This is a genomic window from Microcystis aeruginosa NIES-843 (assembly GCF_000010625.1).
Classification (GTDB): Bacteria; Cyanobacteriota; Cyanobacteriia; order Cyanobacteriales; family Microcystaceae; genus Microcystis; species Microcystis aeruginosa.
The window spans coordinates 3,830,685-4,061,370 of record NC_010296.1 but is presented as its reverse complement, the minus strand read 5'-3'; the positions used below and the strand labels follow the sequence as shown (position 1 = coordinate 4,061,370).

General features: G+C 42.2%; 197 protein-coding genes, 22 pseudogenes and 1 riboswitch (1 of these 220 running past the window's edge). Of the genes and pseudogenes, 100 read left to right on the top strand and 119 right to left on the bottom strand.

Going from position 1 to position 230,686, the window contains the following annotated elements:
• Positions 1–467: the end of an IS630-like element ISMae24 family transposase gene (locus tag MAE_RS19095; RefSeq protein ID WP_012265903.1), read on the top strand. 532 nt of this gene lie to the left of the window's left edge; the window shows 467 of its 999 coding nt (coding positions 533–999); its start codon lies off the left edge, out of view; the stop codon is at positions 465–467.
• On the opposite strand, the gene MAE_RS19090 is transcribed toward MAE_RS19095, so the two are convergent.
• The 6 genes from MAE_RS19090 to MAE_RS19065 all read right to left on the bottom strand — a co-directional run bounded on the left by MAE_RS19090 (position 464) and on the right by MAE_RS19065 (position 3,232).
• Positions 464–1,606 (bottom strand): tetratricopeptide repeat protein, encoded by a 1,143-nt coding sequence (locus tag MAE_RS19090; protein ID WP_012267031.1) that lies wholly within the window; start codon positions 1,604–1,606, stop codon positions 464–466. The two genes, MAE_RS19095 and MAE_RS19090, sit on opposite strands and share 4 nt — an antisense overlap.
• Complete coding sequence (locus tag MAE_RS19085) at positions 1,590–1,829, bottom strand: hypothetical protein (protein ID WP_041804224.1); 240 nt, start codon at positions 1,827–1,829, stop codon at positions 1,590–1,592. Before MAE_RS19085 ends, MAE_RS19090 begins: the two co-directional genes overlap by 17 nt.
• An 89-nt stretch (positions 1,830–1,918) precedes the next feature.
• A complete protein-coding gene (locus MAE_RS19080) occupies positions 1,919–2,221 on the bottom strand; it encodes a hypothetical protein (RefSeq protein ID WP_012267030.1) in 303 nt (100 codons plus the stop codon).
• 188 nt (positions 2,222–2,409) lie between these two features.
• A complete protein-coding gene (locus MAE_RS19075) occupies positions 2,410–2,613 on the bottom strand; it encodes a hypothetical protein (RefSeq protein WP_012267029.1) in 204 nt (67 codons plus the stop codon).
• A gap of 180 nt (positions 2,614–2,793) precedes the next feature.
• Positions 2,794–3,021, bottom strand: coding sequence for a type II toxin-antitoxin system HicA family toxin (locus tag MAE_RS19070; protein ID WP_012267028.1), 228 nt, complete (start codon positions 3,019–3,021; stop codon positions 2,794–2,796).
• A 1-nt stretch (position 3,022) separates the two neighbouring features.
• Positions 3,023–3,232: a type II toxin-antitoxin system HicB family antitoxin gene (locus MAE_RS19065; protein ID WP_012267027.1), complete on the bottom strand. Its 210-nt coding sequence runs from the start codon at positions 3,230–3,232 to the stop codon at positions 3,023–3,025.
• A 363-nt stretch (positions 3,233–3,595) separates the two neighbouring features.
• On the opposite strand from MAE_RS19065, the gene MAE_RS19060 reads away from it, so the two are divergent.
• From MAE_RS19060 to MAE_RS19040, 5 genes are all read left to right on the top strand, one after another.
• The gene (locus MAE_RS19060) at positions 3,596–4,888 is read left to right on the top strand and encodes a sugar ABC transporter substrate-binding protein (protein ID WP_041804223.1); all 1,293 of its coding nucleotides are present in this window, start codon (positions 3,596–3,598) and stop codon (positions 4,886–4,888) included.
• A 2-nt stretch (positions 4,889–4,890) separates the two neighbouring features.
• Positions 4,891–6,201, top strand: a complete 1,311-nt coding sequence (locus MAE_RS19055) for a mechanosensitive ion channel family protein (RefSeq protein WP_012267025.1) — start codon at positions 4,891–4,893, stop codon at positions 6,199–6,201.
• Positions 6,202–6,612: 411 nt separating this feature from the next.
• A complete protein-coding gene (locus MAE_RS19050; protein ID WP_012267023.1) occupies positions 6,613–8,295 on the top strand; it encodes an alpha/beta hydrolase in 1,683 nt (560 codons plus the stop codon).
• Between the two features lie 127 nt (positions 8,296–8,422).
• Positions 8,423–8,974 (top strand): DUF2854 domain-containing protein, encoded by a 552-nt coding sequence (locus tag MAE_RS19045; protein WP_004162761.1) that lies wholly within the window; start codon positions 8,423–8,425, stop codon positions 8,972–8,974.
• Positions 8,975–9,736 carry a sulfite exporter TauE/SafE family protein gene (locus tag MAE_RS19040; protein ID WP_004162762.1) on the top strand — a complete coding sequence of 254 codons (762 nt, stop codon included), beginning with the start codon at positions 8,975–8,977 and terminating at the stop codon, positions 9,734–9,736.
• A 178-nt stretch (positions 9,737–9,914) separates the two neighbouring features.
• On the opposite strand, the gene MAE_RS19035 is transcribed toward MAE_RS19040, so the two are convergent.
• On the bottom strand, positions 9,915–10,583 hold the full coding sequence (locus MAE_RS19035; RefSeq protein ID WP_004162764.1) for a hypothetical protein: 669 nt from the start codon (positions 10,581–10,583) through the stop codon (positions 9,915–9,917).
• 163 nt (positions 10,584–10,746) lie between these two features.
• Between MAE_RS19035 and MAE_RS19030 the strand changes: the two genes are divergently transcribed.
• Together MAE_RS19030 and MAE_RS19025 are read left to right on the top strand one after the other, a co-directional pair.
• Entirely contained in the window at positions 10,747–11,448 is a 702-nt protein-coding gene (locus MAE_RS19030; RefSeq protein WP_041804222.1) for a DUF3120 domain-containing protein, read from the top strand.
• Between the two features lie 51 nt (positions 11,449–11,499).
• Positions 11,500–12,522, top strand: coding sequence for an adenylate/guanylate cyclase domain-containing protein (locus MAE_RS19025; RefSeq protein WP_012267020.1), 1,023 nt, complete (start codon positions 11,500–11,502; stop codon positions 12,520–12,522).
• 150 nt (positions 12,523–12,672) lie between these two features.
• Here MAE_RS19025 and MAE_RS19020 read toward each other — a convergent pair whose 3' ends face one another.
• From MAE_RS19020 to MAE_RS18990, 8 genes and pseudogenes are all read right to left on the bottom strand, one after another.
• On the bottom strand, positions 12,673–13,665 hold the full coding sequence (locus MAE_RS19020; protein ID WP_002737013.1) for a 30S ribosomal protein S1: 993 nt from the start codon (positions 13,663–13,665) through the stop codon (positions 12,673–12,675).
• 452 nt (positions 13,666–14,117) lie between these two features.
• Positions 14,118–14,633: a transcriptional regulator NrdR gene (gene nrdR, locus MAE_RS19015; RefSeq protein WP_004162769.1), complete on the bottom strand. Its 516-nt coding sequence runs from the start codon at positions 14,631–14,633 to the stop codon at positions 14,118–14,120.
• A 127-nt stretch (positions 14,634–14,760) separates the two neighbouring features.
• Positions 14,761–14,856, bottom strand: coding sequence for a photosystem II reaction center protein T (locus tag MAE_RS30390; RefSeq protein WP_012267019.1), 96 nt, complete (start codon positions 14,854–14,856; stop codon positions 14,761–14,763).
• Between the two features lie 104 nt (positions 14,857–14,960).
• Entirely contained in the window at positions 14,961–15,353 is a 393-nt protein-coding gene (rplL, locus tag MAE_RS19010; RefSeq protein WP_002736522.1) for a 50S ribosomal protein L7/L12, read from the bottom strand.
• A gap of 43 nt (positions 15,354–15,396) precedes the next feature.
• The gene (rplJ, locus tag MAE_RS19005) at positions 15,397–15,945 is read right to left on the bottom strand and encodes a 50S ribosomal protein L10 (RefSeq protein WP_008206397.1); all 549 of its coding nucleotides are present in this window, start codon (positions 15,943–15,945) and stop codon (positions 15,397–15,399) included.
• Positions 15,946–16,819: 874 nt separating this feature from the next.
• Positions 16,820–17,491: a DUF4276 family protein gene (locus MAE_RS19000; protein ID WP_012267016.1), complete on the bottom strand. Its 672-nt coding sequence runs from the start codon at positions 17,489–17,491 to the stop codon at positions 16,820–16,822.
• Between the two features lie 4 nt (positions 17,492–17,495).
• Positions 17,496–18,779 (bottom strand): AAA family ATPase, encoded by a 1,284-nt coding sequence (locus MAE_RS18995; RefSeq protein WP_012267015.1) that lies wholly within the window; start codon positions 18,777–18,779, stop codon positions 17,496–17,498.
• 130 nt (positions 18,780–18,909) lie between these two features.
• A pseudogene (locus MAE_RS18990) lies at positions 18,910–19,317 on the bottom strand (DUF4277 domain-containing protein); the annotation flags it as partial.
• Positions 19,318–19,783: 466 nt separating this feature from the next.
• Between MAE_RS18990 and MAE_RS35250 the strand changes: the two are divergent.
• Both MAE_RS35250 and MAE_RS18980 read left to right on the top strand, forming a co-directional pair.
• Positions 19,784–23,365, top strand: a complete 3,582-nt coding sequence (locus MAE_RS35250) for a beta strand repeat-containing protein (RefSeq protein ID WP_041804219.1) — start codon at positions 19,784–19,786, stop codon at positions 23,363–23,365.
• An 831-nt stretch (positions 23,366–24,196) separates the two neighbouring features.
• Positions 24,197–24,562, top strand: a pseudogene (locus MAE_RS18980) (MotA/TolQ/ExbB proton channel family protein); the annotation flags it as partial.
• A 299-nt stretch (positions 24,563–24,861) separates the two neighbouring features.
• Here the strand turns inward: MAE_RS18980 and MAE_RS18975 are convergent.
• Both MAE_RS18975 and cobN read right to left on the bottom strand, forming a co-directional pair.
• Positions 24,862–25,146: pseudogene (locus tag MAE_RS18975) on the bottom strand (AAA family ATPase); the annotation flags it as partial.
• 476 nt (positions 25,147–25,622) lie between these two features.
• On the bottom strand, positions 25,623–29,264 hold the full coding sequence (gene cobN, locus MAE_RS18970) for a cobaltochelatase subunit CobN (protein WP_012267005.1): 3,642 nt from the start codon (positions 29,262–29,264) through the stop codon (positions 25,623–25,625).
• A gap of 435 nt (positions 29,265–29,699) precedes the next feature.
• Between cobN and MAE_RS18965 the strand changes: the two genes are divergently transcribed.
• Positions 29,700–31,895: an ATP-binding protein gene (locus MAE_RS18965; RefSeq protein ID WP_012267004.1), complete on the top strand. Its 2,196-nt coding sequence runs from the start codon at positions 29,700–29,702 to the stop codon at positions 31,893–31,895.
• A 640-nt stretch (positions 31,896–32,535) separates the two neighbouring features.
• Here MAE_RS18965 and MAE_RS30350 read toward each other — a convergent pair.
• The 3 genes from MAE_RS30350 to MAE_RS18955 all read right to left on the bottom strand — a co-directional run bounded on the left by MAE_RS30350 (position 32,536) and on the right by MAE_RS18955 (position 33,856).
• On the bottom strand, positions 32,536–32,652 hold the full coding sequence (locus MAE_RS30350) for a photosystem I reaction center subunit VIII (RefSeq protein WP_004162778.1): 117 nt from the start codon (positions 32,650–32,652) through the stop codon (positions 32,536–32,538).
• 56 nt (positions 32,653–32,708) lie between these two features.
• Positions 32,709–33,191 (bottom strand): photosystem I reaction center protein subunit XI, encoded by a 483-nt coding sequence (locus tag MAE_RS18960; protein WP_012267003.1) that lies wholly within the window; start codon positions 33,189–33,191, stop codon positions 32,709–32,711.
• Between the two features lie 254 nt (positions 33,192–33,445).
• Positions 33,446–33,856, bottom strand: a complete 411-nt coding sequence (locus tag MAE_RS18955) for a universal stress protein (protein WP_004162780.1) — start codon at positions 33,854–33,856, stop codon at positions 33,446–33,448.
• A 163-nt stretch (positions 33,857–34,019) separates the two neighbouring features.
• Between MAE_RS18955 and MAE_RS18950 the strand changes: the two genes are divergently transcribed.
• Positions 34,020–35,228, top strand: coding sequence for a phosphoglycerate kinase (locus MAE_RS18950; protein WP_002757146.1), 1,209 nt, complete (start codon positions 34,020–34,022; stop codon positions 35,226–35,228).
• Positions 35,229–35,365: 137 nt separating this feature from the next.
• Here the strand turns inward: MAE_RS18950 and MAE_RS18945 are convergent, their stop codons facing one another.
• The 4 genes from MAE_RS18945 to MAE_RS18930 all read right to left on the bottom strand — a co-directional run bounded on the left by MAE_RS18945 (position 35,366) and on the right by MAE_RS18930 (position 40,495).
• Positions 35,366–35,950, bottom strand: a complete 585-nt coding sequence (locus MAE_RS18945; protein WP_012267001.1) for a Uma2 family endonuclease — start codon at positions 35,948–35,950, stop codon at positions 35,366–35,368.
• Positions 35,951–36,209: 259 nt separating this feature from the next.
• Positions 36,210–37,565: a glucose-6-phosphate dehydrogenase assembly protein OpcA gene (opcA, locus tag MAE_RS18940; protein ID WP_012267000.1), complete on the bottom strand. Its 1,356-nt coding sequence runs from the start codon at positions 37,563–37,565 to the stop codon at positions 36,210–36,212.
• Between the two features lie 112 nt (positions 37,566–37,677).
• Positions 37,678–39,207 carry a glucose-6-phosphate dehydrogenase gene (gene zwf / locus MAE_RS18935; RefSeq protein WP_004162784.1) on the bottom strand — a complete coding sequence of 510 codons (1,530 nt, stop codon included), beginning with the start codon at positions 39,205–39,207 and terminating at the stop codon, positions 37,678–37,680.
• Between the two features lie 106 nt (positions 39,208–39,313).
• On the bottom strand, positions 39,314–40,495 hold the full coding sequence (locus tag MAE_RS18930) for an RNA-guided endonuclease InsQ/TnpB family protein (RefSeq protein WP_012266999.1): 1,182 nt from the start codon (positions 40,493–40,495) through the stop codon (positions 39,314–39,316).
• A gap of 168 nt (positions 40,496–40,663) precedes the next feature.
• On the opposite strand from MAE_RS18930, the gene tnpA reads away from it, so the two are divergent.
• Complete coding sequence (gene tnpA / locus MAE_RS36525) at positions 40,664–41,083, top strand: IS200/IS605 family transposase (RefSeq protein WP_041804218.1); 420 nt, start codon at positions 40,664–40,666, stop codon at positions 41,081–41,083.
• Between the two features lie 154 nt (positions 41,084–41,237).
• Here tnpA and MAE_RS33500 read toward each other — a convergent pair whose 3' ends face one another.
• Entirely contained in the window at positions 41,238–41,426 is a 189-nt protein-coding gene (locus MAE_RS33500) for a hypothetical protein (protein WP_158303543.1), read from the bottom strand.
• Between the two features lie 21 nt (positions 41,427–41,447).
• Positions 41,448–42,638, bottom strand: a complete 1,191-nt coding sequence (locus MAE_RS18920) for a DUF3747 domain-containing protein (protein ID WP_004162788.1) — start codon at positions 42,636–42,638, stop codon at positions 41,448–41,450.
• 458 nt (positions 42,639–43,096) lie between these two features.
• Between MAE_RS18920 and MAE_RS18915 the strand changes: the two genes are divergently transcribed.
• Both MAE_RS18915 and MAE_RS18910 read left to right on the top strand, forming a co-directional pair.
• Positions 43,097–49,234, top strand: a complete 6,138-nt coding sequence (locus tag MAE_RS18915) for a translocation/assembly module TamB domain-containing protein (protein ID WP_012266996.1) — start codon at positions 43,097–43,099, stop codon at positions 49,232–49,234.
• A gap of 151 nt (positions 49,235–49,385) precedes the next feature.
• Positions 49,386–49,877, top strand: a complete 492-nt coding sequence (locus MAE_RS18910) for a GNAT family N-acetyltransferase (RefSeq protein WP_012266995.1) — start codon at positions 49,386–49,388, stop codon at positions 49,875–49,877.
• Here the strand turns inward: MAE_RS18910 and MAE_RS18905 are convergent.
• The 3 genes and pseudogenes from MAE_RS18905 to MAE_RS18895 form a co-directional block, all read right to left on the bottom strand.
• Positions 49,857–52,235, bottom strand: a pseudogene (locus MAE_RS18905) (plasmid replication protein, CyRepA1 family); the annotation flags it as partial. The gene MAE_RS18910 and the pseudogene MAE_RS18905 overlap by 21 nt on opposite strands.
• 6 nt (positions 52,236–52,241) lie before the next feature.
• On the bottom strand, positions 52,242–53,228 hold the full coding sequence (locus tag MAE_RS18900) for an IS30-like element ISMae39 family transposase (protein ID WP_012266743.1): 987 nt from the start codon (positions 53,226–53,228) through the stop codon (positions 52,242–52,244).
• Between the two features lie 96 nt (positions 53,229–53,324).
• A pseudogene (locus tag MAE_RS18895) lies at positions 53,325–53,990 on the bottom strand (DUF3854 domain-containing protein); the annotation flags it as partial.
• Positions 53,991–54,809: 819 nt separating this feature from the next.
• Between MAE_RS18895 and MAE_RS18890 the strand changes: the two are divergent.
• From MAE_RS18890 to MAE_RS18850, 9 genes and pseudogenes are all read left to right on the top strand, one after another.
• The gene (locus MAE_RS18890; RefSeq protein WP_004162793.1) at positions 54,810–57,122 is read left to right on the top strand and encodes a ribonucleoside-diphosphate reductase subunit alpha; all 2,313 of its coding nucleotides are present in this window, start codon (positions 54,810–54,812) and stop codon (positions 57,120–57,122) included.
• A gap of 62 nt (positions 57,123–57,184) precedes the next feature.
• Complete coding sequence (locus MAE_RS18885) at positions 57,185–57,676, top strand: DUF29 domain-containing protein (RefSeq protein WP_079210015.1); 492 nt, start codon at positions 57,185–57,187, stop codon at positions 57,674–57,676.
• 38 nt (positions 57,677–57,714) lie between these two features.
• Positions 57,715–58,191 carry a DUF29 domain-containing protein gene (locus tag MAE_RS18880; protein ID WP_012266989.1) on the top strand — a complete coding sequence of 159 codons (477 nt, stop codon included), beginning with the start codon at positions 57,715–57,717 and terminating at the stop codon, positions 58,189–58,191.
• A gap of 3 nt (positions 58,192–58,194) precedes the next feature.
• The gene (locus MAE_RS18875) at positions 58,195–58,647 is read left to right on the top strand and encodes a DUF29 domain-containing protein (RefSeq protein ID WP_012266988.1); all 453 of its coding nucleotides are present in this window, start codon (positions 58,195–58,197) and stop codon (positions 58,645–58,647) included.
• A 12-nt stretch (positions 58,648–58,659) separates the two neighbouring features.
• Entirely contained in the window at positions 58,660–59,112 is a 453-nt protein-coding gene (locus MAE_RS18870) for a DUF29 domain-containing protein (RefSeq protein ID WP_004162799.1), read from the top strand.
• An 11-nt stretch (positions 59,113–59,123) separates the two neighbouring features.
• On the top strand, positions 59,124–59,576 hold the full coding sequence (locus MAE_RS18865; protein WP_012266987.1) for a DUF29 domain-containing protein: 453 nt from the start codon (positions 59,124–59,126) through the stop codon (positions 59,574–59,576).
• A gap of 53 nt (positions 59,577–59,629) precedes the next feature.
• Positions 59,630–59,818, top strand: a pseudogene (locus MAE_RS18860) (ribonucleoside-diphosphate reductase); the annotation flags it as partial.
• A gap of 105 nt (positions 59,819–59,923) precedes the next feature.
• Positions 59,924–60,436 (top strand): hypothetical protein, encoded by a 513-nt coding sequence (locus tag MAE_RS27765; RefSeq protein WP_012266985.1) that lies wholly within the window; start codon positions 59,924–59,926, stop codon positions 60,434–60,436.
• A gap of 179 nt (positions 60,437–60,615) precedes the next feature.
• Positions 60,616–61,494: pseudogene (locus MAE_RS18850) on the top strand (ribonucleotide-diphosphate reductase subunit beta); the annotation flags it as partial.
• Positions 61,495–61,859: 365 nt separating this feature from the next.
• Here MAE_RS18850 and MAE_RS18845 read toward each other — a convergent pair.
• A complete protein-coding gene (locus MAE_RS18845) occupies positions 61,860–62,780 on the bottom strand; it encodes an NAD(+) kinase (protein ID WP_012266983.1) in 921 nt (306 codons plus the stop codon).
• 339 nt (positions 62,781–63,119) lie between these two features.
• Between MAE_RS18845 and MAE_RS18840 the strand changes: the two genes are divergently transcribed.
• Positions 63,120–63,659 carry a phycobiliprotein lyase gene (locus tag MAE_RS18840; protein WP_002757172.1) on the top strand — a complete coding sequence of 180 codons (540 nt, stop codon included), beginning with the start codon at positions 63,120–63,122 and terminating at the stop codon, positions 63,657–63,659.
• An 86-nt stretch (positions 63,660–63,745) separates the two neighbouring features.
• Here MAE_RS18840 and thiC read toward each other — a convergent pair whose 3' ends face one another.
• Positions 63,746–65,128, bottom strand: a complete 1,383-nt coding sequence (gene thiC, locus MAE_RS18835) for a phosphomethylpyrimidine synthase (protein WP_002751876.1) — start codon at positions 65,126–65,128, stop codon at positions 63,746–63,748.
• An 8-nt stretch (positions 65,129–65,136) separates the two neighbouring features.
• A riboswitch (TPP riboswitch) is annotated at positions 65,137–65,233 on the bottom strand.
• 86 nt (positions 65,234–65,319) lie between these two features.
• Here thiC and MAE_RS35245 point away from each other — a divergent pair.
• Positions 65,320–65,619 (top strand): annotated as a pseudogene (locus MAE_RS35245) (RNA-guided endonuclease TnpB family protein); the annotation flags it as partial.
• Positions 65,620–65,739: 120 nt separating this feature from the next.
• Positions 65,740–66,394: pseudogene (locus MAE_RS36520) on the top strand (RNA-guided endonuclease InsQ/TnpB family protein); the annotation flags it as partial.
• Between the two features lie 47 nt (positions 66,395–66,441).
• Here the strand turns inward: MAE_RS36520 and MAE_RS18825 are convergent.
• Positions 66,442–67,617, bottom strand: a complete 1,176-nt coding sequence (locus MAE_RS18825; RefSeq protein WP_012266979.1) for a transaldolase — start codon at positions 67,615–67,617, stop codon at positions 66,442–66,444.
• Positions 67,618–67,826: 209 nt separating this feature from the next.
• Here MAE_RS18825 and rpmI point away from each other — a divergent pair, with 209 nt between their 5' ends.
• From rpmI to MAE_RS36160, 5 genes and pseudogenes are all read left to right on the top strand, one after another.
• Positions 67,827–68,030 carry a 50S ribosomal protein L35 gene (gene rpmI / locus MAE_RS18820; RefSeq protein WP_002781071.1) on the top strand — a complete coding sequence of 68 codons (204 nt, stop codon included), beginning with the start codon at positions 67,827–67,829 and terminating at the stop codon, positions 68,028–68,030.
• Between the two features lie 31 nt (positions 68,031–68,061).
• Entirely contained in the window at positions 68,062–68,409 is a 348-nt protein-coding gene (gene rplT / locus MAE_RS18815) for a 50S ribosomal protein L20 (RefSeq protein WP_002739593.1), read from the top strand.
• A gap of 13 nt (positions 68,410–68,422) precedes the next feature.
• Complete coding sequence (locus MAE_RS18810) at positions 68,423–69,379, top strand: PhoH family protein (protein WP_002757181.1); 957 nt, start codon at positions 68,423–68,425, stop codon at positions 69,377–69,379.
• A 125-nt stretch (positions 69,380–69,504) separates the two neighbouring features.
• Entirely contained in the window at positions 69,505–70,098 is a 594-nt protein-coding gene (locus MAE_RS18805) for an IS607 family transposase (RefSeq protein WP_012266977.1), read from the top strand.
• Positions 70,070–71,308, top strand: a pseudogene (locus MAE_RS36160) (RNA-guided endonuclease InsQ/TnpB family protein). Before MAE_RS18805 ends, MAE_RS36160 begins: the two are co-directional and overlap by 29 nt.
• 143 nt (positions 71,309–71,451) lie before the next feature.
• On the opposite strand, the gene MAE_RS18790 reads toward MAE_RS36160, so the two are convergent.
• Positions 71,452–72,567, bottom strand: coding sequence for a fatty acid desaturase (locus MAE_RS18790; RefSeq protein ID WP_041804217.1), 1,116 nt, complete (start codon positions 72,565–72,567; stop codon positions 71,452–71,454).
• A 63-nt stretch (positions 72,568–72,630) separates the two neighbouring features.
• Entirely contained in the window at positions 72,631–72,813 is a 183-nt protein-coding gene (locus tag MAE_RS30320) for a hypothetical protein (protein ID WP_012266975.1), read from the bottom strand.
• A 158-nt stretch (positions 72,814–72,971) separates the two neighbouring features.
• Here MAE_RS30320 and MAE_RS18785 point away from each other — a divergent pair.
• The 7 genes and pseudogenes from MAE_RS18785 to MAE_RS18750 all read left to right on the top strand — a co-directional run.
• A pseudogene (locus tag MAE_RS18785) lies at positions 72,972–74,311 on the top strand (hypothetical protein); the annotation flags it as partial.
• 132 nt (positions 74,312–74,443) lie between these two features.
• Positions 74,444–74,668, top strand: a pseudogene (locus MAE_RS18780) (hypothetical protein); the annotation flags it as partial.
• 6 nt (positions 74,669–74,674) lie between these two features.
• Positions 74,675–75,634 carry an AAA family ATPase gene (locus MAE_RS18775; protein ID WP_002740289.1) on the top strand — a complete coding sequence of 320 codons (960 nt, stop codon included), beginning with the start codon at positions 74,675–74,677 and terminating at the stop codon, positions 75,632–75,634.
• On the top strand, positions 75,631–78,516 hold the full coding sequence (locus tag MAE_RS18770; protein WP_012266972.1) for a formylglycine-generating enzyme family protein: 2,886 nt from the start codon (positions 75,631–75,633) through the stop codon (positions 78,514–78,516). The genes MAE_RS18775 and MAE_RS18770 overlap by 4 nt, the downstream gene beginning before the upstream one ends.
• A gap of 371 nt (positions 78,517–78,887) precedes the next feature.
• The gene (locus MAE_RS18760) at positions 78,888–79,139 is read left to right on the top strand and encodes a UPF0175 family protein (protein WP_002739985.1); all 252 of its coding nucleotides are present in this window, start codon (positions 78,888–78,890) and stop codon (positions 79,137–79,139) included.
• Complete coding sequence (locus tag MAE_RS18755) at positions 79,132–79,617, top strand: DUF3368 domain-containing protein (RefSeq protein ID WP_012266971.1); 486 nt, start codon at positions 79,132–79,134, stop codon at positions 79,615–79,617. The genes MAE_RS18760 and MAE_RS18755 overlap by 8 nt, the downstream gene beginning before the upstream one ends.
• A 204-nt stretch (positions 79,618–79,821) precedes the next feature.
• Positions 79,822–80,619: a formylglycine-generating enzyme family protein gene (locus MAE_RS18750; RefSeq protein WP_012266970.1), complete on the top strand. Its 798-nt coding sequence runs from the start codon at positions 79,822–79,824 to the stop codon at positions 80,617–80,619.
• Positions 80,620–80,891: 272 nt separating this feature from the next.
• Here the strand turns inward: MAE_RS18750 and MAE_RS18745 are convergent, their stop codons facing one another.
• Entirely contained in the window at positions 80,892–81,812 is a 921-nt protein-coding gene (locus tag MAE_RS18745) for a hypothetical protein (RefSeq protein ID WP_041804216.1), read from the bottom strand.
• Positions 81,813–81,978: 166 nt separating this feature from the next.
• Here MAE_RS18745 and MAE_RS18740 point away from each other — a divergent pair.
• Together MAE_RS18740 and MAE_RS18735 are read left to right on the top strand one after the other, a co-directional pair.
• Positions 81,979–82,179, top strand: a pseudogene (locus MAE_RS18740) (PhoH family protein); the annotation flags it as partial.
• A 24-nt stretch (positions 82,180–82,203) separates the two neighbouring features.
• A complete protein-coding gene (locus tag MAE_RS18735; RefSeq protein WP_004162818.1) occupies positions 82,204–83,172 on the top strand; it encodes a cysteine synthase A in 969 nt (322 codons plus the stop codon).
• Between the two features lie 145 nt (positions 83,173–83,317).
• Here the strand turns inward: MAE_RS18735 and MAE_RS18730 are convergent, their stop codons facing one another.
• A complete protein-coding gene (locus tag MAE_RS18730) occupies positions 83,318–84,475 on the bottom strand; it encodes an IS630-like element ISMae23 family transposase (RefSeq protein WP_012266966.1) in 1,158 nt (385 codons plus the stop codon).
• An 87-nt stretch (positions 84,476–84,562) separates the two neighbouring features.
• Here MAE_RS18730 and MAE_RS18725 point away from each other — a divergent pair, with 87 nt between their 5' ends.
• Positions 84,563–84,841 (top strand): hemolysin XhlA family protein, encoded by a 279-nt coding sequence (locus tag MAE_RS18725; RefSeq protein ID WP_012266965.1) that lies wholly within the window; start codon positions 84,563–84,565, stop codon positions 84,839–84,841.
• Between the two features lie 613 nt (positions 84,842–85,454).
• Here the strand turns inward: MAE_RS18725 and MAE_RS30310 are convergent.
• A pseudogene (locus MAE_RS30310) lies at positions 85,455–85,694 on the bottom strand (formylglycine-generating enzyme family protein); the annotation flags it as partial.
• A 78-nt stretch (positions 85,695–85,772) separates the two neighbouring features.
• Here MAE_RS30310 and MAE_RS18720 point away from each other — a divergent pair.
• Positions 85,773–87,041 carry an IS701-like element ISMae34 family transposase gene (locus MAE_RS18720; protein ID WP_012266961.1) on the top strand — a complete coding sequence of 423 codons (1,269 nt, stop codon included), beginning with the start codon at positions 85,773–85,775 and terminating at the stop codon, positions 87,039–87,041.
• On the opposite strand, the gene MAE_RS18710 is transcribed toward MAE_RS18720, so the two are convergent.
• The 10 genes from MAE_RS18710 to MAE_RS18660 all read right to left on the bottom strand — a co-directional run bounded on the left by MAE_RS18710 (position 87,008) and on the right by MAE_RS18660 (position 94,889).
• Positions 87,008–89,272 (bottom strand): SUMF1/EgtB/PvdO family nonheme iron enzyme, encoded by a 2,265-nt coding sequence (locus MAE_RS18710; protein WP_012266960.1) that lies wholly within the window; start codon positions 89,270–89,272, stop codon positions 87,008–87,010. The two genes, MAE_RS18720 and MAE_RS18710, sit on opposite strands and share 34 nt — an antisense overlap.
• A 114-nt stretch (positions 89,273–89,386) precedes the next feature.
• Positions 89,387–90,405 (bottom strand): ISKra4 family transposase gene (locus MAE_RS18705; protein WP_148204764.1). Its coding sequence is split into 2 segments (ribosomal slippage): positions 89,387–90,294 and positions 90,294–90,405, totalling 1,020 coding nucleotides; the frame shifts between segments, so codons are not numbered across the junction.
• Between the two features lie 175 nt (positions 90,406–90,580).
• On the bottom strand, positions 90,581–91,027 hold the full coding sequence (locus MAE_RS18695) for a type II toxin-antitoxin system VapC family toxin (RefSeq protein WP_041804214.1): 447 nt from the start codon (positions 91,025–91,027) through the stop codon (positions 90,581–90,583).
• Positions 90,999–91,232: a FitA-like ribbon-helix-helix domain-containing protein gene (locus tag MAE_RS18690; RefSeq protein ID WP_002783562.1), complete on the bottom strand. Its 234-nt coding sequence runs from the start codon at positions 91,230–91,232 to the stop codon at positions 90,999–91,001. Before MAE_RS18690 ends, MAE_RS18695 begins: the two co-directional genes overlap by 29 nt.
• Positions 91,233–91,366: 134 nt before the next feature.
• The gene (locus MAE_RS18685; RefSeq protein ID WP_012266956.1) at positions 91,367–91,702 is read right to left on the bottom strand and encodes a HepT-like ribonuclease domain-containing protein; all 336 of its coding nucleotides are present in this window, start codon (positions 91,700–91,702) and stop codon (positions 91,367–91,369) included.
• A complete protein-coding gene (locus MAE_RS18680; RefSeq protein ID WP_002770523.1) occupies positions 91,699–91,992 on the bottom strand; it encodes a nucleotidyltransferase family protein in 294 nt (97 codons plus the stop codon). The genes MAE_RS18685 and MAE_RS18680 overlap by 4 nt, the downstream gene beginning before the upstream one ends.
• A gap of 62 nt (positions 91,993–92,054) precedes the next feature.
• A complete protein-coding gene (locus tag MAE_RS18675; RefSeq protein WP_012266955.1) occupies positions 92,055–92,822 on the bottom strand; it encodes a PP2C family serine/threonine-protein phosphatase in 768 nt (255 codons plus the stop codon).
• Between the two features lie 13 nt (positions 92,823–92,835).
• Complete coding sequence (locus MAE_RS18670; RefSeq protein ID WP_012266954.1) at positions 92,836–93,492, bottom strand: vWA domain-containing protein; 657 nt, start codon at positions 93,490–93,492, stop codon at positions 92,836–92,838.
• 265 nt (positions 93,493–93,757) lie between these two features.
• Positions 93,758–94,099, bottom strand: coding sequence for a thioredoxin family protein (locus tag MAE_RS18665; RefSeq protein ID WP_012266952.1), 342 nt, complete (start codon positions 94,097–94,099; stop codon positions 93,758–93,760).
• An 88-nt stretch (positions 94,100–94,187) separates the two neighbouring features.
• Positions 94,188–94,889: an NnrU family protein gene (locus MAE_RS18660; protein WP_012266951.1), complete on the bottom strand. Its 702-nt coding sequence runs from the start codon at positions 94,887–94,889 to the stop codon at positions 94,188–94,190.
• Positions 94,890–95,268: 379 nt separating this feature from the next.
• On the opposite strand from MAE_RS18660, the gene MAE_RS18655 reads away from it, so the two are divergent.
• The 4 genes from MAE_RS18655 (at position 95,269) to MAE_RS18640 (ending at position 98,689) form a co-directional block, all read left to right on the top strand.
• Positions 95,269–95,568: a (2Fe-2S) ferredoxin domain-containing protein gene (locus MAE_RS18655; RefSeq protein ID WP_004162828.1), complete on the top strand. Its 300-nt coding sequence runs from the start codon at positions 95,269–95,271 to the stop codon at positions 95,566–95,568.
• A 300-nt stretch (positions 95,569–95,868) separates the two neighbouring features.
• Positions 95,869–96,735 carry a response regulator gene (locus MAE_RS18650; RefSeq protein ID WP_012266950.1) on the top strand — a complete coding sequence of 289 codons (867 nt, stop codon included), beginning with the start codon at positions 95,869–95,871 and terminating at the stop codon, positions 96,733–96,735.
• Positions 96,732–97,022 (top strand): circadian clock KaiB family protein, encoded by a 291-nt coding sequence (locus MAE_RS18645; RefSeq protein WP_002752661.1) that lies wholly within the window; start codon positions 96,732–96,734, stop codon positions 97,020–97,022. Before MAE_RS18650 ends, MAE_RS18645 begins: the two co-directional genes overlap by 4 nt.
• Before the next feature lie 473 nt (positions 97,023–97,495).
• On the top strand, positions 97,496–98,689 hold the full coding sequence (locus tag MAE_RS18640) for an NAD(P)/FAD-dependent oxidoreductase (protein WP_041804213.1): 1,194 nt from the start codon (positions 97,496–97,498) through the stop codon (positions 98,687–98,689).
• On the opposite strand, the gene MAE_RS18635 is transcribed toward MAE_RS18640, so the two are convergent.
• Positions 98,669–99,088, bottom strand: coding sequence for a GAF domain-containing protein (locus tag MAE_RS18635; protein WP_012266947.1), 420 nt, complete (start codon positions 99,086–99,088; stop codon positions 98,669–98,671). The genes MAE_RS18640 and MAE_RS18635 overlap by 21 nt on opposite strands.
• Positions 99,089–99,172: 84 nt before the next feature.
• Between MAE_RS18635 and MAE_RS18630 the strand changes: the two genes are divergently transcribed.
• The 5 genes from MAE_RS18630 (at position 99,173) to MAE_RS30300 (ending at position 103,243) form a co-directional block, all read left to right on the top strand.
• Positions 99,173–100,507, top strand: coding sequence for a ParA family protein (locus MAE_RS18630; RefSeq protein ID WP_012266946.1), 1,335 nt, complete (start codon positions 99,173–99,175; stop codon positions 100,505–100,507).
• Entirely contained in the window at positions 100,504–101,196 is a 693-nt protein-coding gene (locus tag MAE_RS18625) for a Rho termination factor N-terminal domain-containing protein (RefSeq protein WP_041804212.1), read from the top strand. Before MAE_RS18630 ends, MAE_RS18625 begins: the two co-directional genes overlap by 4 nt.
• Positions 101,197–101,424: 228 nt before the next feature.
• The gene (locus MAE_RS18620) at positions 101,425–101,628 is read left to right on the top strand and encodes a type II toxin-antitoxin system HicB family antitoxin (RefSeq protein WP_002776494.1); all 204 of its coding nucleotides are present in this window, start codon (positions 101,425–101,427) and stop codon (positions 101,626–101,628) included.
• 14 nt (positions 101,629–101,642) lie between these two features.
• Positions 101,643–101,849, top strand: coding sequence for a type II toxin-antitoxin system HicA family toxin (locus tag MAE_RS18615; protein ID WP_012266944.1), 207 nt, complete (start codon positions 101,643–101,645; stop codon positions 101,847–101,849).
• A gap of 216 nt (positions 101,850–102,065) precedes the next feature.
• A protein-coding gene (locus tag MAE_RS30300; RefSeq protein WP_125730803.1) for an IS630-like element ISMae25 family transposase occupies positions 102,066–103,243 on the top strand; the annotation gives its coding sequence in 2 pieces (ribosomal slippage) (positions 102,066–102,507 and positions 102,507–103,243; 1,179 coding nt in all).
• 110 nt (positions 103,244–103,353) lie between these two features.
• On the opposite strand, the gene MAE_RS18600 is transcribed toward MAE_RS30300, so the two are convergent.
• Complete coding sequence (locus MAE_RS18600; protein ID WP_012266943.1) at positions 103,354–104,070, bottom strand: lysophospholipid acyltransferase family protein; 717 nt, start codon at positions 104,068–104,070, stop codon at positions 103,354–103,356.
• A 155-nt stretch (positions 104,071–104,225) separates the two neighbouring features.
• Between MAE_RS18600 and metG the strand changes: the two genes are divergently transcribed.
• Together metG and MAE_RS18590 are read left to right on the top strand one after the other, a co-directional pair.
• Positions 104,226–105,839, top strand: a complete 1,614-nt coding sequence (gene metG / locus MAE_RS18595; protein ID WP_012266942.1) for a methionine--tRNA ligase — start codon at positions 104,226–104,228, stop codon at positions 105,837–105,839.
• Between the two features lie 100 nt (positions 105,840–105,939).
• Positions 105,940–106,545, top strand: coding sequence for an NYN domain-containing protein (locus MAE_RS18590; protein WP_002739868.1), 606 nt, complete (start codon positions 105,940–105,942; stop codon positions 106,543–106,545).
• Positions 106,546–106,930: 385 nt separating this feature from the next.
• Here MAE_RS18590 and MAE_RS18585 read toward each other — a convergent pair whose 3' ends face one another.
• From MAE_RS18585 to MAE_RS18575, 3 genes are all read right to left on the bottom strand, one after another.
• A complete protein-coding gene (locus tag MAE_RS18585) occupies positions 106,931–108,127 on the bottom strand; it encodes a DNA double-strand break repair nuclease NurA (RefSeq protein ID WP_012266941.1) in 1,197 nt (398 codons plus the stop codon).
• 108 nt (positions 108,128–108,235) lie between these two features.
• Complete coding sequence (locus MAE_RS18580; RefSeq protein WP_041804211.1) at positions 108,236–109,393, bottom strand: HigA family addiction module antitoxin; 1,158 nt, start codon at positions 109,391–109,393, stop codon at positions 108,236–108,238.
• Positions 109,386–109,721: a type II toxin-antitoxin system RelE/ParE family toxin gene (locus tag MAE_RS18575; RefSeq protein WP_002758830.1), complete on the bottom strand. Its 336-nt coding sequence runs from the start codon at positions 109,719–109,721 to the stop codon at positions 109,386–109,388. The genes MAE_RS18580 and MAE_RS18575 overlap by 8 nt, the downstream gene beginning before the upstream one ends.
• Before the next feature lie 422 nt (positions 109,722–110,143).
• Here MAE_RS18575 and rpsL point away from each other — a divergent pair, with 422 nt between their 5' ends.
• The 5 genes from rpsL to rpsJ all read left to right on the top strand — a co-directional run bounded on the left by rpsL (position 110,144) and on the right by rpsJ (position 115,150).
• Entirely contained in the window at positions 110,144–110,527 is a 384-nt protein-coding gene (rpsL, locus tag MAE_RS18570) for a 30S ribosomal protein S12 (protein WP_002740176.1), read from the top strand.
• Positions 110,528–110,682: 155 nt separating this feature from the next.
• Positions 110,683–111,153 carry a 30S ribosomal protein S7 gene (gene rpsG / locus MAE_RS18565; protein ID WP_002758831.1) on the top strand — a complete coding sequence of 157 codons (471 nt, stop codon included), beginning with the start codon at positions 110,683–110,685 and terminating at the stop codon, positions 111,151–111,153.
• 131 nt (positions 111,154–111,284) lie between these two features.
• Positions 111,285–113,360 carry an elongation factor G gene (fusA, locus tag MAE_RS18560; RefSeq protein WP_041804210.1) on the top strand — a complete coding sequence of 692 codons (2,076 nt, stop codon included), beginning with the start codon at positions 111,285–111,287 and terminating at the stop codon, positions 113,358–113,360.
• 152 nt (positions 113,361–113,512) lie between these two features.
• Positions 113,513–114,742 (top strand): elongation factor Tu, encoded by a 1,230-nt coding sequence (tuf, locus tag MAE_RS18555; RefSeq protein WP_004162845.1) that lies wholly within the window; start codon positions 113,513–113,515, stop codon positions 114,740–114,742.
• A gap of 90 nt (positions 114,743–114,832) precedes the next feature.
• On the top strand, positions 114,833–115,150 hold the full coding sequence (rpsJ, locus tag MAE_RS18550) for a 30S ribosomal protein S10 (RefSeq protein WP_002800099.1): 318 nt from the start codon (positions 114,833–114,835) through the stop codon (positions 115,148–115,150).
• Positions 115,151–115,349: 199 nt separating this feature from the next.
• Here rpsJ and MAE_RS35835 read toward each other — a convergent pair whose 3' ends face one another.
• From MAE_RS35835 to MAE_RS18530, 6 genes and pseudogenes are all read right to left on the bottom strand, one after another.
• On the bottom strand, positions 115,350–115,484 hold the full coding sequence (locus MAE_RS35835; RefSeq protein WP_269453993.1) for a hypothetical protein: 135 nt from the start codon (positions 115,482–115,484) through the stop codon (positions 115,350–115,352).
• A gap of 19 nt (positions 115,485–115,503) precedes the next feature.
• On the bottom strand, positions 115,504–117,159 hold the full coding sequence (locus MAE_RS18545; protein WP_041804209.1) for a lipoxygenase family protein: 1,656 nt from the start codon (positions 117,157–117,159) through the stop codon (positions 115,504–115,506).
• A 315-nt stretch (positions 117,160–117,474) separates the two neighbouring features.
• Entirely contained in the window at positions 117,475–118,350 is an 876-nt protein-coding gene (glyQ, locus tag MAE_RS18540) for a glycine--tRNA ligase subunit alpha (RefSeq protein WP_004162850.1), read from the bottom strand.
• Positions 118,351–118,514: 164 nt separating this feature from the next.
• Entirely contained in the window at positions 118,515–119,438 is a 924-nt protein-coding gene (locus MAE_RS18535) for a hypothetical protein (RefSeq protein ID WP_041804208.1), read from the bottom strand.
• 165 nt (positions 119,439–119,603) lie between these two features.
• Positions 119,604–119,699: pseudogene (locus MAE_RS35230) on the bottom strand (DNA-binding protein); the annotation flags it as partial.
• A 232-nt stretch (positions 119,700–119,931) separates the two neighbouring features.
• Entirely contained in the window at positions 119,932–121,551 is a 1,620-nt protein-coding gene (locus tag MAE_RS18530; protein ID WP_041804207.1) for an SUMF1/EgtB/PvdO family nonheme iron enzyme, read from the bottom strand.
• 163 nt (positions 121,552–121,714) lie between these two features.
• On the opposite strand from MAE_RS18530, the gene MAE_RS18525 reads away from it, so the two are divergent.
• Positions 121,715–122,572, top strand: coding sequence for an IS5-like element ISMae4 family transposase (locus tag MAE_RS18525; RefSeq protein WP_012266934.1), 858 nt, complete (start codon positions 121,715–121,717; stop codon positions 122,570–122,572).
• 661 nt (positions 122,573–123,233) lie between these two features.
• Here MAE_RS18525 and MAE_RS18520 read toward each other — a convergent pair.
• Positions 123,234–124,892 carry an IS1634 family transposase gene (locus tag MAE_RS18520; protein WP_012266933.1) on the bottom strand — a complete coding sequence of 553 codons (1,659 nt, stop codon included), beginning with the start codon at positions 124,890–124,892 and terminating at the stop codon, positions 123,234–123,236.
• Positions 124,893–125,326: 434 nt separating this feature from the next.
• On the opposite strand from MAE_RS18520, the gene hemC reads away from it, so the two are divergent.
• A complete protein-coding gene (gene hemC, locus MAE_RS18515; protein WP_012266932.1) occupies positions 125,327–126,286 on the top strand; it encodes a hydroxymethylbilane synthase in 960 nt (319 codons plus the stop codon).
• A 210-nt stretch (positions 126,287–126,496) separates the two neighbouring features.
• Here hemC and MAE_RS18510 read toward each other — a convergent pair whose 3' ends face one another.
• The 4 genes from MAE_RS18510 to MAE_RS18495 form a co-directional block, all read right to left on the bottom strand.
• Positions 126,497–126,808, bottom strand: coding sequence for a ferredoxin (locus MAE_RS18510; protein WP_012266930.1), 312 nt, complete (start codon positions 126,806–126,808; stop codon positions 126,497–126,499).
• Between the two features lie 233 nt (positions 126,809–127,041).
• Positions 127,042–128,223, bottom strand: a complete 1,182-nt coding sequence (locus MAE_RS18505; protein WP_012266929.1) for an RNA-guided endonuclease InsQ/TnpB family protein — start codon at positions 128,221–128,223, stop codon at positions 127,042–127,044.
• A 221-nt stretch (positions 128,224–128,444) separates the two neighbouring features.
• Positions 128,445–129,215, bottom strand: a complete 771-nt coding sequence (locus MAE_RS18500) for a peroxiredoxin-like family protein (RefSeq protein ID WP_012266928.1) — start codon at positions 129,213–129,215, stop codon at positions 128,445–128,447.
• Positions 129,212–130,348: an anhydro-N-acetylmuramic acid kinase gene (locus MAE_RS18495; protein WP_012266927.1), complete on the bottom strand. Its 1,137-nt coding sequence runs from the start codon at positions 130,346–130,348 to the stop codon at positions 129,212–129,214. The genes MAE_RS18500 and MAE_RS18495 overlap by 4 nt, the downstream gene beginning before the upstream one ends.
• 237 nt (positions 130,349–130,585) lie before the next feature.
• Between MAE_RS18495 and MAE_RS18490 the strand changes: the two genes are divergently transcribed.
• Positions 130,586–131,794, top strand: coding sequence for an RNA-guided endonuclease InsQ/TnpB family protein (locus MAE_RS18490; RefSeq protein ID WP_012266926.1), 1,209 nt, complete (start codon positions 130,586–130,588; stop codon positions 131,792–131,794).
• Between the two features lie 33 nt (positions 131,795–131,827).
• Here MAE_RS18490 and thiS read toward each other — a convergent pair whose 3' ends face one another.
• The 4 genes from thiS to MAE_RS18470 all read right to left on the bottom strand — a co-directional run bounded on the left by thiS (position 131,828) and on the right by MAE_RS18470 (position 137,154).
• Positions 131,828–132,037, bottom strand: coding sequence for a sulfur carrier protein ThiS (gene thiS / locus MAE_RS18485; protein ID WP_002751314.1), 210 nt, complete (start codon positions 132,035–132,037; stop codon positions 131,828–131,830).
• Between the two features lie 189 nt (positions 132,038–132,226).
• Positions 132,227–133,243, bottom strand: a complete 1,017-nt coding sequence (locus MAE_RS18480) for a thiamine phosphate synthase (RefSeq protein WP_012266925.1) — start codon at positions 133,241–133,243, stop codon at positions 132,227–132,229.
• 282 nt (positions 133,244–133,525) lie between these two features.
• A complete protein-coding gene (locus MAE_RS18475) occupies positions 133,526–134,137 on the bottom strand; it encodes an IS607 family transposase (protein WP_012266923.1) in 612 nt (203 codons plus the stop codon).
• Positions 134,138–135,495: 1,358 nt separating this feature from the next.
• The gene (locus MAE_RS18470) at positions 135,496–137,154 is read right to left on the bottom strand and encodes an IS1634 family transposase (RefSeq protein WP_012266922.1); all 1,659 of its coding nucleotides are present in this window, start codon (positions 137,152–137,154) and stop codon (positions 135,496–135,498) included.
• Between the two features lie 364 nt (positions 137,155–137,518).
• Between MAE_RS18470 and MAE_RS35225 the strand changes: the two genes are divergently transcribed.
• The 7 genes from MAE_RS35225 to MAE_RS18440 all read left to right on the top strand — a co-directional run bounded on the left by MAE_RS35225 (position 137,519) and on the right by MAE_RS18440 (position 144,384).
• Positions 137,519–138,250 (top strand): PEP-CTERM sorting domain-containing protein, encoded by a 732-nt coding sequence (locus MAE_RS35225; RefSeq protein ID WP_231859652.1) that lies wholly within the window; start codon positions 137,519–137,521, stop codon positions 138,248–138,250.
• A 244-nt stretch (positions 138,251–138,494) separates the two neighbouring features.
• Complete coding sequence (locus tag MAE_RS18460) at positions 138,495–139,376, top strand: glycosyltransferase family 2 protein (RefSeq protein WP_002758800.1); 882 nt, start codon at positions 138,495–138,497, stop codon at positions 139,374–139,376.
• A 538-nt stretch (positions 139,377–139,914) separates the two neighbouring features.
• Positions 139,915–140,550 (top strand): bifunctional phosphoribosyl-AMP cyclohydrolase/phosphoribosyl-ATP diphosphatase HisIE, encoded by a 636-nt coding sequence (hisIE, locus tag MAE_RS18455; RefSeq protein ID WP_002764104.1) that lies wholly within the window; start codon positions 139,915–139,917, stop codon positions 140,548–140,550.
• A gap of 156 nt (positions 140,551–140,706) precedes the next feature.
• Positions 140,707–140,835: a hypothetical protein gene (locus MAE_RS35830; RefSeq protein WP_269453932.1), complete on the top strand. Its 129-nt coding sequence runs from the start codon at positions 140,707–140,709 to the stop codon at positions 140,833–140,835.
• Positions 140,836–140,851: 16 nt separating this feature from the next.
• Positions 140,852–142,237, top strand: coding sequence for a dihydrolipoyl dehydrogenase family protein (locus MAE_RS18450; RefSeq protein WP_012266920.1), 1,386 nt, complete (start codon positions 140,852–140,854; stop codon positions 142,235–142,237).
• Positions 142,238–142,262: 25 nt separating this feature from the next.
• Positions 142,263–142,886 (top strand): dTMP kinase, encoded by a 624-nt coding sequence (gene tmk, locus MAE_RS18445; RefSeq protein ID WP_012266919.1) that lies wholly within the window; start codon positions 142,263–142,265, stop codon positions 142,884–142,886.
• A 4-nt stretch (positions 142,887–142,890) separates the two neighbouring features.
• Complete coding sequence (locus MAE_RS18440) at positions 142,891–144,384, top strand: thymidylate synthase (RefSeq protein ID WP_002758795.1); 1,494 nt, start codon at positions 142,891–142,893, stop codon at positions 144,382–144,384.
• A gap of 359 nt (positions 144,385–144,743) precedes the next feature.
• Here the strand turns inward: MAE_RS18440 and MAE_RS18435 are convergent, their stop codons facing one another.
• The 4 genes from MAE_RS18435 to MAE_RS18420 all read right to left on the bottom strand — a co-directional run bounded on the left by MAE_RS18435 (position 144,744) and on the right by MAE_RS18420 (position 148,796).
• On the bottom strand, positions 144,744–145,175 hold the full coding sequence (locus tag MAE_RS18435) for a DUF4278 domain-containing protein (RefSeq protein ID WP_012266918.1): 432 nt from the start codon (positions 145,173–145,175) through the stop codon (positions 144,744–144,746).
• 815 nt (positions 145,176–145,990) lie between these two features.
• Entirely contained in the window at positions 145,991–146,746 is a 756-nt protein-coding gene (locus tag MAE_RS18430; RefSeq protein WP_002758792.1) for an ABC transporter ATP-binding protein, read from the bottom strand.
• The gene (locus tag MAE_RS18425; RefSeq protein WP_173351115.1) at positions 146,747–147,550 is read right to left on the bottom strand and encodes an ABC transporter permease; all 804 of its coding nucleotides are present in this window, start codon (positions 147,548–147,550) and stop codon (positions 146,747–146,749) included.
• Positions 147,551–147,920: 370 nt separating this feature from the next.
• Positions 147,921–148,796 (bottom strand): ABC transporter ATP-binding protein, encoded by an 876-nt coding sequence (locus MAE_RS18420; protein WP_012266916.1) that lies wholly within the window; start codon positions 148,794–148,796, stop codon positions 147,921–147,923.
• Positions 148,797–148,886: 90 nt separating this feature from the next.
• On the opposite strand from MAE_RS18420, the gene MAE_RS18415 reads away from it, so the two are divergent.
• Positions 148,887–150,074 (top strand): RNA-guided endonuclease InsQ/TnpB family protein, encoded by a 1,188-nt coding sequence (locus MAE_RS18415; protein ID WP_012266915.1) that lies wholly within the window; start codon positions 148,887–148,889, stop codon positions 150,072–150,074.
• 94 nt (positions 150,075–150,168) lie between these two features.
• Here MAE_RS18415 and MAE_RS18410 read toward each other — a convergent pair whose 3' ends face one another.
• Entirely contained in the window at positions 150,169–151,455 is a 1,287-nt protein-coding gene (locus MAE_RS18410; RefSeq protein ID WP_012266914.1) for an RNA-guided endonuclease InsQ/TnpB family protein, read from the bottom strand.
• Between the two features lie 288 nt (positions 151,456–151,743).
• Between MAE_RS18410 and MAE_RS18405 the strand changes: the two genes are divergently transcribed.
• The 3 genes from MAE_RS18405 (at position 151,744) to MAE_RS18395 (ending at position 154,000) form a co-directional block, all read left to right on the top strand.
• Complete coding sequence (locus MAE_RS18405) at positions 151,744–152,244, top strand: L,D-transpeptidase (protein ID WP_012266913.1); 501 nt, start codon at positions 151,744–151,746, stop codon at positions 152,242–152,244.
• 127 nt (positions 152,245–152,371) lie between these two features.
• Positions 152,372–152,626, top strand: a complete 255-nt coding sequence (locus MAE_RS18400; RefSeq protein WP_004162886.1) for a SemiSWEET transporter — start codon at positions 152,372–152,374, stop codon at positions 152,624–152,626.
• 123 nt (positions 152,627–152,749) lie between these two features.
• Positions 152,750–154,000, top strand: coding sequence for an RNA-guided endonuclease InsQ/TnpB family protein (locus MAE_RS18395; RefSeq protein ID WP_012266911.1), 1,251 nt, complete (start codon positions 152,750–152,752; stop codon positions 153,998–154,000).
• 87 nt (positions 154,001–154,087) lie between these two features.
• Here the strand turns inward: MAE_RS18395 and MAE_RS18390 are convergent, their stop codons facing one another.
• A complete protein-coding gene (locus tag MAE_RS18390; RefSeq protein ID WP_012266910.1) occupies positions 154,088–155,275 on the bottom strand; it encodes an RNA-guided endonuclease InsQ/TnpB family protein in 1,188 nt (395 codons plus the stop codon).
• A gap of 90 nt (positions 155,276–155,365) precedes the next feature.
• Between MAE_RS18390 and MAE_RS18385 the strand changes: the two genes are divergently transcribed.
• A complete protein-coding gene (locus MAE_RS18385; RefSeq protein WP_012266909.1) occupies positions 155,366–156,619 on the top strand; it encodes an FIST signal transduction protein in 1,254 nt (417 codons plus the stop codon).
• 38 nt (positions 156,620–156,657) lie between these two features.
• Positions 156,658–157,350: a Uma2 family endonuclease gene (locus tag MAE_RS18380; protein ID WP_012266908.1), complete on the top strand. Its 693-nt coding sequence runs from the start codon at positions 156,658–156,660 to the stop codon at positions 157,348–157,350.
• On the opposite strand, the gene MAE_RS18375 is transcribed toward MAE_RS18380, so the two are convergent.
• From MAE_RS18375 to MAE_RS18325, 11 genes and pseudogenes are all read right to left on the bottom strand, one after another.
• Positions 157,347–158,126 (bottom strand): DUF1350 family protein, encoded by a 780-nt coding sequence (locus MAE_RS18375; protein ID WP_004162891.1) that lies wholly within the window; start codon positions 158,124–158,126, stop codon positions 157,347–157,349. The genes MAE_RS18380 and MAE_RS18375 overlap by 4 nt on opposite strands.
• 497 nt (positions 158,127–158,623) lie before the next feature.
• Positions 158,624–159,172, bottom strand: coding sequence for a response regulator (locus MAE_RS18370; protein WP_012266907.1), 549 nt, complete (start codon positions 159,170–159,172; stop codon positions 158,624–158,626).
• A gap of 250 nt (positions 159,173–159,422) precedes the next feature.
• Positions 159,423–161,201, bottom strand: coding sequence for a S8 family peptidase (locus tag MAE_RS18365; protein WP_012266906.1), 1,779 nt, complete (start codon positions 161,199–161,201; stop codon positions 159,423–159,425).
• Between the two features lie 135 nt (positions 161,202–161,336).
• Positions 161,337–161,771 carry a VOC family protein gene (locus tag MAE_RS18360; RefSeq protein ID WP_012266905.1) on the bottom strand — a complete coding sequence of 145 codons (435 nt, stop codon included), beginning with the start codon at positions 161,769–161,771 and terminating at the stop codon, positions 161,337–161,339.
• Between the two features lie 248 nt (positions 161,772–162,019).
• Positions 162,020–163,375 (bottom strand): 5-histidylcysteine sulfoxide synthase, encoded by a 1,356-nt coding sequence (ovoA, locus tag MAE_RS18355; RefSeq protein ID WP_012266904.1) that lies wholly within the window; start codon positions 163,373–163,375, stop codon positions 162,020–162,022.
• A gap of 40 nt (positions 163,376–163,415) precedes the next feature.
• Entirely contained in the window at positions 163,416–164,426 is a 1,011-nt protein-coding gene (gene egtD / locus MAE_RS18350; protein WP_004162900.1) for an L-histidine N(alpha)-methyltransferase, read from the bottom strand.
• A gap of 229 nt (positions 164,427–164,655) precedes the next feature.
• Positions 164,656–164,940, bottom strand: a complete 285-nt coding sequence (locus MAE_RS18345; RefSeq protein WP_004159286.1) for a hypothetical protein — start codon at positions 164,938–164,940, stop codon at positions 164,656–164,658.
• Between the two features lie 35 nt (positions 164,941–164,975).
• Positions 164,976–165,566: a DUF3177 family protein gene (locus tag MAE_RS18340; RefSeq protein ID WP_004162903.1), complete on the bottom strand. Its 591-nt coding sequence runs from the start codon at positions 165,564–165,566 to the stop codon at positions 164,976–164,978.
• A gap of 175 nt (positions 165,567–165,741) precedes the next feature.
• Positions 165,742–165,966, bottom strand: a complete 225-nt coding sequence (locus tag MAE_RS18335; protein WP_002781201.1) for a Calvin cycle protein CP12 — start codon at positions 165,964–165,966, stop codon at positions 165,742–165,744.
• Between the two features lie 383 nt (positions 165,967–166,349).
• A pseudogene (locus tag MAE_RS18330) lies at positions 166,350–166,666 on the bottom strand (DUF4164 domain-containing protein).
• Between the two features lie 291 nt (positions 166,667–166,957).
• Positions 166,958–168,166, bottom strand: a complete 1,209-nt coding sequence (locus MAE_RS18325; RefSeq protein WP_012266902.1) for an RNA-guided endonuclease InsQ/TnpB family protein — start codon at positions 168,164–168,166, stop codon at positions 166,958–166,960.
• A 152-nt stretch (positions 168,167–168,318) separates the two neighbouring features.
• Between MAE_RS18325 and MAE_RS18320 the strand changes: the two are divergent.
• Together MAE_RS18320 and mutL are read left to right on the top strand one after the other, a co-directional pair.
• Positions 168,319–168,447: pseudogene (locus tag MAE_RS18320) on the top strand (element excision factor XisI family protein); the annotation flags it as partial.
• Positions 168,448–168,459: 12 nt separating this feature from the next.
• On the top strand, positions 168,460–170,112 hold the full coding sequence (gene mutL, locus MAE_RS18315; RefSeq protein ID WP_012266901.1) for a DNA mismatch repair endonuclease MutL: 1,653 nt from the start codon (positions 168,460–168,462) through the stop codon (positions 170,110–170,112).
• Positions 170,113–170,409: 297 nt separating this feature from the next.
• Here the strand turns inward: mutL and MAE_RS18310 are convergent, their stop codons facing one another.
• Positions 170,410–171,516: a sensor histidine kinase gene (locus MAE_RS18310; protein WP_012266899.1), complete on the bottom strand. Its 1,107-nt coding sequence runs from the start codon at positions 171,514–171,516 to the stop codon at positions 170,410–170,412.
• A 580-nt stretch (positions 171,517–172,096) separates the two neighbouring features.
• On the opposite strand from MAE_RS18310, the gene MAE_RS18305 reads away from it, so the two are divergent.
• The gene (locus MAE_RS18305) at positions 172,097–172,513 is read left to right on the top strand and encodes a DUF1816 domain-containing protein (RefSeq protein WP_004162910.1); all 417 of its coding nucleotides are present in this window, start codon (positions 172,097–172,099) and stop codon (positions 172,511–172,513) included.
• A 26-nt stretch (positions 172,514–172,539) separates the two neighbouring features.
• On the opposite strand, the gene MAE_RS18300 is transcribed toward MAE_RS18305, so the two are convergent.
• The 4 genes from MAE_RS18300 to MAE_RS18280 all read right to left on the bottom strand — a co-directional run bounded on the left by MAE_RS18300 (position 172,540) and on the right by MAE_RS18280 (position 176,746).
• A complete protein-coding gene (locus MAE_RS18300; protein WP_002770192.1) occupies positions 172,540–172,734 on the bottom strand; it encodes a hypothetical protein in 195 nt (64 codons plus the stop codon).
• Positions 172,735–173,447: 713 nt separating this feature from the next.
• Positions 173,448–175,109 (bottom strand): NAD(P)H-quinone oxidoreductase subunit 4, encoded by a 1,662-nt coding sequence (locus tag MAE_RS18290; protein ID WP_012266897.1) that lies wholly within the window; start codon positions 175,107–175,109, stop codon positions 173,448–173,450.
• Positions 175,110–175,233: 124 nt separating this feature from the next.
• Positions 175,234–175,935, bottom strand: a complete 702-nt coding sequence (locus tag MAE_RS18285; RefSeq protein WP_041804206.1) for an ABC transporter ATP-binding protein — start codon at positions 175,933–175,935, stop codon at positions 175,234–175,236.
• Between the two features lie 61 nt (positions 175,936–175,996).
• Complete coding sequence (locus MAE_RS18280) at positions 175,997–176,746, bottom strand: septal ring lytic transglycosylase RlpA family protein (protein WP_012266895.1); 750 nt, start codon at positions 176,744–176,746, stop codon at positions 175,997–175,999.
• A gap of 515 nt (positions 176,747–177,261) precedes the next feature.
• On the opposite strand from MAE_RS18280, the gene MAE_RS33495 reads away from it, so the two are divergent.
• Together MAE_RS33495 and MAE_RS18270 are read left to right on the top strand one after the other, a co-directional pair.
• Positions 177,262–177,468: a hypothetical protein gene (locus MAE_RS33495; RefSeq protein ID WP_012266893.1), complete on the top strand. Its 207-nt coding sequence runs from the start codon at positions 177,262–177,264 to the stop codon at positions 177,466–177,468.
• A 300-nt stretch (positions 177,469–177,768) separates the two neighbouring features.
• On the top strand, positions 177,769–177,975 hold the full coding sequence (locus MAE_RS18270; protein WP_012266892.1) for a type II toxin-antitoxin system HicB family antitoxin: 207 nt from the start codon (positions 177,769–177,771) through the stop codon (positions 177,973–177,975).
• Between the two features lie 310 nt (positions 177,976–178,285).
• Here the strand turns inward: MAE_RS18270 and MAE_RS18260 are convergent, their stop codons facing one another.
• Both MAE_RS18260 and MAE_RS18255 read right to left on the bottom strand, forming a co-directional pair.
• Positions 178,286–178,618: a DUF5615 family PIN-like protein gene (locus MAE_RS18260; RefSeq protein WP_012266891.1), complete on the bottom strand. Its 333-nt coding sequence runs from the start codon at positions 178,616–178,618 to the stop codon at positions 178,286–178,288.
• On the bottom strand, positions 178,615–178,839 hold the full coding sequence (locus MAE_RS18255) for a DUF433 domain-containing protein (RefSeq protein WP_002745983.1): 225 nt from the start codon (positions 178,837–178,839) through the stop codon (positions 178,615–178,617). Before MAE_RS18255 ends, MAE_RS18260 begins: the two co-directional genes overlap by 4 nt.
• A 325-nt stretch (positions 178,840–179,164) precedes the next feature.
• On the opposite strand from MAE_RS18255, the gene MAE_RS36515 reads away from it, so the two are divergent.
• Both MAE_RS36515 and MAE_RS18250 read left to right on the top strand, forming a co-directional pair.
• Positions 179,165–179,326, top strand: a complete 162-nt coding sequence (locus tag MAE_RS36515; RefSeq protein WP_012266890.1) for a DUF6887 family protein — start codon at positions 179,165–179,167, stop codon at positions 179,324–179,326.
• A 96-nt stretch (positions 179,327–179,422) separates the two neighbouring features.
• Positions 179,423–181,624: an OmpH family outer membrane protein gene (locus MAE_RS18250; RefSeq protein ID WP_012266889.1), complete on the top strand. Its 2,202-nt coding sequence runs from the start codon at positions 179,423–179,425 to the stop codon at positions 181,622–181,624.
• 73 nt (positions 181,625–181,697) lie between these two features.
• Here MAE_RS18250 and MAE_RS18245 read toward each other — a convergent pair whose 3' ends face one another.
• Entirely contained in the window at positions 181,698–182,129 is a 432-nt protein-coding gene (locus MAE_RS18245; RefSeq protein WP_012266888.1) for a DUF29 domain-containing protein, read from the bottom strand.
• Positions 182,130–182,295: 166 nt separating this feature from the next.
• On the bottom strand, positions 182,296–183,003 hold the full coding sequence (locus MAE_RS18240; RefSeq protein ID WP_012266887.1) for a hypothetical protein: 708 nt from the start codon (positions 183,001–183,003) through the stop codon (positions 182,296–182,298).
• 233 nt (positions 183,004–183,236) lie between these two features.
• Between MAE_RS18240 and MAE_RS18235 the strand changes: the two genes are divergently transcribed.
• From MAE_RS18235 to MAE_RS18215, 5 genes are all read left to right on the top strand, one after another.
• Positions 183,237–184,103, top strand: a complete 867-nt coding sequence (locus MAE_RS18235; protein WP_012266886.1) for a Uma2 family endonuclease — start codon at positions 183,237–183,239, stop codon at positions 184,101–184,103.
• Positions 184,100–185,545 carry a precorrin-3B C(17)-methyltransferase gene (cobJ, locus tag MAE_RS18230; RefSeq protein ID WP_041804204.1) on the top strand — a complete coding sequence of 482 codons (1,446 nt, stop codon included), beginning with the start codon at positions 184,100–184,102 and terminating at the stop codon, positions 185,543–185,545. Before MAE_RS18235 ends, cobJ begins: the two co-directional genes overlap by 4 nt.
• 381 nt (positions 185,546–185,926) lie before the next feature.
• The gene (locus tag MAE_RS18225) at positions 185,927–186,502 is read left to right on the top strand and encodes an IS607 family transposase (RefSeq protein ID WP_419866696.1); all 576 of its coding nucleotides are present in this window, start codon (positions 185,927–185,929) and stop codon (positions 186,500–186,502) included.
• A 2-nt stretch (positions 186,503–186,504) separates the two neighbouring features.
• Positions 186,505–187,722 carry an RNA-guided endonuclease InsQ/TnpB family protein gene (locus MAE_RS18220; RefSeq protein WP_012266883.1) on the top strand — a complete coding sequence of 406 codons (1,218 nt, stop codon included), beginning with the start codon at positions 186,505–186,507 and terminating at the stop codon, positions 187,720–187,722.
• A 478-nt stretch (positions 187,723–188,200) separates the two neighbouring features.
• The gene (locus tag MAE_RS18215) at positions 188,201–188,566 is read left to right on the top strand and encodes a DUF1815 family protein (protein ID WP_002801757.1); all 366 of its coding nucleotides are present in this window, start codon (positions 188,201–188,203) and stop codon (positions 188,564–188,566) included.
• 45 nt (positions 188,567–188,611) lie between these two features.
• Here MAE_RS18215 and MAE_RS18210 read toward each other — a convergent pair whose 3' ends face one another.
• The 8 genes and pseudogenes from MAE_RS18210 to MAE_RS18175 form a co-directional block, all read right to left on the bottom strand.
• Complete coding sequence (locus MAE_RS18210; RefSeq protein WP_012266881.1) at positions 188,612–189,577, bottom strand: glycosyltransferase family 2 protein; 966 nt, start codon at positions 189,575–189,577, stop codon at positions 188,612–188,614.
• 315 nt (positions 189,578–189,892) lie between these two features.
• Positions 189,893–191,081 (bottom strand): annotated as a pseudogene (locus MAE_RS18205) (RNA-guided endonuclease InsQ/TnpB family protein).
• A gap of 10 nt (positions 191,082–191,091) precedes the next feature.
• The gene (locus tag MAE_RS18200; protein WP_041804203.1) at positions 191,092–191,400 is read right to left on the bottom strand and encodes a hypothetical protein; all 309 of its coding nucleotides are present in this window, start codon (positions 191,398–191,400) and stop codon (positions 191,092–191,094) included.
• A gap of 8 nt (positions 191,401–191,408) precedes the next feature.
• Positions 191,409–192,686, bottom strand: coding sequence for a glycosyltransferase (locus MAE_RS18195; protein WP_012266878.1), 1,278 nt, complete (start codon positions 192,684–192,686; stop codon positions 191,409–191,411).
• A 140-nt stretch (positions 192,687–192,826) separates the two neighbouring features.
• A complete protein-coding gene (locus MAE_RS18190) occupies positions 192,827–193,897 on the bottom strand; it encodes a formylglycine-generating enzyme family protein (protein ID WP_012266877.1) in 1,071 nt (356 codons plus the stop codon).
• A 34-nt stretch (positions 193,898–193,931) separates the two neighbouring features.
• Positions 193,932–194,906, bottom strand: a complete 975-nt coding sequence (locus MAE_RS18185) for a methyltransferase domain-containing protein (RefSeq protein ID WP_012266876.1) — start codon at positions 194,904–194,906, stop codon at positions 193,932–193,934.
• Between the two features lie 330 nt (positions 194,907–195,236).
• Positions 195,237–195,437: a hypothetical protein gene (locus MAE_RS18180; RefSeq protein ID WP_012266875.1), complete on the bottom strand. Its 201-nt coding sequence runs from the start codon at positions 195,435–195,437 to the stop codon at positions 195,237–195,239.
• A gap of 95 nt (positions 195,438–195,532) precedes the next feature.
• A complete protein-coding gene (locus MAE_RS18175; protein ID WP_012266874.1) occupies positions 195,533–197,023 on the bottom strand; it encodes a mannosyltransferase in 1,491 nt (496 codons plus the stop codon).
• Positions 197,024–197,642: 619 nt separating this feature from the next.
• Between MAE_RS18175 and MAE_RS18165 the strand changes: the two genes are divergently transcribed.
• The 5 genes from MAE_RS18165 to MAE_RS18145 all read left to right on the top strand — a co-directional run bounded on the left by MAE_RS18165 (position 197,643) and on the right by MAE_RS18145 (position 203,859).
• Positions 197,643–199,013, top strand: coding sequence for an ArnT family glycosyltransferase (locus MAE_RS18165; protein ID WP_041804202.1), 1,371 nt, complete (start codon positions 197,643–197,645; stop codon positions 199,011–199,013).
• A 39-nt stretch (positions 199,014–199,052) separates the two neighbouring features.
• A complete protein-coding gene (locus MAE_RS18160) occupies positions 199,053–200,675 on the top strand; it encodes a glycosyltransferase 87 family protein (RefSeq protein WP_012266871.1) in 1,623 nt (540 codons plus the stop codon).
• Positions 200,676–200,702: 27 nt separating this feature from the next.
• A complete protein-coding gene (locus tag MAE_RS18155) occupies positions 200,703–202,307 on the top strand; it encodes a glycosyltransferase 87 family protein (RefSeq protein ID WP_012266870.1) in 1,605 nt (534 codons plus the stop codon).
• Between the two features lie 20 nt (positions 202,308–202,327).
• Positions 202,328–203,185, top strand: coding sequence for a glycosyltransferase (locus MAE_RS18150; RefSeq protein ID WP_012266869.1), 858 nt, complete (start codon positions 202,328–202,330; stop codon positions 203,183–203,185).
• A 203-nt stretch (positions 203,186–203,388) separates the two neighbouring features.
• The gene (locus MAE_RS18145) at positions 203,389–203,859 is read left to right on the top strand and encodes a DUF4079 domain-containing protein (protein ID WP_004162940.1); all 471 of its coding nucleotides are present in this window, start codon (positions 203,389–203,391) and stop codon (positions 203,857–203,859) included.
• Positions 203,860–203,909: 50 nt separating this feature from the next.
• Here the strand turns inward: MAE_RS18145 and MAE_RS35825 are convergent, their stop codons facing one another.
• The 3 genes from MAE_RS35825 to MAE_RS18135 all read right to left on the bottom strand — a co-directional run bounded on the left by MAE_RS35825 (position 203,910) and on the right by MAE_RS18135 (position 206,266).
• A complete protein-coding gene (locus MAE_RS35825; protein ID WP_269453931.1) occupies positions 203,910–204,032 on the bottom strand; it encodes a hypothetical protein in 123 nt (40 codons plus the stop codon).
• Positions 204,033–204,097: 65 nt separating this feature from the next.
• Complete coding sequence (locus tag MAE_RS18140; protein ID WP_012266868.1) at positions 204,098–205,354, bottom strand: RNA-guided endonuclease InsQ/TnpB family protein; 1,257 nt, start codon at positions 205,352–205,354, stop codon at positions 204,098–204,100.
• Positions 205,355–205,711: 357 nt separating this feature from the next.
• Positions 205,712–206,266: a hypothetical protein gene (locus tag MAE_RS18135; protein WP_004162942.1), complete on the bottom strand. Its 555-nt coding sequence runs from the start codon at positions 206,264–206,266 to the stop codon at positions 205,712–205,714.
• Between the two features lie 156 nt (positions 206,267–206,422).
• Here MAE_RS18135 and MAE_RS18130 point away from each other — a divergent pair, with 156 nt between their 5' ends.
• From MAE_RS18130 to MAE_RS18120, 3 genes and pseudogenes are all read left to right on the top strand, one after another.
• Entirely contained in the window at positions 206,423–206,698 is a 276-nt protein-coding gene (locus MAE_RS18130; protein WP_331852481.1) for a DUF1345 domain-containing protein, read from the top strand.
• Positions 206,699–206,732: 34 nt separating this feature from the next.
• Positions 206,733–207,506: pseudogene (locus MAE_RS18125) on the top strand (pyridoxal-dependent decarboxylase).
• Positions 207,507–207,606: 100 nt separating this feature from the next.
• The gene (locus MAE_RS18120; RefSeq protein WP_173351081.1) at positions 207,607–209,358 is read left to right on the top strand and encodes a mechanosensitive ion channel family protein; all 1,752 of its coding nucleotides are present in this window, start codon (positions 207,607–207,609) and stop codon (positions 209,356–209,358) included.
• A 380-nt stretch (positions 209,359–209,738) separates the two neighbouring features.
• Here the strand turns inward: MAE_RS18120 and hpsU are convergent, their stop codons facing one another.
• The 3 genes from hpsU to MAE_RS18105 form a co-directional block, all read right to left on the bottom strand.
• The gene (gene hpsU / locus MAE_RS18115) at positions 209,739–210,329 is read right to left on the bottom strand and encodes a hormogonium polysaccharide biosynthesis acetyltransferase HpsU (protein ID WP_012266866.1); all 591 of its coding nucleotides are present in this window, start codon (positions 210,327–210,329) and stop codon (positions 209,739–209,741) included.
• 5 nt (positions 210,330–210,334) lie between these two features.
• Entirely contained in the window at positions 210,335–211,285 is a 951-nt protein-coding gene (locus MAE_RS18110) for a glycosyltransferase family 2 protein (protein WP_012266865.1), read from the bottom strand.
• Between the two features lie 207 nt (positions 211,286–211,492).
• Positions 211,493–212,158 carry an urease accessory protein UreF gene (locus tag MAE_RS18105; RefSeq protein WP_012266864.1) on the bottom strand — a complete coding sequence of 222 codons (666 nt, stop codon included), beginning with the start codon at positions 212,156–212,158 and terminating at the stop codon, positions 211,493–211,495.
• Between the two features lie 134 nt (positions 212,159–212,292).
• Between MAE_RS18105 and MAE_RS18100 the strand changes: the two genes are divergently transcribed.
• Positions 212,293–212,904, top strand: a complete 612-nt coding sequence (locus MAE_RS18100; protein WP_012266863.1) for a hypothetical protein — start codon at positions 212,293–212,295, stop codon at positions 212,902–212,904.
• 1 nt (position 212,905) lies between these two features.
• Here the strand turns inward: MAE_RS18100 and MAE_RS18095 are convergent, their stop codons facing one another.
• Entirely contained in the window at positions 212,906–213,409 is a 504-nt protein-coding gene (locus tag MAE_RS18095) for a MogA/MoaB family molybdenum cofactor biosynthesis protein (protein ID WP_012266862.1), read from the bottom strand.
• Here MAE_RS18095 and MAE_RS33485 point away from each other — a divergent pair.
• Together MAE_RS33485 and MAE_RS18090 are read left to right on the top strand one after the other, a co-directional pair.
• Positions 213,384–213,617, top strand: a complete 234-nt coding sequence (locus MAE_RS33485; protein WP_158303542.1) for a hypothetical protein — start codon at positions 213,384–213,386, stop codon at positions 213,615–213,617. The two genes, MAE_RS18095 and MAE_RS33485, sit on opposite strands and share 26 nt — an antisense overlap.
• A gap of 250 nt (positions 213,618–213,867) precedes the next feature.
• Positions 213,868–214,731: a helix-turn-helix domain-containing protein gene (locus MAE_RS18090; RefSeq protein ID WP_041804199.1), complete on the top strand. Its 864-nt coding sequence runs from the start codon at positions 213,868–213,870 to the stop codon at positions 214,729–214,731.
• Between the two features lie 222 nt (positions 214,732–214,953).
• Here MAE_RS18090 and MAE_RS18085 read toward each other — a convergent pair whose 3' ends face one another.
• The 6 genes and pseudogenes from MAE_RS18085 to MAE_RS18060 all read right to left on the bottom strand — a co-directional run.
• Complete coding sequence (locus tag MAE_RS18085; protein ID WP_012266859.1) at positions 214,954–215,466, bottom strand: hypothetical protein; 513 nt, start codon at positions 215,464–215,466, stop codon at positions 214,954–214,956.
• A 622-nt stretch (positions 215,467–216,088) separates the two neighbouring features.
• Positions 216,089–219,772 carry a beta strand repeat-containing protein gene (locus tag MAE_RS35220; protein ID WP_231859650.1) on the bottom strand — a complete coding sequence of 1,228 codons (3,684 nt, stop codon included), beginning with the start codon at positions 219,770–219,772 and terminating at the stop codon, positions 216,089–216,091.
• A gap of 440 nt (positions 219,773–220,212) precedes the next feature.
• The gene (locus tag MAE_RS18075; RefSeq protein ID WP_012266857.1) at positions 220,213–220,554 is read right to left on the bottom strand and encodes a DUF4347 domain-containing protein; all 342 of its coding nucleotides are present in this window, start codon (positions 220,552–220,554) and stop codon (positions 220,213–220,215) included.
• 128 nt (positions 220,555–220,682) lie between these two features.
• Positions 220,683–221,060, bottom strand: a pseudogene (locus MAE_RS18070) (hypothetical protein); the annotation flags it as partial.
• A gap of 26 nt (positions 221,061–221,086) precedes the next feature.
• On the bottom strand, positions 221,087–222,049 hold the full coding sequence (locus MAE_RS18065) for an Rpn family recombination-promoting nuclease/putative transposase (RefSeq protein WP_012266855.1): 963 nt from the start codon (positions 222,047–222,049) through the stop codon (positions 221,087–221,089).
• A 21-nt stretch (positions 222,050–222,070) separates the two neighbouring features.
• Positions 222,071–222,625, bottom strand: a pseudogene (locus tag MAE_RS18060) (hypothetical protein); the annotation flags it as partial.
• 79 nt (positions 222,626–222,704) lie between these two features.
• Here MAE_RS18060 and MAE_RS18055 point away from each other — a divergent pair.
• Entirely contained in the window at positions 222,705–223,862 is a 1,158-nt protein-coding gene (locus MAE_RS18055) for an IS630-like element ISMae23 family transposase (protein WP_012264020.1), read from the top strand.
• Here the strand turns inward: MAE_RS18055 and MAE_RS18050 are convergent.
• From MAE_RS18050 to MAE_RS18035, 4 genes are all read right to left on the bottom strand, one after another.
• Positions 223,849–224,094, bottom strand: a complete 246-nt coding sequence (locus MAE_RS18050) for a hypothetical protein (protein WP_041804197.1) — start codon at positions 224,092–224,094, stop codon at positions 223,849–223,851. The two genes, MAE_RS18055 and MAE_RS18050, sit on opposite strands and share 14 nt — an antisense overlap.
• Before the next feature lie 21 nt (positions 224,095–224,115).
• Positions 224,116–225,186, bottom strand: coding sequence for an Rpn family recombination-promoting nuclease/putative transposase (locus MAE_RS18045; RefSeq protein WP_012266853.1), 1,071 nt, complete (start codon positions 225,184–225,186; stop codon positions 224,116–224,118).
• Positions 225,187–225,256: 70 nt separating this feature from the next.
• Positions 225,257–225,409 (bottom strand): hypothetical protein, encoded by a 153-nt coding sequence (locus MAE_RS34170; RefSeq protein WP_012266852.1) that lies wholly within the window; start codon positions 225,407–225,409, stop codon positions 225,257–225,259.
• Between the two features lie 522 nt (positions 225,410–225,931).
• The gene (locus MAE_RS18035) at positions 225,932–227,149 is read right to left on the bottom strand and encodes an ATP phosphoribosyltransferase regulatory subunit (RefSeq protein WP_012266851.1); all 1,218 of its coding nucleotides are present in this window, start codon (positions 227,147–227,149) and stop codon (positions 225,932–225,934) included.
• Positions 227,150–227,239: 90 nt separating this feature from the next.
• Between MAE_RS18035 and MAE_RS18030 the strand changes: the two are divergent.
• Positions 227,240–228,428 (top strand): annotated as a pseudogene (locus MAE_RS18030) (RNA-guided endonuclease InsQ/TnpB family protein).
• Positions 228,429–229,018: 590 nt separating this feature from the next.
• Here MAE_RS18030 and MAE_RS18025 read toward each other — a convergent pair.
• Complete coding sequence (locus tag MAE_RS18025) at positions 229,019–230,362, bottom strand: chloride channel protein (RefSeq protein WP_012266847.1); 1,344 nt, start codon at positions 230,360–230,362, stop codon at positions 229,019–229,021.
• Positions 230,363–230,686: the final 324 nt, after the last annotated feature.

The window sequence follows — 230,686 nt, the reverse complement described above, 5'->3', positions numbered from 1 at the left end:
GAGGGGATTCAAAGCCTTGTATTCCTGACGCTTGGCAAGAAGAAAAAACCACGATAAAGTTACCACCAATTGAAGGTAAAAGACTAAATATTTTAGGAATAATGAAACGAGATAATCAATTATTTTATGAGACACAGGTCGGAACGGTTACTAGCGAGATAGTTATTAATTTTCTGGATAAATATTGCCAAAATATACAGAAAAAAACTGTCATAATAATTGACCAAGCTTCCATTCATACCAGCGAGGCATTTATGGAGAAACTTGAGGAATGGGAAAAGAAAAACTTGAAAATATTTTGGTTGCCCACTTATTCACCTCATTTAAATTTAATTGAAATATTATGGAGATTTTTAAAATATGAATGGATTGAATTTAGCGCCTATAAAGACCGAAAGAGCCTCCTCGCTTACGTTAAAAAAGTGCTGGACAATTTTGGAGGCGAGTATGTAATTAATTTTGCCTAGGTACTTAATTGCTTTTCTGTAATCGCCAGCGAGCGCAAAAAGAGAGGTTCTGCTTCTGCGTATTTCCCTTGATCATAATAAAGACCAGCCAGATTGTTGAAACTGTTGGCCACATCAGGATGCTCTTCTCCTAATTGCTTTTCTGTAATCGCCAGCGCTCGCAAAAAGAGAGGTTCTGCTTCTGCGTATTTCCCTTGAGAATCATAAAGTAACGCCAAATTGTTGAGACTGGTCGCCACATCAGGATGGTCGGAGCCTAATTGCTTTTCCGTAATCTCCAGCGAGTGCAAAAAGAGAGGTTCTGCTTCTGCGTATTTCCCTTGAGCGCAATAAAGACTCGCCAGATTGTTGAGACTGGTCGCCACATAAGGATGCTCTTTTCCTAATAGCTTTTCCCGAATCGCCAGCGAGCGTAAAAAGAGAGGTTCTGCTTCTGTGTATCTCCCTTGATCTTGATAAAGACTCGCCAGATTGTTGAGATTAGAAGCAACACTAGGATTATTGCAACCAAATAACTCTTCATGGATTTTTAATCCTTGTAAAAATAGAGATTCTGCTTGAGCAAAATCGCCTTGATATTGATAAGAAATACCTAAATTGCTCGAAGCATTTGCTTCTGATGTTTTATCACCAATTTGCTGGGCAATTTCTAATTGTTTTTGAAAATATTCAATTGCTTGCTGATATTTTCCTAAGGATTGATAAGTAATCCCCAGATTTCCGAAAGCATTTGCTAGGGCAAGAATATCGCCGATCTCCTGAGCAATTGCTAATTGTTCTTGAAGATGTGAAATTGCTTCTTGATACTGCCCTAAAGACTGATAAGCCGCTCCCAAATTACCTAAAGTATTCGCCAGCGAATACCGATCATTAGTTTCTCTAATAATTACTAATTGTTGCTGAAGATATTGTACTGCTTCTCTATATTGACCCCAAGATTGATAAATCATTGCTAACCGGCCAAGAGCAAAAACCTCAGATTGTTTATCACCAATATACTGAGCTTTTTTTAAGAGCTTTTGATAGATTTTAGGATTATGTTTTTTGGGCGTAATCTGATCAAAGTTCTCAAGATTTAACTCTGTTTCATAATTACTAGCCTGAGCCGAATTAGTTTGATTTTTATGAATCTGAATCATCATTAGCCTCCAATAAATTTAAAAATTGCTCAAATTCTGATTCTGCGGATTGAATTGCCTGAATCCATTCTGATAATTCTTTAACTGTTATATTAACTTTGCCCTCCTGTTGACGAGCATTTCCCTTAAGTTTGTAGAAAATTGCTTTCAATTTACATAGACTTTCAATGCCGTAATCAAGATTAGAAAGAGAAGTCGAAATAGACTTAGGACTCTCACTCATTGTATCTAAGTTAGCAGGGTTTTGTTTAACCTGCTCCCCTACAGGCGGCTGTGGTCAAAAATTATTAATCGGTTGCTCCTCACTAACCACTACTTTTTTAGACGCTCTTTCAACCCCATTAAATAACGATTAAAAGTCGGAAAATAACGTCGAAAAGTACTTTCGGTATCCAGTTCCGCTTCATAGGTTAATGAAACAAAAGGCGGTAGAGTCGAGATCACCGCTTTTAACTTAGCCGCCGCAGGCGTATTCGGTGCATTTAACTTGGCGAGAATTTGCTGCAATAATGCTAAAATTTCTGAAGAAAGTTGATCAGGTTGTTGTTGAACCGTCTCAACCTCTGTTACCAATTGGGCCACAATCGGTTCCGCTTCTTCATTGCTAATCGTCAAATCTTCTGTTATTTGGCTGATTAATTGCCATTGGTTCTTCGGTTGGTGCTATGCGATGGACGGAGTTATAAGGGATGAAACCTTTATAGAGAAGGACATTGATGCGATTTTTGTCAATTGTTTTCGATCTAGAACGAACTAATCAATAGAACTCTTGCCAGATAAGGATTTAGTCGATTTATGCCACCCTATTGAACCATACCAAGTAACGAAGAACCTTGCCATTGCTCCCGTTCCAAATCGCGAATTTGTTTGCGTAAATCTTCTATTTGCTGTTTTAGTCGCATCTTTTCTTCAGGAGCAATGGTCACTAAGGTATCGCGTTTATTGGCTAATTGCTCTTTTAAACGGGCGATATTTTTATCTAGATTTTTGAGTTCTGCAGCTGACATAGATATTTTGTCCGTAAGTTTTGGTCGTAAATGTAAGTTTTAGGCGTAAGGCTTACGCCTCTAAAGGTTTGGGGGATTACTCTGATCATAAAGCAAAAATTGCTTCTTGGCTGACGTTTTCATCATTTATTTCGGGGTTATCGGTTCTGACTGAGAGGAAGGCGATAAGCGTTTACATTGTTACTCTCTCCCTTGTAATAATTGCTCTACTGTTAACCCAATATCACCAGCAATGACCCTTAATAAAGTCGGTGAAATATCCCGTCCTTTATGAAAGGGAACCGTCGTACTGCGACCATCTTCATGGCGAAATTGTTTGTGGGAACCACGCTGACGGACTTGGACAAATCTCCGCTTTTCCAACAGGCGAATCACCTCTGATGCTTTCAGGACTGGAATTTTACTCATACTAAGCAACGGCAATTTGTTGTGTACCAATAAACTCAGTTTCCAGAGAAATATCTTCATCCTCTAATAACATTTCAATCACCTCTTGTAAATTTTCTCGCAACTCATCTAAGGTTTCTCCTTGGGAATGCGCTCCCACAAATCCAGGAACATAACCAACATAGAGATTAGTCTCTAGATCTCTTTCGATAATTGCTGTAAATAGTTTCATAAAGTACCTCGCATTTTAAACTCTAATCATACAGTAAAAATTGCTTCGGCGGGGTCTTGGTTGATACAGTAAAGTTAAGGCGGGTATCACCCCCTCGTCATGACATAATTATTAATAACAGGAATTTTACTCATCTCATACTAAGCACAGTTTCCTGAAGCTGTTGCCCATTTAAACTGGGTATTATAGTGTTAGAAAATAAACTAGGAAACTCGCTTTTGTAGAAATATCTATATTAGATTTGGGCGCACGCAGTTCGATAAACTCACTGACCACGGTGCGCCCCTACCATTGGCGCGATAATATTATTCACCTTTTCATGTACTATGAATATATGGCAAGATTGTTGAAGGATCACGAGCGATGCAATTTCTAAGGCTCAGAGTTAAAACTGTTTGGAGAAGTAAAAAAATAAGGGGAATTATATCGCTCCTATTGCTTTTTATCCTGATGCCAATTTTTCTTTATGCTTGTTTTAGTGATCTTCCTAACCAATCATCGGAGCAACGGCAAGGAACCCTTTTGGTTTGGTATCCAGAAGAGGGCAATTTAACTGAAGTAGTAGGTCTCGGTTTGCAAGAGTTTGAAAAATTAAATCCGCAAGTGACAATTCTTGAACAAGCTATTACTATCGATGAGATACCCGAACGTTTTTTTAAACAATCTCAAAGCGGATTGGGTGCGAGTGTTATTCTAATTTTTTCGAGAAATATACCCAGATTAGTATCCCAAGGAGTACTGGAGGAAATTGACCAGAACAATCTAGATTTATCTATTTATTATCCCCCGACGCTGAAACAAGTTAGCTATCAAGGAAAAATCTATGGTATTCCCTTAGGTTCTCGTACCAATGTACTGTGTTATAATCAAAAAAAATTACAAGTTAGTCCCGATCCGCTACTGAAGCAACCTCCCACCAGTTTAGGGGGATTAGTGGAACGTGCGCGCAAAGGCTATTCTGTGGGGATGGTGTCCTCTTTTGAAGATACTTTTTGGGGAATGGCAATTTTTGGCGGCTATTTGTGGGATGATCAGGGTCGGCTGCAACCTCGCCTAGATGGTTGGGCAAAATGGCTAGAATGGCTAAAATTTGCCTCGTCACAGCCTAATTTTATCCTCAATCGTCAACGGGAATTACTTCATGATGCTTTTGCTAGAGGCCGCTTAACCTATTATGTGTGTAATTCTGTTGAAATTGCCGATTTAAAAAACAGCCTACAAGATGATCTCAGAGTCGCTTTACTTCCCCAAGAAACTCAAGGTAAAGCAGCACCAATTCTCTATACACGGGTGATGGTATTTAATCGCAATAATAGTGATAATGAAAATAGTTTGGGATTAGCTTTAGGAAAATTTCTCACCAATCCCGAACAACAATTACAAGCAATCATCCAAACAGAAAGTTTTATTCCCACTAATCGACGGGTGCAGATCGAAGGAAATTTACTACCGATTGAATCGGTATTATTACAACAATCTCAAAATGCCGTGGCAGTTCCTCTGGATGATTGGGAAAAGTTGAATAAAATTTTAGAAGAAGGAGAATTTTGGTATGAAAGAGCGATCGCTGGTGAAATATCTTCCTCAGCAGCAGCCCAAAAACTGACACTTTATATTCAATCAGGTCTCGATCAGGAAGTCAGGAAAATAAATTAATTATGAACAACAATATTCCCTCTCTTTCGGAAATAATTGCTAACCAATTATTATTTTTAGGACGCAGAAATGTTCAAAGTCAATTAACGATCATTTTTCTTTCTTTAATTCTTGCTTGGTTATTATCAAAATGGTTATGGTCTTACTTGGAAAAAAGATTTCCTCCCGTCACCAGTTTTATCCATAGTGATAAAAAATTAACCCTCCGTCAATATTTTGCTATCCTGATACAGTTTCTTAATTTCCCAGTTATTAGTCTAATTTTACTTAACTTAAAGTATCTAATTTTTTTCAGTCAAAACTGGACAAGAGGAATGATTAATTTATCCATACAATTAATATTTTTTTATTTGATTTATCGTTGTTTATTAGCTGGATTATACGCCAAGTTTTCCGTCAAAACAATTAAATATTATCATGGTCGGCTTTTAGCACCTTTATTGGTATTATTCCTCCTGAGAAATATTATTGGTGTTTACAATAATATTCAAGAAATTGCCCAAGTATCTCCCTTCAATTTATTCAATAGTCCGATCACATTGAGAAGCATATTTATTTTGATAATAGCTCCCTATTTTCTGGTAATTATTGTTGTTCTTATAGAGAGTATAATTCTGAGCATTACTAATTTAAATCAGCAAGCGAGTCGCGGTGAAATTGAAGCAACTTTACTGTTAGGACGTTATTTTTTCATTGTCTTAGGTTTTATTCTCATCTTGGGTTATGTGGGAGTTAATGCAACGGCAATAGCGGCAATTACTGGCGGTTTATCGGTGGGTATTGGTTTCGGTATGCAGCAAGTGGTAAGTAATTTCATTAGCGGTATTTTACTATTATTTGAAAAAGTTCTCAAACCCGGTGATATCATTAATATTGAAGGACAGACTTCTCAGGTAAAAAAGCTAGGTATTCGAGCGACAACAGTGCAAATTCTTACAGACAATTCCGAAAAAATTATTCCCAATCAAAAGTTTTTTACTGAGGATGTCACCACCTACACGGGTAGTGATAACTTGATTTATTGTTCAATTGTTATCGGAGTTGGTTATAATTCTAACGCCCAACAGGTGATGAATTTATTGCTAGACATTGCTGACCAACATCCTCATATACTTAAAAACCCGCAACCAGTAGCTTTTTTTCTTAATTTTGATCATTCTAGTTTAAACTTTGAATTAAAGTTCTGGTTGGATGATGTTAATAGAAAAAAGCGAGTCATTAGTGATATTAATTGTGCTATTCTTGATAGGTTTACTCAACAGGGTATCGAGATTCCCTTCCCGCAGCAAGATATTCACATTCGCAATAATTAGCAATTTATCCCAGTCAAAAACCCTATCGGATTATTTTCATCTCAAAATATATCACTTTCACTTATTAAATTTATGTATTTATTGTTTTTTTATTAATGACTCATGTCTTGACATAAAAACAACTTTAATATAATATCTACCTTAGATGTTATACTCAGAAATACTCAATAATCTAGAATCAAAATCTCCCAGATTAATCTATCGAGGTTTTGCTCATGCTTTTTGGTTCTACTTTGCTTGGCACTTTATCGCTTGCCCTAGTCTTAAATTGGCTCCTTAGTACCTCAGAAACCCGCGTTCCGATACCTTTAATCGGTGGTCAAGGAAACCAAGTAACCAAGAACGTTTTTCAACCGACCGTATGCTACTTTTCCCTTTTAATTGTTGTCATCTACCCTAACTAAAAATCCCATGATTATCCCCCGTTTACAAAATCGTTTTCCCAGAAATAATTCCACCCGTCGGCTGCGAGCTTTCCTCCTAGGTCTTTTCGCTGTGGGTATGACCGCTTTACCCCTAAAAGCCGCTGAAGAAATTGAATTTGTCTATACTCCCCTCGTCTTTTCTGTATCGGTAGCATCCCTAGAAAATTTTGCTAAAGGAGGAAAGATTGATGCTAATTTAAAAAGATTTCTTGCCAGAGCAACTCCCGAAGCAAGAGAGCAGTTTCGTGAAGCTTTATTAACAAAAATTGACATCGATCCTATTTTACTATCTCGTTTTTTTAATAGTGTGATGGGTGCTGATATGCTCTCTCGTTTGGGCAAAGGCATCACCATTGAAGGGGGAATTAATGGTAAATATGCCCTGCGGGGTGCCATTGTTAGTGCCGCTTTCGATCCGGGGGGATTAACCCTTTTAAATGTCCTGAAAAAATTCCCCAATAATATACAGTTACAGGGGGAAGAAATCCTCGGATTAGCTAAAACCATCGATTATGCGGTTTATGTGGCGGAAATATTTATCAAAGATATGCGCCTCTGGACAGCCGAGGAAGCCGCTGCCGTTAAACCAGCGATTAATTATGCCAGTTTACCCGATTTGCGTCAGCGCGGTAGCTTTCAGGTAAAAAAAGAAGTTTGGAACCTAACCGATAGCAGTCGCAATCGCAGTTTATATGTGAATGTTTATATCCCGCAAACTTTCCGAGAAGGCAAAACACCTGTAATTATTTTTTCCCACGGATTAGCCTCGCGACCGGAAGATTATGCCCAAGCAATTGAACATCTAGCTTCCTACGGATTTTTAGTAGCGGCACCGCAACACCCCGGCAGTGATACCCAATACCTACAAGGAATGTTAGGGGGGTATTATCGCAATATTTTTGATGGCAATGAGTTTATTAATCGACCCAAAGATATTAGCTTTGTCATCGATGAATTAGCCAGACGAAATGCTAGTCAATTTCAAGGTAAACTTAACCTCACTAATGTGGGAGTAGCGGGTCATTCCTTCGGAGGTTATACATCTCTAGCTGTTGCCGGCGCACAAATTGATTTTGATAATCTCGCCCAAGATTGTAACCGTCCTTACTCTGGGATTAATATCGCTATTTTACTGGAATGTCGCGCCCTAGAATTGCCTAGACAGGTCTATAATTTTCGCGATGAACGAGTCACGGCTGTCTTTGCAGCTAATCCCGTTAACCGCAGTATTTTTGGGGAAAAAGGTTTAAGTAAAATCTCGATTCCTGTCCTCTTAGGTTCCGGAAGTTATGACCCAGCAGCTAATCCGATTTTTGAACAGGCCATTCCTTTTACTTGGTTAAAAACGCCGGATAAATATCTGGCCATGGTGGAGGGACAAGCTCATGTAAATTTTACAGAATTGGATGCAGGAATGCAAAAAACCCTGGAGTCTGTGGTCGATATCACTTTACCCGATCAAAATTTAATCGAGGATTATGCGGGGGCTTTATTGGTCTCTTTTTTTGAAGTTTATATTGCTGATAATGAAAAGTTTCGTCCTTTTCTTCGGTCTAGTTATGCAGAATATCTCAGTCAGGGACAAAAGTTTAAATTAGACTTTATTACTGCCGCTTCTGACCAGAAATTATCTCAATTAATTGAGAAATTGCGAGTACATCGGCAATAGGCAATAGACACTAATTGCCTTCAGTCGCTAATAACTGAAAAATCTCCCCACTGCCCATCTGCAAAAAAGATTCTTTGGAGTTGTATAATCTCTAAAGGATTAGCGTACTCAAGAAAAAAATTATTTCATGCTCAGGAAAATTAGACTATCATACTTTGGCTTAATTTTAGGCAGTATTTTAACGGTTATCGGGATTATCGGTTATGCCCAAGGTAACGCCACGGTCAATTTAGCGGGGTTTTTCTACGGATTACCGTTATTATTGGGAGGTTTAGCCCTAAAAGCTTCAGAAATCAAACCTATACCCTTCAGTCAACCCACTAGCCCCGAAATCTTGCAATTGCGCCAACAACAGGCTACTGTCACCCAAACCAAACTTCGCAACGATGTCACCCGCTATCGCTACGGACAGGAAGTGCATCTGGATGAAGCCCTAGAAAAGCTGGGATTAAGCCCCACGGACGAGGAAAGACCGACTTTAGTGGCAATTCGTGAAACTGCTGTTGATTCCGCCTATTGTCTCACCCTAGAATTTGAATCGCCCCTTTTACCCCTAGAAAAGTGGCTGGCAAAACAAGAAAAAATCGAAAGATACTTTGGACCAGGAATTAGAGCCGAAATTAAGCAAGTTGACGAGGAAAAAATTGATTTAGCCCTAATTACTATCCCTAACGCCTAAATGCTCACGCCTATTCAGTATGGCTTCCTAGTAATCGCTGCCGTGGCTGCCGGCTTAATTAATGCTCTTGCCGGTGGCGGTAGTCTGATTACTTTTCCGACGCTGATGGCGGTGGGTATCCCACCGGTAATGGCAAATGTGACTAATACCGTCGCTTTATGCCCGGGTTATCTGGGGGCAACTCTCGCCCAAAAAAAAGACCTGCACGGGCAACAAAAACGGATTCAGTTATTGCTACCATCGGCAGTTATTGGCGGCATTATCGGTGGTATTTTGCTGTTAAATAGCAGCGATCAAGTGTTTGACCGACTGATTCCTTTTCTGATTCTTTTAGCGGCGGCTTTATTGGCTTTTCAAGATACTTTACGCTCTTGTTTGCAGCGGCGACAGGGGGACAAAAAGGGCAATATACCGGAAATTTGGGCGTTTTTACCCATCGCTCTCGCTTCAATTTATGGTGGTTATTTTGGAGCGGGTTTAGGTGTGATCGAGTTGGCAATTTTGGGCTTATTTCTCAAGGATAATCTCACGAGATTAAATGCTTTAAAACAGTTGCTTTCTTTGGTGGTTAACGTGGCGGCATCTTGGTTTTTTCTCTTTTCTAATCAGGTATATTGGTCGGCGGCGATAGTGGTAGCAATTGGTTCTTTAATTGGGGGTTTATTGGGGGGAAAACTAGCTAGAATTATCTCTCCTAGTTATCTGCGCTGGACTGTGGTAATTCTGAGTATTATTACCGCTACAGTTTATTTTCTTCGTTAACAAAATGTTTGTCAATCAGGTGTTTTATTGATGGAGATTGATAGATTTTTCCCTAGTTCTCAAACCTGTTCTAATTGTCTCTATCATACCAAATCCGCCAGGTGGGCGTAAGTCTATCTTCAGGCATTCCCCCGTGAGTTCAGAAGCCCCGACAATCTCGCCCAGCGGGTAGTTCACCCTAAAAAGATTGTCCCACTTCTAAGACTTTCGTTTGCCCGTTGCGAGACAAAATAACCTGTTGACTACCAACTTCCACTAAAGTCCAACCGTTGATAAATTCCCCCGGAGAAATACGCATAGTTATCCCCTTATTATCAAATAAAGCTGAAGATCGATCGCCTAAATCCATCACCCCCACCAGGGTATTTTTCACCTGATTATTAGTGGGAATAACCGCTGCCAACGGCCGATTCACTTGGGGGGCAGCCGGTAATGGTGGCGCGGAAATGTCGGGATTTGCGGGTGTAACCGGGGCAATTTTGGCAGCAGTTTCAGGGGTTTGGGGATAAACGGGAACGTAAATTCTTTCTATGATCTGGGGAGTATTATTAACCGGTAAATTAGCGGGGGGTGGTGGTGGAACCGTGGCTACCGGAGAAGGGTTATTTTGGGGATCAGGATCAGGATCGGGGGATGAAGTTTGACCTTGGCGATCGATAATAGCCAGGGATGATTGCAGATAGGCGATAAATTTTTGCTCTTCCTGGGAAATCGTGCCATTTTGAGAGACAGGGGCATTTTTTTGACTGATTAGCCATGCCACCACCCAACCTAGATAGACGCAAGCAATGACAAAAATAACTTTATCTAGGGGCATTCTCGGATTTTCTTCATGGCCCGCTGCCATATTTTTTGCACTCCTCGATCGCTGCTGTCGTTTCGATTTTAACAGGATAGCGCATTGCCAAAAACAATTTTTAAATTTCCCCAAATCCCCCTAGGGGGGATATAGTAGAGAGAGAATGATGTATATTAATGTGAGTAAAGTTTCGTAACAATTCTGAAATCCTTTGCTCAACTCTACCCTAGTTTCCAGCAATCCCGATCGCCTGAAACCCCTAGTCCCTAACTGGGAAAAATGTCAATCCGTCTTTTGGACAGCAGCATTTCTGGTATCAGTCCCCGTATTCATACAAGCGCCCCTAGTGCGCTACTATCCCGAAGTTAGCCTAGGTTTAACCTTTTTCTGGGTGGGGTTAGGGGTTTGGCTGCTCAAACAAGAAAAAATCAGTCTTTGGGGGGATTTACTTTTGGGCTTTAGTTGGAGTTGGTTAGCAGGTTCTCTGTACTGGGGTTGGTGGCGTTGGGAACCGTTGATCCATATTCCCATGGAAGCGATCGGGCTGCCCTTTGTTCTCTGGGGACTATACAAAGGTCGTGGCAAAGTGGGCAATCTTTTCTATCTGGGTTCTTTGTTAGGAACGGCCATCACCGATGTATATTTCTATCTAACGGGACTAATTCCCTACTGGCGACAATTAATGACCGTGGAACTAGCTCCCAACCTAGTATCGCCGATATTTCATAACGCCTTAGCCCAAATTGAGACCCCCTGGGGCATCAGTTGGGCGATCGTGCTGCTCAACCTGCTCTTAGCGATCGGTATTTATCCTTTGCAAAAAAGGGGATGTCATTGGTGGGCATTTAGCGGGGCTGTATTGAGTACAATTTTAGTCGATGGTTTATTTTGGATTACCGCCTCTCTGGCCTAAGACAATAGGCTATATAATTAACGCAGTCTATCTATTGCCGCTTATGCACCCGTGGATATACTACTAGGACAAAATCCCTATTTACTACTCCATACCGAGAGAGGCCAGCGTTTTTTCCCTCTCGTGGGGAAATCTTACTGGACAATCGGACGGAGCAAAGATAACGATATCGTGATTAAAGATCACTGTATCTCTCGTAATCACGCTATTCTACAATCCACGGAAACAGGGGATTTTTATCTGATCGATCTCGGTAGTCGCAATGGAACTTTTGTCAATGGCAGAAGGGTGGCCATTCCAGTGACTATCCATAGCCAAGAGCAGATCACCTTTGGCAAAACCGAGGTGCAGTTCTATCGTCCTGCTCCCACCAATGTGGGCAAGCAACCGCGCAATTTAGAATGGGATACCCTCACCTCCGCCGTCCATGAACGGCGCTTAACATCGGTGATGGTGGTAGATATGCGGAATTTTACGGCTTTAACGAGGCAATTAGACGAAAAAGTGCTTTCTTCTCTGATTGGCAGTTGGTTTCGCCATGCCGGGGGTATTATCCGCAGTTCCGGCAGTTGGGTAGATAAATATATTGGTGATGCGATCATGGCCATCTGGTTTCACGGCCAACAGGAAGTCGATCAAGACGATATCCTGCAAATTTTCCAAGCAATTATACAACTAAATAACATGACTTGCGCCTTAAGCGAACAATATCCCTTACCTTTTAAATTACGCATCGGTGCGGGAGTGAATACTGGTTATGCTATGGTCGGCAATACTGGCAGCGGTGAACATCCAGATTATACGGCGATCGGGGATACAGTCAACGCCGCTTTTCGTTTAGAGTCGGCTACCAAAGAAATGGGCAAGGATTTAGCCATCGGAGCCACTACCTACAGTTATCTCATCGGTTTACCCCATCTCCAGCAAGTTTTTACTCAACATACCGTCAGCCTGAAAGGATACCACGATAGCACTATTGCCTACGGAACCACTTTTGATGACTTGGATCGTTTCCTCGATGCCAATATTAATGAGGAGATGACTGGAATTACAGGATTTATCGGCAGTGTCTGAAGATTGAAATTAAACGGGGGGTTGGGAGACGTTTTAGTGATCGGTAAACAGTAATCAGTGAAAAGACAGTAGGAAACTTTTATTTAATACTGTACACTTAAAACTAAAATCTGATAACTGATAACTGATAACTGATAACTGATAACTGACTTACTCTTCGGTAGCGGCGAGAACTAAATCTTCCTCCTCCAAGGCGGGGGGAACTTCGATTTCTTCCACTACTTCCGAGACGGTCCGGCCTTCCGCTTCCGCTAGACGTTTTTCTCGGTATTTAATCGCCATTTCTTCGGCTTTTTCAAACACTAACGGGCGATTTTTGAGCATATCTCCCGGTTCTGGTTCTAATTGTTTAGTCGAGAGGGAAATGCGACCTCTTTCGGCATCAAGATCGATAATCATCACTTTTAACTCATCATTGACATTGAAAACCGTGTGGGGGGTGTCAATGTGATCGTGAGAGATTTCGGAAATATGCAGTAAACCACTGACTCCACCGATATCGATGAAAGCACCGTAGGGCTTGATTCCGCGCACGGAACCGATTACCACCTGTCCCACGGCTAAACCGTTCATCTTGCGTTCCACTAAAGCGCGACGATGACTTAAAACCAGACGGTTGCGATCCTCATCCACTTCTAAAAACTTTAAGGGCAATTCCTGACCAACTAAATCCTCTTTCGCCTCTCTGGTGCTAATGTGAGAACCGGGGATAAAGCCGCGGAGACCTTCAATCCTGACTAATGCCCCACCACGGTTAGTGGCAAAAACATTGGATCGCACGGTAGCATCTTCTTTTTGCAATTGACGCACCCGTTCCCAAGCGCGCATATATTCAATGCGACGGATCGACAGGGTTAGCTGTCCATCTTCATTCTCGTCGGTAAGGATGAAAAATTCCCTGGTTTCGTTAGGTTGTAAAACTTCTTCGGGATTATCGACGCGGTTGATCGACATCTCCTGCACGGGGATAAAAGCGGCGGTTTTAGCACCGATATCGATGAGCGCTCCCCGGGGTTCCATGCTGAAAACAGTCCCGGCGACAACATCTCCCGGACTGAAATGATAATCGTATTTGTCTAGAAGGGCGGCAAAATCTTCATGGGTAAAGCCTATGTTTTTGTTTGCGGTTTTTTGGGTGGTCATGTACGTTGTTTGGGCCTCGGAATTTCCGTAGGTTTTTCCTCCTATGTGATGTACAGTTTCTAAATAAAGGAGATGCCTCCCAATTTAGTTCCTAGGCAGGGCCTAGGGGATGAACTGCCGCATCCGGCTTTCTTGCAGGCAATCCGCCTCAAGAATGACTCTTAAGAATCTAACCAGAGCTTGGGCTTTAAATAGCACAAGGGATCCTAATTATAACTGAATCGGGAACTATTTAGGGTTTGCTGAATAAATCTAAAAACATTGTTCGATAAGACTTTTAGACCTTTTTGAAATCCAAAAGTACCGCCTATTGGAGTGATCGGGGGGAAAATTTCAGGACTTTTTCCCTGAAAATTAGGTAATTGACCCCCTGAAAATGGGTAAAACCCTACACCCTACACCCTACACCCCACACCCTGCCCCCAGGAAAAACTTTTTGCCGCAAAGCCTATTTAAGACGAGGTGATCACGCTGGCTTCTTCCACTTGAGACCAAGAAGGATGAGCGCGTTCGATTTCGGAGGATTGCAGCAGCGCTAAAGCGGCGATAAAGTCTCTAATTCCCTGAAAATTGCCGTAAACCGAAGCAAAGCGCACATAGGCCACTTCCGATTCTTGTCGGAGATATTCTAGGACTAATTGACCGATCTCCTGACTGGTTACCTCCCGTTTTGAGTCTTGCTGCAGACGGGATTCGATATCATTGACGATCGCCTCTAATCTTGAGGGGGGAATGCCGGTTTTTTCGCAGGCGCGGACGATACCGCGCAGCAGTTTGCAGCGATCAAAAGATTCCCGTTTACCATCTTTTTTAATCACCGTGATCGGCACGAATTCGATGCGCTCGTAGGTGGTGAAGCGATATTTACACTGTAAGCATTCACGACGACGACGAATGCTCTGACCGTTTTCGGAGGAACGGGACTCTAAAACGCGACTATCGGTATGCTGACAATGAGGACACTGCATAGGAGGCGCTCGGTGAGGGGAACCTTTAATTTAAGCCTTTAAATACGAAAACCAGAGCCGCTAACCTGCTTTTGACAAGCGGGCGGCTCAGGGAAGAAAATTATTAACCTAAACGGAGTTAAGAAATTTACTTTTGAATCCGGGGAGGTTCCCGGAAGGCGATGGCGAAGAAAATTACCGACAAAGCCATAGTTAAAACTAAAATGTAAGCGACGCTTTCCATGGTTGGACATCCTACAAGACTGCTATAACAATCCTATAGTATCAGGAAATGAGCTTTTCAGCTTGTCTGGGGATATAATCTACATCCCCAGAATCAGTGGCAATCTATTTAACGCTAACTTTTGCCCCGGCATCTTCCAGTTTTTTCTTGATGGCGGCGGCATCATCTTTGTTAGTGCCTTCTTTAACCGCTTTGGGAGCGGCTTCTACTAGGTCTTTCGCTTCTTTGAGTCCTAAACCGGTCAATTCGCGCACTACCTTAAGGATAGCAATTTTCTTGTCGGCGGGAACTTCTTCGAGAACGACGTTAAATTCGGTTTGTTCTTCCACAGCTTCAGCAGCCGCCGCGGGAGCGGCCCCAGGGGCCGCCATAATTATGCCACCAGTTGGAGCGGCGGCACTAACTCCGAAGGTTTCTTCGATACCTTTGACTAATTCCGCAGCCTCTAAGAGGGTCAGGGTTTTGAGTTTTTCTAAGATTTCAGCTACAGCAGACATGGGTTAGACTCCTAATTGTTTTAAGTGATTGATTGGCGCGGTATTAAGCCGCTTCTTTTTCTTCTTGACGGGCCACGGCATCGACGGCGCGGGCCAAAGATGCGGGAACTTCGTTGATGCTGCGGGCCAGTTTGGTAGCAATGGCGTTGATTGCTCCGGCGACCTGAGCGATTAACTGTTCTTTCGACGGTAAATCAGCGATCGCTTTGAGCTGCTCTTCCGTCAACAGTTGACCTTTTGTCCCTTCTTTGAGGACACCGCCGCGCAGTTCGGTTTTTTTGCTTTCTTTTTTGAACTCTTGATAGGCCTTGAAAGCTCCACCGATGTCCTCTTTTACGAGCAGAAAGGCGGATGTTCCCGATAAAAGGCTTTTCATCGGTTCCCAGCCACTATCTTCAGCGATCGCCAATCCCATCAAAGTATTTTTGGTGACTTTACAAATCGTTCCCGTGGGGCGCAATTTGCGGCGTAGATTGCTGATTTCGGCGACGGTTAAACCTTGATAGTCGATGACCATCGTTAATTGAGCTTCGCTCAGGGAGGTTTTTAATTCTTCTAGAATCACTCCCTTGCTTTCTCTGCTTCTCCCCATCCCTTGTTCACCTCCTGTATGCGGGGGACCGGTTCCACAGGCACAAAAATAACCCCTTGTAGCGCCGGGGTTGAGTGGAGAGAATCCAGTTCAGGCACGACCAAGACAGAAAATATCTCTCTTTAGTCTTTTTGGCTGCTGTTTTCTCGCTTTGACCTCGGCAGGGTATTTAAGCTGTTTCGCACCTGCTGTCTTTGGCTTAAGCCAGTCCCTCATCATAACATTATTGCGGGATTTATGTCAAGCCCTGGGAAGGAACGAGCAGGGCGATCGCATTTAAGACTGAATCCCTTGAGTATAGGCTACTTAGGGTTTGCTGAATAAATCTAAAAAACTTGTTGGGTAAGACTTTTAGACTTTTTGTCAATCAAAAAGTACCAAGTATGGGAGTGATCAGGGGGAAAATTCCTGGACTTTTTCCCTAAAAATTAGGTAATTGGCCACCTCAAAACCGGTAAAACCCCACACCCCACACCCCACACCCTGCCCCCACCGAAAAACTTTTTCAGCAGACCCTACTTATCAGGACAGGCACTCATGCAAGAGGCAAAAGGGGGAATAAGCTAAACGGCATTTAACCTGCATGATCCAATAGCTATAACCCTTTTGGAGTCTATATCAGTGATCCGAAGTAAAAGCCGTTTAGCTTAATACTAAATCCGTTGAGTATAGGCTACATATCAGGACAGGCAATGGGCAATAGGCAATAGGCAAAAGAGGGAATAAATAATCAGTTTTTAATAACTGGATTGAGTATAAATAATCGGTCTTTAATAACTGGATTTAGGCTCACTGCTTACTGCTCACTATCGCCTATTCCCCGCTCTCGACGATTATTTTAAATGCCTAAAAGTTTAGCCTGAAAAAATATTACTTATCTTGATTCTTCCTGACTGAGATGACGTAGTTTATCCCGAAAATAGCCAAAGCTGGGCGATCGATTAATATCCACATTCATCTGAGGAGAAATATTTTCTGCCCAGACTGTTTTCTCTTGACCCACAGAAGCGCCACCTAACTTAGATAATTGTTTCGCTCCACCTCTGTATATAGCATCTGCCAGTTTTTCCCAAGTACCACAGATACTATCATTAATATAGGAATCCAAGATAGCACTTTTGGCATGGGGATAAGCAATTTTTATGGCATTAATATCACCTAAATACCAAGCTTCTCCTTCTTCAATAGCAATACAGAAGTAAATTTGGGATTTGATAGCAGATTTTTCCAGACAATTGCTTAATTCCTGTCGAAATTCCCGAAAACATCGATTATCCAGATCGCAAACCACAATCAGCACAGCAGCATAATTATCAGCGCAACTGGAAAAAGTTTTATCATATCCTTGAATCAGTTTAGGTAGTCGCTCAAGAAGAATCCGCTTACTAGGATCGGAAACAGACTGTAAGTCTCTGGGAATATGACCACTGCCTTTATAGGAATGAACCCTAAATGTATGACCTGCATTCATGTCAATAATCTTAGGAATTAGAATATCAAGTGCTTTTTTTCCCGACAAATCCTCAACCAAAATTTCAAAGTACATGACCTTATCTCTCATCTAAGTAATCACTATACCAAAGACTACCAAGGGGCAATCCTTCTGAGACGAGATTCTTGATTAAGGGATTGTCACTGGCCCGTTTAATCCGAGAAAACCCGTCATCACCTTTTTCCAGAATCCAAACTTCTTCCGGCTGGAGAGCATCAACAAAATAAGGTTGATGGGTGGTGATAAAAATTTGAGAACGTCCTCTCTGTCCTGTGGCGTGTTTTCTAAATTCTTGAGCCAAGGTTTCTAATAGTTTATGGTATAAGCCGTTTTCTGGCTCTTCAATACAGATAAATGGCGGTGGGGAAGGGTCTTCTAACAGTAAGAGATAGGCGAATACTTTTAAAGTACCATCGGACATTTGCTGTACATAAAATGGGTCTTGGAATCCCCGATCATTAAATTTTAATAGTAGTCGATTATCGGGACTTTTTTCGGTGCTAATTTTTTCTATACCCGGTATCTTACGAGAAATACTATTAAGTATATTCTGAAATTTCTTGGAATGCTCTCTTTCCATAAACTGCACCACATTACCGAGATTATCTCCATGAATATTCAGATGTTTCTGGGGTCCGGCTAGGGGCAAACTTCTGGCCGCATCGGGAGTAAAATAGCTGAGATACCATCCCTCAATAAATCTCCGAAATAGGGAAATTCTCGGATGCTGTTTGAGAGAACCTAACGTAGCAATTCCTAGTTTGCGCTTATCATTCAGTTCCACTAACTCCCCCCCATCCTCATAATCTCCTCGTTTAATTTTTTCTATTAACTTAAGTAAATCAAAATGGTCTTGACCTTCTTCTACTTGTTTCCCTTCTTCTTCTCCTTTCCAGACGATTCCTTTCCCCTCATCGAGGAGTAAAAATGAAAAAGGCCATCCGGTCTTTTGACCTTTTCTTCTCTGTCTGAGTCTTTCTTTTTTTACATAAGGTCTATTATCGGTATCTAGATCAATAGCTAATTCATAGGTAATTGGTCGGGAATTGTAATCTTCTTTGTAATAAATCTGAAATTCAATGCTTCCTTCCTGACCCTGGGAACGAAGACGCTCAAACCCGCCCCGACCTCGCGCATCACAAGCTTCTTCTACTCCTCCTTTAAGACAATCAGATAAAAAACCGAACGCATCAAAAAGTGTGCTTTTTCCCACACCATTTTTGCCGATAACGGCCGTCATCGGTGTCAGAGAATCTCGATTTTGAGTATTCCATAACTTGCCCAGGGTTATATCCTTGAGCGCTCGATAATTTTTAATCCTCAATCCCTCAATTCCGGACATTATTTAGTCCCGTTTCTCATTACTAAAGCAATCTAAGCAATTTCTCCCCGGAGAATATATAGTATAGACTGATTCTAAGTAGGGAGACACAATTATTTGTAGGATGGGTTAGCGGTAGCGTAACATAATCTGATAGAGAAGTCGAATCTAAATGGCAATTCTCGGTTGCTACACCAAATTTTTTCACGGCGGCTAAACTGATGAGTAGGAAAATGACCGAAACATTAAGTTGATAAAGTTTGTCCATTACTCGACCAATTTTATCATCATTCAAGTGCTTGGGTTCGATGCCCTCTCCCAGCAGATGTTCGGTTGCTTTATCTTCAAAAAATTGAGGAAATAAATACAAGGCCCCGGAGACAAATCCCAATCCGTTCAGGATAATTGCTTTCACTACTTGCCCCGCTGTGACAATTTCTCCTCGCTCAATTGAGACTTGTTCGTTGATAATTTCAACGATTCCTATTTCATCGATAATTCCAGCTACTAATCCCAGATGGTCTAGATTTTTGACTTCAATTTCTGTTGATTGATTCATGGTCGAACAGTCCACTCGCCTAGGTTTTGCAACAATTCCTATTTTTTCATAATTAGGGGTCTCAAGACCCCCCTAGCGGCCACCGAGAAAACCTTCACCAGCTAAGTATTTTTACTCAAGTCTCTGGAGGGGGACAGCTTATGTGACAGTTGAGGGTGCGGAATGTGGGATACAAGGGCTAGAGCAACTTTTGATTTCAACTACTAGGGTGCGGAATGTGGGACTAAAATAAAATACTGTTTTTTCGTCGCAAACTTATGATAGGATGTACCCACAAGTGGCTCAGAAATTAAACGGGCAATTGTTCCCTAAGGTAACTTAACGCGATGTGCAACTTACAACGATCAAATCAGGATTTCAGACTACTCACCGATTTTTCTGGTTTCTGAAACCCTTATAAATCAAGGACTAAAAATTAGTTGCACATCGCGTAACTTAACATTTTTGCACAAGATGAGGTGGAATTATGCCCTTGTTTGTCGGAACACCAAACGATGACCTGCTCATTGGCACTATAGACCGGGACACACTGCAAGGTTTAGATGGTAACGATACCCTGAACCCTGGCCGCGGCTCTGATGACGTGGATGGTGGTAGCGGTATTGATGTCTTAGAAGTCGATTACTCAGGTTTAACCACCGATATCCGTCAATTTACCACCTCTTTTTCCACCAGTGGTAACAGTATTTCCTACAGAAATATCGAAAGATTTAACTTGACTGGGGGTAGCGGCAACGATAACCTGTTCGGTAGTAGCTTAAATGACACCCTAATCGGTAATGCCGGTAATGATACCCTCAACGGTAATGACGGGGATGACAACATTAATGGTGGTGATAACAACGACCTAATTACCAAGGGTGGCGGTGTCGATACGGTCGATGGTGGTGCGGGGATTGATACTCTTGTTGATGCCGATTTTTCCGTTGCTACTACTGCTCTCAATCTCACCATTGATGGCACGACCCTAGCCGATATCAACCTACCCGATGGTACGAGAATCAGAGGTTTTGAGTTTTTCACCAATGTCACTGGGGGTCTTGGGAATGATCGCCTTCGTTTGACCAGCACAACCCCAGCCAATAACAACCTACAAGGGGGAGCGGGCAATGATACCCTTAACCCCGGTCGCGGCTTCGATGACGTGGATGGTGGTAGCGGTATTGATGTCTTAGAAGTCGATTACTCAGGTTTAACCACCGATATCCGTCAATTTACCACCTCTTTTTCCACCAGTGGTAACAGTATTTCCTACAGAAATATCGAAAGATTTAACCTGACTGGGGGTAATGGCAACGATAACCTGTTCGGTAGTAGCTTAAATGACACCCTAATCGGTAATGCCGGTAATGATACCCTCAACGGTGGCGACGGGGATGACAACATTAATGGTGGTGATAACAACGACCTAATTACCAAGGGTGGCGGTGTCGATACGGTCGATGGTGGTGCGGGGATTGATACTCTTGTTGATGCCGATTTTTCCGTTGCTACTACTGCTCTCAATCTCACCATTGATGGCACAACCCTAGCGGACCTCAACCTGCCAAACGGCACTAACATTAAAGGTTTTGAGTTTTTCACCAACATTACTGGTGTTCTTGGCAGCGATCGCATCCGCTTTACAAGCCTCATCCCGGCTAATAACAACCTACAAGGGGGAGCGGGTAACGATACCCTTAACCCTGGCCGCGGCTCTGATGACGTGGATGGTGGTAGCGGTATTGATGTCTTAGAAGTCGATTACTCAGGTTTAACCACCGATATCCGTCAATTTACCACCTCTTTTTCCACCAGTGGTAACAGTATTTCCTACAGAAATATCGAAAGATTTAACCTGACTGGGGGTAATGGCAACGATAACCTGTTCGGTAGTAGCTTAAATGACACCCTAATCGGTAATGCCGGTAATGATACCCTCAACGGTAATGACGGGGATGACAACATTAATGGTGGTGATAACAACGACCTAATTACCAAGGGTGGCGGTGTCGATACGGTCGATGGTGGTGCGGGGATTGATACTCTTGTTGATGCCGATTTCTCCGTTGTTGCTACTGCTCTCAATCTCACCATTGACGGCACTACTTTAGCAGACCTAAACCTACCCGACGGCACCAGTATCAGAGGTATCGAGTTTTTCACCAATGTCACCGGCGGTGTCGGCAGCGATCGCATTCGCTTCACAAGCCTCATCTCGGCTAATAACAACCTACAAGGGGGAGCGGGCAATGATACCCTTAATCCCGGTCGCGGCTCTGATGACGTGGATGGTGGTAGCGGTATTGATGTCTTAGAAGTCGATTACTCAGGTTTAACCACCGATATCCGTCAATTTACCACCTCTTTTTCCACCAGTGGTAACAGTATTTCCTACAGAAATATCGAAAGATTTAACCTGACTGGGGGTAATGGCAACGATAACCTGTTCGGTAGTAGCTTAAATGACACCCTAATCGGTAATGCCGGTAATGATACCCTCAACGGTAATGACGGGGATGACAACATTAATGGTGGTGATAACAACGACCTAATTACCAAGGGTGGCGGTGTCGATACGGTCGATGGTGGTGCGGGGATTGATACTCTTGTTGATGCCGATTTCTCCGTTGTTGCTACTGCTCTCAATCTCACCATTGACGGCACTACTTTAGCAGACCTAAACCTACCCGACGGCACCAGTATCAGAGGTATCGAGTTTTTCACCAATGTCACCGGCGGTGTCGGCAGCGATCGCATTCGCTTCACAAGCCTCATCTCGGCTAATAACAACCTACAAGGGGGAGCGGGCAATGATACCCTTAATCCCGGTCGCGGCTCTGATGACGTGGATGGTGGTAGCGGTATTGATGTCTTAGAAGTCGATTACTCAGGTTTAACCACCGATATCCGTCAATTTACCACCTCTTTTTCCACCAGTGGTAACAGTATTTCCTACAGAAATATTGAAAGATTTAACTTGACTGGGGGTAGCGGCAACGATAACCTGTTCGGTGGTAGCTTAAATGACACCCTAATCGGTAATGCCGGTAATGATACCCTCAACGGTAATGACGGGGATGACAGCATTAGTGGTGGTGATGGTAACGATTCTCTTCTTGGGGGCAACGGTAATGACACTATTAGCTCCGGCTTAGGGATTGACACAGTAAACGGAGGAGGAAACCTCGGTGATTTACTGATCGTTAACTACTCCACTCTGACTACGGATATCACTCAGACAATCAATCAGATATCTACCACTAGCAATCAGGTTAATTACACCAGTATCGAGCGCTTTAACTTGACTGGGGGTAGCGGCAACGATAGCTTATTTGGTGCGATTCTAGATGATACTCTAATCGGTAACGCCGGCAACGATACCCTGATCGGTGATAACGGCAATGATAGTATCAATGGGGGGGCTGGGAATGACAGCCTGATCGGTGGTGACGGTAATGACACCCTCAGCACAGGTCTAGGTACTGACTTTGCTGACGGTGGCGGTAGCATCGACCTTCTGATCGTTGACTACTCTAGCCTCACCACTAATATCAGCCAAACCGCTACTGTCATCTCCACTACTGGTCATCAAGTTGCTTACACAGGCATCGAGCGGTTTCAAGTGACTGCGGGTAGCGGTAATGACCGTTTGTTGGGAGGAGTATCGGCAGATCTCCTCAATGGCGGTGCTGGCAACGATACCCTCACCGGTGGTCTAGGAAATGATACCCTCACCGGCGGTGGTAATGCCGATCAATTCATTTTCAACAATCCTAATGAAGGCATTGACTCGATTGATTTTGTCAGCGCTCAAAACGATCAGATTGCCGTCTCTAGAACTGGTTTTGGTGGTGGACTCGCCGTCGGCGCCCTGGCTGCCGCTCAATTTATCTCTGGTGCAGGAATCACGGCAGCGACCACAGCCACGCAACGATTTATTTATAACACCACTAATGGCGCTTTGTTCTTTGATGCTGACGGTAGCGGTGCTACTTCCGTCGCTCTTCAAATCGCCACTCTCACCGGTGCGCCGACTCTCGTTAATACTGGTATCGTTGTCATCTAGATTAAGGATTAGAAATTAATCCTGAAACTGACTAAGGACAGTTATTCCTGGACTTCCCCCATACAGAAATACTAAAAAATTAACAAAACCCTTACTGCCTGGAGCTTCTCAGAAAAAATTGAAAAGACGCTACTGGGTACATTTTCCCTTTGAAAATGGCTGTACCGTTGACTGTATCTAGAGTAGAGCGATTCCGTAGAGTTGGCTGTATAGTGATCGCTAACCTTATTGTAACAGATGGTGTCATTAATCTCTAGAGTCAGCGATTCCCTCGGTAGCCATGTTTTTGATGGTTTTCTGCCTGGAAACAAGCTATAATGGTCGAAGGGTCAAATTTGAAAAATTTTGCCTCAAACCCTGTCTGCGTAAGGATTTCAGGAGTTTGTACCCAGTAGTTTATTAGTATTACATTGCTTTAACTCAGGCTCTGTAAGACTTTGAGCCATAGCTAGTATATTTATACGGGGGAAGTTCAGTTATTCCCTAATCTCTTTTCCTATCTAGAAAAGGGGTTAGGGATAGTTTGCTGAGGGAAACTTTGTATAAACCCGCTAAACCCTAAATTTTTGTAAAAACCCCCGATCAGAGTCGTCTAGAGGTTATTTTTCGAGGAATTTTTTGACTGGACTGAGGTTCACCATTCACATCTTCAGGCCTCTTGAAAAGCCCCATCTCATCCTGTATTCTAAGTCAGCGTGAGAACTATAAATGTCAATCGATTAAGCTAAATCTTAAACTATAATCCTTAAACTATAATCATTACCCGATCGCCCAGGAGGGACAAAACAACTCGTGAGTATAACTGATTTAATCCAAAAAGGCGGAGTGGCTATGTGGCCGCTGCTTTTTCTGTCTATTTTAGCTCTTAGCACTATTATCGAACGAATTTGGTTTTGGAGTCGCACCCTCCTCAGTGAAGGCCAGATTTTAAACCGGATTATGGAATCGGCCATCCGTAATTGGGATGTGGCGGCAAAAGTCGCCAGAGATTCCCGCAATCACCCCATCGGTAGCTATCTTTATGCTCCCCTGCGCTTAGAAAATCCAGATCCAGAGGTTTTTCACTTTGCCCTCGAGTCGGCTGCCGATGAACAATTATCCTTAATGAAACGGGGCGATAAAATCCTGGAGGCAGTCATCGCCCTTTCTCCCCTGCTAGGATTATTAAGTAGTCGTGCAAAATTAATTTCTTGGTTAGGATAGGCAAAAGGCAATAGGCAAAAGGCAAAAGCTTTATCGAAATGTGTAATTAATTTTGCTTAGGTACTTAGGGACTACATCAAGTTTCTGATATTGCTCTGGTGTTCCGTTTTTTAGCTTTGCTTCTACGACTAGCATTTAACAATCCTCGACCATTGGATAGTTTAATTATAACACAGTTTACCCATAGATGGTAGAATTAAAATCGTGCTTTGCAGTTAATATCCTGGTCGGATTTCATCCCCCGCAAAGGTGAGTATCTTGTCGAAAAATTTAGCGGGGGCATTCATCCGACATTTTAGGTAAATCTGAAATTCAATGCTTCCTTCCTGACCCTGGGAACGAAGACGCTCAAACCCGCCCCGACCTCGCGCATCACAAGCTTCTTCTACTCCTCCTTTAAGACAATCAGATAAAAAACCGAACGCATCAAAAACTGTGCTTTTTCCCACACCATTTTTGCCGATAACGGCCGTCATCGGTGTCAGAGAATCTCGATTTTGAGTATTCCATAACTTGCCCAGAGTTATATCCTTGAGCGCTCGATAATTTTTAATCCTCAATCCCTCAATTCCGGCCATTATTTAGTCCCGTTTCTCATTACTAAAGTAATTTGAGCAATTTCTTGATAGATTGATTCTAGACCAGTTATTAATAGAGTTCTTGCCTAATTAGGGTTTGCTGAATAAATCTAAAAACCTTGTTGGATAGGGTTTTTAGACTTGTTTTCCCTCAAAAAGTGCCGACCTTTGGAGTGATTGGGGGGAAAATTCAGGTACTTTTTCCCTGAAAATTAGGTAATTGACCCCCTGAAAATGGGTAAAACCCCACACCCCACACCCCACACCCCACACCCTGCCCCCAGGAAAAGCTTTTTCAGCAAACCCTAATTAATTTTTGAGAGTTCAAAAATGAGAAAAATAGGCATAAAATTGCATAAAATCCTTAGATAGAGCATTTAATTGATTAATGCTCATTCTTAATTCTCCTGACTACTGACTACTGGCTACTGACTCCTCACCTAAGGTCAGATTTTTGATTTTTACAAGAGGTCTAATTACTGACCCGATTCGATCGCTCCTTCGGCCTCATGGACAATTGCCCTCAATCGATCTAAAGTTTTCTGGTCCACCTGGGTCCATAATCCCCGTTGTTGAGCCTCTAACAATCTTTCGGCCATATCTCGCAATGCCCAGGGGTTTTTCTCCTGAATAAATTGTTGTACCTTGTCGTCAAATAAATAAGCTTCGGCTACTCCCTGATAGATAAAATCCTCCACTAGATGAGTAGTGGCAGAGTAGGCAAAAATATAATCTACGGTTGCAGCCATCTCGAAAGCGCCTTTATAGCCGTGTCGCATCACTCCCGCTATCCATTTGGGATTAACCACTCGCGAACGGTAAACCCGGCGAATTTCTTCCTCTAGGCTTCTGATGCGGGGATTTTCCGGTCGGGAATGATCACCAAAATAGGTGACGGGATTTTTGCCGGTTAAAGCCCGGACACTGGCAGTTAAGCCGCCTTGAAATTGATAGTAGTCATCGGAGTCGAAAATATCGTGTTCTCGATTGTCCTGATTGTGCAGCACTATCTCTAATTCTTGCAGTCTATTTCTCAATACTTCCGGTAAAGAATGGGCAGTTCCTTGACTATCATAGGCATAACAACTCCAGTTAATATAAGCATTAGCTAAGTCTTGATCATTTTGCCAGTTTTGTGACTCGATTAACCCCTGTAAACCGGCCCCGTAAGCACCCGGTTTGCAGCCAAAGATTCTGGCAGTAGCTCTCAGTTTCGCCTCCTTTTCTCCTAAGCCCTGATTTAGCCAAAACTCCCTCTCTGTCTTCACTTTCGCCGCTAAAGGATTAATTTTTTCCTCTTCCTCTTGACAAGCTACCGCATTTATGCAAGAATTAAGAAGATGTAGTATGCTGGGGAAACTGTCCCTAAAAAAGCCCGATACCCGAACGGTCACATCAATTCGAGGACGGCCTAAGCTAGACGGGGTAAGGATTTCAAACCCGACTACCCGACGGAAAAAACCATCCCAAAGGGGACGAATTCCCAGTAAAGCCATGGCTTCGGCCACATCTTCGCCACTATTTCTCATCGTCGAGGTTCCCCAGATAGAAATCGCCAAAGTGCGGGGATATTCGCCATTTTCTTGGGTATAACGTTCAATTAGTGCCTCTGCGGCCTTTCTTCCCACTTCCCACGCGGTTTCTGTGGGGATTGCGCGGGTATCGACAGAATAGAAATTTCTGCCGGTGGGGAGAACATCGGGACGGCCGCGGGTGGGAGCGCCGGAAGCACCACTGGGGACGTATTGGCCAGTGAGACCTTTTAAGAGATAGGTAAGTTCATCGGGGGTTTGTTTTAAAGCAGGAATTAACTGATTTTCTAGCCAAACCAATTCTTTTGCCGTATTTTCGCCTAGAGGTTCAATTTTCTGGCTAATTAAATCCTGAGCGAGACTTTCCAGATAGGTAGTAGTATCGTTATATTCCGTCAGGGGGTCGCAGTCGAGATGGAGGTCAAGGGCGATCGAACGGGTTAAACCGGGGCGGTCGGGACTAGGAGAACGAGCGATCGATTGGATTAAATCAATTAACTGCTGACCCTGGGGACATTGACCGAAGATATGTAAACCGTCGCGGATTTGTGCTTCCTTGAGTTCACAGAGATAACCATCCACGAGGGTGAGAAATTGACTAAAGGAAGCGCTGGTCGCAACGCGCTCGCTACGCGAGATCGTGCCTAGCTCTCGATCGAGATTAGTTTTCGCCACCAGATCGTTAATCCGCTCGCGAATCAGAGCTAAACGAGAAGGATCAAGAGATTCTGCTTGATAATATTCATCGATGAGGGACTCTAACTTTTCCCAATCCCCATACAATTCCGCTCGCGTCATCGGGGGAGTGAGATGGTCGATGATAACAGCTTGGGAACGTCTTTTAGCGCTGGAACCTTCTCCGGGGTCATTGACAATAAACGGATAGAAATTCGGCAGCGACGAGAAAGCAATTTCGGGATAACAATGGGGAGAAAGAGCGAGACTTTTCCCTGGTAGCCATTCTAAATTGCCGTGTTTACCGAGATTAATCACGGCAGTGACTTGGAATTCCTGTCGTAACCAATGGTAAAAAGCGAGATAGCTGTGGGTAGGTTCCAGGTCGGGGGAATGATAATTAAGAGTCGGGTCAAGGTCATAACCGCGAGAAGGTTGAATACCGATAAAGACATTACCTAACTGGATGCCGGGGATAGGAAAATCCCCGTCCGGATGTCCCCAACGGTCAAGCATAGCGCTTTGATTATCGGGGGGAAGGGAGGAGAAATAATCTAGATATGCTTCTAGGGAGAGAGATTGATAGATAGGTTTTAATTCCCTTGTCTCCAGGTCATTAGTGATACTGGAAATAAGCAATCGCATTAATTCGTCGCTATGGTCGGGGAGGTCGGTGAGGGTATAACCTTGGGTTTGTAATGCGCGAAGAATTTCCAGACCACTAGCGGGAGTATCTAAACCGACTCCGTTAGCGATACGACCATCCTTATTGGGATAGTTGGGGAAAATGAGAGCAATTTTTTTCTGGGAGTTGGGAAGGGAGGAGAGTTGACAATAGTTTGCGGTTAAATCAGCGACAAAATCAACCCGGTGGGGGAGGGGTTGATAGATAACTATTTCCGTTTCTAGTTTGGGATGTCGGGTGAGGACAGATTTAAAGGAAATAGCGCGGGTGATAATTTTGCCATCCATTTCCGGTAAAGCGATATTCATGGCCACATCCCGGGGGGAAAGACCTTGATAACCCTGTTGATAAGCTTCTAAACTGCTGCTGCTGAGGATAACTTGGAAGATGGGTTTATTGAGGGACTGCCAGAAGTGATGATTTTGTTTGTCTTCCGGTCGCTGGATAGAGAAGCTAGTGGTATCGAGAATTAGGTCTGGGGGATGGTGGGAAAAGAGGGTTAATAGTTCCTCTTGCACTTCAATTTCCCGCAGAGAGGAGAGAAAGATAGGGACAGTTTCAATATTTCTTTGGGTGAAAGCGCTGATTAAAGCATCGATAGCTTTGGTATTACCCGCGAGATAATGGGAACGATAGAAAAGTATCCAAGTCCGTGCTTGGGGTTGGGATAGGGTTATCTGGGAATAGATTCCCAACCGAGGGACAACCTGAGGAGGAGAGGGAGGATAGTCGAGATGGAGACAGGTATGCGCGATAAATTTAGCAGCATTAATCCAGTTATCTATCCCTGCTTCCGTGAAATAGCACCATAACTGGTTAACAGTAGTCAGGGAAGCAGTGGAATGACTCATCAACTCTAAATCCGGTTTATCCTCTCCCGGGAGGACAAATAAAGTCGCACCGGTGTCCTCGACAATTTCCTTAACTACTTCCAATCCGTAGGACCAACTCCCCCGTCCCCCCAATAAGCGAAGAATAATCACTCTTGCTTGGGATAGTACCTTGTCCCCATAGTTATCGATACTGTATTGCTGCTGTAACTGCGATAAATTCAGGGCGCGAATTGCGGGAAAATTATCGGGTAGATGGTCGATAGCTGCCGCTAGAGTTTGAATATCGGTATCGGCCATGGTGAGGAGAACAATCGGGGCCGGATTTTGGTCAATAATAATCACCCCTTCGGTATCTGCTGTCCAACCACCCGCTTGGGGAGCAATTCGGTGCATAAGTTTTGAGAGTCAGGTTAAATAATGATTAGGTTTTGAGAATCAGGGTCTCGATCGAGGGATCATTCTTAGGTAGATAGAGATGATTATATCTGTCTGCGGCAATTTAAAGAACAGGCAATAGGGATTAGGGAATAGTAGGGGATAGGGATTAAGAAAACTTCACTAAAAACCAAACCCCAGTCCCCTTACTGATGACTGGGGAAGTGGGAAGTGGGAAGTGGGAAGTGGGGGAATTTCAACTAAAACCCTAACACCCTAACACCCTAACACCCCAAAACCCTAACACCCCAAAACCCCAACCCCCCAAAACCCCCCGCAACGCGCACGCAGTGACCAACCTATCTCCTGCCTCGCAGCCTCGCAGCCTCGCAGCCTCCTGCCTTCTGATAACTGATAACTGATAACTAATAACTAATAACTGATAACTGATAAATGAATGCTTCTCCCGCTTATGTTTGCTGTCAAGTGTTGTCATCTACTCACCTCGAACAAATTCGTTCTTGGTGGGGACAGTTGGCAATACAGGTGACAGCACCGAGGATTAGTCTCAGTGAAAGAGAGCTTCCCCCACAGACAGGAGAAATCTATCAACTCTTGCTTTCCACTGACCTACAAGCTTTATTGTTAGCCAGTCCCCAAGGGCATAATTTTCAGTACGAAGTCCGCATTAGTTTTGAAGCGAACACGATTAAAAATTTTCTGCAAGGACTGTCCGTCAAGTCTCTCCACAACCCAAAAATTCAGCAGGGTTATCAAATTTTAAATCTGCCTCTATCCATTAATGTCAGCAGTTTTCAAAATAAAATTTTAGTCAAAATTCTCTCGATAATTTCTTCTCCGTCTGCTGATAGAGATTGTTCCCGCATCTTCTCCGTTTGTCAACCAGTAGAAGCTGCCCTATCCCAACAAATCCAACAGGAAAGATTATTAAACCAAGTCATCACCCAAATGCGTCAGAGTCTGGAGTTACCGGTGATTCTGGAAACCGTAGTCAGGGAAGCGCGAGAGTTTCTGCAAGTGGACCGATTGTTAATTTATCAATTTTTTCCCAGTACCAGTGAGGTAAAGGGAAAAATAACTTCCGAGTCGCGCATTTCTGAACAGATAAATTCGGTGTTAAATTTAACCCCCGAAGACGATTGTTTTTCCTATATTCCCCAATACAAAGAAAAGTACCGTCAAGGATTAATTCTGGCCGTAGATGATGTGGATGCTAACTATTCTTCTTCCTTCTGTTTGTCGGAATTTTTGCGACAACACCAAGTGCAATCAAAATTAATCGCCCCGATTGTGGTACAAGAAGAATTGTGGGGTTTATTAATTGCCCATCAATGTCAAGAAAAACGCCAATGGTTGCCGCAAGAAAAGAAATTTTTAGGTCAGATTGGTGAACATCTCGCCATCGCTATCTATCAAGCGCAATTATATTCTCAAGTACAGGAACAAAAAGATATTTTTGAACGCCGGGTAATAGAAAGAACCCAAGAATTACAAGATACTTTAATGGCCGCAGAAGCCGCTAACCTCTGCAAAAGTGAATTTTTAAATAATATTAGTCATGAGTTATTAACTCCCCTAACTTGTATTATCGGTTTGTCCAGTACCCTGCAAAAATGCTCGGCAGCCAATAATTTTTTACCCCCCGACAAACAAAAACACTATCTAAAAGTTATTCAGGATAACGGCAATAAACTATTAGAATTAATCAATGACTTGCTTAATTTCTCGCAAGTTTCGGCGGGGAAAGCTGTTTTAGATATTAAACAATTTTCGCTAAAATATCTCTGTAATCATGTTTTAGAAATTATTAAAACAGAGGCAGAAACTAAAGAAATTAATCTGATTTTAGAAATGAAAATTACCGAAAAAGAGCATTATTTTTACGCCGATTATGATCGAGTTCAGCAGATACTTTTATACTTGTTAAAAAATGCCCTAAAATTTACCCCCGAACAGGGTGCTGTCACGCTGAGACTGTGGAAAGAAGGCAGTCAGGTCATTTTTCAGGTAGAGGACACGGGCATCGGCATTCCTGCTCAAAAAATACCGCTTCTGTTTGAAAAATTTACCCAGTTGGATGGCTCCCGCAAACGTCGTTATGGTGGTGTAGGATTAGGATTGGCTTTAACTAAACAATTAGTGGAACTCCATCGCGGCACGATCGAGGTAGAATCTTGCTTAGATAAAGGTTCCATCTTTACCGTCCGTTTACCTCAACAAAAGCCCCCCAAACCCCAACCCTCGGATAATAATCCCCATTTTAATCACCACCATCCCACTATAGTTTTGATTGAAAGTGACGAAGAAATCGCCAATCTTATTTGTGAGTTATTGATGGTGGCACATTATCAAGTTATTTGGTTAATCGATAGTGTCTCCGCTATCAAAAAAATTGAGATCGTGCAGCCAGGTATTATAATTGTCGATCGAAAAATGCCAGATATATATCATCTCTGTCATCTTTTAAAAAAATCCCGCCAAACTCAAGCCAGTAAAGTGCTAATCTTGAATGATACCCCTGAAATCAGCGTTAATTTTCTCGGTCGTCATGGCATTGACGACTATCTCCTCAAACCCATTCAACCCTCCCTATTGTTGGAAAAAATCCGCTATCTAACCGCTTTATAAGTGGGGTTTGCGGCAAAAAGTTTTTTGTGGGGGTAGGGGTGCATCTCATACTAAATCCTGTTTAAAAAGTATAGGATAGTGGGGTGTGGGGTGTGGGGAGAAACAATTCATAACTTGAGAGTTAATCACACTATTAAAAAGGGATTTGGTATCATTTTTGTAAATCTACTAATTTGGGATTTTTCAGGGGAAACTTTCTCCTAAAATTGGGCGTTACTTTCGGTTTTATCACTCAATCCAAGCTTTTGGGGGGTTCTACCCCCCCAAACCCCGGAGCGCATTAGGTTAACTGTGAGATGCTTACACGCGATTGTTCATATTTTTGTACTAATTTAAGAGTCACTGATAATTCTAAATCCGGTTATTAAAGACTGATTATTTATCCCCCTTTTTGCCTTTTGCATGAGTGCCTTTTGCCTATCTTCATAAGTAGCCTATACTCAACGGATTTAGTATAATTGCTGATTGTCGGTATTTCTGCAAATGTGGGATGCACCCTGGCCCCAGGGTGTGGGGTGTAGTGTTTTACCCATTTTCATCTGGTCAATATTTTTCTTTTTTCCTCAGAAAATAGAGCTTGAAAACTAACTATCAAATAGCTAATTTTCAAGCTCTTAATTGTAGGAATCCTAGAGCTAAATTAGGATTCACTCTCGATATAGATAAATAACAAACCCATAACCACGGCTGGCATTAACCAACAGACGATCGGGATTAAAATCCAAGGCAGATAAGAAGCTGCGTAGTCACCAGTCATGTCAAACGCTCCTAGTAAAAAAATAAGGAAATGATAACAGGTAGAAAAAGGGTTAATTATTGATTAAAAACCCCGCGCATGATGCCATCAACGACACCAAGATTTTCTAGGAGGAAATAGGCCACAAAAGCGCCACCCATACCACCAATAAAGAAACCGGCGGCGAATTGACTCCAACCCTCCGCCGATTTCAGCGGATCATTACTAGCGGCCTTACCTTGGAAAGAGACAAGACCATAACTAGCTAAACAACCCGTAGCCAAAAGAACCATGGCTAAAGCGGGGATTAAGCCGCCGATATTGGCATATTCGGAGTCTCTCAAGGGGCCCAGGACAACCCAGGGACCACCGAGGAAATAACCGTGGGCCATACCCACTTCTAGACCGCGCAGAATCGGAGCTAGACCGGGACGATAGGCAGGTAAGTTACCAATAAAAGCTTTGGTAAAACCAGAAGCGGAAATGGGGGTAGCTAGATGACCAATGAACGGATCATCATTGTAGGGTGTCACCACCTGTTTGTATCCAGTTTCAGCCATTGTGTTTGAGTTCTCCTTTTTCCGATCAACAGGAAAATTGATCATAAAACTTTAAGATTACACTTTAGGCCTAAGAATTACTTCAAGCAACCCCATCGATCGAGTTTTCAAGGGTTGACGGCTGAAACTCTCACAATTCGTTACATTTCTCTCGGGAGAAGGGAGTGGGGAGCTTTTTTTCAGTGAGCAGTAAACAGTAAACAGTGAACTGAAAACTCACATCTGCTCACTGCTCACTGCTCACTGCTCACTGATTAAGGGATAATCAACACTGGACAGGGGGCAAGGTTAATAACTTTAGTGGTGACGCTTTCGGACACGCCTTCGCTGGTTAATCCTAAACCGCGACAACCCATAACGATCAGGTCGGCATTAATTTCATCGGCCACATCACAGATGACAAAAGAAGGCATTCCCTCCCTTTCAATCATTTCCGCATTGATGCCAGCTTGGGCGAAAATCGCCCGCGCCGATTGTAACAATCGATCCACCGCTTCGATCGAACTCATCTTATCGTCGGGGGCAATTTCTCCGGTGGGTGTCGTTTCCACCACCGACAACAGGATCAAACGACTGTCAAAGATTTTGACTAATTCGATCACACTACTGGTCGCGTCACGACTTTCGCGGCTGTGGTCGATGGGAAATAAAATCGTCTCAAACATAATTAGCAAGTCTCTCCAATCAAATTTTTCTGGGCAAATCAGTCTTAGAACTGCAAAACTGATCCCCAAATCTGAAATAATCTTTGTCAAAGTAATTGCCGCAAGTAGCGATACCCTGATTTAATCTTTATTGTACGGTAAGCAATCTAGGAGGTTATGGGCTGTGCCAAAAAAAACAGTAGCGAATTTAACAGAAGCTGATTTAGCGGGCAAACGGGTCTTAGTCCGGGTCGATTTTAACGTTCCCATGGACAAAGCCACCGGGGCAATCAGCGATGATACCCGCATTCGGGCGGCACTACCAACGATTGAGGATTTAATCAAAAAAGGGGCTAAGGTTATTTTATGCAGCCACATGGGTCGCCCCGACGGTCAAGTTAAAGAAAATTTGCGTCTGACCCCTGTAGCTAAACGTCTCTCGGAATTATTGGGCCAAGAAGTAATCATGTGTCCCGATTGTATTGGTGAGGGAGTGACGGCAGCGATTAGTCAAATGTCTAACGGTCAAGTGGCCCTTTTAGAAAATCTGCGTTTCCACGGTGAAGAGGAGGCAAATGATCCCGATTTTGCCAAAAAATTAGCCGCTAACGCCGATTTATACGTTAATGATGCTTTTGGTACCGCCCACCGCGCCCACGCTTCTACGGAAGGCGTTACCCACTATCTCAGCCCCTCGGTGGCGGGTTATTTGATTGAAAAAGAATTAAACTACCTACAAGCAGCTATTGAAACTCCCCAACGTCCCCTAGCGGCGATTATCGGCGGTTCTAAGGTTTCTAGTAAAATTGGCGTGATCGAAACTTTATTGGAAAAGTGCGATAAACTGCTCATCGGTGGCGGTATGATCTTTACTTTCTACAAGGCCCGCGGTTTAAGTGTTGGTAAGTCTTTGGTGGAAGAGGACAAACTGGAATTAGCCAAATCCCTGGAAGCGAAAGCTAAAGAAAAAGGAGTGGAATTCCTCCTTCCTACCGATGTGGTGTTAGCGGATAAATTCGATAAAGATGCCGAGTCCCAAATCGTCAAGGTCGAAAATATTCCCGATGGTTGGATGGGATTGGATATTGGACCTGAATCAGTTAAAGTTTTCCAAGAAGCTTTATCTAACTGTAAATCTGTCCTCTGGAATGGCCCCATGGGGGTGTTCGAGTTCGATAAATTTGCGGCGGGTACAGATGCGATCGCTCACACTTTAGCCGATTTAACTGCTACGGGTACAACTACCATTATCGGTGGTGGTGACTCGGTAGCGGCGGTAGAAAAAGTGGGAGTGGCGGAAAAAATGAGCCATATTTCCACCGGTGGTGGCGCTAGTTTGGAATTACTCGAAGGGAAGGTTTTACCCGGTATTGCCGCTCTCGATGAGGCCTAATTATCGCTAATATCTCAGGTTTAAACAAGGTGGGTGTTGCCCCACCTTTTTTTATGAATTAGGGAGTGGGTTTTTAAAGTTGGATTGGGAGTTAATCATACCAGGACTTTTGCGGCAAACCCTAAATAGTTGAGCCACTAGGATACTTCAATTGCGGTAAAATCCACCCGCTGATATAAATCTGTCAGGGATATTTGAAAATCTAGAGAAAACAAAGTTAAAATCGCTTCTTGAGCGTGATAATCCCGAAATGCCCAATGATCGCCTCTTTTATGAAACTGTTCTATATAATAACCATATTGATCGATTAAAATATATTCTTCAAAACTATTAAGAGAGCGATAAAATTTAAACTTATCACCCCGATTATAGTCTTGAGTAGATTTTGATAAAACCTCGATAATCACCTGTGGATTGGTAATCGTATCGGTGCGTCCTCTTTCAAGAATTGGTTCTCCCTTAACGATCATAATATCGGGATAGGTGTACATATTATAGGCGGGTATTGCCAAGCGTAGATCGGTGATAAATATATCATAGGCTTGATTCTGGATAGTTAAGGGAAATCTTCTATAAAAATTTCCCGCAATGCGATTATGGTTAGGAGTTCCCCCAGTCATAATAATAATTTCTCCATCTCGATACTCGTGTCTGTCGGTGGCAGTTTCCTCTAGTTGAAAGTATTCTGCGACTGTGTAGCGTTTCTCAGTGGTTGCGACCATATTGCCCCCTTGAAAGCAAAGCTCTGTTTTTATGATAACCTGTTTTCTGAAAAGGTAAGTAGCTGGTTATAATTAAATTAAAAATGGATTTTAGGTTCGATCCCCCCTGCCCCCCTTGATAAGGGGGGTGTCTGATAATTTTTAACGCCTACCTACTTATAATTATCGGTTTTAATCAGGTGCTGACTGCCGGATAAATATCGAGAGACCTTGTTAACAAGGTCTCTCGAAAGTGGGTGGGATTATTGTTGCTAATTTGCTAATCCGGTTGGGATAATTTGAGGATAGCGCTAGTGACTTTCATGCTTTCTTGATAAAGCACGTCCTGGCCCCAACGCTGTAACTGTTTACCTAGCAGAGTTTCTGTTTTTTGGTCTTCCAGATGGGACACTTGTTCAACGCGGCAAGATTGGGCCCCTCCCGAAGCTTCCATCCGCATACAGCCAGTAGTTCCCGAACAAATTACCGTACAACAATCGGCCTGAAGATTAGTAGAACTGAGTTTAATACTAATCAGATCCCCTTGTACCTCACCCCAATCGGCCACGGGAACACCGGCTAATTCCGCCTCAATTAAACGCTGGTCCTGACCGAGGAAGCTAATCCGATGAATAGCGTAATCTCCCGACCGGTGACTATATCCCACCGGTCGCCATTGTAACCGGCTGGCCATCCAACCGAGGAACATAAAAGCTTGGCAAGGATTGCCCTTTTCGTAATCAATAGTGATGCGATCGACTTCCAGAATAGCATCCCGGCGCTCCGGTGGATCAAAAGCCTCGGCGGTTAGTTCTTGCCAAGGAGCGAGACGACTCCAGTTCAGGTCAGCTAATGGTACATCTGTTGCTAATAAATCCCCCACTTGCAGCAGTTCCGTTTCCGGTTCCCGAAAAGTGCTGGAATCGACGATAATCGTATCACATTGACTGGCCAGACGCTTAAATAGTCCATATTCCGCATCCGGACTGGCTTTCCACCAGAGAAATTTGGGCAAACTGGGAATAGTTAACTCGGAAATAATGCCGCCAATTCGTTCCAAGGCTTCCGCTGTGCCGCTTAAAGTGACGTATTCACAGCAAACTAAAGTGTTCTGACTACGTTTGTTGACGGGACAATAGGCAGAAACAGAGGCTTTTACCCCTTCATCGGCCTCGGCGGTGGGACAGAGGGTAATAATGCGACAGGGATTGGAAGCAGCGATCGCATCTGCGACCCCAATCGCATCCAAATCGGCGGCGTATTGACGATGATTAGCCCCATCCTCGGCGTTTTTTTCCGCTTCCCAGGCCGCCCTTAACCGAGCGACAAATTCATCGCTAGAAAGCCCAGTTACTTCTAGTTCTAGGTCCTTCTGGGCGACTTTGATGGCGGCGTGAGTCCGCGGACCGGCAATACCATCAATCGGGCCGGTGTAATAGCCGAGAAGGGTTAACAATTCCTGTACCGCATCGGGTTCATAGACAATAAAGCTAAAGGTGGTGGCCCGGGTGGCGGCCATACCATCCTCATTATCATTATAGGATTGCCAGATATCGCGCAGTTCCTGCTCGATCACATCGATGGAAACATCTTTCGGTGCTTGCAGGGAGACAATGGGGGGGCTTTGGGTAGTCATGTCAGTTATCAGTTATCAGTTATCAGTTATCAGTTATCAGTTATCAGTTATCAGTTATCAGATGTGAGTTTTTAGTTTACTGCTCACTGATTACTGGTCACTGTTCACTGTTTTAGAGTCGTCGCCAACGACGGCCATCGCGGTTAAGGAGAAATTCTGCTTCTGTGGGTTCCCAGGTACCCGCTTCGTATTGGGGTACGGAGGCGGGATCGGCGGGAGCGTCCCAAGCGGCGAGAGCGGGAGTAACGATGCGCCATGCTTCTTCTACCTCGTCAGAACGGGTAAATAGGGTTTGATCTCCTAGCATAGCGTCTAAAAGTAGCCGATTATAGGCATCAGCGCTGGCAACACCGAAGGAGGAACCATAACTAAAGTCCATTTCTACCGTGCGCGTGCGTAATTCTGACCCCGGCATTTTCGCCTCAAAACGGAGGGCAATACCTTCGTTAGGCTGAATCCGGAGACTCAGTACATTTGCATTAGTTTGTTGGGCTGCCGATTGGAAGATTAATAACGGCACATTGCGGAATTGGATGGCAATCTCGGAAACTTTTTTCGGCAGACGTTTACCCGTACGCAGATAGAAGGGGACACCCTGCCAACGCCAGTTATCTACCATTAATTTCATGGCCACGTAGGTGGGGGTGGTCGATTCGGGATTAACCCCCGGTTCTTGCCGATAGCCCAGAATGGGTTTTCCTTTCATCCAACCGGCTTTATACTGGCCGCGGATGGCGGATTTTTCCAGGTTATTAATATCGGCCAGGTGAGTCGCTTGCAGGACTTTGACTTTTTCGCCACGGACACTATCGGCGTTAATAGCGTTGGGTGCTTCCATCGCCGTCAAGCAGAATAACTGCATCAGGTGATTTTGCACCATATCGCGCAAAGCTCCCGATTTTTCGTAATATCCGGCCCGCTCCTCCACTCCCACGGTTTCGGCCACGGTAATCTGGACGTGATCGATAAATTGACGATTCCAGAGGGGTTCAAAGATAGCGTTAGCAAATCGGAACACCAATAAGTTTTGGACGGTTTCCTTGCCTAAATAGTGGTCAATGCGATAAACTTGGTTCTCCTGACAAACCTCTTGTACGACTCGATTGAGAACTTGGGCAGAACTGAGGTCTTTGCCAAAGGGTTTTTCGATCACTAAGCGGTGTTTAATTGGGTCTTTCAGCATTCCCGCCGCGCCGAGGTTTTTAAGACCGGGGGGGAAGAAATTAGGAGAAACCGCTAGATAAAAGACTCGATTGCCGCGGGTTCCCCGGATTCCGTCTAATTCTTCCAGAAAGACTTTCATTTTGGCGTAACTTTCCGGATCGTCCATGTTGCCGGGGAAATAGTACAACCCTTGGGCGAAGTCTTGCCAATATTCCTCACTGCCAATCCCGTCGGAAAATTCTTCGATGCCTTGGCGCATCTGTTGGCGAAAATAATCATGACTCCACTCTCGGCGCGCTGTACCGACGATGGTTAATTCGGCCGGTAGTCGTCTTTCCCGTTTCAGTTGATAGAGAGCAGGAACCAGTTTTCTTTGGGTTAAGTCTCCCGATGCCCCAAAAATGACTAAAATTAGGGGTTCTGGGGTTCTTTCTTGTCGCAATCCCACTCGGAGAGGATTTTCGAGCAGCTTTACCATAGGATTTTGTCTAGCCGAGGTGCATTATTTTCCAGTCTAGCGAAAATACTCGACGGGATACCTAAATTGACGCTCCCATCGCACTAAGCGCTTCGGGATTCCCTGTTCATCCAGTTACCTTATCTACTAAGCTTTCACCTAATAGACAGTGGGTAGTCTGTCCGAGGGCTTGAATTTCTGTCCGCCCGACAGTATTTGCCCGTGCGAGAATGTTTATAGCGGCGTTTTCGTCTCTATCCAAGACACACCCACAAGAACAAACATGAGTTCTTACAGATAATGTTTTCTTGACAATATTACCACAACTAGAACATTGTTGGCTAGTATATTGTGGGTTCACCGCTACCACAAACTTCCCGTGTATTTTCCCAAAGTAGTCTAACCAATCGGTGAACATTGACCAACTCGCATCTTGAATAGATTTAGCAAGCTTAGGATTTTTCACCATATTAGATACCTTCAAGTCCTCATAGACTACCAAATCGTTAGATTGGATTAACGCTTTTGCTGTCTTAACGGCAAAATCTTTACGCTGTCTAGAAACTTTTAGATGAAGGCGAGCTACTTTAGATTTCTGTTTTAATCTTTTTTGGCTTCCCTTTTTCTTCTTTGAGAGTTTACGTTGAGCCTTTTTTAGTCTTTTTTCCGACTTACGAAGAAACCGTGGGTTATCAATTTTATCCCCATTAGAGTCAGTTAAGAAATGGTTTAAACCTAAATCAATCCCTACTTCTTTTCCTGTAGAGTCAAAGGTTTCTACTCTCTCAATGTCTAAGACAAATTGACAATAAAAGCCATCGGCTCGTTTAATAAGCCTGATTCTTTTGATAGTGGATTTATCGAGAATCTCACGGTTAAAAGTACCGATTAGGTTTAATTTTCCTATCCCTGTTTTATCCGTGATGTGGATAAACTTTTTGTCTTCTGTTAGTTTCCAACCAGAAGTTTTGTACTCGACAGACCTTGAAAATTTTTTGAATTTAGGATAGCCTTTTTTTGCCAAACCCCTTTGACAATTGTCGTAGAAACGGGATATAGAAAACCAAGCTCTTTCGGCACTTGCTTGACGAGCCATAGAGTTGAGTTTACCAACAAAAGAAAATTCAGGAATATTAGATAATTCGGTAGTTAGCCTACACAAAGTAGCATAGTTAACCTGATCTTCTTTAGTAGAGTCCATCCAAAATCTTAGACATTTGTTCCGAATAAACTGTCCCACCCTGATAGCCTCTTGAATGGCTATCTTTTGGGAAGGATTGACTTTTAACTTAAACTCTATGACTCGCATCGATTCGACCTCTCAATGTGTTAAGTAGGGAGGCACAATTATTTGTAGGATGGGTTAGCGGTAGCGTAACATGAGCAGGCGTTGGGTTTCATGCTTCAACCCAACCTACGTTCATCTCAATGTGTTATACCATGATTATAGCAATTCGTAGTACAAAATTTCAAGAGCATAAAAACTAATTATTTTAAGACTTGTAGAGCCACTTTTAATCTCACCGTACATATAGTTCTTGTGACAAAATATCATCGGAAAGTATTCCAGAAAAAGCATTTAGAGTTTTTGAGAATAGTTTTTCAAAACATAGCTGAGAAATGGGAGGCGAAGGTAATAGAGATTAACGGAGAATCAGACCATGTTCACATTCTTTTAACTTACCCACCCCATAAGCTGTTAAGTAGTCTAATCGCTAACTTAAAATCAACTTCTTGCCAGCTGATGTGGGATAACTTTTCAGACCACTTGAAAGAGATATATGGTCAAGATAAGAGAATTTTGTGGACAGGGGTATATTTTGTGGCTAGTTGTGGCGGTGTCACAATAGACCAACTTAAGAAATATGTCGAGAATCAAGACTCCCATGAATATTAGCTGTGCTTCGCTGTTTTATGCTGGTCGGTTTTTCATCTCGTCAGTGAAACCGAGGGTTCCTTCAAACCGACATTTAAGGTAAAAATTAACAACCACAATCAGTAATCAGTAATCAGTAATCAGTAATCAGTAATCAGTAATCAGTGATCAGTAATCAGTCATCAGTCATCGGTAATTGGATAATATCTTTAGGCCTTTTTGAGATCAAACAGTGCCGGGCCTGGGAGTGAGCGGGGGGAAAATTGGGGGGACTTTTTCCCTGAAAATTAGGTAATTGACTTCCTAAAAATGGATAAAACCCCACACCCCACATCCTACCCCTAGGAAAAACTTTTTGCCGCAAACTCTGATGGAGGAGAGGCCGTTATTTTTTGGCGGTTTTAACACAATCGAGGGTACGGACGATGGCGGCTGCTGCGTAGTTACGACGGGCGGGATCATTTGGTACAAAAGCACTACCCTGCTCGTTCAAGGGAGAGGCCACACCGCAAAATCCCGACATCTGGGTAATTAAACTGGCGGCCCAATGACCAGAAGTATCGGAAAAATTGGTGGGGGTTTTAGTTTGGGCTAAATCGGGGGCTTGTTTTTGCTGAGTTTTCAGGTAGGTGGCGGCCTGTTTGAGAATCGCCATCAATTCGGCCCGGGTGATGGGGTCGGTGGGACGGAATTCGCCGTTAGCTTTGCCGGCAACAATACCATTGGCCCGGGCCCATTGGATTTTTTTGGCACTCCAGCGCGTCGCTTCTACGTCGTTAAAACTGCCGCTGCCGGGGGGAATATCTTCTAGGTTAATTTTGGTGACAGTTCCCATCCCTTCAATAATCATCGAGACGAATTGTTCCCTGGTGACGGGATTTTCGGGGCGGAAGGTGTTATCTTCTTTAAAACCGGCCACTACCCCAAGTGCGATCGCTTTTTCAATCTCAGTTTTATAGATATCGCCGCTAATATCCTGAAAACTAGCCCCAGAACTGGGGGGAGGAGTGGTTTCGTTGATGGGCGGTCTCCCGGTGGCTGCGAGAACTTCCGCTTCTTTGCCGCTAAAGTAGAAGTGGCCTAAACTTTTGCCTTGGAAAGTACGACGGCTAAATCTCCAACCCGGTTCGAGGATAATTTTCATAAATCCTGTTTGCATTCCTCGGGTTCTTCCCACCACTAATTCCGGTCGGCGGGCATCCCGGGGGGTTCCCACTAAGTATAATTCGCCATTGCGTTCCACAATACGCAGGATGTAATCTAGCCCAAAATCCCGGCCATCCAGACGGATAGAATAACCATTACTATCGGTGGCGCGGCGACAAATGCCGGTAAAGTCAAAGTTGAGGAGTAGAGGGTCGATCATGACGGGATTTGAGCCGCTTTCGCTCCAACACTTCTGTTTTCCCTGGATTTGTTCCAAGACTAGCAGGTCAAATTTATTACCTCCGTAGGGACGAGCGATCGCTACTACCTGGGTCTGCTCGATGTCCTGTTCGTCAAAGTTGGCCGCTGGTGTGGCAGTTATGCCCAAGGTCATTAGGGCGGTTAGGGCGATCGATAATCTGGCTTTCATAATCTTTAATCTATAAGACGATTTTTGCAGTAAAAATAGACGTGCTAATCCCAATATTCTATGACTGAATGCTTCCGGTCGTTGTTCCAGACTGCGCCGGATTGTTGTCTGTCCGCACAAGTTTTCTCTCAATCTTCAATTTCCGAACCTATTTATCCTGGCAATATTCTGATGGAACTGGTGGGTTGATCAATATTAATTCGGTTAGCTGTTGAAACTGGGGAGATTTTGGCGAATTGTTGAAAATTTTAGCCAGCCATTCGAGTCTTAGGCTAAGATGGGGAGAGAGGCTTTTAATTGGCCGCAGCCCTTGACTTCCTCACAGGATTTAAGCCCAATAATTGCCTAAAAAATGGCAATTAATCGATTGAGGGCTATCAGTGCCGCGGTGAATTATCATAGTTCATTAGCTCTGGTGAGCCATTGCCCTTTCTTTGGTGTGTGTGAGGTAAACAATTATGAGTAACTCCCCTGGCGATCCTTCTCCTCGTCCTAATCTTTTTCTGAGTATCGGTCGATTTGTCCGCCGGCCTTCTACTTTAATTGTCGGGGGAATTACTCTCCTAGGAATTACCTCCCTTGGCTATTTTACGACTCGTTATTTAGTTTATGAACGTCTAACCCCAATTTTAGACAATATCTTCAGTGAAATGCTGCACAGACCTGTCAGGGTAGGTAAGATAGAGGGCTTTTATTTTAATCGCATTCGTATCGGTAAATCGGAAATTCCAGCTACGGCCAATTCTGCTGATAGTTTATCTATTGATGCGATCGAATTGGGATTAAATCCACTGCCCTTACTTTTAGGTCTGCCGCTGCCGGTTGATGTCAAGTTAATTAATCCCAGTATTTATCTCGATCAGGATAAAAATGGTCAATGGCTCGATAATTTAGATAAAATATCTAGTAACTTTGATCGGGAGGCACCCATTAGGTTAAATCTGGGTTTTCAGGTGGAGAAGGCAGCTATTAATATCCAACCCTATGCCCTGAAAAAACCGATAGAAATTAAGGCCGATGGTCAAGGAAGATTTATTGATAATCAAAAGCAAAATCTCACCTACGATTTCAGCGCAGAAATCCTCAAAAGTCAAGTAAAAATTCAAGGAGAAACGGCGTTAAAAACGGGTGAAAGCCTAACTAATCTTCAGATCGACCGTTTAAACTTAAGTGAACTATTAACTTTAATTCCTAATCGCAATTTTCAATTAAATCAAGGACAAGTAAATGCTAATATTGCTCTCAATATTCCCAGTTGGGCAAAGCTAAATCAAAGTCAAGGTAATGGCAATTTTCAGGTGACGGAAGTAGCGGGAAAATTCCAACCTTTCCAGTATCCAATTAAGCTAACAACTAAGTTAAATTTACAGGGAGACAAAGTATTAGTTGAACAAGCGACCGCAACTATTGGCAAGATTAAAACTGAGGTGAGAGGAGAAGTAAATTGGCAAACTGGTTATCATCTCAAGGTCGCTCTAGAATCGGTGGATTTACAACAACTTTTAAGAATTATTTATCTGCAATCACCTCTAGATTTACGGGGAGAAGCACGATCTACTTTTCAAGTGACGGGAAAACTAGATCAACCTCTAATTAAAGGAACCGTTAGCAACAGCAAACCGATTATTTTTGAGCAAATTCCTATTCAATCAATAACCAGTAATTTTCAAACAAATCTCAATCGTCTTAATTTAGATAAAATTCAAATTAAACCCGTCGCAGGTGGAGAAATTAAAGGAGAAGGAAAATTGCAGTTAAATATTCTGCAATCCCTGCAAAAAAATCAACCTCTTGACGGGACAAAAATGCCAATTAATTTGAATTTACAAGCTAATTTTCCCACGAGAAAAATTTTATCTCAACTGGCAACAATTCCCGCTAAAATTAATATAAACGATCTGCAAGCTAATATTAAAGCTAGGGGTAGTTTAGGACTGCCACAATTATTAATTAATTGGCAAATACCCAGGGTTAATCAGTCAGGATTAATCAATGTTGCTGGGGAGGGTAAAGTATTTTTAGGGGGCAACAAAATAAATTTAACCGATACGGTCATTAAAACAAATGGCGGCAAACTACAGGTTAATGGTAATGGTGATTTTACTAGCAAATTAGTCCAAGCAAAAATCACGGGTAATAACTTTTTATTGACTCCTTTTGTGCCTATCGTTTGTCAATATTTGGATAGTATTTGCCCCTACCTAAAAACCTTAGAACCCTTAAATTTAGAGACAGCTAATATTCAAATTAGTGGCAAAATTGACCAAATCAATGTTAATACCTTAAACGGAATTACTAACTTAAGAATTAGCGGTAAACAAGGCACAATTTCAGTCAATAGTCAAGTATTGCAAGGAAATCTTCAGGCTAAAGCTGTCCTAGCGGGATTGCCGATTAATTCCCTATTGCCTAACTTACCAACTCAGGTTGAGTTACTGCGATCGCAAATTAATTTACAAGGTTATTTAGGAGAATTACTAAATAATAAAAATAATATTTTCAGCAGTTGGCAAGGTCAAGGGAATATGGAGTTATTAGTAGATAATAATCCTTTAATTGCCACAGCCAGACTGAATCGAGGTTTTCTGACAGGAACAGTCAACACTGGGGGAATTAGTCTCAATCCTCTAGTGGAAAATTTAACAGTTCCCGTTAGTTTAGGCAGGGCAAAAATCAGCTTTGCTGGCAGAATAAATGCTCTGATTAGCGGTACTTTAACGGATTTACAAACTTGGCGCGGAGAGGGAGATATACAGTTATTTGTCAATAATCAATCCCTAAGAACGACAACCCAACTGGAACAAGGTATTTTAAGCGGTATAGTTAATACGGCTGGCATTAACTTAAATCCGTTTTTACCCAATATAAATATTCCTGTTAGTTTAGGAAAAACCCAAGTCAATTTCACTGGTGCAATCAAGGAATTGTTAGCGGGAAAAATCCCTAATTTGTCCACCGTCAATGCTAGGGTAAATACTCGGTTGTTAGTGGATAATAATCCGATTAATACTGATATTCAGTTAAACAACGGTATTTTTAATATTCTCGGTAGCTTAGAGAATTTTCAGACTAATATTCCCATACCGTTGCATATTTCCCAAACCAGGTTTCAAGCAGCAGGAAATGCCCAAACTATTTTCGATTCCCTGCAAGAAAAACGACTCAACTTAAGCAGTATCAAAGCAGTTTTTAACTCTCGTATTAATCTAGCTAAAGGAGAAATTAAAGCTAAGGCACAACTGAATAATAATTTCTGGCAAAGTGATATTATTGCCGCTAATCTCGATCCCGCTGCCGTACTAAGACAATTACCAGCAATAAAATCAATCTCGATTCCAAAATTAGATTTTAGTGCCAATTTAGCGGGAAACATTAAAGAAATTTGGCAGGGAGTAACACCGATTCAGGTTAATAATCTTTCGGCACAGTGGGGAGAAAATAGCTTTGATGTGCGAGGAAATATTCTTTTAGCTAATCTTATCAGTCAACCCGATATCGCTGAGGTTAACTTAAATCTACAGGCAAAAACCGACCTTGCTACTGTACCGCTAACTCAGATTATATCGCTTTTACCGATCGATCCTCGTTTGAAACCCAGAGAATCGACACTGACAGGGAGCGGAGAATTTCAAGGACAAATCACAGGAAAAAATCTCTTAACTGCTTGGCAAAAAGTGGGAAATATACAAATCAAAGGAGATATAAATTTAGCGAATTTTAGCATTAATGATCGACCCTTTGAACCTATCTTAAAAGGAAGTATGCAAGCAGGAATCGGTCAAAATATTAGTTTAAATCTGCGAGGAAATCAGGACATTATTGACCTAACTTTCGATCCTTGTCAACAAAATAATTGTCTGCTGCCCTATCTTCCCTTAGGGATAAATATTCGCCAAGCTTTTGGAAATAAAACTCCTTTTTTAGCAACAGCTAAACGAAGCGGCGAAAATTTAAATGTTCAGATTGCCGATTTTCCCCTAGAAATCCTGAAAATATCTCCCACGGCAGCCTACAATGTTCCAGGGATTATTGCTGGACAAGTGAATGCTAATCTAGACATCAATTTATTTAACTTACAGGGACAGGGACAACTAGAGATTAACCGACCTAGTTTAGGTAACTTAATCGGGGAAAAATTAACGGCAAATTTGGTTTATCGGGATTCTATAGTTCAACTGCAAGAAGGTAGTTTACAAGCGGGTGCAAGTCAATATAATCTGCAAGGTTTATTTAATTGGCAAACCCAAGCAATAGAAGCTAAACTCAGGGTAGATCAAGGTTATATTCAAGATTTATTATCAGTTGCTAGTATCTATGATTTAACCAGTTTAATCAACCTTTTCTCCTCCGAGAGTAACCAGGCTATTCAACTTAGTCCCCTAGGAGTAGGTGACTCCGAAGCTTCCCTAGCACAACAGGTAAATTTGCGGGCAAAAATTGAAGAAATAATCCAGCAATTAGCAAGGGAAAGAGGGGTAGTCGGGATACCTTCTGAACTAGATTTTCGCGGCCGTTATCAAGCAAATATAGCCTTAACTGGGACTTTAAAAAATCCCGATCTTACCGTACAATTTCAGGGCAATAGATGGGAATGGCGACCCCAAAGACCGACGGTAAATATTGTTAACTCTCTGGGAATTGTCACCACCGATACCCAATTAATTCCGATTGATGAAGTAACAATTAATCTTAACTTAAATCGTCAGTTGCTCAGGATAGAACCGATTAGATTAAAGTCACGAGATTCTTCCGTATTTTTAGCGGGTGATTTTTCCCTAAACAAAGTAGAGGGAACTTTTGCCGTGGAAAATCTTTCTCTGGATCTCTTGAGAAATTTTGTGCAGTTTCCCTTGGATGTATCTGGTAGTCTAAAAACTCAAGGACAAATTGCAGGAACCTTATTAAATCCTCGTATTCAGGGTAATTTTGCCTTTATTGACGGTGCAATTAATGCCCAAAATATTAATCAGGATATAATTGGTTTATTTACCTATAATCAGTATCGTTTTGATTTGCGGACAACCTCCTCCGAATCAATCCAAATCTATGCCAGCATTCCCTATCCTCCCTTACCGGGTAATGATCAATTAAAAATCCAAGCAAAATTGGGAACCGATGCAATCAAATTAATCGAAGCTATCAGTCAAAACACCATCGAATGGGTTAACGGTGAGGGAGAGGTAGTTCTTTCAGCGACGGGAAGATTAGATATAAAAGAGGGCTTAAAAATCAAAGATTTAGAAGCAAATGGTATAGTTACTCTCGATAATGCCGCTATCCGCAGTGTTGCTTTTCCAGAGATTTTAACCGTAAATGGCCGCATTGGTTTAACCCCTGAAAGCTTAACAGTAGAGGAATTACAAGGCTCGATCGCTGACAGACAAATTTCTGTGGTGGGAGTTTTACCTTTCTTTAAAGCCATCAAAAATAATCCTAATCCCTTAACAGTTAATATTCAAGAGGGAGATATAGCAATTAATGGTCTTTATCGGGGATTAATTGCTGGGAATGCCATGGTAACGGGAACAATTCAGCAACCAATTATCGGGGGGAATGTGCGTCTTTCTAGGGGTAAAGTTTTTCTTCCTCGCACCGCAGAAATTAATCAAGAAACGGATAAACCAGTGAGTCGCTGGCTGCAGCCTCTCAACATTCCTCAGACGACAAATATTACTCCAGTTTTAAATAATTTCCAAGTGTCTTTAGCAGGATTATCAATCGAGCAAGAACCTTTGTATCAATTTGATTTTAGTGGTGCTTTAACCTTGAACGGTCCGCTCACTCCACTGGAGAAATTACAAACTAATGGAGTGATTAATCTCGAGCGAGGACGGGTTAGTTACATCGATACTCGTTTTCTTCTTAACCGACGCAATCAAAATGTTATTGTTTTCGATTCTAGTCGCGGGTTGGGACTTTTTAATCCCTTTGTTGATATTCAACTGCGAACAATTCTCAGCGAATTTTCTCAATCTCGCGATTTTGCTATCTCCCGTCCGGGGGGGGATTTTCCTAGCAATGAAATTCCCGATGATAGCCTCAATCGCATTCAAAGGATCGATGTCACCCTCAGCGTCGAAGGGGAATTAAACCGCTTGCTACCAAATTTAGGACGTAATATCAATGAAGTGTGCCAAATTCGTCCCGATAGTCCACCTTTTCCCCTAGAGGAAAACTATACAGATACAGAATTACAAAAAGCTGCTAATTGTTTACAAGCAGTGGCTTTTGCTAGAGGTGAAGATGAGGGATTGCTTAATACTCCCCTAGTTAAATTAACCAGCACTCCCCCCCGCAGCCAAGGGGAAATCGTTCGACTTTTGGGGGAACAATTGCTGTCGGTTTTTAATGGTTTACAGGGGAAAAATACAGAACAATTAATTCAATTTGGAGTGGTTCAGTTGGCGATTCCCCTCTTAGCTCAAGGAGTCGTGTATGATGTGGAGAATGCGGTTAGTAATGCGATCAGGGCAACGGATTTTAATATTCTTCCCAATTTGGAAACCGTCTATCGAGTCAATTCCCAGTCTTTTATCCGCTTTTCCTACGATTACAATTTGAATGAGTTTACCGTCCGCTATCAAACTCAATTTTAAAGTAAGATTGAGAGATATAGCAGAATTCAGAAGTTAGGAGACAAGGCAAAATTAGGTTATACTTTATCCTGAGAATCAACCGGATAGGTAGATAGAAAATAAGAAATATTATCTTTTGACTTTTGACTTTTGACTTTTTACTTGATATTCTATGATTATTCGCGAGGCCAAAGAAACAGATTTACCAACAATTATCGAGATTTATAATGCTGCTGTTCCCACTCGCAAGGCAACCGCAGATTTAAAGCCTATTTCCCTCGAAAGTCGGCGAGAATGGTTTAAAAAGCACAATCCTGAACAGTATCCCATCTGGGTAATAGCGATCGAAGGTCGGGTGGTGGGTTGGCTGAGTTTACAGATGTTTTATGGTCGTGTCGCTTACCAAAAAACGGCAGAGGTTAGTTTATATATTGCCCCCGATTATCAAGGTCGTGGAATCGGTAAATTATTAGTAGAATATGCCCTGAATCGCTGTCCCAAATTGGGTATATCTAATCTTATCTGTATTATTTTTGCCCACAATCAAGCCAGTATTCGTCTCTTTGAAAAATTCGGCTTTCAACGATGGGGTTATTTACCTCAAATTGCCGATCTAGACAATTTTCTGGCTGATGTGGTCATTTTAGGCAAAAAAGTCGCTTAAATAGACAATTTTCCCCATAGCTAGACTAAATTCTAGACTTAATTGAATATAAGCATTTTCTGGTTCGCCTAGAGATGGTTTCTGGGTGAGAGAAAAGAGATAGTCCTCATACCAAATCTCAGAACTTCCCGCACATTTTTCATCTCTAAATAACCATTGTTTAAACACTTGTTCTCTACCATCATGAGGGGCAACAATCTGATAAACTTTTAGAGATTTTTTAGCAATTCTCTGGCTGCCCTTGCTGGTTAATTCATAACCTAACAAGTTCAAACAATTACGAATAATCGTCAGAGGACGGGAAGTATTAGAGAGGTTAATCTTGGTGATAGTTTTAATCTCGTTGCGGTTTTTAATGGCGATTTCGGCCATTTTTTGTAAATCGGCATCATGATTAGTTAATTCTCTTTCAGGGTTAGCTAATAATACGGGAATTCCTAACACTTCTAACGTCCCGATGATCACTCCTAATTGACTACCATTAAAATCGGGAATAAACAAACTTCCGTGACCTGATTCTATCAGTTTACGCGCAATTAAAGCATCTCGATCGCACAAAAATTGTCGCCCAATTGTCAAAAAGTAATGTAGGCGTAGTTCTTGATACCATCCTTGATCATCTTTAATCACTAATTGCGGTGTGACGGGGATTCCATAGCGTTTGTATAGGTCATATTTCCTGATAATTCTCCTTTCTTTCACTGACTTAATTAACTGTTTTTTTAGCCAACGATATTCTGATTCCGTGATCTCAGAAGCGCTGGCAATGGCCTTGCATTCAGAACGATAATTATGTTCCCTAATTTCTTCAATTGCTGCCGTTAACTGATTATTTATTTCTAGTTCTTCTTCCTGATTCCGTTCTTTAATTCTATGACCTTCTGCTTGTAAAATACCTAGAATTGACTGACGATAATTAAGCATATAAGCATTTACTCGCACAGCCATTTTTGCCCAGCAGAGGAGAGATTCCGCTTGAAAAGTTGTATCTAAATCCTCCAGAGATTCTAAATCTGACTGGTGTAATAAGCGAATATTAACCTCCGTTAGTCGGTGTCCAGAGGTGAGAAGTTTGGGGATAGAAGTGGAACCATTGCCCACCTGATTAAATCCGTACACTGCTGACCAAATATAACGAGGAATATTCTCTCTAATTCTCCCTAAAAATTGAGCGATAGAAGTGGGAGTTTGAATTCCCTGTGCTAAACACCAAACCGAGGTAAAGTGTTGCTGAATATCAATACTAATTCCCGTTTCGATCGCAGGACTAGCTAGAACTATATCATAGTTAAGCAACAACTGATTTAAATTGCCAATCGCTTGATAGGCAGCGTGACCATAATCTGGCAATGACTCTGAATCTATCCGCAGAATTTTCTTCTGAGGGAATTGCTTTCTTAGATAAGATTCTAGGGTAATTGTCCCCCATTTGCTGGTTAATTTTTGTGCCGATAGACAAACAAAAGGTTTTCCTCCCTCTTTAATATGTTCAACTAAATCCTTAACTAGCTGTTGGGGAGTATTATCAGAGTAGTTATAAACTTGCCAAGCTTGCTGATAATTAGGTTTCCACTCGTTACTAATCAAGAAAGTTTCTAGTTTAATAGCCGCTAGAGAAGTTAAGTATTCTAGGGAAATATCACTTAAATCAGCATCGGCAACTAGGACTTTGCCCCCACTGCTGACCACAGTTTGCAGCAGGGACTTTAGGGATCTTAAAATTGCCACACGATTAGTTTTACAAGTATCCCCATTTAACCCATGCCATAGAACCTGTTCGATCTCATCGATAATAATGATAGCTTCTCGCCAATCTTCCGCTTGAAATTTAGCTTGTGATTGGGGATGGAGAGAGTCAATACATAAACCATAACCGTAAATTTGTGCCGCAGGATTGTCCCTAACTTGACTGATATAGTTTAAACCAAAGCGTTGACATAACTCCTCCACCAGTTTCACCCGATGACCGATAACTAAAACTTTTTGTTGATTGGCAATAGCCTGTTTAACTATCTTGGCTAAAAACTCAGTTTTCCCCGTACCTTTAGCCGATTTAATCGCCATTAACTGCGCTGATGTAGGGATGGCAATATCTGGCAAGTAACGGCTATTTAACTCTAGATGAGGTGGGAGAGTTAAACTATTTAAACTCGCTGCCTTCCAAATTTCCCAAGAGGTAGCTTTTTGATAGACTTGTTGGAAGTAATCTTCCCCTCGATTGATTAGTAAATCATCCACCCCTTTACCGTCAGCAGCATCCCAAGTAACCACCTTTACCTCACAGTTAGCCTGACTGAATAGATAACCCATTCTCTGTAAAGCTAAATTAACCGCTTGTTGGGTTTTTGGTTTAGTTTGGCCAATTCAAGTCTGAATTGCATCACTGTCTGATCTACCTTTATAGAATACCTCATTCGGGGTACGATAGTCAAGACATTTTCGAGGACGATTGTTAATCAAGTTTACGGCTATTTCCACCTGCTCTGGCTTAACAATTTTAAAATTCGTTCCCTTGGGAAAAAATTGTCTTAATAGTCCATTAGTATGCTCGTTTAATCCCCTCTCCCAAGAATGATAAGGAGTAGCAAAATAAAAATCTGCTCCCAATTTCTGACTCAACTCTTGATGTCCACAAAATTCTTTGCCGTTGTCACAAGTAAAGGTTTTTCTTTTGTCAGGGTGAATCTCTTGAAAAAGTTTTTCTGTGACTCTATTGATTTCCGATGCGGTTTTGTTTTTGGCTAATCCTGCTACTAGAAATTTCGAGGCCTTGTCTACATGAGTAACGAGAACTCCTAGATGATTGCCTCCAATCATTGTGTCACTTTCCCAATGACCGATTTCAGTTTTCTGGTCAGCAATTACTGGTCGCTCGCTGATATCTACACGCCCTGGAATCCCTCCACGCTTACTTTTTGCTCCGCCTCGACTCTTTCTTTGACAAAGCCCCCGGCGTAAATATTTCTGGTACTCTCCACATCCGTGATAGTTCTGATAGATCATTTGATAGATGGTTTCGTGACTGAGAGATTCTTGACTGGCTCTTTTCAGACGACCTGCTATTTGTTCGGGACTATGATAATCTTTCAATCCTTCTTTGACCAACTCTAAGGCTGACTCGCTGACATTTTTAAAGGGTTGTTTGGCATTTTTTCGCCTTGTCTCGCTTTGAGCTTGTGCTGTGTCAGGTAGATAGCAGCCAAGGGAACTTTGATTCCTTTTTAATTCCCGTGATATTGTGCTTTGATGACATCCGAGCCAGACGGCCATTTGCCGTTGAGATAAATTTCCCTCCTGACTAAGTTGGTAGAGCAAGTTTCTTTGTTCTATGTTAAGATGTTGGTGGCTCATTTTTGGGTCTGATTTGTTTTTGTTAATGATCAGACAGTACCTGATGAGCCTTTCTTTGTCAACTCTTGAGGTTGATGCGTTTCATTTTTGAATTGGCGTTTCTTGATCAAAAACTAGATAAATCTTTCGTCCGGAATTAGCTAATTTTTCCAGCTGCGGAATTAGATGAGATTTGCCGATTCTCCTACCTAGTTCGTCCTTGGGAGTACGATAACCATTGTGAATCCCTGGTAAGGCAATTGTCACATAACCTGCTGTTAGTAATGCCCCCGCTTTTTTCGCTCCTTCCGTAAGACAAATAGGTATCTCTGGATGTTTGATTACCCAAGACCAAAAACCGAGATCCTCTTGCTTATTATCCACTTCTTCAGTTAAAATATTAATACTGATAGACTGGGCTATCCTTTGCCAAATTTTCAGGGGAACCCGCAAAGCAAAGACTCCCGTAGGGGTTTGGGGGGGATGTTCGTACTTAATCGGTTTAGCCTTATCGAAGCTTAAACGGGGAAAATCGGGCTTAAAACAGCCCCAAAGGTCATAATTACCAGTTAATAAGTCAATTCCTGAACACCACCAACCGCCTTGACTGGTATGTTCATAACGCTTGAGAATACTATCCCTAACCCTGCCATCATTGCGTCGCGGTAATTCTTGGGAGTAGAGTAGGTATTCACTGGGAGATAACCCCGCTAAACTGGTGACATTGAGATGGATTAACTCCGCGTCCACCCCGCTACCACGCCATTCTTCTAAATATTTCATCCTTGTCCTCTACTCGCTAGACGCTATATATAGCGTTTTTGTCCTATTATTCTAGCGGTAAGCCACTAAATAGCGAAAAGAGAAAATTTCCTCTCTCAGAGGTTCTCAGAGGAAATTTGACTTTTAATCCACTCTTGTCTTAAATTATCGAAAAGTTAAGTAGTCGTGCAAAAGGAGACAGGAGACGGGAGACAGCAGACAGCAGACAGCTATCAGTTATCAGATTTGAGTTTTAAGTGTGCAGTATTAATACTAAATCCGTTGAGCATAGGCTACATATCAGGACAGGCACTCATGCAAGAGGCAAAAGGCAAAAGGGGGAATACATAATCAGTTTTTAATAACTGGATTTAGTATAAATAGAAGTTTCCTACTATCTTTTCACTGAGCAGTGATTACTGTGTACTGATCACAGCAAAAGGCTGACGGTTTAGATGTGTAATTAATTTTGCTTAGGTACTTAAGAACAAAACTATACCCATAAGCTATCAGCCATTAGCTAAAGTCTGACCACAACCTCCTCAGCAGTCAAGCAGAATCGGATCAAAAGGATTTTGTCAATCTGTTTTTCCTATCAAAGAATAGTTCTTTTGTCAAGCATACAAAAGAACTGTTTTCTGGGAAAAATCAAGAATTTTTTCCAGAAAATGTCATCCAAAAGACTGTTTTTAGGGAACAAAATAATCCTGGCTATACCATATATAGAGTGATAGGATTATTTAACACGCTAGATGTTGTGTTTTCCCAGAAAATCTGATAGAATATTCTAGTACAAATAGATTAATTTGTCAAGTTTTTTAACGCCGCAATTTTCCAATTATGCAATCGAAGCCCTTGACTACTGCCGTTTCCATTCACAAAAATAACGAAGTAATACCCTTTCGTTCTACCCCTTTAGCTAATATGGGCAGCCATGGAATTAGAGTGATTCGGCGCGATGGTTCCACCACAAGCTTAAATATCGGCAAAATTCGCGACGTGGTAGAGTGGGCTTGTGAGGGCAAAAAAGTCAATTCAATCGCCTTAGAAGCGGGTTTAACCACACGCCTGCGGGATGGGATTACCACTAGGGAAATACAGGATAATTTAATTAATTGCGCTCTAGAAATGTGTAGTCCAGAGGAACCGGATTGGCGCTATGTGGCGGGAAGATTGCATATTTGGAGTCTTTGGAAAGATACCTTAGTAGCCCGGGGTTATCAGTACGGAAATTACGAGAAAACTGTCAAAACTCAAGTTAAAAAGTTGCTATACGACGAAAGGATTCTCATCTATTCCGAGGCAGAATTAAAAGAAGCTGGTTCTTGGATTAATTCCGATTGGGACATCGATTATGATTACGCAGGGGCATTGTTAATCACTAGCCGTTATTTACTCAAAAATGAGTTACCCCAAGAGGCATTATTAACCTGTTCCTTGCTGCTTGCCACTGTGGAAGAACCAGCTAATAGACTCCCCTGGGCGAAGAAATTTTATCAAGCGATTGCTCAAAGAAAAATCTCTCTCGCCACCCCAATTTTAGCCAATTTACGCACTCCCAAAGGTTCCTTAACCAGTTGTTTTATCCTCTCCATTGACGACAGTTTAGAAAGCATTTTCGACGAGATTACTAATGCTGCCCGCATCTCAAAAAATGGTGGCGGTGTCGGGGTGAATGTGAGTAGAATTCGCGCCACTGGTAGCTGGGTAATGGGGAAAGCTAATGCTTCCGGGGGGATTATTCCTTGGATTAAATTACTCAACGATACAGCTATTGCAGTAAATCAGGGGGGAAGACGCGCCGGGGCAGTAACTATCGGTGTTGACATCTGGCATTTAGATGTGCCAGAATTTCTGGAAATGCAGACAGAAAACGGTGATCAAAGACGTAAAGCTTATGATGTTTTTCCCCAATTAGTTATCACCGATGAATTCATGCGTCGGGTGATAAATAAAGCCGAGTGGACATTAGTAGATCCCTACGAAGTTCGCAATAAATTAGGTATAGAATTAGCGGAACTATGGGGGGAAGAATTTGAAGAGGCCTATCGTTTAGTAGAAGCTAATTTAGATCAAGAGATTCTCCTCTATAAAAAAATCAATGCCCGAGACTTATTTAAAAGTATCATGCGTTCCCAAGTAGAAACAGGAATGCCCTACATTGCCTTCAAAGATACCATCAATCGCGCTAATCCTAATAAGCACGATGGCTATATCCCCGGTGTAAATTTATGCACGGAGAGTTTCTCGAATGTCACCCCCGATAAAACTGCCCATTGCTGTAATTTAGTTAGCCTTAATTTAGCCAATATCGACAGGGAAGAAATCGAGTCTAATTGTCAAATCGCTGTCAGGATTCTCGACAATACTATCGATATCACTAATCCTCCCTTTGATAATGCTAAAAACCACAACGATAAATATCGCACTATTGGGGTAGGGGCGATGGGATTGGCTGACTGGTTAGCTAAACGGAAATTATCCTACAATAACCTGTCAGAAATTAGTAATTTATTTGAAGAAATTGGCTATTGGTGTACCTATTCCTCGATGGAATTAGCCAAAGAACGCGGTGCTTATCAAGCTTTCTTGGGTAGTGAATGGAGTCAAGGTAAATTAATCGGAGCAAAACCAGTGGCATGGTTTTTAAATAATGCGGTGCAACCGCAAAGATGGCAACAATTAGCAACAGATATTCAACGATTTGGCATCCGTAATTCCCATATTACCGCCATTGCTCCTAATACTTCCTCTAGTTTGGTACAGGGATGTACCGCTAGTGTTTTGCCGGTTTATAGTCGCTTTTTCTACGATAAATGGGCAAAGGGAACCGTTCCCATCGCACCACCTTTTATTGAAGAAGCTTTCTGGTTTTATTCAGAGAACAAAAATCTCGAACAGCAGCAAGTGGTGAAAGCGATCGCTACTATGCAAGAATGGATCGATACGGGGATTTCTATGGAGTTATTATTCAACCTCAATGAAGGGGTTTATTTCCCCGAAGAACCCAACCGTTGTCTCACTGCCAAAGATATCTTTGATACCCTAGTTATGGCCTGGGAATTGGGGTGTAAAGCGATTTATTATATCCGTACCGTACAAAAGGACAATTTTCGAGAGTCTGACGATAGTTGTTCTAGTTGCGCTAATTAAGGTTAACTTCGGTGGGCAATGCCCACCTTAATTTTTTTACATCAAAGATTAGGACTGATAAAATGAGTTTTATTGATCACCTAATCACAGCTATGGATAAGACTTTATACGAACAGGATTACTATCTCTGGATAGAGAAAACCATATCTTTACTAGAAAATCATCAATTTTCCGATTTAGATTTAGATAATCTCATCGAGGAGATTAAAAGTATGGGTATCAAGGAAAAACATACCTTAACAAGTTTATTGACTAGAATAATCCAACATTTGCTGCAACTCGCTTATTGGCAATCGGAAAGCCAATATAATGCTAATCACTGGAAAGGAGAAATTACTATTTTTAGAATTGATTTATGGGAAGTTCTTGATGATAATCCAAGTTTAAAGTCCTATCTAGAGAATAGTTTTGATAAATGTTATCAGTCAGCCCTTCGTATCCTAGCTAGAAAAATGGGAGTAAAAATCAATACTTTGCCCAGGGAAAAAATTCTCACTCTTGCCCAAGCTTTGGATGATGATTGGTTTCCTGAATATGAGGATAATAATAACTGATGATTTGGTTGGATTATAGTTAATTAAGGTGAGGGACTATGGAAACGAACTTATACGAACAGGATTACTATCTTTGGTTAGAGAAAACCATATCTTTACTAGAAAATCGCCAGTTTTCTGAGTTGGATTTAGAAAATTTAATTGAAGAAATCAAAGATATGTCCAGAAGAGAACGTCAGAAGTTAGAGAGTTTACTAACTAAACTCTTGGAACATTTACTTAAATTAACTTATTGGCAATCTAAGCGCGATTACAATAAAAACAAGTGGCGACGTGAGATTTTAAATTTTCGCATTCAAATAAAAAGAATTATTAGCAACAAAAAGGATGGAACTTATAATACAAACTTAGCATCTTACCTCACCGAGATTCTTGAGCAATGTTATGAGGATGCTTGCCATCTATTTGTCGAAGGTTATGGCATCGATAAAAGACTTTTAAGTGCTACACCTATGGGAGCAATCGACCAAATTTTAGATGAAAATTGGTTTCCTGAGTTTCTCGGAGAGGATTAAGCAATGAAGAGTGATTTATACGAAAAAGATTATTATCTCTGGATAGAGAAAACCATATCTTTACTAGAAAATCATCAATTTTCCGATTTAGATTTGGATAATCTCATCGAGGAGATTAGCGACATGGGCAAAAGCCAACGACAAAGTTTAAAGAGTTATTTGACTCGGTTATTAGAACATTTGCTAAAACTGGTTTACTGGCAGTCGGAATTAGAATATAATCAAAGAGGATGGAAAAATGAAATTCGTAACTTTCGCCTAGGAATTCAACAAATTATTGAAGACAGTCCCAGTTTAAAGCCCTATCTATCGGAAATTTTCTCGTCCTGTTATCAAAATGCCCGTAAATTGTTTCTGGATTTATCTGGAATGGCTGAAAATTTGGTCGGTTTAGCTCCAATTTGCACTATAGAACAGGCTTTAAATGAGGATTGGTTTCCTGAAATATCAAAATAATGGGGGATAATTATGGAAAAGAACTTATACGAAAAAGACTACTATCTCTGGTTAGAAAAAACCATATCTTTACTAGAAAATCATCGGTTTTCTGATTTAGATTTAGAGAATTTAATTGACGAAATTAGTAGCATGGGTAAAAGTGAGAAACGAAGTTTAGAAAGTTATTTAACTCGGTTATTAGAACATTTGCTGAAACTAGCTTACTGGGAATCGGAATTAGAATATAATCAAAGAGGATGGAAAAATGAAATTAGGAATTTCCGTCGTGCCATAAAAAGAATTATTGCCGATAGTCCTAGTCTACAGCCTTATCTAATTGAAATTTTTAACAACTCTTTTCAAGAAGCTCGTATTTCTTTGATCGAATTATCTGGAATGGCTGAAAATTTGGTCGGTTTAGCTCCAATTTGCACTATAGAACAGGCTTTAAATGAGGATTGGTTTCCTGAAATATCAAAATAATGGGGGTAATTATGGAAAAGAAATTATACGAAAAGGACTACTATCTCTGGCTAGAGAAAACCATATATTTACTAGAAAATCATCAATTTTCTGATTTAGATTTAGAGAATTTAATTGACGAAATAAAATCTATGTCTATCAGTCAACAGAAAGCCCTTAAAAGCAATCTGATCGTGATTTTATGGCATTTACTAAAATACTTACAAGAGCCAGAAAAACAAACCAGAAGCTGGGCATTAACCCTTTTTGAGCAGCGAGAAAGAATCGAAGAAGATTTAGAAAATAGCCCTAGTCTTAAGAGTTTTTTAACAGAAGACAATTTAAAAAAATGCTATAATAAGGCCAGAAAAAAAGCCGCTATTGAAACAGGGATAAACCTAGAGAAATTCCCGAAGGATTGCCCATTTACTTTGGCAGAAGCCCTAGATTTTGCATTTATTCCTAATCAAAATCAAAACATTTGACTTTTTACCGAAAACCTACTATAACCTAAAAGTGCCATAATATCCAAGTAATCATGTCCTTACATTTAGTTAATTCTTGCCATTCGATGCCCATTTCCCCGATCTTCAATCCAGCGGGAGATGATGCGATCGAAAACCGTTCGATCTGGTTTGGTAACACCACCAACCTGATGCAGTTAAACGATGTCCGCTACACCTGGGCGGTGGGTTTATATCAACAAATGCGCGAAAATTTCTGGATTAAATAAGGTAGTCCAGACTAAATCCCCTGAAAACGGTGAAACTCTGTGATCTATCTTGCAAGAAAATTTGTTATAGTGCGTAATATGTATCGCACAACAAAACAAATGGAAAGCAAGACTTGCGCTAAGTGTCATACCACAAAACCGATTTCTGAATTTCACAAAGATAAAAGGCTAAAAAGCGGGACAGTAGCAAGGTGTAAAAGCTGTACTTGTGAATACAAGCGACAGTATTACGCATCAAGCGAAGGAAACGCAAAAATAAAAGCCTACATTGAGCGAAATAAAGAAAAAAGATCCACTTACAGTAAACAGTATTCTCAGAAGTACAGAGATGCTCAGTTTAAAAACCAAAAAAAACTTGAGTTTTGCCTCTATAAAGGAGGGTACTGTTCCGAATGTGGATTTGCTGCAACGGAAGACACTATTGCGGCCTTTGATTTTCATCACATCGAACCCTCTGAGAAGGAATATACCCCATCAGATATGTTGATGTTGAAGAAAGAAAAGGTGTTCAAGGAATTAGATAAGTGTATTCTCTTGTGTTCCAACTGTCACAGGATTTTGCACCACAGACAATACCGTGCCAAGCTGCTAGAAAAAAAGCAGAAGGTGTAGAGACTAATGAACAGCAGATCATATCTGACTAAGTAAAGTAGGCAGTAAGCGATTGACTGTCGAAGCGGGGGACTCCTTTGCATAAGCAAAGGATGATGATATAGTCCGATCCATTTGGTGACAGATGGCAGCTTGAATAAAGCGGGTTAGGGGTAGCGAACCTAATTGAACATAAATGACCACAACGCTTAGATATCACTCAAGACGTGACTGAATACGGGCATCTTACCGATGAAGAAAGATATGCTTATGATGGTATTTTGTCCTATCTAACTTTTCTTGATTCCGTACAAACCTGTAATATTCCCCACCTAAAAGGTAGCGTCACTGCGCCAGAAATTAGTCTTTGTATGGCGGAACAAATTTCCCAAGAAGCCATGCACAATCAAAGTTATCAATACTTAATTGAAACCATTATTCCCTCCGAGCGCCGAGGCGAAGTTTATGACTTTTGGCGCACCGATAAAGTTCTCAAGGATCGCTGTCAATTTATCGCTAGTCTCTACCAGCAATACATCGATAAACAAACTACTGAAAGCTATTTTATCGCCCTTGTCGCCGATTATTTGCTAGAGAGTTTGTATTTTTACAACGGCTTTATCTTTTTCTATAATCTCGCTTCTCGACAGCTAATGTCCGGTAGTGCTGACGTTTTCAAAATGATCAACCGGGACGAATTAAGTCACGTCCGTTTGTATCAGAAACTTATTCCCGAAGCCATGGCAACTTTTTCCCATTCCGTTGAACAGATTTATGAGATGTTCGATACGGCCGTTAAACACGAATGTCGCTGGACAAATCACATTGTTGGCAACGACATTTTAGGTATTACCGAATACAGTACCGAACAGTACACCAAATACCTCGCTAATATTCGACTGAAAGCGATCGGACTTGAGCCTTTATACAGGGAAGAAAAGTATAACAAAAGTCCCTATAATCATCTGGAACGCTTCTCCGATACCAAAAAAGAAGGCCACACCAAAGCTAACTTTTTTGAAGCAACCGTTACCAGTTATGTTATGTCTTCTGGCTTAACTGGATGGGATGAAATTTAAAATTTACGGGACAAGAATAACCCAATTCCTTACCATAAAGTGGCAATTTTGTCAAATATTTTGACAACTTTTGACCCTCTATTCGCTGGGGTGCAAGGGGCCTTTTGCTCCTTCGACCCCGCTCAACCTTTAACGATCCCTACTGGCATCTCGGTAATTATAAGTAGGGCTGGCTGAATAATGGTAAAACCCTTGTTGGTTAAGACTTTTAGAGTTTTTGTAAATCAAAAAGTGCCAGCCATGGGAGTGATCGGGGGGGAAATTTAGGCACTTTTTCCCTGAAAATTAGGTAATTGACCCCCTGAAAATCGGTAAAACCCTACACCCTACACCCTACACCCACGAAAAACTTTTTGCCGCAAACCCTAATTATGACGATTGCCATCATAATGAATTCTCGCCCCGGCCCATTGTAATTTTTCCTGTAGAGTCTGATAAAAAGAATAGCTTTCCCGCAGGATAATAAATTGGGCGAATTTTTCAGCTTTGGTAACTCCCACCCATTGCCCAGGCCAAATAGAAGTGGCTAAAGCGCCATCCATCCAGAGTTTAGTGTTCAATTCGTAGTCTCCCAGAGGCCAAATACTGACCAGAGATGCCGGGGGAATGACAATCGGCCGACTGGAGAGACTCAAGGGACAAATCGGGGTGACAGCGATCGCTTCCATGCCGGGGTGTATAATCGGGCCATTAGCGGAAGCGGTGTAACAGGTGGACCCCGTGGGAGTAGCCACTAATAGGCCGTCCCCTTGGTACTGATCTACTACTTCCCCGTCCACTTCGATTTCCAGGATCGAGGTGGGCATCCTATCGATACTAGCGGGTTTCACACACATCTCATTCAGGGCATAAAATGCCTCGCTCACTGCCTGGGGGTTTATTTTATCCCCTTCATAGATTCTGGCCGTTAACATCATTCGTTGTTGTACCGCGTAGTGATCGGATTGTAAACGCTCCCAGACCGTCTCCGTATCTTGGAAAATCTCAAAAGGTTCCGTTAAAAATCCCAGATGGCCGCCGACATTCACCGCTAAAATTGGAATGTCTTGCTGAGCTAAATAGCGAGCGGCGGCTAAAATGGTTCCATCTCCGCCCAAAACAATGGCGAGGTCGATTTTTTCCGATGCTGAGGCTAAAAATACTGGATAGGGATTATCTTTAAAGCCACTGGGTCCCATTAAAACTTTACACTGACGGGCTTCTAACTGTTTAGCGCATTTTTCCGCCCATGCTTTACTTTGGGGATGGTTGGCCTTGTGGGCGATGATTACTTGTTTTAACTGCACGGAGTTGAGACCTTGTTCGGAGGTTCTATATTTTTAACAATAGCAAGACTGGGCAGATCGGGTGAAAAGTAACAGCTAAAAAGGGGGTTGGGGGATGGGGAAGTGGGGGAATTTCAACTAAAACCCTAAAACCCCAAAACCCCAAAACCCCCCGCAACGCGCACGCAGTGACCACCCTATCTCCTGCCTCTTGCCTCTTGCAAGAGTGCCTCATCTCAACTGGCAATTTAAATACTTAACAGCTTATAATTGTATTAAGATGTGTAACAGTTCTCTGGCAAACTCTTGACAAAGGATAACAAATCTGCTCTCCCAAAAAACAGGAAAGGTTTTATTTCTATGACATTAATTCAAACCGCCCAATTATCGCTGGAAACCTCGGCTTTAGCCTTTTTTAAGCAGACAGAAGGACGCTGGCAATCCCAGAGACGTTATTACACCCTCACCCAAGAAACGGAACCCCAAGAAGTTATCAGCGCCATCGAGATTAAATATTTACCCCAAGGCAGCGAACCATTAATTCAACTTGCCCGTTTACATAATCTGGAAGATACAGCCTTATTAGGTGGTACGGAAGTCACTTGGCAAAGTAATTATCTGCGTCCCCAGAGTAAAAAACCCTCCAACGGTTCGACTATATTCGGTATTTTAGATAATATTCTCTATCGCGATCGGGGATTTGCGACGGATAAACCCGTTAGTGCTATTTATACCTTTCCTAACCCCTCTACTCTCTGTCTGAGAACAGAATACGCCGGTTCTGTCTTTGAAGAAGAAATTAAACTCATCGGTCAACAATATCGCACCCGACAAACTATTATCTCTCGCGCCGGTCAAGAATTGATGATCGGTCAATATCTAGAAAAACGGGTCAATTAGTCAAAAAATCGGCGGCTATTCCCAGAATTTTGACTTCTATGTTAGGAATAGGGCTGAAATCAAGCAGCCCTTCCCATAACTCCCCTTTAAACCGGGGTTAAATTGTCTTGATTCTGACTAGCGAGAAACTTCTCTAATTCCGTAATCGCATCGGCATCGACTTTAGTTTGCATGGGACAGAATTTCGGTCCACACATCGAACAAAACTCCGCCGTCTTATAGATATCTGCGGGTAAAGTCTCATCGTGGTATTCCTTAGCGCGATCGGGATCCAAGGATAACTGAAATTGACGATTCCAATCGAAATTATAACGAGCAATGGAGAGTTCATCGTCACGATCCCGCGCTCCGGGACGATGACGGGCGATATCTGCCGCATGAGCCGCTATTTTGTAGGCAATTAAGCCATTTCGCACATCTTCAGCGTTGGGTAAACCGAGATGTTCTTTCGGGGTGACATAACATAACATCGCCGTCCCGTACCAACCCGCCAGAGCCGCCCCGATCGCCGAAGTGATATGATCGTACCCTGGAGCAATATCGGTGACAAGGGGACCAAGAACATAGAAAGGTGCTTCGCTACACTCCTCCATTTGTTTTTTCACATTAAATTCAATTTGATCCATGGGAACATGGCCAGGCCCTTCCACCATCACCTGTACATCGTGTTCCCAAGCGCGGCGCGTCAGTTGGCCGAGGGTTTTTAATTCCGCTAATTGGGCCGCATCGGAAGCATCGTGGGTACAACCGGGACGCAGGGAGTCACCGAGACTAAAAGAAACGTCATAACGCTTGAAAATCTCGATAATTTCATCGAAATGGGTGTAGAGAGGATTTTGCTTGTGGTGGTGCAGCATCCACTTAGCAATAATACCACCACCCCGGGAGACAATCCCGGTCAGACGGGTTTTGACTAAAGGCAGGTGTTCGATGAGGATTCCCGCGTGAATCGTCATATAATCTACCCCTTGCCCGGCGTGTTTTTCGATAATATGGAGGAAATCTTCGGGGGTGAGTTTTTCAATATTGCCGTGAACGCTTTCCACCGCTTGATAGATGGGTACAGTACCGATGGGGACAGGAGAAGCATTGATAATCGCAGTGCGAATTTCGTCCAAATTACCGCCACCGGTGGAGAGATCCATCACCGTATCGGCGCCGTATTTGACCGCTAGGTGTAATTTTTCCAGTTCTTCGTTAATATTCGAGGAGTTGGGTGAAGCCCCGATATTAGCATTAACTTTACACTTAGAAGCAATACCGATCGCCATAGGTTCGAGGTTGAGGTGATTGATATTAGCGGGAATAATCAGTCTTCCTCGGGCGATTTCGCTGCGAATCAATTCGGGAGAGAGATTTTCCCGTTTTGCCACATACGTCATCTCTTCGGTAATTATCCCCTGACGGGCGTAGTGCATTTGCGATACATTTGCTTGTCCGCGCCGGGGGGCAACCCATTCTTGTCTCATAATTTTATTTCCTCTGTAAACAGCTTCCCTACGCTGGAATTACCCAGTCTCAGGTTCTAAGGGTCTTTCTCAGCCTGATTGCCTCAGACACCCCTAGCTATGACGGCAATTGTACCACTGTTGAGGACTGAGGAGATAAAGCTTAAGATTGTTGTTTGATTGGGCAGTTAGGCTAAAACCCACTTAGACCCCCTACAATAAACTTCTTAGGTGACGAATACTTAAATTTTCCACAATTAGGAAAAATTAGAATCCGGCCATCTAGAGAATACCCGTCTGGGTTCGAGCCTAAACAAGCTCGAATTATCCAAAAAGCGTCGGGATTTTACGTTTCGGTTTCCTTCCAATCTACGGAATTAGTTCCCGATATGACAGTAGGGAAGACCTGTTTAGGAATTGACGCGGGGATTGAGAGTTTTGTCGCTACTTCACGAGGAGATTTAATCAAAGCCCCTCGATTTTTGTTGAAAGTACAGAGTAAGCTTAAATTGCTAAGTAGGTGGGTGGAATTAAATATAAGATGAACGTAGGTTGGGTTGAAGTATGAAACCCAACGCCCGCATGGGTTACGCTACCGCTAACCCATCCTACAAATAATTGTGCCTCCCTACTTACAAAGACGCTTGAAACATCAAGTCAAAGGCTCAAACAATTGGTTAAAACTCCAAGAGAAGATAGCAAGATTACATGAAAAGGTGTCTAATACTCGTAGAGATTGGCACTTTAAACTAGCTCATTATCTTTGTGATATTGCCGATAATATCTTCGTTGAAGATATTAACTTCGTTTCCTGGTCTAGAGGGATCGTTAGAAAACAATCTCTAGATTCGGGCATCGGTAGTTTTATTAACGAGATACTACCGTTTGTTGTTTGGAAACGGGGAAAATAAGTAGCTGGTTATAATTAAATTAAAAATGAATTTTAGGTTCGATCCCCCCTGCCCCCCTTGATAAGGGGGGTGCCGATAGGTGGGGGGATCTGATAACTTTTAACGCCTACCTACTTATTATCTTAAAGTCGATAAAAACGGAACTTCCCAGGATTGTCCTAATTGTGGTGCGATTACCGGCAAAAAAGCGTTATCGGAAAGAGTCCACCGGTGTGATTCTTGCGGCCACATTGAACCGAGAGATACGGCATCAGCGAAGATAATCGAGAACCGAGGAAAAAACGCGGTCGGACTGACCGTGTTAGAAAACGCTTGCGGAGGCGGTCGGTTGGGGGTCGTTCAGTTAAACCTGTTTGATCTAGTCAAGAGCCGATGAACCAAGAATCCCTCGCTAAACCGCGCGAGCGGTTTAGCGGGGGAGAGTCAAGCTTCCACTAAACGAAAAGCCGCACCCAAACCGACAGCGATCTCATCGGGAGAAATTCTGCCATCATGGTTAATATCGATCGCATCAAATACCGCATCGGTTCCCGCCCATTCTTCCCGGGTGATGAAACCATCCCCATCATGATCATAGACTCGAAAAATATCTTCGGCGGCGTGTTCTAGGGTTGACTGACCTTCCAACTGGGTTAAACGTTGAATCAGCAATTGTTCTAATAATTCTAAAGCTTTGGTAAAACCTTGAATACCTTCCGTTAGTTTTTCGGAAGCCATGGCATCTTCGGCGTGCATTTTCTCAAAAGTCGCTTGATCCATGGCAATTTTGACAATATCAAGGGTTGCGGCCTGTGCTGGATCGAGCTTACGGGGTAAATCGGCTTCTGTCTCTTGCAATTGTTCGAGAAGTTTCGGGGAAATGGTTAAAAGATCACAACCAGCTAACTCGCAAATTTCACCGATATTGCGGAAACTTGCCCCCATAACTTCGGTTTTATAACCAAACTTTTTATAGTAGTTATAGATCTGGGTAACGGATTGGACCCCGGGATCTTCAGCGCCAACGTAGTCTTTACCAGTTTCTTTTTTATACCAATCGAGAATCCGACCGACAAAGGGAGAAATTAAGGTTACTCCCGCTTCCGCACAGGCGATCGCCTGATGGAAACCGAATAATAGGGTTAAATTACAGTGAATTCCCTCTTTTTCGAGGACTTCTGCGGCTTTAATCCCTTCCCAAGTCGAGGCAATTTTAATTAAGACTCTTTCTCTAGAGATACCCGCTTTTTCATACTGGGAAATGAGATAACGGGCCTTGTGGATGGTAGCTTGGGTATCGTAGGAAAGACGAGCATCTACTTCGGTCGAGACGCGGCCGGGGACGATTTGCAGGATTTGCAGACCAAAACCGATCGCTAGGCGATCAAAAGCTAATTTGGCCACATCTTCCGGGGTGGCCTGCTTTCCCAATTCTTTTCTGGCCGCTTGCAGGGTTTGATCGACAATCGGCCGATATGGGGGCATTTGGGCCGCGGCCGTAATCAGGGAGGGGTTAGTGGTGGTATCTTGGGGTGTAAAAGCTTCGATCGCTTGGATATCGCCAGTATCAGCAACAACCACTGTAAATTGGCGTAATTGTTCTAGTAGGGTTTTAGCCATAACTTCTCCAGATGCGTGTTAACGCAAGACTTTATCTGGATCTTAGCGATTCGATCGAGAGGAAAGGGAAAATTCCCGATTGATTTAATTCCCACCCACAGACCTTGCCAAAGTGGGGATAAGCCGGGGAATCTTTTGGCCACTCCTTGCCCAAAGTCCTTTGTTTGTGATAGTATTAGTGATTGTGTCGATTTAATAAAAGGGAGTTTATGCCCAAGCTAAAAACGCGAAAGGCGGCGGCCAAACGATTCGAGGCCACGGGAAGCGGCAAAAAAATCAAACGTCGCAAAGCCTTCAAAAATCATCTACTCGATCATAAAAGTGCCGAACGCAAGCGCCGTCGTTTGTCCCAGATTACCCTGGTACACGAGCGCGACGAGAAGGAAGTGCGCTTAATGTTGCCCTATTTGTAAATTTTCCAGAAAAATTGTCTAAAGGATTATCATGTCTAGAGTAAAACGGGGGAATGTCGCCCGCAAGCGACGCAAAAAAGTTCTCAAATTAGCCAAAGGTTTTCGCGGTTCTCACTCGCGCTTATTCCGTACCGCTAACCAACAGGTAATGAAGGCCTTGCGGAATGCCTATAGAGACCGTCGCAAACGTAAACGCGATTTTCGTCGTCTTTGGATTACCCGCATTAACGCGGCTGCCCGTCAACAGGGCATCAGTTACAGCCAACTGACTGGACAATTAAAGAAAGCTAATATCCTCCTCAATCGGAAAATGTTAGCCCAATTAGCTGTCCTCGATCCCGTCGCTTTTGCTAAAGTGGTAGAAACAGCCAAAGGATAATTTAGCCCCAAGCATGACGGAAACTTGGCAAACGATTCAATTCCCCAGTTCAGAAAGTGCGATCGCTTTAGCGGGTCATCAAGAAGCTAACCTCAAATTGATAGCCAGGCAAACTGGGGCGAATTTAGTCCTCAGAGGCCTGGAATTGCGGATTGCGGGGCAACCGACCCCGGTGGAGCGTGCCACAGCGATTGTGCGCTCCTTAAGTATTTTATGGCAAGAGGCCAAGTTAATCGCCGAAGCCGATATTATGACCGCTATCCATGCCCTCGATACGGGGCGTTCTAGCGAGTATAAAGAACTACAGCAGGATATTCTCGCTCGTACCCGTCGCGGGGAGCTAATTCGGGCAAAAACCTTCCGTCAGCGTCAATATATCCAAGCGATTCAAAGTCACGATATCACCTTTTGTATTGGACCTGCCGGCACGGGTAAAACTTTTTTAGCCGCCGTTTTGGCCGTACAGGCTCTATTAGAAGATAAAGTAGAACGGATTATCCTCACCCGACCGGCCGTGGAAGCGGGGGAAAAATTAGGCTTTCTCCCGGGGGATTTACAGCAAAAAGTCGATCCTTTTTTGCGTCCCCTCTACGATGCTTTATACGAATTTATCGAAGCGGCCAAAATTCCCGACCTGATGGAACGGGGTAAAATCGAAATCGCACCCTTAGCTTATATGCGGGGACGAACCCTAGCTAATGCTTTTGTGATCGTTGATGAGGCCCAAAATACCACCCCAGCACAGTTAAAAATGGTCTTAACTCGCTTGGGATTCGGTTCGCGCATGGTAGTAACTGGAGATGTCACCCAAACCGATTTACCGCAACAACAGGAATCGGGGTTAATTGCCGCTCAAAAAATCCTCAAATCAGTAGAAGGGATCGCTTTTTGTTACCTATCCCGGGCCGATGTGGTGCGTCATCCCTTAGTACAAAAAATTGTCTCAGCTTACGAACAGCACGAAAAATAACAGATTGTTGAGATAGTCGCTCTTGTACTCTTGCGAGAGAGTATTGTAAAGTTTTGTAAAAAATATATGCAAATGACTGCAAACAACTGCTAATATGGTTAGTACAAGTTTACATTGCAGTTCACATGAAACTATCAGATTATGCTAAGAAAAAAGGGATCAGTTATGACACTGCTTGGAGAATGTGGAATCGAGGGCAGTTACAAGGAGAACGTCTTCCTACAGGAACAATTATTATTTTTGAAGATGACCGTTCTTGCGGTGAAAATAAAGTAGCTATTTATGCGCGAGTTTCTAGTTCAGAAAATAAATCTGACTTAGAGACTCAGGCAAAAAGATTGGAAGCTTATTGTATTGCGAAAGGCTATCAAATTGTTCGAGTAGTTAAAGAAGTAGGAAGTGGAGTCAATGATCATCGAAAGCTATTATTAAAACTTCTAGAACAAACTGATTATAATTTGATTGTCGTAGAACATAAAGATCGTTTAAGCAGAGTAGGGTTTAATTATCTGAAAGTTCTTTTAACTCAAACAAATAGAGATATAGAGGTCGTTAATCTAGCAGAAGAAAGAAAAGACGATTTAAGGCAAGACTTCGTGAGCATAATTACCTCATTTTGCGCTCGATTATACTCATTAAGACAACGAAATAGAAAGACAGAATGTTTAATTAAATGCCTTGAGGAGAATGATGAAATTAGTTCAAAAACATCTAATTAAATTTAATCACAAAAATTATTCAGTAATTGATAAATTAGGATTTTTATCGAAGAATCTGTATAATTGTGCTGTTTATTTAAACCGTCAAGTTTTCTTTTCACATCAACCATTTTTAACAATGACTGAGTTACATCATGCCTTAAAAATGAGTCCAGATTATCAAGCCTTACCCGCCAAAGTAAGTCAGTTAGTATTAAAGCAAGTAGAAAAAACCTTTAAATCCTACCAAAAAGCGAAAGAACAATCCAAAAAATCGCCAGATAAATTTACAGGAGAGCCTAAGTTGCCAAGATACAAAGACAAGGAAAAAGGTAGAAACGTTTTAACTTATAACTATCAAGCCATTTCTCAAAAAGCGTTGAAGCAAGGTTTAATCAAGCTATCAGGGACTAATTGAGAATTTAAAACTAATTTAAAGAAAGTCTTAGAGGTCAGGATTATTCCTAAATTGGGTGCTTATTGTTTAGAGATTGTCTATGAACAACCATCCTCATCAAGTCAAGAGGGAGAAAGATATGCTTTTATCGATTTAGGCTTAAATAACCTAGCTGCTGTTACCTCTAATATTCCCGAATTTCAGCCAACTTTAGTATGTGGAAAAGCCTTAAAATCCTGCAATCAAAAGTACAACAAGACACTAGCTAAACTCAAATCGGAATTACCCAGTCTACAGAAGACCAGTAAAAGAATACAAGGTTTAACTTTAAAGCGTAATTGCCAGGTGGATTATTACCTCCACACCGCTAGTAAATATATTATTGATAAATTACTAGCTCATCAAATTAACCTTTTAGTTATTGGTCATAATCAAGGCTGGAAACAAAACATTAATATTGGAGATAGAAATAACCAGTCATTCGTAAATATTCCTCATTCAAGGTTGATCGAACAACTTACCTATAAAGCAAATTTAGTAGGAATAGAGGTCAAAACAACTAATGAAAGCTATACCTCTAAATGTAGTTTCTTGGACTTAGAGTCTATTCAAAAGCAAAAAAGCTATTTAGGCAAGAGAATTAAAAGAGGACTATTCAGAAGCTCGTCGGGTTATTTCTATGGAGCAGATATTAATGGTTCCTTAAATATTGGAAGAAAGGTAGTCGGAGAGGCCGCCTTTAGCGGGAATCCGATAGAGAGGTTCGTAGTTAACCCAGTACGGGTCAAAGCGTACAAAGCTAATTCTAGATGCAATATTTGCGTACAGAATTAGTAACTATAGAATTAGGTTAATTTAACGCGATGTGCAACTAAAAACGACAGAATCAGGGTTCCAGAGGATACTTTATCTCTGCTGATTTCTGAAAGCCTTGTTGTAAATCAAGACTAAAAATATAGTTGCACACCGAGTTTAATTTAGCTTTTTCCCCTTAAACTAAAACCGACAAAGACGTAGTTTAAAGCGTTTCGGTATCCCCAAACCTCAAGGAATTGATAACGCTGCCATCCTTTCACCGAGCCAGTCTGAAAAGCTCTTAGGGTGTATAGTTGATTAGCCCAGTTGTGATCGTTTGGTGTAGCATGGTGAACACAGTGCGCCCCTAGGCTAACTGGAAGGATGGTCAGCCGAATAAAGACTGCTCCTACTAATTCTATGTACCATTTTAACCACTCTAACCAGTGATTTGAGCGCGGAGGATAAGCACCCAAATATAGGGCAAAAGATTTACCAATTACCTGAGATTTAGCTCCCTCATTCTCATCGGCTTCATAGGCCCAATTATGCTCCGGTAGCTGTTGCAAGAGTGCGGCCGCATAGGTTCCGAGTTGGGTAAATACCGCCCAGAGTAAGCAGATTAAACAAGAATGGGTTAAACCCGCACAAACAGAGGCCAAGAAAAGCACAATCAGGGTAGCTATTTGGTAGTTAATGGGGGCTTTAAGGAGATTAGTCAGACGAGCAAGGAAGGTTTCTCCGTAAAACTTGGGAGAGAGTAATAACTTGCCCAAATTTTGCCAATAGAAGGCCTCTTCTTGGGCAAATTCAAAACCTAAATCTTCTACTAGGTAGGGGGTATTCCCCTTGTCATTCATGGTAGCTAGGTTTTTCGGCGGGTGGTGAATTAATAGGTGATCTTTTTTGAACAATGGAAAGGGCTTTTTCCCGGTAATTAAGGTAAGTAAACAACCTAAAAGATGGTTATAAGTGGGATATTGAGGGAAAAAAGCATTATGGGCGCAAAAGTGGGCTATTTCCTGCAATTGAGCCGCTCCAGCTACGGATAGCACCCATCCTAGGGGTATTAATTGCCAGTGGCTAAGAGCGATCGCTAATCCGCCTATATACTGGAGTATGCCATAGATTAGCTCTAAGGAGGGCGTGCTTTTCCAGAGAGGGGGGGTAAGGTAGTAGCCTGTTAGCCAGTCAAAGAAAGCTTGTACGAGACGATTATCGCTGAGTTGGAGCATCCCTAGGCGTGGATTATCCCTTAAAGCCGATGCTTGTGTTGGGGTGGGTTTTTTGAGTATCATGACAGTAGAAAATAAGTTGTACTGTCCTGAAAATGGTTAAATAACCAAATTCAGGCGGTTTTATTAGCTGTGCAGTTGTTCGATTTCTCGGTAGTGCTGGACTAATTGCCCATCACTAAAAAACGGCTTTGGAGAGATTTCTATCTCGATGGCGAGATTAATTACCCAAGCTTCTTTGGGTATATACCCCAAGCGATTTGTTAGCCTCTGGGTTAGTGATTTAATCTGGTAGTTTGAGATGTACATAAGCTCTGAATTAGACTACACTTTTAGCTTATTTCTAGCCCTTTTAATTGTCGAGGTAGTTTTTGTAGCATTTAGTAGTCAATTTGCCAAAGTATCATTAAGTAGCTAAAAGTAGCATTTTGTGAATTGTATTCTTAAAAGGAGAACCACAAGTACAAATGGGAGATAGAAAATCTAAGTCTAAAAAACCAAGTGATCTGAATGAATCAGATTTTTTGGGCATTGTAATGCAGTTAGTTATAAAAGTAGATAATAAGGGATTATCTGATATACAAAAAATCTTAGTAAATGGATTTCGTCAAGATTTAACTTATGATGAGATAGCAGAGAAAAATTACTTAAATTCAGAAAATCTTAGGAAAGAAGCAAATAAAAAATTATTTCCCTTGATTTCTAAAGCTCTCACAGAAGCTATGAAAACGCCTATAAAAGTTCAAAAGACCAATTTTATTACATTAATTGAGCATTGGAATGCTATCGATAACAAGGGTATCTCTGTAGAAAATAGTTTTGTTAAAAGCAAGACAAAAATTGATATATTTACAGAACTTAAAAATAAATTGTCTGGACAACAACAAGCAGAACTGAATCTGATCATAAAGTCGTACTTGCTAGATAATGACAATGCTAATTTTGAAGAAATCATCGATAAAATCATAAATCTTCCAGATGATAAAGATTTATTAAGAATACTTTTTAGACTTACTCAAGATAGCAGAATTAATAGCTACAATCGCTCATACATTGAACAAACAATACAGGAGTTAAAGAAACTATTAAATATTACTGACACAGATTACAATGCTTGGACAGCAGAGATAACAGAAATTGATCCAAAACCTAACAATCGAGAAAATATTAACAACTATCTAATTATCAAAATAGAGGAGAGTAAAAGTCAAGCAAATACTTCCCCTGAATATAAATTTGCTGCGTGTTTTCTACAGTTAAATACATCTCAAAGTCAAGGAAATAATTATATACCTCTTCCTGTAGATAGTAGCGTTAGCAAAGATGTTTATACTCAAAAAGATATAACGAACATTTTAACAAAAATTATTGAAGATTGTCATGAGCGAGGAGGTGCAAACTTAAATATTGAATTTTTCACCGATGGTAAGCTACTATATACTAACTTTGAATCTTGGGAATACAATTACTTTGATAGCCTAACTCAACTTAAGAGAGTATATTTTGTTAATGTTCGCTCTCTTATGAGATTGGAGAATAGATATCGGAATCAACCAGTTTATAAAAATTGGAAAAGTAGATGGGAGAGATTAACGACAAATTCTATAGATACACAAACAGTTAATAACAGCGAGTCCTATTTGTGCCAAGAAACAACTCTATGGAGCAATCTTTGCGCTTCAACTCAAGAGGATTTAGAGCAATTCTTTAAAAGAAGCTTAAAATATGGCATACCTTTAGCCGTTGGGTCGCGCTGGGGAGCATCTCACCTTTGCAATGAGCATAAATACTTAGTGGAAAAATAGGCTTTTCGAGGGTAATTCTTGTTTTAATTCTCCATGTACGCAGTCTTTAAAAGCCTCTATTTCGTTCCAAGACACGATTAAGAGTGGCTTTTAGGCTAAGTATAATTACTTATCGCGTAAGTGAGATGCTCCCGTCGCGCTGTCATGCTCAGGAAGCAATTCACAGAACAGAAATTAATACACTCTTACAGGGTATTCAAATCAATCAATTGTCCACAAGAGTTCAAGAGGTGAGGCGACAATCACCAGATAATTTAGAAGATGAACCAGAACATCTAGGACATCATCTATTATGCTTTTTAGAAGACCCTAATCGGATGCCCCCCTTCCACTACTTAACATCTCAGCACCTAGGTTAACTAACTATGAGTTCATGGAAAATCTTTCAAGGCAATCATCAAAAACGCTCAAGGGATAAGATTACTTGGCCAGAAATCCCACCTTGGCGAAGCTTCGCCACCAACAAATCCGAGGAGCGGGGAAAACAACTCATAGTTAACCCTAAAACCATCGAAACCGTAAACGCAGCCATTCACCTACGCCGGCCTATTTTAGTCACAGGGAAACCGGGTACAGGGAAAACCTCCCTAGCCTACGCAATCGCCTACGAATTAGACTTAAAAGAAGTATTAGTCTGGCCAATTAATACCCGCACCACCCTACAAGAGGGATTATACTACTACGACGCGATCGCACGTTTGCAAGATTACCAATTAGAAGAAAAAAAAGACATAGGGCAGTATATCCGCTTGGGTCCCTTGGGGACAGCCCTCTGTCCGAGAAATTATCCCCGGGTACTGCTTATCGATGAGATAGATAAAAGTGACATCGACTTACCCAACGACCTCTTAAACCTTTTTGAAGAGGGAAGATTTGAAATCACCGAACTTTCCCGACTCGCTAAAGATACCGAAAACCAACCAATACCAGTACAAACCCATGACGGTGAATGGGAATCCATCCCCCAAGGTAAGGTAAGCTGCCAACAGTTCCCCATAGTGATTATGACGAGCAACGGCGAGAGGGATTTTCCCCTACCCTTTAAACGTAGATGTCTGCTCTTAGAAATTCCCGACCCCACCCCAGAGGAACTAAAAAAGATAGTAAAAAGCCATTTTGATTATAAAGAGGCCAGTCCAGAAAGTAAAAAAATAGAAGACGCGATCGCAGAATATGTTAAAAAACGAGAAAAAGGGGAACTAGCAACGGACCAGCTTTTAAACGCCGTCTTTATGAGCATGGGCGAAAATAAACCCACGGGTGCAGAATTAAAGTCCCTTACCGACCTACTATTTACCTATCTCACCGACACAGGCAATACATGACCCAAACCCTTCCCACACCAGAACTGATTGATAAATTTATCACCTTTGTCAAGGGCAGGGGATGGGACCTAGACAGTTACCAGATAGCTGATAGTTTATGGTGGTATGTTCTCACCCAAGAAGAGGAAGGAAAACCCCAACCCCCTCCAGAGCCTAGGGAAGAAAAGGAAGAAACCCCTCCCGCTAAAAACCCCCCCCAGGAGAGTAAAAACGAAACCCAAGAGCCAGCGGCCCCATCCGATGAAGTTCCCTTAATACGCGAGACAGAAGCACAAAAACAGCCGGAGAAGATAGGCGCAGATACCCTACCCATTAGCCTCCCCAGTGCCAAATTCTGGCGAGAAACCCTAAAATTAGGGCGGGCAGTGCGTCCCCTCATCCAAAAGATAGACTCAGCCACCCAAAGACAAATAAACCTAAACAGCACCGTACAGAAATCGGCCGAGTATAGCATCGGCAAGAAAGATGGCAGTTTAGCCCTAATACCCGTTTACCAAGCCAAAAAAGTCCGTTCCCTAGAGGTAGTTTTACTGATTGAAGAATGGGCCTCCATGGTCTTTTGGAAAGAAATGGCCGGGGAAATCCGCGATTGGCTAGAACAAATCGGGGCCTTTCGGGATGTCAAACTCTACCGCATAGGATGGGACGAAGACAGGCAAAATTTAGCCATCCGTACCTACTCTAACGATACTTGCTCAATTCACCCAAAAGATCTCATCCATCCTCGCGGCGAAAGACTTATCCTCTTCTACAGTGATTGTACTTCCCCAGACTGGTATCAAGGACGCTATAACCAAGCTCTTCAGGACTGGGGAAAACACCAAATCGTCACCCTGCTTTCTCCCTTCCCGGAAGCAATGTGGGAAAGAACCGCCCTTAGTCGAGGTTGGTTCGTCTCCCTAGTCAACCAAACCCCCCGGAAACCTTCACAAAACTGGAGATTTACCTCTATCCCCCTGCTGCTACAAATTGAGAAGGAAGAGGAAAATCAACATATTCTCAGAGAAACAATCCAAAAAACCTACTTTCCCCTACCCACCATCTCCCTAACCCCTTCATCCTTAAAAGCTTGGGCGCTTGTTCTCAGTGGTGACAGCAACGCCACCTGTGCGGGGGTACTACTAGAAAAATCTCCCCAAAACAGAGAAATACCCGCAACTATTTCTCCGGAGATGTCTAGGAAGCAAGCTCTAGAACTATTCGCCAGTACCGCCTCACCTCTAGCTTGGGAGTTACTGAAAAAATTAGCCGCAGCCCCGGTAAATCTTCCCATCATCCGTCTTATCCAAAGCAAACTTTTAAGCGCCTCTAACCCCCTAAACATAGCAGAAGTCATCCTTAGCGGTTTTCTCAAAGTCTATCTAGGAGGGGAACCAGTGAAGTGGGACAAAGGAGGTAAATTTAACTTTCATACTCCCCCCAACAGCCTAGATTTTGAATTGGATGATGAGGACAGAGAGCTTCTGCTCACTGAACTAGGGAATAGCCGCGCCTTAGAGGTAATTTTTGTCCTCTCGGAATACATCGCCCAAAAACTCAACCTGAGTACCACCACCTTTTTTGGTCTTATTCTTACCAATCCCCAAGTTCTCCTCGGCAAAGAAGCAGCTAATCTAGTTCGCGCCTTTGCCAAGGTATCTGCTAAGGTTTTCCAAAAGCTAGGGGAAGCAAAGTACCAAGAAATTAGCCAAAAGCTGCAATCTATGGTTGACTCACCTCCACCCCCACCGGTTGAGGAAAAGTGGCTGAGGAAATATAAAACCGTAACCATAGCTAAGGTAAAAGAGCTTACGGGAGGAGAGGAAATATTGTTTCAACTGCTCAAGGATAGACTTAAGGATTTCAGCGTAGAAGATGGGGAACTGTATCAGCGCCTTCGTTTAACCCCTGAGCAGCTTAAAATTTTGGCAAGCGAAGAAATAACCGCCGAGACAATCCCAGTCCAGTTTAGGGAAGTCTTGGATAACACAGAAGAAGAAATCATCACCGAGAAATTTAACCTAACCCTGTTCAAGTCTGAAACCGTTTTTGTGGATGAGACGGGACAAATTACCGCTAAAGAACCCGTGAGAGCCTTCTACTTTAAAGAAAATCCCCCCAGCTTAAAAATGCTCTATATTCCTTCGGGGGAGTTTTGGATGGGAACCGAAGCGGAGGAAATAGCGCGGCTAGTGAAAAAATACAATAGGGATTGGTTCCAACCAGAATCCCCCAGACATTTAGTAAAAATCGCCCCGTTTTACCTAAGTCAAACTCCGATTACCCAAGCTCAATGGTTATATATTGCCCAAAGGGAAGATTTAAAAGTAGAGCGAGATTTAAACCCAGAGCCATCGCGGTTTAAAGGCAGCACAAACCCCGTTGAAAATGTATCTTGGTTAGATGCCGTAGAATTTTGCCAAAGGCTCTCTAAAATGACCAAGAAACAGTATCGGCTACCCAGTGAGGCGGAATGGGAGTATGCTTGTCGTGCTGGAACCACCACTCCCTTCCACTTCGGAGCAACCCTCACCTCAAATTTAGCTAACTACAATGGTACGCAACGCTTTGCTAGGGAACCAGCAGGAGAATATCGCGAGGAAACCACCCCCGTGGGGCAATTTCCCCCCAATGGTTTTGGTTTGTATGATATGCACGGAAATGTCTGGGAGTCGTGTCAGGATGACTTCTGGAATAATTATCAAGGCGCACCTAGGGATGGTAGTCCTTGGCAAAAAAAGAGCAAAAAACAGCAAAATCAGGCATATAAAGCTCGGCGGGGCGGTTCTTGGTACAGCAATCCGGATCTCTGCCGTTCCGCTTACCGCAACATCAGCCTCCGCCGCGACGACATCGACATCGACGGTTTTCGGGTGGTGTGCGGTGCTGGGAGGACTTTGTAACCCTTTTTCTCTTTTTTTCCTTTTTACCCTTTTTCTCTTTTTCGATTTTTTGAACAAATGTACTATATGAGGTTGGCTGATCAGTAGCTGGTTATAATTAAATTGAAGACGGGTTTTAGGTTTTCCCCTTATCAAGGTAGGGTTGATTCATGAATCAACCCTACAATCAAACCTAGAATCAACCCTACAATCAAACCTATCAACCCTACAATCAAACCTAGAATCAACCCTACAATCAAACCTAGAATCAACCCTACAATCAAACCTAGAATCAACCCTACAATCAAACCTAGAATCAAACCTATCAACCCTACAATCAACCCTATCAACCCTAGAATCAACCCTACAATCAATTAATCCTAGTATTCATCATGTACCAAATCACTCTTTCCCTACCCGATGAAACCGCTCTCGCTTTACATCTCACTCCAGAACAACTAGCACAGGAAATCTCTCTTCTTGCTGCCATTAAACTTTATGAATTGGGAAAACTTTCCTCTGGCACTGCTGCCAACTTAGCAGGTATTCCGCGAGTTGTTTTTCTCTCTAAACTTGCAGACTATGGAGTTGATACCTTCCGACTCAAGGAAGCAGAATTAATCGAGGATCTGGCTAATGCCTAACGTCATTGCCGATACATCACCGATTCAATACCTCTATCAGACTAACTTACTTGACTTACTACCGAACTTTTACGGACAGATAATTATTCCTTTTTCAGTAGCTCAAGAGTTAGCCGTTGGAAAAGCTTCTGGAATCTCTTTACCTGATATAACCTCCTTAAGTTGGATAATTATTCAACAAGCAAAATCAGTTTCTCTTTTACCCCTTGTCACTGATTTAGGAAAAGGAGAAAAAGAAGTATTAGCTTTAGCAATAGAAATTACCGATTTTCTCGCTTTACTTGATGATGGCTTGGCGAGACGATATGCAAATTTATTAGGAATAAAACTCACTGGTACAATGGGAATATTATTAAAGGCTAAACAAAATGGTTATCTACACCGTATTGAGCCAATTCTTAATCAACTAGAATTGCTGAAGTTTCGCTTAGATGCCACTACTCGTACTTCTGTGTTAAAATTAGCTGGTGAAGGATAGAGTATAAAATCAATTTTTAATTTAATTATAATTACTTACTTAGGGCTTGCTGAAAAAGTACGGGCGAAGCATTCGGATAGAAAATCTACGGTTTCACCGATAGGTTATTACCCGAATGCTTCGCCCCTACGGGACGCGGGCCGATACAGGACACTAAAACCCTTACCTCGTCTATATTTCACATTTATTCAGCCAACCCTACTTATGCCTACAATAATCATCCAAAAGACCCAAAAACGTCTTTTAATCTATAGAGAAAAACTCACCGATGACCTAGAAATAGAATTAGTCAAAATACCATCGGGAACCTTTACAATGGGTTCTTCAGAACAAGAAAGTGGTAATACAAGTGAAAAGCCGCAACACAACGTCACCCTGAAAAACTTCTTGATGGGTATTTATCCCATTACCCAAGCTCAATGGTTATATATTGCCCAAAGAGAAGATTTAAAAGTAGAGCAAGATTTAAAACCAGAGCCATCGGAGTTTAAAGGCAGCACAAACCCCGTTGAAAATGTATCTTGGTTAGATGCCGTCGAATTTTGCCAAAGGCTCTCTAAATTAAGTAAAAGAAAATATAGGCTCCCAACGGAAGCTGAGTGGGAGTACGCTTGTCGAGCGCAAACCAAACCCTTAAATCTCCACAAAGGAGAAACCTACCCCCCCTATCACTTTGGGGAAATTCTTACCCCAGATTTAGCCAACTATAATGGCAATCTCCAAAAAACCACCCCTGTTGGGCAATTCTACGCCAACGACTTTGGTTTATATGATATGCCCGGAAATGTCTGGGAGTGGTGTCAAGATGATTGGCGCGAAAATTATGAGGAGATAAAAAAGAGCAAAAAACAGCAAAATCAGGCAGATAAAGCTCTGCGGGGCGGTTCTTGGTACAGCGATCCAGATGGCTGCCGTTCCGCTTGCCGCAGCTACGACCTCCGCCCCGTCAGCCTCAACACCTGCGGTTTTCGGGTGGTGTGCGGTGCTGGGAGGACTTTGTAACCCTTTTTCTCTTTTTTCTCTTTTTACCCTTTTTCGATTTTTTTTGAGCAGATGTACTATATATGTACTATAAAAGGATTGAGAGAATTATCATGAGTAGAAAACGGGTTTCTCCGAGAAACCCGTTTTCTGTGGGTTACTCAACGGATTTAGGATAAATTGCTTGTTGAGACGAGACAAGAGGCAACAGTAAAGGGATTGGGGGAAGTTCAACTAATCTAAGAATAAGCGGTTTAAATGCGTCTTAGTTTACATCAACAGCGGCTCAGTTATTAGTATTCTCCCCCATCATTTTTTTTCTGGTCTAAAAGATGATTATAGATCACACTTTTGAGAGATTGCCAAAAAGGAACTAATAAAGTACTCAGAAGTAAGAAAATAGTAGTCAGACCATAGGAAAACATCGCCATTTGTTGTAAAAAAAGAGGATTTTCCGTGAGCGTTTGCCAGTCCTCTACCGATTCCAAACTACTATAAAAAGAGGAAAAATTAACCCAAAAGGGAATTGAAGCCAAAGCTACTGACAGAATATAAACTGGAATAATTAATAAACTGGCAATAAATATCACTCCCACAATTCTCCAAGCCGAGTTTTTAGTTAAATGCCAACCTCTCTTGATTGCTTGCCAACTGCCTAAATTATCTTCAATTACTAAGGGCAATTCGGCAATGCAAATGCGAGCAGATAACCAAAGGAAGAAAACAGGAAGACAGAAAGAAGCCAGTAAAATAAGCAATACACCAAGGATGGGGATCAAACTTACTAGCGCCAGAGACAGCGTTATCGCCAAGATTATTGCCGCTCCCAACAAACCAAGCAAAACCTGCATCCACCACAAGCGCCACATTTTCGGCTTAACTTTTTTTTCCGCTTGTCCGGCAGTTTCCGGCTGATAAATGATGTCTTGAAAAGCTAATCGTGAGATAACCGCACTATTGAAAAGATACTTAGCGGCCGAGAAAATTTGTACTGGGAAAAGAAATAAACGTAAACCGATATCGCTGCCTTCTTCGGGGGTAATTGTTTGATAAAGTAATTGACTGAGAATTAATTGCAAAACTAAGGGAAGAAGCGACCACAAACAGGCGCGGACAGCAAAGAATACATAAGTTGGGAAGCGATCACGATAAAGACGGAAGGCAGTATTAATGGTATTTCCAATAGTTAAAGGCTCGATGGAATTGTTAGTCACGGTGGGACTCCTTACAGAATGCCACCACTATATTAGGTTAGGTAACGAATCACAGCTAAAAAACTTCCAATTTAATCAATATTTCCAGCTAAGACAACAATTTTGCTAAAGTGGTAGAATTTGGCCAACGATTCAATTCCCCAGTGGAGAAAGTGCGATCGCATTGATGGTCTTAACTCCCTTGGGATTCGGTTCGCGCATGGTAGTAACTGGAGATGTCACCCAAACCGATTTACCGCAACAACAAGAATCGGGGTTAATTGCCGCTCAAAAAATCCTAAAATCAGTAGAAGGGATCGCTTTTTCTTACCTATCGCGGGCCGATGTGGTGCGTCATCCCTTGGTACAAAAAATCGTCTCAGCCTAGGAACAGCACGAAAAATAACAGATTATGGATATTAAACATGGTTTCGTCGATGCGGTGGGTAATACTCCCCTAATTCGTCTCAATAGTTTTAGCGAGGAAACCGGCTGCGAGATTCTCGGTAAGGCCGAATTTCTTAACCCCGGTGGTTCGGTCAAGGATCGGGCCGCTTTATATATTATTCAAGAAGCGGAAAAAGCCGGTACTCTCCAACCGGGGGGAACCGTTGTCGAAGGAACCGCCGGCAATACTGGCATCGGTTTGGCCCATATCTGCAATGCTAAAGGTTATAAATGCCTGATTATCATTCCCGATACCCAATCCCAAGAGAAAATCGACCTATTGAGAACCCTTGGCGCAGAAGTGCGTACTGTTCCCGCCGTTCCCTACCGAGATGCCAATAATTACGTTAAATTATCGGGGAGATTGGCCAGTGAGATGGAAAATGCTATCTGGGCCAATCAATTCGATAATCTGGCTAATCGTCGCGCTCACTACGAAACCACCGGCCGGGAAATCTGGGAACAAACCGACGGTAAAATTGATGCTTGGGTGGCTGCCACAGGAACCGGGGGAACCTACGCGGGGGTGGCGATGTTTTTAAAAGACCAAAATCCGCAGGTGCGCTGCCTGGTGGCGGATCCGATGGGTAGCGGTTTATATAGTTATGTGAAAACCGGGACAATTACCCTGGAAGGTAGTTCAATTACCGAAGGGATTGGTAATAGTCGTATTACGGCTAATATGGAAGGCGCACCCATAGATGATGCCATTCAAATTGATGATCCCACTGCCATTAAAGTTGTTTATCAACTATTACAAAAAGATGGTTTATTTATGGGGGGTTCTGTGGGTATTAATGTCGGTGCTGCCGTGGCTTTGGCTAAACAAATGGGACCGGGCCACACCATCGTTACTGTTCTTTGTGATGGTGGGTCCCGTTATCAATCTCGTTTATATAATCCTCAATGGTTGGCTGAGAAAGGATTGGCTTAATCAGGAATTATCGGCTCATAAATTAGTGGAGATAATGGGAGGGGGAGGGCAACAATGAGGGAAGGCAGCAAGGGAAAATGAGGCGCTTCGGTTGGGCAAACACTTAAGATAAGATAGACAACAATGCTGATAAGCTTTTACGCATTTAAGTTACATTGACAGCATTACCCTTATTTTTAAGTTTTCTACTCCATTTAATAATCAATCCCCCTTCATTTAAAAGCTGATTGACTACTTTTTCCAGTTCTTCTTTATTTTCAAATTCTCGATTAGCTATGTACTCTTTAGCGGAATGCCACACTAATTCTATTAGGTTGTAATCTGGACTATAAGCTGGTAAAAACTCTAGCCTAATATTGGGCAACTCTTTTTCCACCTGCTCAATAACATCTTTCTTTTTGTGATAACTAGCATTGTCTAATATGATGATAATTTTCGGTCTTTTTTCTCGAAAATCTTCGGGCAGATTTCCCAAGTTTATCCATTCTTGACGAATCTCTTCATGAAGTTTCTTTAATTGTTCATGGAAAGTTTCTGAATTTCCTTTTTTGCTCATAAAACAGACTCGTTTTTTGTCATTATATCTTAAGGCTCCCATCACATTCACCCTTCCTCTTTTTCTTTGTCCATTCACTTTTTTTCGCTTTCCTTTTTTTGTCCAAGCTCTCCTTCTTATTACTCTCAAACTAAATCCACACTCATGAGGGGCTGTGTGGCGAACCTGCGTCGCCACCTTGAAAGCCCCGTCCCAAAACCATACCTGGATTGACTCTGGCTTTTCTTTAGCCAACCTTAAATATTCATCTAATTTTTCTTTAAATGCTTTTCTTAATTTCTTGTCTTGCTTATCTTCTAGACTATATTTCGCCCAGATATACACATACTTTTTTCTTCTCAATATTCTTCTCACTTGCGAGCCACTCAGTTTAATTCTTGTTTCCTTTTCTAGATGCTCTGCTAATCTTGCCGCTGTCCATCTCCCGAATTCATATCCAAATTCCTTCGGGTCTTCATCAACTATTTTTAATAGTAAATTAATATATTCCTCTGTGGCTTTTTTATGATTTCCATTTTTTCTCCCATCTTCTAGACTTTCTAAATTGTTAGGATCACCGTGAACACACCAAGGGGCGACCGTTTTGAGTGAACAGCCAATAAAGTCAGCTATTTCTCGTTGAGTTTTTCCGTCGTTTAGCAAGAGAAACATTAAAATTCTTTCCCTAACCTCTGCTCTTTCTTCTTCTTTAAGAGCTTTTTGTAAGTTTTTCTTTTCTTCTAAGTCTAGGAAATCTTTTGCTGGCATAAGTAGGATTTTTCTAAAATTACTATTTCTATTTTAGGTGGTTTAAGTGCGTTTTAGCTTAACTATCATTATTAGGAGAATCATTAGATGTCAGTTACTATTGAACAGGATCTCAAAGAAATTTTAGGTTCAATTAATCAGAAGTTGGATAATCTGCAAAAAGATGTTATGGATATTAAAATAGTACAGGCGAGATTAGAGGAAAAAGTCGATAGTTTAGAAAAAGATATTGAAGGAGTAAAAGAAGATACAAAAGAATTAAAAGGCTCTCAGAAAGGCCAGATTTGGACGTTAATCGGCATCTTGGGAACAGCTTTACTAGGAACAGTCATTCGCTATATTATTCTCCCTTTTTCTCAATCATAATTAGGGTTTGCGGCAAAAAGTTTTTCCTGGGGGCAGGGTGTGGGGTGTGAGGTGTGGGGTTTCACCGATTTTCATCTGGTCAATTACCTAATTTTCAGGGAAAAAGTACCTGAATTTTCCCCCCGCTCACTCCCATATCCGGTACTTTTTGATTTCCCAAAGGTCTAAAAGTCTTATCCAACAAGGTTTTTATACTAAATCCGTTGAGTATAGGCTACATATCAAGACAGGCAAAAGGCACTCATGCAAAAGGCAAAAGGGGGGATAAATAATCAGTCTTTAATAACCGGATTTAGTATTAGATTTATTCAGCAAACCCTAAGTAGTTAAAAATTAACACTACCTCAATTTTCTCAAAAAAATCGACCCGTCGCTAGGCGGGAGACAAAGGGCAAAAGAGCAAAAGAACAGAGGGTTAAAGTCCTGGGGAGACACACGCAACCCGAATGATAAAGGTGGTGCGTTACGGCGGATTGTTAATTTTAGTTTTTTGACCGAATTGATTGCCGCAAACACGCACCCTACGAGATATAGAAAATCTCAAAAAAAAATCGACCCGCCTAAGGGCAGGAAAAAGTAAAAAAGGGTAAAAAGGGTAAAAAGAAAATAAGGGTTACAGAGTCCTCCCGACACCGCACACCACCCGAAAACCGATGTCGTCGTAGCCGTCGCGGTAGAATTCGTCGCGGTAAGCGGAACGGCAGTAAGATGGATTGAAGGACCAAGAACCGCCCCGCATTATTTGACAATCATTATCATTTGTCAGCCAAGCACTGCCATCCTTTGGCGCTCCGATATAGTTATCGTGCCAATTGTCTTCGCACCACTCCCAAACATTGCCACTCATGTCATAGTGGGACTTAAACGCCAAATAAAGATCAAATCGAGTATAATCGTTAAAGAGTAAGCACTTTACGTTGAAAGATCAGCGATGAAAGAGACAACCCCAGCCGCGATGCCCCCATGCTTTGACCGATGGTGTCGGCGGTTTGACAATTGCTTCAAAAACGAAGCGCAAAAAAACGGCTTCAGACAATATTTAGGAGGATTATTAGGGGAAAGTGAGAGGAAAAACCTCACTCAAATGGCCAATAATGCCGTCGGAGTAGTTTATAACCGATTACATCACTTTTTGACCGAATCTCCCTGGTCAGACCGTCAGGTGAATGAATGTCGGTTGCAAGTGATGAACCAATGCCGCCAGACGCAAATCCCCCGAGGATTTTCCCTGATTGTCGATGACTCAGGACATCGAAAAAGTGGCAATCTGACCGCCGGAGTTGGCAGGCAGTACCTGGGAGAAATTGGCAAGACAGACAACGGAATAGTCGCCGTCACTACTCATCTCTACGACGGCAAAAAAAGTGTCCCCCTAGACATTGAAATTTATCAACCGGCTAGTTCCTTAGCCGAGGGGAAAGAAGACAAAGAATTTAAGAAGAAACCAGAGATAGCGATAGATTTAATTGACCGGAGCTTAACCAGAGGCTATCGACCGAAAATCGTCTTAATAGATGCTGGTTATGGCAACAACACAAATTTTCTCAAAGCCCTGGAAGAAAGAAAGCTAAAATACTTAGGAGGATTGGCAAAAAATCGAAAAGTAATTATTGAAAAAGAAGGGGGTGTGGAAGAAACAATCCAGCTTGAGCAACTAGCAAAAAGCCTATCAGAAAAGGATTGGGAGAAAATCACCCTAAATCTAGATAAAGAAAAAACGGTTTGGGTAGCGGTATTCAGAGCGAAAATATCTCAACTAGAAGGAGAAAGGAACTTGGCGATCGTCATGAATGCAAGTTCAATGGAAAAAGCCACAGAGGTGGACTATTTCATCACCAATGTAGTTGAGGCAGATACAGTAACAGCTTCGTGGATAGTGAGGACTTACACCGAAAGAAATTGGGTGGAAGTATTCTACCGAGAAGCCAAAGGATGGTTAGGGTTAAGGGAATATCAAGTCAGGGATAAACGAAGCTTACTTCGTCATTTTATCCTGGTGTTTTGTGCCTATACATTTATCCTGTGGCATCAGTTAACTGGGGGATTGCAAAGGCAGTGGGCGAATCGACCTTTAAACACTTTTGTGGAAGCCTTGGAAGCTTTTCGGACAGCGATGTCTTTCCGTTTCTTTGAGTGGCTGACCGAGAATCGGGATGTGTTTGCCGCTTACAAAGCCAGTTTAGGCTTTGTTTGGGCTTGAAATTTGTTTAAGTCCCAATAGAGTCCCCAAGCATTGGGCTTTTTCTGGCCCACAGGATGAGTTGTATCTTGAGAATTTCCGTAATACCAAGCATAATCTCCTAACTGATTAGCATCATCACCAAAATAATAGCGAGTAGTTGTCCCCGCACGACAGGCATATTCCCATTCCGCTTCTGTGGGGAGACGATAGGTTTTTCCTGTTATTTGACTCAATTTCTGACAAAAGGCTTGAGCATCATTCCAGCTAACATTTTCTACTGGATTTTGGGGATTATTTTTAAACCAATTTTTAAACCGAGAGGGATTGGTTCCCATTACCGCTTGATATTGTGCCTGAGTAACTGGATATTTGCCAATCGCAAAACTGTTTACTTGAACTTGGTGTGGAGGCTTTTCGTTCTGGTAAGCATCGGGATCACTGTCAGAAGATCCCATGAGAAATTGACCTGCTGGTAAGCTCACCATTTCCAGTGTTATTCCCTTGGGTAGGTTTTCGCTAAATAGAGTTAGCTTTGCTGGGGGAGGTGGTGGCGAAGAGGGCGCTGGAGGCGCTACTTTAGGTAACGGTGTAGATGTCACAGTAGCGATAGGTAACTGTGTAGATGTCACATTGGGGACGCACACCACCCGAAAACCGACGTCGTTGATGAAGTCGCGGCGGAAGTAGTAGCCGCGGAAAGCGGAACGGCAGAAAGACGGATAGTCGTACCAAGAACCGCCCCGCACTATTTGATAATCATTATCATTTGTCAGCCAAGCACTGCCATCTTTTGGCGCTCCGATATAGTTATCGTGCCAATTGTCCTCGCACCACTCCCAAAGATTGCCACTCATATCATACAGTCCCCAAGCATTGGGACTTTTCTGTCCCACAGGATGAGTTGTCTGCTGAGAATGTCCGTAATACCAAGCGTAATCTCCTAACTGATTAGCATCATCACCGAAATAAAAGCGAGTAGTAGTCCCCGCACGACAAGCATACTCCCATTCCGCTTCCGTCGGTAGGCGATAGGTTTTCCCGGTTATTTGACTCAATTTCTGACAAAAAGCTTGAGCATCATCCCAACTAACCTTTTCTACCGGATTTTGGGGATTATTTGAAAAATGAGAGGGATTGGTTCCCATTACCGCTTGATATTGTGCCTGAGTCACTGGATATTTACCGATCGCAAAACTGTTGACTTGAACTTGGTGTTGAGGCTTTTCAAAATCCCTAGCATCGGTATCACTGTCAGGAGATCCCATGAGAAATTGACCTGCTGGTAAGTTCACCATCTCCAGTGTTATTCCCTTGGGTAGGTTTTCGGTAAAGTTTGTCAGTGGAGTTAGCGCTACTTTAGGTGACGGTGTAGGTGTCACAGTAGCGATACTTTTACCCGGAAAAATATCAAGATTTAAATTACTAGATCGCTCACACCAATAACACTTTCCGTAACTGCGACTGTAGTAATGATTATCAATTTTGCCACAGCGTACAACCTCTTTTAGTGCAGCTTCCAAAGTACCACGCCATTCCTTAGCCGTCGGTCGTCTGTGGGGGAATTTATGTCCCTCATTGAAACAGCGCAAAAATAAGGCGTGTAAGTCGGGATGTAAAATATTTAATGGGATTGTTGTATTACTAGGTACAAGCAATTTATCCCCAGAAAAAGGCCAGAGTCCCCGTCGAATTAGTTCCGACTGTTCCAAGGAATCCCCTCCTCCTTGCCACAATCCCCGAAACGGCGGCCCGCTAAATAGTAGATAATAAATAACAACTCCTAATCGAAAGCGATCATGCACTTCTGTTTGATCTACATCTGCTATATTCACTCCGATTAATTCCGCCGGCGTAAATCCTTCTGAACCAACTAAACACCGATATATTTTACTACTATCCGGATCTGATACTTGAAATGAATCTGTATCAATAATTGTAGGCAACGCCCGATTATTCACTAAGATATTTTCTAGCTTGATGTCTCCCAAAACATAACCTTTAAGGTGAATTGCTTGGATAATAGCGGCTATATTCCGCGCTACTACATGAAGAAAATACCAATTAGTTTCTAACTTGTATTTTCTTCTCATTATGGGCGTACAAAGCTTTAATAATGTTTCTGAACCCACCACTTCTGGCATTAAAAACCCAACGACTTTTCCCTGTTTATCTTCTAAGATAGAATAGGGCCAAGCGAAGGAAATATGGTTAAGATTAGCATTAGGATCACTGGGACGATTTCTCACCATTAACTGTAATTTATCAACCCTTTCATTATGGGGATTGTGGTAGATTTTCGCTTCCTGACGGGAGCATCTCACCTTTGCAATAAGTAGAAATGCTTAATGATCTCAATAAAAAAGTTAAAAAAGGCAACCATTTAGATAAGCACAGCGATGACGAAGGACTTGCGGTACATTACCAGATTCCCAACTTGCACCAGTAATTTTAAGACGATGAGCAATTTGTTTAATTTTTGATTCGACGGAGCCAGAGCCAATGGAAATCCCCTCTGCCTGCAAATAACCATAATTGACAATTCGATGTTTATGCTTGTTTAAATAAGTAATAAAATTCTCAACTTGCGGCTCTGACCATCCTTCACAACAAGAGATAGCCGCCTCCACTTCCCCCTTCCAGAGAAAACATTTTACCTCCTCAATTCGCTGGAATGACCCGCCAACTTTATAGAGGTTTTCGATTAAATGATACCAATCCAATATTTCAATTCTTTCCTGTTTCTCTCCTATCTCACGAAATAAATTCCAGATACCATCATGTCCATCTCCTAAACAAATTAAAGGCTTGGCCAAAACTTGAGAATTAACCAAATCTAATAAAGCTGAGTTATCTTGAAAAAAAGCCGCTACCCCCAGTTGATGAAAACTCACTGCTTTATAATCACGCCAAATTAAGGCTTTTCCCTTGGCAGTTCTTAGTCGTACCTTACCGCCATCTAGGCTCATTTCTTCCACTTCCACTTCTGGGTTAGACGGTAATTCTTCAAAAGCATAGCGATGTACGAGGCGTTGTTGGGTACTGTGAGAAACAGCAATCCCTGTCAATGATTTGATTTTCTGCGCCGATTTCTCGTAGGATTCATCGCCACTTAATAGCAAACAGTTCTTCTCTAACATTGGACTCATCTGAGTCCGAGACTTTATTTCTAATTTTTTCGCTTGTTTTTCTGTAATTGGTAATTCCCCCAAAATACTTTTCACTTTTCTTGTCCGACCAGCTGTTTCTCCTGTGCTTGTTTTGACAAAAAAATACCGATTTCTGGGTTGACATACTGAATCATTAAATCTCTGACTGTCTCCTCTATCTCTCCCAAGTTATTAAATTTATTAATTGGGGATTGCTCATAGAGACATGGGAGCATCTCACTTACGCGATAAGTAATTATACTTAGCCTAAAAGCCACTCTTAATCGTGTCTTGGAACGAAATAGAGGCTTTTAAAGACTGCGTACATGGAGAATTAAAACAAGAATTACCCTCGAAAAGCCTATTTTTCCACTAAGTATTTATGCTCATTGCAAAGGTGAGATGCTCCCGTCAGGAACTGACCACTGATTCAAAAGGATTGATTATAGGAACTCCTGTGCCAGCGAAGTCACTCACATTACGGGTGACTAGGATTAAGCCGTAGGTGAGTGCAGTAGCGGCGATCATTTTATCTAGAGCATTATGAGGATTGGGAACGCGCAATTTGCCCCAAACTTGGGCTTCAAGTGCTGTGAAATCTAGAATATGGTCGGTGTAGTCTTCCAAAACAGTCTGCAACCAGGTTTCTAACAGTTCGGCTTGGTGTTGGTCGCCACGATGTCGAATCAGGTCAACTCCTCGCCGCAGTTCGCCAATAGTGATAACGCTAAGATAAAGCGGCGCGGATTGCTCGACAGCTTGCTGGAAAAATTGCAGGACACCGGGGTTGGCTGTGCTTTTTTTACGCAATTCGCTAATAATATTAGTATCAATCAAATACTGGTTTGGCTGTGTCATCTTGAACGCGATCAAAGTCTGAATCGTTGCCAACGTTGGGAATCTGGCGTAGCACCTCTGCTAGGGATTTTCGTTGCGGTTGCAGCAAGGCTTTTTCTAAGATTTGGCGGTGTTCGGCTTCGGCACTGATCCCGTGTTGGCTGGCTCGCTTTTTGAGAGCTTTGACGATGGCTTCATCGATATTGCGGACGATTAAATCTGCCATAGACGACATCCGTTTGAGAGTGGTATTGTATTCTCAACCATTTAAATGATAGCAATGATAGTCAATGATCTTATCCTAGGTTGGGTTGAACGATAGTGAAACCCAACATTTTTTAATAATTGAGTTGGGTTTCGTCAAATCAATTCCTGTAAAATAGCTTCGATTTGTTGTTTTAGAGGAGGAATGTCATTTTCAACAATATCCCAAATAATCTCTAGATTGATACGAAAATATTCATGAATAGTTAAGTTTCTTAGATCGCTGGCATCTCGCCAAGGAACTTCGGGATATCTTGCTTTAAATTCTTGAGAAGTTGCTCTAGCTGCTTCACCAATAATTTGTAAATGATAGACAATCCAAGTTTGAATTAATTCTTGTTGTTCAAACAGGGTTTTTCCCTGTCGAGCATACTTTTCTAAACGCTCAATTGCTTCTAAAATATCCCGCAAGCGTTCGCTATCATCTCTCATAGTGGTATTGCTTCTTTTAGTACCCGCTCTCTGATTCTATCTTTAAGTCCCTGTTCGGTAACAATATCAACTTTACAGCCTAACAAGGCTTCAAGTTCTCGAATTAACGGCAAGGGAAACCAGGGACTCCGACGTTCGCTACAATAATCAATTAATAAATCAATATCGCTTTTTTCGTCAGCTTCTCCCCGTGCGACAGAACCAAAGATTCGCACGTTATTTGCGCCGTGTTTAGCCGCAATAGCAATAATTTTTTCTCGTTTGTTTTTGAGTAATTCGTCAATTTTCATAATTTACTTAGTCCATAGTCTTATCATAGGTTGGGTTGAACCAGATCCAGAAACCGGGTTTGTCAAACAAACCCGGTTTCTGAACAAAAAGCTAGGAGTAAGGTTTTATCATCGGTTGTTAACTTATTTAAATCCTCCCGCATTAAAAATTCTTTGAGGTCTTCTTGCAATGGCGTTTCTGTCTGTTGCAAATATTCCTCTAATGGCTGAAAAAAAGGCGGAAAAGGCTGCCAATTTTTATAATCGATCGATACCTTTTCCACTCCATCCGTCGCCACACAAATAAAGGCAACTGGCTCGGTTAAAACTTTTATTTGCATATCCTCCAAAGCATTACTAGAAGTAACAAAAGTGGTTTCATTGATGTATTCCCCCTTGTCAGGCTGGAACAATAACTGATAATTTCCTCCCAGAGGTTTGAACACAATAAAACCATCTCCTATCTGCATCGCTGCTAACCGTTTTGAAGTAACCAAAACAACCAGTAAAGTTGTCGCCAGATCATTAATATATAACTGTTCTTTTTCAGCTTTTTCTTGGAGAATTTGCTGAACATAAGCCAACAGTCGCCGGAATATTTCCTCTAATTCGGCTTCAGTTCCAGTGGCAGCTAATGCTGTTTTTTTGAGATTTTCCTCTAAAAATTGCAGCGCTGCTTTAACTGTTATTTTCGCACCCAAATCCGAATGTTTGGCACTACCGGCCCCATCGGCCACGGCTCCAATCAAAACATCCTGACCCAATACTTGATAAGCACCGTAATCTTGACAGGGTAATCCCGCTTGGATATGAAAACTACCGACCACCGACTGACATAATGTTCTCCACATAATTAACTGTCCTCTAGGTGGTAATTTGTCCCCAATTCACTGGTGGTAAAGTGATCGCCGCTCCAATTTTACCACCAGAAACTCGTTTCATTGAGTTACTTAACCACTGAAATAAATCCCGAAAATCTAAACCATTGAGTAACACGGGGGGATTATTAGAAATCTGTTTGAGCTTCTCCATATCAGCACCCTGAACACCTACAGAAAAAAATAAAACCCGATTTTCTGCTTCGGCTTGTTTTACCCGTTGCGCCGCCAGATTCCATTGATCCGTAGGCGCACCATCAGTAATTAAAAATATCCAGGGGCGATAGTATTGGATACCATGATTTCTATAAATCGCTTTACGATCTTCGATTAAATCTAAGGCCAATTCAATCGCTTTTCCCATGGGGGTTAAGTCTCCTGCGGTTAAAGTCGGTGGCGTAAATTGATCAATCCCGACAAAATCTTGCACGGTTTTAACCCCTCCCCTACCAAAGGTAACAATGGCGGTTTCTACGCTCAACGTCGCTTGGATATCCCGCATCACGTCCTCCTGAAAGGTTTTGATGCCATCATTGAGAGCCTTAATCGGTTCCCCTTGCATTGAACCGGAGGTATCTAGTAGTAGTACCACAGGACAGCGAGTTTCCTGATTTTCGACAAATTCAGCCACACCAATCGGCATTTTTTGCAAGCCTCCTAATTTTTTGAACTGGGGGAACTATGGGAGTGTTAGGAATTGAGATTATCTACTTTTTGTCCTATTATATTATCTCTGCCAGTCCCATCAGAGGCTCTCTTATTCTTTGTGTGATAAGTTTAATTGATATAAGAGCGATCAATCTTTGTGTTCTCTGTGTCTGGAGTGGTTCGTTCCACTCACCCACCAGCGTTACCGTATCTTAGAATACATTTTAACCACAGAACCCATCAGAAAAGATATCTTTCCCTTAAGCTGAACGCGGGATTTGATTTTTGACTATTAGTCGCAGGGTTTGTTGCAATTCCTCGCGACTGTGAATTTCCTCCAGACGATGAACGGGAACACCTTGATCGAAGAGAATTAAAGTAGGCAGACTACGCAGACGAAAACTATTAGCTAATTTAAAATTATCATCGGCATTGACAGCTACTAATTGAATCGCACCTTGACAGTCATTTTGCCAAGACAAGAGGGTGGGTTGGATTAAACGACATAAACCACACCAAGGCGCCCAAAAATACACGAGAACCGGACGAGAAGACTCTAAAACTAGCTTAGGGAAGCTCTTTTCGTTGACAGATAGTATCATGTCTAAACGTATTTTATGAAAACTTTATTTTGATATATAAACCATTCTACACCAATCGGGATCAACAGGAAAGGGGTTGGGAGCAAAATCACCAATAAATTTTACTTGTTGCTTGCATTAGCCAAGGATGCGCCCACCAGAGGAGTAAAATAAACCCTGTTACTCCTAGATAGGCAGGACGAAGGAATTCTTGCCATTTCAGGCTTTGCCGACCATCGATAATCGCTAAAAAGGGGACCACTGAGGTGCGTTCTTTGATCTTTAAAAATGCCTCTCCGTAACGGTCTTCTAACCGGCGATCGCCATGCCAGACGGCAAAAAGATGATGAGCAATTAAACCCAGGGAAGTTAATAGGGTAAAGCTTGTCCCTAACCAGAGGGTGTGAGCAATACACCAGATCACCTGTCCTACCATCTGGGGATGACGGGTAACGCGCAGGATGCCGGTTTCGTAGAGATGAACCTGCGGTTTTTGGATAGCGGCGATCTCCAGCAGGTTAAAAGTGGCAGGATAGAGAAAGAAAAAAGAAATGGCCGAAAGTATCCAAACTAGGGTTTTTACTCCGGTTACTCCCTGTACTTGCCAGAGAAGCAAACCATCATAACGATGATTGAAGAAATAAACTACTAAAATCACGGCTAGAGGGATACTCACAAGGGCAAATAATACCCGATACAGTCGCGCACCGATGATAGCTTCTCCCCGCGTTCGTAAACTGGCTAATCCGCTATGGGCAACAGCAAAACCCAGTAATAAACCTAACATGATCCAATGACTAGCGAATGCCACTTTTACCCTCTTGATTGACTAAATTTTTCTCCGAATTCTATTTTAAAGATTGATGGTTAATTTTTCGCCCCCTTTTTTGTAAGTACCTAAGCAAAATTAATTACACATCCAAGCCGTCACCCGTCAGCCAAAAGCTTTTTGCTGTGACCAGTAAACAGTGAACTAAAAATTCAAATCTGATCCCTGATAGCTGTCCCGGAGTCCCCCGTCTCGGAGTCTCGGAGTCTCGGAGTCTCCTGTCTCGACTAGGAAATTAATTTTGCACGACTACTTATTGCCAGTATCGGGGATTCGGGGCAAAATATAATATATGCTTCCTCAAAGCCATTCCCAAGAATATACCCAGGGAACTATCTAATTTTGCAACTTTTTAGATAATATGTCTTATCCCCAAAAGCGATTTGTGATGGTCTGTCAGCATTCTTCCTGTTTGGTACAGGGTGCGTCGGAGCTTCTTTTAGCTTGGCAAACGGCAGCTCTCCCAGAAGATGTCATCGTTATGACCAGCGGTTGTCAAGGACAGTGCAGCACTAGCCCCACGGTGAGAATTATTCCCGAGGAAACCTGGTACTGTCGTGTTAAACCAGAGGATGTCAATCAGATTGTCGAAGAACATTTAAAAAACGGTCAACCAGTTGAGCGTTTACTCCATCCAAGCATTCACGCTCAATGGCAGTAAACTTGATCATCAATTTTTAAGTGATGCTTCACTTGACGACTTAGGGCCACAGAAAACCCCCAGCGAGCGCCTAAGCGGTAGAATAAGTACCTAAGCAAAATTAATTACACATATCTAACCCCCCCCCTTGCCTCTTGCATGAGTGCATGAGTGCCTTTCTTCACTAGGAAATTTATTTTGCACGACTACTTAAGACTTCGAGATAGCAGCTGCTAGATGGTGATTTTGTCCTTGCGTTTCCCAAAGATGGGCGTACTATGAAAGTAGGGGAAAAAAGATAATTTTAGCGATCGATTAACAATGACTAGGGAGCTCTGTAGGATTTTATTGATAGAGGATGAACCGACGACTGTTAAATTAATCCAGAGATTGCTGTTAAAGGCCCCCCAATGTTCCCTGGCCGGGGGGTTGACTTTTACCCTCACCCAAGCTCAGGATCTACAGCAAACTGCCGAAAAACTAGCAGGGGAGAAATTTGATCTCATCCTCTTAAGCTTGGAAATCTCTGTCCCCCCCGGCTTAAATATTCTAGTCAAAACCAGAGAATTAGCCTCTGATATACCGATAGTGGTTCAAACTACTAGCAATGATGAGAAATTAGTCGTTAAAGCCTTTCAACTGGGTGCTGACGGTTATATTCAGTTAAATAATATCGATAGTAGTCTTTTAGTCTATCAAATTCGTGTGGCGATCGAACGTCAGCAATATATCCTCAATCTTAAACATCAACAACAGGAAGAGGAATTTCGCGAACTGGAACAGTTAATCAAGGGAGTACAAACTAGCATCACGGCGAAAATGTTCGGTTCTGAGGCAATAAAGCAGAGTATTCCCGATATTTTTCAAGAATTAGTCCAAAATTACGGAGAGTTATTAGACTTAGCTTTAGAAGAACAAGCATACAAAGTGGAACATAATCTATCGGAACGACTGCGAAGCTTGGCCGATAAGTTAGGATTCTTAAAAGCTAGTCCTCGCGATGTGGTGGATATTCATACCACCACCCTACGCCAAAAAAATCAGGATGTCACCCTGGCCAAAGCGCAGGCCTACGTTAGCGAAGGTCGTCTCATGGTCTTGGAATTGATGGGTTATCTCGTCTCTTTCTATCGTAAATACTATATCGGTCTCAGCAACATTAAACTGTTCAATAACACGCAATCATGAGTCAATATCTTCTCAAACTCTACATTATGGGCGATTCAAGTAAATCCCAGAGGGCGATCGCCAATATTTTTCGTATCTGTCGCGAGGAGTTATCCGATCTTTATACAGTAGAAATAATTGATGTTCTCGAACAGCCCCAATTAGCGGAACAGGATAAAATTCTCGTAACTCCTACTTTAGTCAAACAACTTCCCCCACCCCTACAAAGAATTATCGGCGATATGTCCAATACTCAAAAGGTTCTCCTCGGTTTGGATGTTATTCCCAAAGACTCCCATCTCAATTAGGATTCACCTAAAAATTCTTCTGGTTAGGTTTTTCCTCTCTAATAATCAGTCTTTAATAACCGGATTTAGTGTAAGTCCGAAAGAAAGATGGGAGCTAGTCTGTCTTGAGGCATTCCCCCCCGAGTTCAGAGGCCTCGACAATCGCGCGTAGCGGGTCGAGGTAGTTGACCTAATCTCAACATATTGCCCCAGTCAACCGGCCGCACCCGATAGCACTTCTATCAGGAATTAAGGTAAGCTGTTGAGCAGTAAGATTTTAAGGAACTAATTATGTTTAAAAATTGGTCTTTCGACGATTGGATGAATCATATCCTTTTTCTGGCTACAATTATGGCTTTGCTGACGATTTGGCTGAGTAGATAAATAAAAACTATTTTTCTTTCCTCGCTTTACCGAAAATTTGGGTTTAAGGTTCCCCGTCCATTTTACGGCAGGGAGTGTCAAAATAAGAAACAAAACCCTCAGCGATCGATATGACTGACTCAAGCCCAAAAATTTGTATTCTCGGTGGTGGTTTTGGTGGACTCTATACTGCTTTACGTTTGAGTCAATTGCCTTGGCCCGATCAACACCCCCCCCAAATTACCTTAATTGATAAAAGTGATCGCTTTTTATTTTCTCCCCTTCTCTACGAATTAGTCACCTCAGAACTACAATCTTGGGAAATTGCTCCCCCTTTCAGCGAATTGCTCGCCAATACCCCCGTTGACTTCCAACAGGGAACCGTCACGGCGATCGATGTTAATAATCATAAAATAACCCTTGACAATCAAAAAGATATATGCTATGACCGCCTCGTGATCGCCCTCGGTGGTCAATCCTCCCTTGACTTCCTACCTGGGGCCAGAACCCACGCTATCCCCTTTCGTAGTCTAGAGGATGCCTATCGTCTTCGGGATCGACTTAAAACCCTAGAACAATCCGATCGCGATAAAATTCGGGTCGCCATTATCGGGGGCGGTTATAGCGGCGTAGAATTAGCCTGTAAGCTGGCCGAGCGTCTCGGAGAAAGGGGAAGAATTCGTCTGATCGAAAGAAATAGCGATATACTTGGCCCTTCAACCCAATTTAACCGCGACACCGCCAAAAAAGCCCTAGAAAAACGTCTAGTTTGGTTAGACCTCGAAACCACCGTCGCCGACATCCAAGCGGATCGCCTCTCCCTTGACTACAAAGGACAGATCGACAATATCCCCGTTGATCTAATTCTCTGGACCGTTAGTCCGATCGCCTCCCCACTGCTCGCTAATTTGCCCATAGCACATAGTGAGCGCAAATTACTAAAAGTTAATCAATATTTACAAACTGTCGAAAACCCCAGCATCTACGCGATCGGCGATGCGGCCGATAGTCGCGACCAAGAGGATAAACCATACGCTGCCACGGCCCAAGTGGCCCTTCAACAGTCCGACTACTGCGCTTGGAATATTTGGGCGAGTTTCCACGATAAACCAGCTTTACCCTTCCGTTATCAACCTTTAGGCGAAATGTTGACCCTCGGAGTCGATGAAGCTGCCATTAGCGGTTTAGGACTAGAATTAGCCGGTCCCCTTGCCCATCTTACCCGTCGCTTAGTCTATCTCTACCGTCTGCCCACCCTTAACCATCAAATCGCCGTAGCATTCAACTGGATTACCCAACCCCTTCTATCCCTCATTTCTGAATAGCGAGTTCAGATATTCCTCCACTAACAAACTATCTCGATCGGTCAATTCCTGACCATCGAGACGATTTAAAAGCATTACTGCACCAAATAACCGATTATTAACCCTAATTGGCACAGCTAAAGCCGTTTTTATCCCCAAAGCCACCGCTATATCCTGACGAATGCGATTATCTCCTAGAGTTTGTCCCACCACCACCGGACAACTATCCCGGTAAACCACCGTACACAATCCCGACGTGGCAATATCACCCCTTTTGCCCACAATTGCCTGGCTGTTTTTACCCGCACCCGCGCGATAATAAATACTATCACCGTCAAATTCGGCAATGATAACCGTTTCTGTCGGAATTAAACCTAAAATTTCTTCAGCAATGCGATCGAGATTAGTTAATTTTTCCATAATGGTTTAGGGGTTGAGGAGATGGGGTGTTATACTCAAAAAAACAGTAATTCATTAACTTTAGTCTATAGTTTGTGAACTGAAATGAAAGATAACACCCCCAGAGTAACAAGTCTCAAATCTTATCTTCAGCATTTGCCTCAAGATGCGTCTGAAGCGATCGTTAGCACCAACTTTGCACCTTACCTGATATCATATTTAGGATTTTCAACCACAGAGATAATTCCACAGTACGACACGGGAGGCGGTGGGATTACCGACTTTGCCACTCGGAGAAACCTAGAAAAGGATATTTTTTTGCAGACAAAGAGTAATCCTTTTCTGCTGATAGAGTTAAAAGGTAGAGATATTAACCTAACTGAAAATAGTCCAAGTTATAAGGCAACTGTCAATCAGTTAAAGCGTCAGTTATTAGGGACTAAGTGTCAAGCATCCCAATGGGGAATTATCAATAATAGTTCACACATCCAGTTATTTAGAAAACATGGTAAAACCATTTTTCCTGCCACTACTTGCATAGAGCTAACCCCTGAGAACATTGATGAGACTGTAGCTCGGATCAAAACAAAAATTGACAATACTCCCAAAGCATTAACGGTTACTGTTTACAATAATAAAGGCGGTATAGGCAAAACCACCACAACCGTAAATCTTGCCGCTTTCCTTGCCTTTTTAGGTAAAAAAGTTCTAGTTTTAGACTTTGATTTTAATCAACGAGATTTAACTAAATCTATCCTAAATATCGAACCAGAAGATGGCCTACTAGAAAAGACTTTAACTGACCGCAATATTGAACTAAAATCAGTGATTCGTCCCTATACTTTTAAGAATTCAAAACTACAAATTACCTTCGATGTTGTTCCTGCTGAGCCTAAAATGGCAGAGTATCCGGAATTGGAGTATAATGCTAAAATGACAATATCCACTCTCCATAGAAAATTAGACTTAGCTAGATATGAATATGATTACATTTTTATAGATGCAGCTCCCAATTGGCGATTTACTAGCCGGCTGGCTGTTTATGCTGCCGATGTTGTCCTCTTACCCACAAAACATAACAATTCATTCTCCCTTAATAATGCAGCCACTGCCATCAAGGAGTTTCTGCCGCAAATGCAAAAATTAAAAAAAGATGGGACTCCCATAGCCTTACCAATTTTTTTCAACGGTGAGAAGATTACTCAACCACAGTTAGAGCTTGCCCAAAAAGAAATTAATCAAATACTAAAAAATGACAAAACCCTTTTACCCTATTTTTATCCCAGATACACTAATGCCAAAAAAGATTTACATATTCATCACCTGCCAGAATACGCTATTATAGCCAGTGCTGCTTTCGCTCGCGTGCCAGCCGTTTATAAAAATCGTTCCGCTTATGACTATTACAAAGACTTAGCAAAGGAGTATTTTTTACAATGATGGAATATACCGATATTGGTACTTTGAAGTATCTATACCTAGATGAAATAGAAATTACCAATGGGACCGATGCTGATAGTTTTTTAATTGAAGCTACTGCTAAACTATTACAGCAGACAGGTGGACGCAATTGGCTGCCTGTAATCGTGAAAGAACTATCAGAGGATCGCTATGAAGTTATCGGCAACTCATTTGTTTATGCTGTGGCTGAAAGGGCTGGACTAGAAAGAATTTGGTGTATTATTGCCGATGGAACAGAAGATGCTAGGAATATATCCAGAGTTTTGGCAAGAGAAGAAACCCCAAAACTAAATCTGTCAACAGCTTCAAGAGAAGAAATTAAATCTGCTTTACAGTTCTTGATTGAACAACCGAATAGCCCACTAAAAACAATTAAATTAGCTACTGCTACTGCTAGGATTGATGAGGCTCCCCGTCAATTCTGGAAGAGTTTAGATTCAATTGTTGCCCTCAAGTGTGGAATTACAAAAGGGAAGGGATTAGATTTACTCAAAACTGTCTTTTATCTCACTCCTCAATCTCAACAAGATGCAGTGATTGAGGAGTTTTCAGAAGAAACTCTCAAACTCAAGACTGTTTCTGAATTAAAGACTCTAGCCAAAGAAAAAGGAATCGTTGGTTTAAGCAAGATGAAGAAAGCAGAGCTAGTCAGAATATTGGCGCAATAAGAAAAAGGAGTATGAATTATGAATTATGAATTATGAATTATGAATTATCAATTGCTAGAAGATATTGAAAGTGAATTAAAATGGCAGCAAAGCCTTTCTAACGAAGATATGGAATTGGGAGCTTTTTCAACGTGAACCACTATCGAGTCATCCCGGGCTTGAGCATTGATTATGCTTGTGGAGTCCATCTGTTATCATCTTGGGTAGTTCTCTAAGGATTTAGTCCCTATGAAATGGCGAGTGATACTTGAACCGGATCCCGATACAAACGAATGGGCAATTTGGTGTCCGGAACTGCCCGGATGCACATCTGCCGGTATTACACAAGAGGAAGCTCTCAATAATATACGCGAAGCGATCGAGCTTTATTTACAACCTGATGCTATCGACCTTCTACCAGGAGCAGTAATCCGTGAGGTTATGGTGGGATGACTCGACTCAGGAGAATGAATGCTGACGAGGTTGAGCGCATATTACGCAAGTATAACTTTGAACTGATCTCTCAGAAGGGTAGTCATAGAAAATGGCGTGGTAGGGATCAAGATACTCAAGTTATCGTACCTTACCATCAAGGGAGAGATTTACCTACTGGAACATTGCGTAACATCATGATTACAGCCATGATCCCAGAAGGAGAGTGGAAATCTCCATAAACTTCATCTAAACTCCATCTGTCTAACCAATCACTGCACCCGACCGAGAGTTAGACTGATAATATCATTCAAGGTTGGGCTTCGGCCGTGAGCTTTTGCCGAACGGTTGAAGCATGAAACCCAACGCCCGATCATGTTAGGCTACTGCTAACCCATCCTACTGGACTGTTTCAGCTAAAATAGGGCAATAGCTCGAACAAGCAGAGGACATCAATCATGGGAAGAGGTCGGCGAGATAAAGTCAATCTAACAGGGGAACAAAGAGAAAACCTCGAACAAATCAGTCGTAATGGCTATGCACCAGCTAAAAAAATTCTCCACGCTCGGATTTTGCTGATGTGTGACGAGGGAGAACAGGCGAAAAGGAAATGGACAGATGAAGAAATAGGCGAAGCTTTAGAAGTTCATAGAAATACAGTGGGACGTATTCGTCAAAGATTTCTTCAAAAAGGCGAAAAACCAGCATTAGAACGGAAATCGAGAAAAACTCCCCCCACTCCGGCAAAAGTTGATGGAGCCGCCGCCGCCCAAATCATTGCCCTGTGCTGTTCGGAGCCACCATCTGGCCGAGCCGAGTGGACAATCCGACTATTAACCTCGGAACTCAAACAAAGACAAATTATCACCGAGATTTCCAGTCCAACGGTGTGGCGTACTCTAAAAAAAACCAATTACGCCCTTGGAAAACCCAAAGATACTGTATTCCGGAACAGGATTTAGCCCGATTTGTTGCCCAGATGGAAGTTGTCCTTGACCTGTATGGCACTCAGCCATCGGAAGAAGAACCGTTAATCGCGATGGATGAAGCATCAAAGCAACTACTTGGAGAAGTTTACCCTCCGATACCCATGCAACCTGGACAAGATAAAAAAGAAGACTATCACTATAGTCGTGAAGGGGTTCAAGCCTTGTTCATGTTTTTTGACCCCCATCGAGGATGGAGACGGGTGAGTAACCGAGATAGTCGAACCCGAATAGATTGGGCAGAAGAAATTCGTCAATTATTGGATGTGGACTATCCAAAGGCTCGAAAAGTCAAGCTCGTCTGTGATAATCTCAACACTCATAACATAGCCTCGCTTTATGAAGCATTTCCAGCACCCGTTGCTCATCGTTTAGCTAGAAGACTGGAAATTTATTACACACCTCGTAATGGTAGCTGGTTAAATGTAGCCGAAACTGAACTAAGCGTCTTATCGAGGCAATGTTTAGATAGAAGGATTTCTAGCAAGGAAGAACTGAAAAGGGAGATAGAAACCTGGCAAAAAGAACGTAATCAGACTGCATCTACAGTAATATGGACGTTTACGACCAGCGATGCTAGGGTCAAGCTGAAACATCTTTATCCTGTGTTTGAGGAGGAGGAATCGGGAGAATCTATTGCACCAAATTAGCTGAAACAGTCCACTACAAATAATTGTGTCTCCCTACTTATAACAAATCACTCCAGTATCAATTATGAGTTAGGAAGTGGGAAGAAAAAAGCTGCCGACTGCCTCCTGACTTACCCTTTCAGCAATAAATCGCCAATTTCCGACTGGCAATGACCAATTAAACGATTAAGGGCTTTTTTTCCTTGTTTACCTTGATAATCTGAGCGATCGCTTTCAGTAATTCCATAGGGACGACCGATCGCCACCTTGACACGATGATAAAAGACAACGGGATGCCAACCATCTTGATCGAATAAAGGTTCCGTGGTATCTAACCAGCGTAGCAAACGCACGGGAAAAGGACTAATAACAGTTTCCGACTCGGAGAGAATAGCCACAGGTAAGACAAATAAATTCTCCACGGGACAACGCAGGGCTAAATGGGCAAATCCGCTCTGAAAACGGCTAATTTGACGAGGATCAGTCAAATTTAACATCGGCGATCCACCTTCTGGAAATAAACCGATCCATCGTCCGGACTGTAAAAAATCCGTTGCTTGCCGAAAAAAAGTCCGGTGGCGTTTTTCAGGGGTATCAAAGGGAAAACAGCCCAATTCTCCGATTAATTCCCGCAAAAGCGGCGTTTTTCCCATGTAGTGATGACAGGCGATCGGGAGAGTTTTGCCCAAAGCTTGAATTAAGATCGGCGCGTCCAAAAAGCTACGATGGTTACTTACCACGATCGCCACTCCTTGGCTGGGTAGATTTTCTTGACCGACGGTAAACAGACTCGTGCGCGTGGTATCAAGAATTAAACGAGAGGTGGATAGGGGGGTAAGCAGCTTCATGGAAAAAAAAAATCGGCCTTAAGATTGTTTTTATTGACTTAGATCACAACTAAAGGATAAAACAGAATTAGAGGATCATAAAATATAGGGATTATGTCCCAATCATCTACGGATCAGCCTCGGGGCAGCCTCGTCTATTTAAAAAAATAAATTTCATGAATGATTTAAATGAGCGAAAAACATTTGCTTTAACAACACCTCTTTATTATGTCAACGATATCCCTCACATCGGCAGTGCTTACACAACGATCGTAGCGGATGTTATGGCACGATGGCAGCGGTTACAGGGCAATTCTGTCCTCCTGATTACAGGAACCGACGAACACGGACAGAAAATCGAACGGACTGCGGCAGCCAAAGGACTCAATCCCCAGGAACACTGCGATCGCATTGCCACCAGTTTTGCCAATCTCTGGGCAAAGCTACACATCCAGTATGATCGCTTTAGTCGCACCACTGCCCCCCGTCATCAGGCAATTGTTAACGAATTTTTTGAAAGAGTCTGGGAAAAGGGCGATATCTATCTCGATCGCCAACAGGGTTGGTATTGCGTCGCCTGTGAAGAATTTAAGGAAAAAAGAGAACTGTTAGATAATGGCTGTTGTCCCATTCATACTAATCTGGCCGCCGAATGGCGCGACGAGGAAAACTATTTTTTCCGTCTCTCTAAGTATCAGACGCAACTAGAACAATTTTACCAAGAACAACCCGATTTTATTCAACCGGAAAGCCGACGTAATGAGGTTCTCAACTTCGTCAACCAAGGACTACAGGACTTCTCCATCTCTAGGGTTAATGTGGCTTGGGGGTTTCCCATTCCCCACGATGGTCAGCATACCATCTACGTTTGGTTTGATGCCCTTCTTGGCTATGTTACCGCCCTTCTCGACCCCGAAGACGAACCCACCCTAGAAAATGCCTTGGCCAAATGGTGGCCGATCGATCTGCATCTGATCGGTAAAGATATATTAAGATTCCATGCCATTTATTGGCCAGCTATGCTAATGTCGGCGGGTTTACCCTTGCCTAAAAGAGTCTTCGGCCACGGCTTTTTGACCAAAGACGGGCGGAAAATGGGCAAAAGTCTCGGTAATACCCTCGATCCCTTCGATTTGGTTGATCGCTATGGGGCCGATGCCGTCCGTTACTATTTCGTCAAAGAGATTGAATTAGGACAGGATGGCGATTTTCAGGAAACCAGATTTGTTAATATTCTTAACGCGGATTTAGCCAACGATTTAGGCAACCTCCTCAATCGCACCCTAGGCATGGTTAAAAAATACTGCCAAAATATCCCCCCCCAGTTGACTGGCGTAGATATCCCGAACGATAATCGTCTTAAGAATATGGGGATCAATCTAGGGGGCATTGTTGAACAGAAGTACGATGCGCTACAATTTAATCAAGCCTGTGAGGAAATATTGGCGTTAATTCGTGCTAGTAACAAGTTTATCGATGAGAGTGCGCCCTGGAGTTTATTTAAACAGAAACAACAGGCAGCAGTAGAACAAGTCCTCTACGCAGTTTTGGAATCAGTAAGACTCTCTGCCTACCTACTTTCACCGATAATACCGACCTTGAGCAGTAAAATTTATCAACAACTAGGTTTTGTTATTGATTTTAATACTTTCAGGTCGGAGGATGGGGAAGACCCCCCTGATGGTGTCTCTTTTTCCCAACACTGTCAATGGGGATTACCCACAAATCCACAACTAGGAACACCTGAACCGATCTTTTCTAAACTAGAACTGCCGTTAAACGATTCCTAAAGGAATTTTTTAATAACTCTATTTTTTAAGGTCTGTTGTCCTTTCGGATACAACTGGCAAACAATCAACACTAAACTTTTAACAAACGAGGAAAAATAAAATGTTTGATGATTATGACACGGCCCCAGTCTTCACCCCCGAACAAGTGCTAGAAAATCGCGGTCGTGTGGCGATTTTCATCGATGGTTCCAATTTATTTTATGCGGCTCTGCAATTAGGTATCGAAATTGACTACACCAAATTACTTTGTCGTTTAACTGCCGGTTCTCGTCTCTTGCGCGCCTTCTTTTATACTGGAGTTGATCGCACTAACGAAAAACAGCAGGGATTCCTCCTCTGGATGCGTCGCAACGGTTATCGAGTCATCGCTAAAGATCTAGTACAATTGCCCGATGGTTCCAAAAAAGCCAATCTTGACGTGGAAATTGCCGTGGATTTAATGGCGCTAGTGGGTTCCTATGATACCGCAGTAATTGTCAGTGGTGATGGGGATTTGGCCTATGCTGCCGATTCCGTCAGTTACCGTGGTGCGCGAGTGGAAGTGGTTAGTTTGCGATCGATGACCAGTGATAGTTTAATTAATGTAGCCGATCGCTATGTTGATCTAGATCAAATTAAAGAAGAAATTCAAAAAACCAGCAAGCATCACGTTGGTTATAATAATTTCCCTGTCAGCGTCTTGGACCAAGATCGTAGCAGTCGCTAGAACAATTCAGCAAAAATCAAGTTTAAGGTGGGTAATTCCCACCTTTTTCAGTTATCAGTTATCAGTTATCAGTGATACTAAATCCGCTGAGTATAGGCTACATATCAGGAGAGGCACTCATGGAAGTGGAGTGACTCTTAAATTATTACAGATGTGTCAGCAGCTGCGTGTAAGCATCCCACCGAAAAACTAATGCGCTCCGGGGTTTGGGGGCGGCGCCACGCCTCCAACGGGGGGTTTGGGGGGTAGAACCCCCCAAAAGCTTGGATTGAGCGATAAAATCGGAAGTAATACTAAATCCCTTGAGTATAGGCTACATATCAGGAGAGGCACTCATGCAATAACTGGATTTAGTATAACCACTCCCCATCTGCTGCCTACTCAATTAAGCGATACTACTGCGCTTTCTCGCTTCCTTATAAGATGTTCCCACATCCTGTAAACCGACTTTAATCATCTGTTGTTCCAAAAGAGCAAAAAAACGCAAGCGATCGCCACCTTTAATCACCGCTAAATTGTGCGCTTCCGCTAAGGCGATCGGATAACCATAACCTTTTAACACCTGGGCCAGTAAAATACTCAAAGAGCGATCGAGTAATTCTCGCTCCTCCACCACCCAAGCAGGAACCTCTACCCTAGCGATTTCCGTCCCCACATGGAGATAACAGAAGTAAATGCGATGTTCATCCCCATAAAGATCGAGTATTTTCAAAGAACTGCGCCAAAAAGGACTTCTTTGCCCTGGTTCCAATAAATAACCCCAGAGAGAAGCATCCCGGAGAGGATCGACAACGCGACAAGGGGTTTTTTCTGGGTCTAAATCACCGCAATTGATCAAGCAATTGGGAGTATCATGGGGACAAGATTGTAAACGCAGGAAATTTAAGCCTTCCGTGCTACGAGAAGCACTAATATAACCTATAAGCGGGATTTTAGCCGATCGCAAATCGTCCCAAGACTGAAAAATCGGTGGCAAAATTAAATCTTTTGCTTCTGGGGGGAGACTATCGATAAACCAATAGATCAAAGAACCATCCACGAGGGCTAAATTTGGTTCATAATGGGCGCCGGGGGGTTTTACCCAACGAGTAGCCATTTCCGCTAACATTTGGCTTTCTAATACCGTCCGACGATAACTCATCCACTCATCGACGCGAATACCCCACTGTTTAGAAATGTAGAGGTCTTCTGATTTGTAATAGACTTCGGGAATGCTATCGAGGAGCGGGTGCAAATTTTGACCATAGTGCAACATAATCCTACCGATATTAATTAGATAACAGTAGGCGATTTCGTGGTGGGAAGGGGCAATCTGGGAACCATCCGTGGCAAAAACGCTATGACTTTCGGGAGCGGGAAGGATAGTAACGCGGGTGTCGAGAGGTTCGATCGGTAGCGCGACAGAGAAAATTAGGCGATCGTGCCAGTTATGATAGAGTTCTAGCAGTTTTTCCTGTTGCTGTTGAGCTTGTTCCAAAAGAATTTTAGCCCGTTGCACTCGCTCGCGACTAGCTGTCACTTCCTGTTGAAAATGTTGACTGATTCCTGGCATTTTTGCCGCTAATCTCGCAAGATCGAGCATAGCTGTCCTCTCCCTGACTTTTTTTGATTTTATCGCAATTTTGTTTCTCTGATGCTAATTTTGTCAATTATTGCCAAATTTATCCTTAGTAATCTCCGCTTACAGCAGTTATCTTAATGGTGAGATAGGAAGTTTTCCTTTTGGGGAGTCGCTCGTCAATCCCAAAAAGGAATCTTGCGTATTTAGACAATATTTCTCCTTGAGATCATTACAGTTTTGATAAGAAATAATTTGCTCATGTTGCATTCTACCAACAATAATACCAGGGTGTATTCCTAGTTGTTCGGCAAATTGATTAATAGCTTTTCTATTCAGAGAATTATTGGCGATAAATCTCTGCCAATCTCTGGGATCAATTAAGAAATTAGCCGCAAAAACATCCGCCTCTTTTTCTTTAATTGTATCTTGAATATCTTGCCCCTCTAAAAATAAAGTTCGTTTCCCATGTAATAAAATATGACCAGCTTCATGAAAAAAAGAAAACCAAAAATGATCATTTGTTTTGTATCGATCGCTCAATTGAATTAAAGCTCTGTGAGAATCTAACCAACGGGTAGCACCGTGTACCCTTGTTTTCGGAAGTTCAGGGACAAAGGCTAAGGCAACCCCCGCTGCCGCACAAAGCTCGATCATTTGCGGTTGAAATACCTCGATAGACTTAATAGTTAACGAACGAATTTGTCGCAAGGCATCTCTGAATTTCAACTCGTTGTAATCAGCACAATTAATTTTCGATGCTTCTATTTCTCCTTGACGTAACCATGCTGTTATTGCCCCTCGATCGCTATCAAATGCTTGAGACTTTCTAAAATCAATCGATAAATTTCTCCCCCAAATCTCCTCCCATTGCTCAGGGGAGACAACGGCAAAAAAATTCAAGCTCTCTCGTAATTGCTCTATTTTATCCTCATCAAACTTGAGCCAGCCTAATTCAGTCATCTGCCGATAAGGAATTTGTTTTAACCAGCCTAAATAACCTTTTAATCTTTGATTCTCATTTTTTCTCGCTAAATATTCCCGATAAAGTCTTTCGCGCTCTATCCAGAAACTGGCGGGAGTTCCTAACACTAACTCTATCTGTAAGGCGGTATCGATAGTAATCTCCGCTTTACCTTTTATGATCTCATTGATAGTCTTTTTTGGTCTGCCCATGCGTTGGGCGAGTTCCGATTGAGACATATTTCTTTCTTCTAGGATTTCGGCAAGGGTTTCTCCCGGTGGAGAAATAAAATCCGGTGCATATCTGTTCTCAATAGTATTAGTCATGGGTGTCATCTATGCCAATAATTACGACTGCGGTTACTTTCTTCCAATCAATTCCCCCGTCTGCTTTTTGAGGAATCGGTATATTAGCTGGCTCAAAAATTAGTCTGAGGGGATGAACTAAATCTAAAGATAGTTGTCCAGCACGGTTATATAACAATTCGTGGCAACGTCCCGGCAGCGATCGCATTTCCTCCAGGACAATAACTGCTTTTAAGTCGTCGAGTCTTTGCCTGATTTTCTTAGCCATCTTCTCTCCATACTGTTTTTTCAGTAGTCTTTGGCTATTGCATTCGTTCTCAAATTTTTTTTCCTTAAATACAATATCCATTGTAGATGACCCTTGTAATATTGTTAACCTCAAAGGTTAACAATATTTTATGGCAGCACACCTGGGTTGCATCCAGTACAAACGCTCTAAATATATCGTTAAGAGCTAATAGTCTAGACACCAGTTCTGAAAATGAGGTTAGCTAGAGACAGCTTTTCAGACGTTGGCCGATTAATCAGGTGATAATTATCGCTAAAATCGCACTATCAAGCCAAAACAACGAAGCTGTAATTTTATCGCCTAATAACGCCCGAATTGAGTGCCGCCGCCGCCCAAGAAAAAGACAATCTCTAACATCTAAACCGGAGAAAAGCACAATCGCGGACTTGACAACAACAGCAACAATTTGCTATAATGACCTTTTGTCAACGATTTGACCTTCGGTAATAGGAGTTCAGAGTAACCTTAGATACAGCCCTATCATGCCCACCATTCAGCAATTAATACGCGACGAAAGATCCAAAGCGAAAAGAAAAACCAAATCTCCCGCCCTCAAACAATGCCCCCAACGTCGGGGAGTTTGTACAAGAGTATATACCACCACACCGAAAAAACCCAACTCAGCCCTACGGAAAGTGGCTAGGGTACGTTTGACCTCTGGATTTGAGGTGACAGCCTACATCCCGGGCATCGGTCATAACCTGCAAGAACACTCGGTCGTCCTGATTCGGGGCGGTCGGGTCAAAGATCTACCCGGAGTCAGATATCACATCATTCGCGGCACCCTCGATGCCACTGGGGTGAAAAACCGTCAAAAGGCGCGCTCTAAGTACGGAACCAAACGCCCCAAACCCGCCGCTAAATAAACAGGGAATTGATTAACCAAAAAAATACTCCCACCGAGTCGGTCAAAGTTAACCCAAGAGACTGAAAACTCGCAGGAGGGGGTTTGAGATGGGCTGTAATCATCCGACTGTCAAGCAAAAGTTAAAGTTAACCTAGAAAATTCAGGAATATTCCGATGTCTCGCCGTAAAAACGTCAAAAAACGTCCTATTCCCCCCGATCCCGTTTACAATAGCTGTTTAGTCAGCATGACCATCCGCCGGATCATGCGATCGGGCAAAAAATCCTTGGCCGCTAACATCGTTTACGATGCCCTGAAAACCGTCGGCGAACGTACCGGTCAAGAACCCCTAGAAGTATTTGAAAAAGCCGTTAAAAACGCCACTCCCCTAGTGGAAGTGAAAGCCCGCCGGGTCGGTGGAGCCACCTATCAAGTACCGATGGAAGTACGGAGCAATCGTGGTAGTACCTTGGCACTACGCTGGTTAGTCCATTATGCTCGGACTAGAGGCGGCAAAACCATGGCAGGTAAACTAGCTAACGAGATCATGGATGCGGCCAATGAAACCGGCGGCACGATCAAAAAACGGGAAGAAACCCACCGGATGGCAGAGGCAAACAAAGCCTTTGCCCACTATCGTTACTAAAAAGATACTTTAAGGGCGGTGGACTACACCGCTGCCGCCAAAAAACTGTCAAGAAAAGTATAGAATTGTAAATAGTGTAAAAAATCCTAGAACAAAATCCCATCACTGGCAAGCAAAGCAAGGAGGTTGCTGTGGCACGGACTATCCCGCTAGAGAGAGTGCGAAACATCGGAATCGCCGCTCATATAGACGCGGGCAAAACAACGACAACAGAAAGAATCCTGTTCTACACGGGAGTCGCTCATAAACTGGGCGAAGTCCACGACGGAACGGCAATTACCGACTGGATGGAACAGGAACGGGAGCGAGGAATCACCATCACCGCCGCCGCCATCAGTACCAGTTGGCAAGATCATCGCATCAACATCATTGACACCCCCGGCCACGTCGATTTCACCATTGAAGTGGAACGTTCCATGCGGGTACTCGATGGAGTGGTAGCGGTTTTCTGCTCTGTTGGTGGTGTACAACCCCAATCAGAAACCGTCTGGAGACAAGCCGATCGGTACAAAGTACCCCGGATTGCCTTTATCAACAAAATGGACAGAACGGGGGCGAACTTCTTCAAAGTTTACGAACAATTAAGAGATCGCCTCAGAACTAACGCCGTTCCCATCCAAATGCCGATCGGCGCGGAAAGCGAACTGAGCGGGATCGTTGATCTCGTCAAGATGCGCGCCTATATATATAAGGACGATCTAGGGAAAGACATAGAAGAAACCGACATTCCCGAAGACTTATTGGAAAAGGCCGAAGAATTCCGCGTGCAGCTGGTGGAAGCTGTAGCGGAAGCTGATGAAGAACTCCTAGAAAAATATCTAGAAGGTGAAGAACTCACCGAAGCCGAAATCAAACGCGGTCTCAGAGAAGGGACGATTGCTGGTACAATTGTTCCCGTCCTCTGCGGCTCGGCTTTCAAAAATAAAGGGGTACAACTGCTCCTCGATGCCGTCGTCGATTACCTACCCTCACCCTCGGAAGTAGCCGCCGTTAAAGGGATTCTTCCCGATGGCAGCGAGGCAATCCGGGAAGCCAAGGACGATGCGCCCTTCTCGGCCCTCGCCTTCAAAATCATGGCCGATCCCTTCGGTCGTTTAACCTTCCTACGGGTCTATTCCGGTGTGTTAGCCAAAGGCAGCTACGCCTACAACTCCACCAAAGGAACCAAAGAACGGATCGCTCGCCTGATCATCCTCAAATCCAACGAACGGATCGAAGTGGATGAACTGCGCGCCGGTGATCTAGGAGCGGCGATCGGGCTGAAAAACACCATTACCGGGGATACCCTCTGTGATGATAAGAACCCGATTATCCTAGAATCCCTCTTTATCCCCGAACCGGTTATCTCCGTGGCGGTGGAACCGAAAACCAAACAGGACATCGAGAAACTCAGCAAAGCTCTGCAAGCTCTCTCCGATGAAGATCCCACCTTCCGGGTCAAAGTTGATCCCGAAACCAATCAAACGGTAATCGCCGGGATGGGAGAACTGCACCTGGAAATTCTCGTCGATCGAATGCTCCGGGAATACAAAGTCGAAGCGACGGTGGGCGCTCCCCAGGTGGCCTATCGGGAAACTGTGCGGAAACCCGTGCGCGCTGAGGGTAAATTTATCCGTCAAAGTGGCGGTAAAGGGCAGTACGGCCACGTCGTCATCGAACTCGAACCGGGTGAACCGGGATCTGGCTTTGTCTTCGTCTCCAAAATTGTCGGTGGTGCTATCCCCAAAGAATACATCAGTCCGTCAGAACAAGGGATGAAAGAAGCTTGCGAATCGGGGATTGTAGCGGGTTATCCCGTCATCGACCTGAAAGCAACCCTTGTAGATGGTTCTTTCCACGATGTGGACTCCTCCGAGATGGCCTTTAAGATTGCCGGTTCCATGGCGATTAAGGAAGCGGTGATGAAAGCTACCCCCGTTCTCCTAGAACCGATGATGAAGGTCGAGGTGGAAGTACCCGAAGACTTCATCGGTAACGTCATCGGTGATCTTAACTCCCGTCGGGGACAAATCGAAGGTCAAGAAACCGAGACCGGCATCGCCAAAGTCTCCGCTAAAGTTCCCTTAGCGGAAATGTTTGGTTACGCCACTGATATTCGCTCCAAAACCCAGGGACGGGGCATCTTCACCATGGAATTTAGCCATTACGAAGAAGTCCCCCGCAACGTGGCCGAGACGATTATCACCAAAAGTAAAGGGAACGGCTAATCAGTGAGCAGTGAGCAGTGAGCAGTGAGAATAAACCGATCATTTAAATTCGAGCGGTCAACCCTAACAACTGCTAACTTAAAACTGATCTCTGGTGACTGATTACTGTTCACCCACCTGAAGAAGAAAAAAAACAAAGGAACAGAAAGTAAATGGCACGCGCTAAATTTGAACGGACGAAACCCCACGTTAACATCGGCACGATCGGTCACGTTGACCACGGCAAAACTACCCTCACCGCCGCTATCACTATGACCCTAGCGGCTCTGGGTAATGCCCAAGCTAAAAAATACGATGAAATCGATGCCGCTCCCGAAGAAAAAGCCCGCGGGATCACCATCAACACCGCTCACGTTGAGTACGAAACCGCCAGTCGCCACTATGCACACGTGGACTGCCCCGGCCACGCGGACTATGTAAAAAACATGATCACCGGTGCGGCACAGATGGACGGTGGTATTCTCGTGGTCTCGGCCGCCGATGGCCCGATGCCCCAAACCCGGGAACATATCCTGCTGGCTCGTCAGGTGGGTGTACCTAACCTCGTGGTCTTCCTCAACAAAAAAGATATGGTGGACGACGAGGAGTTACTGGAACTCGTAGAACTGGAAGTACGCGAACTTCTCACCAATTACGACTTCGCTGGCGACGATATCCCCATTATTGCCGGTTCTGCGAAAGAAGCCCTCGAGTACATGACCAAAAACCCCAAGGCCCAAAAAGGCGATAACGAGTGGGTGGACGCAATTTATGAATTAATGGAAGCGGTAGATAGCTATATCCCCACCCCTGAACGGGATATCGATAAACCCTTCCTGATGGCGGTAGAAGACGTATTCTCGATTACTGGTCGGGGGACGGTGGCTACCGGTCGGATCGAACGCGGTATTGTGAAAGTGGGTGATAACGTGGAATTGGTCGGGATCAGAGAAACTCGCCCCACCACCGTCACCGGGATTGAAATGTTCAAGAAAAGTCTTGACCAAGGGATGGCCGGTGACAACGCTGGTATCCTCCTGCGTGGTATCCAAAAAACCGACATCGAGCGCGGCATGGTGATCGCTAAACCGGGTACAATCAAACCCCACACCCAGTTTGAAGGTGAGGTGTATGTGTTAAGTAAAGAAGAGGGTGGTCGTCACACTCCTTTCTTTAAAAACTATCGTCCTCAGTTCTATGTACGGACAACTGACGTAACTGGCACTATCCAAGACTACACCGCCGATGATGGCAGCACTGTAGAAATGGTCATGCCGGGAGACCGGATCAAAATGACCGTGGAACTGATCAACCCGATCGCTATTGAACAGGGTATGCGCTTCGCTATTCGCGAAGGTGGTCGCACCATCGGTTCTGGCGTTATCTCGAAAATTATCAAGTAGGCTAATCTACTAATTAACGGGGCAGTGAATTTAAAAGCTGCTCCGTTACTGTCTTTATTTTGTACCTTGACAATTGCAATAGGTGAAATTATGGCTACGCTACAACAACAGAAAATTCGCATTCGTTTGAAAGCTTTTGACCGGCGCTTACTCGATACTTCCTGTGAGAAGATTGTCGATACTGCCAATAGAACTAACGCCACGGCCATCGGACCGATCCCCCTACCGACAAAAAGAAAGATTTATTGTGTCCTGCGTTCCCCTCACGTTGACAAGGACTCCCGTGAACATTTTGAAACCCGCACCCATCGCCGCATTATTGATATTTACCAACCCTCTTCTAAGACAATCGATGCTTTGATGAAATTAGATTTACCCGCAGGGGTTGATATTGAAGTTAAATTGTAAAAAATGTCAAAAAGATGTTATCGCTAACATCTTTTTTTCTTAGAGACTCTTTGTTATGGTGCTTCTCGTCTAGTTTTCGTGGGTGAGAATCGCTATTAGATACCCCAGCAGCCCATCAAGGTGGCGGTTGCTCTTTAAATAGGGTTGGCTGAATAAATCTAAAAACCTTGTTGGATAAGACTTTTAGACTTTTTTGACCTCAAAAAGTGCCAGCCATTGGAGGGATCGGGGCGAAAATTCCTGGACTTTTTCCCTGAAAATTAGGTAATTGACCGTCTGAAAATGGGTAAAACCCTACACCCCACACCCCACACCCCACACCCTGCCCCCACAAAAAACTTTTTCAGCAGACCCTAAATATTGATACTATTGGGTATGCGAGAGGGTTTCAGGAAAATATAAGGCGTAAATCGGGTTAAATTGCGCCGATCGATCTCATTTTCGATCGCTTTTAATTTAGCTTGGAAAACCGCCAAAATCGGGTAAGCACGTTGATCTGGGAAAGCACTTCGGGATGGATAACCAAAACGGTTAAATTGAAAAGCTGTTAAAGTCTGCATAATTTCCAATTGATAAGCGGCCTGGGCCTGGGGCGGCAAAAGACGGAGAATATAATCTATATCCACTTCCTCAGCTGCTTTGGGAGGGGATTGATAACCCGCTAGGGGAATATTGGGGCTAAAGGCGAGATAATCGTATTGAGGATAATTAACCGCCGCGTGTTGTGGTCCGGCCACAAAAATTATCTGGGTGACAACTTCGACTAATTTGGCTAAAGTGTCTAATTCTCCGTCAGAAACTAATTTTTTGATGCCTCCACCTTCAGATGACATCAATTTTCGCGCCCAAGCTTGTAATTCTGTATCCTCGTTTACGTCCGCGTCGGAAGTATAGTAAAGACTTAGGTAATCTTTGACGTAGGTTTCCGTTGCTTGCCAAAGTAAGAGAGCATCGTCTCGGTAGGGGTAATCTGGTAGTAGGGAGGTATCCTGGACCTGGCGCAATTCTAATTGCTTTGGTAGGGCATAATCGGCGAAATTATCCAATCTTTGACGATAGGAACTCTTAATTAGCTCGATAGATGCTTCTAGGGTCCCCGCTAATAGACGATCAACGAATCCGCCGGGGTTAATTAACTCGCTCTCGGCTAAACTATTAATAGCGAGGGTAAATTGAAAATGAGGTCTTAATAGAATTGCCAGAGGATGATTAAGTGCTAACTCGGTAGCTGTGGCTAAAACAAAAGCTTCCGCTACTAAATGGGTATGGCTGAGGTGACTAACTAATTCATGGTGATTTCCGTCGGCAATTTGCACGAAAATTTTCGCCATTAACCAATTAAGTCCGTCATCGGGGGTATAGATGCGCTGATTAGGTAGGGTCGGATCCTGATACAATTGAATGGCAACTGGTACTAATCCCCCTTGACCCCGTAAACCTCTAGCACGCCAACAGAAAAGGACAAGAGGTGCTGTCACAGTTTTCATACCCCTTTGATAACTGCCTAAAGTTAGGTGGTGTAGGGGGGCATAATCTGCTAGAAATAAGTTACCCTTAGCGGCTTCCGAGGCAATGGTTTTATCGGGTCCCATAGCTTTTTGGAAGATAGCATCGCTGACGGGAAAATTATTTGGTAAGCTGCTAATCCCGCGGATTACCATGGGATTTGCTCCCGCTAATCTTTGGTAGGCAAAACTTGTGTTAGATTGCCAAGTTTTAATGCTTGTGGGTTGGGGAAGGATGGGAAAAAGTTCTTCGTAATCTTCTAATTTGTCAAAGGGATCGAAGATATTTTCTACCCTTGTGGCGACTCCATTGGCAATTAAAGCACTGAAACCTTTACCCCGCATTACTTGATAGGAAATAGAAAAGTTTTCGTGGGTAGGTAAATCTTTGACGAGGGTGATACCATTAACGGAATCATAAATGTACACTTGTTTTTGTCGTCTTAATAGATCTTGTCTTTTGACTGGATCAGGATCATTTTTGGGTAGCGATGGTGTCAGCAAAGTAACTCCTTGTCTAAAAAATTAGAACTTAAAAATTGTGGTCTTTTTCCTGGCACTAATAGGCTAGTCAAAGTAAAGAATTACCTCCAACAAAAGGGTCTTTTGAGGTAAATTACCGGCTAGATATAGTGTCACCCATTATATACAGCTAGAACTGGGTTAGATTCCCGAAATATTGCATCGGTTTGTAAAACTTAATATATTAATTCTCGCACCTATGAGGTGCAAAGTTGCTGGTTTGAGGTTGGGGAGATTTTATCAGTAAACAGTAATCAGTGAACTGAAAACTCCCATCTGATAACTGATAACTGATTGCTAAACCGTTTGTAGGGGAAAACCTAAAGCTTCCCGTTGCTGTAAATACAATTGAGCAACCTGTCGAGCTAAATTGCGAATTCTGCCGATATAACGGGTTCTTTCAGCTACAGCAATCACACCTCTAGCATCGAGTAAATTAAAAGTATGGGAACATTTGAGAACATAATCTAGACTGGGAATCACCAGAGAGCGATCGATTAATTGTTTAGCTTCCTGTTCATATAAACTGAATAAACTAAATAATAACTCAGGATTGGAAGCCTCAAAATTGTAGGTACATTGTTCGATTTCATTTTGCAGAAAAATATCACCGTAGAGGATATTTTCATTCCATTGAATTTTATTAATTGCCTCTACATCTTGCAGATACATGGCTAATCTTTCTAAACCGTAGGTAATTTCGATCGCCACGGGACGACAATCGATACCTCCACACTGTTGAAAGTAAGTAAACTGAGTGATTTCCATACCATCTAACCACACTTCCCAACCCACACCCCAAGCGCCGAGGGTGGGAGATTCCCAGTTATCTTCCACGAAGCGAATATCGTGATCTTCTGGGTTAATTCCTAACACCCGCAGGGAGTCTAAATAGATTTCCTGAATATTATCAGGAGAGGGTTTAATTAGGACTTGATATTGATAGTAATGCTGAAAACGATTGGGATTTTCGCCATAACGGCCATCCGTTGGACGACGACAGGGTTCCACATAGGCAACGGCCCAAGGTTCCGGACCAATTGCCCTTAAAAAAGTGTGGGGACTCATGGTTCCCGCACCTTTTTCGGTATCATAGGGTTGAGCAACTAAACAACCGCGATCAGCCCAAAATTCATTTAATTTAGCGATAACAGCTTGGAAAGTTAGAGACATGGGAAAAAGTAAAAAAGCAGATTAGGGGTTGGGGAAGTGGGGTGTAGGGTGTGGGGTGTAGGGTGTAGGGTGTGGGGTGTGGGGAGATGGGGGGTTGGGGAGAAAAAAGCTGCCGACTGTCTCCTGTCTCCTGTCTCCTGTCTCCTGTCTCCTGACGGTTAAAGTCATTGACTTACTTTTAACTGCAAGCGAAAGTGAACGGGGGTAGAAGATTGGGGGAGAATAACTAATTCATAAAATCCCTCTTCGGGTAATTGACCAGACCATTGCCGATCGCTAGACTTGTCTAAAAGGGTAATATTACCCGTGGGAGAGTAGAAAGATAGTAAAACTTCGCCTTCCGTCTCTAAATTTAAGTCTAACCGATTACTGGAACGCAATTTTATTGCATAGGCTTTTCCTTGTCCCTCGCTGAGAATTGCCTCGATCACTTCCTCTCCCCCCGCGTCTAAACTTTCGATCGCTTGGTAGGATAGGCCAGACTGTAAAGATTGTAACTGATTCCAGGCCAAACCACTCCATAGTTGACCTAAGCCGCTATCAAAATTTGGTCTTTCTGTCAATTCGGGAAATAGCTGAAAAAAAGCAGTATCAGTGAGTAAATTAAGGACTATACTGCTTAAACGTAACTGATTCACTTGTTCTCGCCATTTTTCTCGCTGTTGCTCGTCGTAGCTACCTAATGCTTCTCTAGTGCCAGAATCGAGACGGTCTAAGCGATCGAGGATTTCTGCTGCTAAAATATCTCTTTGTTCCTGTTTCTGTTTTTCCTCTTTGATATCCCCATAGCGGAGGTTAAACAATTCATTGACGAGATTTTTAAAAAACTGACCATCAATTCCCAACTCTAGACGGCGCTTTCTCATCTCGGCTTTCCGTTGCCATGCCGGATCTGTGGCAGAATTAAAATTATTTTCCTCCGTGGCAAAAACGGGTTTAACGGTTTCGGGTTGATTGCTGTGTTTAACCCACTGTTTACCGATTAACCAGCCTATTGCCGCCGATAGTAACATCAATAGGCAAAAAATAGCGATCCTGCCGGAACAGCCGAGAAAAACGGGCGATTTATTCCGAGAATTGGCGGCCATTGTCTCCTTAGACGATTTGGGGTTTTGATCTGTAAAGATGAGATTAACACAAATAATAGGCTAAGACGCATTTTAAGTGCCTATCCTTAGATTAGCTGAATCTCCCCCAATCCCTTTACTATCGCCTCTTGTCTCATCTCAACAAGCAGTTTAAACACAAGGACAGCTTATCTCAATATTAGCCGCCACAATAATATCTCTGCGGGGTCGAGCAGTTAGGTAGCCTAAGATACTGGTTTCAATATAGACGGTTTCGCTCACGGCCATAAGAAAAAATCTATCCGACCTCCATCATACCCTATTTAATTGTCGTCAACCCAACCTTGCATCTTCATCGGCTCGCGTCCTGTAGGACTGCTCCCAAAAAGGCAAAAGCTCCCCAGGACGCACCCTAGAAAATCTCAAAAAAAAAATCGACCCGCCGCTAGGCGGGAAAAAGAGAAAAAGGGAAAAAAGGGAAAAAAGGGAAAAAAGGGAAAAAAGGGAAAAAGGGTTACAGAGTCCTCCCAGCACCGCACGCAACCCGAAAACCGCGGCTGTAGTTGTCGTAGGAGGGGAGGTTCCTGCTGCGGATGGCAGAACGACAGTAATCAGGTGCTTTGTAGCTGTTCCAAGAACCGCCGCGCAGACACTTGAGATGAGAACGATTATCATTATTGATAGGCCACGCAGATCCATCCTTTGGCGCTCCGATATAGTTATCGTGCCAATCGTCTTCGCACCATTCCCAAACATTGCCAATCATGTCATAGAGTCCCCAAGCATTGGGTTTTTTCTGTCCCACAGGATGAGTTTTACTCTGAGAATTTGCGCTATACCAAGCGTAATCTCCTAGCTGATTAGCATCATCACCGAAATAATAGCGAGTAGTAGTCCCCGCACGACAAGCATATTCCCATTCCGCTTCCGTCGGTAGGCGATAGGTTTTCCCGGTTATTTGACTCAATTTCCGACAAAAGGCTTGAGCATCGTTCCAACTAACATTTTCTACCGGATTTTGGGGATTGTTTTTAAAGTGAGAGGGATTGGTTCCCATTACTGCTTGATATTGTGCCTGAGTGACAGGATATTTACCAATCGCAAAACTGTTGACTTTAACTTGGTGTGGAGGCTTTTCCCAATCCCTAGCATCGGGATCACTGTCAGGAGATCCCATGATAAATTCACCTGCTGGTAAGCTCACCATCTCCAGTGTGACTCGATTGGGTAGTTTTTCGGTAAATAGAGTAGGTGAAGCAATTAGGGGTATTGGTGAAACAGGCTTTTTGACTGCTGCCGGTGCTGGTGGAGGTGACGGGGGAGAAGTCCATCCCACAGGTTGTAAGGCATTTAAAACCTGTTGTGCTGTCCATCTTTGTTTTCTATCTTTTTGCAAACACCCTTCAATAATCTGTTTAAACTCTTTCGGTAAACTTGGGATTTGTAGCTCACAATTCATCACCTTCGCCATTAACTGGTTAATATCATTATTAAACTTATAGGGAAGTTGATTAGTCGTCATTTCGATTAACATAATACCTAATGACCACAGATCCCAAGCTGAGGAAATATCCCCCCTAAAGGCTTCGGGAGGCATATAAATAATTGTACCGCTATTGTGGACGGTTTGAGTGTGGCTTTTGTTATTTAAAGTTCTAATTAAGCCAAAATCTGCTAACTTGTATTGTTGATTAACCTTGAGGATATTACCCGGTTTTAAATCTCGATGGACTTTATTTTGTCCATGAAGATAATTTAAACCCTGGGCGATTTGAGCAGTAATATTTTTAATCTCATCCGATGATAAACCGCCTTTGGCGATGTGATTTTCTAGGCTACCCTGTGCCAATTCCATCACTAAATAAAGCATCTCCGTATTGAGAAAAGTAAATTCCCCCACTGAATAAGCTTTAATTAAATTAGAATGTTCTAACTTTCTGGCATTTTGTAACTCAATTAATTTATCATCGCTACTTTCGGGAATAACTTTAACAGCAACTTCTTGAACCGATGTATTTCTGACCATTTCACTAGCATGAAATACACCCCCAAAACCACCCGCACCGAGAAACTTATTAAGACGATAAGGCCCTATTTGTTGCCCTTCCAACATCTTCATCATTTGGTCCAGCATAATAATAACTCCTGAATTAAGTAGGTAGGCGTTAAAAATTAGACCTCTTGCATAATTTTTTTATGGTATAATATAAGGTTTTGCTTTTTTCTCAATTCTTAGATTGAAGTGGAAAAAAGAATAAAATGTGATCTTAGGTCAGGAAATCATCTATAATTTTGCTATGTTTATTAGCAAAATTATGGATTATCAAAACTTATCAGATGAACAATTCAAACGCCGTTTCGGTGTGTATAAACAAACATATAGAAAGATGGTAGAATCAGTAAAAAGTGTTGAAGCCGACTCTAATTCACCATCTAAAAGGGGACCGAAACCTAAACTATCTATAGAAGAACAAGTTTTAGTAACGTTAGAATATTGGCGAGAATATAGAACATATTTTCACATTGGTACAAGCTGGGAACTATCAGAATCAACTATATGTCGGATTGTAAATAAGACGGAAAAAATGCTTTTACAATCGGGAAACTTCCGTTTAAAAGGAAAAAAAGCTTTACTCAATCAAGCAGAGATACCGGTCATAACGGTAATGGATGTAACGGAAACTCCCATTGAACGCCCCCAAAAGAAACAGAAAGATTTTTTGGGGGGTAAAAGAGGTTATCATACTTTAAAATCCCAATTAGTAGCTGATCAAAATACAAAGGAAATTATCTGTGTCTTTTGTGGGAAAGGTAGAGGTCATGATTTTAGTTTATTTAAAAAAAGTCGAGTTCGTTTTCATCCTTTAACTACCAGCATAGAAGACAGTGGTTATCAGGGAATAGCTGCATACCATAGTAATAGTTATACACCGAAAAAGAAATCGAAAAATAGAAAATTAACAGAGTTACAAAAAGAGTATAACAAGGCTTTAGCCAAAGAAAGGATTATCATTGAACCTATAAATAGGAAACTCAAAATCTTTAAAATCTTATCCTGTAAATATCGGAATCGTCGTCGAAGATATAGTTTAAGAGTTAACTTGTTGGCGGCTATTTATAACTGTGAGTTAGGGATAGGTATAGCAGCTTCTTAAAAGTTGCCTAAAGATTAATCAAGTCAAGGAGAATTTATTCTCAATTTTTATAATTGAGATAGTTTGTGCCGCTTAAATAAAGAGGTTTTGATAACCAAATTAAAGCAGCTCTAAAGAGTTTTGAGTTAAAAGTTAAACTTCAAGTTTTCATTCAGGACTAATGTACTGGTTAACTAATTTTTTGGGGAAAATTAGTTAACCCATCATTATAACATATAATTAATTTGCAAGAGTTCTATTATCAAATGCCCCCTTATTAAGGGGGATCCCCCCGCCTATCGGCACCCCCCTTATCAAGGGGGATCCCCCCGCCTATCGGCACCCCCCTTATCAAGGGGGATCCCCCCGCCTATCGGCACCCCCCTTATCAAGGGGGGCAGGGGGGATCGAACCTAAAATCCATTTTTAATTTAATCCCACATTCCGCACCCTAAGTGTCACAACGTCTCAAAAGAGGAAGGGGCGCGAGTCAAAATACTTATCTAGAGGAGTGAGTTGGCGGCAAGCTGCCGGCAACTAAGCCGAAAATTTCAGAGTTCCCCCGGTCATTCTCAATAAACAGTGCTTGTTGAGAATGACTAGGCAATCAGACTTAACATCTAGGGGGAGATGTTCCAGTTGCTCGCTTTGTTTTGTCACCCCTTGAAGTCAATCCATCTGGTCAAGATAAGAGATAATATTCCTGGCAAGGTTTGGGGAAAAATCTCAAAATGTTGCGCCTCTCATCCGTTAAGTTGCTAATCTTTTGATTGTCTTGAATACGGACGAGATGAATCCCTTGAAAGCACTGAAATATCCAGCGTAACGTCGGTCGGTCAGTTAACTTACCCAACGGATTTTTCAGTCCCGTCTCCTGCTGTTTTAAACTTAAACGAAGTTGTCTTTGACCAATAGTATAAACCAGCAGGCACAAGCCCATGAGCATGGCCATGACCTCGATTCTATGGGGAGATTTGAGAAAGACACTGTGGGCAAAAAAGCAGGGGTCTTTGAGAAAAGAAAATCCTCTTTCCGGAGCTTGTTGCCCTTTATATTTTTTGAGTATATCCTCACTGCTTAATCGTTTTTTCTCCAAATCGTTAGTTGCTAAAACGAATCGTCCTGCTCGTTTCTTTAGCCTCTCAATGGCGGTCAAATTCAACTCTAATTTGGCTTGAACTTGATAGCTTTGAGAGGGTAAATCGTCTTTTGATTTGAGTTTTGACCCCTGGGACTCAGGCGGAATGAGATTGACTTTAATCTCCGTTAACTGATGAGATTTTAAGGAGTCAGATAATCCTTTGGCTATCGCCAACGCCACCGCTCTATTCTCAAATTCTCTTCGGGATAGTTGCCGGATTTTTTCTTGGGCAGAATTCTTTTCCTGCTCGATTTTTTTCTCTAATTTTTTCAAGTCTGATTCTTGTCTAGCTTGACTTTCAACTAGCAACCATCTTTGTTCTATACCCCCATAGTTAGAGCTTGTTTCCCGCCAGGAATAACCCGGTATTTCTGAATCGGTTAACTCTTTTTCTGAGATGCTATCGACTAACTCTTGAGCCTCTTTAATGCTTAATGGTACTCGAGACAACCAACGCATTTCTTTCATTAGTTTTAAATTCTCTTTGCTATAGAGGGCGCTATCGCCGACTATTAAACTGTCAAAGTCAACTTGTTTTTGAAATTCTCGGGCGATTTGACCAAAAACCGCTTTGTCCGCTTCATTTCCGTCCCCTACTTTCAGGAATAAAGGTACATCTCCATCCCCACTTACGATTAAGTCAATCATAAATTGTTTTAAGTCAGGTCGTCGGTCGCGGGAGTATCCGTAGGTAATTTTTATTGGCTGTTGTCCGGTTTCAATTTCTTCTCCCACTGCTCCTGATTTCAGGATTTCTACTGTTGGGTATTCCTTTTTATATTCTCCTTCTACTGATAGAGAAGTCGAATCTAAATGGGAGTTCTCGGTTGCTACACCAAATTTTTTCACGGCGGCTAAACTAATCAGTAGGAAAATGACCGAAACATTAAGTTGATAAAGTTTGTCCATTACTCGACCAATTTTATCATCATTCAGGTGTTTTGGTTCGATGCCCTCTCCCAGCAGATGTTCGGTTGCTTTATCTTCAAAAAATTGAGGAAATAAATACAAGGCTCGGGAGACAAATCCCAATCCATTCAGGATAATTGCTTTCACGACTTGCCCAGCTGTGACAATTTCTCCTCGCTCAATTGAGACTTGTTCGTTGATAATTTCAACGATTCCTATTTCATCGATAATTCCGGCTACTAATCCCAGATGGTCTAGATTTTTGACTTCAATTTCTGTTGATTGATTCATGGTCGAACAGTCCACTCGCCTCAGTTTTCCAACAATTCCTATTTTTTCATAATTAGGGGTCTCAAGCTCCCCCTAACGGCCACCGAGAAAACCTTCACCAGATAAGTATTTTTACTCAAGTCTCTGGAGGGGGACAGCTTATGTGACAGTTGAGGGTGCGGAATGTGGGTTTAATTATAACCAGCTACTTAGCCAATTTGTCCGTTCAAACATTGTCATTAGTTAGACCCTGTTGCAACGTTTGTCCCTCTATTTTAACCTAGGCTTTCAGCTTTGCTGTCAGTGGGGAATAATGCTCACCCTATTTGCCTAAAAATATTAAGAGATGTAACTATTTATGCCTAACCTAGAAAGTGATTACTCAACAGGGGTGAGATCAGGATAGTCTAGATCGAGCAGTCCGATAGATGTTTAGTTAAATTCCTACTTCAGATATGTCCGTTTCTAGTCCTCCTCGTTCCCTGCGTATCGGTTCGCGTAAAAGTCAGTTAGCCCTAGTACAAACCTATTGGGTACAGGCAGAATTGAGTAAACACCACCCCCATCGACAGTTTGAGGTGGAGACGATGAGTACCCAAGGCGATAAAATTCTCGATGTGGCCCTAGCGAAAATCGGTGATAAGGGTTTATTTACCAAAGAACTAGAAGTGGGAATGTTGGATAGATCGATCGATCTTGCCGTCCATTCTCTCAAGGATCTGCCCACTAATTTGCCCGAAGGCTTAATCTTGGGTTGCGTCACGGAAAGAGTTAATCCGGCCGATGCTTTGGTGGTAAATAGCCAAAATCAAGACTATCAATTAGACACTTTACCGGAAGGTGCGGTGGTGGGGACTTCTTCCCTGCGGCGATTGGCCCAGTTGCGTTACCATTATCCCCATCTGACTTTTAAAGATGTGCGCGGCAATGTCAACACCCGTCTGGCAAAACTGGACGCGGGAGAATACGACGCGATTATTCTGGCAGTAGCGGGATTGGAAAGGTTAGGATTAGGCGATCGAGTTCATCAGGTTATTCCGGCGGAGATTTCTCTCCATGCGGTGGGACAGGGGGCTTTAGGGATAGAATGCCGCGATGCTGATCCGGAGGTTTTGGAAGTCCTAAAAGTGTTGGAACACGCCCCTAGCCGCGATAGATGCTATGCTGAACGCGCTTTTTTACGGGAGTTGGAGGGGGGCTGTCAAGTTCCCATCGGAGTGAATACGGCGATCGAGGATGGTATCCTAACTTTAACGGGTATGGTGGCTAGTCTCGACGGTAAGCGCCTGATTAAGGACTCGGTTAGCGGTGATCCTAGCCATGGGGAAGTCTTAGGACGAGATTTAGCCCATAAAGTGCGCGAGGCTGGTGCTGGAGAGATTTTAGCCCAGATTTTCGCTGAAGTGGGCCGATAATCAGTGATCAGTGATCAGTTATAAACTGATTATTTATTCTCCCCTTTGCATGAGTGCCTCTCCTCATAACTAGCCTATACTCAACGGATTTAGTATCACTGTCGAGTCAAGAGGCAAAAATACAAATAAAGCGAGAACTGTCGCCCTTGCAGTTCCCGCTCTATTATTGTTGTATTGTTGGAGTATCTAATCCCCGAATATTGAGTTAAATTAGTACAAATCTTCTTCTTTGTGGGTGACGATCACACAGTCAGAAGTAGGATAGGCAACACAGGTGAGGACATAATGCGCTTCAATTTGATCGTCATCTAAGAAGGATTGCTCGGATTGATCAACGCTACCGGATTCGATTTTACCAGCGCAAGCAGAACAAGCACCAGCACGGCAAGAAGAAGGTAAATCTAATCCTTTTTCTTCCGCTACCTCGAGAATATATTCATTATCGGGAACATCAATTGTATAATCGCCATCGGGTGTTTTCAGGGTGACTTTATAAGTGGTTGTCTTTATTTTCTTTGCCATAGGTTGTTCCTCAGTCTCACAATCCCTTCTCTCCCCGTTTAGACTGAACGGGTCGAATGAGTTTCCTTTTTGATACTACGGGAAAATTTACCCGGCTCAACTTACCATTAGTAATGACAGCCTTAAATAAACTTAAAATAATATTTACTTATCTCTTGAGTAAATAACTCCCGATAGTTGTGGTTGACATCCTCGCCGCCGTAAAACGGACGGCGATTCCCAAACCTCACGATTTAGGTTTCTGCTTGGGGTCCCGAAGGATTTTTCGCACCTGCCTTAACAGATTTACTCTGTTCTGGTCTTATGGTCGCTCTACAGACTGACACCGCAAGCCCTGCGGCCAAAATATTTTTACTGGCGTTAATATCTCGGTCATGGTGAGTCCCACAGTCTGGACAGTCCCATTCTCGAATATTTAACGGCATTTTCTCAGCAATATACCCGCAATTACTGCACCGTTTAGAACTAGGAAACCATCTATCTATTTCGATGTAATTTCTTCCATACCAACGGCATTTATAGGCTAATTGTCGGGTGATTTCTCCCCAGCTTACATCAGATATTGCCTGAGATAATTTCGGGTTTTTGACCATATTCTTGACGGCTAAATTCTCAACCACAATCGTTTGGTTTTCACGAACTAATTGAGTGGTTAGCTTATGTAAATGGTCTTTTCTACTATCCGTGATTTGAGCGTGAATTCTGGCTACTTTGATTCTTGCCTTTTCTCGATTCTTTGAGCCTTTCTGTTTTCTAGAAAGGCTTTTTTGGGCCTTTCGCAGTCTCCGATAATGCTTGTTAAAATGCTTGGGATTAGACACTTTATCGCCATCGCTGGTAATCACGAGGCTACTAATTCCTAAGTCAATTCCGATGGCTTTATCTGTTACTGGTAATGGCTTAATCGTTGGGTCATCAAATCTAATTGAAATATGCCAACGTCCTGAGGGATGTAATCTGACTGTTACTGTGCTTGGTTCACAGCTTTCTGGTATTTGTCTTGACCATCGAATAGGTAAGGGTTCTGTGCATTTAGCTAAATAGACTTGTCTGTCTTTAAATTTAAAAGCAGACTTGGTAAATTCGGCACTTCCTCCTTGATGTTTTTTCTTAAAGTTAGGATACTTAGTACGACCAGCAAAGAAATTAGTGAAAGCTGTTTGTAGGTGTCTTAACCCTTGTTGTAAAGGTACACAGCTTACTTCGTTTAAAAAGTCTAATTCTTCTTGTTTTTTCCAATCGGTCAACATTGAAGAAGCTTGAGCGTAGCCTACTCTTTCTTGCTTTTCGTACCATGCTTGTGTTCGTTCGTGGAGAGCTTTATTGTAAACTAATCTTACACAGCCCAAAGTGCGCCGCAATAGCGACTCTTGTTCTGGTGTTGGGTAAAATCGGTAAGAATAGGCTTTTTCCATGTCTCATATTTTAGCATATATTTCGTAAACGATGCTCATATTTAACAGCAAAGCCAACCTAAAACGGCGGGGTTTCAGACCCAAAATTTTCGATGAATCGTCAAATAATTTCATCAATCTTTAGGTAATAAGTGGTCGGACAACATTAAAGTTTTTTAGCCATCAGCTGGAAAAGCTAAAAGTCAAGAGTTGGGAGTGGGCGAGATGCAGAAGAAAAAAGCTTAATCCCGCAAAAAAGCGAGGGGATAACTCATATTCTCAGCAAATCCCAAGATACCTCGATCGCGATGCCCATAGAGTAAATTTCCTTGACTATCAAATAAAAAAGTCCCTCCCCGTTGGGTGAGATAACTACTATCGGGGACATAGGTTGACCAATTGCCCAAAACTTGACTCATATTACGAAGTCTCAGGGTGGCTAATTCAAAAGGTCGCTGAAAACCTTGACCCCCAGCAAGATTGAATAGGGAACCCCGGAAAGGTGGTAAAGGCCGCGCTTGAATTGTTTCCTCCTCGGCAATTAATTGGGGGGCTTTGCGATCGCCAAGATAACCCCGCAGCACTTCGGCCAGAGTCCCCGGACTACCCACACCCGCACACATAAAAATTAGATTTAACCAAGCATTTTGCCCGGGAGAAAACCCAGGTAATTTTAGCGATAAACCGCGATAAAGTCCTAATAAATTATGTAATTCGGCTTTGGGGTCAACAAACAGCCAATCTTGCCGAAATTTCGTATATTCAGCGAATTTTAACCCTGAATTGCGATCGCCGATACCGATGGCACGAATGGTTATCCCGGCATTTTGCCAAAGGGCTGCCTCTTTTTCTAACCACCAAGCGTATTCGAGACTATCAAAATCTCCCAATTGCGGCCAAACAAGAATTAAAAGACGTTTATAATCGGCACAATCGCTTAAAATTGGCACTATTTGCCCATCGCTGACCCTTTGGCGTTGAATTGTTGAAAATATTTCATAGCTGCTGCTCATCTGTAAATTTCTCCTAATAAAACCGCTGCTTTTGCCCCCGTGACTTGCGGTAAATTACCGGGGAAATTGTGCCAGCGCCAATAGGCCAAGAGGGCAAAAGCGATCGCTTCTTTAAAATCGCTATTTAATCCTACCTCATCGGTGGTCAAAAGCTTGACATTTGACCCCAAATGTGCTAGGAGTCGTTGGCGCAGGTAGGCATTACGAGCGCCACCACCGCAGAGCAGCACTTCCGCGGGCATTTCTGGCAAAAAGGTTTGATAGCTGTGGGCGATCGAAATGGCGGTTAAATCGGTTAAACTAGCCAACCAGTCGGCATCACTGAGGCAATAAGCTTGGGCATCCTCGCGCAATTGGGCTAGATAGGCGGGGCTAAATAACTCTCTGCCAGTGGATTTAGGGGGATATTGTTGAAAATAAGGCTCCTGTAGCCATTTATGAACTAATTCGGAGCAGGGTTGACCCTGGGCCGACCATTGACCGTTATGGTCGTAGGTTTGTTGTCCTTGGCTCAAAAATTGTACGGCCAAATCGATGAGGACGTTGCCCGGTCCAGTATCCCAACCGAAAATTTTTTGCTGCCAATTTTCCCTTTGTCGGGGGGGTAGATAGGTTAAATTGCCAATACCGCCGATATTTTGGACGCAGCGGGTTTTAGTGGGGTGAGAAAGCAGATAAGCGTCAATTTTCGGCACTAGGGGCGCACCGTGACCAGCTTGGGCGATATCGGCAGCGCGAAAATTACTAATGGTGGGAATACGGGTAATTTTTGCGATCGCTGCTCCCCGTCCTAATTGTACCGTGTAACCGAGGCGATCGTTTGCGGGGGGTCGATGAAAAACGGTTTGACCGTGACTGCCGATTAATTGGGCTTTTGGGGCTTCTTTTTGGATATTTAAAGCGGCTTGGGCGAATTCTGCGGCGATGTTATCATCTAAGCTGGCTAAAGCTTCAATAGATAGCTTTTCTCCCCCACAGACTTGTAAAATTGTCTCGCGTAATCGGGGGGAATAGGGATAGGTTTCTCCAGCTAATAACTGCACCTGTGGAGATTCCACTGTACCGCTAATCTCCACTAAAGCGGTATCGATACCATCCACCGATGTGCCACTCATTAAACCGATAACTAACAAGTTTTTTCCCTCAAGTGTCGATTGTTGATTATTTTATCTTGAATGTCGGGGTGAAGACCCTCGCGCTTAGCGACGGGATGAAACCCCGACCAGTATAAAACAGCGAAGCACGACATTTCGACACATTTCGACACATTTCGAGGGGCTTCGATGTAAGAGCTTCGATGTCAACTAAAATCTTGACAATCCGATGCTCTACAGGTTAACTTAAAATAAGTTGTTTGAGGTCGATAAACAATGATTGTCTTAGAAATGAAAGCCGTGGTCAAACCAAGTCAGTGTTCTGCCATTGATGAAGCTATTCGTACAGTACAATTCATCAGAAACAAAGCATTAAGGCTTTGGATGGATGCCAAGAGAGAAGACAAAATCGATAAATATTCTCTCAATAAATATTGTGCAGTTCTCGCCAAACAGTTCAAGTTTGTCGATACTCTAAATTCTACTGCTAGACAAGCATCGGCCGAACGAGCTTGGTCAGCTATTGCTCGTTTCTATGACAATTGTAAGAAAAAGGTTAAAGGTAAAAAAGGTTATCCCAAGTTTCAGAAAAATAATCGTTCTGTGGAATATAAAAACTCTGGGTGGAAACTATCTGATGATAGAAAGAAAATAACTTTCACAGATAAGAAAAACATTGGCACGGTTAAACTGAAAGGAACCAGAGACTTAAACTTTTACCCTCTAGACCAAATTAAACGAGTTAGGATTGTTAAACGAGCAGATGGTTATTATGTCCAATTCTGTCTAAGCGTTGATATTCGGGAATATGCTAAACCCCTAGAACCGACTAAAAGATGTGTAGGATTGGATGTAGGTTTAAAAGTTTTCTACGCTAATAGTGATGGGGAAACGGTAGAAATACCGCAATACTATCGCCAAGCAGAAAAAAGATTAAACCGACTGAATCGGAAGAAATCTAAAAAGTTTAGAAAAGGTCAACCCCAATCAAACAACTACCAAAAGGCTAGAAAGAGGTATGCTAGAAAGCATTTAAGAGTAAGTAGGCAACGTAAAGGCTTTGTCGAAAAAGAGGCATTGCGCGTCATTAAATCTAACGATTTCATCGCTTACGAAAACTTAAATGTTCAAGGCATGGTAAAAAACTCTAAACTAGCTAAATCTATTAATGATGTGGCTTGGTCTATTTTTCGACAATGGTTAGAATATTTTGGATTTAAATATGGTAAGGTTACGGTAGCAGTACCACCCCATAACACGAGTCAAAATTGCTCTAATTGTGGTCAAAAAGTCCCTAAATCTCTATCTACGAGAACCCATATTTGTACCCATTGTGGCTATGTAGAAGATAGAGATATTAACGCCGCTATCAACATTCTCAAAAAGGGACTAAGTACCGTGGGACACACGGAAACTAATACGCTTGGGGAGAGATTCCCTCTGGTTTGGTTGGATACGTCCTGCCAGATTAAGGAAACTCAGTGAACCAAGAATCCCTCGCTTTTAGCGATGGGAGTGTCAACCCCCTCCGACAATAGTAACAATTTCTAATTTATCCCCCTCCTTGATTTCCGTGTTTTCCCAATACTGACGATGGAGGATTTCCCCGTTATATTCCACCGCAACTAACCGAGGATTCATGCCCAAATTTTCTAACATTTGCGGTAGTTTAGTTGCGGGTAAACAGGTTTGAGTTTTGCCGTTAATTTGCAAGGTTATTTCTGACATGGATTTGGATAGGAACAAATGAATTAATCGGAGTATTCAGGAGACAGGAGACAGGAGACAGGAGACAGGAGACAGGAGACAGGAGACAGGAGACAGGAGACAGGAGACAGGAGACAGGAGATTATTTTTATTTATTCTTTCCACACCCTACACCCCACACCCTACACCCCACACCCTACAACCCACACCCTACTTTAATTGGTCTAATAATTGTTGTGTCACCACATCGGGGTGCTGCGCTTCCATGATGGCCCGGACTACAGCTACCTGTTGCGCTCCTGCCTCTAAAACCTCTTTAATGTTACTACTATCAATACCACCGATCGCAAACCAGGGTAAAGGGCAATTTTCCCGCGCATAACGGACATATTCCAATCCTGCCGGGGTTTTTCCTGCTTTGGTGGGGGTGGCATAAACCGGCCCGACTCCCACATAATCGGCCTTTTCTTGGATTGCTTTGGCCATCTCTTGGGGATTAGTGGTGGACCGGCCGATAATTGCCGTTGGGCCGAGAAATTGCCGCGCTAGGGAAATCGGTACATCCTGTTGACCGAGATGAACACCATCGGCATGAATGGCCTGAGCAATATCGACGCGATCGTTCATAATAAACAAAGCATCGTAACGGTGGCATAACTCACACAGTTTAGCGGCTTCTTCTAAACGAATGGTATCAGCGGCGGTTTTATGGCGGTACTGCACCAATTTTAACCCCCCTTTTAGGGCTAATTCGACGATTTCTAGCAGATTTTCGGCAGGAGAAGTGACTAGATAGAGGGGAGATGCTTGCAGTTTTTCCAGAGGTGGCGAGATTAATAGTTTACTCTCTAGCTGATAAACCCGATAGCGCAGCTGTTTACAGGCTATCCCTAGCTCCAGATCATAGAGTTTACCGTATTCTTCTAAAACCCTAAAAGCCTCCTGTACGCGAGCGAGATTGGCCTGCAGCAGTCCCTCGACAGTCTCCCGGATTTCTTCCCTCGGATGGCTTAAATCCCTGCCGATATCGCCGGCCGTGTCCCGATGTCGTTTAAGATCGATCGAGTGCCAACTAGCTAATTGATGGCGCATTTCCTTACATTCTTGGGCTAAATCGGGATTATCTAAGCCAAAACGACACCATTCTTCGATAATTCGCAGTCCTTCTCTGGCGCGGTCAAGGTTAGCATCGAGAATCCGTTTAATCGCCGTGGTTTCTAGTTTCATTTGCCGTCAATGTGGATGTCAATATAGCCGTCAGCCAATTTGATCCCCCTCAATCCAGCTTGGAAAAGGGAACTTTCCTGGTTTTCCCCCCTTTTTTAAGGGGGGCAAGGGGTAGGGTTGATTCATGAATCAACCCTACCTTGAATCAACCCTAGGGCAAGGGGGGATCAAATTCTCTTTATCATCTCAAATATTACTATTCTTGGCCCTGGTTCGGGGAACAGTAGAGGCGGCATCAGACAGCCAACAAAGAGGGATAAGAAACCCAGGCCAAGGATAATTTTAAGCCACACGGACATCCTTAAACGCCCCTAGGTATTCTAGTAATTGCTGATGAGCCGGGTTATGTAGTGGGTAGAGATGATCGTAACAGATGGTGATGAGGGCTTGCAGATCGTCCACTAAATCTTCATCTGCAATGGATTCCTGGGTTTGATTGAGGATAATGACTTGGATTTTGAAGAGACGGCACAAACCCAAAATAAAATCATGACAAAAGAGACTAATAGTTTCCGCATGGGTTAAAACTAGAGATTTCACCTCACCCTGACAAATCATCTTCACTAGACGCATAAAATTAGGGTGATTGTGGCTGACTCCGTCGCCGATATCGGTGAGAATTTCAAAGGGTTGACCCTGCTGATGGCAAAATTCTTCTAACGCTTTTATCTGGGTGTCTAATTGGGGTTTTTGTTCAGGTCGATTAACACGAGCATAGCCAATAATCAATGGGGTTGCTTGACCAGATTGTAAGAGATCTTCCGGTCGAAATCGGCGATGACCGCCGCGGGTACGAATTGAGACAATTTTACCCTGTTGTTCCCAGCGCCGGAGGGTTTTAATGCTAACTCCGAGTAAATCGGAAGCTTCTCGAATAGTGATGAGGGTATTCATATATATAAGCTGTTAAGTAGGGTTTGCGGCAAAAAGTTTGTTGGTGGGGCTAGGAGACAGGAGACAGGAGACAGCTTTTGTGTATTCTCCCCACTTGCCACTTGCCACTTTTAAGTCAGGAGTCAGTAAGAATTGCGGCAATTTACATTTCTTAAGATAGAGAACAGAATTTATGTCCGACTACTTAACTTAACCCAGTTTTAATTAAAGAAATTTATCGAGAGAGAATCGTCCAACTTTAGACAGTCAGTTGTCCACTTTTATACTGCCATTGCCCTACGCTGGTAACTATAGATGATTTAGGAAAATTAGTCATACCTCTTTAGATAGAGATATTCAACGGGATTTTTGGTCTTTCTAAAACCTGAGTTTGTCCGGGGGTTTTGGGGTGACATTTTTGTGGGAGCAAAAGGAAGTTACTGTAGGGATGAATTGCCTTCCCCCCGCTTTCCCCGTTAGGGAGTTGATTGCCATCGAACTCCAGTTTTGACTGTCAAAACTGTTAAGTTTTATACATTGTACCTCTCTTGATTAAGTTTTGTAAAGAATTGAGAGATTTTTTTTAAGTAGGGTTTGCGGCAAAAAGTTTTTCAGCAAACCCTAGGTACTGTCGAAAAATAATTTTGGTTCTTCGGTTTGTCTTATGCAACGTACAGGATTATAAGGAATGAAACTCTTATAGAGAAAGACATTTGGCGATTTTTGTCAATTGTTTTTGATCTAGAGCGAACTAATCAATTAAATCTCTTGCCAGATAAGGATTGAGTCGATTTATGCCCCCCTATCGAACCATACCAAGTCCCGAAGAGCCATAATTTTCTAAAACACAGGGTAAGCGAAGCGCATCTTAACAATCCTTAACAAAATGAACTTGATTTATGTGAGTTGCTTACCCAGAGGGTGATTCAGGCATATTTGAGGAGAATTTGCCATCTCAATTGTTAAGCAAAAATCGACCAAATGTTAAGAGTTCCTAACTGTTTTAATTGACTGGTATCGCTTGAAATGCCCACACAGCAAGGGGATGACCAAATTGGTCAATGGTCAATAGCGTTTGAGATGGGCTCACCCTATTCTAAAACACTTGTTTTTTTTGAAAAGTTTTGCTATAACCCACATTCCGCACCCTAAGTGTCACAACGTCTCAAAAGAGGAAGGGGCGTGAGTCAAAATACTTATCTAGAGGAGTGAGTTGGCGGCAAGCTGCCGGCAACTAAGCCGAAAATTTCAGAGTTCCCCCGGTCATTCTCAATAAACAGTGCTTGTTGAGAATGACTAGGCAATCAGACTTAACATCTAGGGGGAGATGTTCCAGTTGCTCGCTTTGTTTTGTCACCCCTTGAAGTCAATCCATCTGGTCAAGATAAGAGATAATATTCCTGGCAAGGTTTGGGAAAAAATCTCAAAATGTTGCGCCTCTCATCCGTTAAGTTGCTAATCTTTTGATTGTCTTGAATACGGACGAGATGAATCCCTTGAAAGCACTGAAATATCCAGCGTAACGTCGGTCGGTCAGTTAACTTACCCAACGGATTTTTCAGTCCCGTCTCCTGCTGTTTTAAACTTAAACGAAGTTGTCTTTGACCAATAGTATAAACCAGCAGGCACAAGCCCATGAGCATGGCCATGACCTCGATTCTATGGGGAGATTTGAGAAAGACACTGTGGGCAAAAAAGCAGGGGTCTTTGAGAAAAGAAAATCCTCTTTCCGGAGCTTGTTGCCCTTTATATTTTTTGAGTATATCCTCACTGCTTAATCGTTGTTTCTCCAAATCGTTAGTTGCTAAAACGAATCGTCCTGCTCGTTTCTTTAGCCTCTCAATGGCGGTCAAATTCAACTCTAATTTGGCTTGAACTTGATAGCTTTGAGAGGGTAAATCGTCTTTTGATTTGAGTTTTGACCCCTGGGACTCAGGCGGAATGAGATTGACTTTAATCTCCGTTAACTGATGAGATTTTAAGGAGTCAGATAATCCTTTGGCTATCGCCAACGCCACCGCTCTATTCTCAAATTCTCTTCGGGATAGTTGCCGGATTTTTTCTTGGGCAGAATTCTTTTCCTGCTCGATTTTTTTCTCTAATTTTTTCAAGTCTGATTCTTGTCTAGCTTGACTTTCAACTAGCAACCATCTTTGTTCTATCCCCCCATAGTTAGAGATGGTTTCCCGCCAGGAATAACCCGGTATTTCTGAATCGGTTAACTCTTTTTCTGAGATGCTATCAACCAACTCTTGAGCCTCTTTAATGCTTAATGGTACTCGAGACAACCAACGCATTTCTTTCATTAGTTTTAAATTCTCTTTGCTATAGAGGGCGCTATCGCCGACTATTAAACTGTCAAAGTCAACTTGTTTTTTAAATTCTCGGGCGATTTGACCAAAAACCGCTTTGTCCGCTTCATTTCCGTCCCCTACTTTCAGGAATAAAGGTACATCTCCATCCCCACTTACGATTAAGTCAATCATAAATTGTTTTAAGTCAGGTCTTCGGTCGCGGGAGTATCCGTAGGTAATTTTTATTGGCTGTTGTCTGGTTTCAATTTCTTCTCCCACTGCTCCTGATTTCAGGATTTCTACTGTTGGGTATTCCTTTTTATATTCTCCTTCTACTGATAGAGAAGTCGAATCTAAATGGGAGTTCTCGGTTGCTACACCAAATTTTTTCACGGCGGCTAAACTGATGAGTAGGAAAATACCCGAAACATCCAGTTGATAAAGTTTGTCCATTACTCGACCAATTTTATCATCATTCAAGTGCTTGGGTTCGATGCCCTCTCCCAGCAGATGTTCGGTTGCTTTATCTTCAAAAAATTGAGGAAATAAATACAAGGCTCGGGAGACAAATCCCAATCCATTCAGGATAATTGCTTTCACTACTTGCCCCGCTGTGACAATTTCTCCTCGCTCAATTGAGACTTGTTCGTTGATAATTTCAACGATTCCTATTTCATCGATAATTCCGGCTACTAATCCCAGATGGTCTAGATTTTTGACTTCAATTTCTGTTGATTGATTCATGGTCGAACAGTCCACTCGCCTCAGTTTTCCAACAATTCCTATTTTTTCATAATTAGGGGTCTCAAGACCCCCCTAGCGGCCACCGAGAAAACCTTCACCAGCTAGGTATTTTTACTCAAGTCTCTGGAGGGGGACAGCTTACACCATTTTTCTTTATTCGCGTCACAACGAACACCGGCTTGGCAAGCATTCGAGCGTGGATGTCTGTCATGGATTTAGAAATTTGGTATTATGTGACAGTTGAGGGTGCGGAATGTGGGCTATAATTCTGTCAAGTCGCAAAAGAAGTTATCAGCGAGCTTAACGCTTGCTTAACTTCTTTTGATGGCTATAGTACACACAATTAACGATGCATAATTCAGTTATGTTGACAACCAACAAATTAACCAAAATCCTTTCTGGTGTAGCCACCCTCGGTATCGCCACCGCTATCGCCGCTCCTGCTCAAGCTGCCACTTTTACCCCTCCATTGATTGGAGGCAACGGTATGGTCGATGCTGTGCTTGTCGCTCAGGGGTTAGGGTATGGTCTTGCGATTGACGATGACGGTGACATTCTGACCCCCCCTGTGGTCTATGATTCCGTTGCGCTAGGCGACAAAGTGTTCTCCAATTTCAGCGTTGTTGCCGATGTTGCTGTCGGCGATGGCCTATCATTCCTCTTGAATGGCGGTGTTTGGACTGTACAATACAATCCAGCGGGCATGGGTCGTGATCAAGGTCAATTGCACTACCAAGTCGATATTACCGACCCCACGATGTATTTCGACTCTGTTTCATTCGATACAGATATATCTGGAATGGGGGGGACGTATAAGGCTACCAAGGAGATTAAAACCCTGGCAGGTGCTTCGCTTCTAACCCTAGAATCCCTAAACGGCTCTGAGGACATGGACACTCTTGAGCCTTTCATGGTTCAAAGCATCAAAGTGATCGATACATATGGGGTCATGAGCGACGGTGGCATGTCTCTGCTGCAATCTTCCACTAACGACTTCACTCAACATGGTATCAAAGTCCCCGAACCGGGTACTATCCTCGGACTTCTGGCAGTGGGTGGTTTAGGAATGGTTTCCCGCTTCAAGAAACAAAAATAACAGTTACCAATGTCTTGCACACATTGATAACTGTGACGTTGAACAAGAATAGCTAAAGGTTAGATGCCCTGTTTGGTTTTCTAGCTTTTAGCTTTCCCTGTAAGTATTGATTCTAACGCGAATAGGGGATAGGGAAATAGGGAGATGGGGAAATAGGGAGATGGGGAAATTTCACCTAAATTCCCCACTACCCCAACACCCCAACCCCCAACCCCCAACCTCCATCACCCTATAAAAATCGCCCATGTTCTCTATCTACATCCTTACCCATAACGAAGAAATCGATATCGCCGCCTGCATTGAATCGGCACAACTGTCTGATGATATTATTGTGGTGGATTCCTTTAGTAACGATCGCACTGTAGAAATTGCCCAACGTTATCCCGTCCGTGTCATCCAACACGCTTTTGAAAGTCACGGAGAACAACGCAGCTGGATGTTACGTTCCATTCCCACTAAACACGAATGGGTGTATATTTTAGAGGCTGATGAACGGATGACCCCGGAGTTATTCCGAGAATGTTTACAGGTAATAAAATCCCCAGATAATGTGGGTTATTATGCGGCCGAAAGAGTGATGTTTATGGGAACATGGATTCGTCACAGTACCCAGTATCCCCGCTATCAATTGCGTTTATTGAAAAAAGGACAGGTCTGGTTTTCCGATTATGGTCACACGGAAAGAGAAGTTTGTCTGGGAGCAACCGGTTTTCTGCAAGAAACCTATCCCCATTACACCTGTAGTAAAGGTTTAAGTCGCTGGATAGAAAAACACAATCGTTATTCTAGCGATGAAGCAAGAGAAACTCTCTCTCAATTGGAAAATGGTGCGGTGAAATGGTGGGATTTATTCTTTGGTGATAACGAAGTGGCCAGAAGACGCGCTTTAAAAGATTTATCCCTGCGTTTACCCTGTCGTCCCCTCTTGCGTTGGTTGTATATGTACTTTATTTTAGGGGGAATCCGGGACGGAAAAGCCGGTTTTGCTTGGTGTACATTACAGGCTTTTTATGAGTATTTAATTCTTTTGAAAGCTGAAGAAATCAAAACTGGGAATTTTACCGTTAATGATCAGATTATCATTGAATCGGAACAAGCGATCGAGGTGACATCCGATTGTTGTTAAGCTAAGACGCATTTAAACCGCTTATTCTTAGATTAGCCAAACCTCTCTCACCCCCCCCGATGTCGGGGGGGCAAGGGGGGGTGGGGGGTTGGGGTAGGGTCGTTTCATTCTCTCAAATGTCATTCTCTCAAATCCTTATCTGGCAACGTTTTTAGTCGATTTCTTGGAATAAATATCTGAAAATTTTTAAAAACGTCGTGCTTTGCTTGCCTCATAAGCGATTAAAGGTAGCAAAAAAAAGAATTAGATTCGGAGAATGAATCAGCCCTACTAGGGGGCAGGGGGGATCCCCCCGCCTATCGGCACCCCCCTTATCAAGGGGGGCAGGGGGGATCGAACCTAAAATCCATTTTTAATTTAATTATAACCAGCTACTTAACTGGTCGGACGGAAATTTTCTTGTCTATCTTAAGAAATGTAAACTTTCCTCACTCACGGTTAATGTAATTTTCTGCGGCCATTTAGGGGAATTCCTCAAGGCTATATAATTAAGCTTTGGGTAATTTATCCCAGCATAATTCTTGACCGCGAAAAACTGATGTCCTCTTTACTCTCCGCTATTCCCCTCGACGCGATCGCTTATAATCCCCAGGGTTTAGTACCGGCGATCGCTCAAGACTATCTTGATGCTACAGTGTTAATGATGGCCTGGATGAATCGGGAATCCCTCGAAAAAACCCTCACCACTGGGGAAGCGTGGTATTGGAGTCGTTCTCGTCAAGAATTATGGCACAAGGGCGCTACTTCTGGCCATATCCAAAAGGTGCGTCAAATTCGCTACGATTGCGATAGTGATGCGATATTGCTGACTATTGAGCAAATCGGTGATATCGCCTGTCATACCGGCGAAAGAAGCTGTTTTCACCAGGTAAATTGGCAAAAATCACCGCCAGCGGCCGACACCCTCTCGGAATTGTTTAAGGTAATTTGCGATCGCAGAGACGATCCTCATCCGGAATCCTACACCTGTAAACTTTTGGCCGGGGGAGATAACAAAATTCTCAAGAAAATCGGCGAAGAATCGGCAGAAGTGGTCATGGCCTGCAAAGATAATGATGGCGATGCTATTGCCTCAGAAGTGGCCGATCTTTTTTATCATACCCTCGTCGCTCTCGCCCATCATCAAGTCCCCCTGCGAGATGTCTATAAAAAACTGCAAGACCGGCGCCGGTAATCAGTTATCAGTTATCAGTAATCAGTTATCAGTTATCAGATTTGAGTTTTAAGTGGGTGGGTGGAATTAAATATAAGATGAACGTAGGTTGGGTTGAAGCATGAAACCCAACGCCCGATTATGTTACGCTACCGCTAACCCATCCTACAAATAATTGTGCCTCCCTACTTAAGTGTTAAGTTTCCGATTCCTGAATACTGTCTCCTGATTCCTGAATACTGTCTCCTGATTCCTGAATACTGTCTCCTGACTCCTGAATACTGTCTCCTGACTCCTGTCTCCTGACTCCTACTTTATATTTGTGGTTTACGACTTAGTAATTATTGGTGCCACTCCTACGGGGATAGAAGCGGCTTTGTTGGCTGTTCACCTCAAAAAAAGGGTGGCTTTAGTGCAACAGCCTTATAGCGGCAATTTAGAGGCATCTGAGGACATTTTTAGCAAGGGCTACAGCCAAATTATCCATCTCTATAAACTGCTGAATCATTGGCAAGAAACGGCCATTTATCCCCAATGGCAACGGTTGCGGCAATGGTTAGAGGAAGTAGATAAAACTATTAATAAACATCATTCTTTAGCGAGATTAGCCACGGAAGGAATAGATGTTATCCCGGGTGGGGGGGAATTTGTTCGGTTGCCCCATTTAGGATTTGTGGTTAATGGTCGGCAATTGTTGGCTAAACACTATCTTATCGCCACGGGTTTTTATCTGCAAGTCCCGAAAATTTTCGGCTTAGATGAGGTTAATTATTTTACCGCTCAAACCCTTTGGCAAGGGCCAAATTTAGACAAGTTGGGACAACATTTAGCGATTATTGGCAACAGCAGCATGGCTGTGAGTTTAGCGCAAATTCTCCGACGTTTGGGGAAAGAAATTAGCTTAATTATCGAGGATAATTATCTACTGCCGGATATTGATCGGGAAATCTCCCATTTAGTTACTGCCATTTTAGAAGCGGAAGGAATTAAGATTTTACCAGGCTATTGTCCTAGTCAAGTGAAAGCGATCGAGGGTCAAAAATGGTTACAATTAGGCAATCGTGTTATCGAAGTTGATGATCTCATTTTTGCCGGTAATTATCAAGTCAATGAACAGGGATTAAATTTGGCCGGGGTGGGAGTTAAACTAGAGGAGGGATTAATTAGGGTTAATCAGCAATTCCAAACCGATAATTCCCGCATTTATGCCCTAAATTTGCTCAGAAATAATTATCCCGATCCTACTTTAAATCACCGGGCTGCTTTTGGGTTAGTCAAGCATCTGCTCACGGGAGAAAAATTTAACTTTAATCCCGAGCAAATTCCCTCATTTATTGCTTTTGATCCTGCTATTGCTTGGGTGGGTTTAACTGGAAAAGCAGCTCAGGACAGCTATGGTGAGGAGGTAAAGATGATCAACTATCCAATTAAAAATATGGTCCCACAGCAAATCTGGGGGGAAACCACGGGATTTTGTCAATTAATCTACCGACAAGATGGTAAAATACTGGGAGCGCAAATAGTCGGTAATCAAGCAGAGGAAATGATTAGTATTATCAGTTTAGCTTTCCAAGAAAATTTAACCATACAATCCCTCAATAAAAATATTTATGCTTGGGGAAGTATGGGAGAGATTATCGGAGAAATGACGCAATTAATCCCCCCGAAAAAATCTTGGTTAACTTGGCTAAAACAATTATTCAGATAATTAGATTGAGAAGGAAGATTAAATTATGAAACCGAAATTTATTGTCTTTGAAGGTATTGATGGATCGGGAACAAGTACCCAAGCAAAACTCTTACAAGAATATTTTTTAAAGCGAGGGGAAAAAGCAGTTTTAAGTCCGGAACCTTCCGAGGGAGTTATCGGTCGTTTGATTCGAGAAATAATGCAAACTAATCTTATTTCTATCAAAGATCAAAATCAATTTGACCGACAAATGGCCTATTTATTTGCAGCTGATCGCCATGATCACTTATATAATGATCACGATGGCGTTTTTAAACTTATTCACCAAGAACAAACCCACGTTATCACTACTCGTTATTATTTTTCTTCCCTGGCCTACAATTGCAATAATCCCGAAGAATTGGCTTTTGTGCGGCAGTTAAATCAACATTTTCCCAATCCAGATATAGTTATTTATATCGATGTTCTTCCCGATATTTCTCTAGCAAGAATTAAAAACAGAGCTATCACAGAAGTGTACGAAAAACAAGAAAAATTAATGAAAGTTCGTCAAATGTTTATCCAGATATTTAAAGAATATAAAGATAATTGTTTACAACTGGATGGTAGTGATACAATAGAAAACCTTCACCGAAATATTATTAATTATCTTGAACGATTAATTTAAATCCATGCTTAGTACAGAAACCACCCCTAAATTCACCTACCAACCCCACTATAAACCCAATCAATTAATCTGCGGTCACGGCCAAACAGCAATTATCACGGGATGGACAGTAAAACAGTCCCTTGCTAAACATTTAAATCCCGACCAATACGCGGTGATTGGTAATCTTTATAGTCCCACCAGAGGAATTAGTCCCCTGCTGAGAAACTTAATAGCAAATCCCCACGTTAGATACTTAGTTATTCTCAACGCAACTAAGGAAGATAAGAACTCCGGTAGCTGTCAATGTTTGCTAGATTTTTTTAGTCAAGGATTCCAGTTAGGAAAAAGTGACACAGGTAAAGAATGTTGGCTAATTAATTCTTCTACCACTGGATATATTGACAAAGAAATTGACCGAGAAATTCTCGAAAAATTGCGTCAATCAATTCAATATCAACCAGTTAAATCCATCCCAGAAGCGATTGAAACTGTCAAAAATTATGCAAAACAATCCCCCTTACCAACTTGGGGAAAACCATTAACCTTTCCTATCTCAGAAAATCTTCCTTCTTTGCTACCCGGGACAAGATACGGTCATCGGATTGAAGGAAAAACTATTGCCGAAACTTGGGTAAAAATTCTCCAAAAGATTAAAACCACCGGCACAATTAGACCGACAGGATATGATGGTAAATGGCAAGAATTAATTGACTTAATGGCCGTTGTCACCAATGAACCCCCAGACTTTTATTTTCCTGAACCTAATTATTTGCCTATAGATAGAGCTTTTCTCACCGAATATATCGGACAAATTCTCGATGATTCCCCTATACACCAAGGAGTTAAATACACCTACGGTCAAAGATTGCGCTCTTGGTTTGGCCGAGACCAAATTGCACAGGTTATTAATAAATTAATCTCAGAAATTGACGCAGCCAGTGCAGTTATGTCCCTCTGGGATGTGAAAGACCACGAAAAGGGAGGTAGTCCCTGTTTAAATCATATTTGGGTGCGAGTGGTGGAAAATGAATTATCTCTCACCGCAATATTTAGAAGTAATGATATGTTTGCCGCTTGGCCGGCAAATGCCATGGGATTGCGCGCTTTACAGCAACATATTTGCCAAGAAATCAATCAACGCTCCCAGTATAATTTAACCTTGGGTCCATTGATTACTATTAGTCAATCGGCCCATATATACGATGATACTTGGGAGAATGTCGAACGATTAATCGCCACCCAGTACGATAAAATTGTCAATCAGCGCGATTTTTTTGACCCTAGCGGTAACTTTTTGATTTCTGTGGAAAAAGAACAAATTCTTGTCCAACAAACTACCCCCGGCAGCGGGGAAGTTGTCGCTTGTTATCAAGGCAAAAATCCCCTCAAATTAATCCGCGAGCTTGCCGCTACCAATCCCGCAATTATTCCCGAACATATCGGTTATCTGGGAATCGAGTTACAAAAGGCATACAATTGTATCAAAAATAATCAGCCTTATATTCAAGACCAGTAGATAGGTGGGAAGTTTCAGTGAACAGTGAACAATAAACAGTAAACAGTGAAAAGACAGTAGGAAACTTCTAAGTACCTAAGCAAAATTAATTACACATCTAAGCCACTAATCCGTCAGACTTCTGGTGTGAGGAAACAGTGAACTGAAAACTCAAATCCGATCCCTAATAGCTGTCTCCCGTCTCCCGTCTCCCGTCTCCCGTCTCCTGTCTCCCGTCTCCTGTCTCCTGTCTCCTGTCTCCTGTCTCGACTAGGAAATTAATTTTGCACGACTACTTATTTAATACTACTCACTTAAAACTCAAATCTGATAACTGATAACTGATAACTGATAACTGATAACTGATAACTGATAACTGATTACTGGTCCTTGTTTGCTGAACCAGCGCCGCGATATTTGAGAGATGAGGAGCGAATTGGGTTAGCCACCGTGGGATTATTGGTGATTTTAACCTCCGCACCGCGATATTTACCTCCTCGCTCCTTGACAGGAGCCTCGGTGACTGTTGGCTCGATATAGGTGGCCCCACGGTACTTTTTCTCGCCGGCGGTTTCTGGAGTGGGGACGGGGACATTCTTCTGCTCTTCTCGTCCTTGCCATAAAAAGGTGACGACAATCACAACTGTCAAGAGAATTAATAGCTGAATCTGCCAAGGAGCTAAAACCAGACTCAACACTAAACTAATTACCGTGGCGGCACTGGCCAGATAAGCGATCTCATCGCTGGACTGCTGCCAGAAATAGGCAGCCAAGGCAGCGGTGAATAGTGGGAACAAAAACAAATAGGACATTCTGGGTACACCTTGTCACGCTAGTGAACCAATCTCTCTATTATTACCCCCCTAGCTTCGATCGGCGAAAAATATTAACTTAGCTTATGTTACATATAAGTTTTATTTTGTCAATTCTTCTTTACAATTCGTAAAAATATTGTTACATTTATTTACATGAGCTAAAAGTTAAAGCAAAACAGCCAAGACACCAAGCCAGTTCAGATTGTTTCGGGGAGTATCAGACAAAATATGATTCCCTTAGTCCGAGACAACGGTGAAAAACTGGGCTGACTAGCTTAAAAAAGTTTTCGGGGTTTGGGTTTGCCCCATTGACAGATTTGCTTGAGTTCTCCTACATAACTTAGCGCTACCTCGGCTGGACACCGAGGTTTTTTATTTGGTTACAGCGTTTTCGACTAAGTAGGGTTTGCTGAATAAATCTAAAAACCTTGTTGGATAAAGCTTTTAGACTTTTTTTCCCTGAAAAAGTGCCTACCATTGGAGTGATTGGGGGGAAAATTTAGGGATTTTTTCCCTGAAAATTAGGTAATTGACCACCTGAAAATGGGTAAAACCCCACACCCCACACCCCACACCCCACACCCTGCCCCCACGAAAAACTTTTTCAGCAGCCCCTAAGTAGGTGGGTATTAAAAACTTTCAGATCCCCCCCTTATTAAGGGGGGATTAAGGGGGGATCGGCACCCCCCTTATCAAGGGGGGCAGGGGGGATCGAACCTAAAATCCATTTTTAATTTAATTATAACCAGCTACTTAAGTAAAACGTAGATACATTATTACTATCTAACAATTAATTAAGATTACCTACTTAATTAAAAATTAACTTCGTTTTGATGCACGGAATCCAAATAAAACTTGATTACATCTTCCGATGCACCCTGACATTGCAACTGGCCCTTATTCAGCCAAATTGCTTGGTTACAGGACTCTTGAATTAAAGTCAAATCGTGGGAAACTACTAAAATAGTAGCGTTAGAATTCCAGAATTTTTTTAACCGTCGTTTACACTTATTTTTAAAACTTTCATCCCCGACGGAAAGGACTTCATCAAGAATAAGAATATCGGGGTGAACCTCTGTTGCGATCGCAAATCCTAAACGAGCCACCATCCCGGAAGAAAGAGATTTCACCGGCGCTCCCATATATTCTTCTAACTCAGCAAAGTCAAGGATATCTTTGGTTTTTTCCTTCATTTCCTGACGGGAAAATCCCAGCATTACCCCATAGAGAATAATATTATCTTTTACTGGTAAATCTGGATCAAAACCCGCTCCTAATTCAATTAGAGAGGCAATTTGTCCCCTGACTCTCACCTGTCCCTTTGTCGGTTCCAGAATACCACAAATAACTTTTAAGAGAGTAGATTTTCCTGCGCCATTAGCTCCAATGATACCTAATTTTGCTCCAGAATTAATGACTAAATCTATATCATCTAGAACTAATTTTTTGGCCGGTTGACGATATTTACCTTCAAGAATAGAGAAGATTGTCCTTTTTAGATCGTAGGAGAATTCTTCTTGAGTACGTCTTTCGAGAGACACTTGATCGAGTCGAATTACTTCTGTCATTTATAATAAATCCATAAATAAATGTCGCCAGAGTCGGAAGCAAGTCCAACCAATTCCTAAGATGATGATACCACCGAGTAGAGATTGAAAAATCAAACCAAAATCCGGTAATCCGGGGGAAAGGGACAATTGGCGAATACTTTCGATTACCGGCAATAATGGGTTTAATAGGAGGAATGGTTGTACGGAAGGAGGAATAATTTCCGGGGGATAAAAAATCGGGCTGCTAATCCAAGCGACAAAACAAACAATTTCGTAAAAATAGGGTAAGTCTCTGAAGAAAACGTAGAGGGTACTGACAAAAAAACCCACTCCCGTGCAAACCAGAGAAAGACCGATCACGGGAAAAATCAGAGCAATTACATTAATTAAACTTTGAGATTTCCAGAGAGTTACTATAGCCAAAAGGGGAAAGATACTAATAGCAAATTGAAAAATATTTGCCACTACCATAGAAACGGGAAAGATGCTAACCGGCAGACGAATTTTATTTAGAATACTGCCATTACCGACGATACTAGGTAAAGCTTGGTTAGTGGAAGCATTAAAAAAATTTATTACTACTAAACCAGTGAAAGCCGCTAGGACATAGTTAACTATAGAATTATCAAAATAAGAGGCGAAAACCGTGCCGAAAATTGCCGTGTATAGTGCAGTCATAATCAGGGGATTTAACAAGGACCAGTAAACCCCCAGAAAAGAACCCCGATAGCGTCCCTTGAGATTACGTTCCACTAAAACACTAAGCAACTCGTAATATCGCCGCGCTGTTGACCATCTAGTTTTTGCCTGGAGATCGGTCATAGGGATAATTGTCATCTTGTCAGTATTCAGTGCTTTATTCTAAACGATTACCGTCAATTTTGTCTATCGATCGAGAGGGGAATCTAGTTTTTATCCAGTTCCCGATGACTCTCCCTCTCGGGAAAAAGTTCCCTTCCTAGGCCATTTATCTGGCTCAAAAAGCTTAAAAACCGCTAAAAGCCTCTTTTTTTAGGGTTGAACTCGGTTTTTAGGGACAGCCTCAGCTAATTGACCTAGACTCTAGCAGGTTTGCCAATAAAATAGACATCAGATAAGAGCCAAGAAATGCCGATTTAAACACAGCTAATCTCAGAAAAACCGGAGTCAAAGACCGATAACTGAACAACTTCCTAACAGCCAAACCAAGAATTTAATCTAATTGATGTCCCGTCAGTTCCACAAAGATATCTTCGAGATTGGAGGGACGGCACATTACTCCAGTTTTATCGCTCAAACTGTCAAGATAGGCATTGGCATCAGCCACGGTGGGGAAGAATTTATAATCGATTTTATCGCCAACTTGTTTGATAACTAAACCCTCGCCATACTTAGTGCGAAAATCCCTTATAGTTCCTAATTCGATTAATTTGCCTGCGTCCATAATGCCAATTCTGCCCAGTTTTCCCGTGGCGTTATCCTGACAGAGAAATTCCACTTCTTCCATGTAGTGAGTGGTTAATAAAATTGTCATTCCTTGCTGGTTTAAATCGCGAATTACTTCCCACAAACGACGACGATTTTGGGGGTCTAAACCGACCGTCGGTTCATCGAGAAAGAGTATTTTTGGTTCGTGAAGAAGAGCGCGAGCAATCTGTAAACGTCGTTTCATCCCTCCGGAAAGAGTTTTGGCAAGGGCAGATTTTCGATCGCTTAAACTGACATAATCTAAATAGCGATCGATTAATTCCTGTCTCTGGGGATTGGGGATATGGTGCATCCGGCCGTGAAATTCCATATTTTCCCAGACGGTTAATTCCCCATCAACGCTAATCTGTTGTAAGACTACCCCTATATTTTTCTTCACCTGATCGCGGTATTTTTTCACATCATACCCCGCCACTGCGATTTCTCCTTGACTTGCTTCGGTTAGGGTGATAATCATGCGGATTGTCGTCGATTTTCCCGCACCGTTGGGACCGAGTAAACCAAAGATTTCCCCTTTTTCGATGGCAAAGGAAAGCTCGTTAACTACTGGGAGATTGTTATAGATTTTAGAAACGCGATCGAGAGCAATAGCGGCGGTCATCGAAAATTTGGGTCTGAAACCCCGTCGTTCTACGACGGCTTTACCGTTAAATATTAGCACATTTACGAAATATATGCTAAAATGCGAGATATGGAAAAAGCCTATTCTTACCGATTTTACCCCACACCAGAACAAGAGTCGCTATTGCGGCGCACATTGGGCTGTGTAAGATTAGTTTACAACAAAGCTCTCCATGTCAGAACACAAGCTTGGTACGAAAAGCAAGAAAGAGTAGGCTACGCTCAAACTTCTTCAATGTTGACCGATTGGAAAAAGCAAGAAGAATTAGACTTTTTAAACGAAGTTAGCTGTGTACCTTTACAACAAGGGTTAAGACACCTACAAACAGCTTTTACTAATTTCTTTGCTGGTCGTACTAAGTATCCTAACTTTAAGAAAAAACATCAGGGAGGAAGTGCCGAATTTACCAAATCTGCTTTTAAATTTAAAGACAAACAAATCTATTTAGCCAAATGCACAGAACCTTTACCTATTCGATGGTCAAGACAAATACCAGAAAGCTGTGAACCAAGTACAGTAACGGTCAGATTACATCCTTCTGGACGTTGGCATATTTCAATTAGATTTGATGACCCAACGATTAAGCCATTACCAGTAACAGATAAAGCCATCGGAATTGACTTAGGAATTAGTAGCCTCGTGATTACTAGCAATGGCGATAAAGTATCTAATCCCAAGCATTTTAACAAGCATTATCGGAGACTGCGAAAAGCACAAAAAAATCTTTCTAGAAAACAGAAAGGCTCAAAGAATCGAGAAAAGGCAAGAATCAAATTAGCCAAAATTCACGCTCAAATCACCGATAGCAGGAAAGACCATTTACACAAGCTAACCACTCAATTAGTTCGTGAAAACCAAACGATTGTGGTTGAGAATTTAGCCGTTAAGAATATGGTCAAAAACCCGAAATTATCTCAGGCAATATCTGATGTAAGCTGGGGTGAAATCACCCGACAATTAGCCTATAAATGCCGTTGGTATGGGAGAAATTACATCGAAATAGATAGATGGTTTCCTAGCTCTAAAAGGTGTAGTAATTGCGGGCATATTGTCGAAAAGATGCCGTTAAATGTTCGAGAATGGGATTGTCCAGACTGTGGGACACACCATGACCGAGATGTTAACGCTAGTAAAAATATTTTGGCCGCAGGGCTTGCGGTGTCAGTCTGTAGAGCGACCATAAGACCAGAACAGAGTAAATCTGTTAAGGCAGGTGCGAAAAATCCTTCGGGAAAGAAGCAGAAACCCAAATCGTGAGGTTTGGGAATCGCCGTCCGTTTACGGCGGTGAGGATGTCAAAGTTACAAAAGTTAATATTCCAGCTATGGATTAGTTTGACATACTCCCACCGTCAAGCTACGCTGTGACGGGGGATTCTTTCCACATCGCTGTTAGAAATTCCTTGTTCAACGAGACAGCTTAGATTCTCAATGTCTCCACTGAAAACCCAGAGGTCGGACTCTCCCAAGGCGTTTGGGTCGGTTTCTGTTTGCCCAACAGTACCGTTGAGATGATTTCCCAAATATTGTAACCCTTTTTTAAGAATATTTATTGCTGCATTATGATCCCTATCCAAGACTGTTTGACAATTGGGACATTGATGAGTTCTAGTGCTTAATGTTTTTTGAACTCTCGTCCCACAAACTGAACAATCTTGAGTCGTGAAATGGGGAGGAACAGCAACACAGACAATCCGATAAATCTTGGCAAAATAATTCAACCATTCAGTGAATTGATACCAAGAAGCATCAGAAATCGACTTAGACAGCTTATGGTTTTTGACTAAGTTTCTTACCTTTAAAGCTTCATAAACTACCAGATCATTAGACTGGACTAACGCCAAAGCATCTTTAATTGCTTTGTCTTTACGTTGTCTTGATACTTTAAGATGAAGCTTGGCAACTTTTATCCGTTGCTTGTGATAGTTTTTAGACTGTTTCTTTCCTTGACGAAATCGTTTTGATAATCTCCTTTGTGCTTTTTTCAGTCGTTTTTCTGACTTGCTTAAATAACGTGGATTTTCTACGGTATTGCCTTGAGCGTCGGTATAAAATTCCTTTAACCCTAAGTCAATTCCTGTTATTTGTCCCGTTGGTTTATGGTATTCTTGCCGTTCTAGGTCAATCAAAAACTGACAACAATAACCGTCAGCACGTCTAACAACTCTTACCCGTTTAATCTGTTGTTCTGAATAATAAACTAATGTCTTTTGACTACACCATAAATCAAATTCTCCTGCTTTAAAACCGTCAGTAAATCTGATTTTACGTCGATTATCTGATAGTTGGTAGCCCGTTAGTTTGTATTCAACCGAACGGCTATGCTTTTTGAACCGAGGAAAACCTTTTTTCCCTGATATATTGGCACGACAATTATGATAAAATCGACTAATTGATTGCCAGGCTCTATCAGCAGCCGATTGACGAGCTTGAGAGTTTAATTTATTAACATAAGGTGTCTCTTTATTGTTAGCTAGTACCGCACAAAGTTTTTGGAGATCATTACGGGTTGTCCCCTTATTGGACCGCCAATAACGAACACAAGAGTTACGCACAAACTGAGAAGTTTTGATAGCTTCATCAAGCCGGTGATATTGCTCTGGTGTCCCGTTTTTTAGCTTCGCTTCTACGACTAGCATTGATTAATACTCGACCCTGGGTAAATTAAGTATAACACAGTTTACCTACAAATGGTAGAATTAAAATCGTGCTTCGCAGTTAATATCTTGGTCGGATTTCATCCCCCGCAAAGGTTGATGTCTTGTCGAAAAATTTAGCGGGGGCATTCATCCGACATTTTAGGTAACCGAATTAGCCCAACTCGACTCCGATTTTATCCTTCCCCCCCGCACTCACCATATCGACGGTTTGACATCCTCACAATCAGATTAGAATACAGATAAAAATTTTGACTTTGCTGGTATCAGATGCGAGTTTTGCTGCCGATTCTCTGTTTATGTCTAGGAATAGGGGAATTTTTCCTCAATCCCCCGATTAGTCTGGGCAATTCCCTTCCCGCAACCACGGCAACCCGAACGGAAACCCGTTTGCTGCTGAATTTAAAAAAAAGACGGGTTTTTGTTTACCAAGGACAGAAAATAATTGCTTCTTACCCAGTGGCGATCGGTCGTCGGGGTTGGGAAACCCCGACGGGACAATTTAGGGTGATTCATATGGTGCGGGAACCAGTCTGGGAACATCCTTTCACCGGGCAACTGGTGCCATCGGGAAAAAACAACCCTTTAGGGGCGCGTTGGATCGGATTTTGGACCGATGGCGCGAATTTTATCGGTTTTCACGGTACACCGCAAGAAAATCTCATCGGCCGGGCCGTCTCCCACGGTTGCGTCAGGATGCGCGATCGAGATATAAAGGCTTTATTTGAAAAGGTAAAAATCGGCACTTCAGTGATAGTAATCGCTCAATAGCAACAATGGGGAAAAAATGTCACATTTATGAACACTTTACCCCCATGATGTCGAGAGAGCCGTCTTCAGGCGTAATTTAGATAGTCAACAGTTTAAAATGAGAGAAACTAAGCCAAGAGGATAAGCGGTGAATATTATTGAACTAATCGGGATCGTGGCGGGAATATTAACCACTGTCTCTTTTTTACCCCAAGTGATGAAAACTTGGCGTTATCGTTCCGCTAAGGACTTGTCCCTAACTATGTTTATTTGCTTTTGTCTGGGGGTTTTTCTCTGGCTCATCTACGGGATTTATATGAGCAGCAAACCGATTATCGTCGCTAATTTTGTTACTTTTATCTTAGCGGGGACAATTCTCTATTTTAAGATTAAATATGATTAAATTGACAATCCCTTGCATCCCTCTTGGCTCACGTCAACAAAGGCAGCAGGCGGTTGGCAGGGGGCCGTGTCAACTTAAGGAATTTTGTGTTAAGATATTGATACTCGATCGAGCAATGTCAAAATGTTTGTACTAGAATACAAAGTTAAGCCAAAACCTAATCAGATAGAAGCCATTAATGAGGCAATACGGACAACCCAATTTGTTCGGAATAAAGTCCTGCGTTATTGGATGGATAATCAGGGTGTTGGCAAAACAGAGTTATTTCGGTACAACACAGCATTAAGGAAAGAGTTTAAATTTGTTGATGATTTAAACTCCCATGCTTGCCAGACTGCCGTAGAAAGAACCTTGCGGGCAATTACTCGGTTTTACGATAATTGCCAAAATAAAGTTAAAGGAAAGAAAGGCTACCCTAAGTTTAAAAAACATTCCCGTTCTGTTGAGTATAAAGTATCTGGATGGAAGCTATCAAAAGATAAACGCCATATTACCTTTACAGATAAAAAAGGTATTGGCACTCTTAAGTTGATTGGTTCTAGAGATATTAATTACTATCAACCAGACCAGATTAAACGGGTAAGAATCCTGAATCGTGCCGATGGTTATTATGTGCAGTTTTGCCTTAAATTAGACCCCAGAGACACGGTTAAGCCTTTAACACCTTCCCAGAAAGCCACTGGGATTGATGTCGGATTAAAGTTTTTCTTAGTAGATAGCGAAGGCCATCAAATTGATTGTCCGAACTACTATCGAAAAGCTGAAAAACAACTAAACCGATTAAACAAAAAAAAGTCAAAGAAATACCGTAAGGGTAAAAAACAATCTCGTAATTATCACAAAGCTAGAAAGCGATATGCTCGGAAACATTTAAGAGTAAGTAGGCAACGAGAAGAGTTTGTCAAAAGTGTGGCACTCCGTTTAGTTAAGTCTAACGACTTAATCGTCTATGAAAACTTGAATATCAAAGGCATGGTCAAAAATCGTCATTTAGCCAAGTCGATAACCGATGCAGGATGGTCTGTTTTTAGGCAATGGCTAGAGTATTTTGGGGACAAATACGGCAAGTTAACTATAGCTGTCTCACCTCATAATACGTCTCAAAATTGTTCTAATTGTGGACAAAAAGTCCAAAAGTCGCTATCTACTCGAACCCATGTTTGTCCTCATTGTGGATACACAGATTGTCGAGACAGAAACGCCGCTTTAAACATCTTGCAAAAGGGATTAAGTAGCGTGGGGCGCACGCAACCCCCCCCAACCCCCCCGACGTCGGGTAGGGCAAGGGGGGGGGGAGAGATTCCCTCTTGGTTGGTTGGAGAAATCCTGCTTGCTAACGGAGACTCAATGAACGAAGAATCCCCGTCTCTTTAGAGCGGGGAGCGTCAACATTTAGACCAAATTTGGGGTCAAGAAACTTGACATCCTCGCCGCCGTAAAACGGACGGCGATTCCCAAACCTCACGATTTGGGTTTCTGCTTCTTTCCCGAAGGATTTTTCGCACCTGCCTTAACAGATTTACTCTGTTCTGGTCTTATGGTCGCTCTACAGACTGACACCGCAAGCCCTGCGGCCAAAATATTTTTACTGGCGTTAATGTCTCGGTCATGGTGAGTCCCACAGTTCGGACAGTCCCATTCTCGAACATTTAACGGCATTTTCTCAGCAATATGCCCACAATTACTACACCGCTTAGAACTAGGAAACCATCTATCTATTTCGATGTAATTTCTTCCATACCAACGGCATTTATAGGCTAATTGTCGGGTAATTTCTCCCCAGCTAACGTCAGATATTGCCTGAGATAATTTCGGGTTTTTGACCATATTCTTGACGGCTAAATTCTCAACCACAATCGTTTGGTTTTCACGAACTAATTGAGTGGTTAGCTTATGTAAATGGTCTTTTCTACTATCCGTGATTTGAGCGTGAATTCTGGCTACTTTGATTCTTGCCTTTTCTCGATTCTTTGAGCCTTTCTGTTTTCTAGAAAGGCTTTTTTGGGCCTTTCGCAGTCTCCGATAATGCTTGTTAAAATGCTTGGGATTAGACACTTTATCGCCATCGCTGGTAATCACGAGGCTACTAATTCCTAAGTCAATTCCGATGGCTTTATCTGTTACTGGTAATGGCTTAATCGTTGGGTCATCAAATCTAATTGAAATATGCCAACGTCCTGAGGGATGTAATCTGACTGTTACTGTGCTTGGTTCACAGCTTTCTGGTATTTGTCTTGACCATCGAATAGGTAAGGGTTCTGTGCATTTAGCTAAATAGATTTGTTTGTCTTTGAATTTAAAAGCAGATTTAGTAAATTCAGCACTTCCTCCTTGATGTTTTTTCTTAAAGTTAGGATACTTAGTACGACCAGCAAAGAAATTAGTAAAAGCTGTTTGTAAATGTCTTAACCCTTGTTGTAAAGGTACACAGCTTACTTCATTGAGAAAGTCTAATTCTTCTTGCTTTTTCCAATCGGTTAGCATTGAAGAAGTTTGAGCGTAGCCTACTCTTTCTTGTCTTTCGTACCAAGCTTGTGTTCGTTCGTGGAGAGCTTTGTTGTAAACTAATCTTACACAGCCCAATGTGCGCCGCAATAGCGACTCTTGTGTTGGTGTGGGGTAAAATCGAAACGAATAGGCTTTTTCCATGCCTCACATTCTAGAATATATCGTCTAAATGCGCTAGTATTTAACGGTAAAGCCGCCGTAAAACGGCGGGGTTTCAGACCCAAATTTTCGATGAGCGATCGCATCGAGTGGATTAATGCCCTATCAACCCGTCCCTCCCTAGAAGCGGCGGTGACGGAGGTAGTGGAAAAAGTGCAAGATAAATTGGTTGGATCAGCAGATTTAGCCATAATTTTTATTTCTTCTGCCTATGCCAGCGACTATCCCCGTTTAGTTCCCTTAATCTTGGATAAACTCTCCGTTCCTGTCCTGATCGGCTGCGGTGGGGCGGGGATTGTCGGCATGGATGACAGGGAAAAAGCGCGAGAAATCGAAGCGAGTCCGGCTTTAAGTCTCACCGTCGCCCATTTGCCCAATGTGGAAGTACAGCCTTTCTATATCGAAGCGGCGGAAATGCCCGATCTCGACAGTTCCCCCTCTAGTTGGACAGAATTATTAGGGGTAGAAGCGGCCAAAAATCCCCAATTTATCCTTTTAGCCGATCCTTTTTCCAGTCGCATCAATGATCTGTTAGAGGGTTTAGATTTTGCCTACCCCAGTTCGGCCAAAATCGGCGGTTTAGTCAGTGGTGGCATGATCGAACGTTCTGGGGGTCTATTCTACCACGATCAACAAAAACCCCGTAATACCTATCTCTATCGTCAGGGAACCGTAGGAATCGCCCTTTCTGGCAATATTATCGTCGAAACTATCGTCGCCCAGGGTTGTCGTCCCATCGGACCGATTTATCAGGTGAGTGAGGGAGAACGCAATATTATCATCTCCATGACCGGTAAAGGGGCCGATGGGACCCCGCAACCACCTTTAAATCTACTGCGGGCTTTAATCCCCTCCTTGAGGGAAAAAGACCGAGAATTAGCGCAACACTCCCTTTTTATCGGTATTGCTAGGGATGAGTTTAAAATGCAGTTGCGGGCCGGGGATTTCTTAATTCGCAATGTGTTGGGAGTAGATCCTCGCCAAGGTGCGATCGCAATTGGTGATCGGGTTCGTCCGGGGCAGCGGGTACAATTTCACCTGCGCGATGCCGAGACTTCCGCCCTAGATTTAGAATTACTTTTGCAAGCTTTTCCCCAAGAAAAACCCGCTAGTTCAGATATACTAGGAGCTTTGATCTTTTCCTGTCTCGGTCGCGGGGAAAATCTCTACGAAAAACCGGACTTTGATTCGGGTCTTTTTCAGCGTTATTTCGCCAATGTTCCCCTCGCTGGCTTCTTTGGCAATGGAGAAATCGGGCCAGTGGGCGGTCGCACTTTTTTACACGGTTATACTTCTGCTTTTGCCCTCTTTCGTCAGGGAATTTAATGCTATACTAAATAGTTAGTACGCTAGGGAGTAGAACGATGGTAAAAGCGATATCTTTCTCTGAGTCGGAGATTATCTATCCCGATAGTGATGGTAAACCGATGGCCGATAATACCAAACAGTTTCGCTGGATCGTGACGATCAAGGAAAATCTCGAATGTTTATTCGCAGAGAATGACAATGTGTTTATCGCCGGCGATCTGTTGTGGTATCCGGTCGAGGGGGATAATAAAACCTGTCAAGCACCGGATGCTATGGTGGTGTTTGGCAGACCCAAGGGCGATCGAGGTTCCTATAAGCAATGGTTAGAAAACCAGATTGCGCCGCAGGTAGTCTTTGAAATTCTCTCTCCGGGCAACACTAAAGCGGAAATGCGCCGAAAATGGCAATTTTATCAGCGTTTTGGCGTAGAAGAATATTATCTCTACGATCCCGATGCTAATTATCTACAGGGTTGGTGGCGAAGGGGTGATCACTTGGAGATGATTGCTGCGATCGATAATTGGCAGAGTCCGCTTCTACAGATTCGTTTTCAACTGGAGAGTCCCCAGTTAGCTATTTTTTATCCCGATGGCTCGCGGTTTTTGACCACCCTAGAAATCAAGCAAAAGGCTGAATTAGCCGAACAGCAAGCCCAACAGGAACGTCAACGGGCCGAATTGGCTGAGGCAAAATTAGCCCGCATAGAGGCGCAATTACGGGCAATGGGGATTAATCTAGAGGAAAGCTAACGAGAGGCCGGAAGGACGGGATTTAACCAGTGGAGAATCTCATCTTTGAGACGGGAATTATCCCGGGCAAGTCCCTGTTTTAACCATTGGCCGATCGCATCGAGGGGAGTAAATACTTCTCCGGTTTGCCAACTGACATCTTGACTCAAGGGAGTGAGATGATTGCCCGGGAGAGTTCGCAGGGCAATTAAATCATTAAAGCGTTTTTTTAGCAGGGGATTTAATACCAGAGATTGATCGATCGTGTCGTCTTGAAAACGGATTAAAAGATTGCGACGAATGGCATAATCTTGGAAAATTAACTCGTTTGTTTCTTCGGGGGAAGGGGTAAATTCGAGGTTAAAAGTGGTGTCAATTTGCAAAGGTTCGATAAAGGGAATAGCTCGACGAATGGGATAATTATTAAAGGAAATGAGGATATTTCCCGCCCGTTCCACTTCGTAGAGACTACCGATTAATAAATGTAGTTTACACCCCATACTGTGACCCAATCCGTAGATGGGGAGATAACCTTGGGGCAGACTATGATTCCAGCGCAGACGTTCAATAATATTATCAAAACGGTTTAAAACTGTGCGGGCGATCGATTTATGATCGAGGGTATTAACAAAGGGAGTAGCAACAATAGCGTATCCTGAATTCCCAAGACTTTCTAATAACCAACGATAGGTAATATTCGGGGCCGCCGCCACAAATGCCCCCCCTAAAAAGTGAATGATACCCCGGGGACGACGGGGGAGAAAAACCCAATTACCTGCTATTTCTTGCCAATTCATAATTAGTTAGGGTTTGCTTAAAAAGTCTATTGGTGGGGTTAGGAGTCAGGAGTCAGGAGTCAGTAGCCAGTCGTTTCAGGCTTTGTTATCCTTCTTTTTGTACTAACTTATGTACTGCATTAAGAATAATGCAAGGTTTTTGAATGTCCCAATCCTATTTTCGCAGCATGAACATCGGATTTTAACAGGTCAAAAGCCTTATTTTAAAAGGGTTTTACCATTATTCAGCAAGCCCTAGTTATCAGTGAATTAATACTAAATCTGGTTATTAAAGACTGATTATCTATTCCTCTTTTTGCATGAGTGCCTCTTGCATGAGTGCCTATCCTTATAAGTAGCCTATACTCAACGGATTTAGTATTAGTCACTCACCAAATAAAGACTACTTCATATTATCCTAAATCCTGTTTAAAAGGGATAGGAGATTAGCCAGAGATTGGCACCGCCAGATAAGGATAACTGCTGGCCCAAGTCATCAAAAATCGGGCTGAATAGTTCTAGGCCAGTTTTTTCTTAATAAAAGCCACTAATTGAGACATTTGTTTCTTCATAGTTTCCATTTCTGTTTGCATTTGGGCAATTTGGGTCCGGAGAGTCTGAATATCGGTGCTATAATCCCCGGTGAGTTCCTCTAGTTTCGGGCTAAAAACTGTTGGTTTGGGGGAATATTGTTTGGCCTTAGCCCTCGCTTCTTTAATCGCTTGTACCAATTGTTTTTGGTCGAAAGGCTTCTCAATAAAGGCAAAATGCTGGAAAGGTTCGGGGATTTTCTCTACTACCTCCTCTTTCCGTCCCGACATTAACACTAGGGGGATACTTTTGAGATTATCTTCGGTTTGGATTTGCTGAAACACCTCCCAACCGCTCATTTTCGGGAGAAGGAAGTCCAAAATAATCAAATTCGGGTTTTCGGTACGGATGAGATTATAACCCTCTAATCCGTCTTTAGCTTCGAGAAATTCAAAGTTACCCTCTGGTAACATATCGCGAACGTGCATCCTGATCACTTTACTGTCATCGATAACGAGAATTTTATGATTTGACACGATAGACACCTTAGAAAAGAGACAATAGATAAACTCGATGATTCGAGGGGGTATTGGGGGAAACTTTCGGGATAGGGATTGGGGATTCCCAAAAAACCCTTAGAAACTAACATACACCATAAAGAAAAAACCTCGGTTAATGTCCGAGGCTGCTGTTGTAGGAGAACTCAATGCAAAACAAAAGGAAGATACCAAAACCAAAGAGGTTTTTATCGGTAAATCACCCTTATTGTCCCATTGTAACCCCTGTTTAAGCGTATCGGGATGAAGTAGCACTTTTTAGGGCTAAATAACCTAAACCGAGACATAAAAGCGCATTTACGCCCAAAAATGTCCGAGCGATCGTACCAGAACCTAACCAGATCAGAGTAGGATGGATAACAGCACTGATACCTAAAGTCACCGCCATGGCTAAAGATACCCCCACCGCTAACCATTTTGCTTGGGGATGACCCAAAAGCAGCGCAATCAGGACAAAGGGCAGGATAACACTAGCAAAAAGCGGATTAAGGGCAGAACTTCCCTGAATAACACCTCCTAGGTCGGAAAGAGAACTGCCCATCACTCGGAAAGGCCATTGGGGTAAATCGAAGATATAAAGACCTCTGAGGAAAAATAAGCCAGAACTGCCAAAAATTAGACCAGCATTCAAAAATCCGTTCCAAGAGAAGGGAAAATAACTTCTCAGCCACCAAGCAAGAAGATAAGAACCCAAAACCATAGCCATTTTGGGCAAAACCGCCACCGCGCCGCCATCAATCCAGAAACGGGGATTGAGATAACCGTTATCGCGCAACCAACGCCAAAAATCCCGGAAAGTAATCTGTCCTTTCAGGGCCAATTGTAGGGCATTGCCTGCGTCTAATTGTCCGGCCCCAAAATGATTAAAGGGATCATCCTTGATCTTACGGGCCGACTGTTGCAAAACCTCTAAAACTGCATTGGGTTCTTTAATTCCCGCAGCCTTGATTAAAGCTACCACCCCGGCAACGTGAGGGGCAGCCATGCTGGTTCCCTGAAAACCGAGGAACGCCGGTTCCCCCCCCTTAGCCGGATCGATGGTTTCTTGGACAATTTTACCCGTATCGGAGCCGCCTGGGGCAGCAATATCGATTCCGGCCCCGAAATTAGAATAGGGGGCTTTATTTCCGGAGGCATCTACCGCAGAAACGCCGATAACGTGCGGAAAACGGGCGGGATAGGCGGCGGAATTATCATCGGCATTACCGGCAGCGGCGACGATTACCACACCTTTACTATAGGCATATTCGATCGCCTCTTTCATTACTTGGGTTTCACCTCCACCCCCTAAACTCATATTGATGACATCGGCTTTATTATCGACGGCAAAACGGATCGCTTCGGCAATATCTCCCACACTTCCCCCACCCGTCCCGGAAAGCACCTTGAGGGGCATAATTTTGGCTTTGTAGGCGATGCCGGCCACCCCGTAGTTATTATTGGTCGATTGGGCAATTGTTCCCGCTACATGGGTTCCGTGACCGTTATCGTCCTCGGCATTGCTGCGATCGTTGACGAAGTCGTAGCCTTCGACAAACTCGGTTTCTCGCAGATCGGGAACTTTTGATACACCTGTATCAATAACGGCGACGGTGATCCCTTCACCGTGATTTTCTTCCCAAGCGCGTTCGATGTTAATTCCCCTCAGGTTCCACTGTTTGCTATAGTCGGGGTCATTGGGGGCGATAAAAGCATGATAAATATAATCGGCTTCGATCGATTCGGTGTATTTTTTTAGGTCGGAATTGCGGAGAGTTTTCAGGAGTTTGCTATCTCCTTCCACGGTGTAAAGATGTTCATCGATGGAAAAGATACTATTTAAACTGGTGAGTTTTCCCGCTTTTTTGTTGATAGCATTTAACTGCTCATCGAGTACGCTGACGGGTATATCGTCTTTAAAGTCGATTAAAATTGATTGATATTCGCCCCGATTTGCTAATCCAGTAAAGTTAAAGAGAGCAAATCCTAGACCGATAATGAATAGGGTTAACAATAAAAGTTTTTTCATAGATTTCCTAAGAATTGATCATTGCCAGCTAAGGTTTTTGTAGTTTTGATGAGAAAAGCTTATCGAAGTTCCCCTATTTTTGTCTCGGTTAAAGATAGAACTAACCAGTTACAAAAAAGTCACCTGTTGTTTATTTTAAGCTCGATCGCCGATCGCTGTTAATTCCCGACTGGCAAAAATAGCTTCGTAGTGGCGATAATGTTTAAATTCCAGGAGATTATAGAAAGGATCCTCCAGGAAAAAGGTTTTATGTTCGGTTATCTCCCCAGTAAAGCGAGTTTTTGGTTCTAGATAAAATTTTAGTTGATTGACTCGCGCTTTTTCGAGAAGATTGTCCCAATCGCTGGCATCCGGCAGAATTAGACCAAAATGGCGAGGATAAATGCTATTTTGGGGAGTAAGAGGCATTTCGGTGACGTGAGCGACTACCTGATGACCGGAGAAATTTAAGATAATCGCTTTCTCGGTTTCCCTTCCCGCTAAACAACCTAAACCATCACAGTAAAAGCTTTTAGCGGTGGACACATCGGTAATCGGAATAGCGAGATGAAAAATTGCAGGTTGATTCATGGTGATCGATTTTATCCGCGCTCTACTAGGTTCTATTGTAGCGATCGAGGGGCGACTGTTTCAGAAATTTTTTTTTAAATTGGCAATTACCTAAAGTTTGCCGAATAAATCTAAAAACCTTGTTGGATAATATCTTTAGGCTTTTTTGACATCAAAAAGTGCTGGCCTTTGCAGTAATCGGGGGGGAAAATTAGGCACTTTTTCCCTGAAAATGGGTAAAACCCCACACCCCACACCCCACACCCCACCTAAAGACTTTGTGCGATTCTAAAACCAGCGTGTTGATAAAAATTCCGGCGAAACCAATTGCGATAGTAGGGTAGGATTTCTGTGCCGTTAGTTACCCAAGCTCCTCCTAACATCATTTTATGTTGACTATTAAAGAAAGGAGTGGAATTGTCAGCATAGAGGTAATGGGGTTGAAAGTCAGTTAAGGGATTAAAATCATCTTCTAGCCATTCCCAGACGTTACCGCGTAAGTCATAAATTTCTGAGTTATTGCCAGCATTTTTTAACATTCCCACGGGAGTGGGAGAACAGAATTTTAAATTGAGGTTATAGTCCTCAAAGTTATCGTTTTCTAGGGTATAACATCGATTTTTTTGACTGCCATAGGTGACTAAATTCCACTCAGCTTCCGTCATTAAACGTATTCCTTGACCTTGAAAACGACAGTAGGCGATCGCTTCATAATAGTTAACTTCTACCGGCCAATCAAGAGGTAAATCGAGAGCATCAAACATGGCTCGATATTGATAATTTCCTCGCTCATCTACCAGCCAAAATTTAGGATATTTGACTCGGTAATGATTTTTCCATTGCCAAGCTTCTTCATCCCAATAGCTGGGATTTTCGTAGCCACCATTATCGACAAATTCTTTAAATTCTCCGTTGGTAATCATATATTTACTCACCAGAAAATTGTTAACTTGAACTTGACGATAACCATACTCATTATCCCAACCATAAATAGGAGAATCTTGGGGTTTACCAATTTCCACTATTCCCCCAGAAACCGCCACCATTTGGTTAGGATAAGCTTGACCAAAAGAAGGGGCATAATGCCACCCTTGAGGACGTTGCAGATGCTCTAAGGGCAGTTGTCTGAGTAACATTGAAGATGTTTCAAAGTGAACACGCTGATGCTCAATCCCCATCATTAATGACCAGAGAGAATGCTGAGGATGAATAGGAAGATTAAGGGGGGTATTTTTAATTATTTCGACCACAATTTCATAGACTTGTTGCCGATATTCCCAAACCTTAGCCACCCCGGGCCACTGAATATGGGCGATAGCAGAGTTTAATTCTGCGGGAGTTGCCGGATCTACTCCCAATCCAAACAATAATTCGTAGTCAGGATTAGGGCTTTTTTTTAATAGGTTAACCAGCTGCAATTTATTAAGATAAAAAGCGGCAGCATGACCTAAATAAAAAATGAGGGGATTTCTTAAATCGTCAGGGTTACAATAAAAAGCTTCTTCTTTGATGATGCTTTTTAACAGCATATCTTCTAATTGCCAAGCATTTTCAAAATAGTCCAGTAGATTTTCTCGACTACAGTTATTTAGAGATATAGGAGCCTGTGCTTGAATAGTTTCCATGTTTTTATGCCTCTATTACTGATGATAATGTTTTCGTTATTTACAGGGATAACTGACAGAGAATTAACCCGAATAAATTTTCAGGATCGGTGAAAACCCTAAGGGGTTTTAATCCCTTTGATTCTAGGTCTTTTTGCATAGTTTCTAGGTTAAATTTACGCGAGATTTCTGTCAAAATACTTTCCGACGCTTGAAAATTAACTGTTAAATCGAGTTTTTTCAGATGAACATGGTGAGTTTTTTGACAAATTAAATACATTTCAATTTGGGATTTGTCTTGATTATAGATAGCTTGATGACTAAATAAATCAAGGTTAAAATCAGCTTGAAAACGCCAATTTAAATGGGAAAGCATATTTAAATTAAAAGCGGCTGTCACCCCTTGGGCATCATTATAAGCTGCTTCTAAAATTGCCGCTGTTTTTTGGAGATCAATCCCTAATAAAAAATAATCTCCAGCTTTTAGGACAGTGGCAATTTCTTCCAAGAATTTATCACATTCAGATGCAGAAAAATTACCGATCGAACTTCCCAAGAAAAAAATCATTCTGGTATTATAGGAAGTTTTTTGATAATAAGCTAAGGCCTGTTCATAGGTTCCAATTAACCCCTGAATGGGTAAATTAGGATATTCTTTTTGTAATTCTATGGCACTAGCTTTGAGAATAGTTTCACTAACATCGATAGGTACATATTTAGAGGATTTTTGTTGCCGATAATAAGCGTCCAATAACAGACGAGTTTTCGTGGAACTACCACTACCTAATTCTATCAATTCGCAGGGGCCTGTATAGGCGACAATTTCTTGAGCATATTCTTGGAGAATAGCGGCTTCTGTCCTAGTGGGATAGTATTCTGGTAATTGACAGATTGCTTCAAAAAGTTGGGAACCTTGCCGATCATAAAAATATTTAGATGGTAAACTTTTGGGGGTTTTAGTTAATCCTTTAATCACATCTTTTCCCTCGTCTTTAACCATATTTTGACCGGTGGCAGAGGTAACTAAATACTCAATTTGTAATAGTTCTTGTTTAGATGGGTTAAGTTGCATAGATTCTCCGATTATTCTCCAGTTTTTTGATTGTTCTCGATCGATGCCGAGGATGAAATCCACTTTGACAGCTTGAATACTGGCAGCGATTATTGTTCTTTGGTAATTTTACCACTAAAACGCCGCAAAATTTACCTCTTGTCTAGATAGACAAAGTTTATGGATCGTAAATAAAAGCTGTTAAATCCATCGAGATGGCTGCTGATATTATCCAAGCAAAATTACCAGTTCAATTAATCAGTAAAGATTGCATTTCCTCTAAGGTAAGATTTTCTTGGATATAGCGAGGATTAAGGGGATGATAAGGACTAGCAAGACGATCTATCTTAATAACTCTAGCAGTTTCAGGAATGATCGGAATATCGGGATCGTAGGGGGTGCTGCGGGTAAGGGAACTAGAAAAACCTTTAAAAATAGAGATTTCTTCCTCCTCCCCATCCACAGCAATAGTCACTAATAAAACCTCTTGGGGATTTTTGAGGGTGTATTGTTCGAGTTGTTTACCAATATTCATAGAAAAATGGCTAATTATCGATAGCTAAAGACCTCCTATTGTAAAGCTGAACGTCCCTGTTTGCCAAGGCGAATAAGAAGAAAATGGGCAAAATAGAGAGTATAAAAAGAGAGACCAACTAAACCAAAAAAGCCCAAAACATTAGCGGTAGCTTCTGAATGAAAAATCTCGCGAAACTGCCAAGGTGCTTCCTGCCAAACTTGACAATAGGGAGAATTTAGCAATTCCCCTGACATAGCACAGGAGAGAAAAGGTAAGGTAGAAATTGCGCCCAAAGGACAATAAATCGTTACTGCCCAACGCCAAGCAGTGGTGACAAATTTAATTGGACTGGAGGGTAAATCTTTAATTTCATCGTTAATATCCACCCAAAACCAGAGGGAAATCGGGATTAAAATCTTAGCTAAAAAACTGGTGACAAAACCAATCGGCCAGGAAGCGATCATTAAATATACAGTAATTAATAAAAGACTAGCCACTCGCCAATAGATAATCAACAATTTTTGTAATGATTCGATTTTTGCAAATAAAGACCAAATTAACAAAATTGCCGGAATAATCACCGTAAATAGGACGGCTAAACGATAATCTATCCAAACGAGAGGACGAAACCAAAGTTGATTCATAAACTATTCAGACATAATTACACTGTCAATATTTTACTGTCTTCGGACGCAGGAGCCAAAATCGGCCACAGCTTGACCAACAAACAAAAAAACGAGGGGCGATCTCTTTATAGCCGAGATCGCCCTAAAGCTAGGATTCTACTGTGAGGAGAGAAAAAACCGCTGCCTGACTGCATTAATCTTCATAAATGCGACACTCGGCGGCATCGGGATTAGAATCACAATAATTTTCGAAGTAGGTTTTTTGGGGGTGGTCCTGACGTTGGTGAGCGGCTTCTGCTTGTAATTCTTCCACCGCATCCCAAGCGGCGGCGCATTCGCCAGAGGTGGCACCTTCCGTACTACAGACGGCTCTGGCGTTTTCTAGCTCTTCTTGAATTTTATCTTGGATATTGCTCATGATTCCTCTGGAATTGATCTATTGACACTCTAACAATTATACAGTCACCTTCTCAAGCCACAGGATCGGTTATCCCACTCGATCGCCTTTCCTGTGCTATGAAGCCGATCCTAGCGCAATTTTTCGGGAATTTAACATCAAGATTTCCTGACCGGGCCAATTTTTAGCCTACATTCCGCACTGGAGAAATGCCAGAGGGATTTCTCCCCGGCATAGACAGCGAGCAGAACCATATATCGACTTATTTAGGCCGTCTTAGACCAAATCCGTTTTTAATAGTGTGATTAACTGCCAAGTTATCGATTGTTTTTCCCCGCTCCAGTGCTTTGGCACTCACCTACTCTCCTATACCTTTTACACAGGATTTAGTATCATTCTAGGGACTAGGGGAAAAAGACTGTTTTGCTGGCAATAGTCAGCATTCCTGTCACCAAAATGCCGACAATGCTAAGGAATCCAATGGTCGTAATGTTGACTCGTGCGTTGAGATCGTCAACCCGCTTTTCTAGTCCCGTAACTTTGGCATCTAAGGCCTTAATATTCCTTTAATTTCTCCTAGACTGTTCTCGATCGCTTTCTGTCCATTTTCTAGGTTTGTCAGTCGGGACTCGATCGCTGTTAGTCGGGATTCGATCGCTTTCTGTCCGCTAACGATTAAATCTTCTAACCTTTTCAGATCATTCTCGGTAACTGCTGTCATCAGTGACAATCCTCTTAAAGTTGAATTTTTCCTAGTCTCCTAATCAATACTCTATCAATATTTTCTCGGTCGGGGACTCTTTCAAACAGTAATTCACAAAAATCAGATTCCCTACTGAGAGCGCCTAGTGATCCCGTCAAAACTGAAACAGTTTTTGATACCGAACCGGCTCTTTATCTCTTGGTTCATCTGGGTTGCAGGGACAGCATCACGCACATTTATGGCTGTATAATTCAGGTTGATATTATTAATATTGACACTCCCGTCGCGCTTATGCGAGGGATTCTTGGTTCATCGAGTTTCCTTAATCTGACAGGACGTATCCAACCAAACCAGAGGGAATCTCTCCCCAAGCATATTAGTTTCGGTATGCCCTACCGTACTTAGTCCTCTTTTCAGAATATTGATAGCGGCGTTAATATCTCTATCTTCTACATAGCCACAATGGGGACAAATATGGGTTCTTGTAGATAGAGATTTAGGTACTTTTTGACCACAATTAGAGCAATTTTGACTCGTGTTGTGAGGTGGTACTGCTACCGTAGCCTTACCATATTTAAAGCCAAAATATTCTAACCATTGCCGAAAAGTTGACCAAGCCACATCATTAATAGATTTGGCTAGTTTAGAGTTTTTTACCATGCCTTGAATATTTAAGTTTTCGTAAGCTATGAAATCGTTAGATTTAATGACGCGCAATGCCTCTTTTTCGACAAAGCCTTTACGTTGCCTACTTACTCTTAAATGTTTTCTAGCATACCTCTTTCTGGCCCTTTGGTAGTTGTTTGACTGAGGTTGACCTTTTCTAAACTTTTTAGATTTTTTCCGATTCAAACGATTTAATCTTTTTTCTGCCTGGCGATAGTATTGCGGTATTTCTACCGTTTCCCCATCACTATTAGCGTAGAAAACTTTTAAACCTACATCCAATCCTACACATCTTTTAGTCGGTTCTAGGGGTTTAGCATATTCCCGAATATCAACGCTTAGACAGAATTGGACATAGTAACCATCCGCTCGTTTAACAATTCTAACTCGTTTAATTTGGTCTATAGGATAAAAGTTTAGGTCTCTAGTTCCTTTTAGTTTAACCGTCCCAATGTTTTTCTTATCTGTGAAAGTTATTTTCTTTCTATCCTCTGATAGTTTCCACCCACAGTTTTTATATTCCACAGAACGATTATTTTTCTGAAACTTGGGATAGCCTTTTTTACCTTTTATTTTTTTCTTACAATTATCATAGAAACGAGCAATAGCTGACCAAGCTCGTTCGGCCGATGCTTGTCTAGCAGTAGAATTTAGAGTATCGACAAACTTGAACTGTTTGGCGAGAACTGCACAATATTTATTGAGAGAATATTTATCGATTTTGTCTTCCCTCTTGGCATCCATCCAAAGCCTTAATGCTTTGTTTCTGATGAATTGTACTGTACGAATAGCTTCATCTATGGCAGAACACTGACTTGGTTTGACCACGGCTTTCATTTCTAAGACAATCATTGCTTATCGACCTCAAACAACTTATTTTGTCTTAACCTATACAGCATAGATTGTCAAGATTTTAGTCGTGCTTCGCTGTTTTATATTGGTCGGGGTTTCATCCCGTCGCTAAGTGCGAGGGTCTTCACCCCGACATTTGAGATAAAATCTGAGTGCAGCAGGACGGCACGGCAGCAGCGATCGCTGATAAATTGGTAGCTAGGGGAGTCCCCAAACAAGACATCGTTTTAGCTTACCATGGGCCCCATGTGCGACAATATACCGAGTTTGCCCTTGGCTAAAACCATTAATTGATGACCTTGCCCATACAAGTTTTACCCCAAGACGTAATCGATTTAATTGCCGCAGGAGAGGTAATCGACTCTTTAGGCGCTGTGGTGCGAGAATTAGTCGAAAATGCCATTGATGCGGGGGCAGATAGGATTACCATCGATATATCTCCCCAAAACTGGCGAATACAAGTATCGGATAACGGCAGGGGAATGTCTAGAGAAGATTTGCAACTGTGTAGCTATGCCCACAGTACCAGCAAAATCCGCCAACGGGACGATCTTTGGCAGATTACCAGTCTCGGATTCCGTGGTGAAGCTTTGCACAGTATCGCACAGGTGGCGCATCTGCGGGTTGCCAGTCGCCATGACGATGATTTAGGTTGTTATTGTCTTTACAATCACCAAGGCGAGCCGGGTAATTTAGAAACGATTCCTATAGCTATCGGCACTATCGTCACGGTAGAGAATCTCTTTGGTAACTTTCCCGTGCGTCGTCAAGCTTTACCGTCAATTAACAAACAATTAAAGGATATACAGACTTTAATTCATAATTTTGCTCTCTGTCATCCCCAAATTACTTGGCAGGTTTTTCAAGATCATCAAGATTGGTTACGCATTAGTCCGGGTAAGGATGCCAGTCAAATATTACCCCAATTAGTTAAATCTCTGCATTTTAACGATTTAGCATCCCTAAAACTTGACTTAACGACTCCTGACGCAGAATCTGCTCAAATTGAATTGGTCATTGGTTTGCCCGATCGCATTTCTCGCCATCAACCAGATTGGGTTAGAATTGCTGTTAATGGGCGAATGGTGCGCTCATCGGAGTTAGAACAGGCAATATTTGAAGCTTTCGCTCGCACAGTCCCTAAAGATCGCTATCCCGTTTGTTTTCTCCATCTACATCTTAACCCTCGTTCGATCGATTGGAATCGTCACCCAGCCAAAGCGGAAATATACCTGCATAACCTCATTTTTTGGCAAGAACAGATAATTTCAGCCATAGACAAGGCGTTAGGACTAAATCCCGAACATATACCCGAAAAAGCGCAAAATCAGCGCGTCAGTCAAATTCTCAAGGCTGCCGAAGAAAAAAGCACCTATACAATAGGGGAGAAATCCCCGAAAAATCGGCTGGAATTAAAGGCAGTAGCCCAAATTCACCAAACTTACATAGTTGCCGAACATCCTCACGGATTATGGTTAGTCGAACAACATATTGCCCATGAGCGGGTTTTGTACGAACGTTTAGAGGATAACTGGGAAATCGTGCCGTTAGATACTCCGATCATCTTAAATCAGTTAACTACTCGACAAATCGAACAATTACAACGTTTAGGATTAGAAATTGCTAGTTTTGGCGATCGCTCTTGGGCAATTCGTAGTATTCCTGTTCTACTCAAAGAACGCGAGGATCGGGCTGATGCTTTACTAGAATTAAGTTTAGGGGGGGATTTACAAACCGCTCAGGTTGCTACCGCTTGCCGGAGTGCTATCCGCAACGGTACAGCTTTAAGTTTAAAAGAAATGCAGAATTTACTCGATGATTGGCAAAATACCCGTAATCCCCGCACCTGTCCCCACGGAAGACCGATTTACTTATCCTTAGAAGAAACCTCGCTCGCTCGCTTCTTCCGTCGTCATTGGGTTATCGGCAAAAGTCACGGCATTTAATCAGTGATCAGTTATCAGTGATCAGTTATCAGTGATCACTGATCAGATGTTAGTTTTCAGGGTTCTTCGGTTTGTCTTATGCAACGTACAGGGTTACAAAAAATGAAACTCTTATAGAGAAAGACATTTGGCGATTTTTGTTAATTGTTTTCGATCTAGAGCGAACTAATCAATTAAATCCCTTGCCAGATAAGGATTTAGTCGATTTATGCCCCCCTATCGAACCATACTAAGTAACGAAGAACCGTTTTCAGTTCACTGATTACTGTTTACTGTTCACTGAAAAATCCCCATCTCTCAATTGGCCGATATTGCTAGGGAAAAACGGAAAGTGCTGCCTTTACCTAATTCACTTTCCACCTCGATTTGACTTTGGTGTAATTCCACTAAACGACGGGTAATCGCTAAACCAATACCACTACCCCCAGAATAACGGGAACGAGAACGATCGGCCCGCCAAAAGCGCTCGAAAATAAAGGGTAAATCCTCTGCTGCGATGCCAATTCCTGTATCGATAACGGCAATTTGTAGGCGATTTTTGTCCCTTGTCACTTGCAGGGTAATTGCACCATTATCGGTGTAACGAATGGCATTACCGAGCAGATTAACTAAGATTTGTTCGAGGCGATCGGGATCGGCCATGACAGATGGTAAATTGGGGGGACAATCTAACTGTAAAGTCGGCCCATCTTCTAATAATTGATCGGCAAATTTTTCGATGAGAGAATTTAACAAAGGTAATAAATTAACAGGTTGCAGTTTAATCGAGAGATAACCAGATTCCGCTCGCGATAGCTCCTGTAGATCGTGGGTTAAACGTTCTAACCTGCGGGTTTCTTTCACTAATTTCTGATAAAGTTCTGGATTAGGTTTGATCGCACCATCGGCTAATTCTTCTAAATATCCCCGTACCACAGTTAAAGGGGTGCGTAATTCGTGGGTAAGATCACCGATTAATTCCTGGCGCCGTTTTTCCACATCGGCTAAACTAATCGCCATCTGATTAAAACTGATGGCTAATTGATTTAATTCTGGGATTTCGCTTTCTGGAACTCGCGCCGATAAATCCCCTTCAGCAAAATTTTTAGTGATTTGTTTCATTTGTTTGACCGGTTTCATAATGCGTTGAGAAACCAAAAAACTCAGATAACCAGCCGTACTTCCTCCCGCAATGAATGACCAAATGGCACTACTATCCCAAGCTGTCTCAAAACCCCTAACCAAGAAAGTTCTCGCTGATCGCACGGTAAAAAATCCCTGCCTTTCTAACTGTTCCAAACGCAAAACAAACATTCGCGGAGAAGATAATTTAGCAATGATAATAAAGCTACTCAATCCCACCACCATAACGAGGAGATGGGATAAAAATAATCTGGTTCCTAAGCTTAATTTTGGTGGCTGCATATTTGTTAAAAAACTCTATTTGTTGTCAATATTATTGAGAGATTGATGCAGAAATATAAAAACCTTGTTGGCTAATATCTTTTGGTCTTTTTGAAATCAAAAAGTGCCAGCCATTGGATTGTTCGGTGGGAAAATTTAGGGACTTTTTCCCTGAAAATTAGGTAATTGACCACCTAAAAATGGGGAAAACCCTACACCCTATACCCCACCCCCACACCCTACCCCTAGGAAAAACTTTTTGCCGCAAACCCTATTGACATGGTTTCTCATAAATATGAAGTATAAGAGGATTTGGCATCGACCACCGACTCCAAAAAACAAAAACTTTGTACCTCACCATTAAGATAAAAGACCTAGATTCGGCTACAGCATCATAAAGAACTCTATCGGGTTCTTCTTGTTGAAGAATCTCTCGTCAAGCTATGCTGTGAGGGGAGAGTAGGTCAAAACCTAACTTTTTGCCGCTCTATACTATCGTATCAAGATGCGCTACTCTGTTAGGAGATGATTTTGCTTGAGTCATCTGCTCAAAGTAGCGTCTGTTTTTTAACCCTTACCCTTAAAAGAGAATCTTTTCTGTATGCTAGAGGCTAATAATCAGGGAGAGAATCAAATATTTCTCTATGAAGTTGTTTTTTCCGGTTCTTCTGGCTCTTTGCCTCAACGCTTCTCCCGGACAGTCCTGCGAGTACCTAAAAGCCGCATGAGTCAAGAAACACAGCGCCTCCTGCGCCAAGGGGCCAAGATTCTCAGTATAAGGCCTCTTGACCCAGAAACTGCCCCGATTAAGCCTAGTTTACCACCTCAACCTTGGTGGATAGAGATCACCACCACTCAGCCGAAATGTCTCTATTATTTCGGTCCTTTTGAGAGTTTTTCGGAAGCTTTATCCCATCAATCCGGTTATATCGAAGACCTCCAATCGGAATCTGCCCTGGGAATTAACAGCGAAATTAAACAATGTCAGCCAGAGGTTTTAACTCAAGAATATTTTTAATGTATGGTATCTAATTATACAGATTTTTAGGAATAGTTAGCTTCCTCTTGTTTTCGTTTAATAATGCCTTTACCCTCACAGAATTTACAGGGGACGGATTCATTCTCCGTCTCTAGATAGATTCTTCCTTTGCCCTGGCAGTGGGGACAGATAACTTTTTCTTCCCACCAATAATTCTCTAAAAAAGCCTCATCGGTAATATAGGTAAAATCTTCAAACATTGGCTTGTCCTCTTATCGTTGAGATAGCTTAATCTGGATTCATCTTTCAACCTGAGAAATTGAAAATCACTTTTACCCCCATCGTAAAAAAGATCGGGTTCATTCTTCTTGAAACTTAAATTACTTCATATTTATTTATGTTTATTAATATATAATGAGTGTTCACTATCAATCGGGTGTATCTCATATTTGTGACTTTCTCTCACTTATGGTGATCAGCAGAAGTTATACTAAATCCGTTGAGTATAGGCTACATATCAGGACAGGCAAAAGGCACTAATGCAAAAAGCAAAAGGGGTGATAAATAATCAGTCTTTAATAACCAGATTTAGTATCATTTCAGATAGGTCTGATACAATCTAGACCGATAAAACCCTTATGAACTCTGGCATTGATATTCTCAATCTTAATTGAAATGACTATAAATCCCTTTTTAATAGTGTGATTAACTCCCAAGTTATGGATTGTTTCTCCCCGCTCCGCAGCTCCGGCGCTCCCCACTCTCCTATACCTTTTATACTAAATCCGTTGAGTATAGGCTACATATCAGGACAGGCAAAAGGCACTCATGCAAAAGGCAAAAGGGGGAATAAATAATCAGTTTTTAATAACCGGATTTAGTATTAAACAGGATTTGGTATTATCTCCTCGCAAAAAAAAATCAGGAGCAGAATTTCTACTCCCGATAACCTATTCACTTTAGACTTGCCAATTTATTGGAAGATACTGGCAACCTTGGCGCTTACGTCCGGTTGAGTTTCAGCGTAGATATTTTGACGAGTGGCGGCGATTTCTGTGTACGCTTGACGCACTTCCGAGTTAACTGCCACCGTTTTCACATCGTAGATACGGGTAGCCAGTTGGGGATAGAAACCGATAGCGACAATCAAAGCGAGGAAAGAGACAGCGATAAAGATTTCTCTGGGTTTAGCGTCACTATATTCTGATTCATGAGGGAGGACACAGCTAGTACCAAAACAAACTGCCTGTTCGTTACTTTTGTTGGGGAGAATGTTAGTAATATCGCAGGAAGAACCATCTCCGTAGAAAACTTGACGAAGCATGGAGAGTAGATAAATCGGGGTAAGGATTAAACCAACGGAAGCGAGGAAGACAGTCACAACCCGGAAGGTTTGGCTATAAACGTCACTGCTAGTGACACCGATGAATACAGTAATTTCACTGGCAAAACCGCTCATTCCGGGTAACGCTAGGGAAGCCATGGCGCCGGCAGTAAAGAGAGCGAAGACTTTCGGCATCGCTTGGGCAATCCCACCCATCTCGTTTAAAGCTAAGGTATGGGTGCGGTCGTAGGTGACACCGGCAAGGAAGAATAGGACGGCGGCAATTAAACCGTGGGAGAGCATTTGTAACATAGCACCGCTAATACCCACATCGGTAAAGGAAGCAATCCCTAAAAGGACGAATCCCATGTGTGAAACCGAGGAATAAGCGAGACGGCGTTTCATGTTTTGTTGACCGAAGGAAGCGAAAGCACCGTAGATAATATTAACGACACCGAGAATCGCTAGAATCGGGGCAAAGTAGATGTGTGCATCGGGTAGAAGCCCCATATTAAGACGGATTAAACCATAACCACCCATTTTGAGGAGAACACCAGCGAGAATCATCGATACAGGTGCAGAAGCTTCACCGTGAGCATCGGGGAGCCAAGTATGGAGGGGGAAGATGGCGAGTTTGACCCCGAAAGCGATTAATAAACCAGCGTAAAGGACTAATTCTAAAGCGAGGGGATAATCTTTAAATCCTAATTCCGCCATATCAAAGGTCATTGCACCACCACCGTAAAGGGCCATGGCTAGACCGGCAACGAGGATGAAGATAGAAGCGGCGGCGGTGTAGAGTAAGAATTTAGTGGCGGCATAACGACGTTTTTGACCACCCCAGATGGAAACGAGTAGATAAACGGGAATTAACTCGATTTCCCACATTAAAAAGAATAATAATAAGTCTTGGGCGACGAAAACACCAATCTGAGCGGCGTAGAGCAACAGCATCAGGAAGTAGAATAAACGGGGTTTGCGGTCCACTTGCCACGCGGCCAAGATAGAAAGGGTTGTCACCAATCCTGCTAATAAAACTAACGGTGCCGATATACCATCCACCGACACCGCCCAACTTAAACCAATTTGGGGAACCCAATCGATTTTTTCCACTAATTGTAGGTTGGGGTTGCTTAAATCATATTTTTGTAAAAAGACGTAGCACATTAATATAAAGTCTGCTAGTCCGACTCCAAGAGCGAACCAACGAACGGTTTTTCCTTCTTTGTCGGGGATTACAGGGATCAGGAAGGAGGCAAGCAAGGGGAGCAAAATGATGGCACTGAGCCAGGGGAAGTTAGCCGTTAGCATGGCAGTAAGAAAAAATACCTATTTCGTTATGTGTTCATTTTATGCGACTTTGTAAAATTTTGTGAATATTTTTTGTCCTACCTTTACCATAGGCTTTTATCTATAATTGGCGCATCATCATCGATTAACCCAAATAAGCTTGTTTGACCCGCTCATCCCTGAGTAAATCCCCGGCTTCTCCCGCGATAGTCAAGCGTCCCGCTGCCAAAACATAGCCGCGATTGGCAGTTTCTAGGGCTAAATTGGCGTTTTGTTCCACTAACAGGATAGTTACTCCCGATTCGTTTAATTGACGGATAATACTGAAGATTTCTCGCACTATCTGCGGCGCTAGTCCTAAACTGGGTTCGTCTAGTAACAATAACTTGGGACGACTCATTAAAGCTCTGGCAATCGCCAGCATCTGCTGTTCCCCACCGCTTAGGGTTCCCGCTAACTGCTCTCGGCGCTCCGATAGTCGGGGAAATAGTTGCAACTGCTCTTCGATATCGCTTTTTACTCCTAGGCGATCGCTTCTCGTATAAGCACCTAACTGCAAATTTGTCAAGACTGTTTGACGCGCTAAGATTCTTCTCCCTTCCGGACTATGGGCAATTCCCCGTTTAACGATTTCATGGGGTGGTAAATGGGTAATATCTTGACCTTGATAAATTATTCGCCCCGTCTTTGCCGTTAAAATCCGAGATATCGTCTTTAGAGTCGTCGTTTTTCCTGCTCCGTTCGCTCCAATCAGGGTGACAATTTCCCCTTTTTCTACCCTTAAGCTAACCTGCTGTAATGCCTTTATTCCGCCATAATTAACCGATAAATCGCTAATTTCTAACATAAACCCAGTCAAATCCCAATAGGATCACTATAGCAGTGATCACTGCCATAGTGATCACTGATTATCTGCCTAAAACTTCCAAGACAACCGGGGCAACTCCCGATTGGAAAACACCGATAATCGCTGCCGCACCTCTGGAGAGATCGATGACGCGACCACCGCTAAACGGACCGCGATCGTTAATTCGCACCACCACCGAGCGCCCGTTACGCAGATTAGTTACCCTAACCTTGGTGCCGAAAGGTAGATAGCGATGGGCGGCGGTTAAACTACTAGAGTTAAAAGTCTCACCACTAGCGGTGCGACGACCGTGGAAACCAGGACCATACCAAGAGGCCATTCCCTTTTTACGGGGGCGACTGCTGGTTTTTACCGCTGGGCTTGTTTTCGGCTTCTCTGCTGGTGTCACTGAGGCAGGATTGCTGGCTGGGGCATTAGCCGGGGCCGGCTTGACTTGATTGGGTTGTGATTGGGGTTGTCCCGTCGAAGGAATGGCCTCTTGGGTCTGGGGTGTAACGCTTGCAGGGACGGTATTTTCTTTGTCCACTAGGGACTCCAAAGTTTTTAGAATTTCGTTAGCATTATCTTGAACCGAACGTGATACTTTAATATCTGAATCAGTTGTTCGACTATTAGAAAAAGCGGACAGAATGGTTTGAGAAGTGGACTCGATAACAGTTTGACGACCTAAGCTAATATCCGTCAGGCTGTTGCTGTGTCCTGCTGTCTGGGAACAAATTATCGAGGCTGTAGTCCCCACTACGGTAAGGGCAGTTACAGCTTGTAGTTTGTTGATCAGTTGTTTATTCATAGACTTTCTTATTGTGCGTTAGCAAGTTCCCAATGCAAAGCTGAAGGAACTTGCTAACATTCCTTTGTGCTTGCAGAGCTAACTTGGTTGCTTTCTGTTCAACCGTATCACGGAAAATCGGTTGGTCATTACGAGAATTTATATCGTTATCGGGCAAGAGAATCAAAAATTTAAATAAAGGGTTGACTGGCGCTAAAAACCAAGTTAAGATAAAGGGTTTTTAATTTTTTGTGTCCTAGAGGGGATCAAGGTTAGGAAAACTTAGGGAATTAGTGAAATTTTGAGAGGGAATAATGCTAGTATTGACAAGGCTTTCAAGGATTATCAGCCCTCCTCGATTTCTCTCTATCGATGCAGATAATGGTTAATAAAACTGTTTTCTTCGCTACAAAAAACCAGATTTTTAAGATAAATGTCAAATCGGGTTAAAGGTCAGAGATTAAAAATTATAATAGGGGCTTGACAAAGAACTAAAAATAAGCTGTTATTAGCCAAACTTAACTATAGAATCAGAAATGCTGATACAGGCTAATACTAAATCCTCTTTAAAAGGTATAGGGGATTGGGGAAGTGGGGAAGTGGGGAAGTGGGGAAGTGGGGAAGTGGGGAAGTGGGAAAAGAAACCTCTTTCATCTGTGGGGGTGAAAATTTTTTCATCCGGACCGACTCCTAACCCCACGAAAAGCTTTTTCGGCAAACCCTATCTAGGGTCTGCTGAATAAATCTAAAAACCTTGTTGGATAAGACTTTTGGACTTTTTTCCCCTCAAAAAGTGCCAGCCATTGCGGGGATCGGGGGAAAATTCAGGTACTTTTTCCCTGAAAATTAGGTAGTTGACCACCTCAAAACTGGTAAAACCCCACACCCCACACCCCACACCCCACACCCTGCCCCCACGAAAAGCTTTTTCGGCAAACCCTATCTAATGTGTGTTGGGTTTACTTGGGTCAATCCAACCGACAAGAGCGGCTATAAAATCTAATATAATCAAGACAGCAGGTCATCCCATAGGTAATTCTCAAATGAATTATAAGATTGACATAGAACAAGAAGAAGATGGACAATATATTGCTGAAATCGTCGAACTTCCGGGAGTTTTAGTCTATGGCAATAGTCAACAGGAAGCTATTGCTAAAGTTCAAGCACTTGCCTTGCGTGTCTTAGCCGATCAACTTGAACAGGGAGAACTTCCAGAAAATCACCTAAATTTATCATTTGTTGCTCTATGAGTCAATGGTCAGCAACGAAAGCCAAACAAGTTTTAAAAGCATTAAAAAGCATAGGTTGGAAAATTAAACGCAGTGGACTGTTTCAGCTAAAATAGGGCAATAGATTTCGGCTTAAAGTCTTAAATTATAGAATTTATAGCATTTTTCTAATACACCAAATTAACTGAAACAATCCAGTAGGGTGTGTTAGCGATAGCGTAACACACCAATTTAATAATAAATTTGCTGCGTGGGGAGCGGATTATTGATTTTGGTTTTTTAACAGAATTGGTAGCCGCAAACACACACCCTACCAGATCAGCGATCGCACTCAACCTAATATCAACAGACTTTCTGTTTCACTATCAAAAAATTCAACAATAATTAAAAAATAACCTCTTAAAATTTCGATAATCTTTGCAGTGGGACTATTACCAATACGAAGATAGATAAATTTTGGTGGATGACCATATAATAGACTGCGCTGATGAAAATCGGCATCTTTAGAGACAATTACAAAATCGTTGAATTTGGCAAATTCCCAGATAAGTGCATCATCAGTATTGATCAGCCCTAAAGTCTTGACGTGCTGGGAATCAGAATATAAATCAATTATTTTATCAATAATCCGATCTGACAAATTTTCATCTAATAACAGTTTCATAAAGAGGTGATAAATAATTTTTTCTCTCGATCAGCAGCAAAAGCCAAACAAGCTTTGATATCCTCGGAAGTTAATTCTGAAAAATCCTCAAGAATTTCTGCTTCTGTCATTCCTGCTGCTAAATATTCTAGAATATCGTACACAGTTATACGCATTCCTCGAATGCAGGGTTTTCCGCTTCGTTTTCCAGGTTCAATGGTAATAATGTTTTGGTAACTCATAATGCTTTAACTATTTTTACCTTCCCAATTATATCTTATTCGATGACAGAGATCGCACTCCACCCCACCGACAAGAACGATCACCCTTCAACTTCGTACCACTCTTAGGGTGTGAAGTGCGAAAGCATAATGCACCAATTTAACAATAAATTTGCTGCGTCGGGTGCGGATTATTGATTTTGTTTTTTTAACAGAATTGGTGGCCACCTAACGCACCCTAAAAAATCTGAAAACCCGCATCTGAATACTGAGTCCTGAATACTGAAGACCGACTCCTAACCCCTCGAAAAGCCTTGTAAGTTAGCAGCTGTTGAGATATCAATAGTTGGCAATCAGATCTCACTTATTTGCTAACCTACACACACCCTACCAGATCAGGTGTTCGCACTATGTTCTAAAGCACCGTGAGGATGATGAGGCTTTACGGGCGTTGATCGGTCATCGAGATCCGAATGCGATCAAGTATAATTTACCCAGCACCCATTGACTTAGGGTTGTAGATGATAAGCCTAACAGTTTTCTAAAGCAGTGCTACATTTGATTCACGAGACTATTGTGTTCAGTCCAGTTTTCAGGAGGAGAGATGGGCAACAAAAAAAGAAACATGGATACGACATCTAAAGATAAAAGCGACATCGCTCGTGATATCGAATTCCATTTCTATGGACATCGTTTTCCCTTTACTATCTGCGCGCTGTTTCTATGCTTATTCGTTTTATATTTATTAACAGGAGTTAGGTTTACTAGCTCTTATTTTAGCCAGTCTTCAACTTCCCTACCTTCCCTAATATTTACTTTTCTTGCTTTCCTGCAAGCGAATCAGTTTGTGATCAGATCATGTATTGTAATTCTTTTTCTACTTTTATTGAATCCAAAATTTAAAGATTTAACCCCTACTAGAATTATCATTGCCAGTGTAGTTGCTATTGCTGGTGACTATTTATTTGAGAAAGTCATCCAACATGGATCAAATGAGTTAACTCCCTTGTTTTTACTGATTTTATGGTGCGCTGCTTGGGGATTTATCAATTATGATTATCAACAACGATATAACAAAGAAGAATATATCCGAAAATACTTTACCGAGGAGCGGATTAAACAAATTCGTGAAGAATATAAAGAATGGCAATTACTTCCAGATAAAATAGACAGGATGCAAAAGTCAGTGGAAGATCGTTATTATCGATTAGTTATTGAACAAAGTAAATTAGATGCTTTACCCAAATCAAATTATAAAAAAGAGAAAGAGCAAGAATTGTCAAAGCTGAGAATAGCAAGTTATTCTTCAGGTCGTTCTTATGAATACTATGAGACCGAGCGACGATTACAGCAAGAGCTACGGGCAATAGATGAAGAGATATGGAAAGCAAAAGAAGAAATACGCAGAGAAATAACCGATATGTCAACAACAGAAGTAGATTTTCTTGTGTTAAAAATATTTGAGCAGGACAATAATTATGAATTGGGGTTTACTCATTTTGTTGAGGACTTAAAAAGTTTAGCTCGCACTTACGCGGATAAAACACCTCATTATTCTGAATTTGTAGATACTTTAAGAAAGTCGTTGAGACGAACAAATCCCAAGCTTGAAAGTTTTTCAAATTACTTTTTTAATTACAACGATAGTCAATTTCGCCTCTTAGTAGAAAATATGCTAATAAAGGCCAACAAGAAAAATCAAGAGCATATTTTGTTACTCCGTAAACTTATCGATTTCATAAATCATTGTCCCACTTTTAAAATTCCAGTCCAGATTCGGGAAATTACCTTAAAAGCATCTAGGGACACAATTAGATTCTTATTTATTATCTCACTTCAGGTCTTAATTGCCTTTGTTGCTAAACAGTGGATTCCTATCCCATTAATTGTTTATTGTTTAATAGGAAGTTTAGTCTTTTATATTGTTGTAATGATATGTCACTTAATTGACCGATGCTTAAAGGAAACCACCCTCGTATCTGTAATTGAGGGAATTGGTGCGTTTGCCAAGGATACAATTGAAAACACAGTCTTATCGCCATTTTATTACGTTTTTTCCCTAGGAGTTGTGCTTGAACCAATAGTCGAAAATATCCTGATGTTTACATGGAGAGAATATTCAGTAGCAAACGGATCTCGTAATCCTATTCTCTTGTTATCCAACGCATTAGCTGATGTTTCACTTAGGACAATTCTGCTCACTATCCGTATGGTAGTTGTGAGCCTACGTTTTTTTGTAGTATTCCTGTTCTGTTCGCTGCATTATGTTACTTTTTGGCTTACCTTTATTGTTGCGGTGATTCCAATCATGTTCATCGTGTCTATCTTTTATAGTCTTGCTCCACTAAGCAAATTAATATATGGTGTTTTAGCCGAGATAGTCTTATCTGTGGAGTCAAATTTAAGACGATACTACTTGGAGTGGATTCTGTTAATCATTTGGGCATTAAGTGTAAATATCCTTGCTAACCTAGCGTTGATTCGGATATCTGGAACTTATCCCTGGATTTCTTTGGTGACTTTTACTACATTAATAATTTCTTACCTTGTATTCATGTTTTACGGTGCTTTATCTACAGGTAGGACACTTGAAGAGGAATGGAATTATATTGTCCAGCCACTAAGTGAAAGATTAGCAGAGTTTATTTTCGGTTTCTTAGTTTTATCTTGGGTACTAATCGGAATTGACCGACTTTTCAGCCTTAACCATTTTAAGCCACAATCGGATCTGGTTGTCGGAACATTAATCTTAATAAGTCTTACAGTTATTGTGTTCATAACCTCTACTTTTGTTCAGACAGAGTAGAAGGGTGCGTCCAACGAACCAAAATAGATCTCTTGCAAAAATCAAAAATCTTCCGTTAGGTGAGGAGATTCGTCTATCGTTCCGACAAATGAAGAGAACGATTTAAAATATCCTCAATACCGTAGGGACAAACTGGGGGAAACTCTAATCCCGTCTCTCTAAAGGCATCGCAACAAGCAACAGCATAGAGTTTAAATAGGCTTTCATCGGTTAAATATCGCTTTAAACTGGGGCTATCGTCCAAATAAAGCCTAATATTAGCTTTTTCTCCCTGAATAGTTCCCAACCAACCCCTGGATCGCCGTTGAGGTTGATAGTCCCACTTTAATAAATGATGCAAAATTAATCTTAGACTAGCGAGTAAGCGATCGCGCTCCCGTTTCGACAAATCCCGCACCTCTTCGACTAAATTCTCAATATCTAACTCGGAAAACCGACCGGAAGCTAATAAATCGGCCATTTGTTCGGCCCAAAGTCCAAAGTCTTGCTCATAGGATGCCGTCATCGATTTATCTCCTTCTAAGCTCAATTAACATTATATTAAACCTCTTGCATAATTAATTTTTGATGGTTCAAAAACGGCAAAAACAAGGATTAAATTACCCAAAATCTGTAAATTATGATTCATTGATGACTGAGAAACTGGTATCTTTTCAAAGATCGCCGACAAATTAACGGGTTTTGCGTCTTCGGATGACATTATTAGAATAACGAGAAGGTTTTGGCCGGGGTTCTTTTCCCCCTCCCAATTCGCCGCTAACTTGCTGAAAAATATCCCGTCGCAGCACAGGATATTCCCCTATCCACTGGTCGAGTTGGGGAAGATGGACATCAGAAAGCTGATTGATATCCCCTAAATCGGGGTCTCGAGACATTAACAAAGCTTCGGCCACCATCCCGGGACGGATCGATTTATGGATGCGTTTGAGGGGAGCGCGAACGATCGCCGAAAAGCCAGTTTGATCACCGATTTCTAGATTAATACAGCGTTGGCGATTTTCGATAATCTCTAATTCCCCGCGTTTATTGACCCTTTCTTCTTCCCCGATTAATTCCTCGGTGACAAAAGCATCGAAAACGCGACCGCGCCAAAACCCCCCGTAGGGAAGACGACGATAGGTATTATTGCGAACACTGGCCCAGTAAACCGGACCCCAGAGCCAATATAAACCGGCGATAATGTCGAAAATCAGTTTAATTGTTAAACCACCCGGGCCGAATAAATTACCGATTAACCAAGCTGCGGTGAGAGCGATGATAGAAATGAATAAACGGCGCAGAAAATCAGACCATTTACCCCAATAGTGAGCGTACTGGGGACCTGTGGCGATAATCGGGACAATTTGCTCGATCGATTGACGGGTAAGGGGAACCAACATTATCAGTTATCGATTATCAGTTATTAGTTATAGTGTGCCTAATTGACTCGTGAATGGGTAGGCTCTAGAAGAGGACGTTTACCTTTCATTTAGGCTCGCTGTATCAGTTATGACAGCATTTCTCATAACTAGATGAAGTGTAACCTAATTTGGTATCGACTACCGACTTCCCAAAAGGAAAACTTTGTACCTCACCACTAAGATAAATGCTATAGTTTTGGGGAATTGTCTATATGTTGGTTGCCATTCATCCCATCGCTAAAAGCTCAGGACTTCTGGCGAAATTTCAGTTAAAAATTAAATCCCTCAAGAAGTCCAATGAAACAATCTATAATAAAATCAATGCTGTTTTGTTCCCAAAGACTGCCACCATGACTTCTTCTCCGGTTAAATCCTTAACTTCTCAGATTGTAACCACTCAACATTTACCCCCGTTAGAAAATGGGGATCGCTTAATTCGTCCTGAATTCGAGCGCCGTTATCAAGCTATGCCAGGATTAAAAAAAGCCGAACTGATCGAAGGAGTTGTATATATGGCATCCCCATTAAGGTTTAAATTTCATGCTGAACCCCACGGACGTTTAATCACTTGGTTGGGAGTTTATCAAGCTGCTACACCCCAAGTACAAATGGGTATTGAGCCAACAGTTCGCTTGGATATCGACAACGAACTACAGCCGGATGGGGTGTTATTAATCAGTCAAGAAAGCGGGGGAAAATCAACCCTAACTGTAGAGGGATACCTAGAAGGAGCGCCGGAATTAGTGGTAGAAATTGCCGCTAGTAGTGCCGCCATAGATTTAGGGGATAAAAAACGTGCTTATCGTCGCAGTGGCATTCAAGAATACCTTATTTGGCAGGTATTTGATCAAAAGATTGATTGGTTTAGTTTAGAAAATGGCGATTATATTTCTTTGTTACCCAACCAAGAAGGGGTGATTTGCTCTCTAGTATTTCCGGGTTTGTGGTTAGATATTTCAGCCATGCTCAACGGCAATATGTCACGGGTGTTGGACATCTTAAAGGCTGGAATTAACTCGGTAGAGCATCAAGAATTTATCCAAAAGTTAACTGCAGCGCAGTCAGGGGAAGCCAAATGAAACCTCCAGCTATTCTCATTTTAGGAGAAACCAGCCTCCCCGTTGCTCGTCAAGTGCAAATGGCCCTACCGGAAGCAATAATTTATGGGTTAATAGATCGTACCCATTCGGCTGATTTTACCTATACTAATTTTGGCGAAACGGTGCGAGAATTTTTCCAGACGGGAACGCCAATTATTGGCATTTGTGCGGCGGGTATTTTAATTCGCACTTTAGCACCTTTATTAACTAATAAATGGCAAGAACCACCTGTATTAGCAATCGCAGAAGATGGCAGCGCCGTAGTGCCTTTGTTGGGGGGTTTACAAGGGGTTAATGATCTCGCTCGTCAAATTGCCTCGGTTTGGCAAATTTCCCCCGCAATTACCACCACTGGTGATATTAGATTTAAAACGACTTTATTATCGCCACCCCCGGGTTATCAGTTAGTTAATCCCGATGATGCTAAGAAGTTTCTTGCCGATTTATTGGCGGGTGAAAAAGTAAAATTAATTGGTGAAGCAGACTGGTTAAAAAATAGTAATTTACCGATTTCATCAGCAGCAAAACTGAGCATTGAGATTATCGATAAAAATAACTTAAACTTGGCAAAACCTAGCACTGCCTGTTTAGTTTATCTGTATGAGGAAAGCCAGCAAATTAAGGAAAAATCCAGTTTGTCCCCAGGGGATTTTGCCCAGGAAAGTCAAGGTAAATTAGCCATAGTCGGAACTGGACCGGGTGCGCTAAATTGGATGTCGCCGGAAGTTCGAGAAGTATTGGAAAAAGCCACGGATTGGGTGGGTTATAAAACCTATTTGGATTTGGTAGAATCCCTGCGAAAACCAGAAATTGTCCGCCATGAATCGGATAATCGGGTGGAACTTGATCGCGCGGAAATGGCCCTAGATTTAGCGGCTAAGGGGCGATCGGTTGTCTTAGTTTCTTCCGGAGATCCCGGAATTTATGCCATGGCCGCGGCCGTGTTTGAGGTATTAGAAAAAAAAGCAAAACCAGCATGGGATGCGATCGCCATTCAGGTCTGTCCGGGGATTTCGGCGATGCAAGCGGCGGCCGCCAGGGTTGGCGCACTTTTAGGACATGATTTTTGTGCGATTTCCCTATCGGATATTCTCAAATCTTGGCAGGTGATTTCTCAGCGCATTGAGTTAGCGGCCCGAGCCGATTTAGCGATCGCATTTTATAATCCTGTGTCTCAAGAGCGCACTTGGCAATTGGAGAAGGCAAAAGAGATTTTATTACAATGGCGCTCGCCGCAAACTCCTGTGGTACTAGCGCGTAATTTAGGGCGAAAAGGGGAAACAGTGACGGTGAAATTCCTAGAGGATATGACTATTAAAGATGCGGATATGCGAACCATAATTTTGATTGGATCGAGTAAAACTCGCCTGATTGAGCAGGGTAAAACCAAGCAATGGGTTTATACTCCACGTCACTATTAAGTAGTCGTGTAAAATTAACTTCTTGGTTAGGATAGGTAACAGGCAAAAGGCAATAGGTAGTTACATATGTGTAATTAATCGTGTCTAGATAGGGTTTGCTGAAAAAGTTTCTCGTGGGGGCAGGGTGTGGGGTGTGGGGTGTAGGGTTTTACCGATTTTCAGGTGGTCAACTACCTAATTTTCAGGGAAAAAGTACCTGAATTTTCACCCCGATCACTTCAAGGGCTGGCACTTTTTGAGGGGAAAAAAGTCTAAAAGTCTTATACAACAAGGTTTTTAAATTTATTCAGCAAACCCTAAATAATCATTCTTTAATAACCGGATTTAGTATTGTAAAGTTTCAATACAAATATAGTCAGATATAGTCAAGCATGGTAATATATAGATATGAAACTATCAGACTATGCAAAAAAAACAGGAATAAGTTATCGAACGGCTTGGAGGTGGTGGAAACAAGGGAATTTAACAGGTTATCAATTGCCTTCTGGTACAATTATCATAACGGATGACAACCATTCAAAACCCGACTTGATAGCCTGCATTTATGCAAGAGTTTCCAGTGCCGAAAATAAAGACAATCTAGATAGACAAGCTGACCGATTAAAAGATTATGCTGTTGCCAGAGGCTACAAAATCTACAAAGTTGTCAAAGAAGTAGGCAGTGGATTAAACGATAATCGCCAACAATTAGCCAAAATTCTAGTTGACCCCAATTATAATGTTTTAATTGTTGAACACAAAGACCGTCTAGCCAGATTTGGTACTAATTATCTAGAAATCTTGTTAAAAGAACTAGATAAAAAACTGGAGTTTGTCAATCAAAGTGAGGATAATCAGGATGAGTTGATGTCAGATTTAATAGCGATTATCACCTCTTTTTGTTCTCGAATTTACGGATTAAGAAGGTCGAAAAGAAAGACAGAAAAGATTATAGCTGAGTTAAAAGACAACGGATAATAATGTTAGTAGCCGAAAGACACATTATCAAGAAAGGACATCGATTTTGGGCTGAGATAGATAATTTATCTTGGCAGTCTAAAAATCTCTACAACTCAGCCAATTATTTAATCCGACAAAACTTCATTTATGGTCATGGCTATTTGACCTATAATCAGATGGCCTCTCTGAGGTCAAAGACAGAACAGTATCAAGCTTTACCCGCTAAAGTTTCCCAACAAGTTTTAAGAGGATTAGACAAAAACTGGACATCATTTTTTGCCGCTTCATCGGAGTTTAAAAGTCACCCCGATAAATTTCTGGTCAAACCCAAAATCCCTGGCTATAAGGAGCCAAAAAAAGGACGAAATCTCTTAGTTTACACGATTCAAGCTATAAGCAAAGTAGGTCTTCGGCAAGGGTTAGTCAAACTATCAGGTACTTCAATTGCCTTGCCGACGAGAGTAGCAGAGCGCATAGCAGAAGTCAGAATAGTTCCTAAATGTGATTGTTATGTAATCGAGGTAATTTATGAGAAAACTGAACAGTTCTTAGCTCCTAATGAAAAGATAGCTGCGATAGATTTAGGCATAGATAATTTGATGGCTGTAACTTCAAATCAACCGGACTTTATCCCTTTGTTGATTAATGGCAGACCGTTAAAAAGCCTGAATCAATTTTATAACCAACGTCGAGCTAAGTTACAATCTCTGTTAAATCGTCAAAGTTCCCAGAGGATTCGCCGTTTAACCCGTTGCCGTAATCAGAAAGTAGATGATTATCTTCATCAGGTTAGTCGTTATTTAGTCAATCTCTTAGTTGACCAAAAGATAACAACTTTAGTAATTGGGAAAAATGACGGTTGGAAACAAGAAGTAAACTTAGGAAAAGTCAACAATCAAAAATTTGTGACCATCCCTCATGCTCGATTAATTGAGATGATTAGTTATAAATGTCAATTAGAAGGAATCTCTGTGATTCTTCAAGAAGAATCCTATACCTCAGCTTCTAATTTTTTGCATGACGATCCTCTCCCCGTTTATGGACAGATAACTGAAAAGCCAGTGTTTTCAGGAAAAAGAATTTTGCGAGGTTTATATCGTACAGATAAGGGGATTCTGGTTCAATCTGATGTCATGGGTTCCTACAATATTTTACGAAAAGCATTCCCAAATGCGTTTAACCGCTATGGGATAGAGAGGTGCGTAGTTCACCCAAGGAGAATCAATCTCTCGAAGTAAAAGTGAAAGGAATTTCTGAAATGGAATTCAGTCTGTCTATATTTGACTATACTTTTACTAACTATTACATGGCATTAACAGTGCTGTGTTTTCACTGATGACCGGTTACTGTTTACCGATCAATGAAACAAGCGCCCCTCTCCCATCTCCCTCCGTATCTGGAATAGAATCATAGGTTGATGTAATTGTCAACATAGATTTGCGAACTTTTTTGTCGAAACCGGATCTTAAACTTTAAAAATAGGCATGATGGGAATAGTTGGGATCGAGGGGGTGGAAAGACGGATAAACTGGTATATTTGTACTTACATATACTTGGCGATATCAGGAATTCACGCTACTCTAGGTATCGGGTTCTTTACATTTTGTTACTTAACATCCGTAAAAAAACCTGGTTCATATACCTTATTTTCTCAAAAAAGAATCTTAAAAAAGTATTAAGGTTTTATAATTGAGCAGTGTTGTCAGGAGGAACATTGTGTTTAAACGACTTGCAGAACAGCATCGCCAACTGGTCAAAGACTTGGTCATGGATTTACAGGCCTTAGCGATCGCACTAGAAAATCAAGGTTATCTAGCATCTTGCTATACCTGTGGCGGTCAAATGAACAGCGCATCTTTTATGGTGGGATTGGGTGAAACCCATCTAATTCGGTTTCTCGTGTCCGATTACGGCATCACCTGGACAGAAATGCGCGATGATCGAGAGTTAATGAAACTCGAAGGTGCGGAAGCCATCAGCCAACTACAGGAATTAGCCAATCTGATTAAATATCAAATTTCGCCGGCGGAATTTATTGACAAAAAACCCTCCTCCGTGCTGCAACGGTTAGAGACGGTTTAACCCCAGATGTGACCTAGACCTGTATGTTTAGTGAACTTTTTCCCCCTAACCTTTCAGCCAACTGTTAGCTAGATAAGCCATTCGTTTCATCTCTTTTCGTCCCCGGGAGACGGAATCGAGGATCATGCCACAGGTCAAACTTAAAAAGGCTAAAAGCATGATCGAGGCCGATAAAATAGCGGTGGGAAAACGTGGTACTAAGCCAGTTTCGAGGTATTCAAACAGGACGGGGATCGCTAAGAGGAGGGAAATAACCGCCAAAATTAGCGAGACAAGGCTAAAAAAGAGAAAAGGACGAATTTCTTTAAAAAGTAAGATAGCGGTTCCCAATACTCGCCAGCCATCTTGAAAGGTTTTTAACTTACTTTGGGAACCTTCGGGACGTTCCCCGTAGAGGGTTGGTTCTTCAGCGAAGGGAATTTTTAATTCTAAAGCGTGGATAGTTAACTCGGTTTCAATCTCGAAACCATTGGACAAAGCGGGAAAAGATTTGACGAAACGACGAGAAAAGACGCGATAACCGGAGAGCATATCGATTAAACGCGCTCCAAACAGAAATTTCACCAATCCTGTTAAAAATAGATTACCAGCGCGATGACCAGGACGATAAGCCTGGGAGGATTTTGCCGCTTCCCGACGCGCACCGACGACCATATCCAATTGTTCCCGCAGCATTCGTTCAATTAAGCGTCGTACTGCCGCAATTTCGTAGGTATCATCACCATCGATGAGAATATAGATATCGGCCTCGATATCGGCAAACATCCGCCGGACAACATTGCCTTTTCCCGGTTGGATTTCCTGACGAACGATCGCCCCGGCTTTGAGTGCCTCCGTCACGGTATCATCGCTAGAGCGGTTGTTATAAACATATATTGCCGCTTCTGGCAAAAAAGTTTGAAATTGGGAGACAACTTTAGCGATCGTTAGTTCTTCATTGTGACAGGGAATGATGGCGGCGATACGGTAGTTTTTCAGGGAAATCGGCGGAATAGCAGTCATTTCGATCATGGCTGACGACAATGTTTAATGATAGTTAGGGTCTGCTGAAAAAGTTTTTCGGTGGTGGCAGGGTGTGGGGTGTGGGGTGTGGGGTGTGGGGTTTTACTCATTTTCAGGTGGTCAATTACCTAATTTTCAGGGAAAAAGTCCAGGAATTTTACCCCCGATCACTCCAATGCTAGGCACTTTTTGAGGTCAAAAAAGCCTAAAAACCTTATCCAACAAGCTTTTTAGATTTATTCAGCCAGCCCTAGTTAGGGGGGTTTCTTGACGTTGGACGGCTTGACATCCTCACCGCCGTGAACGGACGGTGATTCCCAAACCTCACGATTTAGGTTTCTGCTTCTTTCCCGAAGGATTTTTCGCACCTGCCTTAACAGATTTACTCTGTTCTGGTCTTATGGTCGCTCTACAGACTGACACCGCAAGCCCTGCGGCCAAAATATTTTTACTGGCGTTAATATCTCGGTCATGGTGCGTCCCACAGTCTGGACAGTCCCATTCTCGAACATTTAACGGCATTTTCAAGGGCAATATACCCGCAATTACTACACCTTTTAGAGCTAGGAAACCATCTATCTATTTCGATGTAATTTCTCCCATACCAACGGCATTTATAGGCTAATTGTCGAGTGATTTCTCCCCAGCTTACATCAGATATTGCCTGAGATAATTTCGGGTTTTTGACCATATTCTTGACGGCTAAGTTCTCAACCACAATCGTTTGGTTTTCCCGAACTAATTGAGTGGTTAGCTTATGTAAATGGTCTTTTCTGCTATCGGTGATTTGAGCGTGAATCTTGGCTACTTTGATTCTTGCTTTTTCCCGATTTTTTGACCCTTTCTGTTTTCTAGAAAGGCTTTTTTGGGCCTTTCGCAGTCTCCGATAATGCTTTTTAAAATGCTTGGGATTAGACACTTTATCGCCATCGCTGGTAATCACGAGGCTACTAATTCCTAAGTCAATTCCGATGGCTTTATCTGTTACTGGTAAAGGCTTAATCGTTGGGTCATCAAATCTTATTGAAATATGCCAACGTCCAGAAGGATGTAATCTGACTGTTACTGTGCTTGGTTCACAGCTTTCTGGGATTTGTCTTGACCATCGAATAGGTAAAGGTTCTGTGCATTTGGCTAAATAGATTTGTTTGTCTTTAAATTTAAAAGCAGACTTGGTAAATTCGGCACTTCCTCCCTGATGTTTTTTCTTAAAGTTAGGATACTTAGTCCGACCAGCAAAGAAATTAGTAAAAGCTGTTTGTAGGTGTCTTAACCCTTGTTGTAAAGGTACACAGCTTACTTCATTGAGAAAGTTTAATTCTTCTTGCTTTTTCCACTCGGTTAGCATTGAAGAAGTTTGAGCGTAGCCTACTCTTTCTTGCTTTTCGTACCAAGCTTGTGTTCGTTCGTGGAGAGCTTTGTTGTAAACTAATCTTACACAGCCCAATGTGCGCCGCAATAGCGACTCTTGTTCGGGTGTTGGGTAAAATCGAAACGAGTAGGCTTTTTCCATGTCTCACATTTTAGCATATATTTCGTAAACGATGCTCATATTTAACAGTAAAGCCGTCGTAGAACGACGGGGTTTCAGACCCAAATTTTCGATGAATTGTCGGACAATGGGGGAAAGCATAATAATCGGGGTCGGCGGCCTTTCCCCAAGCAAAGTCATCGGCATTTTGATCAAGCCATTCCATCCCCTCCTTGAGACTTAATCCCCGGTAATCGGTTTCCTGTTGACCTTGGGCCGCTTTTAAGTCCCGAGAATTAATGCTGCCAGAGGTTAAACGAGAGTTAAAAAGGGTTTGCAGGATGAGAGGAAAAGTTTTCAAAGGCTTTCCTATGGCTTGCCGGACTTTTCGGGTTTAACCTCCGTCACACGCCAACTGAGTTTTAAATTCATCCAGAAGTTCCAAACGGTAACTATAGCGATCGCTATTAAGTTAGCAATATAGCGATTAATATGTAAGACATTGAAGAAAAAGTTTAAGAGCAGGACGTTGAGGATCAAACCGGCCAAACAAATAAGATTAAATTTAAGAAAACGTTTGCAACGCTGCTGCCACTGATTTTGGCCGGTGGACAAATCGCCAAAAGTCCAGCGATCGTTCCAGAGAAAATTATTAATAATAGCCACCTCGGCGGCGATAATCTTACTGCGAGTTACTCCCCAAGCGAGGGTAGTGGGATCGCTGAGGAGATAAAATATAGCCATATCGACGAATACGCCACTAAACCCGACTAAACTAAAGCGAAGAAAGCGAGCGAGGGGGAATTGCCAACGCCTTTTCAGTCCGCCGAAACGACCGCGGGAACGCAATTTCAGCAAGTGCAGGATATATTCGATGTATTGTTGCCAGGTGACTTTGCTTTCACCGTCTTGACGCTCTTGGAAAACGTAACCCACTTCTGCGATCCGGTCGATATTGCCGCGGCCGATAACTTCGAGGAGAATTTTATAGCCCATCGGGTTTAAGATCGGGCCCGCGATCGCTTGTCGATTAACCATGAAATAGCCACTCATCGGATCCGATACCCGTCCCACCACATTGGGCAGAATGACTAATCCCAACAGCTGCGCCCCCCGGGAGAGGAAGCGTCGCGTCAGACTCCATTGGCTGACTCCACCCCCTTCCACATGGCGACTAGCCAGGGCGAGATCGGCTCCGGCTCTGGTTTGCTCGAATAATTTTAATAACACTTCCGGGGGATGCTGTAAATCGGCATCGATGACCCCAAGGATGTCGCCCCGTGCCACTTGCCACCCCCGTACCACTGCCGAGGATAGGCCTTTTTCTCCCTCCCGGCGCAGCACTCGCAGCTGGGGATATTCAGCGATTAAAGACGCGGCGACTTCCCAAGTGCGATCGGGACTATTATCATCGACAACGATCAGTTCGTAATCGTTGGGAAGGGCTTCGTCAAGTATTTGACTGAGAATGTTGACTAATTGAACGATATTTTGCCGTTCATTGTAGGTGGGAATGACTAGAGACAGGCTGAGAGAATAATTTTTTTCTGCTTCTAGGTTGCCGTCGTCCGGGGGAGGAGGAGATAAAGGTATCTGTAGATCTCCTGTGGGGGGAGTTAAGAAAAGATGAGACTGCTGTATCTTCATGAAAAATTTGACCTCACTCGCGGTTGATTTAGCTACAAACGCACTGACAACGGCAGAAGATTCTGAATACTTTTGGCCTTTTGGCGATCTACCCTATTGAACCATACCTTTGTCGTCTCTTGGGCGGACACAAGCATTGATTAACCAGTACTATCGGCCATGACTCGTAAACCCAAGACACTGTGGTGTTGATCGGGAAGGCAAAAGGTGCGATTGGCACTGCGTAGGTGCCTAGCTTCATCGCCCCAACTGCCCCCTCGCACTAAACGGGCGGAACGATAACGGGGCTGCAAGCGAGTATCCCTGTCTAACCAAGCACTACCATCGAGGGGCGGGGTTCCCTCGTAATTCCGGTGCCAGCTATCGGCGCACCATTCACCCACGTTGCCGTGCATATCGTAGAGACCGAAATTATTGGGGGCGAAACTGCCCACCGGGGTAGTCCTGGCCAGATAGGCGCTGGCTGGTTCTTCCGCGTAGGGATCATAGACGGCAAAGTAATTAGCCCGCTCGCTGGTGAGGGTTTCCCCGCAGTAAAAGGGGGTGGTTGTGCCGGCGCGACAGGCGTATTCCCAGCGTGATTCACTCGCTAGTCGGTAATCTTTGCCGGTGGCTCGGGAGAGTCGTTGACAAAATTCGATCGCCTCGTACCAGGAGACTCTCTCTACGGGTAAGTTATCACCTTGGAAAAAGGAGGGAGCTGGGTTGAGTTCGAGATTAATTTTGGGAAGTTGGGCGATCGCTCGCCATTGTGCTTGGGTGATCGGGTATTTGCTCAGAAAAAAAGCCGCCGTCGTCAGGGAATTTTCTGGTTTTTCACTGCTAGTATGATCGCCTCTTTCTTCATTTTTCGAGCCGCGTCGAAAACTGCCCCCCGGAATAGCCACCATTTCTAGTTCGCTGCCGTTGCCTAAAGGTTCGCGCCAGGAGCGAGCGCTACCCTGACGGCGATCAATAATTTGCCCTCGACGATCAACGGTGACTGTTTCAAAGCTATATTCTGTCCACTGGAGATTTTGCGAATCTACTGGGCGAATTTGCCGCAAAAATTCCTCTATTGCCTCTATATTCTTGGCAATAGCCTGGTTTTGGTCGGCAGAGTAACTGAGCCGAGAGGAGAGAAGGGTAGCTAGTCCGGCACTTCCTCCAGCTAGGGCCGCTAATTTCAGCAAACTACGTCGGTTTAAGAGGGGATTAGGGGGATAGTTCATATTTTTAGGAGACTGGTCTGATATTTAGGCATTTCTAATCTTGATAGAAACGACTTTTTACTAAACAATAGGCTCTTTCATCGCCGTCACGACTGGCGGGATCGGAGTTTTCGGTATTACCTACTGTTATATAATCGCAAATTTCCCAGCCGGTTCGCTGTAAAATTCGGCGTAACCCGGCATTAGAAAAGATCCAATAGTTGGTGGAATCATTATTTGCTTCTAGTTCATCGAGTAAATAGGCTAGAGGAATCGCGGAAAGATCGACTCGATTAGCGGCATTACTCACCGTATTAAACTTAGTGACGCGGGTGCTAATCAGGCAATAATTGGCAGATTTCGCTAAGGTTTCGAGGGCATAGTAGGGATTTTTGAGATGGTATAAAATTCCTAAGAAGATGACTAAACTATAGCTTTTTTCGGGAAGCAGAAACTGGGAATCTAAGTTAACATCATGAATCTCCACAGAGGAAGAAAGAGCAGTCTTGAGCAGTTTAACCCCTTGCATAAGATTAAAGTTAGTAGGAGCGTAGTCCACTACCTGCACTTTACAGCCCAAAGATTCCAGAAAAAACGCCAGATCCCCATCGGCACAACCAATATCAACAATCGGTTTTTCCGAGATTAATTCCAGTAGAAAACGGTTTTTACCCGTTAATAGTAATTCGAGAATCTCGAAGCAGGTTAAAGTGTTGTAAGGATACCAGCCAAAATTGTCGGGAGCCAGTTTTTCTTTTTCGGCATCTAATTGGACTCGAAACTGGCGGGCCTTATTTTTGATGACGCTAATATCGAGAAGTTTCGGACTAATTTCTTGCAGTTCGGGAATGGTTAAGGATAACTGACCTAATCTTTCATAAAGAGCATTTTTTTCCCGAATCATTTCTTGTTTTTCTTGATTCAAACTCTTCAGATGATCTTTGAGAGAATCTCGTTCTTCAATTAAAGTCTCTCGTTCATCAACTAAGCGAGGATATTTCCAGAACTTAAGATATTTCTTGATTTTCATCTATCAATAGGGAGGAATTAATTTTACTAAGTTAGTCTAGGGGGTCTCTGGCTGTTGGATATTTTTACCAAAACCACGCCAATAATACCATTAATCGGGATCATTTGTCAAGATATTTACCAAAAATTTTGAGGTTTAAAGTCAGCTTATTATTGGCTTTTATCAAAATTAAGCTGAGGGTTTGTGCGGATGATTTGTTTTTAATAATGATAGATTCGCAGTAACTTCCTTAGATAATTTTCCAAGATTTGGGAAAATCTAGACAATGGGGACAGTATTCAATCAAAATAGTGGTGGAGGATTTCCCTAGCATTAATTCCAAACCAAGCCTCATCTCCGGGCAATCCAGGGAAAGAGGAGAGGTTGACCGTCATGACAGAAATTATATAGATTAAAATTAGAAAACTTATACCAAATTTCTAAATCCATGACAGACATCCACGCTCGAATGCTTGCCAAGCCTGTATTCGTTGTGACGCGAATAAAGAAAAATGGTATTAGGTAAATTGGCAAGATTTTAACTTTTTTCATGATCGAAGTTATCCCGCTTACATAATTAAAATTTTTTCTCTGCTTTTTAGACTTATTTTTGACAAATTTAGCAAGTTTGCCAGAGATATATTATCCTACTCGCCAGCTTCTTTGAGATACTGATTGATATGATAATTCGGGTTAACTTGACAAGAGTTCGAGCGCCTGTAAACGCAAGTTCCGTTAAAGCATTTCTCCCGTTGATAATCTCCGACCGCGGCAGTGTCTTGGTTAAATAATAGATAATTAAAATAAGGTTGTAGTTCCTCGAAATTTTGGTTATCTTTAAGGAAATAAATCGGTACATCTTGGTGTAAGTAGGCGTATCCCCCCGTGTACTGCCACGCCAATCCTTTTACTCCTAAACCGCACAGTTTTTTCTCGCTACTTAAATACTCATAGGCTTGTAATTGTCCGCCGTGGGTTTGCCAGTGAGTATAGCCCGGTTTTTGCCAAGGCGGTCCGAAATTAAAAGTCTGGTCGGTATTAAAACGCCCCGCCAGCAACCAGGATAGAAAAGCCCAAAGAAGTAAACTACTAAAAATAACGATAGTTTTGCCGGCGAGGGAACCTCGCATTAACGATAAACGCGAGACGAGAGTGGCGATTCCCAAACCAGCGAGAATAATAATTAGTGGTAGGGCAGGGAACATATAGCGATATTCTTTGTGACCTAAAAAGCTGTGAGAGAGGATAATAACTAGGGCCAGAAGGGCGAGAATCCAGTGACGACGAGCAGCGATTGCACAGAAGACGAGGATAGGAAACAGCCACCAAGACCAATTGAGGGCTAACCAAGTAAAATATTGCTGCCAGGGGGATACGCCAAAACTATTAAATTTTCCTTCAAAAATATTAATCCAGATCAGTTTCCAAATCGATTGGAAGGGGGTGGACCAAGTGAAAGCGTCTAAAGCACCCCCCAGCAAAACCGGACCGATAAAACCGAGGGCAAGGGGCAGTAATTGTGGAAAATTTTTTTGTCTAACTTGATAAATGAGGGCGATGGCGATGGCAGGCAGTAAATGAAATCGAAGATAGGTGGTCAATCCATAGAAAAACCCTGTCCAATACAGTCGCTGACGAGAGGGGGGATTTTTGCCGTAACATCCTAAATAAACGCCGACTAGCAGGGAATAAGCGGCCATAACTTCGGTGAAGGCTTTCGGGGCAAAATAAATAAATTCAAACCAAATCGCACAAATACCGCCGGTTAGGATAGCGCCGGCCAAACCGATGCTTTCGTAGGCGATCGAGAATCCGATCCAAACGGGAATTAAAGATAGTAAACTGAGGAAAATCTTGACACTGGCCAGATAGCCACTGGCTCCTTCCGAAAAACCAGCAGTTAGCTTCATAATCCCGCCAAGAATCCCCGGAAATAACCAAGAACGAATCCCGTCCCGAAAATCCCAAGGTATCATCCCATGGCCAAAAGCTAGTCGATGACCCTGTTCTAAAGTCTGAAAAATTTCATCCGGCCAGAGAATATTAGGATAAGAGAAAGCGGCATTTAGACGCAGGAAAAGGGCAAAAATAAGGATTAATAACAACCAAACTCTAGAAGAATTTAACTGACAAATCATGTTGGCAACTAAGGATAAAGATTTTTGCTTTAGGGGAAAATATAGGGATTTTTAACGGGGTAATTGTTGTTACTCGGCTATCAAGCTAATGTTTTTTAGCATATTGCTGATGGTAATGTCAATCTCTTAAGTAGGTAGGCGTTAAAAGTTGTCAGATCCCCCCGCCTATCGGCACCCCCCTTATCAAGGGGGGCAGGGGGGATCGAACCTAAAATCCATTTTTAATTTAATTATAACCAGCTACTTAAGTTATAGTTTAGTGGGGAGAAACTGGGGAACTTTTCTGCCAGAAATGAGTCCCTTGCCTAGGATTGGCTATAAGGATGAGTTTACCCTTTGATATCCCTGAGAATTTACTAAGGAGAAACTAAGTAGGTAGGCACAATTATTTGTAGGATGGGTTAGCGGTAGCGTAACCCATGCGGGCGTTGGGTTTCATGCTTCAACCCAACCTACGTTCATTTTATATTTAATTCCACCCACCTACTTATCGAGATAGCTTAACCTAGATAATCGGGTATTTAATCGATCTGGGTTTGTCAAAAAATTTAACCGTCAAACCATGTTACAATAGCACGGGTTCACCCCAAAAGATAAATAGCGAGCCAATTTCAGAATAATGATGCAGCGAGATTTTATATTTAAGAATTTTGAAAAGTTTGATTACCGTCTATTTCTGGGTGTATTAATTACTGGATTAGGTTTTATCTTAAGATATTATCAGTACGATTACTTGCCTGCCTATAACTGGACTCAAGATGAATTTGCTTTTGCTTGGAGTGGCATGAGTTTGATTCAAGAGGGAGTTCCTACCAGTTGGTCTTTCCTCAGTCCCACGGATGATTTTCTGGTGACAGTTTGGGAAAAAACTGCTGTTCGTTATCGTTTTGTTACCCCTTGGTTTGATCATCCTCCCTTGTTTGGATTAATTGTGGGTATGACGGCTATTTTATCGGGAGCAAAGGAATTTTTTGACTGTAGTTTAACAGTAATTAGAATTCCTTCTTTAGTTTTTGGCACTCTCTCTATTTTCTTGCTTTATTTATTGGCCTTACGCTTGACTAATACTGGTGTGGCGATTATAACTTCTTTAATTTTTGCCACTAACCCCAATACGGTTTTTTTATCTCGTTTAGCAGTTAGTGAAAATTTATTATTATGTCTAAGTTTAGCGGTAGCACTTTTATTCCTTCAGTACGGTGAAAAGTCTCAAAAAAAGTATCTATACTTGGCCATAGTTCTAGGTGGTTTAGCACCTTTAGTTAAGGTGACAGGATTATATATCCTAGGTTCTCTAGTCGCTTTACTATTATTCCAAAAAAATTGGCGAGATAGCTTAATCGCTTCTCTGACGGCAGTTTTATCCTTTGGTTTGTATTACCTTTACGGTTGGTTTTATGATTTTAGTTGGTTTTTAACTACTCTCCAAGAACATAAAAATCGCTTTACGGATTTTGCTATGTTAAAAAATCTAGTTTTACCTACAGTTTTTTTTGAGGATGGTTGGTTAATTTTTAGTTGGATCACTCTACTGTTAGTTTCCAGATTTCCTTTAAAAATATCTAAAATACGATTAGTTATTTTTCCTATATTAATCTATACAATTCTTCTTATTTTTTCTGGCGCTCAAAGCCATTACTATGCTTGGTATGTAATTCCTTACTATGGATTTCTCTTTCTAGTGCTTGGTATATTCTTAGACGATTTTCGTAAAAACTCTGATTTTATCAGTGCTGCCACTATCTTTATTTTTCTTGTCGTTTGGTCGGTGAATTTAAATATTAAGGATTGGGTTTTGAGTTCCCCTTACGGTAGATATTACTTTATTATCGGAACGGCAATTACTTTAGGGGGATTTTTCTTTAATGATTTAACCGAGAAAAAATCGAAAATTTTAACTAATTTTGTCAAGATAATCATGCTGATTGTCTTTTGGGGATTGTTACTAGGTAATCTTAATCTCATCCTTAACTATAAATTGCCAAGTTAAGCTAGTAAAACTAAACAAATAAATCTTAATTTTCTAATTATGACAATCCTCAAACGTTTTCCACTTTCTCATCCCTTATTTTGGGCAATTATCTACTTTGTTGCTTTGGGAATTATCTCGGTTATTTTAGGTCAAGATGTTAGTTGGGATTTACGAAACTATCATTTTTATAATCCCTATATGTTATTGACAGGAAGGTTTAAGTATGATGTCCTACCCGCACAGATACAAACTTTTTTTAATCCCCTGATTGATGTTCCCTTTTTCGTCGCTGTTTATTATCTGAAACTGCCTCCGATTGTCGTGGGGTTTTTAATGGGAGGATTGCACGGGTTAAATCAATGGTTAGTTCACCTAATTACCTATCATTCCCTCGATAAAGTTTCCGAAAGATACAAGATAACTCTAAGTATAGCGGCAGCGATTACCAGTATTTTTGGAGCAGCCTATATCTCGGAGTTAGGAACCAGTATTGGTGATAATACCACCAGTGTTTTCGTTCTGGGAGGATTATTTTTTATAGTTAGTAGTTTAGGGAAAAATCTGCCAATTCCCTCTAAAAATATTCTTTTAGCTGGATTCTTATTAGGATTAGCAACGGGGTTTAAATTAACCAATGCTTTATATGGTATTAGCTTTTTGGTAGCCATTAATTTTTTACCTAATTCTTGGTCAGAAAAGTTACGCAATTTAATCCTATCAATTCTCTCAATGGCCGTGGGTTTTAGTCTCACTGCTGGTTATTGGATTATCCTAATGTGGACAAAGTTTGCTAATCCTCTTTTTCCCTTCTATAATAAAATCTTTCAATCTCCTTATATCGAAACCGATGTCAATTTACAAGACCTGCGATTTTTGCCTAGAGACATTTGGCAATGGTTATTTTACCCTTTTTATTTTGCTCAAGAACAAACCTTAGTAGCTGAACTTAAATTTAAAGAATCTCGCTTTGCAATCGCTTATATTCTCATAGTAATATTGCTGGGTTTTATTCTTTATCGCTATGGTAACAAAAAATTAATTTTTCCTGGAAATAACCTAATTTATACCTCAATTTTAAGCTTTTTACTACCCTTTTATTTGAGCGCTTACTCCATTTGGTTAATTAAATTTTCTATCTATCGCTATCTCATAGTTTTAGAGTTAATTACTCCCATTTTAATTATCTTAATTGTTGCCTATTTCTATCCTAAGAGAAAACCAGTATTCTTAGTAAGTCTAGGGATTTTTGTTTTAATTTTAGCTACTGTTAAACCCCTAGATTGGTGGCGAATTCCTTGGTCGGATAACTATTTTAGTATTGATAGACAAGCTTTGGTACAATATCAAGATGATGTAATTGTTCTCTGGGGGGGAGAACCGGTCGGCTATGTGGTTCCCTATTTTCCTAGTAATACTCGCTTCCTGCGGATTACCGGTAATTTTGGGTTAAGTCCTCATACCAAGATGAGTAAAATAGCAGAAGAGATTATCGATAAAACTCCCGAATCATCGCTGTATTTACTAGAGGTCAATTTTGAACTAAAAGAATCAGATAGGGAAAAATCTAAGCAAGCAGCTTTAGAATTTCGTAACCTTGTTATTGATCGCAATAATTGTCAACCTTTTATAAATGCTATTGAAAAATACTCAATCTGTAAACTCAGAAAAATTTCACCTTAAATACTTGATAAAACTAGGTAATAAATTATGACAACCCTGAAACGTTTTCCACTTTCTCATCCCTTATTTTGGGCAATTATCTACTTTGTTGCTTTGGGAATTATCTCGGTTATTTTAGGTCAAGATGTTAGTTGGGATTTACGAAACTATCATTTTTATAATCCCTATATGTTATTGACAGGAAGGTTTAAGTATGATGTCCTACCCGCACAGATACAAACTTTTTTTAATCCCCTGATTGATGTTCCCTTTTTCGTCGCTGTTTATTATCTGAAACTGCCTCCGATTGTCGTGGGGTTTTTAATGGGAGGATTTCACGGGTTAAATCAATGGTTAGTTCACCTAATTACCTATCATTCCCTCGATAAAGTTTCCGAAAGATACCGGATAACTCTAAGTATAGCGGCAGCGATTACCAGTATTTTTGGAGCAGCCTATATCTCGGAGTTAGGAACCAGTATTGGTGATAATACCACCAGTGTTTTCGTTCTGGGAGGATTATTTTTTATAGTTAGTAGTTTAGGGAAAAATCTGCCAATTCCCTCTAAAAATATTCTTTTAGCTGGATTCTTATTAGGATTAGCAACGGGGTTTAAATTAACCAATGCTTTATATGGTATTAGCTTTTTGGTAGCCATTAATTTTTTACCTAATTCTTGGTCAGACAAATTACGCAATTTACTCCTATCAATTCTCTCAATGGCCGTGGGTTTTAGTCTCACTGCTGGTTATTGGATAATCCTAATGTGGACAAAGTTTGCTAATCCTCTTTTTCCCTTCTATAATAAAATCTTTCAATCTCCTTATATCGAAACCGACTACAATTTTAAAGGGATACAATATTTGCCTAAAGATATCTGGCAATGGTTGTTTTATCCTATTTATTTTATCCAGAGACAAACTCTTGTATCTGAGGTTCCTTTCCAAGATAGCCGATTAGCTATAACCTATTTATTGATAATTTTACTAATAGTAGTGATTATTTTTCGTGCTATTTCTAAGCGCAATCTATCTTCTGAACCTGACTTAACCCACGGTGCAGTTTTAGGGTTTTTACTGCCTTTTTCTCTGACCGCTTACTCTATTTGGTTAGTGGGATTTTCTATCTATCGTTATCTAATGCCATTAGAATTAATCACTCCCACTTTAATTATTTTGATTATTGCCTATCTTTATCCTCGCAAGAAACCATTATTAATCATAAATTTGGTAATATTTTCCTTAATTGTCACTACGGTTAAACCGATGGATTGGTGGAGAATGGGATGGTCAGATCATTATTTTGGTATCGATAGTCAAGCATTAAAACCCTACGAAAATTCCACGATTGTTATCTGGGGAGATGAAGGAACATCTTTTATCGTCCCTTATTTTCCCGCTTCGACTCGTTTTGTGAGACTCAAAGGCAATACTGGAGTCAGTGAGGGAACTTTAATGCGAAAAAATGCCGAGACATTTATTGCTAATACTCCCCCAGAATCTCTCTACATTCTCCAGACGGACTTTAATAAAAAATCCCCTGATATAGTGGGGGATTTAGCGAAGGAAAATCTCGTTATTGATTTACAAAGTTGTCAACCCTTTCCCACCAAAATCGAAAAATTTAATCTCTGTCGTCTTCAGAAAAAGTAATTCTCTACCTTTTATCTGTAATGATTTATCTATTGACCGTTAACTACAATTGCGCGGAATTAATTAAGCGTTTAATCGCTTCCCTCGACGATGACTTATCTGCTACTCTCATCATTGTTAACAATTCCACTGAAGATAAAAATATCCAATCTTTAGCAGCGCAAAGAGTCAAGATTATTGAAGCGGGGGAAAATTTAGGATTTGGGAAAGGATGTAATCTGGGACTTGATTGGATTTATCAACAAGACAGAGAAGCTATCGTTTGGTTAGTTAATCCTGACGCTTACTTATTACCGGACTCTCTGGAGAAAGCAAGCAAATTTTTTCAGCAATATCCGGAAGTTGCCATCGCCGGTACAGAAATTTACGAACCGGATGGTAAAATCTGGTTTGGTTGGGGAAAATTTAATGCTAAAATCGGCACAATTAACGTGGTGGAGGAATCCTTAGACTATGGAGATAAACCCTATCTTATTCCTGACTGGGTGACGGGATGCAGTTTATTAATTAATTTCTCGAATTTTTCCACTTGTCCCCATTTTGATCCCGATTACTTTCTCTACTACGAAGACTTTGATTTTTCCCGAAGATACGCAAATCAAGGCTATTTAGTCGTTGTTACCAATCAGATTAAAATCATTCATGAACCATCTTCTATCACCCGTCGCTATGGTTATCTAAGACTAACTCATAATATCTATAGTTATCTTCTCAGTCTCGAAAAACATACGACTTTAACTATCCTTGTTTATCGCTTGCTGCGGATGAGTTTTATGTCTTTACTGATCCTTCCCATTAAACCAAAATTCTCCCTAGCCAAGCTGCAAGGAATTCAACTCTATTGTCAAAGAATTATCACTAAACTGCGTCTAGGTTGAAACCCTTAGTTTTGCCGCTTCTGGCATTATTCTTACTAAATCCTGTTTAAAAGCTATAGGAGAGCGGGGAGTGGCGAGTAGTGGTGATGGTGAGCTATCTTGCTGATCTAGTCTGACAAGTATAATCACCCGAAAAATAAGGAAGAGTGAGCGATTCATGTTAATTTTTATTAAGAAGCGATCTTTGATGAGAACAGACAACTATGAACTTCGAGATTCCCAGTGCCGTAAAAACTTGGTCACAATTTGGCCATCCCATTCTCATGTGGGTTTTATTAGGATTAACTATCTATGCCCTCTATTCGGGGCTACAATGGCGACGGACGCGTACAGCAGATAAAGACCTAAAAAAAGAATTATTGCCCAAGGATTTTCGCACTAAACACTATCAAATTGGCTCCCTAATCCTCGCTTTAATGGTCTTGGGGACGATCGGGGGTATGGCGGTGACTTATATTAATAACGGTAAATTATTTGTCGGTCCCCATCTGCTGGCGGGTTTAGGGATGGTGGGTTTAATCTCGATCAGTGCCGCTTTAGTACCTTTAATGCAAAAAGGCAATGAATTGGCCAGAATCACCCATATTACCCTTAATGCCGTCATTTTAGGTCTTTTTGGCTGGCAAGCCTTCACAGGAATGGATATAGTCCAGCGTATTCTCAGCAAAATTTGACATACTCCCACCGTCAAGCTACGCTGTGACGGGGGATTCTTGACCTATCACTATCGGAAATTCCGGTTCTTCGTTACTTGGTATGGTTCGATAGGGGGGCATAAATCGACTAAATCCTTATCTGGCAAGAGACTTAATTGATTAGTTCGCTCTAGATAAAAAACAATTGACAAAAATCGCTAAATGCCTTTCTATATAAGGGTTCCATCCCTTATAACCCCCGTCCATTGCATAACAATTACCGAAGAGCCGAAATTCCTTGTTCAACGAGACAGCTTAGATTCTCAATGTCTCCACTGAAAATCCAGAGGCCGGACTCTCCCAAGGCGTTTGGGTCGGTTTCTGTTTGCCCAACAGTACCGTTGAGATGATTTCCCAAATATTTCAACCCTTTTTTAAGAATGTTGATTGCTGCATTATGATCCCTATCTAAGACTGTTTTACAGTTAGGACATTGATGATTTCTAGTGCTTAATGTTTTTTGAACTCTCGTCCCACAAACTGAACAATCTTGGCTAGTGAAATGGGGAGGAACAGCAACACAAACAATCCGATAAATCTTGGCAAAATAATTCAACCATTCAGTGAATTGATACCAAGAAGCATCAGAAATCGACTTAGACAGCTTACGGTTTTTGACTAAGTTTCTTACCTTTAAAGCTTCATAAACTACCAGATCATTAGACTGGACTAACGCCAAAGCGTCTTTAATTGCTTTGTCTTTACGTTGTCTTGATACTTTAAGATGAAGCCTAGCTACTTTTATCCGTTGCTTGTGATAGTTGTTAGACTGTTTGTTTCCTTGACGAAATCGTTTTGATAATCTCCTTTGTGCTTTTTTCAGTCGTTTTTCTGACTTTCTTAAATAACGGGGATTCTCTACAGTATTACCTTGAGCGTCAGTATAAAACTCTTTTAAACCTAAGTCAATTCCTGTTATTTGTCCCGTTGGTTTATGGTATTCTTGCCGTTCTACAGCCACGAGAAACTGACAATAATAGCCATCAGCACGTCTAACAACTCTTACCCGTTTAATCTGTTGCTCTGAATAATAAACTAAGGTCTTTTGACTACACCATAAATCAAATTCTCCTGCTTTAAAGCCATCGGTAAATCTGATTTTACGTCGATCATCAGATAGTTTGTAGCCTGTTAGTTTGTATTCAACCGAACGACTATGCTTTTTGAACCGAGGAAAACCCTTTTTCCCAAGTATCTTAGCATGACAATTCTGGTAAAACCGACTAATTGATTGCCAGGCTCTATCAGCAGCCGATTGACGTGCTTGTGAGTTTAATTTATTAACCCATGGTGTCTCTTTATTGTTAGCTAGTACCGAGCAAAGTTTTTGGAGATCATTACGGGTTGTCCCCTTATTGGACCGCCAATAACGAACACAAGAGTTACGCACAAACTGAGAAGTTTTGATAGCTTCATCAAGCCGGTGATATTGCTCTGGTGTCCCGTTTTTTAGCTTCGCTTCTACGACTAGCATTGATTAATCTTCGACCCTGGATAAATTAAATATAACACAGTTTACCTACAAATGGTAGTATTAAAATCGTGCTTCGCAGTTAATATCTTGGTCGGATTTCATCCCCCGCAAAGGTTGATGTCTTGTCGAAAAATTTAGCGGGGGCATTCATCCGACATTTTAGGTAAGAAACTTTGAAAATATAGGATGCGTCTGATGACGCATCCAACCCTAAAAAGTGCTTTCAAAGTTAATCACAAGTTATAGAATCTTTCTGACGGGTAGAAACAAAAAGCAAAAAATCAGATAAAGAGATATAGCGTTTCTCATAAAGATGAAGTGTAACCTAATGTAGTCGTGCAAAATAAAATGAGATGACTATTGAGGAGAAGACAGGTCGCGGAAAATCTGGCTGGCAATGGCTGCACTCCGGCGAATTTGTTCAATTTCGGAAAGACTTTGCCAATTTGCGGTTTCTATATTGGTTTCGCTCTGGCCATTACGCATAGTATAGGCGTAGGGACGAGCAAAAACCTGTAAATCTTCTGGAGACCATTGGGGAAAGAGATCGCTAAGACAAACAACAAGGCGATCAAGGTTGTCTAATTGACTATTAACTAGATTTTCAGCGCTTTCTACTAGACGATTTAAATGTTCGGCCGGCAATAAAGAGGCAAATTTATCAAAGATATTAGACCGGGGTGAAACGGAAACTGTCGGGAATTTTTGGTGTAAACTATTAAAGAATCTATCAGCTTGTGCTTCGATCGCCGTCGCTTCCAGTCCTTCACACAGAGAAAAAGGCGTTTCTGTCAGGTCTAAGGGATCATGACTCTCAACAGCGGTTACATCCCAGGGATAGGTGACTTCTTCTTCGATCAGGATTGCTAGAAGTTCCGCGGTAATCTGTTCGGATAGGGATAAATGGCTCATAAATAACACTCCATATTTTAGCCTTTGTGGTGTTCAATGAGTAACTACATCTCGGTTTTGACAATTTCCGAAGCTATTAACAGACTCCTGGTGCAAGTCAGGCAGGAGGCACTCTTGCCATAGTAGCAATAATTAACCCTTTAAACAGGATTTAGTATTATTAGTGCTTGGTTAGCCAGACAACTGATCTACAGCCAAGAATATGCAGTGCGCTACTATCATGATGGTAAAGGCCTAGTTTTTCCCAATTGCGATCGACCCAATTGGACGGAATTTCTCTATCAAGGTTTTTGTATGGCGGCTTGTTATCAAACCTCCAATACAAGTATTAATAGTACGGCGATGCGGCGACTGGTAGCAACCCAAGGGATGCTTTCCTATTTTTTATCCGTCTCGATTATTGCTATTATTTTTGGAATGATTGGTAATTGACTCTCAGCAAAAAAGATATTTTATTAAGGAAGTTATGGTTCATCAGAAAATTAATCTCGATCGCCTTAGTCCGGAAGAGGCACTAATTACCCCCACCTATGCTTCCCGCGCCCTGACTTCCGCTGTACCTAAATACGAGATTCCCGAGGGAGAAATGCCGCCGGCGGTGGCCTACAATTTAATCCGCGATGAACTCGCCCTTGATGGTAATTCTCGCCTGAATCTGGCTACTTTTGTCACCACTTGGATGGAACCGGAAGCCAAACAATTAATGGCGGAAACCTTCGATAAAAACATGATCGACAAGGATGAATACCCACAAACTGCCGAAATTGAACTGCGTTGTGTGAATATGATCGCTAGACTCTGGAATGCTCCCGAAAGCGAAGCGGCAACCGGTTGTTCTACCATTGGTTCCAGTGAAGCGGCGATGTTGGGAGGCATGGCTTTAAAATGGCAATGGCGCAAACGCCGACAAAAAGAGGGTAAACCCACCGACAAACCTAATTTAGTCATGGGCATTAATGTGCAGGTTTGTTGGCAAAAATTCTGTCGTTATTGGGAGGTAGAACCGCGTTTTGTGCCGATGTAAGGGAATCGTTTTCATCTCAAGGCGACCGAGGCAATTAAACTAATTGATGAGAATACGATCGGGGTAATTGCAATTATGGGTAGTACCTTTGATGGTAGTTATGAACCCGTCCAAGAAATTAATGATGTTCTAGAAACATTGAACAGAGAAACCGGCTGGCAAGTTCCCCTGCACGTCGATGGTGCTATTAGTTGCAAGAATAGCTTTCAGATGTGAAAATTTCCCTCCTGTCTCAACCTAGAAGAGCTGCATCTCATCGAGGACAGTAATGCCTAAATATTACCCGAATACACACAAAAAAATCTGACTTAATCCTATGCAATTTGTACCACTTGTCGATATTAATCAAAGATATTTAATGCTAACTACACCATCTAAAGCTAGAGGATGGATGAAAAAAATTGGGCATACCTTGCTAATATTTTTTGTAGTTTTACTACTGACTCTAACTTCCCCTCTTTTGGGAATAGCTCAAAATCCGACACAACCGGAAAATAAAATTGACGGCTTTCCAGTTATGTTAGATGGAAAAACTCTCTTTTTTATCCGGCGGGGAGTTTCTTCATTTTCGGCGGAGGAGAGAGCTAACGCTATTACCCGGAGAATTGAAAGAATTGCTCAAAATGATTCTATTCCTATTGAGAACCTGACAATTGAGCAGATTCCTGATGATAACTCACTTTATTTAAGTGTAGATCAAGAAGTGATTCTAACGGTGACGGAGCGAGATGCAAAAGCCTATCGTTCAACGCCGAAGGTTTTAGCTCAACAAGCTTTACAAAAAATTCAGGTTGCTATCGCTCAATATCGCCAAGATCGAAAACCCGAACAACTACTTAAGAACATCATTTATACGGTTATAGCCACCTTTGCTTTCTTGATTATTAGCTTTGCAGTTATCAAAATTTCAGGGAAGCTATTTCCCTTTATTAGACGTTTGATTGAATCCTTGACGCCAGGCATTAAAATAGGGAATGTTGAGATTATATCTTCCTCTAATATAAGCTTTTTTTGGCTGCGAGTTCTTCGGATAATTCGCTTACTTGTTCTCTTTTTATTATTATTTAATTATGCAACATTTGTACTTCGTTTATTTCCCTGGACAAGAGTTTTTGGCGAGAGTATTTTAGGTTATTTTTATCAATCATTAGAACTGGTTTTATCGTCCATTGGCCAATATCTTCCCAATGCCTTTATTATTGCCATAATCATTTTTATAACCTACTACTTAATCGGGCTAATCAAGCCCTTTTTTACAGCAATAGAAAGAGGAAATCTGGTTATTCCTGGTTTTTATACTGATTGGGCTAAACCGACTTACAATATCCTATTAGTCATAATTATTGCCATAGCAGCAATAGTTGCTTTTCCCTATTTGCCCGGTTTTGATTCCCCTGCTTTCCGAGGTGTTTCTGTGTTTCTAGGTCTTCTTTTATCCCTTGGTTCTACTTCGGCGATCGCCAATGTTATCGGGGGAATTATTCTTATCTATACCCGTGCCTTTCGCATCGGAGATCACATTCAGGTAGGAGAGGTAATTGGCGATCTAATTGAAAAAAACTTCCTAGTCATTCGCATTTGCACTCCCACTAATAAAATCATTACTATTCCTAACTCATCTTTATTAAGTAGTAATGTGATTAACTTTAGTATTTCCTCGCGGGAATTAAACAAAAATCTAATTATTCAGACAACGATTACCCTAGGGTACGATCTGCCTTGGCGAAAAGCCCACAAAACCTTAATTGAAGCTGCTCTAGAAACTGAGCATATTCTCAAAGAACCCGCACCTTTTGTCCTGCAAACTAGCCTAGATAATTTTTACATCAGTTATCAATTAAACGCTTACACTAACCAACCCAATTTGATGGTAATAATTTATTCAGAACTCCATCAAAATATTCAAGACAAGTGTAATGAAGCTGGGATTGAGATTCTCTCTCCCAGTTACACCTCCCTACGAGATGGAAATACAACAACCATTCCCGAAAATTATTTACCTTCCGATTATGTTGCGCCTCCCTTTCGTGTTCAATCTTCAGACAATCAAGAAAACAACACATTTTGACAGCAAATCCGTTTTTAAGCGCTTACTGTTGGCGGATTATTAATATAATGTTAATTGAGCTTAGAAGGAGATAAATCGATGACGGCATCCTATGAGCAGGACTTTCGACTTTGGGACGAACAAATTTGAGTCTTCACCCCGACATTTGAGATAAAATGCCTCTTAAGCTTAACTAAGTACCTAAGCAAAATTAATTACACATCTAAGCCACTACTCCGTCAGACTTCTGGTGTGAGGAAACAGTGAACTGAAAACTCAAATCCGATCCCTAATAGCTGTCTCCCGTCTCCCGTCTCGGAGTCTCCCGTCTCGGAGTCTCCTGTCTCGGAGTCTCCTGTCTCGGAGTCTCCTGTCTCGACTAGGAAATTAATTTTGCACGACTACTTACTATAAGAATTCATCTTTCTATCGTATTGAGGACGACAGGGACTGCCCCAAGCGACCTTTTGAGCGGGAATATCAGCAAATACGCTACTTCTTGCCCCAATAACAACATTAGAGCCAATTTTTACCCCCGGAGCCAAAAAACAATCGGCCGCGATCCATGTACCATTACCAATGAGGATGGGAGTGGTTTTTAAGCTGAAAGAGCGATCGCAGGGATCGTGACTGCCAGTGCAAAGATAACATTTTTGAGAAATCACACAATGACTGCCGATGGTAACGTTATCTAAACTATAAATCACCACATCATCGCCGATCCAAGTATAATCGCCGATCGCCACTTTCCAAGGATAAGTAACCCTTGCCGTCGGGCGAATTTTCACCCCAAGGCCGATTTTAGCCCCGAATAGTCGCAAAATAGCGCAGCGAAAGCTGTCCATCTGGTGCAAACTAAGGGGGAAAAGAATCCCCTGTACTAACCACCAAAGTAGGATAATTGGATTAGAACGACCGCGATCAAACCAAGATTGATCGTAGGTACGCAGATCTAGCCACGCTTCCTCATCGGTGCGGATTTCTGGGGACATAGGACTTATTTAATCATTTCTGCGGGTTGAGGTTCCGAGGGTTTAACCGGGGGATTAGCCTGGGCATTAACGTTTAATTTACCGCCAAATTGCCGTAATTCGTACAATTTAACCCCTATTTGGTATTCGTACTGACTCAAAAGACGACCGTAGATATAACCAGCTTTGCCATCCAGGAAACCGAGACGGATAAAATAAAAGAGAATAAAGCGCAGCAGCGGTTTAAAGGGCAATTTTACCCATATTTTCTTTAAAAAACGTTTCCTCTGCACCGCATCACCGAACAGGTGCGCTCCGATCGTGCCACTTTCGTCATTACCCGTGAGAATATTGTAATAAACCCGCGCTTCCCAGTTGGAATAACGATTATGTCTTTCTAACCAATGATAGATATCGCGGAAATCGATGTGCAGCATATCATTTTTCAGATATCCCACCTTGCCATCAAGGATAACGTGTTCGTGAACCTCGTTATCTCCCGTGTTGGGGATATCTTCCGTGTTTAAATTCTCGTATCTGCCCGACTTATGTTTAAATAAACGCAGATTCCAGTCGGGATACTTGCCACCATAACGGATCCACTGTCCGAGGAAGAAGACGCGACGATTGAGATAATAACCGTTATAGTCGGGATCTTGGATCACGCTGGCGATTTCGTCCCATAGTTCGGGGGTGATTCTCTCATCACAATCGACGATTAATACCCATTCATTGCGAAAAGGCAGATTATCGAGGGACCAGTTTTTCTTTTTCGGCCAACGACCATTAAAATAAAATTGGACTACATTAGCCCCATAGTTTGTAGATATTTCGATCGAGCGATCGCTACTTTGGGAATCGACGACAAACACTTCATCAGCCCTAGCAACACTCTCTAAACAGGCGGGAAGGTTAGATTCCTCGTTTTTGGCGGGAATCAACACCGAAACGGGAATTTTTTCTGATTGACTAAACATTGGTACACTGTGGCTAGGTAGAGTGTTCGCATCTTTCCTTAAAACCCTTAGTCACTCAGAAAGCGAGAACTAGGACTTAAGATTTTTTTTAATCTTACTATACCTTATTCGGTTTTTTACCTTATCCCTAGGCTTGAACCTAAGAGAGAGACTCCTAGAGACTTGCATATTCTCCCAGAAAATAGTGAAAAATTTGATCGCTAATTTCTAACTGCGAAATAGACGACTATACTGGGTTTCGTGGTTCATACTGGCAAAACTTAGCCCCCAACTCCAACTGCTCAGGTTTTCATCGGCTAAACTGATAATATCTGCTGTTGCTGTTAATAAACTGGGCTGTAAACCGATCAGAAGGGATTGTCCTAGGGTTTGCCCTAGGGGAATTAAACGCAATCCTGCATTGATTAAATTACTTGCCCAACTGTGTAAATAGCCTAAAACCGCTAATTCTTCGCCAATTTGCCAATGACTTGCCCCGATCGCAAAAGCGGTGGCATAATTAGCCTGTTCTGGTAGATTATCTCTGGCCGGCGCTAACTCCCGCAATAAGTTTAACAGCGATCGCCCCATTTGCCAGCTTTGCTGTCTTAATTCGGCTGTTTCTCGCGTTGCCGATAACCAATTGTCCCAATAATTAAGTTTTGTAAAATCCTCTTGACAAAAACAACGATATACCCTTAGCAAAACAGCCGTTTCTAAGCGAATCGAGCCTTGACAAAGCGATCGCTCTAACCAATCATTTAAGCTGGCACTATTGGAGATAATCCCCTTTTCGACGAGGGTTTCTAGCCCTTCGGAATAACTATAGGCCCCCACGGGTAAAATGGGACTAGCCAATTGTAATAAACACAAAAGTTCTTTTTGATCGAGCATAGAAAACCGAGAAAATTGTCCTTAACACAATTAGGGAAATGCTTGGCGCTTCCGTATGTAGATCGAGCCTGTAGAAAGCGGCACTCTGTGAATTATACCGTGGTTAATAGCCACAATTATAAACTACTATACTTATGTCCTCACGAGAACAGCATTTTCTGAAAATAAATCTTGTCGTTCTCCTCTTGATTTTAGCTTTGATTGCTGGGGTTGATCGGGAAAAATTACACTCTAGTCTTTTATTTTATCCTCCCGCTACTCCCCCAACTCCGCTCGCTGGTTTATTAACCCATTCTTTTCAATTGCTTTGTTGTCTGCCCCCGATTGTTTGCCTTTTTAGTTATACTTTGTTGTCCCGCAAGACAAGTTTCAATAATTCTGACAATTTTTTACTTTTTTCTGGCATAATAACGGGACTTTTTGCCATCAATGAAATCTTCAGAATTCATATCATTCTCCTCTATTTTAATATTCCCAAATTCTTGACTATCTCTGTTTATGCCCTCGCAATTCTGATTTATGGTTTAGCATTTTGGCGGCGAATAAGACAAACTTATTACCAAATTTTAATCATCGCTTTAGCACTTTTAACTTTTGCGATTGCTATGGATTTTCTCCAGATTAAAAATCAAGGTTTTGCTAGTCTAAGTGAAGGAATTCCTAAACTGTTAAGTGCTGTGAATCTAGCTGGCTATTTTTGGGATGTATGTTTTCAAGAAATTTCCGCCCAGATCAAATCCCAATAAATTATCCATTCAGCTGTTTAACCAGATGTAAAATTTCGGGAAGAATCAGTTTTTCTAGGGCTAATTTAACGGCATTAGTGGAACCGGGGAGAGAAAAGACTAATAAGTTTTGATAAACCCCAGCTATTGCCCTTGATGCCATGGCACGGGAGCCAATTTCCTGATAGCTGAGATAACGAAATAATTCGCCAAAACCGGGCAAAGTAATCCTTAATAAAGGTACTAAAGCATCATAGGTATTGTCTCTGGGAGCAATACCCGTACCCCCATTGAGAATTAAGACTTTTATCTGATTTTGATTACTAATCTCTGGTAAGATTGCTTGAATTTGTAAGGGTTGATCGGGGATAATTAAGTATAGGCCGATATCATGACCCGATCGAGTTAGTAACTCTTGAATTATTTGGCCACTCCTATCCGTCTCTGGGGTACGAGTATCGCTCACCGTGACTACGGCACAGGTAAGGTTAAGGGGGGCGGTGTCGGGATGGGGAATCAAGGTCATAATTAGGGTTTGCGGCAAAAAGTTTTTCCTGGGGGCAGGGTGTGGGGTGTGGGGTGTGGGGCGTGGGGTGTGGGGTTTTACCAGTTTTGAGGTGGCCAATTACCTAATTTTCAGGGAAAAAGTGCCTAAATTTCCCCCCGATCACTCCCATATCCAGTACTTTTTGATTGACAAAAGGTCTAAAAGTCTTACCCAACAAGGTTTTTAGATTTATTCAGCCAGCCCTAATTAGGGATCAGCTGAGAGTTGGAGAAAAACAAGTATTGAGAACAAATGTATGTACTAGGTAGCTAGTGCAGTCAACCGAGAATAAAAAACTTAACTTTGGCAAGTATTGCCGATTTTTGCCATTTTTTGGAACCTTTTCGCCGGTAATGATGACAAGGTAAAAGGAGCTTCTAGAGAACAGATTATCCCAAAATAACAAAATCGAGATTATCATCTAATTGGTATAGATTATGACTGGAATTATGAGTCAACTCAGTCCCCTACAAGCCGAACAAATCAAGGAAATCGGGACTTATTTACGTCAAAAACGGGAAGAAAGCGGCCTGAGCATAGACGATATCGCCGCCCTGACGATGATTAGAGTACCAATGCTAGAAGCGTTGGAAACGGGGAATTGGCAGAAATTACCAGAATTAATTTATGTCAAGGGATTTATCAAACGCTACGGTGATGCTCTAAAAATTGATGGTAAAGCTTTAGCCGATCGCTTGTCTCCTAGTGCGGAACAATTAGCTCAAGAGGTAACTATCCCGAAAACACTGCCCACAAAAGTTACCCCTCTCCCCAAGGCTGAACCCGCTGCCCCAAAAGTGGAACCGGTGAAACCAGAAAAACCAGCCCTGGAAACTGTCCCCCAACCGGCTAAATCAACCTTTTTCGGGATGTATCTCTGGCTAGGCTTGCTGGCGGGCATATTTTGTGGTATTGGCTATCTTTTCCTCCGTCCCCCTCTCTCTAACCCCCCTGCCCTTACTCCCTCTCCTTCCCCCGTGGTTTCCCCCGCGCCGGTAGTCCCTCCCGCACCGATAGCCTCTCCTTCCCCTTCTCCTCAGCCAAAAGTTCCCCTCTCAGCCCAGGTAACTATTGAACAGGCCGCTTGGGTAAGGGTAATTGCCGATGGCCAAAAAGTCCATGAAGGCAATCTCCAACCCGGTACTAAACAAACTTGGACAGCCCAAAAGAGTTTAAATATTCGATCGGGCAATGCTGGCGGTGTTAAAATCTCTCTTAACGAAAAACCTGCCCAATTAATGGGTAAAGCTGGTCAAATTGGCGAAATCACCCTAACTGCACCTCCTCTCAGTCATCAGTAAACAGTAATCAGTAATCAGTGAACTAAAAACTCACATCTGAAAACAAGGGCCGAATCTAAGACCTAATTGGTTAAGCTAAAAGCTTTGATATGCTTAGTTTCTAACCTTCTTTTTAGGTAGGAGAATTGTCAGATTCTGTCTTTTGCCTCTTGCCTGTTGCCCCTTGCCTTCAGAAGCTGAAAACTGAAAACTGAAAACTGATAACTGATAACTGATAACTGATTAGGCTGCATTATCCCAGATGGGGGTAAGGGTCTGATAATCGTAGCGGGAAGCGTTGGGATGACAGCTGACACAGGTGGTATGACCGAGAGGAGTGGGTAAATTGACCCTAGGATGCAAAACCTTTACATAGGTGGACTGTTCAATTAGGAGGGGAACAAAAGTAGTCTGGGTAAGAGGGCGGGAAGAATAACTGAGATAATCCCAGATAAGACGCTGAGTAATGCCAACAATTGGTTTTAAACGGATACCATAGTGAGAATTAGGATTTTCTAGGATTTTTTTCCAAGTTTGACTGGGTAGGATGCTGGGAGGAATGGCAATATGGCAAGTGGCACAATTTTCTAGATAGGTTTGCTGTCCAATTTGATAACGATTCAGCACTGTATCCGAGGAGGGAGATTGCGCGATCGCTGGTTGTTTAAGTAGCGAAGCCAGTAGAATACCCCCTAGAATACTGAGGAGAAAGAGGATCAGAAAAAAAATCGATTTCACTTGACCGCTGGAAGGCATGACTGGGATGACGGGTAATTGAACACAATTTTGACACTCTCGCCATCACACAGCTTTGCGGTGTGATGGGAGATTCTTGCTTCACAGAAACCTGCTTTTTGAGACGAATCCCAACGAGTCTTACAGTCTCTCCACAAGCTTAAACTCCTGACTGCCCATCAGTATTTGGGAGCTTCTGGTTTATGTGTGGAAACGAGGTCTATACTGATATTTTCTAGTTTCTTCCGCCGCTCGACTGAGCATCGCCGAACGTTAAAATAGCCCTAAAAGTCTTGCTTGATAGGTATTTCACGGTTTCATAAGCAAAAGTTAAGTAGGTAGGCGTTAAAAATTATCAGATGCCCCCCTTATCAAGGGGGGACTAAGGGGGGATCGGCACCCCCCTTATCAAGGGGGGACTAAGGGGGGATCGGCACCCCCCTTATCAAGGGGGGACTAAGGGGGGATCGGCACCCCCCTTATCAAGGGGGGACTAAGGGGGGATCAGAGGCAAAATCCATTTTAAATTTAATTATAACCAGCTACTTATAACACAAAGTCGAGAAGAGCCTCTTAACTTTTTTTGTATCAAAATTACTTGAACGGGAGCATTAAAAGGGGAGAATTAATCCCCCCCATCAATCTAGACAAAGAAACTATTGACCGCAATAGTGCCGAGCGCCGGGAAAGCACCCGTTAACCCAGTCAGATTAATCACCAAATCATTAGCACTTTGGAAACCCGCCGTACCGTCGTTGATAATTAGGTAAGTAGAAGAACTATTGTCCCGCACTAAAGCAGCACTGTTAGTTCCGAGAGCTTGATTTCCGGCTGTTGCCCCATTAGCATCGGTAAAGACGTTAGTAACAATGGTGTTAATGTTGGTCGTGGTGCTATTTGCCGCCCGGGTAAAAGCGACCGGGGCATTAATTGCCCCACCAGCTTGACTAAGCAGGTCAATTTTATCATCACCAATAGCAAAATCCGTAACTCGGTCTAGGGCTGCCGAGGTGGACTGACTAAATTGGAAGATGAAGATGTCTGTCCCCACCCCACCGGTTAAAGTATCGATTCCAGCAGCACCATTGAGGCTATCGTTACCAGTGCCACCGATTAGGGTATCGGTTCCAGCAGCACCATTGAGGTTATTATTGCCACTATTCCCTGTAATCTGGTTATTTAAGGCATTACCCGTGCCATTAAGATTACCAGTACCAGTGAGGAGGAGATTTTCCACGTTGTTAGGGAGGGTATAGGAAATGGCAGCTTGCACGGTATCGGTTCCCTGGTTGAGAGCTTCAATCACCAAATCCCCAGCGTTATTCACCGTATAAGTATCGTTTCCGGCTAACCCAGTCATGGCATCTGCTCCAGAGGTTCCCGCAAGGGTGTCCGGACCAGAAGTACCGATAAAGTCATCATTTTGGATAGTGCCAATAGCCGTAGCGGTGGTAATAGTAGCGCCGTTGGTGGGATTGGAGAGGGTAACGCGGAAGGTTTCGTTCGGTTCTACTGTTGTATCTCCCTGAACGTTAACAGTAATCACTTTACTGGTTTCTCCCGCTGCAAAACTTACTACCCCACTGGGTAACAATCCCCCAGCAAAATCAGTGGCATTGGCAGGATTGCTGCCGCTGCCGGTAACTGTAACTGCCCAGTTGACGTTATTGGTTCCGGTGGTATTAACCGAACGAGTAACGGTGAAAGTGAAGGGTTTTGTACCTGAGTGACTTTCTGATTCCACTACATTAGTAGGAGCGATCGCTAAAATTGGGGCTGATTTATCAACAACTTTCAGTGTTAGTTTATTGCTAGACCATTGTGGTAAAAACTGGAGAGTTGAATTAATATCTAAACCAGTAAAATCAAGATTAGAGAGGGAGTTTAGAGCATCATAGGTTAAAACATCAAAGGTGCTGCCAAGAGTAGGAGTAAAGCCATTTAAAAGACTGACATTCAAAGTACCATCAAAATTGGCAGTGCCGTTAATATCAATTTGGTCAAAATTGACTGCTGCTGTGTTACCACCTAGTTGAATATTAATACTTGCATTATTGGTTTCGGTATAGTTACCATTGATAGTCAGACGACCAAATTCCGTATTACTGACATAACGGGGATTGAGTAATCCAGAATTGGTGATTGTGGCATTAATGTTACCATTTCCTTCTATATTTCCGCCATTAATCGTTAAGGGGTTAGTAAAACTGACATTACCACTTTTGAGAATTAAGTTAGCATTGTTGTGAGTGTAACTATTATAAAAGCTAACTGTTCCCATCACAGATTCTATTGTTCCCGTATTGTAAAAAGGAACAGAAACTATGGACAAACCTGAACTGGTTTTACGGAAAGTTCCAGAATTGTTAAAGACTCCTATGCTATCAACCTGATTACGAATCTCTCCTGCTTGAAACTCGTAGATGCCGGAATTATTGATATTAGCACTTTGATTAAGAGATAATCGATCACTGGGATTGGAAAGGACAAGATTTTGGACGATAGTCCCGGTATTGTTCAAGGAAGCATAAAGATAAGCATTACCTTGAATTGTTAAACCAGCTGCATTTGTAATTGTACCTGGACTCTTAATCCCAGCATTCCGCAAAATATTAATAGTAGTTGTTGGTAAAGTCCAATCACTATCTAGTTCGAGAAAACCACCCGAAATCATCAGAGTTCCCGTACCGTTTATTTGGGTATTACTATCAAGAAGGTAAGTGTTATTGGTCAGAGTAGCCCCGGCAGATTTAAGCTCTAAGGTTCCGAATCTGCTAATGTTAAATATCCCCCCATTACTTCTACCTCCACCCAAGAGGAGCAACGTTCCCAACTCTACATTAACCGTTCCCGTATTGTAAAAAGGAACAGAAACTATGGACAAACCTGAACTGGTTTTACGGAAAGTTCCAGAATTGTTAAAGACTCCTATGCTATCAACCTGATTACGAATCTCTCCTGCTTGAAACTCGTAGATGCCGGAATTATTGATATTAGCACTTTGATTAAGAGATAATCGATCACTGGGGTTGGAAAGGACAAGATTTTGGACGATAGTCCCGGTATTGTTCAAGGAAGCATAAAGATAAGCATTACCTTGAATTGTTAAACCAGCTGCATTTGTAATTGTACCTGGACTCTTAATCCCAGCATTCCGCAAAATATTAATAGTAGTTGTTGGTAAAGTCCAATCACTATCTAGTTCGAGAAAACCACCCGAAATCATCAGAGTTCCCGTACCGTTTATTTGGGTATTACTATCAAGAAGGTAAGTGTTATTGGTCAGAGTAGCCCCGGCAGATTTAAGCTCTAAGGTTCCGAATCTGCTAATGTTAAATATCCCCCCATTACTTCTACCTCCACCCAAGAGGAGCAACGTTCCCAACTCTACATTAACCGTTCCCGTATTGTAAAAAGGAACAGAAACTATTGCTGTACCTGCATTAGTTTTGCGGAAAGTTCCAGAATTGTTAAAGACTCCTACACTATTAGGAGCATTACGAATCTCATTATCCAACTCTCCTGATTGGAACTCGTAAATACCAGAATTATTAATATTAGCACTCTGGTTAAGAGATAAGCTAGAGACAGTGCCTGGGCTAGAGCGTCTAAGGATAAGATGGGTGATAGTCCCAGTATTGTTCAAGGAAGCATAGAGATATGCACTATTTTGAATTGTTAAACTACCTGGATTTGTAACTGTACCTGAACTCTTGATCCCAGCACTCCATAAGATGTTAATAGTAGTTGTCGGAAATGCCCAATCCCTAGCTAGTTCTAGAAACCCACCTGAAATCATCAGAGTTCCCGTACCGTTTATTTGGGCATTACTATCAAGAAAGTAAGTGTTATTAGTCAGAGAAGATGAAGATTTAATCTCTAAGGTTCCGCCACTACTAATGTTAAATATCCCACCATTACTACTGCCTCCACCCAAGAGGAGTAACGTTCCTAACTCAACATTAACCGTTCCCGTATTGTAAAAAGGAACAGAAACTATGGACAAACCTGAACTGGTTTTACGGAAAGTTCCAGAATTGTTAAAGACTCCTACACTATTAGGAGCATTACGAATCTCTCCTGCTTGAAACTCGTAGATGCCAGAATTATTTATATTAGCACTTTGATTAAGAAATAAGGTATAGCCACTTATATTTTGAGATATTGTACCAGAATTAATTAGTGACGTATATAAATACTTGTGCGACGCTCCAAGAATACTTAAGCTTCCAATTTGGTTAATAGAAGCTACTGATGATAGAATTCCATTATCCCAAAGCATACCATTTAAGGTGGTTGCGTCAATCCAGTTGAAGTTATTAGGCATAATAAATCTTCCTCATTTGTCAAGTTTTTCGGTCTTACACTCGCTCCACAGACTTAAATTCCCGGATGTCCCGTTGATATAGCAGGCAACGGGGAACGGGGAACGGGGAACAGGCAACAGGGGAAAAAGCTTAAGCATTGCGGGAATTTGCCGCCCCCCACTTGTCCTAGCCGACTTGGCGGTGCTATATATATATAGTTTAGTTCACGCCGTCCCGGGCCTGGAAGTACAGGGTATTGCCCAGCGTCGTTAGATAGCTGGGGAAGGAGCCAGATAAACCGGGGAAGATATCTTTAACTAAAAAAGGAATTGACATGATTTTTTCCTGAATAAAGGGTGAAAATTAAACAATTAAGTAGTGGTGCAAAATAAATTTCCTAGTGGAGATAGGCAAGGGGCAAGGGGGGGTTAGATTTGTGTAATTAATTTTGCTTAGGTACTTAAGCCGGCAAAGAAGGGTATATCTGGCTGAAAAACCCCAGATGTCTGCAAATCCGACAAATCTGAGGTTTCAACAGTGGTAAAAAAGCGGATATTTGTTCGATTCCGTCTTGATTGGGAGAGAGAATAACGGTGGCGACTTCTGGAATTACCCCAGCTTGGAGACTTTGATAATCGCTAACACCAGCATCGAGGAAAACTACGGTATTTAATTCGGGTGCGGTTAAACGCTGATTTCTCACACTATTCACCTGATTAGCTTGACTCAAGCCATCAGATTGAGCGAAATTGAACAAAACATCGTCAACAGCAGGAAAGCTCGGCAACAGGGTAGAAGTCATGACACTGACCGCAAAAGATTAATGCGACTATTTTGTGCAAAGAATCCCGAATTTTTCAAGGGGGATATAACAAAAATTTACAGAAAACGGGTTTCTCAAAGAAACCCGTTTTCTAAGAAACCCGTTTTCTAGATATTGATTTTTGCCAAAGACTGCTTAAATTCTGCGAGAGAATTAGCGGTAGCTGCTAATTTTAGTAGCTCTTCTAAGATAGTAGGGTTAGTCATTTTGCCGATTATCTCTTCAATTTCTGAAGAAATCGCTCCAAACCGCACAGTTAAAACTGTTTTTATGGCATCGCGGCTTTTTTGTAACGCCCCAATTTCCTTGCCTATTTCTTTACCAATTTCCTTACCAATTTCCTTACCGCGTTCTATTCCTCGTAACTCCATATTACTCATTAAAGGCATGGTTCTTTCCTCCTCAAATTGTTTGATTCTACTTTCTAAACTTGACTGCAATTCAGTGGATAAAGTCATCATATTGTCGATGATTTCAAACAGTTTACTAAGTAAGGTAGGTATTACCCACCCTACTTATTTATGATGATACTAAAAGACTTCCTACACTCCTCAAAAGAATTTACTATAAGTGCGGCTTTTAACATCTCTTCTAAAACCGAAATAACTGAAGCATCATTGAGACATTGTCCAATATCTCCAGGGATATCACCTAGTCGGTTTTCCAAAACTTTTTTCACAAAATCACGAGCATTTTCTAACGCTCCAATTTCCTTACCGCGTTCGATTCCTCGTAACTCCATATTACTCATTAAAGGCATGGTTCTTTCCTCCTCAAATTGTTTGATTTTACTTTCTAAACTTGACTGCAATTCAGGGGATAAAGTCATCATATTGTCGATGATTTCAAACAGTTTAATTATCTGTTCCCTCTCGAACTCCTTTTCATATAATCCCCTGATTAACTTCCACTTCCACTGTTCCCGTTCTGGCAGCTTCCCAGTAGTCGCTTTTGTTTTCAGGTGTGCCATGACTATTATAGCAAAAGGATTGCTACTTGTTTCTAGTTCTGACCAGTTTTCCTCATAGTCCAGTAATTTAACCGTTGGGAATTTCAACCTCACTTCACAGCCAGCGATAGTATAATTATAGGAATCTGGTCGCCAATTTACTCGTTCATCCCCTAATATAGCGAGACTGATAACTGGTTTCTGATACAAATCAAAGGCCCGATAGTTATAAATATACATCCTCTGAGGGAAATTTTCTTCGTATTGACTTTGAATTTCAATATGAATCAAAATCCACACTTCTTCACCCCTGAGTAACCAGACTTTATAAAGTTTGTCAGCGAAACGTTTTTTTGTCTTAGCTGAAGCGGTAATCCGTTTGAGTTCTTTTTCCAGGGATTCGGGAATTTTTGTCCAATCAATTAGTTGGTGAACTTCAGGAAAGAAGAAGCATAAAAACGCTTCAAAATACTCGCTTAATGCTTCTTTCCAGGGTTCATCATAATTGGCAGTTGTTGGGTTCATTGGAGAAGAAAATTCCTGAGACTATTGTTCTAAAAGTTGATGCAACTCATCAAAAGAATTAACGGTTAATGCCGATTTCAGTAACTCGTCTAAAATCGATAATACAGAAATTTTATCCACAGCTTGCTCAATTTCTATTGGAATATCACCCAATCGCGTTTTCAGCACCGTTTTAACATAGTTACGAGCATTTTCTAACGCTCCAATTTCCTTACCAATTTCCTTGCCTATTTCTTTACCGCGTTCTATTCCTCGTAACTCCCCAATTTCCTTACCAATTTCCTTACCGCGTTCTATCCCTCGTAACTCCATATTACTCATTAAAGGCATGGTTCTTTCCTCCTCAAATTGTTTGATTTTACTCTCTAAGCTTGACTGTAATTTAGGGGATAAAGTCATCATATTGTCGATGATTTCAAACAGTTTAATTATCTGTTCTCTCTCGAACTCCTTTTCATATAATCCCCTGATTAACTTCCACTTCCACTGTTCCCGTTGTGGCAGCTTCCCAGTAGTCGCTTTTGTTTTCAGGTGTGCCATCACTATTATCGCAAAAGGATTACTACTTGCTTCCAATTAGTCACTGATAACTGATAAGCTAAAACGCACTTAAACCACCTAAAATAGAAATAGTAACTTGAGAAAAATCCTACTTATGCCAGCCAAAGATTTCCTAGACTTAGAAGAAAAGAAAAACTTACAAAAAGCTCTTAAAGAAGAAGAAAGAGCAGAGGTTAGGGAAAGAATTTTAATGTTTCTCTTGCTAAACGACGGAAAAACTCAACGAGAAATAGCTGAGTTTATTGGCTGTTCACTCAAAACAGTCGCCCCTTGGTGTGTTCATGGCGATCCTAACAATATAGAAAGTCTAGAAGATGGTAGAAAAAATGGAAATCATAAAAAAGCCACAGAGGAATATATTAATTTACTATTGAAAATAGTTGATGAAGACCCGAAGGAATTGGGATATGAATTCGGGAGATGGACAGCGGCAAGATTAGCAGAGCATCTAGAAAAGGAAACAGGAATTAAACTGAGTGGCTCGCAAGTGAGAAGAATATTGAGAAGAAAAAAGTATGTGTATATCTGGGCAAAATATAGTCTAGAAGATAAGCAAGACAAGAAATTAAGAAAAGCATTTAAAGAAAAATTAGATGAATATTTAAAGTTAGCGAAAGAAAAGCCAGAGTCAATCCAGGTATGGTTTTGGGACGGGGCTTTCAAGGTGGCGACGCAGGTTCGCCACACAGCCCCTCATGAGTGTGGATTTAGTTTGAGAGTAATAAGAAGGAGAGCTTGGACAAAAAAAGGAAAGCGAAAAAAAGTGAATGGGCAAAGAAAAAGAGGAAGGGTGAATGTGATGGGAGCCTTAAGATATAATGATAAAAAAAGAGTCTGTTTTATGATCAAAAAAGGAAATTCAGAAACTTTCCATGAACAATTAAAGAAACTTCATGAAGAGATTCGTCAAGAATGGATAAACTTGGGAAATCTGCCCGAAGATTTTCGAGAAAAGGGGCCGAAGATTATCATTATATTAGACAATGCTAGTTATCACAAAAAGAAAGATGTTATTGAGCAGGTGGAAAAAGAGTTGCCCAATATTAGGCTAGAGTTTTTACCAGCTTATAGTCCAGATTACAACCTAATAGAATTAGTGTGGCATTCCGCTAAAGAATACATAGCTAATCGAGAATTTGAAAATAAAGAAGAACTGGAAAAAGTAGTCAATCAGCTTTTAAATGAAGGGGGATTGATTATTAAATGGAGTAGAAAACTTAAAAATAAGGGTAATGCTGTCAATGTAACTTAAATGCGTAAAAGCTTAACTGGTAACTGATAACTGAATAGAGTTTGTCAGCGAAACGTTTTTTTGTCTTAGCTGAAGCGGTAATCCGTTTGAGTTCTTTTTCCAGGGATTCGGGAATTTTTGTCCAATCAATTAGTTGGTGAACTTCAGGAAAGAAGAAGCATAAAAACGCTTCAAAATACTCGCTTAATGCTTCTTTCCAGGGTTCATCATAATTGGCAGTTGTTGGGTTCATTGGAGAAGAAAATTCCTGAGACTATTGTTCTAAAAGTTGATGCAACTCATCAAAAGAATTAACGGTTAATGCCGATTTCAGTAACTCGTCTAAAATCGATAATACAGAAATTTTATCCACAGCTTGCTCAATTTCTATTGGAATATCACCCAATCGCGTTTTCAGCACCGTTTTAACATAGTTACGAGCATTTTCTAACGCTCCAATTTCCTTACCAATTTCCTTACCAATTTCCTTACCAATTTCCTTACCAATTTCCTTGCCTATTTCTTTACCGCGTTCTATCCCTCGTAACTCCCCAATTTCCTTACCAATTTCCTTGCCTATTTCTTTACCGCGTTCTATTCCTCGTAACTCCATATTACTCATTAAAGGCATGGTTCTTTCCTCTTCAAATTGTTTGATTTTACTCTCTAAGCTTGACTGTAATTCAGGGGATAAAGTCATCATATTGTCGATGATTTCAAACAGTTTAATTATCTGTTCTCTCTCGAACTCCTTTTCATATAATCCCCTGATTAACTTCCACTTCCACTGTTCCCGTTGTGGCAGCTTCCCAGTAGTCGCTTTCGTTTTTAGGTGTGCCATCACTATTATCGCAAAAGGATTGCTACTTGTTTCTAGTTCTGACCAGCTTTCCTCATAGTCCAGTAATTTAACCGTTGGGAATTTGAGGCTGACTTCACAACCAGCGATAGTATAATTATAGGAATCTGGTCGCCAATTTACTCGTTCATCCCCTAATATAGCGAGACTGATAACTGGTTTCTGATACAAATCAAAGGCCCGATAGTTATAAATATACATCCTCTGAGGGAAATTTTCTTCGTATTGACTTTGAATTTCAATATGAATCAAAATCCAGACTTCTTCACCCCTGAGTAACCAGACTTTATAGAGTTTGTCAGCGAAACGTTTTTTTGTCTTTGCTGAAGCGGTAATCCGTTTGAGTTCTTTTTCTAGGGATTCGGGAATTTTTGTCCAATCAATTAGTTGGTGAACTTCAGGAAAGAAGAAATGTAAAAACGCTTCAAAATATTCGGTTAATGCTTCTTTCCAGGGTTCATCATAATTGGCGGTTGGTTGTTTCATGGCGAGTCGCTACCAATTGGAAAGTTAGGCACTCATCTAAATCTATTATTCCCCATAAATATCATCAATGCTACTTGTCGTCACAAAACTTCCCATTAGAGCAACCTACATCTACATCTTTGTTCTGACATTTATTGGTAAAACTATATAATGCCGTCAGATATTTGGGGTAGGAGTTAAAGGCACCGGGAAGGATATCTTTGACCAAAAAAGGAGTTGACATGATTTTTTCCTGAATAAAGAGTAAAAATTTTAAAATCGCCGTTTCCCGCACTTGGGACAGCCCTAGTCGTTACCATGCCAAGAAGCGGCTCAATCATCGCCGTCAGCGTTGGGTTTCATGCTTTAACCCAACCCACGTTCATCTCTGGTATAGATTAGAATCGATTATTAACATTGATTTTTGCTTATGATTTATTATGGTTTCAGTGGGTATTAATGGGGGTTATTATAAACAAACCAATCAATATTATTTATAAAGTTTTTTGAACGGCTCTTCTGGTTTATGTTTGGAAACGAGGTCTATTCTCGCGAAACAGGTGCAAGATTTTGAGGGAATCGTGCTTCAAAACCTTGCGTTTTCATCGGCCCCCGTCCTGTAGGGGCGAAGCATTCGGATAAAAAATCTACGGTTTCACCGATAGGTTATTGCCCGAATGCTTCGCCCGTACTTTTTGCCGCAAACCCTAGATAGAGTCCTATAGCAGCGGGCAGAAGGCAGTATTTCCGCTGCTTTTGCCCCCTTTTAGAGAGATTCTTCGCTCACGGAACCATCTTCCTGCACCCAGGCGAGATTTTTAATCATTCGATCGCGGGCATAGGTACGAATTTGTGCCTCGCTGCGACCCCCTAAATCGATCGCCACCCTCAGATTAGGATCACCGTTGCGAAGGGAGCGAGCCTTACTAAAAGTCGCTATCTGGGCGTTATTACCCAAAGGGATAAGTAACCAGTCGAGGGGGGCAGCTTGAGTGGGTAAAGTCTGCCCCGATAATAAACTTTCGTGCAGTTCTTCGATATTCAGGGAAAAACCGATACCCGGAGCCGATTGGCCCTGGGGATGAAAAACGCCCAATAATTGATCATAGCGTCCGCCCTGGCCTAAAATACTGAGATTTTGCTGGTGATCACTAACCGCCTTAAAAACGATGCCGGTGTAGTAATCAAAGGTTTGAATCAGACTTAAATCGAGAATTAGGGGGAAAGGCCCAGAGCGATCGGCATTAAGCAGCTCTACTAGGGATTTAAGGTTATTAACGGCTTTTTGGGCTGATTCTTCCTGGGCTAATAGGGCCACTTGTGCGAGGACATCCTCAGGATTACCGCGCAGGTGAAATAATTGTCGGGCTTGCTGCCGGAGGGTTTCGTTGGGATAGGGAAGATTTTCGAGGCTAACGTAGTCGAGGAGGGCTAAACAGCGTTTCACCTGTTCGCGTAAGGGAGCCGGAAAGGGAGAAAGTAGCGAACGAGTCAAACCCGCTTCTCCTAAAATAATCTGCCAGTTAGGGACGGCCAAACTATCGAAACAGTCGGCCAGGAGCAGTAAAATCTCGGCATCAGCTAGTAAACCGCCAGAAAAGAGCAGTTCTACCCCCGCTTGATAGAATTCCACTTGACGACCGTGATAACCGGCGCTAGGGCGACGAAAAACGTTGGCCCGATAACAGAGACGTTGGGGATAGGACTCCCCACTCATGCGGGTGACGGCACTGCGGGCAATGGAAGCGGTTAATTCGGGGCGTAATCCCGATAGTCCTTGACTATCCCCGTGGAGTTGGATCACGGTGCTGGGATCGATCGCACCGCCTGCGGTGAGGGTATCGAGCCATTCAATGGTGGAGGTGACGATCCTTTGATAGCCCCAACGCTGAAAGACAGACTGAAGGCGATCGTTAATCCAGCCTTTTTGGGTAACTTCTAGGGGTAATAAATCCCTTGTCCCCGCCGGGGGTTGATGAATCATCGAAAATTTGGGTCTGAAACCCCGTCGTTCTACGACGGCTTTACTGTTAAATATTAGCACATTTACGAAATATATGCTAAAATGTGAGACATGGAAAAAGCCTATTCGTTTCGATTTTACCCAACACCCGAACAAGAGTCGCTATTGCGGCGCACATTGGGCTGTGTAAGATTAGTTTACAACAAAGCTCTCCACGAACGAACACAAGCTTGGTACGAAAAGCAAGAAAGAGTAGGCTACGCTCAAACTTCTTCAATGCTAACTGATTGGAAAAAGCAAGAAGAATTAAACTTTCTCAATGAAGTAAGCTGTGTACCCTTACAACAAGGGTTAAGACATTTACAAACAGCTTTCACTAATTTCTTTGCTGGTCGTACTAAGTATCCTAACTTTAAGAAAAAACATCAGGGAGGAAGTGCCGAATTTACCAAATCAGCCTTTAAATTTAAAGACAAACAAATCTATTTAGCCAAATGCACAGAACCTTTACCTATTCGATGGTCAAGACAAATACCAGAAAGCTGTGACCCAAGTACAGTAACAGTCAGATTACATCCTTCTGGACGTTGGCATATTTCAATTAGATTTGATGACCCAACGATTAAGCCTCTACCAGTAACAGATAAAGCCATCGGAATTGACTTAGGAATTAGTAGCCTCGTGATTACTAGCGATGGCGATAAAGTGTCTAATCCCAAGTATTTTAAAAAGCATTATCGGAGACTGCGAAAGGCCCAAAAAAATCTTTCTAAGAAGAAGAAAGACTCAAAGAATCGGGAAAAAGCGAGAATCAAAGTAGCCAAGATTCACGCTCAAATCACCGATAGCAGAAAAGACCATTTACATAAGCTAACCACTCAATTAGTTCGTGAAAACCAAACGATTGTGGTTGAGAATTTAGCCGTCAAGAATATGGTCAAAAAACCCGAAATTATCTCAGGCAATATCTGACGTTAGCTGGGGAGAAATCACTCGACAATTAGCCTATAAATGCCGTTGGTATGGGAGAAATTACATCGAAATAGATAGATGGTTTCCTAGCTCTAAAAGGTGTAGTAATTGCGGGCATATTGCTGAGAAAATGCCGTTAAATATTCGAGAATGGGACTGTCCAATCTGTGGAACACACCATGACCGAGATATTAACGCCAGTAAAAACATTTTGGCCGCAGGGCTTGCGGTGTCAGTCTGTAGAGCGACCATAAGACCAGAACAGAGTAAATCTGTTAAGGCAGGTGCGAAAAATCCTTCGGGAAAGAAGCAGAAACCCAAATCGTGAGGTTTGGGAATCGCCGTCCGTTTTACGGCGGCGAGGATGTCAAGGGAGTTTGCTAATCAAAATCGGTGGCACTGGTCAGTCCTATTTCACTTTACGACAAGTTGTGACCAGTTTTCTGATAGGTAAAAACCCCTAACAAATCCTCTTAGGGGTTTTGATCTCAAATGTCGGGGTGAAGACAGCAATTCTAAATTTGCCCTGTAGCAAGGCTTTTGGGGGTTAGTTCCCATAATACGGGGTCAAATTCAATGGGATTGCAAATTTCATGTCACGAGTCTTCAGGCTTTTGACGTGATAAGCTAAGACGCATTTAAAGCACTTATTCTTAAGATTAGCCGAATCTCCCCCAATCCCTTTACTGTTGCCTCTTGCCTCTTGCCTCTTGCCTCGTCTCAACAAGCAATTTAAATGCTTAACAGCTTAGTACACCCAAAGTTGCCCCAAAAATCCCCCTTTAAAATGTTCTTTAAATCCCTAAAAGGCTTGCTATGTCTAAAACTGAGAATTGCTGGTTGCTAGTAGAGGCAAGATGTTGCCCAAGAATCTCCGCCCTAAAAGTGCGGAGATTGTCAATCCCCTGACGGAGGCTTCTAGCGGAACATTGCGCGCAGGGAACTGGAGAGTTGATTGGCTGCCCGTGCGGCCACCAATCCCGAAAGGGCGGCGACCACCACTGTGGCAAGGCAGGTTAGCTGGGCTGCCCCCGGGCCACCCACCCCCAGTACCATCGCCATGGCGGTCAGAGGTAGGCGATAGCCACCAGCAATACCGGCCGCTGCCCCCGCCGCACCCGCCAGATCCCCCGAAATCTCAAAGGTGGTGGCGAACACCCGGCCACTGAGGTCGCCGATCGCCAGAAAAGGGACAAACACGCCGCCACAGCCCCCGGCTAAAACGGCAGCGGTGGTGGCCGCGGCCCGGAGCAGAGCTACCGCTAACAGATGGTAAGGAGTTGTTTTAATGTTTTCGGCCCAGACGATAGCGGCTCCCCCCGGTCCAAAAGCCGCTGCGGGGGTCGCCACCTGTCCGATCACGATCGCCAAGAATAGCATCACCAGGCCACCGATCAGGAGACGAGTGGCGGGCCTGTCCCGCAAGCCTCTGGCCCAGTAGATCGCCTCACCAGTGAGGGCTGTAATCGTGCCGGCGATCACTCCGATCAACAAAGTGGCACCCACCGCATCCCAGAAGTCAGTCGGGGCAACCTGCGGCACGACCAGCCGGATCAGTTGCAGCTTAAAGGCAGCGTTGACTCCCCATCCCACCAGTCCCCCGGCTAACATCGCCGCTGCCCGCTCCGGGGTGATCGGAACCTGGCGTCGCTGACTCAACTCAAACATAAAAAAGCTGCCCACCAGAGGGATTCCCATCAGAGCAGAAACACTGGCCGCACCGCCACCGATGGCCAGGGGCCGCACCAGTTGACCTAGGGCTGGATTTATGCTACCTAACCAGGTTCCCGTCGCCACGCCAATATGAGCTGCCGGTGATTCTGTTCCCATGGGCGCACCCAGTCCAACGGTGGAGAGGATGGCCAGGGCGCGCAAGGGGGCTAGATTCCAAGGGAACCGCTCTTCCGCGCCGGATGCGTTCACCACGTCACCGGTCAGGTCGGCGCGAGCAATGTCATGGGGGAAAGAGTACCAGTCCATGAGAGAACCCCAGCGACCAGAGGAAGTTGCCCCCCGGGGAGCTAAGGTCTGCACGGGTTGCCCCCTACCCAGTCCAAACAGGACTAGCACTGCTAAGGTAACGCCCACCAGAGGCAGCAGCAGTAGCCAGACTTTGTCTAGGTCAGAGGCAATCCTGAGGGTTTGCTTAATTGCCTCAGTCAGTAGTACCGCGGCCAGAGAGCCGATCAAACCGCCGAGCAGGCCGCCAACAGCCCATGGGCCTACCCTGGTTAACAGAAGTTGTAGTTTGTTATTTAGCATCGTGCCAAGAAAGTTAAACTTTTATCGTTCCTATAGCAAGTCCCTTGGAGTGGTCAAGCAAAACACCCTGAAAGTCTTTACTATATAGTTAGTAAAAGTATAGTCAAATATAAACAGACTGAATTCCATTTGAGAAATTCCCTTCACTTTTACTTCGAGAGATTAATTCTCCTTGGCTGAACTACGCACCTCTCTATCCCATAGCTGAACGGATTTGGCAATGCTTTTCTTAGGATGTTGTAACTTGAAACCACAACGGATTTAGTATAAGTTAACATTTCAATTAGACGTTTATAAGGAATAACGACAAACTTTTGGCTGTTA

What these genes read in the sequence shown, in the direction of transcription:
- MAE_RS19090 (WP_012267031.1), bottom strand. Translation starts at nt 1,606, where the DNA reads ATGATTCAGATTCATAAAAATCAAACTAATTCGGCTCAGGCTAGTAAT.
- MAE_RS19085 (WP_041804224.1), bottom strand. Translation starts at nt 1,829, where the DNA reads ATGAGTGAGAGTCCTAAGTCTATTTCGACTTCTCTTTCTAATCTTGAT.
- MAE_RS19075 (WP_012267029.1), bottom strand. Translation starts at nt 2,613, where the DNA reads ATGTCAGCTGCAGAACTCAAAAATCTAGATAAAAATATCGCCCGTTTA.
- MAE_RS19070 (WP_012267028.1), bottom strand. Translation starts at nt 3,021, where the DNA reads ATGAGTAAAATTCCAGTCCTGAAAGCATCAGAGGTGATTCGCCTGTTG.
- MAE_RS19065 (WP_012267027.1), bottom strand. Translation starts at nt 3,232, where the DNA reads ATGAAACTATTTACAGCAATTATCGAAAGAGATCTAGAGACTAATCTC.
- MAE_RS19060 (WP_041804223.1), top strand. Translation starts at nt 3,596, where the DNA reads ATGCAATTTCTAAGGCTCAGAGTTAAAACTGTTTGGAGAAGTAAAAAA.
- MAE_RS19055 (WP_012267025.1), top strand. Translation starts at nt 4,891, where the DNA reads ATGAACAACAATATTCCCTCTCTTTCGGAAATAATTGCTAACCAATTA.
- MAE_RS19050 (WP_012267023.1), top strand. Translation starts at nt 6,613, where the DNA reads ATGATTATCCCCCGTTTACAAAATCGTTTTCCCAGAAATAATTCCACC.
- MAE_RS19045 (WP_004162761.1), top strand. Translation starts at nt 8,423, where the DNA reads ATGCTCAGGAAAATTAGACTATCATACTTTGGCTTAATTTTAGGCAGT.
- MAE_RS19040 (WP_004162762.1), top strand. Translation starts at nt 8,975, where the DNA reads ATGCTCACGCCTATTCAGTATGGCTTCCTAGTAATCGCTGCCGTGGCT.
- MAE_RS19035 (WP_004162764.1), bottom strand. Translation starts at nt 10,583, where the DNA reads ATGGCAGCGGGCCATGAAGAAAATCCGAGAATGCCCCTAGATAAAGTT.
- MAE_RS19020 (WP_002737013.1), bottom strand. Translation starts at nt 13,665, where the DNA reads ATGACCACCCAAAAAACCGCAAACAAAAACATAGGCTTTACCCATGAA.
- nrdR (WP_004162769.1), bottom strand. Translation starts at nt 14,633, where the DNA reads ATGCAGTGTCCTCATTGTCAGCATACCGATAGTCGCGTTTTAGAGTCC.
- MAE_RS30390 (WP_012267019.1), bottom strand. Translation starts at nt 14,856, where the DNA reads ATGGAAAGCGTCGCTTACATTTTAGTTTTAACTATGGCTTTGTCGGTA.
- rplL (WP_002736522.1), bottom strand. Translation starts at nt 15,353, where the DNA reads ATGTCTGCTGTAGCTGAAATCTTAGAAAAACTCAAAACCCTGACCCTC.
- rplJ (WP_008206397.1), bottom strand. Translation starts at nt 15,945, where the DNA reads ATGGGGAGAAGCAGAGAAAGCAAGGGAGTGATTCTAGAAGAATTAAAA.
- MAE_RS19000 (WP_012267016.1), bottom strand. Translation starts at nt 17,491, where the DNA reads ATGTACTTTGAAATTTTGGTTGAGGATTTGTCGGGAAAAAAAGCACTT.
- MAE_RS18995 (WP_012267015.1), bottom strand. Translation starts at nt 18,779, where the DNA reads ATGTCCGGAATTGAGGGATTGAGGATTAAAAATTATCGAGCGCTCAAG.
- MAE_RS35250 (WP_041804219.1), top strand. Translation starts at nt 19,784, where the DNA reads ATGCCCTTGTTTGTCGGAACACCAAACGATGACCTGCTCATTGGCACT.
- cobN (WP_012267005.1), bottom strand. Translation starts at nt 29,264, where the DNA reads ATGCACCGAATTGCTCCCCAAGCGGGTGGTTGGACAGCAGATACCGAA.
- MAE_RS18965 (WP_012267004.1), top strand. Translation starts at nt 29,700, where the DNA reads ATGAATGCTTCTCCCGCTTATGTTTGCTGTCAAGTGTTGTCATCTACT.
- MAE_RS30350 (WP_004162778.1), bottom strand. Translation starts at nt 32,652, where the DNA reads ATGACTGGTGACTACGCAGCTTCTTATCTGCCTTGGATTTTAATCCCG.
- MAE_RS18960 (WP_012267003.1), bottom strand. Translation starts at nt 33,191, where the DNA reads ATGGCTGAAACTGGATACAAACAGGTGGTGACACCCTACAATGATGAT.
- MAE_RS18955 (WP_004162780.1), bottom strand. Translation starts at nt 33,856, where the DNA reads ATGTTTGAGACGATTTTATTTCCCATCGACCACAGCCGCGAAAGTCGT.
- MAE_RS18945 (WP_012267001.1), bottom strand. Translation starts at nt 35,950, where the DNA reads ATGGTCGCAACCACTGAGAAACGCTACACAGTCGCAGAATACTTTCAA.
- opcA (WP_012267000.1), bottom strand. Translation starts at nt 37,565, where the DNA reads ATGACTACCCAAAGCCCCCCCATTGTCTCCCTGCAAGCACCGAAAGAT.
- zwf (WP_004162784.1), bottom strand. Translation starts at nt 39,207, where the DNA reads ATGGTAAAGCTGCTCGAAAATCCTCTCCGAGTGGGATTGCGACAAGAA.
- MAE_RS18930 (WP_012266999.1), bottom strand. Translation starts at nt 40,495, where the DNA reads ATGCGAGTCATAGAGTTTAAGTTAAAAGTCAATCCTTCCCAAAAGATA.
- MAE_RS18920 (WP_004162788.1), bottom strand. Translation starts at nt 42,638, where the DNA reads ATGAAAGCCAGATTATCGATCGCCCTAACCGCCCTAATGACCTTGGGC.
- MAE_RS18915 (WP_012266996.1), top strand. Translation starts at nt 43,097, where the DNA reads ATGAGTAACTCCCCTGGCGATCCTTCTCCTCGTCCTAATCTTTTTCTG.
- MAE_RS18910 (WP_012266995.1), top strand. Translation starts at nt 49,386, where the DNA reads ATGATTATTCGCGAGGCCAAAGAAACAGATTTACCAACAATTATCGAG.
- MAE_RS18900 (WP_012266743.1), bottom strand. Translation starts at nt 53,228, where the DNA reads ATGAGCCACCAACATCTTAACATAGAACAAAGAAACTTGCTCTACCAA.
- MAE_RS18890 (WP_004162793.1), top strand. Translation starts at nt 54,810, where the DNA reads ATGCAATCGAAGCCCTTGACTACTGCCGTTTCCATTCACAAAAATAAC.
- MAE_RS18885 (WP_079210015.1), top strand. Translation starts at nt 57,185, where the DNA reads ATGAGTTTTATTGATCACCTAATCACAGCTATGGATAAGACTTTATAC.
- MAE_RS18880 (WP_012266989.1), top strand. Translation starts at nt 57,715, where the DNA reads ATGGAAACGAACTTATACGAACAGGATTACTATCTTTGGTTAGAGAAA.
- MAE_RS18875 (WP_012266988.1), top strand. Translation starts at nt 58,195, where the DNA reads ATGAAGAGTGATTTATACGAAAAAGATTATTATCTCTGGATAGAGAAA.
- MAE_RS18870 (WP_004162799.1), top strand. Translation starts at nt 58,660, where the DNA reads ATGGAAAAGAACTTATACGAAAAAGACTACTATCTCTGGTTAGAAAAA.
- MAE_RS18865 (WP_012266987.1), top strand. Translation starts at nt 59,124, where the DNA reads ATGGAAAAGAAATTATACGAAAAGGACTACTATCTCTGGCTAGAGAAA.
- MAE_RS27765 (WP_012266985.1), top strand. Translation starts at nt 59,924, where the DNA reads ATGGAAAGCAAGACTTGCGCTAAGTGTCATACCACAAAACCGATTTCT.
- MAE_RS18840 (WP_002757172.1), top strand. Translation starts at nt 63,120, where the DNA reads ATGACATTAATTCAAACCGCCCAATTATCGCTGGAAACCTCGGCTTTA.
- thiC (WP_002751876.1), bottom strand. Translation starts at nt 65,128, where the DNA reads ATGAGACAAGAATGGGTTGCCCCCCGGCGCGGACAAGCAAATGTATCG.
- MAE_RS18825 (WP_012266979.1), bottom strand. Translation starts at nt 67,617, where the DNA reads ATGGCTAAAACCCTACTAGAACAATTACGCCAATTTACAGTGGTTGTT.
- rpmI (WP_002781071.1), top strand. Translation starts at nt 67,827, where the DNA reads ATGCCCAAGCTAAAAACGCGAAAGGCGGCGGCCAAACGATTCGAGGCC.
- rplT (WP_002739593.1), top strand. Translation starts at nt 68,062, where the DNA reads ATGTCTAGAGTAAAACGGGGGAATGTCGCCCGCAAGCGACGCAAAAAA.
- MAE_RS18810 (WP_002757181.1), top strand. Translation starts at nt 68,423, where the DNA reads ATGACGGAAACTTGGCAAACGATTCAATTCCCCAGTTCAGAAAGTGCG.
- MAE_RS18805 (WP_012266977.1), top strand. Translation starts at nt 69,505, where the DNA reads ATGAAACTATCAGATTATGCTAAGAAAAAAGGGATCAGTTATGACACT.
- MAE_RS18790 (WP_041804217.1), bottom strand. Translation starts at nt 72,567, where the DNA reads ATGATACTCAAAAAACCCACCCCAACACAAGCATCGGCTTTAAGGGAT.
- MAE_RS30320 (WP_012266975.1), bottom strand. Translation starts at nt 72,813, where the DNA reads ATGTACATCTCAAACTACCAGATTAAATCACTAACCCAGAGGCTAACA.
- MAE_RS18775 (WP_002740289.1), top strand. Translation starts at nt 74,675, where the DNA reads ATGAGTTCATGGAAAATCTTTCAAGGCAATCATCAAAAACGCTCAAGG.
- MAE_RS18770 (WP_012266972.1), top strand. Translation starts at nt 75,631, where the DNA reads ATGACCCAAACCCTTCCCACACCAGAACTGATTGATAAATTTATCACC.
- MAE_RS18760 (WP_002739985.1), top strand. Translation starts at nt 78,888, where the DNA reads ATGTACCAAATCACTCTTTCCCTACCCGATGAAACCGCTCTCGCTTTA.
- MAE_RS18755 (WP_012266971.1), top strand. Translation starts at nt 79,132, where the DNA reads ATGCCTAACGTCATTGCCGATACATCACCGATTCAATACCTCTATCAG.
- MAE_RS18750 (WP_012266970.1), top strand. Translation starts at nt 79,822, where the DNA reads ATGCCTACAATAATCATCCAAAAGACCCAAAAACGTCTTTTAATCTAT.
- MAE_RS18735 (WP_004162818.1), top strand. Translation starts at nt 82,204, where the DNA reads ATGGATATTAAACATGGTTTCGTCGATGCGGTGGGTAATACTCCCCTA.
- MAE_RS18730 (WP_012266966.1), bottom strand. Translation starts at nt 84,475, where the DNA reads ATGCCAGCAAAAGATTTCCTAGACTTAGAAGAAAAGAAAAACTTACAA.
- MAE_RS18725 (WP_012266965.1), top strand. Translation starts at nt 84,563, where the DNA reads ATGTCAGTTACTATTGAACAGGATCTCAAAGAAATTTTAGGTTCAATT.
- MAE_RS18720 (WP_012266961.1), top strand. Translation starts at nt 85,773, where the DNA reads ATGAAAGAGACAACCCCAGCCGCGATGCCCCCATGCTTTGACCGATGG.
- MAE_RS18710 (WP_012266960.1), bottom strand. Translation starts at nt 89,272, where the DNA reads ATGGTGAGAAATCGTCCCAGTGATCCTAATGCTAATCTTAACCATATT.
- MAE_RS18695 (WP_041804214.1), bottom strand. Translation starts at nt 91,027, where the DNA reads ATGACACAGCCAAACCAGTATTTGATTGATACTAATATTATTAGCGAA.
- MAE_RS18690 (WP_002783562.1), bottom strand. Translation starts at nt 91,232, where the DNA reads ATGGCAGATTTAATCGTCCGCAATATCGATGAAGCCATCGTCAAAGCT.
- MAE_RS18685 (WP_012266956.1), bottom strand. Translation starts at nt 91,702, where the DNA reads ATGAGAGATGATAGCGAACGCTTGCGGGATATTTTAGAAGCAATTGAG.
- MAE_RS18680 (WP_002770523.1), bottom strand. Translation starts at nt 91,992, where the DNA reads ATGAAAATTGACGAATTACTCAAAAACAAACGAGAAAAAATTATTGCT.
- MAE_RS18675 (WP_012266955.1), bottom strand. Translation starts at nt 92,822, where the DNA reads ATGTGGAGAACATTATGTCAGTCGGTGGTCGGTAGTTTTCATATCCAA.
- MAE_RS18670 (WP_012266954.1), bottom strand. Translation starts at nt 93,492, where the DNA reads ATGCCGATTGGTGTGGCTGAATTTGTCGAAAATCAGGAAACTCGCTGT.
- MAE_RS18665 (WP_012266952.1), bottom strand. Translation starts at nt 94,099, where the DNA reads ATGATACTATCTGTCAACGAAAAGAGCTTCCCTAAGCTAGTTTTAGAG.
- MAE_RS18655 (WP_004162828.1), top strand. Translation starts at nt 95,269, where the DNA reads ATGTCTTATCCCCAAAAGCGATTTGTGATGGTCTGTCAGCATTCTTCC.
- MAE_RS18650 (WP_012266950.1), top strand. Translation starts at nt 95,869, where the DNA reads ATGACTAGGGAGCTCTGTAGGATTTTATTGATAGAGGATGAACCGACG.
- MAE_RS18645 (WP_002752661.1), top strand. Translation starts at nt 96,732, where the DNA reads ATGAGTCAATATCTTCTCAAACTCTACATTATGGGCGATTCAAGTAAA.
- MAE_RS18640 (WP_041804213.1), top strand. Translation starts at nt 97,496, where the DNA reads ATGACTGACTCAAGCCCAAAAATTTGTATTCTCGGTGGTGGTTTTGGT.
- MAE_RS18635 (WP_012266947.1), bottom strand. Translation starts at nt 99,088, where the DNA reads ATGGAAAAATTAACTAATCTCGATCGCATTGCTGAAGAAATTTTAGGT.
- MAE_RS18630 (WP_012266946.1), top strand. Translation starts at nt 99,173, where the DNA reads ATGAAAGATAACACCCCCAGAGTAACAAGTCTCAAATCTTATCTTCAG.
- MAE_RS18625 (WP_041804212.1), top strand. Translation starts at nt 100,504, where the DNA reads ATGATGGAATATACCGATATTGGTACTTTGAAGTATCTATACCTAGAT.
- MAE_RS18620 (WP_002776494.1), top strand. Translation starts at nt 101,425, where the DNA reads ATGAAATGGCGAGTGATACTTGAACCGGATCCCGATACAAACGAATGG.
- MAE_RS18615 (WP_012266944.1), top strand. Translation starts at nt 101,643, where the DNA reads ATGAATGCTGACGAGGTTGAGCGCATATTACGCAAGTATAACTTTGAA.
- MAE_RS18600 (WP_012266943.1), bottom strand. Translation starts at nt 104,070, where the DNA reads ATGAAGCTGCTTACCCCCCTATCCACCTCTCGTTTAATTCTTGATACC.
- metG (WP_012266942.1), top strand. Translation starts at nt 104,226, where the DNA reads ATGAATGATTTAAATGAGCGAAAAACATTTGCTTTAACAACACCTCTT.
- MAE_RS18590 (WP_002739868.1), top strand. Translation starts at nt 105,940, where the DNA reads ATGTTTGATGATTATGACACGGCCCCAGTCTTCACCCCCGAACAAGTG.
- MAE_RS18585 (WP_012266941.1), bottom strand. Translation starts at nt 108,127, where the DNA reads ATGCTCGATCTTGCGAGATTAGCGGCAAAAATGCCAGGAATCAGTCAA.
- MAE_RS18580 (WP_041804211.1), bottom strand. Translation starts at nt 109,393, where the DNA reads ATGACTAATACTATTGAGAACAGATATGCACCGGATTTTATTTCTCCA.
- MAE_RS18575 (WP_002758830.1), bottom strand. Translation starts at nt 109,721, where the DNA reads ATGGATATTGTATTTAAGGAAAAAAAATTTGAGAACGAATGCAATAGC.
- rpsL (WP_002740176.1), top strand. Translation starts at nt 110,144, where the DNA reads ATGCCCACCATTCAGCAATTAATACGCGACGAAAGATCCAAAGCGAAA.
- rpsG (WP_002758831.1), top strand. Translation starts at nt 110,683, where the DNA reads ATGTCTCGCCGTAAAAACGTCAAAAAACGTCCTATTCCCCCCGATCCC.
- tuf (WP_004162845.1), top strand. Translation starts at nt 113,513, where the DNA reads ATGGCACGCGCTAAATTTGAACGGACGAAACCCCACGTTAACATCGGC.
- rpsJ (WP_002800099.1), top strand. Translation starts at nt 114,833, where the DNA reads ATGGCTACGCTACAACAACAGAAAATTCGCATTCGTTTGAAAGCTTTT.
- glyQ (WP_004162850.1), bottom strand. Translation starts at nt 118,350, where the DNA reads ATGTCTCTAACTTTCCAAGCTGTTATCGCTAAATTAAATGAATTTTGG.
- MAE_RS18535 (WP_041804208.1), bottom strand. Translation starts at nt 119,438, where the DNA reads ATGGCCGCCAATTCTCGGAATAAATCGCCCGTTTTTCTCGGCTGTTCC.
- MAE_RS18530 (WP_041804207.1), bottom strand. Translation starts at nt 121,551, where the DNA reads ATGCTGGACCAAATGATGAAGATGTTGGAAGGGCAACAAATAGGGCCT.
- MAE_RS18525 (WP_012266934.1), top strand. Translation starts at nt 121,715, where the DNA reads ATGTTTATTAGCAAAATTATGGATTATCAAAACTTATCAGATGAACAA.
- MAE_RS18520 (WP_012266933.1), bottom strand. Translation starts at nt 124,892, where the DNA reads ATGAATCAATCAACAGAAATTGAAGTCAAAAATCTAGACCATCTGGGA.
- hemC (WP_012266932.1), top strand. Translation starts at nt 125,327, where the DNA reads ATGTCCGTTTCTAGTCCTCCTCGTTCCCTGCGTATCGGTTCGCGTAAA.
- MAE_RS18510 (WP_012266930.1), bottom strand. Translation starts at nt 126,808, where the DNA reads ATGGCAAAGAAAATAAAGACAACCACTTATAAAGTCACCCTGAAAACA.
- MAE_RS18505 (WP_012266929.1), bottom strand. Translation starts at nt 128,223, where the DNA reads ATGGAAAAAGCCTATTCTTACCGATTTTACCCAACACCAGAACAAGAG.
- MAE_RS18500 (WP_012266928.1), bottom strand. Translation starts at nt 129,215, where the DNA reads ATGAGCAGCAGCTATGAAATATTTTCAACAATTCAACGCCAAAGGGTC.
- MAE_RS18490 (WP_012266926.1), top strand. Translation starts at nt 130,586, where the DNA reads ATGATTGTCTTAGAAATGAAAGCCGTGGTCAAACCAAGTCAGTGTTCT.
- thiS (WP_002751314.1), bottom strand. Translation starts at nt 132,037, where the DNA reads ATGTCAGAAATAACCTTGCAAATTAACGGCAAAACTCAAACCTGTTTA.
- MAE_RS18480 (WP_012266925.1), bottom strand. Translation starts at nt 133,243, where the DNA reads ATGAAACTAGAAACCACGGCGATTAAACGGATTCTCGATGCTAACCTT.
- MAE_RS18475 (WP_012266923.1), bottom strand. Translation starts at nt 134,137, where the DNA reads ATGAATACCCTCATCACTATTCGAGAAGCTTCCGATTTACTCGGAGTT.
- MAE_RS18470 (WP_012266922.1), bottom strand. Translation starts at nt 137,154, where the DNA reads ATGAATCAATCAACAGAAATTGAAGTCAAAAATCTAGACCATCTGGGA.
- MAE_RS35225 (WP_231859652.1), top strand. Translation starts at nt 137,519, where the DNA reads ATGTTGACAACCAACAAATTAACCAAAATCCTTTCTGGTGTAGCCACC.
- MAE_RS18460 (WP_002758800.1), top strand. Translation starts at nt 138,495, where the DNA reads ATGTTCTCTATCTACATCCTTACCCATAACGAAGAAATCGATATCGCC.
- hisIE (WP_002764104.1), top strand. Translation starts at nt 139,915, where the DNA reads ATGTCCTCTTTACTCTCCGCTATTCCCCTCGACGCGATCGCTTATAAT.
- tmk (WP_012266919.1), top strand. Translation starts at nt 142,263, where the DNA reads ATGAAACCGAAATTTATTGTCTTTGAAGGTATTGATGGATCGGGAACA.
- MAE_RS18440 (WP_002758795.1), top strand. Translation starts at nt 142,891, where the DNA reads ATGCTTAGTACAGAAACCACCCCTAAATTCACCTACCAACCCCACTAT.
- MAE_RS18435 (WP_012266918.1), bottom strand. Translation starts at nt 145,175, where the DNA reads ATGTCCTATTTGTTTTTGTTCCCACTATTCACCGCTGCCTTGGCTGCC.
- MAE_RS18430 (WP_002758792.1), bottom strand. Translation starts at nt 146,746, where the DNA reads ATGACAGAAGTAATTCGACTCGATCAAGTGTCTCTCGAAAGACGTACT.
- MAE_RS18425 (WP_173351115.1), bottom strand. Translation starts at nt 147,550, where the DNA reads ATGACCGATCTCCAGGCAAAAACTAGATGGTCAACAGCGCGGCGATAT.
- MAE_RS18420 (WP_012266916.1), bottom strand. Translation starts at nt 148,796, where the DNA reads ATGACCGCCGCTATTGCTCTCGATCGCGTTTCTAAAATCTATAACAAT.
- MAE_RS18415 (WP_012266915.1), top strand. Translation starts at nt 148,887, where the DNA reads ATGGAAAAAGCCTATTCTTACCGATTTTACCCCACACCAGAACAAGAG.
- MAE_RS18410 (WP_012266914.1), bottom strand. Translation starts at nt 151,455, where the DNA reads ATGCTAGTCGTAGAAGCGAAGCTAAAAAACGGGACACCAGAGCAATAT.
- MAE_RS18405 (WP_012266913.1), top strand. Translation starts at nt 151,744, where the DNA reads ATGCGAGTTTTGCTGCCGATTCTCTGTTTATGTCTAGGAATAGGGGAA.
- MAE_RS18395 (WP_012266911.1), top strand. Translation starts at nt 152,750, where the DNA reads ATGTTTGTACTAGAATACAAAGTTAAGCCAAAACCTAATCAGATAGAA.
- MAE_RS18390 (WP_012266910.1), bottom strand. Translation starts at nt 155,275, where the DNA reads ATGGAAAAAGCCTATTCGTTTCGATTTTACCCCACACCAACACAAGAG.
- MAE_RS18385 (WP_012266909.1), top strand. Translation starts at nt 155,366, where the DNA reads ATGAGCGATCGCATCGAGTGGATTAATGCCCTATCAACCCGTCCCTCC.
- MAE_RS18380 (WP_012266908.1), top strand. Translation starts at nt 156,658, where the DNA reads ATGGTAAAAGCGATATCTTTCTCTGAGTCGGAGATTATCTATCCCGAT.
- MAE_RS18375 (WP_004162891.1), bottom strand. Translation starts at nt 158,126, where the DNA reads ATGAATTGGCAAGAAATAGCAGGTAATTGGGTTTTTCTCCCCCGTCGT.
- MAE_RS18365 (WP_012266906.1), bottom strand. Translation starts at nt 161,201, where the DNA reads ATGAAAAAACTTTTATTGTTAACCCTATTCATTATCGGTCTAGGATTT.
- MAE_RS18360 (WP_012266905.1), bottom strand. Translation starts at nt 161,771, where the DNA reads ATGAATCAACCTGCAATTTTTCATCTCGCTATTCCGATTACCGATGTG.
- ovoA (WP_012266904.1), bottom strand. Translation starts at nt 163,375, where the DNA reads ATGGAAACTATTCAAGCACAGGCTCCTATATCTCTAAATAACTGTAGT.
- egtD (WP_004162900.1), bottom strand. Translation starts at nt 164,426, where the DNA reads ATGCAACTTAACCCATCTAAACAAGAACTATTACAAATTGAGTATTTA.
- MAE_RS18345 (WP_004159286.1), bottom strand. Translation starts at nt 164,940, where the DNA reads ATGAATATTGGTAAACAACTCGAACAATACACCCTCAAAAATCCCCAA.
- MAE_RS18340 (WP_004162903.1), bottom strand. Translation starts at nt 165,566, where the DNA reads ATGAATCAACTTTGGTTTCGTCCTCTCGTTTGGATAGATTATCGTTTA.
- MAE_RS18335 (WP_002781201.1), bottom strand. Translation starts at nt 165,966, where the DNA reads ATGAGCAATATCCAAGATAAAATTCAAGAAGAGCTAGAAAACGCCAGA.
- MAE_RS18325 (WP_012266902.1), bottom strand. Translation starts at nt 168,166, where the DNA reads ATGATTGTCTTAGAAATGAAAGCCGTGGTCAAACCAAGTCAGTGTTCT.
- mutL (WP_012266901.1), top strand. Translation starts at nt 168,460, where the DNA reads ATGACCTTGCCCATACAAGTTTTACCCCAAGACGTAATCGATTTAATT.
- MAE_RS18310 (WP_012266899.1), bottom strand. Translation starts at nt 171,516, where the DNA reads ATGCAGCCACCAAAATTAAGCTTAGGAACCAGATTATTTTTATCCCAT.
- MAE_RS18305 (WP_004162910.1), top strand. Translation starts at nt 172,097, where the DNA reads ATGCTAGAGGCTAATAATCAGGGAGAGAATCAAATATTTCTCTATGAA.
- MAE_RS18300 (WP_002770192.1), bottom strand. Translation starts at nt 172,734, where the DNA reads ATGTTTGAAGATTTTACCTATATTACCGATGAGGCTTTTTTAGAGAAT.
- MAE_RS18290 (WP_012266897.1), bottom strand. Translation starts at nt 175,109, where the DNA reads ATGCTAACGGCTAACTTCCCCTGGCTCAGTGCCATCATTTTGCTCCCC.
- MAE_RS18285 (WP_041804206.1), bottom strand. Translation starts at nt 175,935, where the DNA reads ATGTTAGAAATTAGCGATTTATCGGTTAATTATGGCGGAATAAAGGCA.
- MAE_RS18280 (WP_012266895.1), bottom strand. Translation starts at nt 176,746, where the DNA reads ATGAATAAACAACTGATCAACAAACTACAAGCTGTAACTGCCCTTACC.
- MAE_RS33495 (WP_012266893.1), top strand. Translation starts at nt 177,262, where the DNA reads ATGCTGATACAGGCTAATACTAAATCCTCTTTAAAAGGTATAGGGGAT.
- MAE_RS18270 (WP_012266892.1), top strand. Translation starts at nt 177,769, where the DNA reads ATGAATTATAAGATTGACATAGAACAAGAAGAAGATGGACAATATATT.
- MAE_RS18260 (WP_012266891.1), bottom strand. Translation starts at nt 178,618, where the DNA reads ATGAAACTGTTATTAGATGAAAATTTGTCAGATCGGATTATTGATAAA.
- MAE_RS18255 (WP_002745983.1), bottom strand. Translation starts at nt 178,839, where the DNA reads ATGAGTTACCAAAACATTATTACCATTGAACCTGGAAAACGAAGCGGA.
- MAE_RS18250 (WP_012266889.1), top strand. Translation starts at nt 179,423, where the DNA reads ATGGGCAACAAAAAAAGAAACATGGATACGACATCTAAAGATAAAAGC.
- MAE_RS18245 (WP_012266888.1), bottom strand. Translation starts at nt 182,129, where the DNA reads ATGACGGCATCCTATGAGCAAGACTTTGGACTTTGGGCCGAACAAATG.
- MAE_RS18240 (WP_012266887.1), bottom strand. Translation starts at nt 183,003, where the DNA reads ATGTTGGTTCCCCTTACCCGTCAATCGATCGAGCAAATTGTCCCGATT.
- MAE_RS18235 (WP_012266886.1), top strand. Translation starts at nt 183,237, where the DNA reads ATGTTGGTTGCCATTCATCCCATCGCTAAAAGCTCAGGACTTCTGGCG.
- cobJ (WP_041804204.1), top strand. Translation starts at nt 184,100, where the DNA reads ATGAAACCTCCAGCTATTCTCATTTTAGGAGAAACCAGCCTCCCCGTT.
- MAE_RS18220 (WP_012266883.1), top strand. Translation starts at nt 186,505, where the DNA reads ATGTTAGTAGCCGAAAGACACATTATCAAGAAAGGACATCGATTTTGG.
- MAE_RS18210 (WP_012266881.1), bottom strand. Translation starts at nt 189,577, where the DNA reads ATGATCGAAATGACTGCTATTCCGCCGATTTCCCTGAAAAACTACCGT.
- MAE_RS18195 (WP_012266878.1), bottom strand. Translation starts at nt 192,686, where the DNA reads ATGAAGATACAGCAGTCTCATCTTTTCTTAACTCCCCCCACAGGAGAT.
- MAE_RS18190 (WP_012266877.1), bottom strand. Translation starts at nt 193,897, where the DNA reads ATGAACTATCCCCCTAATCCCCTCTTAAACCGACGTAGTTTGCTGAAA.
- MAE_RS18185 (WP_012266876.1), bottom strand. Translation starts at nt 194,906, where the DNA reads ATGAAAATCAAGAAATATCTTAAGTTCTGGAAATATCCTCGCTTAGTT.
- MAE_RS18180 (WP_012266875.1), bottom strand. Translation starts at nt 195,437, where the DNA reads ATGAAAAAAGTTAAAATCTTGCCAATTTACCTAATACCATTTTTCTTT.
- MAE_RS18175 (WP_012266874.1), bottom strand. Translation starts at nt 197,023, where the DNA reads ATGATTTGTCAGTTAAATTCTTCTAGAGTTTGGTTGTTATTAATCCTT.
- MAE_RS18165 (WP_041804202.1), top strand. Translation starts at nt 197,643, where the DNA reads ATGATGCAGCGAGATTTTATATTTAAGAATTTTGAAAAGTTTGATTAC.
- MAE_RS18160 (WP_012266871.1), top strand. Translation starts at nt 199,053, where the DNA reads ATGACAATCCTCAAACGTTTTCCACTTTCTCATCCCTTATTTTGGGCA.
- MAE_RS18155 (WP_012266870.1), top strand. Translation starts at nt 200,703, where the DNA reads ATGACAACCCTGAAACGTTTTCCACTTTCTCATCCCTTATTTTGGGCA.
- MAE_RS18150 (WP_012266869.1), top strand. Translation starts at nt 202,328, where the DNA reads ATGATTTATCTATTGACCGTTAACTACAATTGCGCGGAATTAATTAAG.
- MAE_RS18145 (WP_004162940.1), top strand. Translation starts at nt 203,389, where the DNA reads ATGAACTTCGAGATTCCCAGTGCCGTAAAAACTTGGTCACAATTTGGC.
- MAE_RS18140 (WP_012266868.1), bottom strand. Translation starts at nt 205,354, where the DNA reads ATGCTAGTCGTAGAAGCGAAGCTAAAAAACGGGACACCAGAGCAATAT.
- MAE_RS18135 (WP_004162942.1), bottom strand. Translation starts at nt 206,266, where the DNA reads ATGAGCCATTTATCCCTATCCGAACAGATTACCGCGGAACTTCTAGCA.
- MAE_RS18120 (WP_173351081.1), top strand. Translation starts at nt 207,607, where the DNA reads ATGCAATTTGTACCACTTGTCGATATTAATCAAAGATATTTAATGCTA.
- hpsU (WP_012266866.1), bottom strand. Translation starts at nt 210,329, where the DNA reads ATGTCCCCAGAAATCCGCACCGATGAGGAAGCGTGGCTAGATCTGCGT.
- MAE_RS18110 (WP_012266865.1), bottom strand. Translation starts at nt 211,285, where the DNA reads ATGTTTAGTCAATCAGAAAAAATTCCCGTTTCGGTGTTGATTCCCGCC.
- MAE_RS18105 (WP_012266864.1), bottom strand. Translation starts at nt 212,158, where the DNA reads ATGCTCGATCAAAAAGAACTTTTGTGTTTATTACAATTGGCTAGTCCC.
- MAE_RS18100 (WP_012266863.1), top strand. Translation starts at nt 212,293, where the DNA reads ATGTCCTCACGAGAACAGCATTTTCTGAAAATAAATCTTGTCGTTCTC.
- MAE_RS18095 (WP_012266862.1), bottom strand. Translation starts at nt 213,409, where the DNA reads ATGACCTTGATTCCCCATCCCGACACCGCCCCCCTTAACCTTACCTGT.
- MAE_RS18090 (WP_041804199.1), top strand. Translation starts at nt 213,868, where the DNA reads ATGACTGGAATTATGAGTCAACTCAGTCCCCTACAAGCCGAACAAATC.
- MAE_RS18085 (WP_012266859.1), bottom strand. Translation starts at nt 215,466, where the DNA reads ATGCCTTCCAGCGGTCAAGTGAAATCGATTTTTTTTCTGATCCTCTTT.
- MAE_RS35220 (WP_231859650.1), bottom strand. Translation starts at nt 219,772, where the DNA reads ATGCCTAATAACTTCAACTGGATTGACGCAACCACCTTAAATGGTATG.
- MAE_RS18075 (WP_012266857.1), bottom strand. Translation starts at nt 220,554, where the DNA reads ATGACTTCTACCCTGTTGCCGAGCTTTCCTGCTGTTGACGATGTTTTG.
- MAE_RS18065 (WP_012266855.1), bottom strand. Translation starts at nt 222,049, where the DNA reads ATGAACCCAACAACTGCCAATTATGATGAACCCTGGAAAGAAGCATTA.
- MAE_RS18055 (WP_012264020.1), top strand. Translation starts at nt 222,705, where the DNA reads ATGCCAGCCAAAGATTTCCTAGACTTAGAAGAAAAGAAAAACTTACAA.
- MAE_RS18050 (WP_041804197.1), bottom strand. Translation starts at nt 224,094, where the DNA reads ATGAACCCAACAACTGCCAATTATGATGAACCCTGGAAAGAAGCATTA.
- MAE_RS18045 (WP_012266853.1), bottom strand. Translation starts at nt 225,186, where the DNA reads ATGAAACAACCAACCGCCAATTATGATGAACCCTGGAAAGAAGCATTA.
- MAE_RS34170 (WP_012266852.1), bottom strand. Translation starts at nt 225,409, where the DNA reads ATGTCAACTCCTTTTTTGGTCAAAGATATCCTTCCCGGTGCCTTTAAC.
- MAE_RS18035 (WP_012266851.1), bottom strand. Translation starts at nt 227,149, where the DNA reads ATGATTCATCAACCCCCGGCGGGGACAAGGGATTTATTACCCCTAGAA.
- MAE_RS18025 (WP_012266847.1), bottom strand. Translation starts at nt 230,362, where the DNA reads ATGCTAAATAACAAACTACAACTTCTGTTAACCAGGGTAGGCCCATGG.